The sequence below is a fragment of the Kribbella sp. VKM Ac-2568 genome (assembly GCF_004345365.1).
GTDB classification, from domain to species: domain Bacteria; phylum Actinomycetota; class Actinomycetes; order Propionibacteriales; family Kribbellaceae; genus Kribbella; species Kribbella orskensis.
Genome location: NZ_SLVF01000015.1, coordinates 1 through 229,355, shown reverse-complemented (window position 1 = coordinate 229,355; position 229,355 = coordinate 1). Strand labels below are relative to the sequence as shown.

203 protein-coding genes, 1 tRNA gene, 1 other RNA gene, 4 pseudogenes and 1 riboswitch (1 of these 210 running past the window's edge) are annotated in these 229,355 nt (G+C 68.4%); of the genes and pseudogenes, 101 read left to right on the top strand and 108 right to left on the bottom strand.

Annotated features, from left to right (window positions below; genetic code table 11):
• The 4 genes from EV648_RS35705 to EV648_RS35690 form a co-directional block, all read left to right on the top strand.
• Positions 1-526, top strand: the 3' portion of a protein-coding gene (locus tag EV648_RS35705; protein WP_132299716.1) for a TetR/AcrR family transcriptional regulator. It extends 68 nt beyond the left edge of the window; 526 of the gene's 594 nt are visible here — the last part of the coding sequence; its start codon lies beyond the left edge, outside the window; the stop codon is at positions 524-526.
• Between the two features lie 96 nt (positions 527-622).
• Positions 623-1,489: an aldo/keto reductase gene (locus tag EV648_RS35700; RefSeq protein ID WP_132299714.1), complete on the top strand. Its 867-nt coding sequence runs from the start codon at positions 623-625 to the stop codon at positions 1,487-1,489.
• Positions 1,486-2,319 carry an oxidoreductase gene (locus tag EV648_RS35695; protein ID WP_132299712.1) on the top strand — a complete coding sequence of 278 codons (834 nt, stop codon included), beginning with the start codon at positions 1,486-1,488 and terminating at the stop codon, positions 2,317-2,319. Before EV648_RS35700 ends, EV648_RS35695 begins: the two co-directional genes overlap by 4 nt.
• Before the next feature lie 2 nt (positions 2,320-2,321).
• Positions 2,322-2,909, top strand: coding sequence for a TetR/AcrR family transcriptional regulator (locus EV648_RS35690; RefSeq protein WP_132299766.1), 588 nt, complete (start codon positions 2,322-2,324; stop codon positions 2,907-2,909).
• On the opposite strand, the gene EV648_RS35685 is transcribed toward EV648_RS35690, so the two are convergent.
• Positions 2,906-5,431 (bottom strand): polynucleotide kinase-phosphatase, encoded by a 2,526-nt coding sequence (locus EV648_RS35685; protein ID WP_132299710.1) that lies wholly within the window; start codon positions 5,429-5,431, stop codon positions 2,906-2,908. The genes EV648_RS35690 and EV648_RS35685 overlap by 4 nt on opposite strands.
• Positions 5,431-6,858: a 3' terminal RNA ribose 2'-O-methyltransferase Hen1 gene (locus EV648_RS35680; protein ID WP_132299708.1), complete on the bottom strand. Its 1,428-nt coding sequence runs from the start codon at positions 6,856-6,858 to the stop codon at positions 5,431-5,433. The genes EV648_RS35685 and EV648_RS35680 overlap by 1 nt, the downstream gene beginning before the upstream one ends.
• A gap of 367 nt (positions 6,859-7,225) precedes the next feature.
• Between EV648_RS35680 and EV648_RS35675 the strand changes: the two genes are divergently transcribed.
• Positions 7,226-7,549 (top strand): hypothetical protein, encoded by a 324-nt coding sequence (locus EV648_RS35675; protein ID WP_132299706.1) that lies wholly within the window; start codon positions 7,226-7,228, stop codon positions 7,547-7,549.
• 51 nt (positions 7,550-7,600) lie between these two features.
• Here EV648_RS35675 and folE read toward each other — a convergent pair whose 3' ends face one another.
• Positions 7,601-8,281, bottom strand: coding sequence for a GTP cyclohydrolase I FolE (gene folE / locus EV648_RS35670; protein ID WP_132299704.1), 681 nt, complete (start codon positions 8,279-8,281; stop codon positions 7,601-7,603).
• A gap of 78 nt (positions 8,282-8,359) precedes the next feature.
• Here folE and EV648_RS35665 point away from each other — a divergent pair, with 78 nt between their 5' ends.
• Both EV648_RS35665 and ybaK read left to right on the top strand, forming a co-directional pair.
• Entirely contained in the window at positions 8,360-9,040 is a 681-nt protein-coding gene (locus tag EV648_RS35665; RefSeq protein WP_132299702.1) for a metalloregulator ArsR/SmtB family transcription factor, read from the top strand.
• Positions 9,041-9,050: 10 nt separating this feature from the next.
• Positions 9,051-9,542 carry a Cys-tRNA(Pro) deacylase gene (ybaK, locus tag EV648_RS35660; protein WP_132299700.1) on the top strand — a complete coding sequence of 164 codons (492 nt, stop codon included), beginning with the start codon at positions 9,051-9,053 and terminating at the stop codon, positions 9,540-9,542.
• Between the two features lie 45 nt (positions 9,543-9,587).
• Here ybaK and EV648_RS35655 read toward each other — a convergent pair whose 3' ends face one another.
• Both EV648_RS35655 and EV648_RS35650 read right to left on the bottom strand, forming a co-directional pair.
• Complete coding sequence (locus EV648_RS35655) at positions 9,588-11,663, bottom strand: phosphocholine-specific phospholipase C (protein ID WP_132299698.1); 2,076 nt, start codon at positions 11,661-11,663, stop codon at positions 9,588-9,590.
• 65 nt (positions 11,664-11,728) lie between these two features.
• Positions 11,729-12,814, bottom strand: a complete 1,086-nt coding sequence (locus EV648_RS35650; RefSeq protein WP_132299696.1) for a 3-deoxy-7-phosphoheptulonate synthase — start codon at positions 12,812-12,814, stop codon at positions 11,729-11,731.
• Positions 12,815-13,119: 305 nt separating this feature from the next.
• Between EV648_RS35650 and EV648_RS35645 the strand changes: the two genes are divergently transcribed.
• Together EV648_RS35645 and EV648_RS35635 are read left to right on the top strand one after the other, a co-directional pair.
• Complete coding sequence (locus EV648_RS35645; protein WP_132299694.1) at positions 13,120-13,644, top strand: GNAT family N-acetyltransferase; 525 nt, start codon at positions 13,120-13,122, stop codon at positions 13,642-13,644.
• Between the two features lie 335 nt (positions 13,645-13,979).
• Complete coding sequence (locus EV648_RS35635; protein ID WP_132299690.1) at positions 13,980-14,522, top strand: histidine phosphatase family protein; 543 nt, start codon at positions 13,980-13,982, stop codon at positions 14,520-14,522.
• A gap of 15 nt (positions 14,523-14,537) precedes the next feature.
• Here the strand turns inward: EV648_RS35635 and EV648_RS35630 are convergent, their stop codons facing one another.
• Positions 14,538-15,536, bottom strand: coding sequence for a MerR family transcriptional regulator (locus EV648_RS35630; RefSeq protein WP_158294158.1), 999 nt, complete (start codon positions 15,534-15,536; stop codon positions 14,538-14,540).
• Positions 15,537-15,698: 162 nt separating this feature from the next.
• Between EV648_RS35630 and EV648_RS35625 the strand changes: the two genes are divergently transcribed.
• Positions 15,699-15,992, top strand: a complete 294-nt coding sequence (locus tag EV648_RS35625) for a WhiB family transcriptional regulator (RefSeq protein ID WP_012920258.1) — start codon at positions 15,699-15,701, stop codon at positions 15,990-15,992.
• Between the two features lie 268 nt (positions 15,993-16,260).
• Here EV648_RS35625 and EV648_RS35620 read toward each other — a convergent pair whose 3' ends face one another.
• The 6 genes from EV648_RS35620 to EV648_RS45380 form a co-directional block, all read right to left on the bottom strand.
• Positions 16,261-16,773: a PLD nuclease N-terminal domain-containing protein gene (locus EV648_RS35620; RefSeq protein WP_132299686.1), complete on the bottom strand. Its 513-nt coding sequence runs from the start codon at positions 16,771-16,773 to the stop codon at positions 16,261-16,263.
• Between the two features lie 86 nt (positions 16,774-16,859).
• Positions 16,860-17,762 (bottom strand): sulfite exporter TauE/SafE family protein, encoded by a 903-nt coding sequence (locus tag EV648_RS35615; protein ID WP_132299684.1) that lies wholly within the window; start codon positions 17,760-17,762, stop codon positions 16,860-16,862.
• 24 nt (positions 17,763-17,786) lie between these two features.
• Complete coding sequence (locus EV648_RS35610; protein WP_132299682.1) at positions 17,787-18,692, bottom strand: ABC transporter permease; 906 nt, start codon at positions 18,690-18,692, stop codon at positions 17,787-17,789.
• Complete coding sequence (locus tag EV648_RS35605) at positions 18,679-19,491, bottom strand: ABC transporter ATP-binding protein (protein ID WP_132299680.1); 813 nt, start codon at positions 19,489-19,491, stop codon at positions 18,679-18,681. The genes EV648_RS35610 and EV648_RS35605 overlap by 14 nt, the downstream gene beginning before the upstream one ends.
• A 59-nt stretch (positions 19,492-19,550) precedes the next feature.
• Positions 19,551-20,627, bottom strand: a complete 1,077-nt coding sequence (locus EV648_RS35600) for an ABC transporter substrate-binding protein (protein WP_132299678.1) — start codon at positions 20,625-20,627, stop codon at positions 19,551-19,553.
• Between the two features lie 98 nt (positions 20,628-20,725).
• Positions 20,726-20,812: a putative leader peptide gene (locus tag EV648_RS45380; protein ID WP_363818422.1), complete on the bottom strand. Its 87-nt coding sequence runs from the start codon at positions 20,810-20,812 to the stop codon at positions 20,726-20,728.
• A 185-nt stretch (positions 20,813-20,997) separates the two neighbouring features.
• On the opposite strand from EV648_RS45380, the gene EV648_RS35595 reads away from it, so the two are divergent.
• The 5 genes from EV648_RS35595 (at position 20,998) to EV648_RS35575 (ending at position 27,704) form a co-directional block, all read left to right on the top strand.
• Positions 20,998-22,257, top strand: coding sequence for an NAD(P)/FAD-dependent oxidoreductase (locus EV648_RS35595; protein WP_132299676.1), 1,260 nt, complete (start codon positions 20,998-21,000; stop codon positions 22,255-22,257).
• Positions 22,251-22,964, top strand: coding sequence for a DUF1365 domain-containing protein (locus tag EV648_RS35590; protein WP_241995928.1), 714 nt, complete (start codon positions 22,251-22,253; stop codon positions 22,962-22,964). The genes EV648_RS35595 and EV648_RS35590 overlap by 7 nt, the downstream gene beginning before the upstream one ends.
• A complete protein-coding gene (locus tag EV648_RS35585; RefSeq protein ID WP_132299674.1) occupies positions 22,964-24,202 on the top strand; it encodes a cyclopropane-fatty-acyl-phospholipid synthase family protein in 1,239 nt (412 codons plus the stop codon). The genes EV648_RS35590 and EV648_RS35585 overlap by 1 nt, the downstream gene beginning before the upstream one ends.
• A gap of 2 nt (positions 24,203-24,204) precedes the next feature.
• On the top strand, positions 24,205-24,939 hold the full coding sequence (locus tag EV648_RS35580; protein WP_199234999.1) for an SDR family oxidoreductase: 735 nt from the start codon (positions 24,205-24,207) through the stop codon (positions 24,937-24,939).
• Positions 24,940-25,031: 92 nt separating this feature from the next.
• Positions 25,032-27,704 carry a family 78 glycoside hydrolase catalytic domain gene (locus EV648_RS35575; protein WP_132299672.1) on the top strand — a complete coding sequence of 891 codons (2,673 nt, stop codon included), beginning with the start codon at positions 25,032-25,034 and terminating at the stop codon, positions 27,702-27,704.
• 16 nt (positions 27,705-27,720) lie between these two features.
• On the opposite strand, the gene trmB is transcribed toward EV648_RS35575, so the two are convergent.
• Positions 27,721-28,413: a tRNA (guanosine(46)-N7)-methyltransferase TrmB gene (gene trmB, locus EV648_RS35570; RefSeq protein WP_132299760.1), complete on the bottom strand. Its 693-nt coding sequence runs from the start codon at positions 28,411-28,413 to the stop codon at positions 27,721-27,723.
• A gap of 396 nt (positions 28,414-28,809) precedes the next feature.
• Between trmB and EV648_RS35565 the strand changes: the two genes are divergently transcribed.
• Positions 28,810-29,235 carry a phosphotransferase gene (locus EV648_RS35565; protein WP_199235006.1) on the top strand — a complete coding sequence of 142 codons (426 nt, stop codon included), beginning with the start codon at positions 28,810-28,812 and terminating at the stop codon, positions 29,233-29,235.
• 7 nt (positions 29,236-29,242) lie between these two features.
• Here EV648_RS35565 and EV648_RS35560 read toward each other — a convergent pair whose 3' ends face one another.
• Entirely contained in the window at positions 29,243-32,227 is a 2,985-nt protein-coding gene (locus EV648_RS35560; RefSeq protein WP_132299670.1) for a bifunctional [glutamine synthetase] adenylyltransferase/[glutamine synthetase]-adenylyl-L-tyrosine phosphorylase, read from the bottom strand.
• Positions 32,228-32,477: 250 nt separating this feature from the next.
• Here EV648_RS35560 and EV648_RS35555 point away from each other — a divergent pair, with 250 nt between their 5' ends.
• On the top strand, positions 32,478-32,933 hold the full coding sequence (locus EV648_RS35555) for a hypothetical protein (RefSeq protein WP_241995927.1): 456 nt from the start codon (positions 32,478-32,480) through the stop codon (positions 32,931-32,933).
• Between the two features lie 175 nt (positions 32,934-33,108).
• Here the strand turns inward: EV648_RS35555 and EV648_RS35550 are convergent, their stop codons facing one another.
• From EV648_RS35550 to glnA, 3 genes are all read right to left on the bottom strand, one after another.
• Positions 33,109-36,771: a PQQ-binding-like beta-propeller repeat protein gene (locus EV648_RS35550; protein ID WP_132299666.1), complete on the bottom strand. Its 3,663-nt coding sequence runs from the start codon at positions 36,769-36,771 to the stop codon at positions 33,109-33,111.
• Positions 36,768-37,883 carry a HupE/UreJ family protein gene (locus EV648_RS35545; protein ID WP_132299664.1) on the bottom strand — a complete coding sequence of 372 codons (1,116 nt, stop codon included), beginning with the start codon at positions 37,881-37,883 and terminating at the stop codon, positions 36,768-36,770. Before EV648_RS35545 ends, EV648_RS35550 begins: the two co-directional genes overlap by 4 nt.
• A gap of 111 nt (positions 37,884-37,994) precedes the next feature.
• Positions 37,995-39,335, bottom strand: coding sequence for a type I glutamate--ammonia ligase (gene glnA, locus EV648_RS35540; protein ID WP_132299662.1), 1,341 nt, complete (start codon positions 39,333-39,335; stop codon positions 37,995-37,997).
• Positions 39,336-39,469: 134 nt separating this feature from the next.
• Between glnA and EV648_RS35535 the strand changes: the two genes are divergently transcribed.
• On the top strand, positions 39,470-39,898 hold the full coding sequence (locus EV648_RS35535; RefSeq protein ID WP_241995926.1) for a thiol-disulfide oxidoreductase DCC family protein: 429 nt from the start codon (positions 39,470-39,472) through the stop codon (positions 39,896-39,898).
• A gap of 10 nt (positions 39,899-39,908) precedes the next feature.
• A complete protein-coding gene (locus EV648_RS35530) occupies positions 39,909-40,313 on the top strand; it encodes a hypothetical protein (RefSeq protein WP_132187721.1) in 405 nt (134 codons plus the stop codon).
• Here EV648_RS35530 and EV648_RS35525 read toward each other — a convergent pair.
• Positions 40,239-41,234: an HTTM domain-containing protein gene (locus EV648_RS35525; RefSeq protein ID WP_132299660.1), complete on the bottom strand. Its 996-nt coding sequence runs from the start codon at positions 41,232-41,234 to the stop codon at positions 40,239-40,241. The genes EV648_RS35530 and EV648_RS35525 overlap by 75 nt on opposite strands.
• Positions 41,231-41,764, bottom strand: a complete 534-nt coding sequence (locus EV648_RS35520; RefSeq protein WP_241995925.1) for a hypothetical protein — start codon at positions 41,762-41,764, stop codon at positions 41,231-41,233. The genes EV648_RS35525 and EV648_RS35520 overlap by 4 nt, the downstream gene beginning before the upstream one ends.
• Before the next feature lie 86 nt (positions 41,765-41,850).
• On the opposite strand from EV648_RS35520, the gene EV648_RS35515 reads away from it, so the two are divergent.
• The gene (locus EV648_RS35515) at positions 41,851-42,213 is read left to right on the top strand and encodes a nuclear transport factor 2 family protein (RefSeq protein WP_132299658.1); all 363 of its coding nucleotides are present in this window, start codon (positions 41,851-41,853) and stop codon (positions 42,211-42,213) included.
• A gap of 107 nt (positions 42,214-42,320) precedes the next feature.
• Here the strand turns inward: EV648_RS35515 and EV648_RS35510 are convergent, their stop codons facing one another.
• Positions 42,321-42,836 (bottom strand): DUF418 domain-containing protein, encoded by a 516-nt coding sequence (locus EV648_RS35510; RefSeq protein WP_241995924.1) that lies wholly within the window; start codon positions 42,834-42,836, stop codon positions 42,321-42,323.
• Positions 42,837-42,980: 144 nt separating this feature from the next.
• On the opposite strand from EV648_RS35510, the gene EV648_RS35505 reads away from it, so the two are divergent.
• Positions 42,981-44,753, top strand: a complete 1,773-nt coding sequence (locus EV648_RS35505; RefSeq protein ID WP_132299656.1) for an NAD+ synthase — start codon at positions 42,981-42,983, stop codon at positions 44,751-44,753.
• Positions 44,754-44,944: 191 nt separating this feature from the next.
• Positions 44,945-47,611 (top strand): 3-methyl-2-oxobutanoate hydroxymethyltransferase, encoded by a 2,667-nt coding sequence (panB, locus tag EV648_RS45375; protein ID WP_241995923.1) that lies wholly within the window; start codon positions 44,945-44,947, stop codon positions 47,609-47,611.
• A 27-nt stretch (positions 47,612-47,638) separates the two neighbouring features.
• Here the strand turns inward: panB and EV648_RS35495 are convergent, their stop codons facing one another.
• The gene (locus tag EV648_RS35495; protein WP_132299654.1) at positions 47,639-48,541 is read right to left on the bottom strand and encodes an aldo/keto reductase; all 903 of its coding nucleotides are present in this window, start codon (positions 48,539-48,541) and stop codon (positions 47,639-47,641) included.
• Between the two features lie 103 nt (positions 48,542-48,644).
• On the opposite strand from EV648_RS35495, the gene EV648_RS35490 reads away from it, so the two are divergent.
• Entirely contained in the window at positions 48,645-49,142 is a 498-nt protein-coding gene (locus EV648_RS35490) for an NUDIX hydrolase (RefSeq protein WP_132299652.1), read from the top strand.
• Here EV648_RS35490 and EV648_RS43490 read toward each other — a convergent pair whose 3' ends face one another.
• Both EV648_RS43490 and EV648_RS35485 read right to left on the bottom strand, forming a co-directional pair.
• On the bottom strand, positions 49,143-49,310 hold the full coding sequence (locus EV648_RS43490; protein WP_199234997.1) for a hypothetical protein: 168 nt from the start codon (positions 49,308-49,310) through the stop codon (positions 49,143-49,145).
• 72 nt (positions 49,311-49,382) lie between these two features.
• On the bottom strand, positions 49,383-50,120 hold the full coding sequence (locus tag EV648_RS35485) for a helical backbone metal receptor (RefSeq protein WP_132299752.1): 738 nt from the start codon (positions 50,118-50,120) through the stop codon (positions 49,383-49,385).
• A 394-nt stretch (positions 50,121-50,514) separates the two neighbouring features.
• Between EV648_RS35485 and EV648_RS35480 the strand changes: the two genes are divergently transcribed.
• Positions 50,515-51,066: a histone H1-like repetitive region-containing protein gene (locus EV648_RS35480; protein ID WP_132299650.1), complete on the top strand. Its 552-nt coding sequence runs from the start codon at positions 50,515-50,517 to the stop codon at positions 51,064-51,066.
• 74 nt (positions 51,067-51,140) lie between these two features.
• Here the strand turns inward: EV648_RS35480 and EV648_RS35475 are convergent, their stop codons facing one another.
• Positions 51,141-51,329, bottom strand: coding sequence for a hypothetical protein (locus EV648_RS35475; protein ID WP_132299648.1), 189 nt, complete (start codon positions 51,327-51,329; stop codon positions 51,141-51,143).
• A gap of 54 nt (positions 51,330-51,383) precedes the next feature.
• On the opposite strand from EV648_RS35475, the gene map reads away from it, so the two are divergent.
• Complete coding sequence (map, locus tag EV648_RS35470; RefSeq protein ID WP_132299646.1) at positions 51,384-52,232, top strand: type I methionyl aminopeptidase; 849 nt, start codon at positions 51,384-51,386, stop codon at positions 52,230-52,232.
• 390 nt (positions 52,233-52,622) lie between these two features.
• On the opposite strand, the gene EV648_RS35465 is transcribed toward map, so the two are convergent.
• Positions 52,623-54,149, bottom strand: a complete 1,527-nt coding sequence (locus EV648_RS35465; protein WP_132299644.1) for a S10 family peptidase — start codon at positions 54,147-54,149, stop codon at positions 52,623-52,625.
• A gap of 88 nt (positions 54,150-54,237) precedes the next feature.
• Between EV648_RS35465 and EV648_RS35460 the strand changes: the two genes are divergently transcribed.
• Together EV648_RS35460 and EV648_RS35455 are read left to right on the top strand one after the other, a co-directional pair.
• Positions 54,238-54,627: an ester cyclase gene (locus EV648_RS35460; protein WP_199234996.1), complete on the top strand. Its 390-nt coding sequence runs from the start codon at positions 54,238-54,240 to the stop codon at positions 54,625-54,627.
• Positions 54,627-55,184, top strand: coding sequence for a TetR/AcrR family transcriptional regulator (locus EV648_RS35455; protein WP_132299640.1), 558 nt, complete (start codon positions 54,627-54,629; stop codon positions 55,182-55,184). The genes EV648_RS35460 and EV648_RS35455 overlap by 1 nt, the downstream gene beginning before the upstream one ends.
• A gap of 39 nt (positions 55,185-55,223) precedes the next feature.
• Here the strand turns inward: EV648_RS35455 and EV648_RS35450 are convergent, their stop codons facing one another.
• Entirely contained in the window at positions 55,224-56,033 is an 810-nt protein-coding gene (locus tag EV648_RS35450) for a maleylpyruvate isomerase N-terminal domain-containing protein (RefSeq protein ID WP_199234995.1), read from the bottom strand.
• Between the two features lie 227 nt (positions 56,034-56,260).
• Here EV648_RS35450 and EV648_RS35445 point away from each other — a divergent pair, with 227 nt between their 5' ends.
• The 7 genes from EV648_RS35445 (at position 56,261) to rnpB (ending at position 60,651) form a co-directional block, all read left to right on the top strand.
• Complete coding sequence (locus EV648_RS35445) at positions 56,261-56,494, top strand: hypothetical protein (protein ID WP_132299638.1); 234 nt, start codon at positions 56,261-56,263, stop codon at positions 56,492-56,494.
• Between the two features lie 10 nt (positions 56,495-56,504).
• On the top strand, positions 56,505-58,250 hold the full coding sequence (gene frdA / locus EV648_RS35440; RefSeq protein WP_132299636.1) for a fumarate reductase (quinol) flavoprotein subunit: 1,746 nt from the start codon (positions 56,505-56,507) through the stop codon (positions 58,248-58,250).
• A 1-nt stretch (position 58,251) separates the two neighbouring features.
• Positions 58,252-58,995 (top strand): succinate dehydrogenase/fumarate reductase iron-sulfur subunit, encoded by a 744-nt coding sequence (locus EV648_RS35435; protein WP_132299634.1) that lies wholly within the window; start codon positions 58,252-58,254, stop codon positions 58,993-58,995.
• On the top strand, positions 58,992-59,372 hold the full coding sequence (locus EV648_RS35430) for a fumarate reductase subunit C (protein WP_132299632.1): 381 nt from the start codon (positions 58,992-58,994) through the stop codon (positions 59,370-59,372). Before EV648_RS35435 ends, EV648_RS35430 begins: the two co-directional genes overlap by 4 nt.
• Complete coding sequence (frdD, locus tag EV648_RS35425; RefSeq protein WP_132299630.1) at positions 59,369-59,728, top strand: fumarate reductase subunit FrdD; 360 nt, start codon at positions 59,369-59,371, stop codon at positions 59,726-59,728. The genes EV648_RS35430 and frdD overlap by 4 nt, the downstream gene beginning before the upstream one ends.
• Positions 59,729-59,870: 142 nt before the next feature.
• A complete protein-coding gene (locus tag EV648_RS35420) occupies positions 59,871-60,239 on the top strand; it encodes a DUF952 domain-containing protein (protein ID WP_132299628.1) in 369 nt (122 codons plus the stop codon).
• A 7-nt stretch (positions 60,240-60,246) separates the two neighbouring features.
• An RNA gene (rnpB, locus tag EV648_RS35415) (RNase P RNA component class A) lies at positions 60,247-60,651 on the top strand.
• 57 nt (positions 60,652-60,708) lie between these two features.
• On the opposite strand, the gene EV648_RS35410 is transcribed toward rnpB, so the two are convergent.
• A complete protein-coding gene (locus EV648_RS35410; protein WP_132299626.1) occupies positions 60,709-61,479 on the bottom strand; it encodes a DUF899 domain-containing protein in 771 nt (256 codons plus the stop codon).
• 333 nt (positions 61,480-61,812) lie between these two features.
• Positions 61,813-62,340, bottom strand: coding sequence for a GNAT family N-acetyltransferase (locus EV648_RS35400; RefSeq protein ID WP_241995922.1), 528 nt, complete (start codon positions 62,338-62,340; stop codon positions 61,813-61,815).
• Positions 62,341-62,368: 28 nt separating this feature from the next.
• Between EV648_RS35400 and EV648_RS35395 the strand changes: the two genes are divergently transcribed.
• A complete protein-coding gene (locus tag EV648_RS35395) occupies positions 62,369-62,938 on the top strand; it encodes a TetR/AcrR family transcriptional regulator (RefSeq protein ID WP_132299624.1) in 570 nt (189 codons plus the stop codon).
• Here the strand turns inward: EV648_RS35395 and EV648_RS35390 are convergent.
• The 5 genes from EV648_RS35390 to EV648_RS35370 form a co-directional block, all read right to left on the bottom strand.
• Complete coding sequence (locus tag EV648_RS35390) at positions 62,927-64,363, bottom strand: RNB domain-containing ribonuclease (RefSeq protein WP_132299622.1); 1,437 nt, start codon at positions 64,361-64,363, stop codon at positions 62,927-62,929. The genes EV648_RS35395 and EV648_RS35390 overlap by 12 nt on opposite strands.
• 50 nt (positions 64,364-64,413) lie before the next feature.
• The gene (locus EV648_RS35385) at positions 64,414-65,562 is read right to left on the bottom strand and encodes a bifunctional RNase H/acid phosphatase (protein WP_132299620.1); all 1,149 of its coding nucleotides are present in this window, start codon (positions 65,560-65,562) and stop codon (positions 64,414-64,416) included.
• Positions 65,559-66,272, bottom strand: a complete 714-nt coding sequence (locus tag EV648_RS35380) for a zinc ribbon domain-containing protein (RefSeq protein WP_199234994.1) — start codon at positions 66,270-66,272, stop codon at positions 65,559-65,561. The genes EV648_RS35385 and EV648_RS35380 overlap by 4 nt, the downstream gene beginning before the upstream one ends.
• Before the next feature lie 250 nt (positions 66,273-66,522).
• Positions 66,523-67,707 carry a Nif3-like dinuclear metal center hexameric protein gene (locus EV648_RS35375; protein ID WP_132299616.1) on the bottom strand — a complete coding sequence of 395 codons (1,185 nt, stop codon included), beginning with the start codon at positions 67,705-67,707 and terminating at the stop codon, positions 66,523-66,525.
• A gap of 114 nt (positions 67,708-67,821) precedes the next feature.
• Positions 67,822-69,483: a glycoside hydrolase family 13 protein gene (locus EV648_RS35370; RefSeq protein ID WP_132299614.1), complete on the bottom strand. Its 1,662-nt coding sequence runs from the start codon at positions 69,481-69,483 to the stop codon at positions 67,822-67,824.
• A 167-nt stretch (positions 69,484-69,650) separates the two neighbouring features.
• On the opposite strand from EV648_RS35370, the gene EV648_RS35365 reads away from it, so the two are divergent.
• Complete coding sequence (locus tag EV648_RS35365) at positions 69,651-70,859, top strand: ROK family protein (RefSeq protein ID WP_132299612.1); 1,209 nt, start codon at positions 69,651-69,653, stop codon at positions 70,857-70,859.
• Positions 70,860-70,868: 9 nt separating this feature from the next.
• On the opposite strand, the gene EV648_RS35360 is transcribed toward EV648_RS35365, so the two are convergent.
• The 3 genes from EV648_RS35360 to nagZ all read right to left on the bottom strand — a co-directional run bounded on the left by EV648_RS35360 (position 70,869) and on the right by nagZ (position 74,283).
• On the bottom strand, positions 70,869-71,441 hold the full coding sequence (locus EV648_RS35360) for a GNAT family N-acetyltransferase (protein WP_132299610.1): 573 nt from the start codon (positions 71,439-71,441) through the stop codon (positions 70,869-70,871).
• Positions 71,442-71,481: 40 nt separating this feature from the next.
• Positions 71,482-72,753, bottom strand: a complete 1,272-nt coding sequence (locus tag EV648_RS35355) for an alpha-L-fucosidase (RefSeq protein ID WP_132299608.1) — start codon at positions 72,751-72,753, stop codon at positions 71,482-71,484.
• Positions 72,754-72,825: 72 nt separating this feature from the next.
• Complete coding sequence (gene nagZ, locus EV648_RS35350) at positions 72,826-74,283, bottom strand: beta-N-acetylhexosaminidase (protein WP_132299606.1); 1,458 nt, start codon at positions 74,281-74,283, stop codon at positions 72,826-72,828.
• Between the two features lie 400 nt (positions 74,284-74,683).
• On the opposite strand from nagZ, the gene EV648_RS35345 reads away from it, so the two are divergent.
• The 4 genes from EV648_RS35345 to EV648_RS35330 all read left to right on the top strand — a co-directional run bounded on the left by EV648_RS35345 (position 74,684) and on the right by EV648_RS35330 (position 81,319).
• A complete protein-coding gene (locus tag EV648_RS35345; protein WP_132299604.1) occupies positions 74,684-78,976 on the top strand; it encodes an NEW3 domain-containing protein in 4,293 nt (1,430 codons plus the stop codon).
• Positions 78,973-79,596, top strand: coding sequence for a hypothetical protein (locus EV648_RS35340; RefSeq protein WP_241995921.1), 624 nt, complete (start codon positions 78,973-78,975; stop codon positions 79,594-79,596). Before EV648_RS35345 ends, EV648_RS35340 begins: the two co-directional genes overlap by 4 nt.
• A 9-nt stretch (positions 79,597-79,605) precedes the next feature.
• On the top strand, positions 79,606-80,574 hold the full coding sequence (locus EV648_RS35335) for an ROK family protein (protein ID WP_132299602.1): 969 nt from the start codon (positions 79,606-79,608) through the stop codon (positions 80,572-80,574).
• A gap of 343 nt (positions 80,575-80,917) precedes the next feature.
• Positions 80,918-81,319, top strand: coding sequence for a hypothetical protein (locus tag EV648_RS35330; protein ID WP_132299600.1), 402 nt, complete (start codon positions 80,918-80,920; stop codon positions 81,317-81,319).
• A 167-nt stretch (positions 81,320-81,486) separates the two neighbouring features.
• On the opposite strand, the gene EV648_RS44840 is transcribed toward EV648_RS35330, so the two are convergent.
• The 4 genes from EV648_RS44840 to EV648_RS35310 all read right to left on the bottom strand — a co-directional run bounded on the left by EV648_RS44840 (position 81,487) and on the right by EV648_RS35310 (position 93,472).
• The gene (locus EV648_RS44840) at positions 81,487-92,082 is read right to left on the bottom strand and encodes a non-ribosomal peptide synthetase/type I polyketide synthase (RefSeq protein WP_132299598.1); all 10,596 of its coding nucleotides are present in this window, start codon (positions 92,080-92,082) and stop codon (positions 81,487-81,489) included.
• 357 nt (positions 92,083-92,439) lie between these two features.
• Positions 92,440-92,511, bottom strand: a tRNA-Val gene (locus tag EV648_RS35320).
• Between the two features lie 30 nt (positions 92,512-92,541).
• Positions 92,542-93,018 carry a peroxiredoxin gene (locus tag EV648_RS35315; protein ID WP_132299596.1) on the bottom strand — a complete coding sequence of 159 codons (477 nt, stop codon included), beginning with the start codon at positions 93,016-93,018 and terminating at the stop codon, positions 92,542-92,544.
• Between the two features lie 7 nt (positions 93,019-93,025).
• Positions 93,026-93,472, bottom strand: a complete 447-nt coding sequence (locus EV648_RS35310; RefSeq protein ID WP_132187687.1) for a DUF3052 domain-containing protein — start codon at positions 93,470-93,472, stop codon at positions 93,026-93,028.
• Between the two features lie 300 nt (positions 93,473-93,772).
• Here EV648_RS35310 and aceE point away from each other — a divergent pair, with 300 nt between their 5' ends.
• The 3 genes from aceE (at position 93,773) to EV648_RS35295 (ending at position 97,578) form a co-directional block, all read left to right on the top strand.
• On the top strand, positions 93,773-96,502 hold the full coding sequence (gene aceE / locus EV648_RS35305) for a pyruvate dehydrogenase (acetyl-transferring), homodimeric type (RefSeq protein ID WP_241995929.1): 2,730 nt from the start codon (positions 93,773-93,775) through the stop codon (positions 96,500-96,502).
• Positions 96,503-96,832: 330 nt separating this feature from the next.
• A complete protein-coding gene (locus EV648_RS35300; protein ID WP_132299592.1) occupies positions 96,833-97,048 on the top strand; it encodes a hypothetical protein in 216 nt (71 codons plus the stop codon).
• Positions 97,045-97,578 (top strand): hypothetical protein, encoded by a 534-nt coding sequence (locus EV648_RS35295; protein WP_132299590.1) that lies wholly within the window; start codon positions 97,045-97,047, stop codon positions 97,576-97,578. Before EV648_RS35300 ends, EV648_RS35295 begins: the two co-directional genes overlap by 4 nt.
• Here EV648_RS35295 and EV648_RS35290 read toward each other — a convergent pair.
• On the bottom strand, positions 97,553-98,563 hold the full coding sequence (locus EV648_RS35290) for a pirin family protein (RefSeq protein WP_132299588.1): 1,011 nt from the start codon (positions 98,561-98,563) through the stop codon (positions 97,553-97,555). The genes EV648_RS35295 and EV648_RS35290 overlap by 26 nt on opposite strands.
• Positions 98,560-99,603 (bottom strand): PHP domain-containing protein, encoded by a 1,044-nt coding sequence (locus EV648_RS35285; RefSeq protein ID WP_132299586.1) that lies wholly within the window; start codon positions 99,601-99,603, stop codon positions 98,560-98,562. Before EV648_RS35285 ends, EV648_RS35290 begins: the two co-directional genes overlap by 4 nt.
• 842 nt (positions 99,604-100,445) lie before the next feature.
• On the opposite strand from EV648_RS35285, the gene EV648_RS35280 reads away from it, so the two are divergent.
• The 7 genes from EV648_RS35280 (at position 100,446) to EV648_RS35250 (ending at position 109,908) form a co-directional block, all read left to right on the top strand.
• Positions 100,446-102,101: an HNH endonuclease signature motif containing protein gene (locus tag EV648_RS35280; protein ID WP_132299584.1), complete on the top strand. Its 1,656-nt coding sequence runs from the start codon at positions 100,446-100,448 to the stop codon at positions 102,099-102,101.
• A gap of 963 nt (positions 102,102-103,064) precedes the next feature.
• Positions 103,065-104,261 (top strand): CdaR family transcriptional regulator, encoded by a 1,197-nt coding sequence (locus EV648_RS35275; protein WP_241995919.1) that lies wholly within the window; start codon positions 103,065-103,067, stop codon positions 104,259-104,261.
• A 78-nt stretch (positions 104,262-104,339) separates the two neighbouring features.
• The gene (locus EV648_RS35270) at positions 104,340-105,530 is read left to right on the top strand and encodes an acyltransferase domain-containing protein (RefSeq protein ID WP_132299582.1); all 1,191 of its coding nucleotides are present in this window, start codon (positions 104,340-104,342) and stop codon (positions 105,528-105,530) included.
• Between the two features lies 1 nt (position 105,531).
• Positions 105,532-106,530 carry a beta-ketoacyl-ACP synthase III gene (locus tag EV648_RS35265; RefSeq protein WP_132193945.1) on the top strand — a complete coding sequence of 333 codons (999 nt, stop codon included), beginning with the start codon at positions 105,532-105,534 and terminating at the stop codon, positions 106,528-106,530.
• Positions 106,531-106,604: 74 nt separating this feature from the next.
• Positions 106,605-106,853, top strand: coding sequence for an acyl carrier protein (locus EV648_RS35260; RefSeq protein ID WP_077017127.1), 249 nt, complete (start codon positions 106,605-106,607; stop codon positions 106,851-106,853).
• Positions 106,854-107,032: 179 nt separating this feature from the next.
• Entirely contained in the window at positions 107,033-108,268 is a 1,236-nt protein-coding gene (locus EV648_RS35255; RefSeq protein WP_132299580.1) for a beta-ketoacyl synthase, read from the top strand.
• Between the two features lie 215 nt (positions 108,269-108,483).
• Positions 108,484-109,908 (top strand): acyl-CoA carboxylase subunit beta, encoded by a 1,425-nt coding sequence (locus tag EV648_RS35250; RefSeq protein ID WP_132299578.1) that lies wholly within the window; start codon positions 108,484-108,486, stop codon positions 109,906-109,908.
• Positions 109,909-110,181: 273 nt separating this feature from the next.
• Here EV648_RS35250 and EV648_RS35245 read toward each other — a convergent pair whose 3' ends face one another.
• The 4 genes from EV648_RS35245 to EV648_RS35230 form a co-directional block, all read right to left on the bottom strand.
• Complete coding sequence (locus tag EV648_RS35245) at positions 110,182-110,679, bottom strand: DUF3145 domain-containing protein (protein WP_132299576.1); 498 nt, start codon at positions 110,677-110,679, stop codon at positions 110,182-110,184.
• Positions 110,680-111,168: 489 nt separating this feature from the next.
• Entirely contained in the window at positions 111,169-112,122 is a 954-nt protein-coding gene (locus tag EV648_RS35240; RefSeq protein WP_132299574.1) for a VWA domain-containing protein, read from the bottom strand.
• Positions 112,122-113,081, bottom strand: coding sequence for a DUF58 domain-containing protein (locus EV648_RS35235; RefSeq protein ID WP_132299572.1), 960 nt, complete (start codon positions 113,079-113,081; stop codon positions 112,122-112,124). Before EV648_RS35235 ends, EV648_RS35240 begins: the two co-directional genes overlap by 1 nt.
• Positions 113,082-113,114: 33 nt before the next feature.
• The gene (locus tag EV648_RS35230) at positions 113,115-114,149 is read right to left on the bottom strand and encodes a MoxR family ATPase (RefSeq protein ID WP_132299570.1); all 1,035 of its coding nucleotides are present in this window, start codon (positions 114,147-114,149) and stop codon (positions 113,115-113,117) included.
• Positions 114,150-114,619: 470 nt separating this feature from the next.
• Between EV648_RS35230 and EV648_RS35220 the strand changes: the two genes are divergently transcribed.
• The gene (locus EV648_RS35220) at positions 114,620-115,507 is read left to right on the top strand and encodes a hypothetical protein (RefSeq protein WP_158294157.1); all 888 of its coding nucleotides are present in this window, start codon (positions 114,620-114,622) and stop codon (positions 115,505-115,507) included.
• A 467-nt stretch (positions 115,508-115,974) separates the two neighbouring features.
• Here the strand turns inward: EV648_RS35220 and EV648_RS35215 are convergent, their stop codons facing one another.
• From EV648_RS35215 to EV648_RS35185, 9 genes are all read right to left on the bottom strand, one after another.
• Complete coding sequence (locus EV648_RS35215; protein ID WP_132299564.1) at positions 115,975-116,238, bottom strand: hypothetical protein; 264 nt, start codon at positions 116,236-116,238, stop codon at positions 115,975-115,977.
• A gap of 21 nt (positions 116,239-116,259) precedes the next feature.
• Positions 116,260-116,327, bottom strand: a riboswitch (guanidine-III (ykkC-III) riboswitch).
• A 22-nt stretch (positions 116,328-116,349) separates the two neighbouring features.
• Entirely contained in the window at positions 116,350-116,502 is a 153-nt protein-coding gene (locus EV648_RS42850) for a hypothetical protein (protein ID WP_158294156.1), read from the bottom strand.
• A 49-nt stretch (positions 116,503-116,551) separates the two neighbouring features.
• Positions 116,552-117,442, bottom strand: coding sequence for an aldo/keto reductase (locus tag EV648_RS35210; RefSeq protein WP_199234992.1), 891 nt, complete (start codon positions 117,440-117,442; stop codon positions 116,552-116,554).
• A gap of 206 nt (positions 117,443-117,648) precedes the next feature.
• Entirely contained in the window at positions 117,649-117,777 is a 129-nt protein-coding gene (locus EV648_RS44465; RefSeq protein WP_241995917.1) for a LamG domain-containing protein, read from the bottom strand.
• On the bottom strand, positions 117,774-118,148 hold the full coding sequence (locus tag EV648_RS35205) for a hypothetical protein (RefSeq protein WP_132299562.1): 375 nt from the start codon (positions 118,146-118,148) through the stop codon (positions 117,774-117,776). Before EV648_RS35205 ends, EV648_RS44465 begins: the two co-directional genes overlap by 4 nt.
• Before the next feature lie 35 nt (positions 118,149-118,183).
• Positions 118,184-118,402 (bottom strand): hypothetical protein, encoded by a 219-nt coding sequence (locus tag EV648_RS35200; protein ID WP_132299560.1) that lies wholly within the window; start codon positions 118,400-118,402, stop codon positions 118,184-118,186.
• 98 nt (positions 118,403-118,500) lie between these two features.
• Entirely contained in the window at positions 118,501-120,084 is a 1,584-nt protein-coding gene (locus tag EV648_RS35195; RefSeq protein ID WP_132299558.1) for an alpha/beta fold hydrolase, read from the bottom strand.
• 86 nt (positions 120,085-120,170) lie between these two features.
• Positions 120,171-121,082 (bottom strand): oxidoreductase, encoded by a 912-nt coding sequence (locus EV648_RS35190; RefSeq protein ID WP_132299556.1) that lies wholly within the window; start codon positions 121,080-121,082, stop codon positions 120,171-120,173.
• Between the two features lie 56 nt (positions 121,083-121,138).
• The gene (locus tag EV648_RS35185) at positions 121,139-122,623 is read right to left on the bottom strand and encodes a M36 family metallopeptidase (protein ID WP_199234991.1); all 1,485 of its coding nucleotides are present in this window, start codon (positions 122,621-122,623) and stop codon (positions 121,139-121,141) included.
• 411 nt (positions 122,624-123,034) lie between these two features.
• Between EV648_RS35185 and EV648_RS35175 the strand changes: the two genes are divergently transcribed.
• Positions 123,035-124,135, top strand: coding sequence for a winged helix DNA-binding domain-containing protein (locus EV648_RS35175; RefSeq protein ID WP_132299554.1), 1,101 nt, complete (start codon positions 123,035-123,037; stop codon positions 124,133-124,135).
• The gene (locus EV648_RS35170; protein WP_132299552.1) at positions 124,132-125,223 is read left to right on the top strand and encodes a winged helix DNA-binding domain-containing protein; all 1,092 of its coding nucleotides are present in this window, start codon (positions 124,132-124,134) and stop codon (positions 125,221-125,223) included. The genes EV648_RS35175 and EV648_RS35170 overlap by 4 nt, the downstream gene beginning before the upstream one ends.
• Here the strand turns inward: EV648_RS35170 and EV648_RS35165 are convergent.
• From EV648_RS35165 to EV648_RS35130, 8 genes are all read right to left on the bottom strand, one after another.
• Positions 125,211-126,263: a hypothetical protein gene (locus EV648_RS35165; RefSeq protein WP_132299550.1), complete on the bottom strand. Its 1,053-nt coding sequence runs from the start codon at positions 126,261-126,263 to the stop codon at positions 125,211-125,213. The two genes, EV648_RS35170 and EV648_RS35165, sit on opposite strands and share 13 nt — an antisense overlap.
• A gap of 15 nt (positions 126,264-126,278) precedes the next feature.
• Positions 126,279-127,106 (bottom strand): hypothetical protein, encoded by an 828-nt coding sequence (locus EV648_RS35160; RefSeq protein ID WP_132299548.1) that lies wholly within the window; start codon positions 127,104-127,106, stop codon positions 126,279-126,281.
• Between the two features lie 337 nt (positions 127,107-127,443).
• On the bottom strand, positions 127,444-128,337 hold the full coding sequence (locus EV648_RS35155; protein WP_132299546.1) for a hypothetical protein: 894 nt from the start codon (positions 128,335-128,337) through the stop codon (positions 127,444-127,446).
• 7 nt (positions 128,338-128,344) lie between these two features.
• Positions 128,345-130,351 carry a type IV secretion system protein gene (locus tag EV648_RS35150; RefSeq protein ID WP_132299544.1) on the bottom strand — a complete coding sequence of 669 codons (2,007 nt, stop codon included), beginning with the start codon at positions 130,349-130,351 and terminating at the stop codon, positions 128,345-128,347.
• Positions 130,348-133,356 (bottom strand): ATP-binding protein, encoded by a 3,009-nt coding sequence (locus EV648_RS35145; protein ID WP_132299542.1) that lies wholly within the window; start codon positions 133,354-133,356, stop codon positions 130,348-130,350. Before EV648_RS35145 ends, EV648_RS35150 begins: the two co-directional genes overlap by 4 nt.
• On the bottom strand, positions 133,356-133,913 hold the full coding sequence (locus EV648_RS35140; protein WP_132299540.1) for a hypothetical protein: 558 nt from the start codon (positions 133,911-133,913) through the stop codon (positions 133,356-133,358). The genes EV648_RS35145 and EV648_RS35140 overlap by 1 nt, the downstream gene beginning before the upstream one ends.
• A complete protein-coding gene (locus EV648_RS35135) occupies positions 133,913-134,200 on the bottom strand; it encodes a hypothetical protein (RefSeq protein ID WP_132193987.1) in 288 nt (95 codons plus the stop codon). Before EV648_RS35135 ends, EV648_RS35140 begins: the two co-directional genes overlap by 1 nt.
• Before the next feature lie 49 nt (positions 134,201-134,249).
• Entirely contained in the window at positions 134,250-135,557 is a 1,308-nt protein-coding gene (locus tag EV648_RS35130) for a conjugal transfer protein (protein WP_132299538.1), read from the bottom strand.
• A gap of 409 nt (positions 135,558-135,966) precedes the next feature.
• Between EV648_RS35130 and EV648_RS35125 the strand changes: the two genes are divergently transcribed.
• Positions 135,967-136,842: an aldo/keto reductase gene (locus EV648_RS35125; protein ID WP_132299536.1), complete on the top strand. Its 876-nt coding sequence runs from the start codon at positions 135,967-135,969 to the stop codon at positions 136,840-136,842.
• Positions 136,843-136,932: 90 nt separating this feature from the next.
• Positions 136,933-137,322 (top strand): thioredoxin, encoded by a 390-nt coding sequence (gene trxA / locus EV648_RS35120; protein WP_132299534.1) that lies wholly within the window; start codon positions 136,933-136,935, stop codon positions 137,320-137,322.
• Between the two features lie 225 nt (positions 137,323-137,547).
• On the opposite strand, the gene EV648_RS35115 is transcribed toward trxA, so the two are convergent.
• Both EV648_RS35115 and EV648_RS35110 read right to left on the bottom strand, forming a co-directional pair.
• The gene (locus EV648_RS35115) at positions 137,548-138,318 is read right to left on the bottom strand and encodes a hypothetical protein (protein WP_132299532.1); all 771 of its coding nucleotides are present in this window, start codon (positions 138,316-138,318) and stop codon (positions 137,548-137,550) included.
• A gap of 239 nt (positions 138,319-138,557) precedes the next feature.
• Positions 138,558-139,835: an FAD-binding oxidoreductase gene (locus EV648_RS35110; RefSeq protein WP_132299530.1), complete on the bottom strand. Its 1,278-nt coding sequence runs from the start codon at positions 139,833-139,835 to the stop codon at positions 138,558-138,560.
• Between the two features lie 90 nt (positions 139,836-139,925).
• Between EV648_RS35110 and EV648_RS35105 the strand changes: the two genes are divergently transcribed.
• Positions 139,926-141,479, top strand: a complete 1,554-nt coding sequence (locus EV648_RS35105; protein WP_132299528.1) for a PucR family transcriptional regulator — start codon at positions 139,926-139,928, stop codon at positions 141,477-141,479.
• A gap of 292 nt (positions 141,480-141,771) precedes the next feature.
• On the opposite strand, the gene EV648_RS35100 is transcribed toward EV648_RS35105, so the two are convergent.
• From EV648_RS35100 to EV648_RS35090, 3 genes are read right to left on the bottom strand one after another with little or no spacing between them, the layout of a single operon-like run.
• Positions 141,772-142,794, bottom strand: coding sequence for an NAD(P)/FAD-dependent oxidoreductase (locus EV648_RS35100; protein ID WP_132299526.1), 1,023 nt, complete (start codon positions 142,792-142,794; stop codon positions 141,772-141,774).
• A complete protein-coding gene (locus EV648_RS35095; protein ID WP_199234990.1) occupies positions 142,791-143,318 on the bottom strand; it encodes an isoprenylcysteine carboxyl methyltransferase family protein in 528 nt (175 codons plus the stop codon). Before EV648_RS35095 ends, EV648_RS35100 begins: the two co-directional genes overlap by 4 nt.
• Positions 143,318-144,364, bottom strand: coding sequence for a type III polyketide synthase (locus EV648_RS35090; RefSeq protein WP_132299524.1), 1,047 nt, complete (start codon positions 144,362-144,364; stop codon positions 143,318-143,320). The genes EV648_RS35095 and EV648_RS35090 overlap by 1 nt, the downstream gene beginning before the upstream one ends.
• Positions 144,365-144,382: 18 nt before the next feature.
• Between EV648_RS35090 and EV648_RS35085 the strand changes: the two genes are divergently transcribed.
• Complete coding sequence (locus tag EV648_RS35085) at positions 144,383-145,210, top strand: UbiA family prenyltransferase (RefSeq protein WP_241995915.1); 828 nt, start codon at positions 144,383-144,385, stop codon at positions 145,208-145,210.
• A 12-nt stretch (positions 145,211-145,222) separates the two neighbouring features.
• Here the strand turns inward: EV648_RS35085 and EV648_RS35080 are convergent, their stop codons facing one another.
• Entirely contained in the window at positions 145,223-146,098 is an 876-nt protein-coding gene (locus EV648_RS35080) for a LysR substrate-binding domain-containing protein (protein WP_132299522.1), read from the bottom strand.
• Between the two features lie 133 nt (positions 146,099-146,231).
• Here EV648_RS35080 and EV648_RS35075 point away from each other — a divergent pair, with 133 nt between their 5' ends.
• Entirely contained in the window at positions 146,232-147,770 is a 1,539-nt protein-coding gene (locus EV648_RS35075; RefSeq protein WP_132299520.1) for an MFS transporter, read from the top strand.
• A 64-nt stretch (positions 147,771-147,834) separates the two neighbouring features.
• Here the strand turns inward: EV648_RS35075 and EV648_RS35070 are convergent, their stop codons facing one another.
• On the bottom strand, positions 147,835-148,527 hold the full coding sequence (locus tag EV648_RS35070; RefSeq protein ID WP_132299518.1) for an SRPBCC domain-containing protein: 693 nt from the start codon (positions 148,525-148,527) through the stop codon (positions 147,835-147,837).
• Complete coding sequence (locus tag EV648_RS35065; protein ID WP_132299516.1) at positions 148,524-149,114, bottom strand: helix-turn-helix domain-containing protein; 591 nt, start codon at positions 149,112-149,114, stop codon at positions 148,524-148,526. Before EV648_RS35065 ends, EV648_RS35070 begins: the two co-directional genes overlap by 4 nt.
• 137 nt (positions 149,115-149,251) lie before the next feature.
• On the opposite strand from EV648_RS35065, the gene EV648_RS35060 reads away from it, so the two are divergent.
• Entirely contained in the window at positions 149,252-149,881 is a 630-nt protein-coding gene (locus EV648_RS35060) for a GNAT family N-acetyltransferase (protein ID WP_132299514.1), read from the top strand.
• 68 nt (positions 149,882-149,949) lie between these two features.
• Here the strand turns inward: EV648_RS35060 and EV648_RS35055 are convergent, their stop codons facing one another.
• The 3 genes from EV648_RS35055 to EV648_RS35045 all read right to left on the bottom strand — a co-directional run bounded on the left by EV648_RS35055 (position 149,950) and on the right by EV648_RS35045 (position 152,652).
• Positions 149,950-150,303, bottom strand: coding sequence for a hypothetical protein (locus EV648_RS35055; protein ID WP_241995913.1), 354 nt, complete (start codon positions 150,301-150,303; stop codon positions 149,950-149,952).
• Positions 150,304-150,553: 250 nt separating this feature from the next.
• The gene (locus EV648_RS35050) at positions 150,554-151,660 is read right to left on the bottom strand and encodes a GDSL-type esterase/lipase family protein (protein ID WP_132299512.1); all 1,107 of its coding nucleotides are present in this window, start codon (positions 151,658-151,660) and stop codon (positions 150,554-150,556) included.
• Between the two features lie 35 nt (positions 151,661-151,695).
• Complete coding sequence (locus tag EV648_RS35045; protein ID WP_132299510.1) at positions 151,696-152,652, bottom strand: NADP-dependent oxidoreductase; 957 nt, start codon at positions 152,650-152,652, stop codon at positions 151,696-151,698.
• A gap of 135 nt (positions 152,653-152,787) precedes the next feature.
• Here EV648_RS35045 and EV648_RS35040 point away from each other — a divergent pair, with 135 nt between their 5' ends.
• Complete coding sequence (locus EV648_RS35040) at positions 152,788-153,315, top strand: MarR family winged helix-turn-helix transcriptional regulator (protein WP_132299508.1); 528 nt, start codon at positions 152,788-152,790, stop codon at positions 153,313-153,315.
• A 362-nt stretch (positions 153,316-153,677) separates the two neighbouring features.
• Here EV648_RS35040 and EV648_RS35035 read toward each other — a convergent pair whose 3' ends face one another.
• Complete coding sequence (locus tag EV648_RS35035) at positions 153,678-154,451, bottom strand: SDR family NAD(P)-dependent oxidoreductase (RefSeq protein ID WP_132299506.1); 774 nt, start codon at positions 154,449-154,451, stop codon at positions 153,678-153,680.
• Between the two features lie 22 nt (positions 154,452-154,473).
• The gene (locus EV648_RS35030) at positions 154,474-154,854 is read right to left on the bottom strand and encodes a helix-turn-helix domain-containing protein (protein ID WP_132299504.1); all 381 of its coding nucleotides are present in this window, start codon (positions 154,852-154,854) and stop codon (positions 154,474-154,476) included.
• A gap of 91 nt (positions 154,855-154,945) precedes the next feature.
• Here EV648_RS35030 and EV648_RS35025 point away from each other — a divergent pair, with 91 nt between their 5' ends.
• The 4 genes and pseudogenes from EV648_RS35025 to EV648_RS44460 form a co-directional block, all read left to right on the top strand.
• A complete protein-coding gene (locus EV648_RS35025; protein WP_132299502.1) occupies positions 154,946-155,869 on the top strand; it encodes a zinc-binding dehydrogenase in 924 nt (307 codons plus the stop codon).
• Positions 155,866-156,276, top strand: a complete 411-nt coding sequence (locus EV648_RS35020) for a nuclear transport factor 2 family protein (RefSeq protein ID WP_132299500.1) — start codon at positions 155,866-155,868, stop codon at positions 156,274-156,276. Before EV648_RS35025 ends, EV648_RS35020 begins: the two co-directional genes overlap by 4 nt.
• Positions 156,277-156,308: 32 nt before the next feature.
• Positions 156,309-157,526 carry a mandelate racemase/muconate lactonizing enzyme family protein gene (locus tag EV648_RS35015; protein ID WP_132299498.1) on the top strand — a complete coding sequence of 406 codons (1,218 nt, stop codon included), beginning with the start codon at positions 156,309-156,311 and terminating at the stop codon, positions 157,524-157,526.
• Positions 157,527-157,561: 35 nt separating this feature from the next.
• Positions 157,562-157,807 (top strand): annotated as a pseudogene (locus tag EV648_RS44460) (carbonic anhydrase); the annotation flags it as partial.
• 93 nt (positions 157,808-157,900) lie between these two features.
• Here the strand turns inward: EV648_RS44460 and EV648_RS35005 are convergent.
• From EV648_RS35005 to EV648_RS34995, 3 genes are all read right to left on the bottom strand, one after another.
• Complete coding sequence (locus EV648_RS35005) at positions 157,901-158,752, bottom strand: phosphatase PAP2 family protein (protein ID WP_132299496.1); 852 nt, start codon at positions 158,750-158,752, stop codon at positions 157,901-157,903.
• A gap of 220 nt (positions 158,753-158,972) precedes the next feature.
• Positions 158,973-159,359, bottom strand: coding sequence for a hypothetical protein (locus EV648_RS35000; RefSeq protein ID WP_132299494.1), 387 nt, complete (start codon positions 159,357-159,359; stop codon positions 158,973-158,975).
• 48 nt (positions 159,360-159,407) lie between these two features.
• Complete coding sequence (locus EV648_RS34995) at positions 159,408-161,438, bottom strand: S41 family peptidase (RefSeq protein ID WP_132299492.1); 2,031 nt, start codon at positions 161,436-161,438, stop codon at positions 159,408-159,410.
• A gap of 1,244 nt (positions 161,439-162,682) precedes the next feature.
• Here EV648_RS34995 and EV648_RS34990 point away from each other — a divergent pair.
• The gene (locus EV648_RS34990) at positions 162,683-163,387 is read left to right on the top strand and encodes a M50 family metallopeptidase (RefSeq protein ID WP_132299490.1); all 705 of its coding nucleotides are present in this window, start codon (positions 162,683-162,685) and stop codon (positions 163,385-163,387) included.
• A gap of 116 nt (positions 163,388-163,503) precedes the next feature.
• Here the strand turns inward: EV648_RS34990 and EV648_RS34985 are convergent, their stop codons facing one another.
• The gene (locus EV648_RS34985; protein ID WP_132299488.1) at positions 163,504-164,271 is read right to left on the bottom strand and encodes a DUF5995 family protein; all 768 of its coding nucleotides are present in this window, start codon (positions 164,269-164,271) and stop codon (positions 163,504-163,506) included.
• Between the two features lie 26 nt (positions 164,272-164,297).
• Here EV648_RS34985 and EV648_RS34980 point away from each other — a divergent pair, with 26 nt between their 5' ends.
• Complete coding sequence (locus tag EV648_RS34980) at positions 164,298-164,894, top strand: hypothetical protein (RefSeq protein ID WP_132299486.1); 597 nt, start codon at positions 164,298-164,300, stop codon at positions 164,892-164,894.
• A 33-nt stretch (positions 164,895-164,927) separates the two neighbouring features.
• Here the strand turns inward: EV648_RS34980 and EV648_RS34975 are convergent, their stop codons facing one another.
• Positions 164,928-165,959, bottom strand: a complete 1,032-nt coding sequence (locus EV648_RS34975; RefSeq protein ID WP_132299484.1) for an aldo/keto reductase — start codon at positions 165,957-165,959, stop codon at positions 164,928-164,930.
• A 204-nt stretch (positions 165,960-166,163) separates the two neighbouring features.
• On the opposite strand from EV648_RS34975, the gene EV648_RS34970 reads away from it, so the two are divergent.
• On the top strand, positions 166,164-166,664 hold the full coding sequence (locus EV648_RS34970; protein ID WP_132299482.1) for a DUF664 domain-containing protein: 501 nt from the start codon (positions 166,164-166,166) through the stop codon (positions 166,662-166,664).
• 63 nt (positions 166,665-166,727) lie between these two features.
• On the opposite strand, the gene EV648_RS34965 is transcribed toward EV648_RS34970, so the two are convergent.
• From EV648_RS34965 to EV648_RS34955, 3 genes are all read right to left on the bottom strand, one after another.
• On the bottom strand, positions 166,728-167,915 hold the full coding sequence (locus EV648_RS34965; RefSeq protein WP_132299480.1) for a hypothetical protein: 1,188 nt from the start codon (positions 167,913-167,915) through the stop codon (positions 166,728-166,730).
• 17 nt (positions 167,916-167,932) lie between these two features.
• A complete protein-coding gene (locus EV648_RS34960) occupies positions 167,933-168,799 on the bottom strand; it encodes an exodeoxyribonuclease III (RefSeq protein ID WP_132299478.1) in 867 nt (288 codons plus the stop codon).
• 153 nt (positions 168,800-168,952) lie between these two features.
• Positions 168,953-170,047: a hypothetical protein gene (locus EV648_RS34955; protein WP_132299476.1), complete on the bottom strand. Its 1,095-nt coding sequence runs from the start codon at positions 170,045-170,047 to the stop codon at positions 168,953-168,955.
• Positions 170,048-170,110: 63 nt separating this feature from the next.
• On the opposite strand from EV648_RS34955, the gene EV648_RS34950 reads away from it, so the two are divergent.
• The 4 genes from EV648_RS34950 (at position 170,111) to EV648_RS34930 (ending at position 173,564) form a co-directional block, all read left to right on the top strand.
• Positions 170,111-170,731 (top strand): TetR/AcrR family transcriptional regulator, encoded by a 621-nt coding sequence (locus EV648_RS34950; RefSeq protein ID WP_132299474.1) that lies wholly within the window; start codon positions 170,111-170,113, stop codon positions 170,729-170,731.
• A gap of 120 nt (positions 170,732-170,851) precedes the next feature.
• The gene (locus tag EV648_RS34945) at positions 170,852-172,114 is read left to right on the top strand and encodes an alpha/beta fold hydrolase (protein ID WP_132299472.1); all 1,263 of its coding nucleotides are present in this window, start codon (positions 170,852-170,854) and stop codon (positions 172,112-172,114) included.
• A gap of 273 nt (positions 172,115-172,387) precedes the next feature.
• Positions 172,388-173,248, top strand: a complete 861-nt coding sequence (locus EV648_RS34935) for an aldo/keto reductase (protein WP_132299470.1) — start codon at positions 172,388-172,390, stop codon at positions 173,246-173,248.
• Between the two features lie 88 nt (positions 173,249-173,336).
• Positions 173,337-173,564, top strand: coding sequence for a hypothetical protein (locus tag EV648_RS34930; protein ID WP_132194053.1), 228 nt, complete (start codon positions 173,337-173,339; stop codon positions 173,562-173,564).
• A 309-nt stretch (positions 173,565-173,873) separates the two neighbouring features.
• On the opposite strand, the gene xylA is transcribed toward EV648_RS34930, so the two are convergent.
• From xylA to EV648_RS34910, 4 genes are all read right to left on the bottom strand, one after another.
• A complete protein-coding gene (gene xylA / locus EV648_RS34925; RefSeq protein WP_132299468.1) occupies positions 173,874-175,040 on the bottom strand; it encodes a xylose isomerase in 1,167 nt (388 codons plus the stop codon).
• A gap of 73 nt (positions 175,041-175,113) precedes the next feature.
• The gene (locus EV648_RS34920; RefSeq protein WP_132299466.1) at positions 175,114-176,013 is read right to left on the bottom strand and encodes a carbohydrate ABC transporter permease; all 900 of its coding nucleotides are present in this window, start codon (positions 176,011-176,013) and stop codon (positions 175,114-175,116) included.
• Position 176,014: 1 nt separating this feature from the next.
• On the bottom strand, positions 176,015-176,857 hold the full coding sequence (locus EV648_RS34915; RefSeq protein WP_132299734.1) for a carbohydrate ABC transporter permease: 843 nt from the start codon (positions 176,855-176,857) through the stop codon (positions 176,015-176,017).
• Between the two features lie 80 nt (positions 176,858-176,937).
• Positions 176,938-178,296 (bottom strand): extracellular solute-binding protein, encoded by a 1,359-nt coding sequence (locus EV648_RS34910; protein ID WP_241995911.1) that lies wholly within the window; start codon positions 178,294-178,296, stop codon positions 176,938-176,940.
• Between the two features lie 345 nt (positions 178,297-178,641).
• Here EV648_RS34910 and EV648_RS34905 point away from each other — a divergent pair, with 345 nt between their 5' ends.
• The 7 genes from EV648_RS34905 (at position 178,642) to EV648_RS34875 (ending at position 186,254) form a co-directional block, all read left to right on the top strand.
• Positions 178,642-181,062, top strand: coding sequence for a glycoside hydrolase family 3 N-terminal domain-containing protein (locus EV648_RS34905; RefSeq protein ID WP_199234988.1), 2,421 nt, complete (start codon positions 178,642-178,644; stop codon positions 181,060-181,062).
• Between the two features lie 4 nt (positions 181,063-181,066).
• Positions 181,067-182,116, top strand: a complete 1,050-nt coding sequence (locus tag EV648_RS34900; RefSeq protein WP_132299464.1) for a LacI family DNA-binding transcriptional regulator — start codon at positions 181,067-181,069, stop codon at positions 182,114-182,116.
• A 140-nt stretch (positions 182,117-182,256) separates the two neighbouring features.
• Positions 182,257-182,994: a hypothetical protein gene (locus tag EV648_RS34895; protein ID WP_132299462.1), complete on the top strand. Its 738-nt coding sequence runs from the start codon at positions 182,257-182,259 to the stop codon at positions 182,992-182,994.
• Between the two features lie 131 nt (positions 182,995-183,125).
• Positions 183,126-183,734 (top strand): response regulator transcription factor, encoded by a 609-nt coding sequence (locus tag EV648_RS34890; RefSeq protein ID WP_199235001.1) that lies wholly within the window; start codon positions 183,126-183,128, stop codon positions 183,732-183,734.
• A gap of 187 nt (positions 183,735-183,921) precedes the next feature.
• The gene (locus EV648_RS34885; protein WP_132299458.1) at positions 183,922-184,308 is read left to right on the top strand and encodes a hypothetical protein; all 387 of its coding nucleotides are present in this window, start codon (positions 183,922-183,924) and stop codon (positions 184,306-184,308) included.
• A 195-nt stretch (positions 184,309-184,503) separates the two neighbouring features.
• On the top strand, positions 184,504-185,058 hold the full coding sequence (locus EV648_RS34880; RefSeq protein WP_132299456.1) for a hypothetical protein: 555 nt from the start codon (positions 184,504-184,506) through the stop codon (positions 185,056-185,058).
• 2 nt (positions 185,059-185,060) lie between these two features.
• The gene (locus tag EV648_RS34875) at positions 185,061-186,254 is read left to right on the top strand and encodes a sensor histidine kinase (protein ID WP_158294154.1); all 1,194 of its coding nucleotides are present in this window, start codon (positions 185,061-185,063) and stop codon (positions 186,252-186,254) included.
• Here EV648_RS34875 and gtfA read toward each other — a convergent pair.
• The 4 genes from gtfA to EV648_RS34855 are packed head-to-tail and all read right to left on the bottom strand — an operon-like array spanning position 186,225 to position 190,126.
• Positions 186,225-187,730, bottom strand: a complete 1,506-nt coding sequence (gtfA, locus tag EV648_RS34870) for a sucrose phosphorylase (RefSeq protein ID WP_132299452.1) — start codon at positions 187,728-187,730, stop codon at positions 186,225-186,227. The two genes, EV648_RS34875 and gtfA, sit on opposite strands and share 30 nt — an antisense overlap.
• Before the next feature lie 31 nt (positions 187,731-187,761).
• On the bottom strand, positions 187,762-188,262 hold the full coding sequence (locus EV648_RS34865; RefSeq protein WP_199234987.1) for a universal stress protein: 501 nt from the start codon (positions 188,260-188,262) through the stop codon (positions 187,762-187,764).
• Between the two features lie 11 nt (positions 188,263-188,273).
• Positions 188,274-189,650 (bottom strand): MFS transporter, encoded by a 1,377-nt coding sequence (locus EV648_RS34860; RefSeq protein ID WP_132299450.1) that lies wholly within the window; start codon positions 189,648-189,650, stop codon positions 188,274-188,276.
• Entirely contained in the window at positions 189,647-190,126 is a 480-nt protein-coding gene (locus EV648_RS34855) for an SRPBCC domain-containing protein (RefSeq protein WP_132194067.1), read from the bottom strand. Before EV648_RS34855 ends, EV648_RS34860 begins: the two co-directional genes overlap by 4 nt.
• Before the next feature lie 254 nt (positions 190,127-190,380).
• On the opposite strand from EV648_RS34855, the gene EV648_RS34850 reads away from it, so the two are divergent.
• On the top strand, positions 190,381-191,451 hold the full coding sequence (locus tag EV648_RS34850) for a LacI family DNA-binding transcriptional regulator (RefSeq protein ID WP_241995909.1): 1,071 nt from the start codon (positions 190,381-190,383) through the stop codon (positions 191,449-191,451).
• Between the two features lie 97 nt (positions 191,452-191,548).
• Positions 191,549-192,562, top strand: a complete 1,014-nt coding sequence (locus EV648_RS34845) for a thioredoxin family protein (protein WP_132299448.1) — start codon at positions 191,549-191,551, stop codon at positions 192,560-192,562.
• Positions 192,563-192,749: 187 nt separating this feature from the next.
• Here EV648_RS34845 and EV648_RS34840 read toward each other — a convergent pair whose 3' ends face one another.
• A complete protein-coding gene (locus EV648_RS34840; RefSeq protein ID WP_132299446.1) occupies positions 192,750-193,616 on the bottom strand; it encodes an enoyl-CoA hydratase/isomerase family protein in 867 nt (288 codons plus the stop codon).
• Positions 193,617-193,766: 150 nt separating this feature from the next.
• Here EV648_RS34840 and EV648_RS34835 point away from each other — a divergent pair, with 150 nt between their 5' ends.
• A complete protein-coding gene (locus EV648_RS34835; protein ID WP_132299444.1) occupies positions 193,767-194,474 on the top strand; it encodes a ZIP family metal transporter in 708 nt (235 codons plus the stop codon).
• Between the two features lie 259 nt (positions 194,475-194,733).
• Here the strand turns inward: EV648_RS34835 and EV648_RS34830 are convergent, their stop codons facing one another.
• Entirely contained in the window at positions 194,734-195,657 is a 924-nt protein-coding gene (locus EV648_RS34830; protein WP_241995907.1) for a hypothetical protein, read from the bottom strand.
• Positions 195,658-196,068: 411 nt separating this feature from the next.
• Here EV648_RS34830 and EV648_RS34825 point away from each other — a divergent pair, with 411 nt between their 5' ends.
• The gene (locus tag EV648_RS34825; protein WP_132299442.1) at positions 196,069-198,243 is read left to right on the top strand and encodes an AAA family ATPase; all 2,175 of its coding nucleotides are present in this window, start codon (positions 196,069-196,071) and stop codon (positions 198,241-198,243) included.
• A 251-nt stretch (positions 198,244-198,494) separates the two neighbouring features.
• Here the strand turns inward: EV648_RS34825 and EV648_RS34820 are convergent, their stop codons facing one another.
• The 4 genes from EV648_RS34820 to EV648_RS34805 all read right to left on the bottom strand — a co-directional run bounded on the left by EV648_RS34820 (position 198,495) and on the right by EV648_RS34805 (position 201,908).
• Positions 198,495-199,412, bottom strand: coding sequence for a DUF4394 domain-containing protein (locus EV648_RS34820; protein WP_132299431.1), 918 nt, complete (start codon positions 199,410-199,412; stop codon positions 198,495-198,497).
• A 605-nt stretch (positions 199,413-200,017) separates the two neighbouring features.
• A complete protein-coding gene (locus EV648_RS34815; RefSeq protein WP_132299429.1) occupies positions 200,018-200,596 on the bottom strand; it encodes a dihydrofolate reductase family protein in 579 nt (192 codons plus the stop codon).
• A 264-nt stretch (positions 200,597-200,860) separates the two neighbouring features.
• Positions 200,861-201,238, bottom strand: a complete 378-nt coding sequence (locus EV648_RS34810) for a YciI family protein (RefSeq protein WP_132299427.1) — start codon at positions 201,236-201,238, stop codon at positions 200,861-200,863.
• 397 nt (positions 201,239-201,635) lie between these two features.
• On the bottom strand, positions 201,636-201,908 hold the full coding sequence (locus tag EV648_RS34805; protein WP_241995904.1) for a dihydrofolate reductase family protein: 273 nt from the start codon (positions 201,906-201,908) through the stop codon (positions 201,636-201,638).
• Between the two features lie 117 nt (positions 201,909-202,025).
• Between EV648_RS34805 and EV648_RS34800 the strand changes: the two genes are divergently transcribed.
• Positions 202,026-204,371, top strand: coding sequence for an arylsulfatase (locus EV648_RS34800; RefSeq protein ID WP_132299425.1), 2,346 nt, complete (start codon positions 202,026-202,028; stop codon positions 204,369-204,371).
• Positions 204,372-204,745: 374 nt separating this feature from the next.
• Positions 204,746-205,294, top strand: coding sequence for a hypothetical protein (locus tag EV648_RS34795; RefSeq protein ID WP_132299423.1), 549 nt, complete (start codon positions 204,746-204,748; stop codon positions 205,292-205,294).
• Positions 205,295-205,762: 468 nt separating this feature from the next.
• Here the strand turns inward: EV648_RS34795 and EV648_RS34790 are convergent, their stop codons facing one another.
• Positions 205,763-206,458, bottom strand: coding sequence for a hypothetical protein (locus EV648_RS34790; protein ID WP_132299421.1), 696 nt, complete (start codon positions 206,456-206,458; stop codon positions 205,763-205,765).
• 608 nt (positions 206,459-207,066) lie between these two features.
• Between EV648_RS34790 and EV648_RS34785 the strand changes: the two genes are divergently transcribed.
• The 6 genes and pseudogenes from EV648_RS34785 to smpB all read left to right on the top strand — a co-directional run bounded on the left by EV648_RS34785 (position 207,067) and on the right by smpB (position 212,744).
• Positions 207,067-207,666 carry a hypothetical protein gene (locus EV648_RS34785; protein WP_199234985.1) on the top strand — a complete coding sequence of 200 codons (600 nt, stop codon included), beginning with the start codon at positions 207,067-207,069 and terminating at the stop codon, positions 207,664-207,666.
• Between the two features lie 128 nt (positions 207,667-207,794).
• Positions 207,795-207,967: pseudogene (locus EV648_RS34780) on the top strand (transposase); the annotation flags it as partial.
• A gap of 276 nt (positions 207,968-208,243) precedes the next feature.
• Positions 208,244-209,032: a DUF4239 domain-containing protein gene (locus EV648_RS34775; RefSeq protein ID WP_132299417.1), complete on the top strand. Its 789-nt coding sequence runs from the start codon at positions 208,244-208,246 to the stop codon at positions 209,030-209,032.
• A 477-nt stretch (positions 209,033-209,509) separates the two neighbouring features.
• Positions 209,510-210,595 (top strand): phospho-N-acetylmuramoyl-pentapeptide-transferase, encoded by a 1,086-nt coding sequence (gene mraY / locus EV648_RS34770; protein ID WP_132299720.1) that lies wholly within the window; start codon positions 209,510-209,512, stop codon positions 210,593-210,595.
• Between the two features lie 650 nt (positions 210,596-211,245).
• Positions 211,246-211,977 (top strand): phosphotransferase, encoded by a 732-nt coding sequence (locus EV648_RS34765; protein WP_132299415.1) that lies wholly within the window; start codon positions 211,246-211,248, stop codon positions 211,975-211,977.
• A gap of 287 nt (positions 211,978-212,264) precedes the next feature.
• Positions 212,265-212,744, top strand: a complete 480-nt coding sequence (gene smpB, locus EV648_RS34760) for an SsrA-binding protein SmpB (RefSeq protein WP_132299413.1) — start codon at positions 212,265-212,267, stop codon at positions 212,742-212,744.
• Positions 212,745-213,158: 414 nt separating this feature from the next.
• Here the strand turns inward: smpB and EV648_RS34755 are convergent, their stop codons facing one another.
• Entirely contained in the window at positions 213,159-213,743 is a 585-nt protein-coding gene (locus EV648_RS34755) for a DUF4291 domain-containing protein (protein WP_132299411.1), read from the bottom strand.
• Positions 213,728-214,228 carry a hypothetical protein gene (locus EV648_RS34750; RefSeq protein WP_132299409.1) on the bottom strand — a complete coding sequence of 167 codons (501 nt, stop codon included), beginning with the start codon at positions 214,226-214,228 and terminating at the stop codon, positions 213,728-213,730. Before EV648_RS34750 ends, EV648_RS34755 begins: the two co-directional genes overlap by 16 nt.
• A gap of 263 nt (positions 214,229-214,491) precedes the next feature.
• On the opposite strand from EV648_RS34750, the gene EV648_RS34745 reads away from it, so the two are divergent.
• The 3 genes from EV648_RS34745 to EV648_RS34735 all read left to right on the top strand — a co-directional run bounded on the left by EV648_RS34745 (position 214,492) and on the right by EV648_RS34735 (position 216,671).
• Positions 214,492-214,941, top strand: coding sequence for a hypothetical protein (locus EV648_RS34745; protein WP_132299407.1), 450 nt, complete (start codon positions 214,492-214,494; stop codon positions 214,939-214,941).
• Positions 214,942-215,507: 566 nt separating this feature from the next.
• Positions 215,508-216,047 (top strand): hypothetical protein, encoded by a 540-nt coding sequence (locus EV648_RS34740; protein ID WP_158294153.1) that lies wholly within the window; start codon positions 215,508-215,510, stop codon positions 216,045-216,047.
• 234 nt (positions 216,048-216,281) lie between these two features.
• A complete protein-coding gene (locus EV648_RS34735; RefSeq protein ID WP_132299403.1) occupies positions 216,282-216,671 on the top strand; it encodes a hypothetical protein in 390 nt (129 codons plus the stop codon).
• A 95-nt stretch (positions 216,672-216,766) separates the two neighbouring features.
• On the opposite strand, the gene EV648_RS34730 is transcribed toward EV648_RS34735, so the two are convergent.
• A complete protein-coding gene (locus EV648_RS34730; RefSeq protein ID WP_158294152.1) occupies positions 216,767-217,294 on the bottom strand; it encodes a DUF4304 domain-containing protein in 528 nt (175 codons plus the stop codon).
• Positions 217,295-217,408: 114 nt separating this feature from the next.
• Between EV648_RS34730 and EV648_RS34725 the strand changes: the two genes are divergently transcribed.
• Positions 217,409-217,744: a HEAT repeat domain-containing protein gene (locus EV648_RS34725; RefSeq protein WP_132299399.1), complete on the top strand. Its 336-nt coding sequence runs from the start codon at positions 217,409-217,411 to the stop codon at positions 217,742-217,744.
• A 76-nt stretch (positions 217,745-217,820) separates the two neighbouring features.
• Here EV648_RS34725 and EV648_RS34720 read toward each other — a convergent pair whose 3' ends face one another.
• Positions 217,821-218,177: a VOC family protein gene (locus EV648_RS34720; protein WP_132299397.1), complete on the bottom strand. Its 357-nt coding sequence runs from the start codon at positions 218,175-218,177 to the stop codon at positions 217,821-217,823.
• 151 nt (positions 218,178-218,328) lie between these two features.
• Between EV648_RS34720 and EV648_RS43485 the strand changes: the two genes are divergently transcribed.
• The 3 genes from EV648_RS43485 (at position 218,329) to EV648_RS34710 (ending at position 220,080) form a co-directional block, all read left to right on the top strand.
• Positions 218,329-218,613, top strand: coding sequence for a hypothetical protein (locus EV648_RS43485; protein WP_199234984.1), 285 nt, complete (start codon positions 218,329-218,331; stop codon positions 218,611-218,613).
• A gap of 5 nt (positions 218,614-218,618) precedes the next feature.
• Entirely contained in the window at positions 218,619-219,251 is a 633-nt protein-coding gene (locus tag EV648_RS43480; RefSeq protein ID WP_370452762.1) for a tyrosine-type recombinase/integrase, read from the top strand.
• A 247-nt stretch (positions 219,252-219,498) separates the two neighbouring features.
• Positions 219,499-220,080, top strand: coding sequence for a DinB family protein (locus EV648_RS34710; protein WP_132299395.1), 582 nt, complete (start codon positions 219,499-219,501; stop codon positions 220,078-220,080).
• A 295-nt stretch (positions 220,081-220,375) separates the two neighbouring features.
• On the opposite strand, the gene EV648_RS34705 is transcribed toward EV648_RS34710, so the two are convergent.
• From EV648_RS34705 to EV648_RS34695, 3 genes are all read right to left on the bottom strand, one after another.
• Positions 220,376-221,095 carry a class I SAM-dependent methyltransferase gene (locus tag EV648_RS34705; RefSeq protein WP_132299393.1) on the bottom strand — a complete coding sequence of 240 codons (720 nt, stop codon included), beginning with the start codon at positions 221,093-221,095 and terminating at the stop codon, positions 220,376-220,378.
• 238 nt (positions 221,096-221,333) lie between these two features.
• A complete protein-coding gene (locus EV648_RS34700) occupies positions 221,334-221,852 on the bottom strand; it encodes a GNAT family N-acetyltransferase (protein ID WP_132299391.1) in 519 nt (172 codons plus the stop codon).
• A gap of 167 nt (positions 221,853-222,019) precedes the next feature.
• The gene (locus EV648_RS34695; RefSeq protein WP_132299389.1) at positions 222,020-222,685 is read right to left on the bottom strand and encodes a hypothetical protein; all 666 of its coding nucleotides are present in this window, start codon (positions 222,683-222,685) and stop codon (positions 222,020-222,022) included.
• Positions 222,686-223,413: 728 nt separating this feature from the next.
• Between EV648_RS34695 and EV648_RS44455 the strand changes: the two are divergent.
• A pseudogene (locus tag EV648_RS44455) lies at positions 223,414-223,860 on the top strand (LysR substrate-binding domain-containing protein); the annotation flags it as partial.
• A 186-nt stretch (positions 223,861-224,046) separates the two neighbouring features.
• Here EV648_RS44455 and dnaN read toward each other — a convergent pair.
• A pseudogene (gene dnaN / locus EV648_RS34685) lies at positions 224,047-225,179 on the bottom strand (DNA polymerase III subunit beta).
• 544 nt (positions 225,180-225,723) lie between these two features.
• On the opposite strand from dnaN, the gene EV648_RS34675 reads away from it, so the two are divergent.
• Complete coding sequence (locus EV648_RS34675; RefSeq protein ID WP_132299387.1) at positions 225,724-226,278, top strand: hypothetical protein; 555 nt, start codon at positions 225,724-225,726, stop codon at positions 226,276-226,278.
• Positions 226,279-227,538: 1,260 nt separating this feature from the next.
• On the opposite strand, the gene EV648_RS34670 is transcribed toward EV648_RS34675, so the two are convergent.
• Positions 227,539-227,730, bottom strand: a complete 192-nt coding sequence (locus EV648_RS34670; protein ID WP_132299385.1) for a hypothetical protein — start codon at positions 227,728-227,730, stop codon at positions 227,539-227,541.
• Positions 227,731-227,860: 130 nt separating this feature from the next.
• Between EV648_RS34670 and EV648_RS34665 the strand changes: the two genes are divergently transcribed.
• Entirely contained in the window at positions 227,861-228,991 is a 1,131-nt protein-coding gene (locus tag EV648_RS34665; RefSeq protein WP_132299383.1) for a sensor histidine kinase, read from the top strand.
• Complete coding sequence (locus tag EV648_RS45370; RefSeq protein ID WP_132299381.1) at positions 228,988-229,353, top strand: response regulator transcription factor; 366 nt, start codon at positions 228,988-228,990, stop codon at positions 229,351-229,353. The genes EV648_RS34665 and EV648_RS45370 overlap by 4 nt, the downstream gene beginning before the upstream one ends.
• The last annotated feature ends 2 nt before the right edge of the window (positions 229,354-229,355 follow it).

The following is a 229,355-nucleotide window of genomic DNA, read 5'->3' as shown; positions in this document are numbered from 1 at the left end:
GGCGCGGGCGCTGTTCGCGGCCGACGGGTACGGCGCGACGAGCATCGACGCCATCGCCAAGCAGGCGGGGGTCGCGACACGGACGGTCTACTCGGCGTTCGGGACGAAGCGGGAGATCCTGTCGCTGATCTGCGACCTCTGGCTGCAGCGGGCCGGCGCGCGGGAGTTGGCGGGCGAGGTGCTGGCCGAGACCGAGCCTGCCGCCAAACTGCGGAAAGCCTCGCACTGGTTGACGAATTTGTACTCCGCCGGCTTCGACGTCGTCCTCATCTTCGAGGCCGCCACCGACGAGAGCGCCGAGACCCGGGCGTTGCTGCGGTCGAAACTTGCCGGCCGCAACGAGGTGATGGACGCCATCATCGCCTCGATGAAGCAGCACCTCGCGGTCCCGGTGAAGCAGGCCCAGGCGATCTACCGCGCTCTCGCCGCGCCCGGCGTCTACCGCGAACTCGTCACCGAGTCGGGCTGGACCACCGAGGAGTTCGAGGACTGGGTCGCCACCTCCCTCGAACGCCAACTCCTCTGACCACGCCACCCCGCTGCTGCCTGCTGATTCACCGCTTGTGTCCGGGGCTGACCGAGCTAATGTGAACTGTACGTTTAGTTCAGTTAGGAGAAGGACATGAGCGAAGCAGTTGCGGGCGCCGCCGGGGAGTTCACCATCGGAGGCGACCTCACTGTCCGGCGGTTGGGCTACGGGACGATGCAGCTTCCCGGCGAAGGGGTGTGGGGCGAGTCCCGGGATCCGGACGAGGCGGTCCGGGTACTGCGGCGCGCGGTCGAGCTCGGGGTGAACTTCATCGACACGGCCGACGCCTACGGCCCGTTCACCGCGGACCTGCTGCTCAAGAAGGCGCTCCACCCGTACGCCGACGACCTGGTGATCGCCACCAAGGCCGGGTTCGCGCGGACCGGGCCGGGCGGCTGGGTTCCGCTCGGGCGGCCGGAGTACCTCCGCCAGCAGGTCGAGCTGAGTCTGCGGAATCTCGGGCTCGAGCGGATCGATCTGCTCCAGTTGCACCGGATCGACCCGAAGGTCCCCGTGGCGGACCAGATCGGTGAGCTCGCCAAGCTGCAGGTCGAGGGCAAGATCCGCCACATCGGGCTGTCCGAGGTCAGCGTCGAGGAGATCCGGGAGGCGGCCGCGATCGCCCCGATCGTGTCCGTGCAGAACCTCTACAACCTCAGCCAGCGCGACGCCGAGCCCGTCCTCGAGTACGCCGAGCAGAACAACCTCGGCTTCATCCCGTGGTTCCCCCTCGCGACGGGTGGTCTTGCCAAGGCCGGCGGCCCGCTCGACGAGATCGCCCGTGAGCACGACGCCAGCCCCTCGCAGCTAGCGCTCGCGTGGCTCCTCAAGCGCTCCCCCGTGATGCTGCCGATCCCCGGCACCTCCTCGGTCGCACACGTCGAGGACAACATCAACGCCGCCAAGGTCGAGCTCAGTGACGAGGAGTTCAACCGGCTGACCGACGCGGTGAGCCGGTGAGCGTCTGGTTCGTCACCGGCGCCTCGCGCGGGTTCGGCGCCGAGATCGTCAAGGAGGCCCTTGCTCGTGGCAACCAGGTGGTCGCGACCGCGCGGAAGCCCGAGGACATCCCGTTCAGCGGAGACGACGTGCTGGCACTCGCGCTCGACGTCACCGATGAGAATCAGGCGCGCGCGGCGGTCGACTCCGCAGTACAGAGGTTCGGGCGGATCGATGTGCTGGTCAACAATGCGGGGCGCGGGCTGCTCGGCGCGGTCGAGGAGGTGAGCGACTCGGCGGCCCGGGCGGTCTTCGACACCAACGTGTTCGGCACGCTCAACGTCCAGCGCGCGGTGCTGCCGGTACTGCGGAGCCAGCGCTCGGGCCGCGTCATCTCGATCAGCTCCGTCGGCGGCTTCACCGGTACGCCGGGCTGGGGTGTCTACGCCGCCACCAAGTTCGCCGTCGAGGGCTTTTCCGAGGCCCTGTACGCCGAACTGCAGCCGCTGGGGGTGCACGTCACGATCGTCGAGCCGGGGCTCTTCCGCACGGACTTCCTGGACGGGTCCAGCCTGCACACAGCCGACGGGCAGCTCGACGACTACGCCGGCACCGTCGGCAAGGTCCGGGAACTGATGGCCGAGCGCAACCATGCCCAGCCCGGTGATCCGGTCAAGGCCGCGGCCGCAATCGTGGACCTCGCCGATCTGGCCGATCCTCCGCTGCGGATCCAGCTCGGGTCCGACGCGGTCGCCCGGGTCGAAGCCAAGCTCGAGCTGGTCCAGTCGGAGCTCGATCGCTGGCGGAAGATCTCGGTCTCGACTGACCATGAGGATGTCGGACCGTCGTGACGATGTTCGAGCAGTCGTCGCACCCGCGCAGCCTGAAGGCGAAGGACTCGGTGCTCTGTGCGACCCAGGAACTGCTGGCCGACGGCGGGCTGCCGGCGGCAACGGTCGACGCGATCAGCGCGCAATCCGGGGTGAGCAAGGCAACGATCTACAAGCACTGGCCGTCGCGTACGGCGATCGCCGCCGAGGCGTTCGGCAAGCAGATGGCGGCCGCGATCCCGTTGCCGGACACGGGATCCGCGCGCGGCGATCTGACCGAACAGGTGCGCCGGGTGAGCGCCTTCTACGCCGGGTCGAACGGGAGGGTGTTCGCCCAGTTGCTGGCCGCCTCCGTCACCGACCCGGCGGCCGCGCCGTACTTCCGGGAGTACTTCCTGGACGCCAGGCGAGTCGCGATCGCCGAGCTCTGGCAGCGCGCACTCGACCGCGGCGAGGTCGACCCGGGCATCACCGCAGGCACAGCAACCGACATCCTCTTCGGCCCGCTGATCTTCCGCCTGATGACCGGCCACGCCCCGCTCACCGCCGAGGAGGCCGACGCAATCTCGTCGGCCGCCCTCGACGGCTTGCTCCAGGACCAACGCCGCTAGAGCCGCGGGTCGACGGGCTCGGACTCCAGCGCCAGGACGGCGAAGACGCATTCGTGGATGCGCCAGAGTGGCTCTCCGCGCGCGGCTCGCTCCAGGGCTTCCAGGCCGAGGGCGTACTCGCGCAGTGCCATCGAGCGTTTGTGGCCGAGGTTCCGGTCGCGAAGGCGCTCGAAGTTCGCCGGCTCGGTGTAGTCCGGTCCGTAGATGATCCGGAGATACTCCTGCCCGCGGACCTTCAGTCCCGGCTGGGCGAGTCCCTTGGCGGTCCGGACCAGGTTCGCCGCCGGCTTCACGACCATCCCCTCACCGCCGGCGCCCGTGAGCTCCTCCCACCAAGCGACCCCCTCAGCCCACGACTTCGCGTCGACGAAGAGCCGCTGAGTGGCCGTGATCAACGAAGGACCCGCGGCAACCATCCGGTCAGCCAACGCGAGATGCCAAGCGTGCGGCATCTCCTCGAACGTCCGACCTTCCGTCGCCAGCAGTTGGAACGGAGCCAGCCGAACTCCGTCAAGCCCTTCGGTCGGCCAGCAGTATCGCCGGTACGCCTCACTGAAGAGCGAAGCGTTGACCGCCCTCCGCCGCGTCCGCGCGAGCAGCTCACCAACCTCAAGCCCTGCCGCAGCAGCGGATTCCAGCGCAGCAGTTGCGGCAGGCAAAGAAGAACGAGCAGCAGCGCCGACAGCGGCGTACTGGTTGCGCAGGAGGTCGATCGCCTTCGCACTCCACGGCAGCAGCTCCGCATCCAGCAGCAGCCACGCCGTGTCGAGCTCCTCGAACAGCCCGGCCTCCACAGCCACCTCGCGCAGCCGAAGCAGCAGTTCGTCCGTCAATGAGGCGTCGAAGAACGACCGCCCGGTCCGCGTGTGCACGGCACCCCGGCCGGCCAGGCCGAACCGCTTCTCGGCGACGTCATCATCCCGGGTCAGCAGAACCACCGCCCGCGAGCCCATGTGCTTCTCCTCGCACACCAGCTCCGTGACGCCCTGACCCTTGAACGCCTCGAAGGCCTGCTCCGGGTGTTCGAGCAGCCCAGGCACTGACGAGGTCGCCACCGGGCTCATCGTCGGCGGCAGATAGAGCAGGAAGCGAGGATCGATCGCGAACCGGCTCATCACCTCGAGCGCCGCCCCCGCCTGCTCCGCGCGCACGCTCAACCGGCCGTGGTGGGCGGTCTCGACCACCCGTCGCCCGGTCACATCGGCGATGTCCAGGACGTCGGGCTCGCGCGCCGGAGCACTTGCCACGTGCAACGGCTTCGCCGGCGCGTAGTACTCCTGCGCGGCCTGTACTGCGACCAGCTCCCGCTCGGGATATCGCAGAGCCGTGAGGGAGCCGCCGAACACGCAGCCGGTGTCCAGGCAGATCGTGTTGTTGATCCACTCGGGGTCGGGCGTCGGGGTGTGGCCGTAGACGACCATCGCGCGGCCGCGGTAGTCCTGAGCCCAGGGATACCGGACCGGCAGGCCGAACTCGTCCGTCTCCCCCGTCGTCTCGCCGTACAGGCAGAACGAGCGGACCCGGCCCGAGGCGCGTCCGTGCATCCGCTCGACCAGGCCCGCGTGCGAGACGACGAGCTTGCCCTCGTCGAAGACGTAGTGCGAGATCAGGCCGTCGATGAAGGTCATCACCTCGGCGCGGAACTCCTCCGGCTCGGCGGCCAGTTGGGCGAGCGATTCCTCCAGGCCGTGGCTCACCTTCACGTTCTTGCCGCGCAGTGTCTTGAGCAACTTGTCCTCGTGGTTGCCGGGTACGCAGTAGGCGTGGCCGGCGGCAACCATTCCCATCACCAGCCGCAGTACACCGGGCGTGTCCGGACCGCGGTCGACCAGGTCGCCGACAAAGACGGCTCGCCGCGACGGGTGCGTGGCATCCACCGCACGGCCATCGGCGTCGCGGCTGATCTCGTAGCCCAGTGTCGTCAGCAGTTGCTCGAGCTCGGCCCGGCAGCCGTGGATGTCGCCGACGATGTCGAACGGCCCGGTCTGGTCCGTCAGATCGTTGAACAGCCGGGTCCGCTCGATGCTCGCGGCATCGATCTCGTCCACGCCTGTGAGCACGTGGACACCGCGGAATCCCTCCCGCTTCAGGCTTTTCAGCCCCCGCCGCAGTTGCGACTTCTGCCGGGCGATCACCTTGGCACCGAAGTTCCGGTCCGGCCGCTGCTCGTTCCGCTCCAGGCAGACCCGCTCTGGCGGATCCAGGACGATTGCCACCGGCAACACGTCGTGCTCGCGGGCCAGCGCAACCAGTTCCTTGCGTGCCTCCGGCTGCACGTTGGTCGCGTCGATCACCGTCAGCCGGCCGGCCGCGAGCCGTTTGCCCGCGATGAAGTTCAGTACCTCGAACGCGTCCTTCGTGGCCGCCTGGTCGTTCTCGTCGTCGGAGACCAGCCCGCGGCAGAAGTCACTGGAGATCACCTCGGTGCCGAGGAAGTGCTTCCGCGCGAAGGTCGACTTCCCCGACCCGCTCACCCCGACCAGCACCACCAGGCTCAGCGCCGGCACCTCGATCCGCGCCATCACCCGACCTCCTTCAGCCGAGCGGCCTGGCGGAACAGCGCGAGCTGGGTCGGCGGACCGACCTCCGGGTCATCCGGGCCGACCGCCCGGAACTCCACCTCATACCCGTACGTGCGACACACCGTCGCCGCCCACTCCCGAAACTCCGCCCGGGTCCACTCGAACCGGTGATCCGGGTGCCGGAAAGCCCTGGCTGCCAGCTTCTCGAACCGCACGTTGTACTCCGAGTTGGGCGTCGTGACCACCACAGCACCAGGCCGAGCCGCGCCGAAGACCGCCCGCGCGAGAGCCGGCAGCCGAGGCGGATCGACATGCTCGACCACCTCCATCAGCACTGCGGCATCGAGCCCGGCCAGCCGAGCATCGGAGTACGTCACGGACGACTGGAAGAGCCGCAGCCGCTCCCGCTGGCGATCGGACATGTCCGCCACGTGCAGCCGCCGCTCGGCGAACGTGAGCGCCCGAGCCGAGACGTCAGTGGCGACCACCTCGTCATACCGCCCGTCCTTCAGCAGTTCGGCGACCAGGAGCCCCTCGCCGCAGCCCAGATCGGCGACCCGGCGCGCGCCCACGTCCCGCAGTACGTCCAGCACAGCAGTACGCCGCTGGACGGCCAGCGAGACCACGCCCGAGTCATCCCCGACCTCAGCGCTGACCTCATCGGCCAGAACGTTGCCGTCAGCCTCGGCCAGCCTCTCGAGTGCAGAGTCGGTCAGGCTGCGGCGGTGCGCGAGGTAGCGCCGGGAGATCAGCTCCTTCTCCGGGTGCGCGCCGAGCCAGCCCTCACCGGCGCGGACCAGCTTCTCCACCTCGTCGGCTCCGACCCAGTAGTGCTTGGCGTCGTCGAGCACCGGCAGCAGGACGTAGAGGTGGTTGAGCGCGTCAGCGAGCCGGACGACCCCTTCCAGCCGCAGATCGACGTACCGCGAGTCGCCCCAGGCGGGGATCTCCGGGTCGAGCGGGACCCGGCGCGCATCGACCGTCCAGCCGAGGGGCCCGAACAGCCTCTCGGCGAGCGCCGAACCACCGCTGCACGGCAGAGCCGGGACGCGGATCTCCAGCGGGATCGCCCGGGCCGCCAGTTCGGGACGCGCGTCGCAGCGGCCGTTCATCGCAGTACGGAACAACTTGCCCAGGGCTACAGCGAGCAGGCTGGAAGCGGCGTACGGGCGGTCGTTGACGTACTGGCCGAGCGTGAACCCCTCGGCGGCCTTGCCCTTGCGGGACCGGACCAGCGCGATCGGGTCGATCTCGAGCAGCACGGCCGCTGTGCACCGCTCAGCCGTCGCCTCCGGGTAGATCACGTGCGCTGTGCCGCCGGTGACCTCCACCGACTGCGGGCGCGCGGGGTTCTTGTGCAACAGGAACCCCAGATCCGTCGCGGGAACATCAAGGCCGGCCGAGCTGGTACCGAGCGTCAGGAACACCTGTGTATTCGACCATGCGAGCCGCTCATCCGGCCTCCGATTTGTCAGGACCAGACCCACCTTGCCGCCCCCGGCACGGAGAAACGCGTGTCGCGGAGTTTTCCGGGTACCGGGCGGGGCAAGATCGAAGACTGAGACACGCTGAACTATCCCTGGCGTGTCAGGCCTCTTTGGTTCTAGCTTGTTTTGCAGTGAATGAGTCGCTACAGACCGTCCTTCCCCGCTGACAGTCGGTACCGGTCCCCGGTTTGTGGCGAGATGCCCAACCACGCCGACACGGGGAAAGGACCATGGCAACTCCCTCACTCCACCCCACCAGAATCAGACCGTCCGCACGCCGTTCCGCGGGGACCGAAGGGGTCCGCCGGTGAAACCCCAGACCTTCGAACTCGTGCGTTACGCGGACATCAGCGGAGTCTCCGGCACCGGCACGGTCGCCGAAGGATGCGTCTTCACCGACGGGTCGGTGGCGCTGCGCTGGCACGGTGACAACCCCTCCACCGCCGTCTGGCCGGATCTCGACTCCATCCTCGCCGTCCACGGCCACTGCGGCGCCACCGTCGTCCGCTGGCTCGACGTCTCCGAGATGGACCCGGTCCCCGGCACGGACCTACTGCCCGGCGAGGTCGCGCACATCCTCGCCACCCGCCGCCACAGCCACCACCCCCCACCAGTCGTAGCCACCGCCTGATTCACCCGGTACTGCGGGGCGCCCGGCGCGGGTGCTGCCGGAGGCGGCGGATCAGGCGTTGACGCCGGTCAGGGCGAAGAACTCCTGGCGCGAGGCGGCGCTGTCGCGCAGCATGCCGTGCAGGGCCGAGGTGACCGTGGTGGAGCCCGCCGCGCGGACACCCCGCAGCGACATGCACTGGTGCTCGGCCTCGATCACGACGCCCACGCCCTTGGGCTCGAGGTGGTCCTGCAGCCAATCGGCGACCTGCTTGGTCAGCCGCTCCTGGACCTGGAAGTCGCGGGCGAACAACTCCACCACACGGGCCAATTTCGATAGGCCGAGGATGCGCTCGCCCGGCAGGTAGGCGACGTGCGCGACACCCTGGAACGGCAGCAGGTGGTGCTCGCAGAGGGACTGGACCGGAATGTTCCGCGCCAGCACCAGTTCGTCGTACCCCTCGTCGTTCGGGAACGTGGTGAGGTCGAACTCGCGCGGCGTCAGCATCTCGGCGTACGCGTTCGCGACCCGGCGGGGCGTGTCGGCAAGGTGGGCGCTGTGCGGGTCCCGGCCCAGCGCGGTGAGCAGGTCCACCACCGCCCGCTGCGCCGCGGGCAGGTCGATCTCCGGCCGGCCACCCACGATATGCAGCGGCACGCTCGCCTCCGCGAGGCCGGGGGCGCCGGTCAGGTCGCGGTCGTCGGCGAGCTCGCGGAAGTCTGCGGAATCCAGCTCTGAACGGACGGTCGTCATCTGGGCGCCTCCAGCGTCGGGAACCTTGAACAGTCAGCTTACTGTTAGACCAACCGAAGTTGTCGATAGAATCATCCCATGGACAGGTCGCGGGACACCGGGGTACAGGCGCTCGCCGCGCTCGACGAGCCGACTCGCCGGCGCCTCTACGACCACGTCGTGGCCCAACCCGGGCCGGTCAGCCGCGATGAGGCCGCCGCCGCGATCGATCTCCCCCGCACCACCGCCGCGTTCCACCTCGACAAACTGGCCGAGGAAGGCCTGCTCGAGGTCGTCTTCGAACGCCGTACCGGCCGGACCGGTCCCGGCGCGGGCCGCCCCGCCAAGCTCTACCGCCGGTCCGGCCGCGAGATCGAGGTCTCCCTCCCCGAGCGCCACTACGACGTCGCCGGCCACCTCCTCGCCGGCGCCCTGGAGGATGCCGAGGCCTCGGGCGGCTCACCGCGCGGCGCCCTGGAGCACCGAGCCCACCAGTACGGCGAGTCGGTCGGCCGGGCGGCTCACAACCACCCCGGTACGCCACTCGCCCAGGTGCTCGAGGCGCACGGGTTCGAGCCACGCCGCAACGGTGACAGCATCGATCTCGTCAACTGCCCGTTCCGCGCGCTCGCCAGGGAGCACCCCGGCCTCGTCTGCAGCATGACGCTCCGGCTGGTCGGCGGTGTGCTCGACGGCCTCGGCGACACCGGTCTACGGGCCGAGCTCCATCCCCGACCCGCCCACTGCTGTGTCCGCCTGGAGCCCGCCGAGCCGACGTAGGGTTTGTCGGGTGGCGAAGAGCAAGCAGACCGGGCAGGGCACTCCCGCGACGGTCGCACTGACGAAGGCTGGACTCACCTTCAGCACCCATGCGTACGAGCACGACCCGGCCGCCAAGTCGTACGGCCTCGAAGCCGCGGAGGCGCTCGGACTGGCGCCCGCGCAGGTGTTCAAGACCCTCCTGGTGGAGGTCGACGGCAAACTCGCGGTCGGCGTAGTCCCGGTCGACCGGCAACTCGACCTGAAGGCTGTAGCCGCCGCGCTCAAAGGCAAGAAGGCAACCATGGCCGACCCGGCGGCAGCCGAACGAACCACCGGCTACGTAGTCGGCGGCATCAGCCCGATCGGCCAGAAGCGCCCGCTCCCGACGGTCATCGACAGCACCGCCACCGACCACGAAACCGTCTACGTCTCCGCCGGCCGCCGGGGGCTGGACCTCGGCCTAGCCCCCGCCGACCTCATCACCATCACCTCAGCCACCACCGCCCCCATCGCCCGCTGACAGCCAGCCCAGGCTCACCCGCCGAGAGCTGCACAGGCCGGCTCTTCAGCCGGTGACGCTCGCGTGGCCGGTTTCTACGTGGCCGGTCAGGCGGCGGCGGTAGGTCGGGTCTTCGGCGACGGTGATTTCGACGTCGTACCAGCCCTCGTCGGTCGGCCAGGTCACCTTGCGGGTCTGGCGTCCGCGCAGCGCCTGGTGGATCGTCTTGCCGTGGTAGCCGCGGGCCTTCAGCTTCACGCTTAGCGGCTTGCGGCTGGTGTTCTCCAGCTCGAGCTCGACCGAACCGTGCACCACCCGAGCCTGTACGTCGAACCCGGCCGCGAGTCCGTCGACCGAGCCGGCCAGTTCCACCCAGAAGCGGTTCGGCCCCTGCACCGCGAGCTCGTAAGGGCCACTGACCGGGAGGGATTCCACCCGCTCGCCCTTGACGTCGAGATGCGTCGGGGCGGGCAGCTCACCGCCGTACGGGTAGATCGCGAAGTGGGCGGCCTCGTCGGCTTTGTTGCTCAGTCGCAGCTTCAGCTTGCCATCGGCAACAAGGCCCGAAACCGACGGCTGGTAAGGCAATGCGCGAGCCGGACGGCGACCCGGCTCCTGCAGCGGGACAGCCTGAGTGGCCGGTGGGTTCGGCTTCCACCGGGTGATCGGCGCGGGCACCGGACCGGGTGCGTCGACCGACGGCTGACGGTGCGAGCGGGTGAAGTCGAACGCCGAGGTCAGGTCACCGCAGGCCGTCCGGCGCCAGCTGCTGATGTTCGGTTCGCGGATGCCGGTGACGCGTTCGAGGAACTGGATCACCGAGGTGTGGTCGGCGACCTGGGAGTTCACGTGACCGCCGACCGACCAGGGCGACACGACCGTCATCGGGACCCGCGGGCCGAGGCCGATCGGGCGGCCGGCGTACCAGTCGTCGCTCTCGCCGGAGTCGGGCCGCGGCGCGACCGGCGGCGGCACGTGGTCGAAGTACCCGTCGTTCTCGTCGAAGTTGATCAGCAGCACGGTCCTCGACCAGGTGTCCGGGTCGGAGGCGATCGCGTCCAGCACGTCGTAGACGAGGTTCGCGCTGCCGACCGGGGTCGAGGATCCCGGGTGCTCGGAGTCGACCGCGGACGGGACGAGCCAGCTCACCCGCGGCAGCTTGCCGGCCTCGATGTCGGCCCGCAGCCGCGGCACGAGCGACTCCGGCTCACTGCGGAACATCGCCTTGTAGAAGAGCTTCTGGTCCTTCTTCGGCTGCTTGGCGACGGCCGCCTCGAGCTGCTTCAGCGCCTCGGTCCGCTCGGCCGGCGTCTTCGCGAACAGCTTGTCGTAGAACTCCTCGGTCGTCCGGTAACCACCCGGCACCGAGGCGAGGATGCGACGGCCGAGCTCCTTGAAGGTCTTGAAGTACTCGACCGCGTTGTCGGTGAAGTTGTCCCACTCCTGGTAGATCTGCCACGACACCCCGGCCTGCTCCAGCCGCTCGGGGTACGCCGTCCAGTCGTAGCCGGCGTGGTTGTAGTCGTACGCCGCGTTCGTCACCGCGCGTTGCGTCGTACCGGGCTCGTACCCCGTCGTACCGGACCACAGGTAGTTCCGGTTCGGGTTGGTCGAGCCGTTGACCGAGCAGTGGTAGGCGTCGCAGATCGTGAAGGTCTCGGCGAGCTCGTACTGCAAGGGGATGTCGCGGCGCTCGTAGTGCGTCATGGTGGCGGCGGTCTTGGCCTGCACCCAGTCGTCGTTCCAGCCGTTGCCCCAGGCCTGGGTCGCGTCGGTGAACCCGTGCGCGAGCGCGCCGAGGTACTGGATGTCGTCCGTACTGCGCCCCGCGGCGACCGCGGCCTTGCGGACCGAGAACGGCAGCACCTCGCCGCCGCCGGTCACCGGCTGGTGGAACACGGACTTGCCGTTGCGCAGCCGCAGCGGGAGGCGGTCGCCGTACCCGCGGACGCCGCGCAGCGCGCCGAAGTAGTGGTCGAAGGAACGGTTCTCCTGCATCAGCACGATGACGTGCTCGACGGCCTTCAGGCCACCGGGTCGGATCGGCTGCGCCATCGCCGCGTGCAGCGACGGTGGGAGCAGCGAGACCGCTGCCCCACCGGCTGCGGAACCAAGGACCAGGCGGCGGGAAATCTCAGTCATGCCCCGGACAGTAGGTCAGCACCTGCCTGTCGCGGGATGCCTTCAGGCGTTCATTCGTCTGAAGTTCACGCGCCCGTACGACGCTGCACGACAGCGTCGCGGAGCTGCTCCAGAACGGCCTCGGTGGTGTCCCAGCCCAGGCACGCGTCGGTGATCGACTGTCCGTGGGTGAGGGGCTTCGTCGGGTCGAGATCCTGCCGGCCCTCGACCAGGAACGACTCCAGCATCACGCCGACGATCGCCCCGTTTCCGGCCGCCACCTGCGCACCGATCTCGGCCGCCACCTGCGGCTGCCGGCGGTGGTCCTTGCGGCTGTTCCCGTGGCTCGCGTCGATGACGACCCGCTCGGCGAGACCGGCTTTGCTCAGCAGTGCCTGGGCTCCAGCGACGGACTCGGCGTCGTAGTTCGGCCCGGCGTCCGAGCCGCGCAGTACCAGGTGGCAGTCGGGGTTGCCGCGGGTGTGCAGGATCGCTGGCGCGCCGTCGTGGTCGATACCGGTGAACACGTGCGGCACGGCGGCCGCCTTGATCGCGTCGACCGCGGTCGAGATGCTGCCGTCGGGGCGGTTCTTCATCCCGATCGGCATCGACAGCCCGGACGACAACTGCCGGTGCACCTGGCTCTCGACGGTCCGCGCCCCGATCGCGCCCCACCCGACAGTGTCCGCGATGTACTGCGGCGTAATGGGGTCGAGGAACTCGCACCCGACCGGCAGACCCTTGGCCAGTACTTCGAGCAGCAGCGCGCGGGCGGTCCGCAGACCTGTGTTGACGTCACCCGAACCGTCGAGGCCCGGGTCGTTGATCAGACCCTTCCAGCCGAGGGTGGACCGCGGCTTCTCGAAGTACACCCGCATCACCACGAGCAGACCGTCGGAGAGGCGCTCGGCCACCGGGCGCAGGCGTTCGGCGTACTCCAGGGCGGCCTGCGCGTCGTGCACCGAGCACGGGCCGACTACTACCAGCAGGCGGTCGTCGACGCCGTTCAGGACATCCGTGACGGCCTGACGTCCGGCGACGACGGTCTCGGCCAGCTGATCACTGAGCGGCAACTCGTCATGGAGCGCCTGGGGGGTGATCAGCGGGACGGTCTTCTCGATCCGTCGGTCGACCACAGCCGCTGGGCTGGTCTGCTGGGGAAGGGTGTTCATCACTGGGACCTTTCCGCCGGAACTCCGCGGTGGACCCGAGGACAGCGCCGGCTGGGAATGAGAAAAGGCAAGGACGAATGTCCTTGCCTCGGGCCGGCTCTGGTTGGTTCAGGCGTCAGCAGCAGCTGAGTCGCCCGGCACCACAGCCGGCCACTCAAAAAACTGCCAATACCAACGCTTCACGTCGCCGACGATATCACCCACCGCAACGACCCCTCCAGCCGACCGTGAACGTGGACGCCGGCCGCGAGCGCGGCCGGCGAAACTCGGTGGTCGGGCACTGCGCGGCATGGTTGCATCGGGCCATGACCGATGGTGTCTCCGTCCGGCCCGCACGGCCCGGCGAATTGAGTGAACTGCGGGCGATCGAACTGGCCGCGGGTGAGTTGTTCCGCGAGATCGGCATGGTCGCGGTCGCCGACCACGCCCCACCGCCGCTGTCTGTGATGGCCGAGTACCAGCGGGACGGGCGGGCCTGGGTCGCGGCGGACCAGGACGACAGGCCGGTCGGGTACATCCTGGTCCTGCTGGTGGACGGCTGCGCCCACATCGAGCAGGTGAGCATCCACCCGGCTCAGTCGCGCCGTGGGATCGGGCGGCTGCTGATCGACGAGGTCGACCGCTGGGCCGCCGTGCAGGGCCTGCCGGCGCTCACCCTGACCACCTTCCGCAGCGTCGCCTGGAACGGCCCGTACTACGCCCGCCTGGGCTTCCGTGAACTGTCTCCCGCGGAGTTCACCCCAAGGCTCGAGGAGATCCGCGCCGCCGAGACCGCGATGGGTCTCGACCCGGCCGACCGGATCTGCATGCGGCGCGACCTCACGGGCTGAGCGGCGACAGGGCGCCGAGACGGTCGATGTCACTGGCTGGGATCGGGAATTGCCTGCGTGTAACCGGCGTGGTGCGTGCGTCGTTGAGGTCGCAACAGGTCGAGGTCTCTCAAAGGGGTGCAGCACGGTGGCAGGTCCGCTCGGGGGTCAGGGTTCGCTCGGCAACCACCCGGCCGGGGCCGGACGGTGAGGCCGCAGACCTTCGAACTGGTCCGCTATCGCGATCTGAGCACAACGTCCGGCCGCCGACTTCCATCGCGGACCCCGCCGCGCTGCCCGGCAACCGGAGCGCCAGAGGCTGGGCGGGCGCCCGCCACCTCAGGTAGAACTTCACCGTGACCCAGATCTACCTGGTCCGGCACGGCGAGCCGGACTACGAGGCAGTCGACAGCCGCGGCCTGCCCGGGCTGGCTGCCGACACGGCTCCCCTGACTCCGGAAGGCGCCAAGCAGGCGCAGGTTGTCGCGGACCTGCTCAGCGGCATCGGGGCCACCTACCTGGTCAGCTCGCCGTTCACCCGCGCTCTGCACAGCGCCGCGATCATCGGCCACCGCCTGGCCCTCGGCGTACGGGTCGACTACGACCTGCGCGACTGGTTGCCCGAGAGTTCGGGCTTCTGGCGCGGGCAGGCCGACGTACGGGCCGCACAGGCCGAGCTGGACGAGTACGACGGGGAATGGCCCGAGGGGATCCGCCGGCCCTGGGAGCCCCTCTCACAGGTCCGTGAGAGGGCCCTGGCGGCTCTGGCACGACATACGGCGAGCACGGACGGCCCGGTGCTGGCGATCACCCACTCGATGGTGATCCGTGCCCTCACGGGCGAGCGGGACACCCCGCACGGCGCCCACCAGTACTACCGCTACGAGTCGAACGCCTGAACCAGAGCCGCAGAGCTAGGCGCGTACCGCGGTCTCGGGCCGCACTGCGGTGACCAGGCTGGTGACGGCGTCCGCCAGCGAGTTCACCCAGCCGTCGGGGGTGCCGGGCACCTGCCAGCCAGGTCCGCCGACCACGAGCGAGTACGACGGCCGGGTGCGAGCCAGCGTGCGCAGTGCATCCGTGTCCGCGGTCTCCGGTGCACTCGACCAGATGAACACCGCGGCCGGGCGGATCCGGCGTACGGCCGTCGACAGGGAGCTCACCGGCGTCGCGGCGCCGAGGGTGCGGACCCGGATCGAGCGCTCGGCCAGGGCAGCCGCCACCGCGAGCAACGGCAGCGCGTGATCCTCCTTCTCGAGACAAGCCAGTACCACGGGCCGCTCCGTCTCGTCCGGCTTGTACCGCTCGACCGCGCGGCGGGTGTGGTAGCGCAGACCACCGGCGACCGCGTCCGACGCGAGGTGCTCGATCTCCACGCAGGCGCCGGTGCGCTCCCACTGGTCACCGACCTCGACCAGCAGCGGCGCCAGCCGGCTCGTCCACGCCTCGACCGCGCCGGACCGGTCCAGGCTCCGGGCGACCTCGTGGGTGAGCCGCTCGCCGTCCATCGCGTTGGCGAGCTCGAAGAGATCCGCGAGTTTGCCCGGCCCGGCCGACTTCGCCCGCCCGGACGAGCGGACGGCGAAGCCGCGCTTCTGGACGGAGTGCCTCCGAGTGCCTTCGGCAACGGACGTGGCCGATGTCACAGTAGGTGATTGAGCAAGGTAGATCCGGTCACGAACGGCGGACGCGGCCTCGGCCGTCGGAACCCCTTGGTTGACCATCCCGAGCATCGCCCGCAGCCGGGCCAGATCCTCGGGGCTGTAGCGCCGGTGACCGCCCGCTGAGCGCGCGCTCGGGCTCAATCCGTACCTGCGCTCCCAACTGCGCAGCGTAGGCGCGGCGATGCCGAGACGTCGTGCCGCGGCACCCACCGTGAGGGTGTCTGCGGTCGTATCTGACTTCGGCGGCACGGCGTTCATGATGCCCGTTCGCCGCCTCTGAACGGCAGGAATCGCCACGGGCCGATAACAAGTCGACCGAAGTTCGAGACAACAAGGGTTGAACTACGCATGAGTTGAGCATAGTTTTCACCGAGCGCCCGTCCGCGCTCACGGTGAGTCAAGGAGGTTGCCATGTCGAGAGGGATGCCTCGCCTACCCCGCCCGCTCATGGATCTGTGGGACTGGCAGTCGCAAGCCGCTTGCCGCGACGTCAACCCGGAGTTGTTCTTCTCCCCCGAGTCGGAGCGTGGCGTTCGCAAACGCGCTCGCGAGATGGTGGCGAAGTCACTTTGCGGGACCTGCCCGGTCCAGCCCGAATGCCGGCAGCACGCGCTCTCCGTCGGGGAGCCGTACGGCGTCTGGGGTGGCACCACGGAATCCGAACGGGACAACGTCGTACTCGCCGAACACAGGAAGTCCGCCTGACGGCCGCCGGGAGCTGAACCACCCCGACCCATCCGGGTCCGGCCGCGCACCGGCCGGGCCCGGCTCCGACCTCCAGCGGACTCACCCGCGCGGAGGTCGATCATCCACCAGGGCGTGTCGGTAGACCTTGCGCGGTCGCAAACAGTTGCTCGGCGCGTAACGCGATCCCGGCGCACTGACGCGACCAGGCTCGGCGCGTTCAGGCGATGTCGGCGCAGTGTCGCGATCAAGCTCGGCGCGTCAAGGCGATGTCGGCGCGGTGACGCGATCAGGGTTTGCCGTCGTCGGACTCGGTCGGTGCTTCCGTCCCGGTCTCGTCCTTCGCCTTGCCACCCTTGGACTTGTTCCCCTTGGACTTCTCGTTCGGCTTGTCCGGGTGGACCTCGTCCTGGACGCCGTCCCGGGCCGGATCGCCGGGCTGGTCGTCGGCGGCGGGCTTGTCCTTGTTCGCGGGCTCGCCGGGCTCGCCGGGCTTCGGCGGCCGCACGGTGGTGCGCGGATCGCGGTACCGCTCGAGCGACGCCAGGAAGTCCGGATCGTCGTCCGGCGCGACCGGGCGGGCCGTCGGCTTCACCGACCGCGTGTTGCGCTCGCGTCTGACTCCCTCCGTGCGGGACGCCAGCAACCAGACGATCGGGCCCACGAAGGGCACGAAGACGATCAGGACGATCCACACCAGCTTGGGCAGGTAGGGAACGTCCTTGTCGCGGGTCTGGATGCAGGAGAAGAGCGCGTAGACGCTGAGCACCAGGCTGATCAGGAACGGCAGAAATCGGACCACGCTCCAACAGTACGGGTCCGGAAGGGATCGGACCGGCGCGCCCACATCACAATGCGCGCCGCCCGCCCTGACACGTCAGCGATCCGTCATGACCTGCTACGAGCGGTCTCCAGCTCGCGCTTCTCCTCGACCACGGCCGAGCGACCCGCGACACGCAGCCCGTACGCGACCACGCCCGCCCAGAGAACCACCAGTACGGCGTACGCGGCGTACCGCGGGCCTTCGGCGACGCCGATGCCCTTGAGCAGGGTGCGGGCGTTGGTCAGGATCAGCACCAGGCCGACGCCGACACCGAGCCAACGAGTCGCCAGCCGAGAGACCAGCCAGGCGGCGATCGGCGCGGCGATCACGCCACCGATCAGCAGTGCGGCGACGATCCGCAGCGGGATGTTCGATCGGCCCAGCCCGTAGAGGAAGCCGATGCTGGCGGCGACCGACACGATGAACTCCGCGGCGCTCACGGAGCCGACGGTCCGGCGTGGTTCGAGCTTGCCGCTGCTGAGCAGGCTCGAGGTGGCTACCGGTCCCCAGCCGCCGCCACCGGTCGCGTCGATGAAGCCGGCGATCAGACCGAGCGGGCCGAGGAACTTGCCGCCGACCTTGCCCTCGATCACGGCCCGCACCTTGCCGGTCGCGAACCGGGCCAGGATGTAGACGCCGAGCAGGAGCAAGAGCGCCGCGACCCAAAGCGACGCCGATTCAGTCGAGAGGTTGGACAGGAAGGTCGCACCCGCGAACGCGCCGACGCCGCCCGGCACGCCGATCAGCGTGACCACCCGCCAGTCGACGTTGCCGAACCGCCAGTGGGACAGGCCGGAGGCGAGCGTGGTGCCCACCTCGGCCAGATGCACGGAAGCGGACGCGACCGCCGGGGAGATCCCGGTGATCAGCAGCGCGGTGGTGGCCGTGACCCCGTAGGCCATGCCGAGCGTGCCGTCGACGAGTTGGGCGAGCGAGCCGAGCAGGGCGATCAGGATGAGACGTCGCAAGACAGTGCTCCTTGGAGGGCGGGGTCAGGTGGCCCGGGTCAGGCCGCGGGCGCGGAGTACCGAGTTCTCCAGGGGGCGGAAGACCAGCAGTTCGATGCCGACGCCCACCACGAAGATCAGCAGGACTCCGGCGAAGACCATCGAGATGTCGGACAGGGACATGCCGTTGTGCAGGTACTGGCCGAGGCCCTCGCCGAGATCGGGCGACGTGGCGATCAGCTCGGCGGCCATCAGCGAGCGCCAGGAGAAAGCCCAGCCCTGCTTGAGTCCGCCGAGGAAGCCCGGCAGCGCCGCCGGCAGCAGGATGTACCTGATCCCGCCAAGGCGACCGGCTCCGAGCGCCTTGCCGACCCGGGGCAGGATCGGCGGCACCTGGTCGAGCCCGGACACCAGGCCGTTGGCGATCGAGGGGACGGCGCCGAGCAGGACAACCCAGTAGATCGCCCGGTCGTTCAGGCCGAACCAAAGGATCGCCGCCGGCACCCAGGCCACCGACGGCAGGCTCTGCAGCCCCGACACCAGCGGACCGATCCCGCGACGGACGACGGTGATGTTGGCGATCGCGAGCCCCAGCGGTACGGCGATCAGCAGTGAGATCGCGAACCCGATCACGGCGCGGTGAACCGACACCCAGAACAGCTCGATGATCTTCCCGGTGGTCACCAGTTGCCAGATCTGCGACGACACGTCGACCGGCGCGGGCAGTTTGAACTCGGGCCAGAACGCCGCCGCCCAGAGGAGCTGCCAGACCAGCACGAGCAGCACGATCGCGGCGATCGGCGGCAGCACCTTGCCGACGATCCGCCGCAGCAGGCTCCCCTGGGCCGAGTTGACCGGGGTGTCGAGCGCATCCAGCCCGGCCCTGACGGACCCGGCGTACTGGTCGTCCGCCGTACGGTCCTGCAGGCCGGTGCTCTCAGGCTGCGGCATGACTGCTGATCACCTTCCGCAGTTCCGCGTTGATCTCATCGACGGCGTCGGTCTCCCCCGCGCCGGACAGGTCGTCCACGTCCCACTGCCGCACGACCCGGCCCGGCCGCGAGGACAGCAGCACGACGCGCTGCCCGAGCCGGACCGCTTCGCGGACGTCGTGCGTGACGAAGAGGATCGCCGTCCCGGTGGCGCGCCAGATCCGGAGCAGCTCGCCCTGCAATACATCGCGGGTGATCGCGTCGAGGGCGGAGAACGGCTCGTCCATCAGCAGCAGCGACGGCTTGCCGGCGCCGGAGCCGGTGTTGTCGGTCGTCGATGCGAGCGCCCGCGCCAGCGCGACCCGCTGCCGCATACCGCCGGACAACTCGTGCGGACGCTTGTCCCCCAGCCCTGCCAGCCGAACCAGCTCCAGCAGCTCGGCGGCCTTCGCGCGCCGAGCGGCCTTCGGTACGCCGGCCATCCGCAGCGGGAGCTCGACGTTGCCGGCGGCGGTCAGCCACGGCATCAGCGCGGGCTCCTGGAACACCACAGCGGGACGCGACGAACTCAGCTCGATCCGTCCACTGGTCGGTTGGTCCAGACCCGCCACCAGGTTGAGCAGCGTGGTCTTGCCGCAGCCCGACGCGCCGAGCAGGCAGACGAACTCACCGGCGTACACGTCCAGGTCGACCTGGTCGAGCGCGACCACGGCCTTCTGCCCGTGCCCGAAGGCCTTGCCGACCTGGTGGAACCGCACCGGCCGTACCTCGGTGCCACTCGTGATGGTCGTCTCGCCGGCTTCGACTGTCGCGGTCATCGTCTGCCTCCTCGTCGCGGAGCCGGAGCACCTGTGGGCACTGCGGCGCAGAACACTGGCTACTTCGTGTCGAGACCGGCGGCATCGACTGTCGGCTTGCCGGCCTTCGTCAGTACGTCGTTCAGTGGGCCGAGGTCGGCGAATCCCGACACGCTCGGCGCTTCCTTGGCGATCCCGGCGGTGACCTGGTCCTTGGCCAGCTGCGGGAACTGCGCGGCGATCGGGTCGGCGGTGACCTCGATCTTGCTGAAGGCACGGTCGATCACCGCGGGCTTCAGGGCCTTGCCGGTCAGCTCCTTCAGCTGGTCGTTGACCACCGTCTTCGCGGCGGCCTTGTCGGTGTTGCTGAAGTCGATCGCCGCGACCAGGCCGGTCAGCAACTGCTTGACCGACTCGGGGTGCTCCTGCAGGAACTGGGTGCGGACGATCAGCACGGTGGTCGGGAACTTGCCGTCCGGCCAAAGCTCGGCCTCGTCCAGCAGAACCTTCGCGCCGGCGTCGAGCACCAGCCGGGACGACCACGGCTCCGGCAGCCAGGCCGCGTCGACCTCGCCGTTCTTGAACGCGTCCAGCGTCTGCGCGTTCTCCAGGTTGGTCACCTTGACCTTGCCAGTCAGGTTCTTCTCGGCCAGCCACTTCTTCAGCGACACGTCCTGGGTGTTGCCGAGCTGCGGGGTGACCACGGTCTTGCCGGCCAGGTCCTCCGGCTTGGTGATGGTCGGCCGGACCACCAGCTGGGCGCCGCCAGAGGTGGTGCCGGCGATCAGCCGGACGGCCTCGCCGTTGGACTTCGCGTAGGCGTTGATGGCCGGGCCGGAGCCGATGAACGAGGCGTCCAGCGAGCCACCGAGCAGCGCGCCGACCGCCTCCGGACCGGCGTTGAACTTGGTCGGTACGAGCTTGGTGGTGCCGAGTTCCTTGCTGAACAGGCCCTTGTCGAGGCCGATCAGCGCGGCCGCGTGGGTGACGTTCGGGAAGTAGCCGAGCCGCAGCTCGGTGGCCGGGCCCTTGTCGCTCGAGGCGGCGGGCGTCTCGTCGCTGTCGGCGCGGGAGCAGCCGGCCACGGCGGCGACCAGGGAGAGGAGGGCGGCAGACGCCGCCAGAACGCGGGCAGGACGGAAGCTGGTGATGCTCACAGGGAGACCCTCGGAGGTGCGGGCGACCACGGTCGCGGGCGGAGTTCAGAGCAGGCTGGAGAAGGACTTCAGACAGCGGGCTGAGAAAGGGCCGAAGGTCAACAGGTCGCGGAGGCGACGCGGAGCAGGTCGACGTGCCGACGGCGGGTGAGCGCGTCGGCTGGTCGGTTGGCGGTGACCTGCATGCACACCATGAAACCGGAGAAAGTCCATCAACGGGCTGTGGTTTCACGATCCGAGACGACAAATCACTCACTGAGACAGATCCGCACTTTCCGCCGATCACCCATCACCGGCCCGACCGGCTCCGAAGTTCCTGCATGAGTGGTTCAAAATTGTTCCAAACTTATGCAGCTGGAAGGCTTCTCGTATGAGCGGCCAGCGTCCCAGCGCCGCGGTCGTGGGTTCCGGGATCTCCGGCCTGACCGCGGCCTATGTCTTGAACCGGACCCACGACGTCACCCTCTTCGAGGCCGACGACCGGCCAGGCGGCCATGCCCACACGCACGACGTGACGGACTCCGCCGGGCAGTCGCTCCGGATCGACACCGGCTTCATCGTGCACAACGAGCGCACCTACCCGAACCTGCTCCGGCTCTTCCGCGAACTCGGCGTCGCCACCCAGCCCACCGAGATGAGCATGAGCGTGCACTGCGACGGCTGCGGACTCGAGTACGCCGGTGGTCGTGGCGCGGGTTCGCTGTTCAGCCAGGCGCGGCGCGCGGCGGACCCCCGCTTCCTGCGGATGCTCGCCGAGGTTCCGCGCTTCCACCGCGAGGCCCGCACTGTTCTCGACTCGGACGACGACCAGCTCACCTGGGGCGACTTCATCCGCACGCGCGGGTTCTCCCCGTACTTCGCGAACCACTTCGCCGTACCGCTGGTGTCTTGTGTCTGGTCGGCGGGCTCGGCGGATGCGGCGCTCTACCCGGCGCGGTACCTGTTCCGCTTCCTCGAGCACCACGGCATGCTCTCGGTCGGCGGGGCGCCCCGCTGGCGCACGGTCACCGGTGGCTCCCGGAGCTACGTCGACGCGGTGACCGCCCGGGTCAGCGCAGTACGGACCTCGGCGCCGGTTCGCGCAGTACTGCGGCACGACGACGGCGTCGAGGTGATCACCGACCGGACCGAGGAGTTCGACAAGGTCGTCGTGGCGACGCATGCCGACACCGCGCTCGACCTGCTCGCAGACGCGACGCCAGAGGAGAAGTCGCTGCTCGACGCGTTCCGCTACTCGGTCAATCCGACCTGGCTGCACACCGACACGTCCGTGCTGCCGGCATCGCGCCGCGCGCGAGCCTCCTGGAACTACCGCATGCGGGGTTGCGCCACGGACGAGCCGCAGGTGCTGGTCAGCTACTGGATGAACCGGCTGCAGGGCCTGCAAAGCGCCGACGAACACCTGGTCACCTTGAACCCCGACGGCTGGGTCGACCCGGCCAGGGCGACGGCGCGGATGAGCTATGCCCACCCGGTGTTCACCCCGGAGTCGGTCGCGGCCGCCCCGGCGTTGCGAGCCGCAGGAGGGGTGCGGCTTGCCTTCGCCGGGGCCCATCTCGGCTGGGGGTTCCACGAGGACGGCTGCCGCTCGGGCGTCGCCGCGGCCGAGAGGCTCGGCGCTTCGTGGTAGCACTCCCCCAGTTGCCGGCCCTCGTGGTCGGCCAGGTCAGCCACTCCCGACGGATGCCGGTGCGCCATCGGTTCCGCTACCGCACGTACCAGTGGCTGGTTGACCTCGACCACCTGCCGCGGCGGCGTTTCTCCGCGGCAGACCACCTCGGCAAAGGGGCGTCGCTGAAGGAGAATGTCGCCACCTTCACCGCGGCACACGGTGTCCAGCTCGCCCCGGACGACCGGGTCGTGATGCTGGCGAACGCGCGCAGCCTCGGCTACGTCTTCGATCCGCTGAGCGTGTTCTGGTGTCTCACCTCGACCGGTGAGGTGCGGTGTGTCGTCCTCGAGATCCACAACACGTACGGCGAACGTCATGCGCAACTGGCCCGCCCGGACAACGCAGGCCGGTTCACGCTGGGCAAGGAGTTCTACGTGTCGCCGTTCTTCCCGGTAGCCGGGCGGTACGACGTGACGCTGCGGCTCGACCCCGAGCGAGTAGCCGTGGCGATCGACCTGACCCAGCACGACCACCGGGTCTTCTCAGCCGCCTTCACCGGGAAGACCCGGCCGGCGCGGTGGATGCACCGGCTGGCTGTGGCTCTGCGCACACCGTTCCCGACCTATCAGATCTGGGCACTGATCCGAATGCATGGTGTCTGGCTCTGGCTCCGCCGGTTGCCAGTGATCGAGCGTCACCGGCACGTCCCACCGGAGGGAGTTTGATGAGCACCCTGCAACTCGTCGATGTCGAACACTGGCCGGCCGTCGCCCGTACGCCGTACAGCCCGGTGCGGGCAGCCGCGGCGCGACAGATCCTGCGCGGGGCGGTCCGCGAGCTGCCGGTCGTCGTACTGCTCCCGGACGGCCGGCGGCTCGGCGCGGGTGGTTCCGACGCGCCGGTGATGGAGATCGTCTCGGACAGGTTCTTCCACCGGATCGGCGCCGACCTCAAGATCGGTTTCGGCGAGTCCTACATGGCCGGCAACTGGCGAGCCGGTCGGGGCACGGACCTTGCCGACCTGCTGAGCGTGTTCGCGAGCCGCCTGAGCCACCTCGTACCGCCGGTGCTGCAGGGGTTCCGCAAGCTGATCGAGCAGCGGATGCCGTCGTCGGAGGACAACGACCGGCACGGCGCGCGGGCCAACATCGCCCGGCACTACGACCTCTCGAACGACCTGTTCGCCACTTTCCTCGACTCCACCATGACGTATTCGTCCGCGTGGTTCTCCTCACCGACCGACGGCTTCGGCGAGCTCGCGGAAGCCCAGCAGCGCAAGATCGACGGCATCCTCGACTACGCCGGCGTCCGCGCGGGCAGCCGGGTGCTGGAGATCGGTACCGGCTGGGGACAGCTCGCGATCCAGGCCGCCGAGCGCGGCGCGACGATCACCTCGGTCACGCTGTCCGCCGAGCAGCGCGATCTGGCTCGCAAGCGGATCGCCGAGGCCGGTGTCAACGCGACGGTCGAGCTGCGCGACTACCGCGACGTACAGGGCCGGTACGACGCGGTCGTGAGCGTCGAGATGATCGAAGCGGTCGGCGAGCGGTACTGGCCGACGTACTTCGCGACCGTCGACCGGCTGCTCGCGCCGGGCGGACGCTTCGGGCTGCAGTCGATCACCATGCCCCACGACCGGCTGCTCGCCACCCGGCACGCCCAGGGCTGGATCCACAAGTACATCTTCCCGGGCGGACTGATCCCCTCGTTGACCGCGATCGACCAGATCGCGGCCACGGCGGGTGGGCTCGAGGTCGTCGAACGCCGCGACCTCGGGCCCGACTACGCGCACACCCTGCGGCTCTGGCGCGACCGCTTCACCTCGCGCGCCGCCGACGTCGCGAACCTCGGGTTCGACGCCGTCTTCCGGCGGATGTGGGAGTTCTACCTCGCGTACTCCGAGGCCGGCTTCCGCGCCGGGTACCTCGGCGTCTCTCAGCTGGCCCTGGCCAGGAAGGACTGATCGTGGAACTCGCCGGCCGCAGGATCTGGGTCATCGGTGCCTCCTCGGGTATCGGCGCCGCGCTCGCGGAGGAGTTGTGCCGCCGCGGCGCGCACGTCGCCGTGTCCGCCCGCCGTGCCGACGCGCTGAAGGAGGTCGCGGGCGAGTGGATGACCGCGGTCCCCTGTGACATCACCCACCGGTCGTCCGTCGAACAGGCCGCGGCCGAGGTCGAGGCGGAACTGGGCGGCATCGACATCGCAGTACTGAGCGCTGGTTACTGGAAGCAGATGAGCGAGTTCGACGTCGAGTCGTTCCACCGGCACCTGGACGTGAACCTCGGCGGGATGGCGAACTGCCTCGGCGCGCTGATCCCTCGGCTGAAGGCGCAGCGGGCCGGGATGATCGTCGGCATCTCCTCGGTCGCGGGCTACCGCGGTCTGCCCGGCGCCGAGGCGTACGGCGCGACCAAGGCCGCGCAGATCAACCTGCTCGAGTCGCTCCGAGCCAGCCTGCGCCCGGACGGCATCGACGTACTGACCGTCTGCCCGGGTTTCGTCGAGACCGAGATGACCGAGGACAACGCGTTCCCGATGCCGTTCATGATCAAGGCGCCGGAGGCCGCCCGGGCGATCGCCGACGGGATGGCGAAGCAGTCGGCCCGGATCGTGTTCCCGTGGCAGATGGCATTGCTGATGAAGGCGGCCAAGCTGGTCCCGGACCGGCTCTGGGCCATCGCTCTCACCCCTCGGTCCTGAACTGTCCAGATCAGGACATGGCTGTTGCCCCCACGGGAGCAGGCTGCATACGGTCCTCCGGGATCTGCCCGCCATGTTGAGGAGCTCGCCTGATGCCTGTTGCCCCGGACAGCTGGACCCCTGGTGGACCATTGACCGCGGACAAGCTCACCGCCGAGTACGCCGACCGCCCGCTGGGCACGGACGTCACCCGGCCCCGACTCGGGTGGATCGCCTCGGCGCCCGGCTACGGAGCCACCCAGTCGGCGTACCAGATCCTGGTGGCGTCGGCGCCTGAGCTGCTGACGCCGGAGACCGCGGACGTCTGGGACTCCGGGCAGGTGCAGTCGGCGAAGACCTTCGGCATCGAGTACGACGGGCCTGCGCTGGCCCCGCGCACGAGGTACCACTGGGCGGTCCGGCTCTGGGACGGCGTCGAGCGGGTCGGTCGGTGGAGTGGGCCGACGTGGTTCGAGACGGCCCTGCTGGCGGAGGGCTTCGGGGACGCGCAGTGGATCGGCGCCCGCGAGGAAGTCCGCGACGAGGACGTACCCGCGCCACTGCTGCGTCGGGCCTTCGCCCTGACGGCTCCGGTCGAGCGCGCCCGGCTCTATGCCAGCGGGCTCGCGTACCAGGAGCTGAGGGTGAACGGCCAGCGCGTCGGCGATGCGGTGCTGGACCCGGGCTTCACCGACTACGAGGACACCGTCCTCTACGTCACTCACGATGTGACGGGGCTGCTGCGGACTGGCGACAACGTGCTCGGCGCCGAGCTCGGCCGCGGCTTCTTCGGGCTGAGCACACCGAACACCTGGCGCTGGCACCAGACCCCGTGGAACGCCGAGCCGCGGCTGCTGGCCCGGCTGGTGATCGAGCACACCGACGGCAGCGTCACCGAGATCCACTCCGACGACGCGTGGTCCGTGACCGACGGACCGACGCGGTCCGACTCGCTCTTCTGCGGTGAGACCTACGACTCCCGATTGAATCCGGTCGGCTGGGACGAGCCCGGGTTTGATGACGGCTCGTGGACCGCGGCGCGCGTGCTGCCCGCGCCGCGGGGTGAGCTCCGCGCTCAGGAGCACGAGCCGATCCGGGTGATCGAGGACGTTGCTCCGGTCTCCTTCACGCAGCCCCGTCCGGGCGTGTGGGTGGCCGACTTCGGGCGCACCACGGCCGGCTGGACCAAGCTCCGGGTCGACGCTCCTGAGGGGACGAAGATCAGCCTGGAGCACGGCGAGTGGTTGCTTGCTGACGGCACCGTCTTCGCGGAGAACAAGCATGTGCACAAGCCGCGGTTCCAGCGTGACGAGTTCATTGCCGCTGGCAACGGGCTGGAGGAGTGGGAGCCACGCTTCTCCTACAAGGGCTTCCGCTATGTGCAGCTCGAGGGCTTTCCCGGTGAGCCGACGCTCGGCGCGGTGACGATGCGGGTGGTGCACTCCGACGTCCGGGAGATCAGCCGGTTCTCCGCGAGCCAGCCGCTGTACGAGCAGATCGACCAAGCGATGCGGCGGACCGTGCTGAACAACCTGCACGGCATCCCGACCGACACCCCCAAGATGGAGAAGAACGGCTGGACGGGTGATGCCCAGGTCGGCTCCCCCACGATGGCCGGCACCCTCGACATGTCGCGGTTCTTCACCAAGTGGCTCGGCGACCTGCGCGACAGCCAGAACGAGGCCGGCCAGTTGCCGGTGATCGTGCCGACCGGCGACTGGGGATTCACCGAACTCTCCCCGGCGACCGAGTGGTCCACCGTCTACCCGTTCATCCTGCGCGAGATGCACCGCTGGTACGGCGACGAGCGGCTGCTCGCCGAGCACTGGGACGCCGTACTGCGGTACGTCGACTACGAACTCGGCCGGGTCGAGGACGGGTTGTCCCTCAGCGTGCTGGGTGACTGGATCCCGCCGGGCTACCCGTCCGGTCCCCCACCGGAAGACCGCCGCCTCACCGGTACGGCGTACCTGTATCGCGCCGTGATCTCGGTGGCGGAGATCGGCGAACTCCTCGGGCACACGGGCGAGGCGGATCGCCTGCGGAAGGCCGCGGGTGAACTGGCCGACGGGATCAACCGGGCGTTCCTCGACCGATCGGCCGGGGTCTATCGGTCGGACCTGGACCCCGACTACCGGCAGACCTCGAACGCGTTGCCGCTCGCCTTCGGGGTGGTGCCGGATGAGGTGGTTCCGCAGGTGGTGGCGAACCTGGTGGCCGACATCGAGGAGCGCGGGTTCCACCTCAACACGGGATGTCTCGGCGTCGTAGTACTGCTCCCGGTGCTGACGGCTTACGGGCATGCCGACGTGGCGGCGAAGGTGGCGCTGCAGCGGACGTATCCGAGTTGGGGCTATTGGTTCGACCAGGGCGCCGACACGATGTGGGAGATGTGGGAGACCGACACCCGGTCGCGCAACCACTACTTCCAGGGCACGGTCGCGCAGTGGCTGCTGGAGAACGTCGCGGGTCTGCGCAACCTCAGCAACGGGTGGGAGCGCATCCTGGTTCGGCCCGACGGCCGGGAGCAGGTGGACTCGGCCGCGCTGCGGACCGACACCCTGCGCGGGCGGGTATCCGTTTCGTGGCGACGGGTCGGACGGGTTTTCCAGCTCGAGGTCCAGGTGCCGGTCGGATCCACTGCCGAGGTGCATGTGCCTTCGGCCGCTATCTCCGACGTCACCGCGGTGCCTGCGCCCTTCGCTGGTGAGCCTGCGTTCGCGGACGGCCACACCATCTACACGGTGCCGGCCGGACACTGGAGCTTCACGTCACGGACTTCGTAGCGCAGGTCCTGGGGGTTCAGGCGGTCTTAGTGAACATGAGGTCGTGGCAGATCCTGCCCTCGGCGTGGGCGCGCGACTCGAACTTGGTGATCGGACGCCAGTCGGGTCGCGGCGCCCACCCGTCGTACTCGTTGCGCAGCAGCGGTTCGGCGGTGCAGATCTCCAACATCCGCTCCGCGTAGTTCTGCCAGTCCGTTGCCAGATGCAACCTTCCGCCCGGTGCCAGCCGCGAGGCCAGCAACGCGACGAACTTCGGCGTGATGAGCCGCCGCTTGTGGTGCCGCTTCTTCGGCCAGGGGTCAGGAAAGAACACCCGTACTCCGGCCAGCGAATCCGGCGGCAGGTGGTCGCGCAGAAAGTCGAGCGCGTCGCCGTGCAACAGTCGAACGTTCTCCAGTTCGTACTTCTCCACCCACAACATCAACTGCCCAAGCCCGGCCGGGTAAACCTCGGCCGCCAGGTGGTTGACGTCCGGCGCCCGCGCAGCCAACTGCGCCGTCGCATCCCCCATCCCCGACCCGATCTCCAACACCGCCGGCGCATCCCGCTCGAACCAGCTCGCCAGATCGACCTCACCCGCAGGCAATTCCTCGAGCTTCCGCCCCAACTCACCCCAGTGGGTATCCCAAACCCGCTGCTGCCCAACCGTCATCCGAACACTCCGCCGGACATGGCTGAACACCCCCGCCTGCCGAACCTCATCCACCATCTCCACCGCGCAATCCTATGTGAGCCCGCACGCCGCCTCCTCCAACGCCCGCTCCAGCTCGCCTCTTCAGCCGCGCCTCGGCGACAACGAGGTACTCGCCCGGGTGCCCCGCAGCTCGTGGGTGCGGGTGGTCCTCGGTTCCTTCAGTAGGCGTGGAGGTTGACGCCACGAGCGAGTTCCTCCTGTCGTTCGGTACAGCCGTTGGTTGGCCTCCGGTGGCGTGAGCTTGTCGATCGGTGAGGATGGGCAGGTGGAGTTGGATGAAGAGGTGCTGACCGGTGGGAACGTCTCCGGCGAGGTTGTCCGGATCGGCCGGACTGTGCGCAAGCCGGCTACTCCGTCGCACGATGCGATGGGGGCTTCCAGCCACCGGACGACGTCGTCTGGAACGTCGCGATCCCGGATCCGGCAGAAGGTCGGTTCATCTGCCACCACGATCTCGCACCCTGGAACCTGGTACGGGACGGCGAGCGGTGGGTGTTCATCGACTGGGACGGCGCCGGACCGGGATCACGGTTGTGGGATCTCGGCTATTCCGCCCACGGCTTCGTGCCGTTCCTGCCCGATGGCGATCCGGCGGTCGATGCACCGCGGTTGCGCGCCCTGGTGGACGGATACGGCCTGGACGCTGCAGGCCGTCGCGAACTGCCTGCCCAGATCGCAGCCCACACTCGCGGCATGTTCGACCTGCTCCGGCGGGGGCATCAGACCGGCGAGCAGCCCTGGGCACGGCTGTACGCCGAAGGTCACGCCGCCCACTGGGGCCCAGCCGCGGAGTACATCGAGCGGCATCACGACGAGTGGGTTGCCGCGTTGTCCTGAGCGGGCCTCAATCACCCCAGAACAAGCGGTCCACGACATTCCGCGCCTGGCGGGTTCGGCGGAGGTAGTCGTCGGTGAAGCGGCTGGTTTCGCCTGCGTTGTAGCCGCAGATCTGGGCTACGGCGGCTAGGTCTCGGGGGTCTCTTGGGAGGGAGTCGCTGGGGCGGGCTCGGACAAGCATGATGGCGTTGCGGATGCGGGTTGCCATTTCCCAGGCGCGGCTGAGGATGTCGGCGTCCGGCGGCTCGACCAGGCCTACGTCGACGGCTGCTCGCAGGGCGCCGAGGGTTCTGGTGGTGCGGAGGCCTTCCACTCGGTGGGCCTCGCGCAGCTGGAGTAGTTGTACGGTCCACTCGATGTCGGCGAGGCCGCCGCGGCCGAGTTTCGTGTGGGTCGCGGGGTCGGCGCCGCGCGGTAGCCGTTCGGCATCCACGCGGGCCTTGATCCGCTGGATCTCCATCACGTCGCGTTCGTTGACGCCGTCGGCCGGATACCTCAGCGGGTCGATCAGTGCGCGGAAGGCGTCGCACAGCTCGGGATCACCGCAGAGCGGATCCGCCCGCAGTAGAGCCTGCGCTTCCCACACGGCCGACCAGCGCGCGTAGTACGTGGCGTAGGAAGCAAGCGTGCGGACGAGCGGTCCCTGGCGGCCTTCCGGTCTGAGGTCCGCGTCCACCGCGACAGCGGGATCGGCGCCGGGCAGGGCGAGTAACCGCCGCAGCTCGGTCGCCACCTGGGTCGCGAAGTCGGTGGCCGCCTTCTCGGAGGATCCAGGCAGCGGGTCGTGCACGAACATCACGTCGGCATCGCTGCCGTAGCTCAGCTCGTGCCCGCCGAAGCGGCCCATCGCGACGATCGCCATTCGGGTCGGTTCGGGTTCGCCCTTGGACACGGTCCGCCGCGCGACCTCCAGCGCCGCGGTCAGGGTCGCCACGGAGATCGTCGTGAGCGCCTCGCCGACCTCCTCGACCTCCAGCAGCCCGGACAGATCCGCCGCCGCCACTCGGAACAGCTCGCGCCGCCGGGCGCCGCGGATCGCCGCCACCGCCGCCTCGGGCTCGTCCTTCCGCTTCCCCGCTGCGGACATCTCCGACAGCAGGGACTCCGGGTTGCGCGGGGTCAGCTCCCGCTCGTCCGCCAGCATCGCCGTCGCCTCGGGAGCGCGCTGCAGCAGGTCCACGGCGTACCGGCCGCTGGCGAGCAGGTGCGCTAACCGCTCGGCCGAGGCGCCTTCGTCGCGCAACTGCCGGAGGTACCACGGAGTCGAGCCGAGCGCGTCCGAGATGGTCCGGAAGGCGAGGAGCCCGGCGTCGGGGTCGGGCGACTCGGCGAACCAGCCGAGCATGGCCGGCAGCAACGTCCGCTGGATCGAGGAACGCCGCGACACCCCTTCGGACAGAGCCTCGATGTGGCGCAGAGCCGACGCCGGATCGGCGTACCCGAGTGCGGTGAGCCGTTGCTTGGCGGCCTCCGGTGTCAGCCGTACTTCGCCGCCGGGGATCCGCGCGACGGCTGCCAGCAGCGGCCGGTAGAACAGCTTCTCGTGCAGTCGGCGGACCTCCAGCCCGTGCTTCTTCCACGCTGCGACCAAGTCCGTGATCGGCTTCTTCGTGAAGCCCAGCGACCGCCCGAGCCTGCGCAGGTCGTCATCGTCATCGGGAACCGAGTGCGTACGCCGCAGCCGGTACAGCTGGATCCGGTGCTCCATCGACCGCAGGAACCGGTACGCGTCCGCGAGCATCGCGCCGTCGGTCCGGCCGACATACCCGTGGCTGGTCAACTGCTCCAGCGCGATCAGCGTCGTCCCGCTCCGCACCGACTCGTCGCTGCGCCCGTGCACGAGCTGCAGCAGCTGTACCGCGAACTCCACGTCGCGCAGTCCGCCCGGACCGAGCTTCAGCTGGCGGTCCATATCAGCGGCCGGGATGTGGTCGACGACCCGTCGGCGCATCGCCTGGACGTCGTCGACGAATCCCTCCCGGTCCGCGGCCGACCAGACCAGCTCGTCCGTCTTCTCGGCGTACGCGCGGCCGAGCTCGGCGTCACCCGCGATCGGCCGGGCCTTGAGCAGGGCCTGGAACTCCCACGTCTTGGCCCACCGCTGGTAGTAGGCGAGGTGGCTGTCGAGCGTCCGCACCAACGGACCAGACTTGCCCTCCGGACGCAGCGCGGCGTCGACCGGCCAGAGGGTGCCTTCCGCGGTGTGCGCCGAGCAGATCCGCATCGCCGCCGACGCCAGCTGGGTGGCTGTCTTCAGCGCGGGCGCCTCGGGCTCGCCGTCCAGTGGTTCCGCGACGAACAGCACGTCCACGTCGCTCACGTAGTTCAGCTCGCGGCCACCACACTTGCCCATGGCAACCACCGCGAGCCGGCAGTCGGCAGCTCCGGGGTGCGCCTTGAAGTAGTCGTTCCGCGCGATTTGCAACGCCGTCTCCAGCGCACCCCCGGCAAGATCAGCCAGTACTGCGGCCACCTCGTCGACAAGGAGTCCCTCGGCGAGATCGCGCGCCGCCAACCTCAGCAGCAGCCGGCGGTACTCGACCCGCAGCGCGTCCACCGGGTTCTCCGCGTCGACCGCGGTGGCGAGACACGCTGCCACGTCGTCCGGCGTCGGGCGCGAGCTCGCCAGCGCCGGATCGGCCAGGTCGTACCAGTGCCGCGGGTGTACGCCGAGGTGGCGGCCGAGCGCCTCGCTCGCTCCGAGCACGGAGATGAGCCGGCGCCGGAAGTCCGGGTCCACGTCGAGGGTGCGCGCGAACGCGGCGAGGTCGTGGCCGCTCTGGTCGAGCGCCTCGACCATCCCGAGCAGTCCGGTCAGCGCGAGGTCGGGATCCGCCGACTCCGAGAGCGAGGTGACCACCTGGTCGCCGGCCATGGGACTGCGGACGTCCAACTCGTCGAGCCGGTCCAGCATCTTCGCGGCTCGCCGCGGATCGGCGAATCCCGCCCTCGCCAGCCGCCCTTCACCCGATACTCTCCGCGCCTCCGCCACCCCGCCAGCCTAGTGGGACCGCCAGACCGCCCTCACCGCCCGTGAGTCGCCCACTCCCCTGGCCGCGGGGGGTCTCGGTCGCCGCGCGGCCGGATCTCGGAGGGGTTGCGGACAGCGCTCGGTCCGACACACGGAGTTGCTTGGCATATTCGGTCCGTAGTCGGCATGATGGCTGGTTATGGTCATGATGACGGGGTCGCTCGCTGTGCGGGGCACGGTGGTCTGGTTGACGCCCCAGCAGGGTGGGCGAGTGTCCGGGCCCCCTGAGCCGGATTACGACTACGACTACACAGCAACCGCCTACCTACCGCCGCGGACGGCCGAGGACGGACAGGCCGGGCTCGCACTGCGCCGGTTCGCGCCGGGTGCCTGGCGATCGTCCGCCGAGGGGATCCTGGTCCCCGGGCCGGGCCACCGGGCCCAGCAGGTGGTGCCGGGAGGGATCGTGGTCGTCACCGAGGGAGTCCGCCCGGTCGGCCTCTTCACGCTCGAGGAGGTGCACGCGCTCGCGCCCGACGGCACCCCAGTGATCGAGCGGCCCGCCGAGCTGGACATCACCGGGCTCACCTCGATCCGCCCGCTCGGCGCCGACGAGCTCCCGCCGTACCGGCACTCCACCGCGGCGGCCCGCTGGTCCGCCCACGAACGCACTTCCACTGCCCACGAACGCACCCCGACCGGCACCGAGCTCCACGAACCCGCCTGAGCCGCACGAACACGGCAACCTGGACTCAGCCGGACGACGCAACACCGGCTGAAACGCGCGCCAGCGCCGGCTGTAGGCAGCCGGCGCTGGACACGAGCTCGCACGTCCGGAGGATCTGAGGAGAGATCCCCCGGACGGCGAAGGGCTACACCGCGAAGACCTACCTCGCGATGGACTACTCGGCGGGGATCTGGTTCAGGACGGCGAACTTGTCCGCCGCACCGCCGTTGGAGGCGACGACGAGCTTGCGGGTGATCGTGTGGTCACCGCCGGCCGGGATCTCCAGCTTGAACTTGCTCATCGTGAAGTTGCTCTGCGAGTACCCGGTGAAGGGCCCGCTGTCCGCGCTGTAGACCAGGCCGTAGGTCTGGTTGTCCGGACCCGTGCCGGCCTGCCCGATCCAGCGGTTGGCGTTCGGCACCTGGCTGAACGGCCCGCCACTGGTGATCACCGGGAACCCGAACACCGCCGAGCGTGATCCGGCGCCGTCGTGGTCCAGCGCGTCACCGGCCCACACCGACAGGGCGGCCGCCGAGTCGTTGCTGAACGTCGTCGCCGCGGTGATGAACTGGTCGTCCGCCGTCGCCGTGTACGTCGTGACGATCTTCAGCCCGGGGTGCTCGGCCGACGTGCCGGTGACCCGGACAACCGCCTTCTCACCGGTGTTCTCGACGACCTGTACGTCGTTGGACCGGGTCTGCAGCTGCTGCCACGCGTTGCCGCCGACGGGTTCGGCGGTGCTCACGTACGGCAGGTTGATCCAGTCGAGCTGGTCCGGCTGACCGGTGATCGCCATGTCGAGCACCTTGCCGGTGGTCGACAGGGGCAACTGCGGGTCGTTGTAGACCTTGGCGATCGCCATCGCGAGGTGCTTGTTCTCGATCACGATGTCACCGGGTCCGCCTTCGACCAGGCCGCTCGGCAGCCGTTTGCCGATGCTCGCGTCGACGTTCACCGGCGAGATCTCGAGGTTGATCTCGGTCGCTCCGCCGGCGCCGACCTCGAGCTCCTTGGCGGCCGTGCCGAAGCCGAGCTGCGCCACCTGGACGGTGTACTTGCCCGGCCCCTGCGGCAGGCCGACCCGATAGTTGCCAGCGGCATCGGTCGAGGTGAACCCGATAGCCGAACCACCCTGCACCACGCTGACCGTCGTACTGGCGGCCGGTGCTCCGGTGGTCTTGTTGGTCACCTTGCCGGTCACGACCGGCCACGGCGCGACCGCCGTACCGCCCGGGGTGAAGGCGTACAGGTTGCCGTCGAGAGCACCGACGACGACCGTGTTGCCGCTGACCGCGGGACCCGCCGACACCCAGGTGCCGATGTTCTGCTGCCAGCGCGGCTGACCCGTCCCGGCGTCGAGCGCGTAGAAGCCGCCACTGTTGGCGCCCACGAACAGCGTGTTGCCGGACAGCGCCGGCGAGGTGAAGGACCCACCCCGGTACTGCGAACCCGGCAGCAACTGGTCCCAGATGACCGCGCCGGTGGTGGCGTTGAGAGCGGTCACCGCGCCGCTCGGGAAGGACATGTACACGGTGTTGCCCTTGATCGTCGCCGCGGACGGGGTCGCTCCGCTGCTGACCAGGGACGGGTGCGAGCTCGTGTAGCTCCACAGGACCGCGCCGGTGGCGCCGTCGCGGGCCACGATGGCGTTGTTCGAGCCGATGAACACTCGGCCGTCAGCCGCCGACGGGATGCCGTCCTGCCAGCCGCCGAGGGTGTCCGTGCCGGTCCACAACTTCTGGCCGGTCTTCAGGTCGTAGGCGATCACGACGCTGCCGTCCTGGTTGCCCACGTAGACGCGGCCGTCGGCGACCGCCGGCGTACCGTCGCTCATCGTGTTGCCGGCCATCGGCGAGGCCCAGATCCGCTGACCGGTCTTGGCGTCGAGCGCCAGCAGGATGCCGGCCGCCGCCTCGCCGAAACGGGTCTGGTACGGGAACAGAACCTTGCCATCGGCAACGGTCACGCCGTAGTAGCCGTAGGTGCGCTGGTTGTTGCCTTCCGGCGCCCCCTGGGGGTCGTTGCGCCACAACAGCGTGCCGGTCTTCGCGTCCAGGGCGAACAGCGTGCCCCGCAGCGTCGGCACGTAGACGACGCCGCCGGAGACCGCGATGCTGCCGTGCACCGACGACGGAACCGGGTAGCTCCACAGCTTCTTGCCGGTGACCTGCGAGACCGCGTGCACCGCGCTGTTGCCCTCACCGTTCTCGTCCCGCGTCCCGGCGTACACGACGCCGTCGACGATCGCGGGCGAACCGGTCAGGAAGGTGCCCTTGGTCCGGTACGACCAGGCCAGCCGCTGGCCCGGGCTGATGGCGTCGGCCGCGACACCCGCGTGCGACGCGTCGCCGTGGTGCTGGGACCAGTTCGCCCCGACGACCGGCTTGATCGCCTTCTCGTTGGTGAGGGTGAACTTCGACGAGGCCTTCCAGGACGCGCCGGTCTTGTCGAACACCTCTACGTCCACCGTGTGCTTGCCGATCTTCACTCCTGCCGGCAGACCGGTGTACCAGGTGAACTCACCCGTCGAGCCGAGCGGCTTCCAGGCCGAGCCGTCGACCCGGAACCGCGCCTTCACCGGCGCGTCGGTGGTGTCGTACGCGTTGACCTGGATGCCCGGGAACCTGTCCAGCGGGACCGACGTACCCGGAGCGGGACTCACGATGGTGAGGTCCTTCTCCGCGCCGTAAATCCGGAACGGGTTGTCGAAGGTCTTGTTGTTCATGTTGATGAACCGGAACCCGCGCGGCGAGTTGTCGATCGTGTACGAGCTCGACACCGTCTGGATGTGCTTCGCGGTGCCGGCGAAGTCGCTCTTCGGCTCGACGTCGTTCGAGTGCTCGTGGCCGACCAGGATCAGCTCTGCGCCGTACTGCTCCAGCACCTTGCCGAACTCGTCGTACACCGAGGGCGACCCGAACGGCACGTTCATCGGCTGGTGGGTGAGCACCACCAGGTGCTTGCCGTCCTTGACGTTCTGGGCAAGGTCGGTCTTGACCCACTCCAGCTGCTCGGCGAACGGCGCGGCGCCGTTGTTCTCCAGCACCAGGAAGTGCCGGTCGCTGTAGTCGAAGGAGTACCACTCGGGGCCGACGTGCTTACGGTAGTTGTTGATCCGCGCGGCGTAGGTGCTGCCGGCGGCGTACTCGTGGTTGCCGACGGCCGGCCAGACCGGGACCTTCGACCCCGCGGTGCTCGCCTTGTAGAACTCGAACTCCGAGTCCGTGGCGTTGTTCGTCAGGTCGCCGCTGACCTGGATGAACGCCAGGTGCTGCTTGGTCGAGTTGATCTCCTCGATCTGCTCGGGCAGCTGGGCGTTGACGTGCGGGTCGGCGACGTTGCCGAAGGTGAAGCCGCCGTCGGCCGAGGCCTTGTCCTTATGGAGGCCGAAGTTGACCTCGCGGGTGTCACCGGCGGCGAGCGAGCCGAGGTTCCGGTAGAACTTCGGCGTCATGTTGTCGTCGGTGCCGACGGAGTAGCCGGCCGGCTGGGTGACAAAGACCAGGTCGACGTCGCGCCGCTCGGTGTCGGACTGGAAGGTGTAGCGGCCCTGCAGGTCGGTGACGACGATCTGCTGACCGTCGGACACGCTGACGCCGGCCAGGCCGGTCTCGTTGTTGTCGATCCGGCCGTCGTTGTCGCGGTCTTCGAAGACCGTGCCGGAGATGGTGGCGCTGGGCGCGTCGACCGCGTCGGCGAGCGCGCCGGTCAGCGGCCCCCCGATGACGAGGGCGGTCAGCCCGGCGGTGGCGCCGTACAGCACCTTGTGCCAGGTACCGATCCGCGGTCGATCGGGGGCGGGCCTGCCGGGACGGGGCTTGCCCAAAAGGGGACTCATGCGAGGAAGAACCTTTCTACGAACCAGAAGAGGCCGAAGGCGGCGACGACCCCTGTCGCCGTACGTTGCGCCGGCACCCCGAAGCTGGTCTTCCGGACCAGCAGGAGCAACGGGAAGACCGCGACCAGCAGGAGCGCCTGGCCCGTCTCGATACCGACGTTGAAGCTGAGCAGCGAGACCACCAGGTCCGCGCTGGCATTGATTCCTTCCCCGCCCCACCACCCCGGTCTGGCCTCATCGGTGATCCGCAGCGACCCGGCGAAGCCGAGACCGTGCAGAAGACCGAAACCGAAGACCACCGGCAACCGGTGGCGGGTGGAGCCGAGCAGGTTCTCCACCGCGACGAACGCGATCGACAGCGCGATCAGCGGCTCGACGACGATGGCGGGCACGTTGATCCCGCCGACCAGGGTGGAGATCAGGGTGACGCTGTGGGCCAGGGTGAAGGTCGAGGTGACCTGCAGCAGGCTGCGGAAGCTCTTGGCGCCGATGATCAGCGCGATCACGAACAGCACGTGGTCCAGGCCGAGCAGGATGTGCTCCACGCCCATCCTGCCGAACTGCACGCTGGACGTGACCATCGAGCTGTCACCGACGCTGAAGTCGTGGTGGCTGCGGTCGAACACGGTGCGGCCGGTCCGCTCGCCGAAGTGGTACTCGACCAGGTTGGTGTGATCGTCGGCGACGGCCTCGGAGTCCTCGAAGACCTTGTACTGCAGGTGGTACGCCCCCTGCGAGCCGGCGCAGGAGAAGGTCAGCGCGAGCTCGGCGTACGCCTTCTGCGCGCGCTGCGAGACCGAGGTGCTCTGCAGCACCGGCTCGCAGGCGGCCCCGTCCAGCGAGACGACGACCCGCGGGTCCAGGTACTCCTCGAGCCGGTCCTTGGCACCCTGGAGCGCCCGCTTGCGATGGTCGTCATCGGTCGCGGGGGAGCCGAGATCGACCGCCCGGGCCAGTACGTCGTACTCCAGGCTCAGCAGGTAGTTCACCTGCTGGCCGTCCTGGGTGACCGTCGAGTAGCCCGTCGACGCGATCACGTGCGCCTGGGCGGTGCTCACCCCGAAGCCGAGCAGGAAGAACACCAGACCGCAGAACGTCATCCATCGCCGCATGGGACGACATCCCACGCGACCCGGACGACCTCTAGGTGTCCGATCAGGAAACTATTTGCCGTTATAACGCGGCAAGCAGTAACTACCTGCGACTCCGTCGCAGGGAGTCGGTCAGAGGACGGGCAGCAGCTTGTTCAGCTCGAACGGCGTCACCTGGCGGCGGTAGTCCTGCCACTCGGCGCGCTTGTTGCGGAGGAAGAAGTCGAAGACGTGCTCGCCGAGGGTCTCGGCGACCAGTTCGCTGTCCTCCATCGCCTGGATCGCCTCGGCCAGGCTGCTCGGCAGCGGCTTGATCCCGAGCGCGCGACGTTCGCGGCTGGTCAGCGACCAGACGTCGTCCTCGGCCTCGCGGGGCAGCTCGTACCCCTCCTCGATGCCCTTCAGCCCGGCTGCCAGCATCAGCGCGAACGCGAGGTACGGGTTCGCGGCCGAGTCCAGCGAGCGGAACTCCACCCGGCTCGACTGCCCCTTGTGCGGCTTGTACATCGGCACCCGGACCAGCGCGGAGCGGTTGTTATGGCCCCACGAGATGAACGAGGGCGCCTCGTCGCCGACCGCGAGCCGCTTGTAGGAGTTCACCCACTGGTTGGTGACGGCGGTGATCTCGGCGGCGTGGTGCAGCAGCCCGGCGATGAACGCGCGGCCGGTCTTGGACAGCTGGTACTGCGCGCCGCCCTCGAAGAACGCGTTCCGGTCGCCCTCGAACAGCGACATGTGGGTGTGCATCCCGGAGCCCGGCTGGTCGCTCAGCGGCTTCGGCATGAACGAGGCGTAGATGCCTTGGCTCAGCGCCACCTCCTTCACGACCACCCGGAAGGTCATGATGTTGTCGGCCGTGCTCAGCGCGTCGGCGTACCGCAGGTCGATCTCCTGCTGGCCCGGGCCGCCCTCGTGGTGGCTGAACTCGACCGAGATGCCCATCGACTCGAGCATCGTGATCGCCTCGCGGCGGAAGTCGTTGCCGATGCCCTGCGGGGTGTGGTCGAAGTACCCGGAGGAGTCGACCGGTTCGGGGTACGTGCCGGGCGCGCCGGTCAGCGACTTGAACAGGTAGAACTCGATCTCGGGGTGGGTGTAGAAGGTGAAGCCGAGGTCGGCCGCCTTCGACAGGGTCCGCTTCAGCACGTGCCGCGGGTCGGCGAAGGACGCCGAGCCGTCGGGCATGTTGATGTCGCAGAACATCCGCGCGGTGCCCATCGTCTCGCCCCGCCAGGGCAGGATCTGGAACGTCGACGGGTCCGGCTTGGCCAGCATGTCCGCCTCGGTCACCCGGGCGAAGCCCTCGATCGCGGAGCCGTCGAACCCGATCCCCTCGGCGAACGCGCCCTCCAGCTCGGCCGGCGCCACCGCGACCGACTTCAGGAACCCGAGCACGTCGGTGAACCAGAGCCGAACGAACCGTACGTCGCGCTCCTCGAGCGCGCGCAGCACGAACTCCTGCTGCTTGTCCATCGGCGAGTCCACCTCTCATGCGTCGGGAAACACTTGTCGAGCGAGCCTCACACAGTCTGCCCCGCCTCTGTTAAGCAGACGTTACGTGCTGGTGGGCGCCTCCGGCGAAACCGGCCTCGGCGTACCGTACAGCCGTGGCCCAGAGTCCGATCCAGAGTCCGATCCAGAGTCCGATCCAGACGCCGATCCTGATCTTCGACGGCGACTGCGCCTTCTGTACGACGAGCGCCCGCTGGCTGCAGGGAAAACTGGGCGGCAGCGTGCTGGTGGAGCCCTGCCAGTTCACCGACCTCGCGGCGTACGGGACCACCGCGGAGCGGGCGACGTACGAGGTGCTCTGGGTGGACCAGGCCGGGCGGATCCACGGCGGCGCGCAGGCGTTCGCGCGGTGGCTGATCCACAGCGGCGGCGCCTGGCGGGTGCTCGGCACGGTGATCACGCTCCCACCGGTGCGCTGGCCGGCGGCGGGCGTCTACCGGCTGATCGCGAACAACCGGGAGAGGATGCCCGGCGGCACGCCCGCCTGCGCCCTGCCGCATCAGACCAGTACGCCGGAGGACTAATCTTCGTCGGGTGCAGACGATCTTCCACGCCGCCCTGATCGTGGCCGGGCTCCTCTGCGCCAGTGATCTGCTGCTCAGCACGGCCCGGTTCGTCCGTTCGGTCCAGCAGAAGCGACCCGCCGAGCTGGACGTCCTCGGGCGCCGCTGGCTGCCGATCCCGGAGCTCGGTTTCGGCATGTTCGCCTTCTGCTGCCCCGGCCTGGTCACGCTCGCCCTGACCGACGCCGACGGCACCCTGCCGACGAAGCAGATCCTGCTCGCCGCGTTCGTCTTCGGGTACGCCGGTGCGGTGCTGTCCCGAGTGGTCCGTACTCCGGGCCCCGGCGGCCGCCGCTTCCGGCTACGCGCCGGCCTGCTCCTTGGCCTGCCGGCCCTCTTCGGCCTGGTCTTCGGCCTCTCCGGCGTCGCCGGCTGAGCTGCTCGAGCTGTTCGGGCTGTCTGAGCTGTTCGGCCCCCAGCGCTGCTTGAACCAGGGCACGATCCGCTCCATCGGCGCGAACGCCAGCCAGCAGACCACGGTCGGCAGGAAGTGGATCAGCAGGATCGCCGTGTTGGCGAGGTGGAACCCGATGAAGAAGAGCGCCCCGAGCAACTGCCAGCGGCCCTTGAGCCAGAGGATCACCGGGGACAGGAACTCGCCGATGATGCCGACCCACTGCATCACGTGCAGCATCCACGGGTGGTGCAGCAGCCACTCGCCCACCGGGTGCGGCCGCCGCACGATCGCCCAGGTCAGGATCGCGCTCCCGGGCCAGGCCAGCGTCCACCCGGAGCCGCGCAGCTTCGCGACAGCGGACAGGAAGTAGGTGGCGATCACCGAGATCTGGACGCACTTGATCGCCCAGCCGGCCGCCTCGGACCTGGTCTGGTCCGCGTACGGCGAGACCTCCCGGCGCCACTTCCAGTTCCGGCCCTTGGTGCGCGGGGCCACCGTCGGCAGCACCCAGAGCGCGACCACGAGCGCCAGGTGGTCGTGGTCGACCTTGCCGTCGCTCATCCCGATCAGCACCCACCAGGTGAACGCCGGGGCGACGATCCAGCCGGCCAGCCGCGGCAACCTGTTGGTGGACGCCACCAGACACGCGACGATCAGTACGACGTACAGGGTGGTCGTGTTCGCCACGGACGGTTTCGGCAGGTCGAACAGCCGGGCCAGGAACAGCGGCTGGTAGAGCCCGGGGTGCTCGCCCTTGAGCCGGGTGTCGCGGACGAAGGCATGCATGTCGAGGATGACGAACAGGTAGAGGATCGTCCGCAGCCACGCGATCCGGGCCAGCGCGATCGCCGGGGTGAACCAGTTCAGGGCTCTCTGCGTCCGGGTGGCTGCCGCGCTCATCGGCGCACCTGCCAGGTGGCGAGGACCTCGGCCTTCGGCGGGCCCTCGACCCGGCCCTTGACCAGCGTGGTGGTGTCCCGGATCAGCTCGAGCTTCACGTACTTCGGCTGGTCCGGGTGCTTGCGCGCCCACCCGTCGGCGACCGACTGGAGCAGCGACGGGTCCGCGACGATCTCCCCGGTCCGGGCCTCGATCTCGGCCCGGGCCACGCCGGCGCCCTCGATGTTCAGCGGTACGTCGACCGTGGTGCCGGCGTCGGTCTGCGCGCTGATCCGGGTGTAGGTGATCGACGCGTCGTCGGCCACCGCCCCGGCGTACTGCGACATCGGGCCGAACGGCCAGACGTCGTCGGTGGCGCGCACCGAGCCGTTGATCAGCAGCCCGATCCCGGCCAGCGCGACGAGGATCCGGACCGCCTTACCCACCCGGCCCAGGCGGAGCCGGCTGTCCGGTCCGTCCGGCCCCGAACCGTCTGGTCTGGAACCGTCTGGTCTGGAGCCGTCCTCCGTCCGCTGCTGCCCGCTCGTCACGCCGCCATTACACACCAGCCTGGTTTCATCCTCCGGCGGCGCCGTGGTGAGAATGTGGGCCGGACGCGCAGCGAAGGGACACCAGGATGCCCACCATCCAGCAGATCGCCGAGGCCTTCTCGAGCCACCGGTTCCGGGAGGTCTACGACTATCTCCACCCGCAGGTCGAGTGGGTACTGGTCGGCGCCGCCCGGCTGGAGGGACCCGACCAGGTGAAGGTCGCCTGCGAGCAGTCCCTCGAGCAACTGTCCCGCACGTCGACCCAGTTCCTTCGGTTCAAGAGCGTGATCGGGACCGACGCGGTCGCCGTCGACACCGTCGCCAAGTACGTCGACGCGAGGTGGCAGAGCTCGTTCGTCCGGTCCTGCGACGTGTACGAGTTCGTCCAGGGCTGGCTGGTCGGCATCACCTCCTACACCGCCGAGATCGAGGCCGACGACGTCCGGTAGGTGAAGCGGCGGATCAGAACCTCCAGCGGCCCCCGGCGACCGGTCCGCCGCCACGGCCAGGGTGATCGGCCCGGGCCCCGCGCTGAGCCACATCGCGATCAGCACGATCAGCGCGGCATGACCGAACCCGCCCAGCTCAGCAGGTAGAAGAACAGCGCGACCAGCAGGATCGTCCTGTCCTTCCAGCGCAACGCCCAGACGCCGAGGAACAGCAGGACGCCGTACGCGCCCAGGATGTCGCCGACGTAGAACAGCATCGCGTCGACGAAACCCAGCACGACCAAGAAAAGGGACCGCCGCCAGAGCAGCAACCTGGTCGATCGCCAGGACCGGCCGGCCTCCGTCTGCCGGGCCGCGATCCGCGCGATGCCGTACCCGAACAGGAGGCCGAACATCGGGAACGCCCGGCCGTCGACGAAGGTCGCGATCAGCCAGGTGACCACTGGATCGAGGTCCGATCCGTCCTGCGGGAAGCCGCCGAGTACGGACCTGCCCTGCAGGAAGTAGTGCGAGTTCGCCAGCGCGATGAACAGCAGCATGAACCCGCGGGCCAGATCCGGCCCCAGCGCCCGCGCCGAGACCCCCGTCGGTCCGCTCTCAGGTCCGCTCCCAGAAGAAGTCACGCCCCCACTGAAGCGGCTGTGCGGCGGTCCGGCAGCCGCACAAAGTATCGGCCGCCGCGACCTTCGTCTGTGCGCTCGCGCAGAAATGGTCAAGATCCCGCGGACTTGGTCGAAAGAGGGTCGACCGACCAGTAGGGTGCTCCCGTGCCTCAGCTTCGGGTTGCTCTCGCTCAGCTCAACGTGACGGTCGGTGACATCGATGGGAACACCGACAAGATCGTTTCCTGGACGCGCAACGCCGTCGAGCGGGGCGCCCACGTGGTCGCCTTTCCGGAGCTGGCGCTGACCGGTTATCCGGTCGAGGACCTGGCCCTGCGGCAGTCGTTCGTGACCGCCTCCCAGGTCAAGCTGCGCAAGCTCGCGGCCCGGCTGGCCGAGGAGGGTCTCGGCGAGATCGTGGTGATCTGCGGCTACCTCGACCGCGCCACCGGTACGGCGATGGGCATCGATCGGCTGGGTCGCCCGAAAGGATCCCCCACCAACTCCGCGGCCGTGATCCACCAGGGTGAGGTCGTCGCCAGCGCGGTCAAGCACCACCTGCCGAACTACGGCGTCTTCGACGAGTTCCGGCACTTCGTCCCCGGCGACACCCTGCAGGTGATCCGGGTCCACGGCGTCGACGTCGCCCTGGTGATCTGCGAGGACCTCTGGCAGGACGGCGGCCCGGTGGCGGCCACCCGCGCCGCCGGTGCGGGACTCCTGCTGGTGGTGAACAGCTCGCCGTACGAGGCGAACAAGGACGACGTCCGCGGTGAACTGGTCAGCCGCCGGGCCCGCGAGGCCGGCTGCCCGCTGGCCTACGTGAACCTGATCGGCGGCCAGGACGAACTGGTCTTCGACGGCGACTCGCTGATCGCCGATGCCGAGGGCAAGGTATTCGCCCGCGCGCCGCAGTTCGAGCAGGGCAGCATGGTGGTCGACCTCGACCTGGCCGCCCCCACCGGTACGCCGGGCGGCGAGCACGAGGGCATCCGCATCGTGCACACCGTGCTGCACGAGGACCCCCTGCCGGAGTACGAGCCGATCGCGAGCGCGCAGGCGCCGCGGCTGTCCGACGAGGCCGAGATGTACGGCGCGATCGTGACCGGGCTGCGCGACTACGTCCAGAAGAACGGGTTCAAGTCCGTGCTGCTCGGGCTGTCGGGTGGGATCGACTCCTCATTGGTGGCCGCGATCGCCTGCGACGCGATCGGCGCCGAGCACGTGTTCGGCATCTCCAACCCGAGCGTCTACTCCAGCGACCACTCCAAGGACGACGCCGCCGAACTGGCCGCGCGGACCGGGCTGAACTACCGGGTGGTGCCGATCCAGCCGATGGTGCAGCCGTTCCTCGACACGCTCGGGCTGACCGGCCTGGCCGAGGAGAACCTGCAGGCACGGGTACGCGCGGTGATCTGGATGGGGCTGTCGAACGCCGACGGCCACCTGGTGCTTGCCTGTGGCAACAAGTCTGAGCTGGCCGTCGGCTACTCCACCATCTACGGCGACGCGGTCGGCGGGTACGCGCCGCTGAAGGACGTGCCGAAGACCGTGGTCTGGCGGCTGGCCAAGTGGCGCAACGCCGACGCGAAGGAACGCGGCCAGCAGCCGCCGATCCCGGAGAACGCGATCGCCAAGCCGCCGTCGGCCGAGCTCCGCCCGGGCCAGGTCGACACCGACTCGCTGCCGCCGTACGACCTGCTCGACGACATGCTGGACGACTACGTCGAGCAGGACCGCGGTACGGCCGAGCTCGTCGCCGCCGGGTTCGACACCGAGCTCGTCAGCAAGGTGATCCAGCTGGTCGACAAAGCGGAGTACAAGCGACGGCAGTATCCTCCGGGTCCGAAGATCACCCACAAGGCCTTCGGCCGGGACCGGCGGCTGCCGATCACGAACGCTTGGCGTGAGGACGCGAGGAAGGTGAGGGAGACCTGAGCGGATCCTGGCGTAACCGCCCATTCAACGACAGTCCGTTCTTCCCGCCGGAGTCTCCGGACGCCGCGGACGACTGGGACGTGCCCGAACGCGGCATCGATGCCGACCCGACCCCGCCTCGGTCCGGTGTGAGCGAGCACTCACCTACGGGCGGTAGCGCTCACCCTCCGCAACGGTGGGACGATGAGGGCATGGTTGACATCTTCCTGTCGGCCGGTACCAACGGCGACGCCGATGACGAGATGCCGGCGCCGTACGGGACCGGACCGAAGAACCGGACAACCGAGGAGCACCACCGCTCGGAGTACGGCTATGCCGAACCGGACCGTTCCGGCGACGGCTGGCGCGACCGCTCGACGGCGCTGGACGGCCTCGACCCGTCCCCGTCGCTGCCGAACGCGCCCCGGTCCTACGAGCGTGGACCCGTGCCCCAGCAGCCGTACGTGCCGAAGCCGCCGTTCCTGCCGGGTCCGCCGCCGGAGCCGGAGTACCCGCCGGCCGGTGGCTATCAGCAGGGGTACGGCGAGCCGTCGTACGGGGAGCCGTCTGATCGCGAGCAGTACCGCGAGCCGTCGTACGACGAGTCGCCGTTCGCGCCGCGGCCGTCGTACGAGGAGCCGACGCAGGAACGTCCTTTGCAGGAACGCGCTCTGCGGGAGCGGGCTGCGCAGGAGCGCGCGGCTCAGGAACGCGCCGTCCAGGAACGCGCTGCGCAAGAACGTGCTGCCCGGGAACGTGCTGCTCAGGAACGTGCTGCTCAGGAACGGGCTGTGCAGGAGCGGGCTGCTCGTGAGCGTGCCGCGCAGGAGCGTGCTGCCCAGGACCGGGCGGCTCAGGAGCGTGCCACCCAAGAGCGGGTGTCGCAGGAACGTGCGGCTCAGGAACGTGCCGCGCAGGAGCGGTTGGCGCAGCAAGAGCAGAGTCCGTTCCGGACTCAGCCGCAGCAGAACCCGTTCGCTCCCGGCCAACCGCAGAACCGCCCGGGTGCTGCAGGTCCTGCTGGCCCAACGCCGGCGGGTGGCCCTGCGCAACCAGGTGGACAGGCTCAAGCTGGTGGTCCTGGGCAGGGACCGCGGCCGGGTGCGCCGAGTGCTTCCGGAACGAGTGCTGCCGGCAACGGCGTGACGCCACACGGTTCGAGCAACGGCTGGAGCAACGCCACCCCGGGTTCGTCGCAGTCCAACGGACTCTCGTCTTCCACTCCGCCGCCACCGCCGGTGCAGCCCGGCGCCAACCCGTCGGCGAACGGACTCGGCTCGCACGGTCTCGGCTCCAACAACCTGAGTTCCAACGGCCTGAGCTCACGCGGCCCGGGATCGAACGGGCTGACCTCCAACGGCCTGACTTCCAACGGGCCGGGTTCCAACGGCCTGAGCTCCGGGCTGGGTTCCGAGGATCTGGGCTCCGGTGGTTCCAACGGCCTGGCTTCGGGCCCCGCGTCCGGTGGACCTCAGTCGAAGGCCTCGAACGGCACCACGCCGCCCGGCCCCACGCAGCCGACCGCCGGCAACCCGGCTTCCAACGGCCGTGCGTCGAGCGCGCCTTCTTCGAGCGCGCCTTCTTCGAGCGCGCCTTCTTCGAGCGCGGCTTCAAGCGGACCAGCCAACGCACCAACCGCAGGCGGCTCTGGTTCGGACGCCCCGGCCAACCCGAACGCCCCGGCGACCGGCGGGCCCGGTGCGACCAGAACTGGACCGAGCACTCAAGATCCGACAGGCTGGACCGGGCCTGCACCAACTCCTGGTTCGACCCCACTCAGTGCCGCGGCCAGTGCGGCCAACGGCTACCCGTCGGACCCATCAGCGGAGTACGAAAGCAATGCACCTGTGAGCGCTTCACCAACTTCCAGCGAGCAGCGGCCAGCCGGGGGTCGACGTCGTGCTGGTGTGCAGCAGGACGCACCCAGCCAGGTAAGTCAGGACTTGACGGGATCGCGCCGTGCTGCCCGTCGTGCCCAGCCGTCTGCGAGTACTCCCGGCACGGTCACCAACAGCACCGGTTCGACCGGCGCCTCGGCGACCACCGGCGCGTCCGGCGGTACTCCGACGGATGCCGGCAAGCGGCCGCGCAGGTACCGGATCCATCACCTGCGCGACATGAAGAACCGCGGCGAGAAGTGGGCGATGCTCACGGCGTACGACCAGTACACCGCCGAGATCTTCGACGAGTCCGGCATCCCCGTACTGCTGGTCGGCGACTCCGCCGCGAACAACGTCTTCGGCTATGAGTCGACCCTGCGGGTCACTGTCGACGAACTGATCCCGCTCGCGCGGGCGGTCGCCGGCGCGGTCGAGCGGGCGCTGGTCGTCGCGGACCTGCCGTTCGGTTCGTACCAGGCGTCGCCCGAGCAGGCCTTCCACACGGCCGTCCGGTTCATGAAGGAGGCCGGCGTCCACGCGGTGAAACTGGAAGGCGGCCGGACCGTCGTACCGGCGGTCGAGAAGCTGACCCAGGCCGGCATCCCGGTGATGGCCCACATCGGTTTCACCCCACAGAGCGAGCACAGCATCGGCGGCTACCGCGTCCAGGGACGTGGTGACCAGGCGGCCGGGCTGATCGACGACGCGGTCGCGCTGGCCGAGGCGGGTGCGTTCTCGGTGGTACTGGAGATGGTGCCGGGCGATGTCGCCGCGGAGATCACCAAGCGCATCCCGGTCCCGACGATCGGCATCGGCGCCGGCCGCGACACGGACGCCCAGGTCCTCGTCTGGCAGGACATGGCCGGCCTCCGCTCCGGCCCGATGCCCCGCTTCGTCAAGCAGTACGCCGACCTCCGCGGCATCCTCACCACCGCAGCGACCACCTACGCCGCCGAGGTAGCCAACGGCACCTTCCCCACCGACGATCACACCTTCTGACCCCGTGGATCTAGATCGAGGACCGGCCTAGATCCAGGGAAGGGCTGAGCGCTCGGACCAGTACTCGTAGGGCTCCTCGACGAACTCTGTGAGTGGGCCGCGGTTCTCGGGTGCGAGGTTGCTTTTCAGTTGCTCGGCGGTGGTTGCGCCGCTCAGTACCACGTCGGCCCAGGGCTGGGCGGCGGCCGCACCGATGGCGAGGGAGTCCGGCGCGACGCCGTGTTGTGCCGCGAACTCGTTGAAGGGGGTCTCCCCTGCCCTCGAGGTCAGGCGTCCGTTGGCGACGGCTTCCTTGACGACGACGAACCAGCCGGCGTCGTGGACCTCGGCCAGCGCCGGACCGACCGAGGTCTCCAGCACGTTCCACGTCGCCTGAACCGCGGAGAACGGACCACCGAGCTCCAAAGCCTTTTGCAGCGTCTCCGCCTGACGCGGACCACTCGTCGACAGCCCGACCCGTACTCCGGTATCCGCCAACTTCGCGAGTCGGTCGAGCAGGCCCTTGTCGTCGAGAGCCGGGCTGTCCGTCGTAAGGCTGTGGACGAGGTAGAAGTCGGGCGGACCACCAAGCGCCTGCAGGGTCTCGGGCCACTGCCGCTCGAAGGTGGCGAGCGAGTGGTCCTTCACCTCGTGGGTGTCCGCGTCGTGCCGCCAATCGGCGACGTAGGTGTAGCCCCACTTCGAACCCACCGTCAGCTCGCTACGCCGTTCGGGAGTCAGCCACTCCCCTAGGAACTGTTCCGCCAGACCGTAGGAGCGCGCGGCGTCGAAGTACCGGACACCCGCTTTCCAGGCCTGCTCCAGCAGTTCGTGCGTCCGGCGGCGGAGGTCCTCGACCTCGCGGCGCGGCGGGAGGTCCTGATCGTGTCCGAGGTTGATGTACCCCGGTCGTCCGATTGCCGCCAGTCCCAGTCCGATCCGCGCAGTCATGCTGCGATCGTCTCACCGGCGACCAACGCGGCGACGCTCGCTCGATGTGAGACGCGCCGCACGAACACTCGAAGGTGCGAAGCGGTCGGTAGCGTTTTGAGGTGTGACTGATACCCGCCTGCCACCACCTGGCACCGTCGTCCGGCGCAAGACGGCCCGCGTCCTGCCTGTCCGCCCGGACGGCAAGGTGCTGCTGCTGCACGGCTGGGACCCGCTGCGCCCGCAGACGCCGTACTGGTTCACCATCGGCGGTGGCGTCGAGCCCGGCGAGACGGTGAAGCAGGCCGGGATCCGCGAACTGCGCGAGGAGGTCGGCATCCTGCTGCCCGCCCACCAGCTGGGCGAGCCGGTGGCGACGAACGAGATCGAGTTCGAGTGGGGCGGCTGCCCGATCATCCAGCACCAGACGTTCTTCGCCGTCGGCGTCGACGCCGTCGAGGTGAGCTTCGCCAACCAGGAACAGCTCGAGCTGGAGACGATCAGCGATCACGGCTGGTGGCACCCGGACGAGCTGGAGGCGACCGGACAGGCCGCGCACATCACCATCCCGAATCTGCTGCGGCAGGCGGTCGAGGCGATCAGGTACCGCGAGGCGTCCTGATCAGCGCTCGCGGGCCCTCTTCAGGACCTTCTTCTTGAGCTTATTGTCCACGAGGTAGTGCCGCAGATCGAGGCGCTCGGCGCAGCCGGCGTCACTGAGGCGCTTCAGGACGACCGGGCACTTCTTGCACCTCGGCTTGTCCTTGCAGCACTTCTTCTTCGCGGTCATGGACGGCACCCGGCAAGCGTAGGTGAGCCTGCCCTAACCGTCTACCTGACCTCACAACGACCGTGTCGCACCTCACTGCAGCTGTTCGATCAGCAGTGACCGAGCCTCCACCAGTGACGGTCCGTACCAGGTCAGGTGCCGTCCGGATATACACCGGCTCGGCCGCTCGAAGGCCTCCGGCCCGTCCGCGGGCGAGAACGCGTAAGGCTCGTCCGGCAACACCACCAAGTCGTACTCCGGTAAGGCGTCCGGGTCGACCTTCGGATAACGCTGCGGGGAATCCGCGAAGACATTGTCGACGCCGAGTCTTTGCAGCAGATCACCGGCGAAGGTGTCGCGTCCCAAAACCATCCACGGCCGCCGCCAGATCGGAATCACCGCCCGCCGGCGCGGTCCGCGGTACGGCGTCCGCCAAACCGCGCGGGCGTCGTCGAGCCACTGCGGGACCTCGCCGGTGATTGCCGAGAGCATTCGCTCCAGTGAGTCGAGTGATTCGCCGACGGTCGTCGGTGCGGTGACCCAGACCGCGATCCCGGCGGCGCGCAACGCGTCGAGATCGGCGTCGCGATTCTCTTCGGCGTTCGCGATGACGACATCCGGCGCGAGGTTGCGAATCAGTTCGACGTCCGGGTTCTTGGTGCCACGCACGCGCGTCACGTCGAGGTCCGCGGGATGCGTGCACCAGTCCGTCGCGCCGATCAGCAAGTGCGCGTGCGTTGCCGCGACAGCCTCTGTCAGCGACGGCACGATGCTCACGACTCGGCGCAGTGGCGACGGCAACGAGACAACCGTTTCCTGGTCGTCGTGCATGCGTTCAGCACCTCTCTTCGATCGCCTGCACAACAGCATCGCAGACCGTTCCAGCGACCGTTCGACGGTGCGTTCACCGTGCGTTCGAGGTGCGTTCGACGTGTGCTGTGAGGAGAGGTTGCCGATGACAACACTTCGCCGCGACACCGCGAAACGGCTGTTCGGCACCGTTTCTCTGCGCGTGTCGCCAACAAATCTCACAGCCCATCGGGCAAGCTCGACGCGCACCGGAAACCCTTCTCTACAAGGATTTTCGGACTTTTCGCCCGGATTGGCCGCCGGGACGCCTTAACGTGCTGACGTTTCGGGTGCTTTACGTACGCACCAACTGTTGTCATCATCATGACGACGAGGAATCCACCGTGGTTTTCCTCAGCCGCACCAAGGAGGCAGAGTGCCAGCCACAAAGGCAGCCGCAGGGAAGGCGACAGCCAAAAAGGCTTCTCCCGCCAAGAAGACTGTCGCCAAGAAGACCAGCGCCGCGACCATCGCGCGCAAGGTCACCGCAGCGAAGAAGACAGTGACGAAGAAGGTGAGTGCGGCGAAGAAGGCGGTCTCCAAGGCCCCCGCCAAGAAGACGGCCGCAAAGAAGACGACTGCGAAGAAGACCGCCGCGAAGAAGACGACGGCGAAGAAGGCCCCGGCCCGGAAGGTCGCCGCCAAGAAGGTCGTCGCGAAGAAGGCGCCGGCCAAGAAGACGACCGCGAAGAAGACCGTGGCCAAGAAGGCCCCCGCCAAGAAGACGACGGCCAAGAAGACCGTCGCCAAGAAGGCACCGACCCGCAAGGTCGCAGCGAAGAAGGCACCCGCGAAGAAGGTCGCGGCCAAGAAGGCACCCGTCCGCAAGGTGGCTGCCAAGAAGGCCCCGGCCCGCAAGACCGTCGCCAAGCGGGCGACGACCGCGCGGAAGGCCCCGGCTCGCACGGCCGCGGCGAAGAAGGCCTGATCGCGAGTTCGCACCACGACACTGAGGGGCACCACCGAATGCGGTGGTGCCCCTCAGCCGTGCTCAGGTGATGGTCAGTCGTCGTTCCACTTGGGGTCGTTGTCCCAGGCCTCGTTGCGTTCCTGGACCTTCTCCAGCGCCCGGGCCGCTTCTTCCGGCGAGCTGTAGGGACCTAGTCGCTCCGCGGCGCGGTCACCGTCGTACGGCTCGACCTTGCCGGTCTTGACGTTGTAGTACCACTCGTTGCTGTGATCGTCGGCCATAACCGCTGACCACCTCCCGGGAGTCTTGTCGCAGCTAACTAGAATGATCTCACCATGTCGCTTCTCACTCCTGGCATCATCTCGCCTCGCCGTCCGGTACCCGCGTCCATTCCCCGGCCGGACTACGTCGACAAGCCCGCGCCGACGCCGTACGACGGGTCCTATGTCACCGCGCCCGAGCTGGTGGCGAAGATGCGCGTCGCCGGCCAGCTCGCCGCGCAGGCGCTCGAGGCTGTCGGTGCCGCTGCGAAGCCCGGAGTCACCACGGATGAGCTGGACGCGATCGGCCACGACTACCTGGTCGAGCGTGGCGCCTATCCGTCGACCCTCGGCTACCGCAACTACCCGAAGTCGCTGTGCACCTCGGTGAACGAGGTGATCTGCCACGGCATCCCCGACGACCGCCCGCTCGAGGACGGCGACATCGTCAACGTGGACATCACCGCGTTCCTCGACGGCGTGCACGGCGACACCAACGCGACCTTCCTGGTCGGCGACGTCGACGAGGAGAGCCGGCTGCTGGTCGAGCGCACCCGCGAGGCGCTGAACCGCGGTATCAAGGCGGTGAAGCCCGGCCGTCAGGTCAGCATCATCGGCCGCGTGATCGAGTCGTACGCGAAGCGCTTCGGCTACGGCGTCGTCCGCGACTTCACCGGGCACGGCATCGCCACCGCGTTCCACTCCGGGCTGATCATCCCGCACTACGACGACGAGCGGTTCGACGACGTGATCGAGCCGGGCATGACGTTCACGATCGAGCCGATGCTCACCCTCGGGTCCTACGACTACGATCTCTGGGACGACGGCTGGACCGCCACCACCAAGGACCACTCGCGCACGGCCCAGTTCGAGCACACCCTGCTCGTCACCGACACCGGCGCCGAGATCCTCACCCTCCCGTGAACCCCCGGCGACCGTACTCCGCTACGCCGCCACCCACCTCCCCGGAGCACTAGCCCTCTCCACCACAGAAGGCTGGACCACCGAGTAGACCTGGTCAGCGACACCGCAGAAGCCTTCTACGCGTCGCTCGACCAGCACACGCTGTCAGGCTTCCGCCTCTACCCCTCCTGAGCCCTTAGAGGGCGAGGGCTGTGGTGACTACTTCGCGGCCGTAGGGGACTGCTGATCTGGCGTCGGCGATGGTGAAGTGGTGGGGTGGCCGGAGCGGTGGGTCAGGGAGCGGGTGATGAGGTCGGTCCAGGTGGGGAAGGTGGTGAGGGCGTGCTCGCCGGCGGCGGTCTTGGAGATTATGTTGCCGGTGGCAAGTAACGCGTCGAGGCGGAACGGACGTCACCGGTTGGAGGCTCCCTGGATGAAGGCCGCGAGATCCTTGGACTGCTGCACCCGCGACGGCTCGTGGACGTACATCATGTGACCCGCCGGGTAGTAACAAAGTTCGATGTTGTCGCGCAGTTCCGCCGGGATCTGCAGCCGGCCGATCGTGTGCTCGGTGGCGAAGTACGGCGTCGCGCAGTCGTAGTGTCCCGACGCCACGTGCACCTTCAGGTGCGGGTTCGCCCGCATCGCCTCGGCCAGCTTGTCCGCGACGCTGACGTGACTGTTCTCGAACTCCTTGAAGGACCAGTCCTTGGCCGCCTGGCTGCTGATGATCTCGTACGGCAGGTCGTTGAGGTACTCGAGCTCCGCGCGCAGGTAGTGGTTCACCGCCGCCGTGTACGGGCCGATGATCGCCCGGAACGACGGGTCGTCGGTCGACACCTCGCCACCGGCGTCCGCGTCCCAGCCGGTGAAGCGACCGTCCAGCCGGCCGGCCACCTGACGACGCGAGCGCAGCAGTTCCGCGAAGAACCGGGTGTGCTCGATCCGCAGGTTCACCCGGTCGAGATAGTCCTCCGACAGACCGGTCAGCCCCGCCAGCCGGGTGAGCACCTCGGCCCGGTAGTCCGCCGGCAACCGGTTGCCCTGGGCAAGGGCATTGGGGTAGCGGCCGGCCGCGAAGCGCTCCGCGTCGGCGAGCACCTCCGCCAGCTCCCGGTCCGGGATCAACCCGTGGTAGTGCGCGACCGCGGCGTACGACGGCAGGAAGAGCGTGAACGGCAGATCGTTGCCCGGGGTGAAGTCCAGCGTGCCGAACTCCAGTACCGCGGAGATCAGCATCACCCCGTTCAGGTACATCCCGTACCGGTCCTGCAGATGCGCGGCCAGCCCGGCGGCGCGCGTCGTACCGTAGGACTCGCCGGCCAGGAACTTCGGCGACATCCAGCGGCCGTTGCGCGAGGTCCACAGCCGGATCATCTCGCCGACCGACTCCAGGTCGCGGGTGAACCCGTGGTACTCCCCCGGCTTCTCCCCTGCGACCGCGCGCGAGTAGCCCGTCGATACCGGGTCGATGAACACCAGGTCGCTGTGCCGCAGCAACGTCTCCGCGTTGTCCACCAGCCCGTACGGCGGGGGCGCGAGGTCGCCGGCATCACCCGAGACGACGCGCCGCGGGCCGAGCAGCCCCATGTGCAGCCACAGACTCGACGACCCGGGTCCACCGTTGAACGCGAACGTCACCGGCCGGTCCGAGGCGTCCGCGTCGTCGAGGGTGTAGGCGGTGAGGAACACCTCGGCCTTCGGCAGGTGCCCGTCGAACTTGCCCTCGGTCAGCACCTCCTGGCGCAGCACGATCCGCCCGGTGGTGGCCGTGTACTTCAGCTTCCGCCGCCCGATCGTCAGCACGTGCTGCGTCATCGTGAGGTCGTCCACCGGGCCCTCGGCAACCGGGGCGGACCCGGTCACCGTGTCCTCCTCCGGTCCCGTCTGCTTCTTCGGTGCCGCCTGCTTCTTCGGTGCCCGCTCCGCCGTCGCCATGGCCAGCACCCTAGAGGCTGGACAGTTCGGCACCGCACCGACCGGGCATCAGGTATGTTTGACACCACTGTCAAACATGGGAGCACTGATGACGTCGAGCGAGCTCGTCGAAGCATTCTGGGAGCAGGTCTGGAACGCGCACGACCCCGAGGCGGTCGACCGGTTCGTGGTCGAGGACTTCGTGATCACGAACGGCGGGCGCGACATCGTCGGGCGAGATGCCTTCAAGGCCTGGGTGGCCGCGTTCCTGGCCGAACTGCCCGACCTGCGCATACACGTGGTGGAGACGTTCGAGAACGCCGACGGCAGCCGGGTGACCTCGCGCTGGCGGATCACCGGCACGAACTTCGGCTACCTGCACAGCGCGGCGATCGGCGAGCCGATCGGGTTCACCGGGACCGCCGTGTGGGAGGTACGTGACGGCAGCCTCGTGCGCAACTGGGTCGAACGGTCAGCGCCTGCGGTACTGACGACCTGATGGCCGGAGTTCGGCAGTTCGACGAGCAGCAGGCGTACGCGGCGGCGCTCGACGTCTTCTGGACGAAAGGGTTCCGGGCCACGTCGATGCTCGACCTCGCCACCGCGACCGGAGTGCAGCGGGGTTCGCTGTACCACGCGTACGGCGGCAAGGAGCAACTCTTCCTCCGCCTCTTCGACCAGTTCGCGAACGACTTCCTCGCCCGGGTCGCCGAGGCTCTGACGCCGTCGGATCCCCGCGAAGCGTTGCTCCGGTTCTTCGACTGCTGCATCGCTTCGATCACCACCGGATCACCGTCACGCGGTTGCCTCTCGACCCGTACTGCGGTCGAGGCGGACCCGGGCGCGGTGGAGGACGCCGTACGCAAGCTGCTCGATGACCTGGAGGAGTTGGTGTTCGAGGCGTTGTCGGCGGCCGGCCTGACGGTGGAACGGCGCGAGGCGGCGCGGCTGGTCGTCGCGCACACCCGCGCCCTCGCCGTACTGGAGCGGGTGTACGGCGACCCCGCGCGGTTGCGGGAGACGGCGGCGACGCTGGTGTCCGCGCTGGTCCGCTGATCCCGTTCGCGCCGCCGATCCAGCGTCCCGAACTCCAGCTCAGATGCGGAAGAACAGGTTGAGATAGCGATCGGCGACGGCGCGATCGCCGCGGATCGTCCCGGAGTTGCTCCGGCCGAAGGCGGTCAGCACGAAACTGCCGGGGTCGAACTCCAGGACCGTAGTCAGGTCGTTCACTTCTCCGGACTCGTACGACATGCCCTCGGTCCCGACCAGGACCCGGGTGTCGCCGGCGTTCGGGCCGCTGGTGATCCGGATGCCCAGCTCGCAGGGCTCGTTGACTCCGGTCGTGTACTGCCACAGGACGTACATGAACGGCACGAGCAGGTCGGCCGCCTCGCCGGTCAGGCCGTGCGCCCGGCCGGTGCCCTGCCGCACATCCCAGGAATGGACGCCGTAGTCCATCAACTGGAAGGCGGGGAAGAAGAACGAAGGCAACGGGCCCATGTAGAAATGCGGCACGGTCAGCCCGCCCCAATCCTCCGGTCCGAGGGCGTCGAAGGTCTCCATGATCTTGTCGAAGTCGCCGCGAAGCCGTTCGACCAGCTCGGTCCGGGGGACGTCGCGCAGCGCGAGGGCCTGCTTGTCGACCCGCTCCGCCATGCCTGGCAGCCCATAGGCCGCCGGCACCTCGGTATGAGCCCTGGCCGCATCGAACGCGACGAAGTACGCCTCGGTGGTGTCGGCGATGTGTGCCACGGTGTCGCGAACCTGCCAGTGGCCGGCACCGGTCGGCGCCTCCCAGGCTTCCTCGCTGTCGACCAGGTCGAAGAACTGCTCGGCCTCGTCCCGGACCACCCGGAGAATGGTTTCCTTGCCCTCGTACGACATGGGGTTCCAGCTGCTCATGTCCCTACCTCCGTTGCAGCCTGAGGGGCCGGAGGTGGTGTCCGTCGAGCCGGGCACACCGCGCCCGGAACGGGGCGGGCATCACCTTGAAAGTTCAAACGTACTCCGGCCGGCCCGGGTTGAGCAGGGTCTGCGAACAAGCGCAGCCATTGCCGCGGGGAGGTGCGAGGGGCACTATCTAGGTGTGATGTGAGTCACAAACATTCGGGCAGCCGAGGAGGTTGGTGATGACCGGGACCATTACCCACTTCACCGGGGAGCGAGCGCCTTGCGGACGGCTCGTGGACGGTGATCGCAGCAAGGACGACGACCTCGAGGGTCTTCGCTTCGACGATGTGACGTACTCGTGCGGCTGCCGTCGGGTCAAGCACGAGTTCCACGACGGCAGCATGCGGATCAGGACCATCCGCCACGACGGAAAGGTCCTGATGGACGAGCACAGCGGCGACCACGAAGCATGACCGGCCGTCGATGAGCGCGTTTCATGACGTTCTGGTGATCGGTGGCGGCGGCGCCGGGTTGCGCGCGGCCATCGCGGTGGCCGAGACCAATCCGCGGCTGCGGGTGGCGATCGTGTCGAAGGTCTACCCGATGCGCAGCCACACGGTGTCTGCTGAGGGCGGAGCCGCGGGTGTCGCCGCCGACGACGACAGCCTCGACGAGCACGCTTACGACACCGTGTCGGGCAGCGACTGGTTGTGCGATCAGGATGCGGTCGAGGCCTTCGTCGCCGAGGCTCCCCGTGAACTGCTCCGGCTGGAGCACTGGGGCTGTCCCTGGAGCCGCCAGCCGGACGGGCACACCGCCGTACGAGCCTTCGGCGGGATGAAGAAGAAGCGCACCTGGTTCGCCGCCGACCGGACCGGCTTCCACATGCTGCACACGCTCTTCCAGACCGTGCTCTCGTTTCCCGATGTCGTCCGGTACGACGAGTGGTACGTCACGAAGCTCCTGGTCGACAACGGGAGGACGTACGGCGTCGTCGCCATCGAACTCGCCACCGGGCGGACCGAGACCATCACCGCCAGCGCCGTGATCGTGTGCACCGGGGGGTGTGGCCGGGTCTACCCGTTCACCACGAACGCCAACATCAAGACCGGTGACGGCATGGCGCTCGCCTACCGGGCGGGCGCACCGCTCAAGGACATGGAGTTCGTCCAGTACCACCCGACCGGCCTGCCCTTCACCGGCATCCTGATCACCGAGGCAGCCCGGGCCGAGGGCGGCTGGCTGCTCAACAAGGACGGCTACCGCTACCTGCAGGACTACGACCTCGGCATCCCCGAACCCACTCCGGTGATGCGCAGCATGGAGCTGGGACCACGCGACCGGTTGTCACAGGCCTTCGTGCACGAGTTCGACAAGGGCCGGACCATCGATACGCCGTACGGGCCGATCGTGCATCTGGACCTTCGCCATCTGGGTGCCGAGCTCATCGACGCCAAGCTCCCCTTCGTGCGGGAGCTGTGCTCGCAGTACCAGAACATCGACCCGGTGACCGAGCTGGTCCCGGTGCGCCCGGTGGTGCACTACATGATGGGCGGCATCCACACCGACATCCATGGTGCGACGCCGATCCAGGGTCTGTACGCCGCCGGGGAGGTCGCCTGCGTCAGCATCAACGGCGCCAACCGGCTGGGGTCGAACTCGCTGCCGGAGTGCCTGGTGTTCGGTACCCGCGCCGGCCGGGCCGCCGCCGTGTTCGCCGGCCAGTACGGCGGCGCCATCCCGCCGGCGATTCTGGCGCAGGGCCGCGACGAGGAAGACCGGCTGGAGCGGGAGCTGACGCGGCACGCGGAGGGGCGCGAGCGGATCGCGGACATCAGGACCGAGATGCAGACAGCGATGGAGAACGGCGCGGGGATCTACCGGGACGGCGACTCGCTGGCGAAGGCGGCCGATGAGCTGCAGGAGCTGCGACTGCGGTTCGCCGATGCGGCGGTCGACGACCACAGCCGGACGTTCAACACCGAGCTGGTCGCCCTCCTCGAGCTGTCGTTCATGCTGGACGTTGCCGAGAGCATCATCACCTGCGCACTGCAGCGTGAGGAGTCACGCGGGGCGCATCAGCGCACCGACTTCCCGGCCCGCGACGACGAGGGCTACCTCGCGCACTCGCTGGTCTACCGCGAACCCGACCGCCACGGCCGTCGGGTCCAGTACCTCCCGGTGACGATCACCCGCTGGCCACCGGGCGAACGCGTCTACGGGAGATAGCATGGCCGACCAGATCACCCTCGAGGTCGCACGCTACCGGCCGGGGCTGGACACCGAACCGGTGATGCAGTCCTACCAGGTGCCACTGCGCGAGCACTGGGCCATCCTCGACGGTCTCACCTACATCAAGGACCACCTGGACGGCACGCTCTCCTTCCGGTGGTCGTGCCGGATGGGCATCTGCGGCAGTTGCGGCATGACCGTGAACGGCGACCCCCAGCTGACCTGCGCCACCTTCCTCACTGACTACGCGCCCGGTCCGGTGCGGGTCGAGCCGTTGCGCAACTTCCCGGTGGTCCGCGACCTCGTCGTCGACATCGGCGACTTCATGGAGAAGCTGCCGACCGTCAAACCGTGGATGATCCGCGACGTGGACAGTCCGGTCGAGGAAGGCGAGTACCTGCAGACGCCCGAGGAACTGGACGAGTACAAGCAGTTCAGCATGTGCATCAACTGCATGCTGTGCTACTCGGCCTGCCCGGTCTATGCCCTCGACCCCTCGTTCGTCGGCCCGGCGGCGATCGCGCTGGCCCAGCGGTACAACCTCGACTCCCGGGACGAGGGCGCCGCGGACCGTGACGACGTACTGACCTCTCCGGAAGGGATCTGGGCCTGCACCTTCGTCGGCGAGTGCAGCGCCGCCTGCCCGAAGGACGTCGACCCGGCCGCCGCGATCCAGCGCTACAAACTCACCGCGGCCACCCAGGCGGTCAAGAACTTCCTCCTGCCCCGGGGCGCACGATGAGCTTGTATCACCGGCCGATCCCCATCTTCTGGTGGCTCGAGCGTCGCTCCTACCTCGTGTTCGTACTCCGCGAGCTCAGCAGCGTGTTCATTGCCTGGTTCGTCGTGTACCTCCTGCTGCTGATCAACGCGGTCAGCGGCGGCAGCGCTGAGTACGAGCGCTTCCTCGACCGGAGTGGGCACTGGTGGGTGGTCGCCATCAACGTGATCGCGCTGCTGTTCGTGCTGCTGCACTCGGTGACCTGGTTCGGCCTGGCGCCGAAAGCGATCGTGGTGCGCATGCGCGGGCGCCGCGTGCCACCTCGCCTGGTCGCGGTGGCGCATTACGCGGCCTGGCTGGTGCTGTCAGCTGTCGTCGCCTGGGTGATCCTCCGATGACGACCCGCCGACCGCCCGCGCCCGAGCCGTTCCTCTGGCTGCTGTTCAGCGCCGGCGGCATGATCGCCGCCCTGTTCGTCCCCGTCCTCCTGTTCCTGTTCGGCGTCGCGTTCCCGTTGGACTGGCTGACCCCGCCCGACCACGCGCACCTGCTCGCAGTACTGCGGAATCCCATCACCAGGTTGGTCCTGTTCGGACTGTGCGCCCTGGCGTTGTTCCACTGGGCGCATCGGTTCCGGTACACCCTCTACGACGGCCTGCAGCTCAAGAGGTTCAGCGTCCCGATCATCCTGTTCTGCTACGGCGGTGCGGTCGTCGGATCGATCATCTCCGCCTACCTCCTGCTCCGCGTCTGACCTCCGGATTGGCGGGCTGCCCGGTGGTGGGCTGCACGCTGGTGGGTTGTGCGGCGGCGTACCGAAGGACAGGACCCGCAATTGGGGCTCTTGTTGAGCGGCGCTGCCGGGCGGCCAACTGTTGCACCGTTAGTGTCGGGGCATGGCGTTGATTTTGCATATTGCCTTTGTGGAGCAGTGGGAAGCGGCGCACCGGGCGGGCAGCTACCGGATGTCCACGCGAGGGAAGAGCCTGGACGACGGGGCGACCTTCATTCATGCGTCCCGGCCGGAGCAGGTCAGCCTGGTGGCGAACTTCGTGTACGCCGATGTCGCCGAACCGCTGTGCCTGCTGGTGATCGACACGGAGCGGCTGGTCTCCGCGTTGTGCGACGAGGACCTGGACGGGATCGGGATGTCGTTCCCGCACATCTACGGCCCGCTCAACCTGGACGCGGTGGTCGACGTACGGCCGTACGAGCGGGGCACGGACGGCCGATGGCCCGATGTCACCGCTCAGGCCCTATCCTGAAGCTGAACGGGTCGGTCGGGCGATCGCGTTGTTCACCGGAGACGGTGGGCGCCGAGGAAAGTCCGGACTCCACAGGGCAACGTGGTGGGTAACGCCCACCCGGGGTAACCCGCGGGACAGTGCCACAGAGAACAGACCGCCAGCGGCCTGGATGAACCCCGTGGTTCATCCAGGTGCGGGTGAGGGTGAAACGGTGGTGTAAGAGACCACCAGCTCCGCAGGTGACTGCGGAGGCTCGGTAAACCCCACGTGGAGCAAGGCCAAGAAGGACGGCGGGCAACCGTCGTCCGCGCGAGCGTTCGAGGGCTGCCCGCCCGAGCTCGCGGGTAGGCCGCTAGAGGTGTCCGGCAACGGGCACCGTAGATAGATGATCGCCACCGACAGAATCCGGCTTACATGACCGGCCCGTTCACTCACCCCCAGCCGGGCGCGGCTCTGGGGCTCGGCCGCACCCCGGCTGGTGACAGTCTCAGTGGCAGTGGTCGTCGGTCTCGCGGTGGGTGATGGAGGGGTCGCCGGCCTTGGCGCCCAGACCGGTGGTGCGGCCCGCGGGTTCTTCCCACGGTTCCTGGCGGCCCAAGGCGGTGAGGTCGAGGGCGTTGGTGGTGAAGCCCATCGAGTCCGTGCCCCGGCCGTAGGTGGAGTAGGTGTGGTGAACGTCGTCCGCCACCCGCAGGAAGCAACTCAGGCCGTGCAGGTCGAACGGTTGCCCGCCCTGCACATGCTCGTTGTTCGGCACCTGGTCCCACTCGGCCTTCGTCCGGTAGTTGTACTCGACCGGCAGCACCGACTCGTCCAGGGTCACGTGGAAGTCGAAGTTGAAGTCGCTCCCGTACGACGAGTACCACGGGAACTTCCACCCCATCCGCTGCTTGAACGCGGCGATCTTCTCGTACGGCGCGCGCGACACCGCGGCGAAGGTGGTCCCCCGGGCGTTGAGGGAGTCCAGGTGCCCGATCTCGTCCGCGAACCCCGAGCAGTTCGGGCAGCCCGCGTCCCACTCCGGCTGGAACATGAAGTGGTAGACGACCAGTTGCAGGCGGTCCTCGAACAGGTCGATCAGACGCACCTGTCCCGCCGGCCCCTCGAACACATAGTCCTTCTCCACCTTCACCATCGGCAGCCGCCGGCGGTTCGCGTTCAGCGCGTCCCGGCGCTTGGTGAACTCCTTCTCCTCCGCCAGGAACTTCTTCCGGGCGACCAGCCACCTCTCGGCCGAAACCACCTCGGGCAGGTTCATCGACGTCTCCTCGGTCGGCAACAGATCACCGTGACGTCGGAGCCGGTCGGACCTTCTCGACATCCCCTCAGGACGGATCTGTCAGCGCACGGGTGAGCAGCCAAGCGAGGTCAGGAAGCGCGGCCAGAACAGCCAGGACCAGTTGCAGCGAGGTCGCCTGGGCCAGGGCTGCCAGCGCCGGTGCGGTGAGTCCGCCGACGCTGACCGCGAGACCCCAGAGTCACACCACTGGCAGTGCCTACCCGGTTGGGCAGGTAGTCCTGGCCCAACGTGATGTGCAGTGAGACGGCACGTAGAGCGCGTGGCGGTGACGCCCGGTTCTACTGCTCTGCATTACCTGGTCAGGTCTACCTCGTAGGTCTGACTGAGCACTTCCTCGCCGAACAGGTCGTGCGGCTCGGAGCCGGTCAGTTTGAAGCCGCGGGCCAGGTAGATGTGCCGGGCGGCGACGAGCGGGTCGTTGGTCCAGAGCACCATCCGCTTGTAACCGGCCGAGCGGGCGAACTCCAGGCAGGTGTCGACCAGTCGCCCGCCCAGGCCCTGACCACGCCCGTCCGGATGGAGCAGCAGCAACCGGAGCTTGGCTGTCCCCTCGTCGGGACCACCGACGCAGAAGACGCAACCGACGCGTTCGCCGTCCTGCTCGGCGATCCAGGCCGCCTCCGACTCCGGGTCGTGGTCGCTCGCGTAGTCGGCGACGATCCGCGCCACCAGCGACTCGAACGCCTCACCCCACCCGTACTCCGCGGCATACAGCTCGCCGTGCGCCTGGACCACCCAGCCGAGATCCCCCGGCCGGCCGAGCCTTCTGATCTCCACTGCCGTCACATCCATCACAGCCATCACCCGATCTACTGACACGACTGTTTCAGTAGGAGATACTAGTCGGGTGTCCACCACGAAACCAGCCCCGTCCGCGCGCGAGACGGAGTTGCTCGAGCTCGCCTACGCGTACTCGCTGACGCACGGGCTGGCCGATCTCTCGCTGCGTCCCCTCGCAGCCGCGATCGGGTCGAGCCCGCGGGTGCTGCTGTTCCTCTTCGGCAGCAAGGACGGGCTGATCCGGGCGTTGCTGGCGCGCGCCCGCAGCGACGAACTGGACCTGCTGGAGCGCATCACCGACCGGTACGACGAACCGCCCGGGCTCGACGTGATCGCCCGGGAACTGTGGACGTGGCTGGCCGCGGAGGAACGCCGCCCACTGATGAAGCTCTGGGTCGAGGCCTACGGGCGATCCCTGGTGGCACCTGACGGCCCGTGGACGGACTTCGCCCGCTCGACCGTCGACGACTGGCTGGAGCTCCTCAAGACAGCCCAGACCGGCAGTGGAACCGCCCAGACGCAGCAAGCACGGCGTACCGCAGTACTGGCTGTACTGCGGGGTGCGTTGCTCGACTTGCTCGCGACTGGCGACGTCAAGCGGACGACTGCAGCCGTGAACGAGTACTTAGCTCACTAGTTCGAAGGCGATCGTGCGCTTCGCGATGTCGGCCTCGACGAGCTTCACCCTGACCGGCTGACCGAGCGGCAGCGCGGCCGAGCCTGTCACCCGGCCCTCGATCGCGAGCGTGGTCAGCGCGACGATGCCGCGAGTGGGGTCGCGCTCGTCGACATCCGTGATCACGCCGTCGAAGCTCGAGCCGACGTGGTCCGCGACCAGGCCGGCCTCGACCATGCTGACGATCGACCGTTCGTACGCGTGCGCCTTGCGGTCGCACTCGTCCATGATCTTGGGGATCTCGTCGAGCGACTCGCGGATCCACTGCGGTACCTCGGCGTCCGCGCACAGCGCCACGCAGATCTCGCCGGTCCAGCGGTCCACCAGCCGCCGCAGCGGCGCGGTGACATGCGCGTACTCCGACTTCATCGCGGCGTGCTCCGGCTGCTCGGGCACCCCACCCGAGAACGAGGTGTAGCCGGCGCCGCGGAAGAGCACCGTGCAGGCCGCGAGCATCGCCGCGTGCGCGGGCACCTTCGGGTCGAGCCCGTGGATGAACGCCGCGTACGACGTGCCGACAGACCAGCCGATGCCGAGGGCCTTCGCGGTGTTCTCCAGCTTGCGGCGCAGGTCGTCGTGGGACTCGGGCAGCGTCCGGAGGATGCCGATCTCGCCGTACATCATCAGGTGCGCGGCGCCCATCCCGGTGAGCAGCGAGATCTGCGCGTTCCAGCCCTCCACCGGCAGCGGCGCGCGGAACTCCAGCGTCCAGTCGCCGTTCGCGGCGATGATCTCCTGGTCCGGGATCGGCAGGTTGACGCCGCCGCGCTCGAGTTCGCGCTGCTCGCGGAGCTTGCCGACCTCGCGGAGCAACTGCAACGACTCCGACGCGGTACCGGCGTCCAGGTCCCGCTGCACGCCGGCGTAGTTCAGCTTGGCGCGCGACTTCACCAGCGCACGCTTGCAGGAGACGTCCGTGCCTTCACCCGTGGCGTCCACCGCGATGGTCCAGAGCAGCGCGGGCCGGACCTCGTCGGGCAGCAGCGAGGCGGCGCCTTCGGACAACTCCGGCGGGTGCAGGGGCGTGCGCTTGTCCGGCGCGTAGAGGGTCTCGCCGCGCTTGCGGGCCTCGACGTCGATCGGGTCACCCGGCTGGACGAAGGCGGCGACGTCCGCGATCGCGTAGTACACGGTGTAGCCGTCGCCGGCGCGCTCGATGTACAACGCCTGGTCGAGGTCCATCGAGTCCGGCGGATCGATGGTGACGAACTCCAGGTCGGTCCGGTCGAGCTCCGGCAGCCGCGGGTTCGCCGCCGCGGCCAGGGCGGCCTCGACCACCTCGGCCGGGAACTCGGCCGGCACCTCGAGCTCGCGCCGGATCGCCTGCAGCGACGCGCGGAACACCTCCGGCACCTCTTCGGCGAAATGCACCCTTTGCAACGGCACGCGACCACTCCGTCCCTCCGCCCCGCACCTCGTTGTGCGGGGTCAGGCCCTCAGAGTAGCGATGGTTGGAGGTTGAAGGACTTCATCGACGCGAGGCCGTCGGCGTACCAGTGGATCTCGGTGATGCTCGCGGGCCGCAGTTCCATCCGGAACAGCGACGTCATCGGGGCCTGCAGCACCGATCGCACCATCAACTTGATCGGTGTCACGTGGGTGACCACCAAGACCGTCTTGCCCGGGTACGCCGCGAGCAGGCCGTCGCGGGCCGAGCGAGCCCGCCGGGCGCACGTGTCGAACGACTCACCGCCGGGCGGCGCGACCGAGGTCGACGCCATCCACTCGTTCAGCGCGTCCGGCCACTTCTGCTGCACCTCGGCGAAGGTGTGTCCGTCCCAGTCGCCGAACGAGCACTCCACCCAGCCCTTCTCCAGCTTCACGTCGAGGCCGAGCGACTCCGCCACCACAGCGGCCGTCTGCTGAGTGCGCCGCATCGGCGACGACACCACCGCGTCGATCCCGCCGATGGTCGACAGGTACCGCGCGGCCGCCTGCGCCTGCGCCTCGCCGGTCGGGCTCAGCCCCGGGTCGTCGCCACCCGATCCGGAGAACCGCTTGTCCACGGTGTGCGGGGTCTCGCCGTGCCGCAGGAAGATCAGCTGGGTCGGCGGCTCGGTCTGAGCACCCCAACCCTGCATGGCCTTCTGCTGATCCGACGGCCCCTTGGCGACCGCGGCACCGGCACCGGCCCCCGGAGCAGCGGGGGCCTCGCTAGGGCGGAGCGGAACCGGCTTCCCGTCGAGCGCCATGTTCGCCAGCGCGTCGGCGGCCGAGTTCTGCTCGCGCGGCACCCAGGTCCACTCGGTGCCGAACGGCGCCAGGCTCTGCGCCTTGATCGCGAGCGGCTTCATGTCCGGGTGCTTGATCTTCCAGCGCCCGGCCATCTGCTCGATCACCAGCTTGGAGTCCATCCGGACCTCGATCGAGGCGTCCGGCGCATACTCCCGGGCCAGCTCGAGTCCCGCGATCAACCCGCTGTACTCCGCCACGTTGTTCGTCGCGACGCCGATCGTGACGCCCTTCTGGACGATCACCTCACCGGTCGACGGGTCGCGCACGAGCGCGCCGTACGAAGCCGGCCCCGGATTGCCGCGGGATCCACCGTCGGCCTCGACGATGACGTGGGACGGGCCCTGGCTCATACGCTGCTCTCCGCGGTGCGGACCAGGATCCGCCCGCACTCCTCGCACCGCAGTACGGCGTCGGGGGCCGCGGCCTTGAACCTGGTCAGGTCGGACGGGGCGAGCTCCATCCGGCACCCCATGCAGCGCTTGCCGACCAGCGGCGCGGCGCCGATGCCGCCGTTGCGCTCGCGGAGCCGCTGGTACATCGCGATCAGGTCCTCGGGGATCTCCGCGGCGACGGTGGCGCGCTGGTCGCCGAGGCTCGCGCGCTGCTCGTCGAGCTCCTTGAGCGCGGCGTCCCGGGTGCCCTCGAGCTCGGCCTGGCGGCCGGCGAAGGCGTCGGCCCGGGTCCGCAGGTCGGCCTGCGTGGCTTCGGCGGCCTCGAGCCGCTCCATCACCTCGAGCTCAGCGTCCTCCAGGTCGGAGATCCGCCGGTCCAGCGAGCCGATCTCGTGCTGCAGGTTCTCCAGGTCGCGCGGCGAGGTGATCTGCCCGGAGTCGAGCCGCTGCTGGTTGCGCGCCTTGCGCTGCCGGACCTGGTCGACGTCGCTGTCGGCCTTCTTCTGCTCACGCTGCAGATCGCTCACCTCGGTGTCCGCGGTGACGAGCTCCCGGTCGACGACAGACTTCTCCGTCGCCAGCTCGGCGAGCGCCGCGTGCTCGGGCAGCGACTTGCGCTTGTGGGCGACCTGATCCAGCTGCAGGTCGAGATCCTGCAGGTCCAGCAACCGGCGTTGGACGGCGGGCTCGGCGTTCAGAGTCGGCTCCTAGTGGTGAGTCTTGCCTATGGATTTGGTGATGGCGGTGTCCGGGTGGGTGCATCGCAAGGCGGAGAAGGAGCCTCGATGCATTTCCATCGTGGCTTCTTCTCCAACGCCGCGAGGTGCCCGCCCGGGCACCGCCAGCGCTGAAGCCATAGGCGAGACTCACCACTCAGTAGCGCGTTCAGTTGTCAGCTTTGCACTGTCGACCGGGCCGTCAGAGCCGCAGGGTCCAGGCGTCGGTGCAGAGCGTCGAGATGTGAGTGTCCACGGTACTGCCCTGCTCTGCCAACCCCACCTTCAGGAGTCGTTCCGCGTCCCGCAGCCACGGCCATTCGCTGGCCCAGTGCGCGACATCGACCAGCGCCGGCCCCTTGTCGTAGGCGCGGGCCTCGGTCGCGGGGTGGTGCCGCAGGTCGGCCGTCACGTAGGCGTCGACGCCGGCCGCGCGGACCCGGTCGAACTCCGAGTCCCCCGCTCCCCCGACCACCGCCACCCGCTCGACCGTCCGCTCCAGGTCGCCAGACACCCGTACTCCGTGCTCCGTCCGCGGCAGCGCCTTCTCCACCAGGGCGGCGAAATCCCTGAGCTTCACCGGCTCAGCCAGTACTCCGATCCGGCCGCCGCCGAGGTCGCTCGGCAGCGAGGCCGTCTCGAACACGTCGAATGCGGGCTCCTCGTAGGAGTGCGCCGCCTTGAGTGCGGCGACGACGGCGCGACGGCGGCTCCGGGGCATCACCATCTCGACCCGGCTCTCCGGCACCCGCTCGATCTCGCCGTGTCGGCCGATCGTGGGGTTCGCGCCGTCGAGCGGGCGGAAGGTGCCTTCGCCGGTGCTGCTCCAGGCGGCCCGGTCGTAGTCGCCGATCCGCCCCGCACCCGCGTCGGCGAGGGCGTCGATCATCGCCTGGGTCTCATCGATCGGCACGTAGACGACGATCTTGTCCATCGGCGCGGCCGGCATCGCCTTCAGCGGCGTCGTACCCGTCAGCCCGAGCGCGGCCGCGAGGGCGTCGCTCACACCGGGGTTCGCGTTGTCCGCGTTGGTGTGGCACACGTGCAGCGCGGTACCGGCCCGGATCAAGTCATGGATCACCTTGCCCTTGGGCGTGGTCGCCGCGACGCTGTTCACTCCGCGCAGCAACAGCGGGTGATGCGTGACAAGCAGATCGAAACCGCCCGCGATGGCCTCGTCGACAACCACCCGCATCGGATCCACCGCGAACAAGATCCTCTGCACCGGCGCATCCAGCTCGCCAGTCACCAGCCCGACAGCATCCCAACTCTCCGCCCATGCGGGGTCGTACAACCGATCCAACACCCCAACAACATCACCCAGAGTCGGCTCCACAGCCCCATCCTGCCGCACACCCACAGAACCAAAGACAACAACTGCTTTCATCCGCCAAACAGGTGGAAGCACCTGGGAGCGGATGGAAGCTACCTGGGGGGCAGGTAGTAGAGGCGCGAGACGCACCGCCAGCGGCGCCGGCGGTGCGTCTCGCAGTACTGGAGATCAGATCAGCCAGGCGGTCGTGTCCGACGGGAGCTTGTCGCCTTCGAGGGGGCCGCTGGACAAAACGACAGCGCCATCCGGGAGCTCGATCGGGGCGGCGCCGAAGTTGGTGACCGACTGCCAGCCGCCGGGCCGGGTGAAGTGGAGAGCCCACTCGACGCCGTCCACCCACTCCAGCGACTGGCTCGTCTGCAGACCGCGGCGTACGGCGAGGGCCTTGCGGTACAGGCTGAGCGTCGAGGCCGGATCGCCCTCCTGTGCCTGCACCGAGTAGCCGCCGAACCAGGTCGGCTGCAGCAGGTGTGAGCCGCCCGAGCCGAAGCCGAAGGACAGCCCGCCGATCGTCCAGGGCAGCGGCACGCGGCAGCCGTCCCGGCCCTTCTCGGCACCCTTCGACCGGAAGTACGCCGGGTCCTGGAGACTTGCCGCCGGCAGTTCGCCGACCTCCTGCAGACCGAGCTCCTCGCCTTGGTACAGGTACGCCGAGCCCGGCAGCGCCAGCATCAGCAGCACCGCGGCGCGGGCACGCCGGAGGCCTTGCGCCACGTCGACCGTCGGCTCGGTGCCGTTGCTCAGCAGCCAGGCCTTGCCGTCCTGCCAGGCGCCCTCCGGATCCTTCGGCAGCCCGTACCGCGTCGCGTGGCGGACCACGTCGTGGTTGGAGAACACCCAGGTCGAGGAGGAGCCGTTCAGCTCGGCCAGCGCGAGGTTCTCCTCGATCACCGCGCGGAACTTGTCGAAGTCCCAGTCGGCCTGCAGCAGGTCGAAGTTGAACGCCTGCCCGAGGCCCTCAGCGCTCGCGTAACGAGCCCTGCGGGTAGCCGGCACGAAGGCTTCGGCCACGGCGGACCGGGGCGGATCGTACTCGTTCAGGACCTTGCGCCACTGGGTGTAGATCTCGTGCACGTCGTCGCGGTCCCAGAGCGGGTGCGCGCCGTTCGACTCCGACTGCCGGGGCAGCGTGGTCTTGGAGGGCAGCGGGTCGCTCAGATCCTTCATCAGGGCGTGCGCCACGTCCACCCGGAACCCGTCCACGCCACGGTCGGACCAGAAGCGCAGGGTGGTCAGGAAGTCGTCGCGGACCTCGGAGTTGTCCCAGTTGAGGTCGGGCTGCTCGGCGGCGAAGAGGTGCAGGTACCACTGGCCGTCCTCGGTCCGCGCCCAGGCGGAACCACCGAAGACCGAATCCCAGTCCGAGGGCGGCTCCGAGCCGTCCGGGCCGGTGCCGTCGCGGAACACGTACCGGTCGCGGGCCGGCGATCCCTTCGGCGCGGCGAGCGCCTCCTGGAACCATTCGTGCAGGTTCGAGGTGTGGTTCGGCACGATGTCGACGATCAGCTTGATCCCGGCCTCGTGCAGTGCGGCGACCAGGTCGTCGAAGTCGGCCAGGGTGCCCAGCCGCGGGTCCACGTCGCGGTAGTCGTCCACGTCGTAGCCGCCGTCGGCCAGCGCGGACGGGTAGAACGGGCTCAGCCAGACGGCGTCGATGCCCAGCGAGGTCAGGTACGGAACACGGCTGATGATGCCCGGCAGATCGCCCACGCCGTCACCGTTGGAGTCGGCGAAGCTGCGGGGGTAGATCTGGTAGACGACGGCTTGGCGCCACCAGTCGGCGTCGATCGAGTCGCCTGCACGGGTCACCTGGGTGTCGGTGCTGGTCAAGAGTGCCTCACTCGGTTCTGAAAGTGGTCCAAGAGGGTGTTCGGACGGCTGCGGGGCAGCGGTGTTTCCAGCTCGTTCCGGCGACGTTGCCGCTTGATTTATATAGATTCTAAATTTAGATTCTGCAGTATTGTGCGCGGGGCTCCGCGACGAGGTCAAGGGGGAATATGGCGACGACGCCGGCGGCCACGCCGCCGCTGCTCCGCAGGGTCAACGCGAGCAAGCTGCTGGGCGTGCTCTCGACCGCCGGGGTGATGACAGGAACCGGCCTGATCGAGGCCACCGGACTCACCCGGGCGACCGTGCACGCTGTCTGCAACGACCTGATCGCGATGGGCTGGGTGGTGGAGCTCGACCCCGGCCACGACGCCCCCGGTACGCCGGTCGGGCGGCCCTCCCGCCGGTTCGAGTTCAACAGCCAGGCGGGCTACGTGCTCGGCATCGACGTCGGCGCGGCCAAGACCACCGTGCTGCTCGCGGACCTGCGCGGCGACACCGTGGCCAAGGCCGGGCGCTCGTTCGCCGAGGTGAGGACGCCCACCGAGCAGACCGAGGTGGTGAACCAGGCCGTCCTCGAGACACTCGCCGCGGCCGGAGTGTCGGACCAGGAGGTGCTGGCGGCCGCTGTCGGGATCGCGGCGCCGGTCGACCGGGACGGCAACATCCTGGTCGACGACGAGTTCTGGCGCCGGTTCGACGCGGGGCTGACGGCCAGGCTGAGTGAGCTACACGGCTGGCCCGTCCTACTGGAGAACGACGCCAACCTCGCCGCCCTGGGTGAACGGTGGCGCGGCCAGGCGCGCGAAGTGGACGACCTGGTGGTACTGCTCGCCGGTGAGCGTTTCGGTTCCGGCCTGATGGACTCGGGCCGGCTGCTGCACGGAAGCCGCGGCGGCGCCGGCGAGATGGTCTACCTGAAGATGGTGGAAGGCGTCGGCGACACCGCCGGAATCGCCCGCACCGCTCGCGAACGAGGAGCCAAGGCGGTCGCGGACCCCGTCGTACAGACCAGTCTTCGCGCCCTGGCGGGAGACAAGCCGGTGACGGCCGAGCTGGTCTTCGCCGCGGCGGCCTCCGGCGATCAAGTTGCCCTGGGCATCCTCGACGAGGTGACCACCCGGACGGCACGGGTGGTGGCAACGCTCGCCATCCTCTTCAACCCCGAACTGGTTGTGATCGGCGGTGCCGTCGCCGAAGCGGCCAAGTCCTTGCTGCCCAGCATCTCGGAGCAACTCGCAGGCTTCACGGCGACGCCTCCTCGAGTCGCGGCCTCGTCGCTCGGTGATGCGATCGTGTCGGTCGGCGCTGTCCGCCGCGCCCTGAACTACGTGGAGGAGCACGCTCTCGACCTGCAGCTGCGAGCTCGCCGGGCATGACGTCGCCCCTCAGCCAAGGGACCAGCGGGGTTCGGCTGTAGGGGCCGGCCGCCTCCAGTCGGGGCGGATCAGGCTATGCATGGCGGAGTCCCGCCAGCCTTCGCGGATCAGCACGGTCCGGCGGAGGGTGCCCTCGTAGGTCATGCCGATTCGCTTGAGCACCGCTGCCGACGCGCCGTTGCGGGGGTCGCAGGTCGCCTCCACCCGCTCGAGCCCGAGGACCTCGAAACCGATCGCGCACAGCAGTCGCGCGATCTCGCCGGCGATGCCCTGGCCCCAGAACCCGTGGTGCACCGAGTAGCTGATCTCGCCGTGCCGCCAGCGGGCGTTGCGGATGTTCAGCTCACCGATGCCGAGCACGCCGAGCTCCGGCTCGGTCGCCACCCACGGGTACCGCAGTTGCGGCTCGCTCCCCCAGGCCGCGATCGCCGCGGCGACGAACGCCTCGGTCTCCTGCTCGCTGTTCGGACCCCACGGTTGGTAGCGGGAGGCAACGGGTTGCGAAGCCCACTCGTGGATCCGCGGCCAGTCGCCGAGCTCCATCGGCCGCAGAGTGATCTTCGCCAGGTCAAGTTCGCTCATCTACAGCAGGTTAAACCCTGTTAAACCCTGCCGACGCGGATCAGTCCCGGGTGTAGTGCTCGAAGAGTTCCAGTTCGCCGTCCAGCTCCAGCTCGATCACCGTGCAGTCGCGGTCGAGAGCGGTGTCGGAGTCGACGTAGAGGTATTCCCAGCCAGGCAGGCCGGCGTGGCCGCCCTGCCGCTGGGTGCGCAGTGTCACGCCAGAGCCGAGCATCGTTGCGCTGAGCACTTTGTTCTGCAGGCCGCGGACGACGACGTAGTCGTTGGGACGGTCGAACACGAACAGATAAAGCTTCCTGCGATCGGCCGAGACCGTGGAAGCGCCGTAGAAGGCGCCCAGCGGCAGGCCGCGGGTGCTGCCGTAGATGGCAGGCTCGTGGCGGCGGATCCAGTCGCCGAGCTCCCGCAGCCGCTCTACCTGCTCCTCGGGGATCGTGCCGTCCTCGCGCGGGCCGACGTCGAGCAGAAGGTTGCCGCCGCCACCGATCGTCTCGGCGAACAACCGCACCAGCTGGCGGACGGACTTGTAGGCGTGATCGTTGTGCTGGTACCCCCACGACTCGTTGATCGTGACGCACAGTTCCCACGGCCCGTCCGGCGGCACGATCGGCACCCCCTGCTCGGGCGTCGAGTAGTCGCCGAACCCGCCGCGCATCCGCCCGTTGATCACCGCCGCCGGCAACTTCGCCTCGATCAGCGCGCGGACCTCGTCCATCCGCCACTGCTCTGGATCCCGCTCCCAGTCGCCGTCGAACCACAGCAGGTCCGGCGCGAACCGGTCCATGATCTCGGTCAGCTGAGCCCGGTGGAACGCCAGGAACCGCTCCCACGCCGCCGGGTCCTCCTCCCCCGCCGCCGGTACGGCGTACGGGTTGCCGCGTTCCTCGGCGGGCATCCCGGCGGGCCGGATCGACGCGTAGTCCGGGTGCGACCAGTCGAGGTGGCTGAAGTAGAGCCCGGCCTTCAACCCGCGCCGGCGGATCGCGTCGACGTACTCCGTGACGATGTCGCGCCGGGCGGGCGTGGCCTTGACCGTGGACAGGTCGTTCGCCGCGGTGTCGTACAGCGCGACCCCGTCGTGATGCTTCGAGGTCAGTACTGCGTACCGGGCACCGGCCGCCTCGAAGAGCTCGGCCCAGGCGTCCGCGTCGAACTTGGCCGCGGTGAAGCCGTCGAGCTGCAACATGTAGTCCTCGTGGCTGATCTGGCCGTTGAAGAACGCCCAGGACTCGGGGATCCCGCTCACCGCGTAGATGCCGTAGTGGATGAAGATGCCGAGCTTGGCCTCGCCGAACCACGGTTGGATCGCCATCGCGCACTCCTCAGCTGAGGGACAGGGCTGCGCAATAGGATATAGGATCCTGCGCCGGCGCTGCGCCGGTCGTCAGGGCACCCGGGTCAGGACCTGCGCGATCGCCTCCAGCACGACGAGGTTGCGGCCGTAGGTGACCGCGGTCGGAACGTCGGCGGGCACGATCGCCCGGTCCTCCGGAATCCCGGTGCACAGCACGAACACGTCACCCTCGTGGCTCTCCAGGAGTTCCTGCAGCGCGGCGCGCATCCACGGAGTACGGACCGCGTCCTGGACGGCGACGATCAGCGGGCGGCCGATGGCGGCGGCCTGCGCCTCGGACAGACCGGCGGCGTCCTCGCTGCGCAGTACGACGCCGGCCGAGCCCGGCGCGACCTTGGCGAAGACCTCCGGGAGGCCGCTGAAGTACGGGTTCCAGGCCGGGTGCAGCCCCTGCGTCAGATCCACGATGTACGGCGAGCCGCCGAGGCCGGGGAACTCCTGGCGGTCCACGGTGCGGGCGGCGACCTCGCGGATCGGGGCGCCGTCGTACCCGGGCTTCCGGTCCCGCCCGGCCAGCGACGCGGCGAGCGAGCGGACTCGTCCGGCCGCGTCCGAGAGCCGTGACGCGTCGAGGGATCCGTTGCCGACGGCCTCGACCAGGCCGGCGGTCAGGGCGCGCGGGTCCGCCTCACCGATCGCGATCATCGCCAGGTCGGCGCCGGCCCGGATCGACGCGACAGTGGCGTGCTCGATCGACCGGGTCGCGGTGATCGCCTGCATCTCGAGCGCGTCGGTGGTGATCACGCCGGTGAACCCGAGTTCCTCGCGGAGCAGACCGTGCAGGATCCGGCGGGACAGCGTGGCCGGCTGGTCGTCGTACGCGGAGAAGATGATGTGCGCGCTCATGATCACGTCGGCGCCGGCGTCGATCGTGGCCTTGAACGGCGCGAGCTCGACCGCGGTCACCTGCTCGATCGAGCGGTCTACCCGCGGCAGCGCGAGGTGCGAGTCGACGGCGACGTCGCCATGACCCGGGAAGTGCTTCGGGCAGGCGGCGATACCGGCTTCGTGGACGCCTTCGACGAACGCGACGCCGTGGCGGGAGACGGTGGCGGCGGTGGTGCCGAAGGAGCGGGTGGAGATGATCGGGTTCGCCGGGTTGCTGTTCACGTCGACCGAGGGCGCGAGCATCAGGTCGATGCCGAGGGAGGCCAGCGTGGCGGCGGCGTCCCGGGCGGACGACCGGGTCAGGTCGACGTCGTCGAGCTCGCCGAGCGACCGCGGCGAGGCGAGCGGCCAGGGGTTGGCCGGCGCGAGGTGGCTGAACTCGCCGCCCTCGTGGTCGATCGCGATCAGCAGGTCGGGCCGTTCCGCCCGCAGCGACGCGGTCAGCGCGGCGACCTGGTCGGCGTCGGAGACGTTGCGGGTGAACAGGATGACGGCACCGAGCCCGGCCGCGACGGCTCGTCGCAGGTCGTCCGGGGCGGTGGTTCCGGTGAAGCCGACGATCAGCGCGCCGGCGGCGTCACGGTCCAGTTGGTCGCTCATCCGCACACCCTCTCCCGACCGGACCTCCGCGCGCCAGTAATGAAGATCTACCGGACGCGTGCCTGGTCGTCACCCGCGCCTCGTTCGTGGTCGAGGCCGGCTCCCCCGGGCTCAACCAGGTCTGGCCCAGCACCGTCCAGCACTGTTCAGCACCACCCCAACCGCCACCCGGCTGCCTGCCGGGTGGCGGTTCGTTTTGCCGCGAGGTGGTCACTGAGAGCAAAGAAGTCACCGCCCGCGAGAGCTCCTGAGGCCATCGTTGTCAGGCATTGTCCTGGCAAATCAGGGCCGCTCACCTGCGGATCTCGCGGTTTGTTCACGATTGACCCCTCGCTGGATCGGCCGGTTACGGATAACGTTGTCTCTCGACCCTGGCCGCCTCCGACGGAGTTCAACCACTGTGACTGTGCTGATCACCCGCGTCTCCTCGCCCGAACTCTTCGTCGGCAGCGACGACGACCCACGCCAGATCCTGCGCGTGGAACTCGACCGCGCCACGACCGACGGCGGACTGGCCGTGCACGTCTCAGGCGACGGCGTCACCGGTACCGCGGAGCTGCCGGCCGGCGACGGCTCGACCCTGCTGGAGGTGCCGCTGGAGGTGTCCCCCGCGCTGCGAGCGCAGTACGGGCAGGCTGTGGATGCGACGGTCACCGTGGTCGGCGCGGACCAGCAGACGCTCGCGAGCGACAGCGGCACCGTGGTGATCGCCGAGCCCGGATGGACGATGGTGATGGTGTCGCACTTCCACTACGACCCGGTCTGGTGGAACACACAGGCGGCGTACACGACCAGCTGGGATCTGCAGGGGCCGGACGGCACCACCCGGCCGGTGTACACCCACAACGCCTTCAGCCTGGTGGACGCGCACCTGAAGCTCGCGCTGCGCGACCCGGCGTACTGCTTCGTGCTGGCGGAGCTGGACTACCTCAAGCCGTACTTCGACACCTTCCCCGAGAACCGCGCCGTACTGCGCCGGCTGATCGCCGAGGGCCGGGTCGAGATCATCGGCGGCACCTACAACGAGCCGAACACGAACCTGACCGGCGCCGAGACCACCATCCGCAACATCGTGTACGGCGTCGGCTACCAGCGGGACATCCTCGGCGGTGACCCGCAGAACGCCTGGCAGCTGGACGTGTTCGGCCACGACCCGCAGTTCCCCGGGTACCTGGCCAAGGCCGGGCTGACCGGGAGCGCCTGGGCGCGCGGGCCGTTCCACCAGTGGGGGCCGCTGCGGCAGGCCTGGAGCGACCCCAAGTCCGGCACGGCCGCGGTGATGCAGTTCCACAGCGAGTTCGAGTGGATCAGCCCCAGCGGCGACGGTGTGCTCACGCACTACATGCCGGACCACTATGGCCCGGGCTGGGAGCTGCAGAACGCCCCGAGCGTCGAGGCGGCCGGCGAGACGGCGTACCAGCTGTTCGCGACGCTGAAGACGGTGGCGGCGACCAAGAACACGCTGCTGCCGGTGGGTGGCGACTACACGCCGCCGAACAACTGGATCACCGCCGTGCACCACGACTGGGCCTCCCGCTATGCCTGGCCGAAGTTCGAGTGTGGGACTACCAAGCACTTCATGGACCGGGTCCGCGCCGAGCTCGACGAGACCGGCCGCAAGCCGTCGCCGCAGTCGCGGGACATGAACCCGATCTACACCGGCAAGGACGTCTCGTACATCGACACCAAGCAGGCCCAGCGTGCTGCCGAGGTCGCCGCCGTCGACGCCGAGAAGCTGGGCACGTACGCCGAACTGCTCGGGCTCGGCCGGTTCGCGGAAGCGTCGCTGGACAAGGTGTGGCGGCAGCTCGCGTACGGCGCGCACCACGACGCCATCACCGGCTCGGAGTCCGACCAGGTCTACATCGACCTGGTCACCGGCTGGCGCGAGGCGCACGACCTGTCTGACGCGGCGCGCTCGGCCTCGCTGGAGGCCTTCGCCGCCCGCATCGACACGAGCGCCTTCGGTTCCCGCGCGGTCGTCGTCACGAACACGCTGTCCTTCACCCGCACAGACCTTGTCACCGTCACCCTGCCGGAAGGCGACGACAGCGCTTCGGTGCTCGACGCCTCCGGACAGCTCGTGCAGTCGGTGCTGGAAGGGTCCAAGCTCACCTTCCTGGCGAAGGATGTCCCGTCCCTCGGCTGGCGCACCTACCAACTGGCCACCGGTACTGCGGGGTCGTGGGGCGCGGCTGTCGGCGTGGACTCGGCGGCCGATTCCGTCGAGAACGAGTTCTTCCAGGTCACCGTCGACCCCACCCGCGGTGGCGCGGTCAGCGCGATCGTCGACAAGCGGACCGGACGCCAGGTGCTCAAGGGACTCGGCAACGAGTTGCGCGTCTACGAGGAGTACCCGGACCACCCTCGCTTCGGTGAGGGCCCCTGGCACCTGACCCCGTCGGGACCCGTAGTGGGCTCGTCGGAGGCGCCGGCCAAGGTGTTCACCCAGTCCGGACCGCTCGGCAGCCGCGTCGTCAGCCGCGGTGAGGTGGACGGGATCGCCTACGAATCGGTGACCACCGCCTACACCGGGCTCGACCGGATCGAGTTCGCGACCCGGATCCTCGACCACTCGCAGTCGGACCGGTTGGTCCGGGTGAAGTTCCCCGCCGACGTGCCGGGTGCACTGCCGTTGAGCGAGGTCGCTGGTGCCGTCGTCGGGCGCGGGTTCGGCCTGATCGATGTGGACAGCGAGCGGGCGCCGTGGACGCTCGACAACCCGGCGAACACCTGGTTCGGGCTCGGAGCCACCGCACGGATCGACGTGGTCGACGCCGCCGGCAACTCGGTCGGGACCCGGCCGCTGGCGGTCGCCGAGATCGTCGTACCGGATGACACCGAGCCTGCGTCCGTGCGGGACCTCGTGGTCGCGCTGGCCCGGGTCGGCGTGACGGCGACGACCTCGCTGGCGGGCGGCTCGCGGTACGGATCGCTGAAGGTGGACTCTAACCTGCCGGACCTGCGGATCCTGGTCGGCTCGAGTGGTCTGACCGACGCGCTGGCCTCCGAGTTCGGGGCGTTGCCGGCGGGCGGGCCGGTGTTCGTGCCCGCGAAGACCGCGCTGGCCGAGGTGTGGCAGCCGAACGCCGACGTGCGGGATGTGCGGGCGATCTCCGCGCTCGTCCTGGCCGATGGGGCAGCCGTCGCGGCGGCGATCGCGGACCTGGGCAGCGCCCGGATCCGCGCGACCGTGCACGGGGACGGCGTGATCGAGGACTTCACCGACGCGACCGTCGCGCTGCTGACCTACGGGCTGCCCGGATTCGCCGTGGACGCGACCGGGGCGCTGCACGCGTCGCTGCTGCGGTCCTGCACGGGATGGCCGTCGGGGATCTGGATCGACCCCCCGCGTCGTGCGACGCCGGACGGGTCGTCGTTCCAGTTGCAGCACTGGACGCATGAGTTCCGCTACGCATTGACGACCGGCGAAGGCGACTGGCGCGCCCTGCAGCTGCCCTCGCGTGGCCAGGAGTTCTCGTCGCCGTTGCTGGCGGCAACCACGACGGCGCACGACGGGTTGTTGCCTTCGACCCATTCCCTGCTGCAGGTCTCGCCTGAGCGCGATGTGCTGGTGTCGACGCTGAAGCCCACGGGCAACCCGATCGCGCACGGCTCGGGTGGTGCCGTAGATCCCCGTGAGGGAGTGACCTTGCGGTTGATCGAGGCAACCGGTCTCGGTGCATCGGCGACAGTCACCTCGGCCGTGCCGATCACCGGTGCATGCCATGCGGATCTGCTGGAGTCGCGCGGTGCGCCGCTGGAGGTTGCCGACGGCAAGTTCGTGGTGGAGCTGGCCGGGTCCGCGGTGGATACGTTCGTGCTCGATGTCGACGCCACCGCCGACCGGGAGTCCGCAGTACTGGGTCAGGCCGGGGAGATCGCGCAGCCGTCGTACTCGCGGTACTGGCTGCACAACCGTGGGCCGGCGCAGATGGGATTCCTGCCGGTCAGCCTGTCCGTCTCCCCCACAGTCGCCCGGACGGCCGGCAAGCCCTTCGAACTCTCTCTGGTCATCGCCAACCAGTACGCCGATGCCGTGGCCGCGGGGACTCTGACGCTCGACCTGCCGGCCGGGTGGACCGCGGACCAGGCGGATCGCCGGCTGGAGCTGGAGCCGGGCGGGTACCTCCGCTACCTGGTCAACGTCACGCCCGCCGAGAACTGCGAGCCAGGTCAGTACTTCGTCGGCGCGCAGGTGCTCACGAACACGGACGACCTCGCGGGCGGATCCGGAGTACAGGCGGTGGAGGATGTCGTCACGGTGTTCGTCGGCGAGAGCCCTGAGCTGACGGCCGTGCTCGGGTTCGGCTTCGCCCCGACCGAGCCACCGGAGCATGGATCCGGCGCTGTCGAGGGAGAACCTGGACGGAGTACCGGGCTGACGGTGACGCCGTCCACGCAGGACCTGCGGTTGTCGCCAGGCACTCAGGAGACGCTGGGGCTCACCTTCGCGAACAACGCCTCCTCCGAGATCCGCGCCGAGCTGCAGCTGGCCTCGCCGTACGGCACCTGGTCGTGGCTCCCCGAACCGGTCCGCGGCGTCGTCGTACCGCCGAAGTCGTCGATCACTATCGAGGTGCCGGTCCACGCCCCGGCCGACGCCACTCCGGCGCACGCGTGGGTCCTGCCCAAGGTGATGTGGTTCGGCCGAGCCCAGTACGCGCCCACAGTCCGCCTGGAGATCCTGTGACGGCGGCCGTGGAGGTCGGCCATGGACACGGACATGGACACGGTCACGCACCGCATGCTCCCGCAGACGTACTGGCGTATCTCAACGGCGAGCCTGTCCCGCGGGACCTGCTGGACGAGCGGCTGGCGGCCCTGCGCGCGGGAGACGCTGCCTGTGTGCTCCCACGAGCGGACAGCCGGGAGGGCCGCCAGCTGACGCGCTGGGTCGCCCAGGTCGTGATCACCGAACAGCTGTGCATCGACGAGCTCCGCCGGCGCGCAGACGAAGTACCGACGGCTGCTGACAAGCCGTTGGATGTGTCGACGGCCATCGCTGTCGGGTCGATTACCGCGGCGGCGCTGGCGGGTTCCGAGGCGGTACGGCGGGTGGCGGAGGTGGTCAGCCGGGAGGTGGGCATCAGCCGGGCGCAGTTGGAGTACGCGGCCGATGTGCTCGGGGTTGAGCCGCCGGCGGACCCCGACGTACCGGTGGAGCGGTGGCACGCGGAGTTGGTGGACAGCGCGCGACTGGAGGCGTTCGCGCGGTGGCTGAACGCCGCTCAGCACGGGCGGGTCCAGCTGGTCCACGGGCTCGAGCATCCGGGCGACAGCAATCAACCTGACAATCTGCACCGGCACTGACGGGGGACCATGAGCGACGAGGCAGCGACCGTTCTGGGCATCGACATCGGCGGCACCAAGATGGCCGCCGCGATCGTGTCCGCCGACGGCGAGATCCTCACCAAGGACCTGATCCGCACCCCGCGGGGTGGCGCGGACCAGGTGTTCGCCGCACTGGCCGAGCTGGTCGGGCGCGTTCAGGGCGACCTGCATCCCGCCGCGGTCGGGATCGGCTCGGCCGGACCGCTGGACCAGCAGCACGGCCTGGTCTCGCCGGTGAACATCGCCGGCTGGCGGAACTTCCCGCTGGTGGACCGGGTCCGCACGCTGGTCGGCGACGTACCGGTGACGCTCGGGGTGGACGGGCACTGCTTCGCGCTCGGCGAGTACTGGACCGGCGCCGGGCGCAACGTCGACACCCTGCTCGGCATCGTCGTCTCCACCGGGGTCGGCGCCGGCATCGTCGTCGACGGCAAGCCGCTACTCGGCCAGTCGGGCAACGCTGCCCACCTCGGGCACGTGGTGGTCGACCTCGACGGCGAGCCCTGCGCCTGTGGTTCGTACGGCTGCGTCGAGACCTACGCGAGCGGCCCCCGGATGGTCGCCCGAGCGAAGCGACGCGGCTGGCGGGCCCACGAGGACGTGGATGCGGCCGTCCTGTCGGCCGACGCGGCGGCCGGAGACGAGATCGCGCTGGCGATGTTCGACGACGGCGCCCAGGCGCTTGCCGCGGGCATCGTTGCCACCGCGGTCACCGTCGACCTGACCACCGTGGTGATCGGCGGCGGCGTGGCCAAGGCCGGCCCGGTGCTCTTCGACCCGGTCCAGCGCTGGGTGAAGCGGCTCGCGCAACTCCCCTTCGTCACCGACCTGACCGTCGAACCAGCTCAACTCGACAACGCCGGCCTGCTCGGCGCCGCCCGCCTCGGCTGGGACTCCCTGCAGGCCTCGACGGGCGTCCGGGTGGCCGGCGTCGCGGAAGTGAACGCGCTGAGTTAGCAAACAGCCGCTGTTGGTGCCATCAGCATCCGTGTTCACACGGTGCAATGCCCTAGCGCACAACCTTCTCGTGCGGAAAAGGGCCTCTTGAGCAACTTTGCGCAGTTTTTACCCATTTGCGGCGAACTGTGTAACGACCACCCCTGCTCACCCGATGCAACGGATGGATGGGGTGGGGGCACGTCATCCGAGGGCAATCAGGGGGGCCCTGCATGCCAGGGATTGACCGCACGCGTGAGCGGCGGCGAGGAGACTCGCCGCCGCCCGCGCGGGCAGCACGGCCGAGGTACGCACGTCCGCCAGCGTTGCCCGGGGCAACGCTCGACCGTAGGGACAGGTCCTGATGGACGTGGCGGTACTCCTGATCTTCGCGATCTTCTTCACCGCGCTGGTCATCGCCACAACCTCCAGCCAGGGCCTGCTGCTACTGAACGTCGCCGCCTCATGCGGCGTCGCTGCTCTGCACGCGTCCTTGCGGGGACCTGCCACCACCACCGGAGCGGCCGCGGACGACTCGTCCGAGGCCGAGCACCCGGTGCGGATGGGCGTGCTGGGGTGGACCGGCCCAACGATCGCGCTCGTCGCGGTCACCGCCGTGGTCGCACTCGGGTCCCGTGGGGACGGACCGGAATTCGGCGACGTCGGACCCGTCTGGGCCGTGTATTCCCTGCTCATCTGCGTGATCAGTGCCTATGCGCTGCTCCGCCGACGAGCGGTTGGTGTGATCGATCCTCAGGAGGGATGAGGATCGACGCGGGTTCTGCACCGCGGACGGTGGGCCGGTGGCTGCGGGAGGGCTGCCACTGGACATCTCACCCCCGTCCACGGTGCAGAACCGAAGTACTGCGGCAACACGCCCCCGCGGGGATCGGCGACTCCGGGTGGGCGGGACAGGAGCGGCGTGGGAAGGAGCTAGTCCTTCAACCACTCCGGGTCCGGCAGTTGGGTGCGGTCGAGCTTGCCGTTGGCGTCCAGCGGTAGTTCCTCGACCGGGATCAGGTCGGCCGGGACCAGGTAGATCGGCAACTCCTTGGTCAACTCCAGCAGCAACCGCGCTAGTACTGCGGGATCGCTGTCCTCGAGTACGACGTACCCGAGCAGGCAGGTGTCCCCGGCCGGGTCGGCGCAGGCGACTACCACGGCGTCGATGACACCGGGTAGATCGGCGAGCACGTGCTCGGTCTCGCCCGGCTCCACCCGGTGGCCGCGGATCTTCACCTGGTCGTCCGCGCGCCCGAGGTAGTCCAGCGAGCCGTCCGTCCGCCAGCGCCCGAGATCGCGGCTGCGGTAGAGCCGTCCGCCCGGATGCGCCGGGTCGGGTACGAACGCCGTCTCGGTCTCGTCCGGCCGGCCGAGGTAGCCGTGAGCAACGGCCACACCACCCAGGTGGATCTCACCGACCGCCCCGACCGGTACCGGGCGGAGCGCCTCGTCGAGCAGTCGGACCACCACGCCGTCGATGGGGCGGCCGATCGACGGCCGGTCCTCCGCCGGGTCGACCTGGTGGATCGTGGTGACCACCGACGCCTCGGTCGGGCCGTACTCGTTGTAGAGCGTGCAGTCCGGGTGCGCGGCCAGGAACTCTCTGATCTTGTGGGTCAGCACCATCGCCTCGCCACCGGCGACGATCTCCCGCAGAGCGGGCAGTTCGGGCAGTTTCCGCATCGTCGCGAGCAACGCGGTCAGCGGGGTGAACGCCATGAACAGCCGCTCCACCTGGTGCTGCGCCAGCGCCGCGACCACGGCGTCCGGGTCGTACCGGTCGTCCTCGCCGATCAGCACCAGCGCGGCACCCGATGCGAGCGCGGTGAACATCTCCTGCACGTGGACGTCGAAGCCGAACGAGGTCCACTGCAGCGTGCGCAGTGAGCGACGGGTCCGCAGGTACTGCCGGACCAGGTTGACCGGGCCGCGATGCGGGACCGCGACACCCTTCGGGTTGCCGGTGGCACCGGACGTGTAGATGCAGTAGGCAATGTCACCGGCCGCCGACCGCACCGGCGGAGCCTGCTTGGCGCGCGGATCTCCGTCGCCGGCAGCCACCGGTACGAGTCGCAGCCCGAGGCGATCCGCCAGCGCCGCGTCGTCCCCGACCAGAGCGACCGCCCCGGCGTCGGCCGCCATGAAGGCCCACCGCGACTCCGGCTCACCGGCGTCCAGCGGGAGATACGCCGCGCCAGACTTCAGCACCGCCAGTACGCCGACCACGAGCTCGGCGCCGCGGGCCACCCGTACTGCGACGAGCTGCCCCGGCTTGACACCGAGATCCACGAGCTGCCAGGCGATCGCGTTCGACCGGCGATCCAGCTCGGCGTAGGTGATCTCGCGATCCCCTTGGATCAGGGCGATCGCGTCAGGGGTGCGGGCCACCTGCTGCTCGAACAACGTGTGCAGGCCGCTGAGCTCACCCGCCACCACAGCGTTCCGGCGTACCCGGCTGGTCTGGACCGCCTGCGGCGCCTCGCCTTCGAGCTCGCGGAGCGCCTCCTGGTCCGACTCGATCGGCAGCATCAGCTCGGGTAGGGATCGCCTGGGCTCGGCGATCGCGCGGCGCAGTACTGCTTCCAGGTAGTCGAGGTATCGGCGGATCGTGCTCTCGTCGAACAACCCGGCGCGGTAGTCCGCGGCACAGGTGATGCCGTCGCCGTGGTGCTCGAGCCGGAAGCGCAGGTCGAGCCCGGGCGCGAGTTGCTCGTCACCGGCCTCGAACTCGACGATCACCCGGAAGAGCGGGTCCTGCTCGAGGACGGCAAGGTCCACCGTCGCGTGGTCGAACGCGGCGGTCGTGGTCTCGCGGACGCGCTGCGCCAGCTCTCCGAGATCCGGCTCGCCGGACAGGTCGAGGCGGAGCGGCAGCGAATGCTGACTCGTGGTCTCGCCCGCACGGCGGAGGGCGGCCGTGCCAACGGTGATGTCGTCCTGCCCGGCGAAACGGGCGAGCACGGTTCCGACGGCGGCGAGCATCGTCATCAGCGGGCTGACGCGTCGGTCGCGGCTGAAGGCGAACACGGCATCACCGAGGCCGGCATCCAGGTGATGCACGGTCGAGGCGAGCGCGTCGTTGGCGGCCGGACGCGGGCGATCGGTCGGCATGACCAGCGGCTGCGCGCCGTCGAGCACAGTTCGCCAGAACTCCAGATCCCTGTCCCGCTTGGCCTTCTCAGCCTCCGCCTTTGCCTCGGAGTCCGCCTTCGCCTGCACTTCGGCCGTCTCGGGCTTTGGGTCGGGTTTCGCGTCGGGCACGACCGGCGCGGGTGTTTCCGCTGCCGGGCCGACCTCCGCGGTGCTCTTGGAGGTGGAGTCGTTGAAAAGGGCAAGTTGTTCGTGCATCAGCTTGGTGACGCCGTCGACCAGCTGGCCTGCTACCCGCAACTGCTGCGACATCAACGCCGCCATGCCCGAGCCGGGAAGTTCCGCCTCGCTGGTCGCAGCCGCTGCGGCATCGACCTTCGCCGCCAACTCGGCCAGACCGGATCCGAGAACAGCGAGCGCCGTCCGCGGGTCCCGCGTCACCTCTTCGGCCGGCACCCGCTCGGTCTTCGCCGCTGCCAGCTCGTCGACCTTCTGCGGCGCAACATCTTGCACCGCGTCGGTCTCCGCGGCTTCTGCTCCTCGTTGCGGCCTGTCAGGTGTCGTCGTGCGCACCAGATCGAGCGGATCCACCTCGCCACCCGGAACGTTGCGAGAGGCAATCGCCGACGCCAGCTTGTGCGGGGTGTTCAGCTCCTCGAAGAGTTCGCTGACGGCCAGCTCGACGTCGAACCGCTGTCCGACCTCCTCGACCACCCGCAGCATCGACAACGAATCAGCGCCGAGCTCGACGAAGGTGTGATCCACCGTCAGGTCATACGGATCCAGCCCGAGCTGCTCCCCTGTCAGATCAAGCACAACCTCCAGCGACTCCCGGTACCGCTCAGCCGCGCTCAGCGCCGCATCAACCCGCGCCGCCGCACTAACGACCGTCGACTCTGCCTTGTCTTCGGCTGCTCCATCGGTCAGCTCGGTGTCCACTTCAGCGACCGCGCTCTTCGCAGTACCGGCGGCGACAGGCACCATCCGCACGTATTCGACATCCAGCAGCGATTCCGCAGCCCTCTGCACCGCCGCATTCTCTGCCGCAGAGGCCTTCGAACCGGGCATCATCTGCACATAGTCAGCGGCCAGCAACTCGGCCGCGCCAACCTGCGGCCGATTCGCGGGGAGCATCTGTAGGTAATCAGCGGCAAGCAACTCGGCAATGCCGTTGCCAGCAGCACCGTTCACCACACCGTTGCCGGCGACCCCGTTCACCACGGCATTGCCGGCGACCCCATTGACAACACCATTGCCACCAGCACCGTTGACGACACCGTTGCCTGCAGCATCGTTTGCGGCAGGACCATCGGCGGCGGCCACCATCTCTTCAGCGGGCTGCGGTCGCCGTCCGTCAGTGCCGTCCTCGGCCGGGATCGCGAACGGCGACGAGTCGTGCACCTCGCCCTGCTCGACCGGCGGCGCGACGACGCCGTTGGACGCCGGCGGATCCAGCGGGATCTTCTTCAGCGCCGCCCCGCTCCGCTCGATCGGGCGGTCCACCACGACCGGCGACTGAGTCCGTGCCACCGGGCGGAGGGACGCCGGATCGACCGGGTGGTGCACCCGGCGGAACGGGTACGTCGGCAACGGCACCCGGCCGCTCTCCGGATAGACACGCGCCCAGGTGATCTCGGTGCCCTGCTGGAACAGCTCGGCCAGCCCGTTCATCGTCGCGAGCACCGGGTCCTGGCCGAGGCGCTGCGTCGGGATCCAGGTGCTGTTCGGCGCGATCCGGCGACCGGCAGGACTCAGTACGGCGTCCGGCCCGAGCTCGAGGAACCGCCGGCATCCGGCCGCGGTCAACGCCTCGACGGCATCGCCGAACAACACCGGCTGACGGAGCTGCCCGACCAGGTAGTCACCATCGAGCGCAGTACCGCTCTCGAGCAGCTCACCCGACCAGCTCGACACCATCGGCATCCGCAGCGGCTTGAGCTTGATCTGCGCGACCGCCTCGGCGAAGTCCGCCAGGATCGGATCGACCAGCGAGCTGTGGAACGCGCGATCGACGTCGAGTCGCTGCCACTTGAGCTCGAGGCGATCGAGCTGCTCGGCGAGCTGCCCGACGATCACCTCGGTCCCGGTCAGCACGAACGACTGCGGACCGTTGCCCGCGGCAATCTCCACGCCTGGCGTCTGGGCCAGCTCCCGCACGCGATCGGCATCCGCCCGTACTGCGACCATCGCGCCCGGGACGGTTCCGCGCTGCATGAGTACTCCACGCTGCGCGGTCAGGCGTACGCCGTCTGCCAGCGAGAGTGCTCCCGCCACGCAGAGTGCGGCGTACTCCCCGACGCTGTGGCCGACCACCAAGGCAGGCTGCACTCCGAAGGACTGCCAGAGCCGCGCGAGAGCGAGCTCGAACGCGAACAACGCGGGCTGGGCGGTCTCGGTCGGCCAGACGCCTTCCGACGGACCAGCCGGGGTCAGCAGGAGCTCGAGCAGGCTCCCGCCGAACTCCTCCTCGTAGACCTTGTCGCACTCGTCGAGCACCTGGCGGAACACGGGGAACCGGGAGGCGAGACCTGCGGCCATCCCCCGGCGAGCCGCGCCCTGACCGGTGAAGGCGAATCCGAGCGGACCGGGTCCGCCGCGAGGCACCTCCACCGCGAGAGCAGTGGCGAGGGCCTCGGCCAACTCGTTCTCGGAGGAACCCGCGACGGCGAGGCGATGACGATGCGCCGGGCGACCGATCGCCGCAGTACCGGCGAGGTCGATCAGGCGGTGGCCGGTGCCGTGCTCGAGGTCGGCGCGGAACAGCTCGGCCAGTTCGGCGAGGGCGTGCGGCTCGGGCGCCGAGATGGGCAGTACCACCGGGCCGTCGTCGCCGCGCCGAATCTGCCGCGGCGGCTCCTCCAGGATGACGTGCGCAATGGTGCCCCCGGCGTCGAGTGCGCTGACGCCGGCGCGCAACGGCGTACCGGCTTCCCAGTCGCGAACCTCGGTACCGATTACGAACGGGCTGCCGGCCAGTGGGAGCGCGGGGTTGGGCTTGCGGTAGTTGATCGTCGGGACAAGCGTGCGGTGCTGCAACATCAGCACGGTCTTGATCAGACCGGCCATGCCCGCGGCGCTGTCGAGGTGCCCGATGTTGGGCTTGACCGAACCGATCGTGCAGAACCCGACCTTGTCCGTATGCCGGCGCAGAGCCGTGGCGAGCGCGCGGAACTCGGCCGAGTCGTCCGCGGCCGTGCCGGTCGCGTTGGCCTCGATGTAGCTCAGCGATTCGGCCGGCACACCTGCCTGCTCCAGCGCACGCTCGATCAGCTCGACCTGGCCTTGCTGGCCCGGCTCGCTGTCGGCTGCGGTGCCGTTGGTGACGGCGGAGCCCTTGATCACGGCGTACACGGTGTCGCCGTCGGCCACCGCCTGGTCGAGCCGCTTCAGCAGCACCGCCGCGACGCCGTTCCCGCCGACCGTGCCGTCCGCCTCGGCGTCGAACGCCCGGACATGCCCGCTCGGCGACAGGATCGACTCCGGACTCGCGTGATAACCCGTTGCCTGAGGCACATGTACTGCGGCTGCTCCCGCCAGCGCGAGATCCGCGTCCCCACTCCGCAACGCCTGGCAGGCAAGGTGAACCGCCACCAACGAAGACGACCAGGCCGCCTGTACTCCGATCGCCGGGCCGGTCAATCCGAGGCGGTAAGCGACACGGGTTGCGAGGGAATCCGGCGGCTGGTTCTGCTGGGTGTAGAGGTTCATCCCGGACCCGGCGAACACGCCGATCCGGCCGCTGGCACCGGCGTACCCGCCGTGCTCTAGCGCGTGTTGGCAAACCTCGAGGAACAGCCGCTGCGCCGGATCCGTCAGCTCCGCCTCCCGGTCACTCAGCCCGAAGAACGCGGCATCGAACGACTCCACGTCATCCAAAGCCCCACTGACCGCGACAAGCTCCTCGTCCCCGAACGCCTGGTCCCCACCGGCGAGCTCCTCGGCCTCGAACCGGCGAAGACTCTCAACCCCACCCACCAGGTTGTCCCAGAACTCCTCCAACGACCCAGCCCCCGGGAACCTGGCAGCCAGGCCCACCACAGCCACCGGCTCCGCCACAGCCCCCTTGGCCGCTTTCCCACCCTTCTTCTCTCCCTTGGCGGCAGGCTTCTCACCCACTTCACGCAGGTCCGCGCCCGGAGCACTCCCCTCGGCGCCGGCCCCCTCCACAACCCGAAGGTCAGCCGCCTCCAGCACCGCCCGAGCAACCGCCGGCTTGCCACCCGCGGCAGCAACACCCTCCGCCTCCGCAGGAGCGTCCGCTACCTCGGGCAGCACAACCTCGCCAGCCCGCACATCCGCAGGAGCGGCCTCCGGGTCCGACACCGCATCATCATCAGCCTGCGCAGCCGCACCTTCGGCGGATTCTGCAACATCCGCGCCCTCGCCATCAGCCGTCAGCTCGGCACCTTCGTCAGACTCCGCGACCGCAGCATCTGACACCTGCGCCCCGGCGTCTGCCATGTCCGCACGCGCCGCCTCGGAATCTGGCTCCGCAACCCCAGCCTCAGCAGCCTCCACCTCCACGGCGTCCGACTCCGTTGCCCCAGCCTCAGCAGCCTCCGCGTCTACGGCGTCTGATGCCGACACGTCAAGCTCGGCCGCCTCCACCTGCGCCGCCACTGACGCGACAGCATCAGAAGCCTCGGCACCCGGAGCATCCGGCTGCGGCCCGACCAGCTCGCCCGACTCGGCACCAGCGGTGTCAGCCGTCTGCTCCACACCCTCAGCGCCCTCCGCGGCAGCCGCGTCAACTTCCGACGCCGCACCTTCCTCGGCGCCATCGGCGTCGGCGTTGACGAGCGCCGACTCCACGTCCTCGGCGTCATCGGCGTCGGCCTGCACGAGTGCCGACTGCACGTCTTCGCCCGAATTCGAGGCCGCCTCAGCAGCCGCCAGTCCGGTGCCCTCGCCAACCTCCGCGGCGGCGTCAACCTCCGGGGTCGCGATGCCGGCCTCCGGCGCCGCAACCTCATCCGCCTGTTCACCCGCGCCAGCTGGCTCGTCGGCCGTTGCAGCCTCGGCAACGCCGCCCGCGGCACCAACCGTCCGCTCAACAGCCGCGCCAGATCCCGCGGGAGCGGGCTCTGCAGGAGCCTCAGCCTCCGCCTCCGCTGCCTCCAGGACCGTACCGTCTGACAGCTCCGCGCCAGCGACGTCTGCAGCCTCCGCGCCAGCGACGTCTGCAGCCTCCGCGCCTGCGACGTCTGCAGCATCAGCGTCGGCGGTGTCTGATGACTCCGCGAGCACAGCGTCTGGTGCGGGTGCCGCAAGTCCTTCGGCGTCAATGGGCGCCGGTTCGGCAGCCTCCCTGACGCCAGCTGTGGAAGCCTCCGCAGACGACTCCACAACCTCGTCCGTACCCGCGGTGGCAGTCTCGGGTGTCTCGTCGACGCTCTCGGCAGGCTCTGACTTGGCGGCTGCCGCCTCCGGGACCGCGTCCCCGCCGGCGTTGCTCGCGGTGACGGGCGACTGCTCGAGCTCCGCGGCAAGATCTACCTCGGCGGAATCCGGCTCCGCGCCCTGGTCCGCGGTGTCGACGAGCTCTGCGGTGGTGGCGGGCTCTGTGGTGGCGGGCTCTGTGGTGAGCTCAGGGGTTGTGGCGGGCGCTTCGGTGGCGGTGTCGTCCTGCGGGGTCGCAGGCTCGTCCGGCTTCGCGTCGGTTGCCGCTGACTCGGCCTCCGCGGCAGCGTCTGCGCTCGGGGCGTCGGCCTGCGAGTTCGAGGCTCGGTCAGCCTCGGCGCTCGCGGCAGGTGCCTGCTCAGCGTCTGCGGCAGCATCCAGGGCCGTATCCGCTGCAGCCTCCGGGGCGGCATCGTCCTCGGCTTGGGTGCCTCCGTCCTCGCCGGCCTCCTCAAGCGCGGTGACGGCCGCTGCAGAGGCGGGCACTGGGGCTGCAGTTGGGTCCGCTTCAGCATTCGCCATAGCGGGCGTCTGGGCGGCGGTCTCGGCCGGCGCTGGCCTCGCGGCTGCAGGGTCCGGTACTGCGTCGCCGGGTGCGGGCTCCGGGCTCGCGGGCTGAGCTGGGTGGGTTGTAAAGGCGGGGCGATCGGTGGCGGAAGAGGAGGGATGCTGCGTGGCGAAGGCGGAGCTGTTGAAGAAGGTGCCGTCAGGGGCGTCGCCCGCGGATGGGGCCGTCTCCCCCGCGTCGACAGCGTCAGTGTCGCTGGGAGCCTGCTCGTCTGCGGTCGCTGGTGCGTCGCCGGTCAGTGGAGCTGCGGCGGTCGAAGCGTCCGGTGAGATTGTCGTGTCTGCGGAGGTCGGTGCCTCAGCGACCTCGGAGGTTGCCTCGCTGGAGGTTGCCTCAACTGGCGCCTCGGAGGTTGCCTCGACGAGGGTCGACTCGGAGGTTGCCTCGCTGAGGGCTGCCTCGGCGGGGGTGGCCTCGGCAGAGCTCGGCGTCTCGACGGGGATCGCCGTGGCGTCTGGATCGACGTCGGGGGCGAGCTCGGCCTCGGGATCCGTGAGGGGATCAGGGTGGCGGTTGGCGCCCAAGGTGGGGCGTTCGGGGGGATGGGGGATGGAGTCGGTGATGCTGCGGCGCCAGGCCAGGCGGATCACCGGGAGTTCGGTGGTTCGCTCGCTGGGGTCCTCGTCGAAGGTGTCGGGGATCGGGGTGGCGCCCGGGCGTACGGGTTCGCCATACGGGGAGTTGTACGGGCCTGGGGCGGTCTCGAGCGTGCAGTCCAGCCAGCGTTGCTTGAGGAGCGGGCGGAGGATCTTGCCGCCCGGAGTCGTCGGGAAGTGCCGACGCGGTACTGCGACCACCTGCGCGTCGAAACCCAGGCGATCGAGAACGACAGCCCGGATTGCCTCCGTGGTCGCGGCAACAGGACCAGAGTCAGCCGGGTCGAGGGCGTAGAAGAGAACCAGGCGATCGGTGCCCGACTCGAGGTCGGCTACTCCACAGACAGCGACCAGACCTGCCACAGCCCCCGGGGCGGTCGCCGCGATCGCCTCGATGTCGTGGGCGTAGTAGTTCTGGCCGTTCACGATCAAGCGGTCGCTGTCCCGGCCGGTGATGACCACCTGACCACCCGAGATGAACCCCTGGTCGCCAGTCGACAACCACTTCCGCGCCGGCCAGTTCCCCGCCGGGAAGGCGGCCCGATCCGCCTCAGGATTCCCCAGATACCCAGGGGTCACCCGCGCGGACGCGATCTGCAGTTGCCCGATCCGACCTTCCGGCTGTACGGCGCCGTTGGGTCCCACGATCCGTACGGTGGCTCCCGGCGCAGGCGCACCGACCGACACCAGACTCAGTATGCCGGGCGCATCGGCCCGGGTCTTCCCTGGCCGAGCGACGGCGACCTTCCCGCTGGCGGGAGTCCGCTGGTCGACCCACTCCACCACCCCGGTCGGGGGAATCCGGACCCGGTGCACGTTCGGCGTCAACCCGGGCCGGGCGAACGTGATCCCGGTCACGGTCTCGGTCATCCCCCAGGCGGCGACGAACGTCTCCGGTACGACGCCGAAGCGGTTCGTCAGCCGGAGAAACTCGCTCATCACGGGCACGGTGATCTGCTCGCCACCGCTGACCAGGCTCCGCAGCGCGGAGAGGTCCCAGTGCCGGTCGGGCTCCCCCGCGATGGCGGCGGCCGCGAGCCGGTAGCCGAAGTTCGGCGACCACGAGTGGTTCACCCGGTGCTGGTCCATCAGGTCGAGCCAGCGCAGCGGGTTCGCGAGCACCCACTCGGTGGCCACGTGGATGTTCGTGCAGCCCGTGAAGACCGGCAGCAGGTGGTACAGCAGGAACGCGCCGCTCTGGTCCAGCGGCAGCCAGTTGAGCGTCGTCTGACCAGGCCGCACCGGGAGCATCGCCGGAGTACCGGCCGCGAACTCCACCAGACCCCGATGGGTCAACTGGATGATCTTCGGCGTACCGGTGGTGGTGCCGGACGTCATCATCAGTACTGCGACGTCGTCCGCCGCCGGCCGGTGGAACTCAGAGGTCGGCTCGTGCCCGGCGAGAGCGTCCGGGTCGAGCACCGGCAGGCCGAGGTCGTTCGGCAGGTCCGAGGGCCGCCCGATCAGCACGGTCCAGCCGAGCAGGTCCGTCACCTTGCGGAGCCGCTCGCGACCTTCCTCGGTGGTGTCGCCCTCGGGCGCGGGCGCCATCAGCAGCGGGCGGATGCCGCCCAGCGTGCAGGCCCAGAACGCGGCGAAGAACCCGACCGGCTCGGTGCAGTGCACCACCGCCGGGTCACCGGCCCGTACTCCGTTGGCGCGCAGGCCGGCCAGGATCCGGGCGGCAAGCTCAAGGAGCGTCGGGAAGTCGAGGCGCGTCTCGCGGCCGTCCGGGCCGATCTCGACCACGCCGGAGGTGCCGAAGTCGCGGGCGGCCCGCAGCAGTGCGCTCGGCAGATCACGCGGGTAGCCCGCGGGGATCATCAACGCCGGGCCGGTGCCGATCGCCGGCCGGTCCACACCGTTCCTCATCGCACCCACCCCGCGACGATCGCAGCCGAGGCAGCAACCCGGGCAGGCTGACGCGAAACGGCCGGGACGGCAGATTCGCCAGCCAGTCGGCGACCCACGGACACGTGCCTCCCCAACTGGACGGAGCCGGGTTCAGGGCATACCCGTCTCGCTCTCACACCGACAGAACAGGCCCCGTTGCACCGGATCCGGTGACGCCGTGACCGATCGGCCCCGGTGCGTCATCGTGTGATCCGACGAGCGTGAACCCTACCAGTCGAAATGAGACGTGGCCGAGGCAGTTCCGGCAGCCGACTGTAAAGAAAATCGGCGGGTCGCGGAGAGTGAAAATCGGTGGCGGCGAAGAGGTCCGAGGTGTGGGTGCTGAGGGGATCGAACCCCCGACATCTTCCTTGTAAGGGAAGCGCTCTACCGCTGAGCTAAGCACCCTGGTCCGCCCCGTAGGCGGAGCGCCAGAGTCTATCCGAGATCCCGGCGCAAGCTCGCCAGGGCCTCGGCATAGTCGTCCGGATCGCGGGACTCGGTGAACGGGTTCACCACAGACCAGCGGATCACGCCCGCCCGGTCCACGACGAACGTGCCACGCCCCGCACACCCCCGGTCCGCGTCGAACACCCCGTACGCCGAAGCGGTGGCCCCGTGCGGCCAGAAATCGCTCAGCAGGCCGAATTCCAGCCGCTCCGACTCGGCGTACGCGCGCAGCGTGAACATCGGGTCGCACGAGATCGCCAGGAACTCCGCGCCGGCGAGCAGGTCCGGCCGGTCGCGGAGCGCGCCGAGCTCGCTCGTGCAGACCCGGCTGAAGGCGTACGGGTAGAACACCAGCACCACGTCGCGCCGGCCCCGGAAGTCCGAGAGCCGGATCTGCTCGCCGTGCTGGTTCCGCGCGATGAAGTCCGGTGCCTCGCTACCGACCGGGGGGACGGCAGCGGTCACCGCGGAGTCACTTCCTGACCCGCGGGGACTTCGGCATCACCAGCTTGGTCGCCGACCAGTTCTCGGTCGGGGTCAGGCTGCTGGTCGTCGACAGGCCGGCAGTCTCGGTCGCCTCGGCGATGTCGCTGGCGTCGACATAGCCCTCGCGTCCGACCTTCGGGGTCATCAGCCAGACGATCCCGCCGGTCTTCAGATCGGTCAGGGTCTCGAACAGGGCGTCCACCAGATCCCCGTCGTCGTCACGGAACCAGAGCAGCACCACGTCGACGACGTCGTCCATGTCGTCACCGACGAACTCCTCCCCGGTGAGTTCCATGATGGCGTCGCGGAAGGCATCGTCACAGTCGTCGTCGTAGCCGAGCTCCTGCACGACCGTGCCGCTCTCTAAGCCGAGGCGGCTCGCCATGTTCGGCTCGCCACTCTTGCCGTCCGCGTGGTCCGCGGTCGCGCTCACGTGTCCTCCTCCGTCGTCCCCGCTTGCCCGGGGGTAGGCGTCAGTAGCAGTAGTCCATCGTGGCCTACCGCGTCGCGCAAGTATGCACGAGGGTTCTCCCGCGTGTCCGGTATCCGCATGTCGGACACTATCCGTGTCCGGTGGGAACCGGCGGTTCAAGCCCGATCCGGGCAGGTTGTGGATGCGAAGTAGAACGCATTCCGGTCAGGTGACAGGATTGCAAGAAGTAGGACCGACTAGACAGAACGGCAGGACACCGTGGCTTCCGGACACGAACCACCAGCCATCATCACCGAGGGGATGCCCACCCAGCTCCCCGACATCGACCCCGACGAGACTCGGGAATGGGTCGAGTCGCTCGACGCCGTGCTGGACGAACGCGGCAAGGCGCGAGCGCGCTACCTGATGCTCAAGCTGATCGAGCGGGCCCGGGAGCGACAGGTGGGTGTGCCCGCGCTGCGGAGCACGGACTACATCAACTCGATCCCGCCCGAGCGCGAGCCGTGGTTCCCCGGCGACGAGCACATCGAGCGGCGGATCCGCGCCTTCATCCGGTGGAACGCCGCCGTGATGGTGAGCAAGGCCAACCGCAAGGGCCTGGAGGTCGGCGGCCACATCGCCACCTACCAGTCGGCCGCCAGCCTGTACGAGGTCGGCTTCAACCACTTCTTCCGGGGCAAGGACCACCCGGGCGGTGGCGACCAGATCTTCATCCAGGGTCACGCCTCCCCCGGTATGTACGCCCGCGCCTTCCTCGAGGGCCGGCTGTCCTCGGACCAGCTGGACGGGTTCCGCCAGGAGGTCTCCCGCGGCCCGCACCAGGGCCTGTCGTCGTACCCGCACCCCCGGCTGATGCCGGACTTCTGGGAGTACCCGACGGTCTCCATGGGGCTAGCGGCGCTGGACTCGATCTACCAGGCGCGCTTCAACCGGTACCTGCACCACCGCGGCATCAAGGACACCAGCGAGCAGCACGTCTGGGCGTTCCTCGGTGACGGCGAGATGGGCGAGCCGGAGTCGCTCGGCGCGATCGGCCTGGCCGCCCGCGAGGAGCTGGACAACCTCACCTTCGTGATCAACTGCAACCTGCAGCAGCTGGACGGTCCCGTCCGCGGCAACGGCAAGGTGATCCAGGAGCTCGAGGCGTACTTCCGCGGCGCCGGCTGGAACGTCATCAAGGTGATCTGGGGCCGGGAGTGGGACGCGCTGCTCGCGCAGGACCACGACGGCGCCCTGGTGAACAAGATGAACACCACCCCGGACGGCCAGTTCCAGACGTACTCCGTCGAGTCCGGCGAGTACATCCGGAACAACTTCTTCGGCGGTGACCAGCGGCTCCAGGCGATGGTCCGCAACCTGTCCGACGAGGACCTGCGCAAGCTGCCCCGCGGCGGTCACGACTACCGCAAGGTCTACGCGGCGTTCAAGAGCGCGACCGAGCACGTCGGCCAGCCGACGGTGATCCTGGCCCAGACGATCAAGGGCTGGACGATCGAGGCGCTGGAGGGCCGCAACGCGACCCACCAGATGAAGAAGCTCACGTCGGACGACCTGAAGGCGTTCCGCGACCGGCTCTACCTGCCGATCGAGGACAAGGACCTCGAGGACGCGTACAACCCGCCGTACTTCCACCCCGGCACCGACTCGCCGGAGTACCAGTACATGATGGAGCGCCGCCAGCAGCTCGGCGGCTTCCTGCCCGAGCGCCGGGTCCGGCCGAAGACGCTGAAGCTTCCTGGTGACGCCGTCTACAAGCCGCTCAGCAAGGGCAACGAGAAGACCCCCGTGGCCACCACGATGGCGCTGGTCCGGCTCTTCCGCGACCTGATGAAGGACCCGGAGATCGGGCACCGGATCGTGCCGATCGCGCCGGACGAGTACCGGACCTTCGGCATGGACTCGATGTTCCCGACGGCCAAGATCTACTCGCCGCACGGGCAGACGTACGAGTCGGTCGACCGCGCGCTGCTGCTCGCCTACAAGGAGTCCGAGCAGGGCCAGCTGCTGCACGAGGGCATCAGCGAGGCCGGCGCGATGGGATCGATGATCGCCGCCGGTACGGCGTACGCGACGCACGGCGAGCCGATGATCCCGTTCTACATCTTCTACTCGATGTTCGGGTTCCAGCGGACCGGCGACCAGCTCTGGGCGCTCGGCGACCAGCTCGGCCGGGGCTTCCTGGTCGGCGCCACCGCCGGCCGGACCACCCTGACCGGTGAGGGTCTGCAGCACGCCGACGGGCACTCCCCGCTGCTTGCCTCGTCGAACCCGGCCGCGGTGCATTACGACCCGGGCTTCGCGTACGAGGTGGCCCACATCGTCAAGGACGGCCTGCGCCGGATGTACGGGTACGGCCTGGACGAGAGCAAGCCGTTCGGTGAGGACGTCTTCTATTACCTCACGGTCTACAACGAGCCGGTCCCGCAGCCGGCCGAGCCGGAGAACCTCGACGTGGCGGCCCTGCTGAAGGGCATGTACCGCTTCAGCGAGTACCCGACGGCCGAGGGCGACGACGTACCGCGGGTGCAGCTGCTCGCGTCCGGCGTCGCGCTGCCGTGGGTCCGCAAGGCCCAGGAGATCCTGGCCGAGGAGTACTCGGTCGCCGCCGACATCTGGTCGGTGACCTCGTGGAACGAGCTGCGTCGCGAAGCCGTCGCCGCGGAGGAGCACAACCTGCTCCACCCGGACGAGGACGAGCGGGTGCCGTTCATCACCGAGCAGCTCAAGGACACCAAGGGCCCGGTCGTCGCGGTCAGCGACTTCATGCGCTCCGTGCAGGACCAGATCTCCCGCTGGGTCCCGAACGACTACACCTCGCTCGGTACCGACGGCTGGGGCCTGGCAGACACCCGGGCCGCCGCCCGGCGCCACTTCCACGTGGACGCCGAGTCGATCGTCGTCGCGGCCCTGGAGATCCTGGCCAAGCGCGGTGACGTGAAGCGCGAGGTGGCTGCCGAGGCCGCCCGCAAGTACCGTATCGATGACCCGACCGCGGTCGCCGGAGTCAAGCAGGAAGGCGCCGGCGCCTGAGCTCCGCCGGACCCGCCGAGGGGCACCACCGAGAGGTTTTCGGTGGTGCCCCTTCACTTTGACGGCTCGTTGTCGCGGAGAGACCTTCTCCGGGCATCCGTGCGGGTTGATGATCAGCCTCGCCGTGATGGCGCTCGCGCCGTATGTCGCCGGCGACCACCTGGCATCGCCGCCGTGAACGGCTGACCCCTCGATTCCGGCGTCCACCGCGTCGTACCGACTGATTCCGGACGTCGACCACGTCGTACCGGCTGATTCCGCTCCCGCGGGGGACACCGATCCCCCGCCGGAGTGAGGTCCGCACTGCGCGCCGGGCGAAATGCTGGGCGAGTGACCACAACAGTCGAAACGCCGGTGATCGTGACGTTGCTCTGGGCACTGAACCAGCTGATGTACACGGATCTCTTCCACGACCCGTTCGAACCGCAGGGTGGCTGGCAGATCCTGATGGCGAGCTCCTACTTGCCCATGGTGCTCTGGGGTCCAGTGCTCGCCGCGGTGACCTGGGACTACCGCCGCCGTACCCGCTCGGAGGCCGGCCGATGACAGAGCGACCTGTACCGCGCTGGGCGCTGCGTCTGGCGCACGTGATTCCGTTCCTCACCCTGCCCTCGGGGCTGTGGCGGCTCGGGTTGGTGGCGGGGTTCTCGATGGGCATGCTCGACGACCGCGGCCGGCCTGCCGCCTTGCAAGGCACTGGCGAGGCCATCTACATCGTCTGCCTGAGCCTGTTCTCCGAGGCGGTCGCACTCACGGCCTTCGGCCTGGTCAAGCCCTGGGGCGAGGTGGTCCCCCGCTGGATCCCCTTCCTCGGCGGTCGCCGAGTCGCGCCGTACGCGGCCATCATCCCCGCGACTCTGGGCTCGCTTGCCTTGATCGGGATCTGGACCTACGGCTTCCGCGACGCCTTCACCGACTCGTTCCTCCCCTTCTCGAGCGACGCCGCCGCGGCCCTGATGATCACCTGCTACGCCCCGCTCAACCTCTGGGGCCCGGCCTTGCTGGTCCTCACCTGGGCCTACTACCGGCGGCGGAGGCTCGAGGCACCGGTCACCGCGAGCGTGGACGCGGCTTGAGCTGGATGGCGGGGAGGGGCGGCGCCGGAAGAGCGTCGCCGTCGTAGCCGGGGACGACCGGGAAGCGAGTCGTGCCGCGGGCATCGATGGAGTCCATCCAGTCGTTGCGGGCGGCGACGATCTCGTCGTGGGAGCGGCCGATGAAGTTCCACCACATGACGAGCTGCTCCTCGAACGGTTCGCCGCCGAGCAGGAGGAACCGCACACCGTTGTCCGAGGCAACCAGCTCGATCGACTCCCGCCCGATACCGAGGTAGCTCATCTCGCTGAACCCAGGAGCGAGCTCGCCGACCTCCAGACTCCCGTCGACCACCAGTACGGCGTACTCGTATTCCGGGGTGAGCGGCAGGTCGATCGTGCGCCCAGGCTCGACGCGTACGTCGGCTCCGACCAGCGGCGTGTACGCCGGCGCGGGCGAGGTCACCCCAGCGACCGTGCCGAGCATCACCGTCACCTCGGCTCCCTCCAAGGTCACCTTCGGCAGATCGGCGTACGCGTTGAACGTCGGCGGCGTGGTCGTCCGGACCGAGCCGGGCAGGGCGACCCACAACTGGGCTCCGTGCAGCATGGGTGGCGCGCTGGGCAGCGACACCTCGGAGTGCGCGATGCCGTTGCCGGCGGTCATGATGTTGAGCTCGCCCGGCCGGACCATCGCATGCGAGCCGACGCTGTCCCGGTGCTCGATCTCGCCCTCGAACAACCAGCTCACCGTCTGCAGACTCGTGTGCGGATGCGGCGGGACCAGCATCCCGGCATCACCCGGTACGTCGTACGAGTCGACACGCTTGGTCACGTCGTCCGGCCCGTAGTGATCCACGAAGCACCACGCCCCGACCATCCGGCGATTCTTGTTCGGCAACAACCTGCGCACCTTGGTCGTCCGCCCGAGCACGACCTGCCGAGCCTCCAGCAGCTCGAGGACCGGGCCGTCGACGTCCTCGCAACCCCAGGTGCCCTCTACCGGATCCTTCTCCAGATTGCTCATGATGCAGCCCATTCCAGAAGCTTGGACGAGTCCCAAGTGTTGATCACGACGTCGGGAGTGACGCCGCATTCCTCGGCGCGCTCACAGCCGTAGACCTGCCAGTCCAGCTGGCCCGGTGCGTGCGCGTCGGTGTCGATGGAGAAGTTGCAGCCCGTCTCGACCGCCATCGAGAGCAACCGCTTCGGCGGGTCGAGGCGCTCGGGGCGGGAGTTGATCTCGACCGCGGTGCCGAACTGCTTACAAGCCTCGAACACGATCTCGGCGTCGAACTCCGACTCCGGCCGCGTCCCCCGCTCACCGGTGATCAGCCGCCCGGTGCAGTGGCCGAGCACGTCGACGTGCGGGTTCGCGATCGCCCGGACCATCCGCTCGGTCATCGGCTCCGACGCCATCCGGAGCTTGGAGTGCACACTCGCCACCACGAGATCGAGCCGGGCCAGGATCTCCAAGTCACAGTCGAGCGAACCGTCGTCGAGGATGTCAACCTCGATCCCGTTCAGGATGGTGAACCCGTCCAGCTCGTCGCCGAGCTTCTTGTTGAGCTCGGCAACCACCTCGAGCTGCTGCAGCCGCCGCTCCCGCGACAGCCCATTGGCCACGGTGAGCCGGGGCGAGTGATCTGTCAGCGCCATGTACTTGTGCCCGAGCGCCGCCGCAGTACGGGCCATCTCCTCGATCGGACTCCCACCGTCGGACCAGTCCGAGTGCAGATGCAGATCAGCCTTCAGCTCGGCCCGCATCCCGGTACCGGCCGTGGTCAGCTCCCCCGCCGCGCTCTCCAGCTTGGTCAGGTACGACGGCGTCGCGCCGTCCATCGCCTCGAGAATCACGGCCTCCGTCTTAGGCCCGATCCCCGGCAACTCGGTCAAGGTCCCAGCCCGCCGCCGAGCCCGAACCTCAGCCGCCGGCAACCCCTCGATCGTGTCAGCCGCCCGCCGATAAGCCTTCACCCGATGCGTAGGCTGCCGATCCCGCTCCAGGTAATACCCAATCTGCCGCAACGCCTCAACCGCCGCCGCCACACCCGCACTGTCACTCATCCCCCCATAATGACGCCCCCTCCAGACAAGTGCCCCGCCCGGCTTCTTCACGCGCGCTCGAGACCTCAGGCAAGCGACCGTCGGGTTGGCAGCCAACCCAGGATGCTCAGCCACAAGCCGCAGGTATGCGTCGCGCACGAACAGCCTGAAGGCCCCCACGAGCTCGCCTTCGCCTACCACAGCAACCAGCGGCCGCACCGACGAGGTCACAACAATCTGGTCGCCGGTCCCACGACGAAAATGAAGGAATTCTTCATGCTCCGTGAAACCGATCGACGCATCCTCACCCGCTGCGATCCGCTGACCGGCGTACTGGATCCCCAAGGCCATATCGACCAAGGTGACGAACCGCCCCTTGCGCACGACGTCGACACCTTCGACCTCGAACTCCATGGCCACGGCGAAGTACTTGCAGCAAAGATCCACTTCCGCGAGCTCCATCGGTTCGAGCCCGAGAGCCCGATCCCAGGTCTTCCGCCAAGACACGCCGACCCCAGGCAACTCGAATCCCAGTCGAATCATCCCCAGCATTTCAGCGACCAACTACCCCGAACCGACCTGAACCGCACCGGCCCAACGCCCCGGACCCTATCCGGCCCCGACCGTCGTCCTGGTCGTCCAACACCTCCACCCGAGATCCCACCACCGGCCAACTGCATCGGCATCCCCGCGCGCGGCGCAGCCTTTGCTACCCCCTGGGCGAGTCCACAGGGTTTGGTTGGTTGTGGACAACTCGTCTCAATCGGTAGCATCAACAGACTTTCGGACAAGCTTCGGAATCCCTTACAAATAAGGGCCTTCCGGACCAGAAACTGTCGGAGCCGGCATCTAGAGTCTTGGGTATGGAGATCTTGGGCGAGCGGCCGGTGTGGTCGATGAGTGACAGCGAGCAGCTGTCGACTCTCGACGCCCTGCAGGCTGAGATCTCCCGGTTGCAGACCTACCGTCTGCAGGTTCTGGCCGTCTACGACGCGTCCGGTCACGCCGCGACCCTCGGCGCCGGCGACACCGCCCGCCTGCTGGCGTTTCGGCACCGTCTCGACCCGGGCGTGATCAAGCGTGACCTGGCCCTGGCCAAGGCGCTGCGCAAGTACCCCGCCGTCGCCAACGCCCTGCCAGCCACCGGCGTCGGGGATCCGGCAGACGCCAACGACGACGAGCCGGCCAGCGACCCGGGTGGTGAGCCGGGCGGGGAGGCCGGAGCCGATGCAGTGGTGTTGTCTCCGGCGCAGGCCGCGGCGATCGTGGCCGAACTGGAGAACGTGCCCAAGACCGTCGCGGTCGAGGACCTGGCCGTGGCCGAACAACAACTCGTCGCCCTGGGCCGCCATTTCTGTCCGTCGGAACTGCGCAAGGCGGCCCGCCGGGTCCGCGACCTGCTGGACGCCGACGGGCCGGCACCCGAAGAGGACAAGGCCTATGCCCGGGAAGAGTTGCGGCTGCGGCCCGCGGACCGGGGTGTCAAGTTCAGTGGCTACCTGGCCAACGAGAACGCCGAACTGTTCCAGGCCCTGATCCTGTCCGGTGCCAAGCCCCGCAAGACCGTCACCGGCGAGCTGGACCCGCGCTCACCGGACAAGCGCCGCGCCGACGCCCTCACCGACATCCTCAACGTCGCCTCCAACGCCATCACCGTGGCCACCCCAACCGACCAGACCGGCGACGCAGCCAGTGGTGCCGCCGCGACTGGTGCCGCGGTGGCCGGGCACGGCCCGAAAGCACACATCACGATCACCATCGACCTCAAAGACCTCACCGACGCCGGCGCACATGCGGTCGGGACCCTGGTCCACGGCGAAGGGCTGTCCGCGGGCGCGATCCGGCGGCTGGCGTGCGAGGCGCAGATCATCCCGATCGTGCTCGGCGCCAACTCCGAACCCCTCGACGTCGCCATGGCCCAACGCTTCGTCAACCGCGCCATGCGCCGCGCCCTGAACGCCCGCGACAAAGGCTGCGTCGTGTGCAAGGCCCCGCCGATCTTCTGCGACGCCCACCACCTGATCTCCTGGATCGACAACGGCCCCACCGCCCTGACCAACCTGGTCCTGCTCTGCCGCCGCCACCACATCGACACCCACCACGGCCACTGGACCATCACCCTCCACCACGGCACCGTCACCGTCGCCCGCCCCGCCTGGGCCGAACCCAACCCCACCCGAACCCGCTACCGCACACCCACCACCAGCTACCGCGAACGGCCGGACAGCCCTGCCCGGAGCCGCGCTCACGACCCGGCATGCACCACGACCGGGAACACCGCGGTCGCGCAGTTCGACCCGTGGGCAGATCCCGACCCACCCGAACCAGGCTCCGGCAACCACACCCATCCACCCGACGACCCGCCCCCAGGTCAGCGGGCGCTGCACCACGCCAACAACCCGGCACCCGCCGCCCCCGAGACCAGTCCCGATTCCCCACAGCGAGCCGCACGCTGGCGCCCTCCCGTCAGGCGGTCCACGGAGCCGCGGCCAGGACCGCCATGCGCCCGACCGGGCTGACGATCCCACGAAGCAACGCACCTCGAACTGGAAGGCAACTGAAGGTCTCACTACTCCCCTGGGGCCACCGCCCGCCTACCTGGCCTTCCACCGCAGACCCGCCTGCCTGACCCGTACCTCGGAGTCCCGACGCAGGAGGACCGACCAGCTGGCCTTACCCCACACACCACACCCGGCGAGGACCATGCCGGCGCGAGCGTGTCAGGGGTACTGCGTGCAGCGGCGGCTATGTAGGAGCGGGCACGGGCAGACCATTCGTAGCCCGGAACGCCCGCCAGGCTGGACAACTTTGCTCTCACCGGCCGCGACGCAGGAGGGCGAACCCGGGTGGTGCGATCCGAGCCTCAGGAGCGGCGGACCCGGGCCTGTGGGAGCCGCGACGTGGGAGCTGCGAACCAGCCGACCACCCGGCCCATTTCGCAGTCCCGAGCTGCGTCGGCGGGAGCGGCATCGACGGGAGCGGCGTGGGGGACGTACCTGCCGGCAAAGAAGATCCCCCGGGCCAACGAGCCCTCGCAGCTATGAGCCGCGCCGCAGGCGGCGGCCCGGGCAAACCATGAGCGGGTGGGGGCGGTGACGCAGAGAGCGGCGAACCAGCCGAAGGCGCCCCGGACGAACACCCTCGCACTGCGACAGAGGAACGGCGACCCGGGTGGACAGACCTGGCGACGCACGCGAGGCGTGGGCTAACACCCGCACTCCAGATCCGCTCGCTCCCACCCAGGTGCCTCGCCGTCACCAGCCGCCACGCAGGAGCGACCCTGGCGAAGGACGAGAAACCGGAGCGGCGAGGGCGGGAGCGGCGACGCAGGAGCGGCGAACCAGGCGACCACCCTGAGGCGCACATCCCGGCGAGACACCTCGCCGTCACTAGCCGCGACGCAGCGGCGGCGACCTGGGTGGGTGGGAGCCGCGGCGTAGGAGTGGCGTGGGTGACGGACAGAGTGCGGCTAGGGTCGGGGCGTGGTGGCTAAGGGGCACGAGGCTCGGGCTGAGCGGTTGCAGGGGGCGACCGGGGCGTTGGCGACGGCTGCTATTGCCGCGATGGACGAGAAGTTGCCTTGGTTCGGAGAGTTGTCGGCGCAGGACCGGTCTTGGATCGGGTTGGTGGCGCAGTCGGGGATCACCGCGTTCGTCGACTGGTTCCGGGATCCGCAGACGCACTCGTCGATGCCGACCAGAATGTTCGGGTCGGCGCCGAGGGAGTTCACCCGGGTGATCTCGCTGCACCAGACGGTGGATCTGGTCCGGACCACGATCGAGATGATCGAGAACACGATCGGTGACCTGCTCCCCGAGGACGACGTACCGGTGGTGCGCGAGGCGATGCAGCGCTACGCCCGCGAGGTCGCCTTCGCGGCCGCGACCGTCTACGCCCAGGCGGCGGAGATGCGCGGCGCCTGGGACGCCCGGCTCGAGGCCCTAGTGGTCGACTCCGTGATCCGTGGTGAAGCAGACGAATCCGTGCGCTCCAGAGCTTCCGCCCTCGGCTGGACCGGCTCCGGTACTACGGGGTCGACCGAGGTCGCTGTAGTCGTCGGCCGGGCTCCCTCAGCCGAGAGTGGTAGCACCAACGTGGCGGACTCGGTCCGGCATGCTGCGCGGGAGGCGGGTGCTGACGCTCTGTGCGCGATGCAGGGCGATCGACTGGTAGTAGTACTCGGTGGTACGAGTAAACCTGTCGAGATCGTACAAAAGCTCGCCGAGTGGTTCGGACCGGGTCCGATCGTCGTCGGGCCGGTCGTGAAAGACCTGATGTCGGCCGTCACCTCGGCCCGCGCGGCGGTCGCCGGGCTCCGCGCGGCACCCGCGTGGCCAGGTGCTCCGAGACCGGTGCAAGCCGATGAACTCCTGCCCGAGCGATCCCTGTCGGGAGACGGGCATGCCAGGCGCCAGCTGGCCTCAGACGTCTATGGCCCGCTCACAATGGGCGACGGAGTCCTCCTGGACACCGTCACGGCGTACCTCGATTCAGGTGGTTCTATCGAGGCGACGGCCCGGGCGATGTTCATCCACGCGAATACTGTCCGGTACAGGTTGAAGCGTGTGGGCGAGATCACGGGCTACTCGCCGACGAACCCCCGAGACGCTTTCACGTTACGTGTCGCACTGACCCTGGGCCGCCTGCTCAACCCGGAGCAGGGTTCGTACGTTTTGTAGGATCCCTACAAAGTCTGGCCGGTAGAATTCGTGCTGCTTTGTAGCCCACGGACAGCCTGACTCAGGGAGAGTTGTCACGTGCTCGTCATCGTCGCGCCCGGGCAGGGCGCCCAGTCCCCAGGTTTCCTCGAGCCGTGGCTCGAGGACCCAGTCTTCGAGAACCGGCTGCACTGGCTGTCCGCGGTGGCCGGTCTCGACCTCGCCCACTACGGCACCAAGGCCGACGCCGACACGATCCGCGACACCGCGATCGCGCAGCCGCTGCTGGTCGCGTCCAGCATGCTGGCCGCGCTGGCGGTGTTCCCGCATCCGGGCGACGCGTTCACCAAGATGGGCGCGCTGGCCGGCCACAGCGTCGGTGAGATCGCCGCCGCCGTCGGCGCCGGGGTGATCAGCGCCGAGCAGGCGATGGTGCTGGTCCGCGAGCGCGGCAAGGCGATGGCCTCGGCCGCCGCGCTGACCGCCACCTCGATGACCGCGGTGCTCGGCGGGGATCGCGACGAGATCCTGGCCAAGCTGGAGCAGTACGGTCTGACCCCCGCCAACGACAACGGCCCGGGCCAGATCGTCGCCGCCGGCACGGTCGAGGAGCTGGCCGCTCTGGCCGAAGACCCGCCGGCCAAGACCCGGCTGATTCCGCTCTCGGTCGCCGGCGCCTTCCACACCAAGCACATGGAGCCTGCCGTCCAGACGCTGGCCGGCTACGCCCGCTCCATCACCACGCACGACCCGCGCAGCAGGCTGATCTCGAACCGCGACGGCCAGATCGTGCACGACGGCCGCGATGTACTGCGCCGCCTGGTGCAGCAGGTCAACGCCCCGGTCCGCTGGGACCTGTGCATGCAGACGATGGCCGACCTGCAGGTCACCGGCATCCTCGAGATGACCCCGGCCGGCACGCTCACCGGGATCGCCAAGCGCGCCCTGAAGGGTGTCGAGACCTTCGCCCTGAAGACGCCGGACCAGCTCGACGACGCCCGCGCGTTCGTCGACAAGCACGGCAGTCCGTCCGAGATCGACGCGTCGCCGACCTGGCGGCTGCTGGTCGCCCCGATGAAGGGCACCTTCACTCGCGCGGCGAACGTGCCGCGCGAGACGGGTGACACCGTGGAAGCCGGAGAGGTGGTAGCGACCGTGAAGAGTCTGCGCGACGAGCTGGAGGTCCGTGCCCCGCACGGCGGCATCGTGGTGGAGTGGCTGGTCGAGGAGGGTGACCCGGTCGCCCCCGGTCAACCGCTGGTCCGTCTCCACCCGAACGCGGTGAACTGACATGACCGGACAGATCAACGTCTCCACCGGCGCCGAGCACACCGCGGTGCTGGGTCTCGGTTCGTACCGGCCGCGCCGCGTGGTGACCAACGCGGAGATCCTCGAGCAGATCGACTCCAGCGACGAGTGGATCCAGACCCGCTCCGGGATCAAGGAGCGGCGCTGGGCGTCCGAGGACGAGACGATCCTGATGATGTCGACGAACGCCGCCAAGGAGGCGCTCGCCGACTCCGGCATCGACCCGGCCCAGATCGGCTGCGTCGTCGTCGCCACCGTCACGCACCTCTACCAGACCCCGGCGATCGCGACCCAGCTCGCCGTCGCGGTCGGCGCCCCCACCGCGGCCGCCTTCGACATCTCCGCCGCCTGCGCGGGCTTCTGCTACGGCGTCTCGCTGGCCAGCGACATGGTCCGCGCCGGCAGCGCGAAGTACGTGCTGGTGATCGGGGTCGAGCGACTCAGCGACATCACCGACCGGACCGACCGCGGTACGGCGTTCATCTTCGCCGACGGCGCGGGGGCTGCCGTGATCGGGCCGTCCGACGAGCCGGGGATCGGTCCGGTCGTCTGGGGCTCCGACGGCACCCAGCACCACGTGATCAGCCAGAAGGAGTCGTGGCAGGAGGCGGCCGGAAGCTATCAGTGGCCGCACCTGACGATGGACGGCAACCCGGTGTTCCGCTGGGCATCGTTCGAGATGGCCAAGACCGCGCAGCAGGCGCTGGACGTGGCCGGCGTCAAGGCCGAGGACCTCGACTTGTTCATTCCGCACCAGGCGAACATGCGGATCACCGACGCGATGCGCCGGACCCTCAAGCTGCCGGAGCAGATCAAGGTGGCCCGCGACATCGAGCGGCAGGGCAACACCTCGGCCGCCTCGATCCCACTCGCGATCAGCACGATGCGCGAGAACGGTGAGGCCAAGAGCGGCGATCTCGCCCTGATCATCGGCTTCGGCGCCGGCCTGGTGTTCGCCGCTCAAGTGATCCGCCTCCCCTAATAGATGTCCGGGAACGGCTCATCAGGTGGCCGGTCCCGGCGTAATGCACACAGAATCCGAAAGGGAACAAACAGATGGCCAGCACCGAAGAGATCCGCTCCAACCTCGCCGAGATCGTGAACGAGATCGCGGGCATCCCGGTCGAGGACGTCCAGCTGGACAAGTCCTTCACCGACGACCTCGATGTCGACTCGCTCTCGATGGTCGAGGTCGTGGTGGCCGCCGAGGAGAAGTTCAGCGTCAAGATCCCCGACGACGAGGTCAAGAACCTGAAGACCGTCGGCGACGCGGTGGCGTTCATCGAGCGCGCCCAGAACGGCTGATCGAGTTCTTCTCGATCGTGCTGGCAGCCGTGGCCGCCTCACCGGGCCGTTGCCCGGTGAGCGGCCGCCCAGCCCGTACTCCGGTCCGGCCGCCGCCGGCGCGGACCGTTCCAGCCGGGCCACCGGCATCCTGACCCCGCTCAACCACCCGCTTACTCTCGCCGAAGGATGAGGTAACCATGTCGAAGACCCGAGTCGTCGTCACCGGGCTCGGAGCCACGACCCCGGTCGGAGGCGACATCCCCAGCACCTGGGAGGCCCTGCTGGCCGGCCGGTCCGGCGCGAAGCTGCTGACCGCCGACTGGGTCGAGGAGCTGCCGGTCAAGATCGCCGCTCCCGCCGCCGTCGAGCCCACCGAGGTCATCGAGCGGGTCAAGGCCCGCCGGCTGGACCGCAACGCCCAGTTCGCCATCGTCGCCTCCCGTGAGGCCTGGGCCGACTCCGGTCTGGCCGACGTCGAGCTGGACAAGACCCGTCTCGGCGTGGCGATCGCTACCGGTATCGGTGGTCTGTTGACCACTCTGGCCAACTACGACGCGCTGAAGACCAGCCCACGCCGGGTGTCGCCGCTGGCGATCCCGATGCTGATGCCGAACTCGGCCGCCGCCAACGTCGGCCTCGAGCTGGGCGCCCTGGCCGGTGTGCAGACGCCGGTCTCCGCCTGCGCCTCGAGCAACGAGGCCATCTCGCTGGCCGCCGACCAGATCCGCCTCGGCCGCGCCGACATCGTCGTCGCCGGTGGCGCCGAGGGTTCGATCGCCGGTCTGCCGCTGGCCGCGTTCGGCCAGATGATGGCGTTGAGCAAGCGCAACGACGACCCCGAGCGCGCCTCCCGGCCGTGGGACGTCGACCGGGACGGCTTCCTGCTCGGCGAGGGCGCCGGAGTACTGGTGCTGGAGAACTACGACCACGCGGTCGCCCGCGGCGCGAAGATCTACGCCGAGTTCGCCGGCGCCGGCATCACCGCCGACGGCCACGACATCGTGCAGCCCGACCCGACCGGTTCGGGTGCCGAGCGCGCCATGCTGCAGGCGCTCCGCGAGGGCGACCTGGCCACCGGCGACATCGTGCACATCAACGCGCACGCGACCTCCACCCCGGTCGGCGACGTCGCCGAGTCGGTGGCGATCCGCAAGGCGCTGGGCGGCGCGGCCGACCACGCGGTCGCGACCGCACCCAAGTCGATGATCGGGCACCTGCTCGGCGCGGCCGGAGCGGTCGAGTCGATCGCCACCGTGCTCGCCCTGCACCACCGGGTGGTGCCGCCGACCATCAACCTGGACAAGGTCGACGACGGGGTCCAGCTCGACATCGCGACCGAGCAGCGCAAGCTCGGCGACGGGGACATCGCGGCACTGAACAACTCCTTCGGCTTCGGCGGACACAACGTCGCCCTAGCCTTCAAATCGGTCTGACGCAGTAATCGGTCTGACGTAGTAAGTCAGGTTGACGCAGTTCGTCGGCCTGATCGCAGTAAGTCGGTGTGACGCAGTAGGTCGGTCTGGCACAATCCGTCAGTCCGCTGCGGGAGGTCCGTCTGGCGCTGTCGGGCAGACGGACCCAGTCACCCCGTCTGACGCCGTAACTCCAGCTGACACCGCCAGTCAGCCTGACCGGGAGGGACCCCCCCATGACCACTGCCCCCGTCAAACCGGCGAAGCTGCCCCGTGAGCACGACCCCCGCAACCCGGTCGCGCGGCTCACGGCGCTGCTCGACCCGGGTTCCCTCGAGCTGATCACCTCGGACGACCTGTCCGGCATGCTCGCGGTCCGCGGCACCATTGCCGGTGCGCCCGTGGTCGCGTTCTGCTCGGACGCGACCGTGATGGGTGGCGCGATGGGTGACGAGGGCTGCGACGTCGTCGTGAAGGCCTACCAGGTCGCCCGTCGGGAGGAGCTGCCGGTCATCGGCCTGTGGCACTCCGGCGGCGCCCGGCTGGCTGAGGGAGTCCTGAGCCTGCACGCGGTCGGCAAGATCTTCTACGAGATGACCCAGGCCTCGGGCAAGATCCCGCAGATCTCGGTCGTGCTCGGCCCGGCAGCGGGCGGTGCGGCGTACGGGCCGGCGCTGACCGACGTGGTCATTCTCGGGCCGGAGGGCCGGATCTTCGTCACCGGTCCGGACGTGGTCCGTTCGGTGACGGGCGAGGACGTCGACATGCTGCGGCTGGGTGGTCCCGAGCCGCACGGCCGGCGCTCCGGCGTCGTGCACATCACCACCGACTCCGAGGCCGACGCGATCGAGAAGGCTCGTCAGCTGGCGGACCTGTTCGCGAACCAGGGCGAGATGTCGACCGACGTGTCCGACACCGACCTGTCCGGCCTGCTGCCGGAGTCGGCGAAGCGCGCGTACGACGTCCACCCGCTGGTCGGCGGGGTGCTCGACGAGGAGTCCGGCGTCGAGCTGCACCAGCGGTGGGCGCCGAACATCGTGACCACGCTCGGGCGGCTCGGTGGCCGGACCGTCGGTGTGATCGCGAACAACCCGCTCCGGCTCGGCGGCTGCCTCGACGCGTTATCGGCGGAGAAGGCGTCCCGCTTCGTCCGGATGTGCGACGCGTTCGGAGTACCGATGGTGGTGCTGGTCGACGTACCGGGGTACCTGCCGGGTGTCGGCCAGGAGTGGGACGGCGTCGTACGGCGTGGCGCCAAGCTGCTGCACGCCTTCGCGGAGTCGGTCGTACCGCGGGTGACCCTGGTGACCCGCAAGACGTACGGCGGCGCCTACATCGCCATGAACGCGCGGTCCCTCGGGGCGACCCGGGTGTTCGCGTGGCCGCGGGCCGAGGTGGCCGTGATGGGTGCGGTCGCCGCGATCCGGGTCCTCCATCGCCGCAAGCTGGCGGAGGTGGCGCCCGAGCTGCGCCCGCAGGTCGAGGCCGAGCTGGCCGCCGAGCACGAGAAGATTGCCGGCGGCATCGAGCGCGCCATCGAGATCGGCGTCGTCGACGAGGTCGTCGAACCGGCCAAAACCCGAACCGCCCTGGCCACCGCGATCGCGAATGCCGAAGCCGGCGGCCGCGTCCGTGGACGCCACGGCAACATCCCGCTGTAAGCGGCTATATCCGCAGACCCTGAAGGCTTCTACCCCTCAGGGTCTTCGGAGGTCAGAGACCAAAAAGAAGGGCGCGGACCGTGAGGTCCGCGCCCTTCAAGTGGTGCGGCCGCTGTTTGCGACAACCGGGGGTGTCCCGACACCCGGTGGCCCAGCGGCCACGGCTCCTCCACCCTGGTGGAACGTCTGACACACAGCATCATCGAAAAGTTATAAGAAAGCTCCACCTCTGAGCGCTTTCTTCTGAAGTTCTCAGGTTTCCTCTCAGGATCCTCAGACCACCTGGTGCAGCCATCGGACCGGGGCGCCGTCCCCCGCGTACCGGAAGGGCTCCAGCTCGTCATCCCAGGGGCGGCCGAGCAAACGCTCGACTTCCTCGGTCAGGTCGGCCTCACCGCTCGCGGCCCTCAGCATCGCAGCCTTCAGCCGCTCCTCGGGCACCATGATGTCGCCGTGGACGCCGGTGGTCGCGTGAAAGACGCCGAGGGTCGGGGTGAAGGAATAGCGCTCGCCCTCGACGCCGTTGCTCGGTTCCTCGGTGACCTCGAAGCGCAACTTCTGCCAACCACGCAGAGCGGACGCCAGTTTGGCTGCCGTGCCGGCCTCGGCCTGCCACGACAGCTCTGCCCGGTACGTGCCCTGGGCCGCAGGCTGCGGCGTCCAGTCGAGTTTCACGGGCACGCCAAGGATGCCGCCCGCTGCCCACTCGACATGCGGGCACAACGCTGACGGCACCGTGTGGACGTAAAGAACGCCACGAGTCGTCGCCACCGGGACCTCCTGTGCTCGAGGGGCGCCTTCCCCAGCGTTCTCGAACACGTCTTCGTCAATCCCGGACGGCGAGCACCATCTTGCACCACACACCCCTCCAACACCAGCAACCTCGCCGTGTCAACTACATCACCGTCGTGTCGCAATCCAGACCCGTACTTCGGACAGTCCTGCCGGCCCGCTTTCAGACGGACGAGCGGACCACCAGGCGGGTGGGGATCAACGGCACGTAGATCCCGACATCACAGCGTCGTGGCGATCTGCGCGTCAGGCAAACCGTGGCGCAGCGCTCCTGCCGACGAACCCCGCACTCGCTACCCGCAGGCCCCGGCTGCCGAGTTGTTCGAACACTTGCGTCCTGTATAAGGCGCCACCGGCCGAACAACCCGCCACCGAAACGGCGAATCACCCTGACCTCAGCGCGTTTAGGCCCGCGGACGCACAAGAGCCCGCCGTACCGGAGTACGGCGGGCTCTTGTGCGTGCAGGCTTACGGGAAGCGGGAGGCGAGGGCTATGCAGGCGCCTGCTGCGGCGAGGGTGAAGAGCATGGCGATGCCGGCGAAGCGGGACGTCACCTCTTTGTCGACCTTGTCGTAGCCGACCGAGGAGCCGATGTCCTTGTAGACGTCCTCGAGCTCACCCGCGGACTCGGCCGTGTACGCCTCGCCCCCGGTGATCTCGGCGACGCTGCGGAGTTCGGCGCGGTCCGGTGGGACTCGCTGCCGGATGCCGTCCATCTCGATGAAGCCGGAGTCGGTGCCGAAGGTGATCGTGTAGACCGGGGTGTTCTTCGCCTTCGCGGCCTGCGCGCCTTCCTGGGCGGTGCGACCGACCGTGCGCTTGCCGTCGGACAGCAGCACGATGCGGGCGGGGGCCGGGTCGTTCGGGTGCTCCGGGTCTGGCGGGACCTGGGTGAGCGCCTGCAGCGAGGTGAAGATGCCCTCGCCGGTCGCGGTGGACTCGGCCAGCTCCAGCCCGTCGATCGACCTCTGCACCGTGGCCCGGTCAGTAGTCGGCGGCACGATGATGGACGCAGTACCAGCGAAGTTGACGAGCGCGACGTTGAACTTGGCGGGCAACTGGTTGACGAAGTTCTTCGCCGACTTCTTCGCCGCCTCCAGCCGGTTCGGGTCGACGTCGGTCGCCATCATCGAGAGCGAGACGTCGATCGCGACCACGATGGTGGCCCGCTCGCGCGGCACCTTGACCTCGGCCTTCGGCTGGGCGAACGCCAGGATGCAGGACGCAGTCGCCAGCAGCGCCAGTACTACGGCCACATGCCGGCGCCACTGCGGGCGGCGCGGGGCGACCCGGTCCAGCAGCGCGATGTTGGTGAAACGCAGCGCGTACTGCGCGCGCCGGTGCTGCAAAAAGATGTACCCCGCGACGACGAGCGGAATGAACAGCAGGAACCACAACCTGGCCGGAGACAGGAACTCCATCAGCGAGCCACTCCCTTCGGCGGTTGGTGCAGGCGGGGTGCCACTCGCCGGTAGGCGAGCACGAACCGCACGGTGTCGGCGACCCAGTCACGGTCGGTACGCAGAACCAGGTGCCCAGCTCCTACCCTACGCAGGGCGGTCCTGGTCCGTTCCCGCTGCGCGAGTGCGGCTGCGGCGTACTCCTCGCGGACCCGGCGCTTGCGCGTGTCGATCTCGCGGATCGACCCGGTCTCGGGGTCGCCGATCATGACGACGCCGATGTTCGGCAGTTCCAGCTCGCGCGGGTCGATGATCTCGACCGCGAGCACCTGGTGCTGGGCGGTCAGCTTGCGCATCGCCCGCTCCCAGGACGGCTCCATCCGGCTGTCGACCTCGCCGTCCTCGGGGGTGAGGAAGTCGGACACGATCACCCGGAGTCCGCGTTTACGCTGCGTGCGCGCCATCGAGTCCAGCGCGCCGGCAAGGTCGCTCCGCGCCTGGTGCTCGCCGTGGTCGGTCTCCGCGAGAAGCGCCCGCAGCAGCCCGTACAAAGCCAGGCGGCCGGATCGGGCGGGCCAGCGCCGCAGGGTGGAGTCACGCAGCATCAGGCCGCCGAAGCGGTCCCCCAGCCGGTGGGTGAGGAACCCGACGGTCGCGACCGCGGCGACGGCGAGCTCACGCTTCTCCATCTGGGACGTGCCGAAGTCCATCGAGGCGGACAGGTCGACCATCGCCCAGGTCTCCAGCTCCCGGTCCGCGATCAGATCGCGGACGTGCGGAACCGTCGTACGGGCGGTGACAGCCCAGTCCATCCGGCGTACGTCGTCGCCGACCTGGTACTCGCGAGCCTCGGCCAGCTCAGTACCGGGGCCTGGCAGCAGGCCGAGGTGCTCACCGTGCAGGTAGCCCTCGAGCCGCCGTACGACCGTCAGCTCGAGCCGGCGCAGGGCACGCTCAGGAGCGAGCTGCGAGATCGTCATCGCAGTCCGAGGGTCCGGTCGGTTGGCCATGGGCTAGACGAATTCCGGGCGGCCGGTGCCGTCGTTGCCGTCGCGCCAGACGGGCTGCGGCGGGGGCACGGTGGCCAGGATGCGCTCGATCACCGCACGTGGGTCGATGTTGTCAGCCACCGCGTCGAAGGTCAGGCCGAGCCGGTGGCCCATCACGTCCAGCGCGACGGTCTGGATATCGCTCGGCAGCAGGTAGTCGCGGCCGTGGATCAGCGCGAGCGCCCGGCCGGCCGAGATGAGGCCGAGGGTGGCGCGCGGGCTGACACCGAGCTCGATGATCGGCTCGAGGTCGGGCAGGTGGAAGTCGGACGGGGTCCGGGTCGCCATCACCAGACGCACCGCGTACTCCGCGACCAGGTTGTGGACGAAGACCTGCTCGGCCGAGCGCTGCAGTTCCATGATCGTCTCGGGCTTCAGCACCTGCCGCGGCTGCGGCGGGTCCACGCTCATCCGGCGGAGGATCTCGAACTCCTCGTGTCCGCGCGGGTGCGGTACGTCGATCTTGACCAGGAACCGGTCCCGCTGCGCCTCGGGCAGCGGGTAGACGCCCTCGGACTCGATCGGGTTCTGGGTGGCGATCACGATGAACGGCTTCGGCATCGGGAAGGTCTGGCCGCCGATCGACACCTGCCGCTCGGCCATCAGCTCCAGCATCGCGGACTGCACCTTGGCCGGCGCGCGGTTGACCTCGTCGGCGAGGACGAAGTTCACGAAGGTCGGGCCGAGCTCGATGTCGAACGCCTCGCGGGTCTGCCGGTAGATCCGGGTGCCGACGATGTCGGAAGGCACCAGGTCGGGGGTGAACTGGATCCGGGCGAACGAGCCGCCGACCACCGAGGCGAAGGTCCGGACGGCCAGCGTCTTGGCGACGCCGGGAACGCCCTCGAGCAGGCAGTGCCCCTTGGCGAGCAACGACACCATCAGCGTCTCGACCATGTGCTCCTGGCCGACGATGACGCGCTTGACCTCGTTGATGGCCTCGCCGACCAAATGGGACTGCTGGGCCACTGACCCTGCCGGCACAGTGGTTTCGGTCATGCCTGTCCTTCCGGGGTCCACACGGACCTTGTGTGCGCTCGGTAACTGCCGCCCATTCCATCAGATCGCCGGGTCCGGGCACGAGCACGCCCCGCCCGGCTCCCCTCCTATCCTCCCCACCACCCCAAATCCGAACACTGCCCAACCCCGTACGCCGTACGAATAGGCCCCTGGTACGGCGCCCGCACTCGCACAGGCGGGCGTTCGCCCTGGCGCAGGTGGGGCGTGGCCGACCCCATGCGGCGTGCGTGCTGGACCGGTCCGGAGCCCTTGGTACGGCGTCCGCCCAGGCGGCGTGCGCGCCGGACTCGGGTGCGGCGTACGCAGCGGGCAGGCGACGGCGTGCCGGACTCCACAGGACACTGGCGGCGGTGCGTGCCTGATCGGGTACGGCGTGCGGGCGGGTGGCGGGGAGGGTGTTGGTGGGCTTGGGCGACACTGCTACCGGGTGTGTGGTGGGATTGGTGGTGATGACCGCGACCGACTCCCACACAGCGACCGCGTCGGCTACAGCTCCGGACGCGGGGCCGGCGCGGGTGCTCCCGGACGCTCTGCCGTTGTTGCCGGAGGATCCGCCGCGGGTCGGGGACTTCTGGTTGCGGGCGCGGCTGGGGGCGAACGCGGCGGGCTACTTGTACTCGGCGAGTGACGAGACCGGCCGCGACGCGGTGGTCGCGATGATGACCGAGGGGTCCGCCGACGACGCCGCGGCACGGGATCGGTTCGTCACCGCGGTGGACGAACTCCCGCAGGAAGCGGTCCTCGCGCACAACGATGTGGATGACGACGATCTGGCGCTCTGGGTTGCGCTCGGCCCCGTTCGCCCCGAGGACGGTTCCAGCGCCGCCGCGGACGAGCGGCTGATTGCCGAACGCCGTGGCGAGGAGGTGCTGTCCGCGGTACTGATGGACCGGATCCCCCAGCTCGGCCGAGTCCGCGGACCCGATTTCCGGCACTACTGGGAGAACCGCCGGCGGCCGGGCCTGTTTCGGATCTGGCCGCTCCCCTGGCCCGCCGTACTGCGGCCCGCGTCCAGGCTCGCGTTGATCCTGTCCCTGCTGACGATGGCGATCATCATGGCGATCGCGGTTCTGATCGCCTGGCTGTTGTTCCGTAACGCCCCCGAGGTGGACCCGGATCCGGTCATCCCATCCCCGAGTGGCACAGCCACAGTCACCGTCACCCCGACCACCCCGCCGCCCGGCACCGGCTCACCGACCACGAGCGGCCCTGGTTCACCCGGCACCAACCCGACGCCAGGCCCGTCCCCGAGCGGCGGCACCACCAGCGGCCCGATCCCGACCGAAGGCCCGGTCAGCCCCGGCGGCACCCCCACGGACCCGGGCGACCGCTTCTGACCGCCAGCGCAGCACCCACCGCCAGCGCAGCACCCACGGACCGGGGGCGCCTCTGACCGCTGGCGCAGCATCACCGTCGGCGCAGCATCACCGCTGACACAGCGCCCACCGCCGACGCGGGACCGGTACGCCGGGACCAGGGAGCGCAGTCGGCATCCGTCGTACTGGTCTAGCTGTGGCCGGCCCAGGCGTTCGGTGATGCACCCGGCATGGTGTTCGGTCCCAGCACGGGCGCTCGCCCGGGCAGACATCTGGACCGGCGCGTGGCTGGTGGGTGGTCCGGACCCGCCAGCACTCACCAACCACGCCCGAAACCCCAGCGCGGCGCCTGGCAACGCCCAGCCCGTGGCCTGCTGGCGAGGTTGCTGAGTGGTGGCCGTCCGCAGGGTCACCCGGCCCCAAGCTCGCGCTGGTCGCGACCCCTCGCCATTCGGCCGAAGTGTCACCAACGCCAAGGCCGAGTAGGGCTAGCTGGGCTTGGAGTGTAGGTCCGGCTTGCGGCGGAAGAGGGCGATCACCGCGATCAGGCTGACCACTGCCCAGCTGCCCTCCAGGAGCAGGAAGCCCCAGGAACTTTCGGCCGCGGCGATGGCGGCGAGGACCGCGGAGCCGACGAGGTTCAGCAGTTGGTAGGTCCAGGTGCGTTGTTCGAGCCGGCCTGCCTGGGAGGCGGCGAACGCGACCAGGATTGTCAGGGCTCCGGCGATTTCGAGGACGTCGACAGGATGCATCTCGAGTGCCCCTCCAAGGGGCGGGCGCCGTCTTTGCTCCACCGGGTACGGCGCCATCTCGTCCGGGGCCCGCCAGACTGGCGGGCCTCACACCAGCCTACCTGCGAATATCTACAGGGAATCGCGAATCGTGGTTGCCTTCGTCACCAACCGGGTGGCGGCCGCGGCCGGGAGGGGGCCGCCGTCCATCACCAAGTTCTGCCGTTCGAGTCGGCCGGCATGGTCGGTGCCGGCGATGATCCGATTGCGTCGCAGTTCGATCATCCCACAGCGCTTGCCTTGAGCAACGAGCTCGCGCACGCCCTGGGCTCGACTAGTCCAGGAGTCTGAGTAGTTCCTCGTCGTTCCAGAGCGCGGCTGGAACAGACTGCCGGACGAGCGCCGCGTCCGCGCGGATCTCCGCCTGGCTGGCAGCTCCGATCAACACCGAGGTGACGGCGGAATGCCTTCCAGGAAAGGCGAGAGCCGCCTGCGGCAGGGATACGCCGTACCGCTCGCAGACGGCCGAGATCCGGCGGGCCAGGATGGTGGCGGGATCAGTCGCGTGCTTCGACCGATCCGTCTGCAGCACCTGCGGAGTCAGTACTCCGGACACGATCGCGGCGACCCCTCGAGCCTGGCACCGATCGAGCAACGGCGCCGCGGATCGATCGAGCAGGGAGTACTGCCCAGCGAGCAGAACCGCGTTGAGTTCGATGTCGCGGACGAACCTGTCGAGCAACCGCCAGTCGTCCATCGCCGCGCCGATCGCGGTGATCGCACCTTGCTCGCGGAGTTCGTGCAGCACCGGATACGCCTCGTAGAGCGCCTGTTGCGTGTGCTCTCCGGGGTCGTGCAGGAACACCAGGTCGACATCGAGCCCGAGCCGGTCGGAGCTCTCCACCAGCGACCGCTTGATCCCGTCGGCCGAGAAGTCGACGCTGCCATCAGCGAGCCGGCCGACCTTGGTGGAGACGAGGAACTCCCCGCGCGGCCGGCGAGCGAGCGCAGTACCGAAGCGGCGTTCGGACTCGCCGCGGCCGTAGAGCGGCGCGGTGTCGAAGAACCGGATCCCCGCCTGGTACGCCGCGTCGATGGTGGCCGTCGCGATCGCGTCACCGTCCGGACCCGGCAGTTCGCCGATCGGCGAACCATCGAGCCCGAAGCGGGGTGGCCGGAATCTCGTCATGATCCTGGGTGAGAGCAGGTGGCTGGGAGCGGTCATCGCAGTGATTCCTCCCTGGTCGGCACCACTACCAGGATCGGGGCTCTGCGACGACCTCGCATCTCGAACGTCCCAGTCGAGCCGTCGCAACGCAAGCCCTTTGCCGCGCCGAACCGGTCCGCGCCGAACCGGTCCGCGCCGAGCCGGTCCTCGGCGAACCGGTCCGCGCCGAGCCGTCCCGAGCCGACGCGACGCGAGCCGAACCGTCAGCGGCCGGAGTCGTCCAGGGTCTTCACCTCCGTCGAGGTCAGCGCGCGGTCGAACAGGTGCACCTGGTCGACGGTCCCGTCGAGGTAGTCGACCTGGTTGCCGCCGAACTTGGCCCGGCCGATCACCGTGTTCCCGGTGGAGGTCGCGTCCAGGCTGCAAGCGCTCTCTGGAACGAGCCGTCGGCCTTGTTGAGTTTCACCCAGGCGGTCCCCGCGTAGTTTCCGGACGTGTCGAGCAGTTGCGCGCCGGTGTCGACGAACTGCCCGGATCCGTTCAGCGCAACGCCTTGCCCGTTCTTGCCAGGGGCAAAGACAGCACCGCCCTGAAGGGTTGCGTCATTGTTGCCGACGGCATCTTCGGTGGTTCCGTCGAGCGGGTAGAAGTGGATGCCGGAGGCGCCCGGCGTACCGGGAGGCGGGGGCGGTCCGCTCGTACCGGAGCCGTCGGCGCCGCTGATGATCGACTCGTTCACCGCCCGGACCTGGGCGAAGTCCACCTTCGGAACCTGCCGGTCGTAGGTGAAGAATCCGTTCAGCTCACCCTCGACATCGGCGATCTGGTGTAGGCCGAGCCGCTGATCCCGCAGGTGTTAGCCGAGCGCAGTACGTCGCGCTGGTTCTCGGCGTACCGGCGGGTCAGGGTCGCCTTGTCCGGCGTCATCTCGTAGGCGAAGCCGTCGCCGAACCACATGTGGTCGGGCGTCTTCAGCCCGAACCCACCGTGCTCGCCGTCCACCGCGACCCGCTTCACGCTGTCCGCGATCCGGCCGGTCTCGGCCAGATCCCACTCGCCCCAAAAGAGTGGCTTACCTCGAAGGATGCGGCAAGGGGTACAACTACGGTTGCAATCTACGCAACAGGAACGCTGAGCCAGGCCGGATCACCCGCGGGCGAGCTGAAGCTGACCGAGGTGCCGAGCATGCTCCGACCGAGGTAGCGCGGGTCGACCGTGTCGACCACGAGCACGAGGTGATGCCCGGCGGCGACCTCCCAGCTCGTCGCCTCAAGCTTGAAATCGAGCGGTACGGCGCGGCCGAGTGTTGCCCCGCGCAACGTGTACGGCTTGTGCGAGACGAGCGACCCGACGCCCAGCGCGTCCACGTCGTACAGGTAGGCGAAGAGTGAGGTGTCGCGGCCGCTCGGCGTGACGGTCACGTGCAGCCGCGGCGCGCCGTTCAGTACCGCGGCCGAACTGTAGGTCGGGCCCGACCAGACCCCCGCGAAGGTGCGATCGACCAGTGGCGTCGCGACTCCCACCGGGATCGACAGGAGTCCTTGCAAGGCACCGGACACCAACGCGATCCCGCTGTCGGCCAAGGTCGGAACGCCTGCGCCGATGCCGTTGGACCAGCCGGTCGCAGCCTTACTCTGCAGCCCGCCGGTCCGGGACAACCCGGCCGGCTTCGACAGGTACGACGTCCTCGGCGATCCGACAGCAGCCCAGTTCGGGTAGCCGCGCCAGACGTTGCGCTGCGACTTGAGCTGGACAGGCGCTTCCGCGTCGGCGCCGTTGTTCGCGCCGGTCAGATAGTGCCGCAGCCAGGGAGCCAGCTCGTCCCACGTCTCGTTGGGCAGGCCGATCGCCCCGGTCACCTCGGGGGTCGCGTGGTCGCCGTGCGCCAGGAGCAGCCGCTTCGGCCCGGTGAGACTGGTGAAGAAATCGGTGTACTGCGTGGGCGGGAAGATCGAGTCCTCGAAGGCATTGGCGAGGAACACGGCCGGCTGGTTCGCGTTGATCCGGTCGATCACCGTCGCCGCGGACCGCACCGGCGCGAGCTGCTTCGCCTCCGCGATCGCGCCGTCGTAGTCACCGACCAGGAACTTGCCCTGCAGCGACTGCATCTCCGGCCCGGGCCGCCCGGTGATGTTGCCCAGAGCAAGGAGGCCTGCGACCGACTGGAGCGCGACCGTCTCGTTGGGGTTGAGCGAAGCGATCAGATCGGCCCAGCCGCTGAGTGCGCCGACAGCCTTGATGCGCGGATCCTGCGCACTGGCCAACAGGGAGATACCCGCGCCGTACGAGATGCCGACCGCGGCCACCCTGTCAGTATCAGCGGGCGTGTGCTCGTCCGCCCAGTCGATCACCTCGCTGACATCGGCCACGGTCGGCGGTCCCGCGATGTCGATGCCACCGGCGGAGTCCCAGAAGCCGCGGCTGGAGTACGAGATCACCTGGAACCCGGCCTTGGCGAGCTTGGAGCCCTGGCCGACGTACTCGACGTTCGGCACGCCCCAGCTCGACGGCATCACCACGAGCGGGAACGGTCCGGCGCCCTGACCGGTCGGGGTGAGCACGACCGCCCCGATCTCGGTGCCACCCGCGCCCGGGATCCGCTGGTACGCCGTACTGAAACCGGGTGCGGCGTCGGCCGTCACCGGGGCGATGCCGACACTGGCGGCGACGACGGCGAGTGCGAGCAGGAGTCGGCGCATCGGTGACCTCCGGGCGTGGTTACTGGGCGGTTTTACCGCAGGGCAACCACGAAGTTACCGCTGTGTCACTAGTTCGACACCGTGCGTCAGAAAGCATCGACCCCAGCGGCTTCGACGGACCACTTCCACAGCCGTTGAGCGAGTTCGGGGTCCTGCGCGGTCCTGCTCGGGCGAGCCACCTTGGGCGCGCCGCGGTACCCGAGGAAGGCCGGGCCGAAGTACGAACCAGGCCGCACTTCGGCCGACGTACCGGCGTACAGGCTGGGCCACGCGCCCGCGGCGGCCGACTGCGCGAGGAGGCCGGTGAAGCCTCCGATGATGCGCGCCTCCAGGTTCTTGCCGCCCAGCTGAGGTCCGGAGGTCTGTAGGTGGGTCCGCGCATAGCCGGGGTGTGAGCCGGCGCTGAGCAGGTTGGAGCCGGCGGCGCGCGCCCGACGGTCGAGCTCGAGCGTGAAGAGCAGGTTGGCGAGCTTGGACTTCCCGTAGGCGTCCCACTTGCCGTAGCTCTGCTCAGCCCGGAGGTCCGCCTGGCTGAGGCCGCGGACGGTCTTGTGCATGAAGGAGCTGACGGTCACGACGCGCGGGTGCTCGGCCTCGAGCAGCCGGGGCAGCAGACGGGCGGTGAGGGCGAAGTGTCCGAGGTGGTTGGTACCCATCTGCAGCTCGAAACCGTCGACGGTCTGCCGGTACGGCGGGGCCATCACGCCGGCGTTGTTGACCAGCAGGTCGAGCGGTCCTTCGACCCTGTCGGCCGCCTTCTCGACGCCGGCGAGATCCGACAGATCGAGATCGAGAACCTCGGGTTTCCTGCCGCCCGAGGCGGCGGTGAGGTCCGCGGCGGCGCGGACGGACTTCTCCGGATTGCGGGCGGCGACGATCACGTCGGCGCCGTGCCGGAGGAGTTCGAGCGCGGTCTCATAGCCGAGGCCGCTGGTCGCACCCGTGACGAGTGCGCGGCGGCCGGTGAGGTCAGGGATATCCGCAGTGCGCCAGCTCATGCGCCCACAGTAGCCGTGGGCGCATGAGCCGGCAGTACATCAGGTGTCGCGGCTGATCAGAGGATCTTGCGCGCCTGGAAGGCCTGGGTGACCTGGTCGGCGGCGGGCTTGCCGTAGAGCAGCCGGGCGGACTGCACGGTGACCCGGGCAGCGTCCGCGAACGAGGTGTCCGGCGCGTAGAAGAACGTGCCCTGCAGGATCACCTTGTTGGCCTTGTTCCGGCCGAGCGCCTGGTGGATGTCCCACAGCGCGTTCGACCAGATCTCGCCGTCGTCGTGCACCTCACCGGTCATGTCGTCGGTGGTTTTGCCGGTGTCGGTACGGCGCAGGCAGTGCTTCGGCCCGGACGTGTACGACGTGGCGTCCCAGTCCATCACGCACGGCAGGTCGTAGTTCTTGCTGACCGGGATCGACATCGAGACGGCCCAGTAGTCGCCGAAGCCCTCGCCGATCGCGCCGGCCTGCTCGGACTCGCCGAAGCCGGGCACCACGTCGTCCTGGATCGCGTGACCGTACTCGTGCCAGATCACCTCGGCGTCCTCGGCGTCGTCGACGCCACCCTCGCCCATCGTGATCAGGTCGACCGACGGGTCGTAGAACGAGTTGTCGCCGCTGAACGTGTTGATCTCGAAGTCCTGGGACTCGTTGTTCACCTCGGTGAAGCCGAGCGAGTGGATGTACTCCTGGGTCTGGTTGACCTGGTAGTACGCCATCACCTGCTCGAACTTGTCGTTCTGCCGCTGGTAGACGAACGTGTTGGTCTTGCTCTGCGCGAGACCGCCCTTGGCCTTCGTGATGTTGACGTAGCTGCCGTTCAGCTTGCCCGAGCCGTCCAGGTTGCGCAGGATCACGTTCTTCTGCGCCAGGAAGAGCGCGTCCTGGTTCTTGTCGTTCTGGTCGGTCAGGTCCTCGTTCTGCAGCGTGACGACCGGGTTCGGGTCGAACACGGACCCCTTGCCGTCGATGTTGTCGCTGATCACCTTCGACTCGACGACCGCGCCGGACTTGGCGTCGACCAGCGACCGGGTGACGCCCTCGGTCGAGCGGGACGTGACGTTCCAGACCAGCCGGGCGTCCGGACCGCCGATGACGGCGAGCTGGGCCGCGCCCTGGGCCGCCGCCGGGGTCGGCGTGACGTTCCTGCCGCCCGTACTCCGGTTCCGCGCCGCGCGCGCCGTGACCGCGCTGTTCGCGTTCGTGGTGGCCGTTGCCGAGGGCACCGCCGCACTGACATCCAGCGAGGCCGGTACCGCGTCGCGCCCGTCGGCGACCTGGACGACCTTGCCCGACTTGTCGACGTGCTGGGCGTAGTACCCGTTGACGACCGGCAGGCCCTTGAAGGTCTGCTGGTACCAGTAGTGCTTGCCGAGCAGCGAGGTCTTGGTCTTGATCAGCTTCAGATTGGCCGGAACGGCGCTACTCGCCGAGCCGGCCGCCGGCGCTGCCCCCGCGGCGCTGGTGTAGGTCAGTCCCATCGCGATGGTGGCGAACCCCGCCGTGATGGCCGCGACCGCCTTCCGGCGATGCACGTGCTTCGTCATACTCAGTCCCTCCCAAGGTGGACGACCGTGGTGGTACGACTACGATCCGTCGCGACCCTAGTTCGCCGGACACCTCACTGGAAAGGAAAACTTTGCGGCACCACGCTCCGGCAAGGGAAAACATCTAGGTCTTCTGCTTGCCTCCGGCCAGTAGGCGGATGACTCCCGGCAGCACCGCGACGCCGACCTCGGGGTCGATCGCCCGCTGCACGCCCAGGCCGACGCCGAGACTGAGCAACGCCGTCGCGCAGGAACATGTCGGTCGCCGTCGCCACCAGCGTCTCGCGGGTCCTGGCTCTCCGCCCGCGCCTCATTCAGCCGGCGGGTAGTCGCTCGCGTGGTGTTAGTAGCGGACAAGTTCTGGCCGCTTCGCCTTCTAGCGTTGACCTCGCCCCTAGGAGAGGATCAGCCATGTCGAAGTTGAGTCTCCGCGCCCTCAACCGCGCCACCCTGGACCGCCAGTGGCTCATCGAACGCCGTCCCGCCTCCGCGCTCGAGGCGATCGAACATCTGGTCGGCATGCAGGCCCAGGTCCCCCTCTCCCCGTACGTCGGGCTGTGGTCGCGGCTGGAGTCCTTCGAGCCTTCCGAGCTCGCCGGACTGCTGGAGGACCGCAAGGCCGTCCGCGGTTCGATGATGCGGGCGACGATCCACCTGATGTCGAGCCGGGACTTCCTGGAGATCCGGCCGCTGGTGCAGCCCCGGCTCGAGCGGGAGGTGTTCCAGAACCAGATGTACGGTCGGAAGCGGCTCGAGGGCCTCGATATGGACGCCGTCCTGCGCGCCGGCACCGAGCGGATGGCATCCTCGCCCGCCACTGCCGTCCAACTCCGCGAGCACCTCCAGCCTCTGTGGCCCGACCGCGATGCGCCGTCCCTGGCCCACGCCGTCCGTTGCCTGCTGCCGACCGTGCAGATCCCGCCGCGCGGTGTCTGGGGCAAGGGTGGCAACCCGACGATGTCTACGGCCGAGCTGTGGCTCGGCTCTCCGGTCTCCGCTTCGCCGTCGATCGATGAGGTGGTGTTGCGTTATCTGGCTGCCTTCGGGCCCGCATCGGTGGCGGATGCCCAGGCCTGGGCTGGATTGACCCGTCTGGCTGAGGTCTTCGAACGACTCGACCTCCGCGCGTACACCGACGCCGAGACCGGCCACGTTCTGTATGACCTACCGACGATCGAGCTGCCGGACGAGGACCTGCCGGTGCCGACGCGCTTCTTACCGGAGTACGACAATCTCCTGCTCTCCCACGCCGACCGGAACCGCTGGATCGAGGATGCAGTCCGCGAACGCCTCTTGATCCAGGAGACCCTGACCCGCGGCTCTGTGCTCTACGACGGTCGCGGCGCCGCCCTGTGGAAACTGGTGAAGCAGGGCAAGAAGTCCGCAGTGCTGGAGGTCGAGCCGATCCTGCCGCTGTCTGCTGCGGCCCGGGACTCGGTCTTGGAAGAGGGCGAACGTCTGCTCTCCTTCGCCGCCTCAGGCACTTCTGGTGAGGTCAGGTTCATCGCGTGACCGGGTTGAGCGACCAGGCGCTCAACCGCGCCTACTTGTCGCGCCAGTGCTTGCTCGAACGCCGGTCCGCCTCCGCCCCGGAGGCGATCGAGCACCTCACCGGCATGCAGTCCCAGGCCGCGCTCGCGCCGTACACAGGTTTGTGGACGCGCCTGGTCGACTTCCAGCCGGATGAGTTGTCGCAGCTGATGTACGACCGCGCGGTGGTCCGCCTGTCGTTGATGCGCAGCACCATCCACCTGGTCACCGCAGACGATGCCTTGGGCATCTATCCCCTGCTTCGCGAGGTCCACCAACGCAACCTGGCCTCGAACCAAACGCTGGCCCCGCTGCGCGCGTCCATCGACGTGGACGCTCTCACCGCGGCCGGCCACCGCCTCCTGGCAGCTTCCCCGCTGAGCGGCTCCGCCCTGGGCGAGGCTCTTGCCAAGGAATTCCCGGACTACGACCCCGCAGTACTGTCCCGCGCTGTCCGAGACCTCGTCGCCGGCGTCCAGGTCCCACCCCGAGGCATCTGGTCCAAAGGCGGCCAACCCATCACCACCACCCTCGAGTCGTGGCTGGACCGTCCCCTGACGCCGTACTCCATCGACACCTTGGTCCACCGCTACCTCGCCGCCTACGGCCCCGCCACGCCGCTCGACATGCAGCAATGGTCTGGCCTAACCCACCTGACGGAGGTCTTCACTCGCCTAAACCTCCGCACCTACACCCACGAAGACTCCGGCCAAACCCTCTACGACCTGGGCTCGATCCCCCTCCCAGACCCCGAAACCCCCGCCCCCACCCGCTTCCTCCCCGCCTACGACAACCTCTACCTCTCCCACACCACCCGAACCCGAATCCTCCCCACCCACCACCGCCCCCATATCTTCACCAACAACGGCATAATCAAGCCGACCGTCCTCCACAACGGCTACCCCTGCGCCACCTGGACCCACACCAAAGGCACCCTGACCATCAGCCCGTTCGAGAAGCTCCCTCGCAGCGCGGTGGCGACCATCGAGGCAGAAGCCCACAATCTGCTCGACTTCCTCGCGCCGAGTAGCCCCCACCAAGTCAGCTGGGCTAAGGATCAGCGAGGTTGAAGATAGACCTCGAGGGCGCGAATGCGCTCTGCCACTGAAGGTTGACCAGCGAGCCAGTCCGGCTGCGTCAGACCCATCCGCCGTGACGACTCCTGGTGCTGGGCCTGCCAACCGTAGAAGACCTCGAGCAGACGACGGCCGTAGCCAAGATCGCCGGTGGCTCGATCTGCCATTCGTTCGACGAATTTCCCGGCGCCGATGAACAAAAGCGGGGCAAACAGCGGGCTAAGGAACAGCAGCGGCACGAGAAGGCTGTCGTAGAAGATCAGCGAAGCGAGGATGAAGCCCAAATAGGACACCAGCAGGAATCCGACGATGGTGCAGCCGACGGCGGGAACGGTGCGGCTGAGTTTGAGAAGCAGCCTCACCACCAAGGCAAGGATGCGCGTCGGGACCGAGTACCAGAGGGCTATCCGACTCAGCCAGGTTCGACCGCGCAGGTGTGTGGCCAGATCCTGTGCCATCACGGCTTCGAGGTGAGTCGGGGGGAGCGTGTACATCGCCCAACTCGTCACCGTCACTGTGCGTCCGGCTCCTGCAGCGCCAGTTGCCGTGTCATCCCCGGCTATCCAGAGGGTGTAGTCGTTCGGATCGACTCCGGCCCGATTTGCGACAGCCAACCAACTCGGCGCAAGCCTTTGGTACTCGACCATCGTTGGTTGCCGGCGACCAAGGAGGTAGCGAGCTACGAGTCCGTCGGAGCCTGGCCAAAGCACGATCAGCCCTGAGCACAGCCAGAGTGCGATCAGTACCCAGGTGCGTTCTTCGAGGTCGAATGCCTGGCACGTCCAATAGATGATGATGAAACTGACAGCAACCCAAAGCAGGCTGTTCAAAGCTTCAGCAGCCAGCAGACCAGTGCCGCCGACAGGCCCTGCGGCGGGCCGGCCGCCAGGCGGGTGCACGACGTCGTCCGGCCGCCGAGGTGGCAACTGCGGCCGCTCGGGACCGTCGGAGGAGCCGCCTTGAGGCTGCCCGGGAGAACCGGAGGCCGGCGAATCCCGGCTCGGGTCGTCCACCGGTTCCTCAGAGTTGCTCATGAATCGCCTCTGTCATCAGTACATCGACACATGGACATGGTCGAAGTGGCCACCTGTTGCGTCGTTCGGATCGTAGATGCCACCACCGCCGTACGGCTTCCACTGCCCCGTACGAGAACTCCAGATCTTTCCATACCAGATCACGTACCTGACGCCTGTTGTACCAGCGGTCTGGATCGTCCAGTTCGCGATCTTGTCACCCTTGGATCGCAGCGGCGCCGATCGGCGCGCATCACCGCCGACCATCACATCGCACGCCTTGCCTTTCGGGTGGTCGCTGGTGGGGTTCCACGCGTGCCGGTCCCAGCAGCTCATCGGCGGGTTGGCCAATGCGGCCCGAGCCTGACCGACCCATAGCGCTGTCCGAGGGGTGACCATGCCACCCGTACCAGTCGGATCCGTGGCTGACTGATCCTGCGGCGGCCAGACTCCGTTCACCGGCTGACCGGCGATCAGGCCCTGGCCCTCGTCGCAGTTGTCGAGGGCAGCTGGCTGCCCCGTTCCGCCCGTCGGCTTCGGCCCGGAGCGACCGGCATAAGGATCGCCTGCCCGTTCCAGATCGATGCCTGCTTCGGAGGCGATTTGCCTGGCTGTGCGTTCATGCCGCGCATAGGCGTTGGGAAATGCAGACACCTGTACCGCCTGTGCGGCTTCGGTGTACGACATCGACGGCCATCCATCGATGTCGACCAGGCCAGGAGGGCTCGGCGGTTTCGGACCGCCGAAGAACGCCTCCGCCGCATAGGTGGGATCGAGAATCTGTTGTACGGTCCCCCAACCTGCGGACGGTCGCTGCTGAAACAGCCCGACGGAGTCACGGTCGCCGTAGTCGATGTTCTCCAACTGCGACTCCTGCAGGGAGGTCATCAACGCAACCAGAGTGGCGCGACCAGGTAGCCCTCGCGCTACAGCGACCGAATCGATGATCTTCGCGAAGGCGACCTGCCGCGCACGGGTCGGCGCGTCAGCGGCCGGATCGTCGACCCGACCGGCATCCCCAGCCGGACAGCCGGCCACAAACCTGTCACCGCCAGCGCCGAAGGGCACAATCAGAACCAGTGCGAACAACCCGAGGATGGTCATCACGCCGAGTGCCTTCAGCGCCATTGTCTTTCCCGCGACCGCGCCGAGAGCGCCACCGGCTTCCCGCTCCATCAGCATGAGCAGCTCACCCACCCCGTCACGGACCGGAGCCACCGTTCAGATCGCTCACAACCCAGACCGTGCCCTCGGGCACCAACGTGATCACCAAGGGCAGGACGATTCGATCCGGGTTCTTCCCTGTCACATCGATGGTGACTGTCAGCAGCCGACTTATCCGGGTCGGCGTGTCGACTGGTGCGGAGTCCGGCCTCGGAAGAGCGACAGTCACTGAGGCAACCGTCGACTTGCCACCGTCCGTCTTCAGTGCGTCGTAGGTTGAGTCGCCGGCCGCGACGAGGCTGTCGCCTACCTCATCGGTGATGTATGGACCGGTCTTGTCGACCAGATCGGCATACGTCTCAGCTACCGGGTCGCGGGTGTAGAACGTCCGCGCCCAGTTCGTCGCAACGGCTGCCGCGGCGGATGTCGCCAACGCCGAAGGATGCTCTGTGAGCACGGGCGGAGTGGAATTCTCCGAGGTCGGAGGAAGAGTGGACTGCGACGGCGTCGATCCTGGTTCAGACGGAGCAGGTTGCTCCGGAGGCAAGGACGGGGTCAGCAGACCGACATCCTTGCCAGCCGGCTCATCGCCCCCGAACAAGCGGGGTAGTCCGCCTCCGAAGCCCAGCAGCACGATGGCGAGGATGACGATCGCAACGATGACCGTTGCCGGGCTGGTCGGCTCGGCCTGCCGCTGCTGACGCAACCAGGCCATCCGCTGCGCGTGATCGTCCTTCCGCCACGTGCGCTTGGCTTGGCGCCGGTCACGCCTCCCGAGATCGTCGAGCTCCTCCGGGTACGAATAGTCCGGCCGCACCATGTCGCGCCAGCTTTCGGGCTCCTCCGGGCGTGGCAGATCGAACGAGTCAGCATCGTCTGACCCGCTCCGGATCCTCTTGCCGCGCCGGGGCTCACCTTCCCGTCTGCTCATCCGGCGCTCACCTGCGGGTAGGCACCATGACGGTCACACCGTCCTTGGTGACACTGGAGTACTCGCGGAATCGACGCGGTCCACCCCCGGCCGGCCGCCGACGCTCGCGCATGACCTTGGGCGGACCGTCGCGCAGACTCGCAGAGTGCGAGTGCACCCGAGGTTCGAATCGGGCCGGCGTCTGCGTGGATCGAGTCTCCCGGGCGTGCCGTGGACGCTTCGACTCCTTGCCCCCTCCTCGTGAGGAAGAGACTGCAGAGGAAGACGATGCGCCGCCGCTGGAGTTGAGGCCGACCGAAATCGTCTTGCGTCGCACCGCTCCGCGGCTCTCCGCGCCGCCAACGGCTGTGGAGAGCGTTGCTCCCTGGACAACTTGCGTTCTGTCCCTCTTCCGGCCGGACTGAGCATCTCCTCGACCAGCCGTCGTCGAACCCGGCGGACTCGCACTCGCCTCGATCGCGCGCCGCTCGTGCCCAGCTCCGAGCTCATGAGCAGGTCGCTGCTGCGAGCCGCCAGCACCTCGCACAGCACCGAGGGCAGGTGCTTGTCGGAAGACGCGGACCGAGGTCGCCCGCTCGACACCGGCATCCCCTGCCGCACCTTTGGTTGCCGCGCGCTCACTGACAGAGGGACTCGCCGCGCGGCTACCGACCGCACCCATGATTCGCCGGACAGCAGTCATTGCCCCGCGTCGCGCCATGCCACCCATCAGCAAGCTGCCCGCGCCAGGGCGCATCATCGTGCTCATGCTCTCGAACAGGCGTCGAAGTCGGAGGCCTGCGATGAGGACCGCGATGGCGAGGCCGCTCACCGGCAGCCACCCCAGCGTGTCCGTCAGGCCGAACACAGCAGTGACAAGGGCCAGCGTTGTCGAGAACACCAGGAGCGCCAGGATGGACTGCAGCACCAGACCGAGGAGAGCCTCGAACCAGTTCATTCCCCATTGTCTGGTCCGCCCAGGAATAGCCCACAGACAGGCGAAGAGGACTCCGACAACGAGCAGCAGCATGCAGCCGACAAAGGCCATCAGCGCGGTGAACGCCAAAGAGATCGTCAGGAAGGCGAACAACGTCGCCGCGATCGCACCGAGAGTCAGGACGCCTACCCGGCCGAACGGATTGTCGCCCTTCGCCCACTTCACCGTCGCGGCATCTCCACCGCCCTCGGCCTTGCTCACCTCTTTGTCGATGTAGTCCCGGCGAGCATCACCGTCAGTTCCCTTGTCCAGGATCGCCTTCCCGTACCGCTGACAAGCGGCAATGGAACCGAACTCCGCGACACACCAAGGAGTCGCGGCGAAGGCTCGCCATGTCGCGTCGCCGGACTTCCTCAGCAAGGTGTCTCGCTCGGTCCCGGAGAAGCTCGGCTCAGGCCAGGGAATCGGCACCTCAACGGTGTCCCCGAGGACCTGCGTCGATGTCCCGACCACCGCGTTCGAGCCGATCTGGCGTGCGCCGTCGACGCCATTGAGCCAGGTCGCCGGGGCCACGGCGAAACTGGTGGCGAGCAGTCCGGCCGCGAACACCCACACCAACTGCCCCATCGCGCTTCCGTTCGCGCGCCGCTGGGCATAGGCCGCGATCGCGCCGAAGGCGAGTGCCGAAGGCAACAACCATCCGACGAACTCGGTGTTCACCGAGCCGATGGCGGCCGAGGCCGTGTCCGTCAGCGGCTTGATGTCGGTGAACGAGAAAAGCCACCAACCAACCGAGATGGCCGCCCGCGTGATCGCGAGGATGTACATCATCACCATGTGCGCGTAGCCGTTGAACACGGCCTCGGTCGGATCCCTGAAGCTCGTCTCGAAGTCGAGCCCATAGACCGTCGGGCTGTACGACTCGAAGAGGGTTCGGGTGTCGCCGCCGGTCAGGTCAGGGGTTGGCAGGAGGTCGCCGAAGCCGGTGGGGTTCGTCGGGCCGGTGTCGGGGTCGGCGGCTAGGGCTGCTTGGGCTGTGATGATGAAGGAGATTGCGAGGGTGGTCAGCGCAGTTTGGAGTTTGCGCCGGCCTCTCATGCGACGTGTTCCTTTTTGCCGGGGCCCTGGCGGGGTGGGTTTTCGTCGTCGGGGGTGGCCGGGTACATGGCTTCGTTGTAGGCGGCTTCGTCGGCTTCTTGGTCGTAGACCTCGTCGGGGCCGATTGGTTGTTCGTAGCGGGGTGGGTGGTGGTGGTCCTGGCCGTTCGAGGTGGGGGCCGCGGGGGACGGGGCTGAGCCGTTTTGTTGCTGGACCGTCGGAGCCGGGGCGGTTTGGGGCTGCGGGGCAGCCGGGTGGTGCTCGGCGCCGTTGGTGTGCATGGGGTGGTGTTGCACGCCATTGGTGTGGGTGGGGTGGTCCTGGACGCCGTTGGTGTGGGTGGGGTGACCCTGGACGCCGTTGTGGTGTGGGGCGCCGTTGTGGGCTGCCACGGGCTCGTGGAGCGGCTCATGGGTGTGGGCTTCGGCCTGGGCGTGGGCTTGGGCGGCGGGCTCCGGGAGGAGGGCGTCGTCGAAGTCCTCTTCGTCGTCGGCGAAGGGGTCTGGTTCCTCGTAAGGAGCAATGATCGGCTGAGTGGGTTCGAGGTCGTGCTCGGACTCCGGGGTGGTGCGGAGGAGTTCGGCGACGCGCTGGCTCGGGATGTCGATCTGGACCGTGGCCACCTCGTCCCAGCGGTCTCGCATGATGCAGTGACCGTGGCGGATGCTCTTGCCGTTGGCGGCGGTGTTGATGCCGCGGACGAGCGTCTGGTACGGCGGGGTCTGCGGCCGGCCGAGGAGTTCGAGGAGCGAGTCGACCTGCTCACGGGAACGCAGGCTGAACGCGAACAGGGTGGTGATCTGCTCGACCAGACCCGGCAGCTTCAGGATCGAGGCCGGGTCCTGGGTGTCCAGCACCAGGGAGGCGCCGAGGGCACGACCGACACGTGCGATGTAGTCGAGGAACGAAGCACCGTCGGGCGTCTTCGTGAGCAGGTGAACCTCAGGCACGATCACGACCTTGGAGCGTCCACGGAACTCGCGGCGACCCGTAGTGCGGACCATCCAGGCGAGGCAGCCGCGGAGGCAGGCCATACCGACTCGTTCGATCGGAGACCAGGACTCCGGCGCGGACTCGGGCGAGGGCAGGGTCAGGCCGGGCATCTGGACGACCCACAGACCCGGGTTCGTGGTCAGCGAGGACAACCCGGAAGGCGGACCCGCGACGACCGAACCAAGGCCGGTCTCGACGAGGTCCCGCAGGGCGAAACCGACAGTACGGGTGGTTTCCGAGTCCGCAGCGCAGAGCCGCTGGATGACACCCCATGAAGACGGGTCGGGCGACTGGATCTCGGCCCGAGTCGCCGCCATCACTGGAGCTTCAGCCGCGCCGCGCAGGTGCGGCGGGAGCAGCAGCATCAACTGCGAAGGTGCTTGCAGGAGAGCGTCGTCCACAGGCAGCACGCGCAGGAGGTCCGCGGCGCCGGAGAACTGGGCCGTGATCTCGATGAGCGCGGTCGGTACGCCGTACTCCGCGGCGACGGCTGATACGCCGGCCGCGTCACCCTTCAGGTCGAGCAGGGGAACCCAGGCACCGGCGAATGCCGAGTCGAGACCGCCGAGCATCGCCGCGGTGGTCTTGCCTCGACCGGAACGACCGAGGAAGAGCGTGGTGGTCGCGTCGCCGAGGGCCGAACCCGCGGCCGCGTCGAAGCGCACGAGACCAGGCGTCGAGCCGGTCAGGTAGCCGATGGCAGGACCGGTCGCGTCACCGATTGAGGCACCGCCCCAAAACCAGGACCCGAAGAAGGCGGTCGATTCCCGCACATGGCCGAGGTCCGGTACGCGCAACTGGTCGCCTGGCAGCGATTCCAGCCAGAGGTCCCGCTGTTCGTCCGCGCCGGCGGCCACGGTGATACCGCGGTCTGCGTAGTGCGCGACGACGGCGTCGACGTACGCCTCGAGGTCCTCGCGGGTGTCCGCGCTGACCAGCAGGCGGGGGTGGTCCTCGACCAGGGTGAGGCCGCTGCGGTTGATGTCGCGCTTGACCTCGCGCATCACCCGCTCGGTCTCGACGATCTCGTCGGCTGTCTCCTCCGCTGTGCCCTTCGCGGCGGAGCGGCGCTGTTCCTTGGCGCTCTTGCGGGTCTCGTCGACCAGGTTCCGCGCGGTCTTCTTGGTGAGGACGCGGAAACGGACGGACGCCTCCACGGTGACGTCGATCTCGTCGCCGTCGTCGTCGATCGCCTTGATCTCGCTGAGCGTCCGCAGCCACTCGCCGGCGCCGGGCGTCTCCAGCTCCTCGGGGAAGTCCGTCATCGCCAGGACAGACGTGTACGCCGCGATCTGGCCGCGGGCGTCGTAGATGCGCAGGTGATCGGTGTACGGGACGACCCGGCCGGCGGTGAGACGCGCCAGCGAGGCTCCGGTGATCAGGCCGCGACGCGGGGCCGCGACGGCGCCGCGGTGCATCTCGCGGCTGACCAGCCAGGAGATCACCTCTGCGGGCGCGGTGTGGGCCCGCCAGACGGTGGACCCGAGCTGGCGGCCGAGCTTGCGGACCCGCTCGTCGAGGTGGGCGAGCTCGCGGGCGCTGACCCGCCAGGAGGTGGTGCCGAGGGCGTCGCTGATCGAGCCACGAACCTGCGCGGTGGCCCGCGGGTCACGGTCGCTGAGGTGCACGCCGAGCGCGACGTACCGCTCCGGCATCCGCATCTCGTCGATCCGGTCGGCCCGGGTCTGCGCCCACGCGTCGTGGTCGCCGAGGCGGTAGTGGCCGGCCACACTGTCGAGGTAGTCCTGCCCGGTCGAGCGGCCCCAGACCACCTTCAGGTGGCTGAGCCGGTCGCCGAGGATGGTCGCGGCGGCACTCACCGCGGCGTCCAGGGCGGCATCCTGCTCGGCCTCGGTGGCCAGGTCGGTGTTCGCGACCGAGATCAGGAACCACGCTTCGGCGCTGCGCTCGGTCACCAGCAGACCGTCGGCGATGGCGACCAGGCGCGGCGGCGGGAGACCGCGTTCACGGCCGACCCCGACGAGGTTCAGGAGCTTGTCAGCGATTTTCATCAGTTCCTCTTCCCTGACGTCCTGCGACTGACCCTCTGCACGTGGTCCGCCCCCAGCAGGCGGGCCCGTTGGTTCACGGTGATGTCCGCGCCGGCGCGGACCTGCGGGTCAAGCTCCACCACGGCCTCGCGTTCCCATTCCGGCGTCACCCTGGCCTTCGCCAGACCGGCCATCTTCTGGGCCGCGACGCGCTCGCGCCATGGCAGGTACTCCGTCTTGTCGGCGGCCCGGGCACCGAGTCCGATGATCGGGCGATGGGCGCGCAACGCGTAGCGGACGGCGAGCGCCCACTCGGTTACGCGGCGACGGCGTTCATGGTGCTTGCCCGCACGCCAGCCGAAGGCGGTGATCACGAACGGCGGCACGACGTAAAGGCTGACGGTGGACTTCATCGGAACCCCGATGATGGGGACGAGCAGCGCGATCCAGACCAGGATGATCACCGCACCGAAGATGATCATCCGGCGCCGGGCGCCTTCTCCCAGGTCGATGCCCAGCAGGTCGTACTGCCGGGTCTCGATCTCGAAGTGGTGGGTCAGGGTACGACCGACGCGCATCAGCTACCCCCGGACAGCAATCCCCAGAAGCCCTTGAGGACGTTGATCGTCTGGTTGTTGGCGTAGATCAGGCCGCCCACGAGCACCCCGGCCGCGATGTGGCCGAACAGCTCGCCCCACTCGCGCTTGAAATAGTGCCCGATGGCGCGCAACACGAGGATCGCGATGAAGATGTTCCCCGCGACGACCAGGACCCAGTCCTTGAAATCCGCGCCGGTCGGGACGTTGGGGTCTGCCAGCGGCGCGACGAGCTGAACCACGCTCGCGGCCAGTTGCTGAGTCATCATTGCGGTATCTCCTTTGGTGCTCTGGTCATCCGACGGCAGTCTGCAGTGGTCATCCGACGGCTGCCACTTGCCATCGCTGTGCTCCGTCCGCGGCGACAGTACGCCGAAGAGTGAGCGAGTAGGTCTGGTCGAGGGTGGTGTCCCCGACACCGTCCCAGGTGACGGACGCCGTCGCCCGGCGCTCGTCATCGTTTCCGGTATAGACCTGCCAGTCCTTCAGTTTGTCCAGCTTCACCACGCCGTTCAGGCTGCTGATGGCCGCGCCGGGCGCGGTCACCGCCTCCACCTTGGCGTCGGACTCGGCGTACGCACTGAAGAAGGCCTCGGCGTCCTTCAAGGTGGCCGCGGTCAGGTCGTCGTCCGGCGCACCCGCCTCCGGCATGTTGTCCGGCAGCGCAGCCCGCTCGTCCGCCACGAACGACGGCGGACCGCTGGCGACGATCCGCGACGACGTCCGCGCGACCGGTACGGCGACGCGCTGCCAGGTGTAGGCGCCGGGCACCCAACTGCTGCCGCTCTTCGTGAACGCGCGCACCTGCACCCGCACGTCCACGACCGCCGTCACGCCGCTCTGATCGACCTTGACCTCACCCGGGTAGGCCGCGTTGGCGGTCTGCTTGCCGCGGCCGTTCCAGCCGACCCGGGCGTCCAGGCCGGCGGCCAGGTCCAGGCTGATCGAGGCCGGACGCGCGTCGGCGTTCGCCTCGTCCCAGTTCAGATAGGACACCGCGTACCGCGTGGCGACCGCGCGGGCCTCGTCGGCCGGGAACCCGGACTGCCCGCTGACGACGGTCGAGGGCGGTGTGTTCGGACGGATCCAGGACCGCACCCCGCTGATCGCTGCCAGCAGGAGTACTGCGACCACCAGGCCGCGGAAGAATCTGCGCGCCCAGGTGGAAAAACTCGATTCGGGCTCGGTCGACCACGGGGGCTGACTCGGCTCGAGGGGTTGGCGGACCGGGCCGGGGGGCGCGTGCACACCGTGCGGGGATCGCTGGCGGAGTCGCTCGGGCGGACGAGTGGCCTGGCCCTGCGCCTGCGGAGTTCGGGCGGCCGGCGGCTGCGCTGCCGGTGGCTGGGTGCCCGGCTGCTGGGTGCCCGGCGGCTGGGTGCCCGGCTGTTGGGGGCGGCGAGGTGGCGCCATCACCCCACCGGAATTCGGCGGCGGGGGCGCGCTGTACTGCGCCGCTACTCCCTGCGCCTGGCGAGGCGTAGGCGACACCGGGCCGTCGGGGTGTGACCACCACTCCGGCGCGGTGTTCTGCGGGCCTTGCCTGCGCGGCTTCTTCGTGCGCCGCTGGTCTGCCCAGTGCTCACCTTTTGGCGGCAGATTCAGCAACGTGCGCCACCAACTCATCGCTACCCGCCCCTCAGACAGCAGTTATGCGGACAGTAGCCGGGAGGATACGGCAAGCGACTGTCCGCCGGGAGACCTGAGACCAGGATCCGGATGCTCCATCGCACCCTGCAGCCATACTGTTACCCGCTTCTGCGCTCGCCGCACATCTACGGGTGAAGCGTGACAGCTTCGCTACCGTCTCCATAACTCCTCTCCCATGCCTGGTCTGGTCGACCAGGCAGCGCAAACCTTGCCATACGGACCCGACAGGGTTCGAATATCCGTGCGAACAACATGGTAGGCAGGACGATCCAACTGATCACAGATAGTAACCGGTACCCACGTCCGACCTGTGGAAAACTCTCCCGTGGCTCGGGGTCAAAGTACTAGTGTTCTGAGCGACCGGCAGACCTTCGGAAGGACTGGCATGGAGACTCGTCGACTCGGGCGCCTGGAACACCAGAGCTCGGTACTGATCTACGGTGCGGCTTCGCTGGGCGGTGTCGACCAGGATCGTGCCGACGCGTCGATCCAGGAGGCCCTCGACGCCGGCATCAACCACTTCGACGTGGCGGCCGACTACGGCGACGCCGAGCTGAGGCTCGGGCCGCGGATGGGAGAGATCCGGGACCGGATCTTCCTGGCCACCAAGACCGGACGCCGTACTTATGAAGAGGCGTGGTCGGAGATCAACCGCTCGCTGGAGCGGCTGCAGACGGACCGCGTCGACCTGATCCAGATGCACGCGGTGTGCGACCTGGAGAACCTCGACCTCGTCACCGGCAAGGGCGGTTCGCTCGAGGCCGCGGTCCGCGCCAAGGAAGAAGGCATGGTGTCCGCCATCGGGATCACCGGCCACACCGCGGAGGCGCCGTCGGTGCACCGCGAGGGGCTCCGACGGTTCGATTTCGACAGCGTTCTGACCCCGCTGAACTACCGGTTGTCGACGGATCCGAAGTACGCCGATGAGTACGCAGAGCTGGTAGAAGCTGTCAAGGCCTCCGACGCGGCGCTGATGACGATCAAGATGATCGCGAGGCGGAATTGGGCCGAGGGCGAGGAGAAAACCTACGACACCTGGTACCGGCCGTTCGACGAACAGCGTTATGTGACGGCCGCGACAGCATGGCTACTCAATGGTCACCCAGAGATCACCGGGCTTGCCACCGCCGGCGAGACGCGGCTGCTGCAGCAGATGGTCGTTGCGGAGCGCGAGCGCGCCGACCTCAGCCCGGAGGACGCCGCGGCGATCCTGGACGAGGTGCAGGACTACGCTTCTCCGTTCGTGAACATCCCGATCTAGTACTCCGTACGGCCCGGCGCGGGGCTGGGGAACAACTCGGGGGCCCCGCGCTGTTGTAAGGGTCGTATTCGTCTAACTTCGGAGGTCGTAGTGGCAACGGTCGAGCTGTCCCAGGAGAACTTCGACAAGGTCGTCGGTTCCGACGGGCTCGTCCTGGTGGACTTCTGGGCAGATTGGTGTGGCCCGTGCAAGATGTTCGGGCCGGTGTACGAGAAGTCGTCTGAGACGCATGAGGACATCACGTTCGGCAAGGTGGACACGGAGGCCCAGGCGGAGCTCGCTCAGGCGTTCCAGATCAGCTCCATCCCGACGCTGATGGCCGTCCGTGACGGTGTCGTCCTGTACTCCCAGCCGGGCGCCCTGCCCGCCGCCGCGCTGGAGGACCTGATCTCCCAGTTGCGCGCGGTCGACATGGAAGAGGTCCGGGCCCAGATCGCGGCCCACGAGGCCGAGCACGGCAGCGAGCCCCACACCCACTGACGTGGCGTGACGGCTCACTCAGAGTCGCAAAACCCGCAAGAGGTCCCGACCGGATACCGGTCGGGACCTCTTGCATTTGTGACCGGATACCGGTCGGAGCCTCTTGCATTTGTGACCGGATACCGGTCGGGGCCACTGCGTTCGCCCGGATTGAGGTCGGGCTTCTGCAATTTCCGGTCGAATACCGGTCGATTTTGCCTGCCAAACCCACTTATCGGTCAGAAATCACTCGCTGTATCGCGTTGGCGGGTTTGCAGTACCGCCGGCGTCCGGGAGCACCTGAAGCGTGTCTGCCAGGGTCCGGCGAGCAGACCCCTGCTGGAGATGAACGCTGCGCCCAGCCGCCGCCTTCAGAGCTTGGCGCTCTGGGGACGCGAGGCGATCCCACGCCCGCAAGGTCAGGTCCAACGCATGGTACTGCTCGTTCCCGGTGAGTGATCTCGAGACGCTCTCGAGCAGAACGTCGGCATCCACCAGGGACAGATCGCCCTTCATCAGCCCCAGAGCCATCACCCGCATCACCGGCGTCCCCTTGAAGAACATCGACCTGACCTCGGCCTTGTCGAACTTCTCGACCGCGGACGCGGCGGCGACCTGAGCCACGATCCGGTCCAGGAGCTGAGCCCGGATGTCCTGGTACGTGTCACCGCTGAGCTCGGTGTAGATGCGGGCATACGTGTCGATCTGACGGTCGAGCCCGAGCTTCTGCAGGGTTTGAGCACTTTGCCGGGCTCCGGCATCCACAACCTGCTCGACGAGATCGATGATGACGCTACCGACGGCCGCTGAACTCAGCCGGTCGACGATTGACGGCAGCAGCAGGAGCACGGCGCCCGCTACCAGTACCGCTATCAACGCTCCGGTGTCGGACCCGGTGAACAACCCGACGATACCGCTGACCAGCAGCGCGAAACCCGCGAGCAGGCAGATCGTGCGGTAGACGACCTCAAGCACTTTGGGCGCGATTTCCAGCCAGACTCTGTCGTCGTCGGGCATCGGCCGCGGGACTTGTCCGTACTTGGCCGGAGCAGGTGGTCCTGGGTCTCCGTCAGGCTTCTGTACCACTGTTCATCCCCGGCCCTGGTCCGTCAGAAGGTTCGGACGATGGTCCCCCGAGGGCGAGCCGCAGGCAAGAGCGAGCAACCGCTCTCAGAAGCCAGAGAGCGTGGCTCCGGGGGTCTTGCGCCGTGCAAGGGACGGCGACCCGGGGAGCCACGCTCTCGCTGCATCGGGCCTCAGCGCAGTGGGTTGAACGGCGCCAGTTCGACCGGGGTGCGGCCGGTGGTGATCGTCTCCGCGAGGAGTTGGCCGGTGATCGGGCCGAGCGTGATACCCCACATGCCGTGGCCGCCGGCGGCGAAGACGCGCGGCGAGGAGGTGGCGCCGATCAGCGGCAGGCCGTCCGGGGTGCACGGGCGCGGGCCGACCCACTCGAAGGTGCGGGCGTCCAGGTCGGCGTCGCGCAGCAGCGGCCGGGCCGCCTCCACGATCGCGTTGATCCGGCGCGGGTCGAGCTTGGCGTCGGGCTTGCGGAACTCCATCATCCCGGCGACGCGGAGCCGGTCACCCAGCGGCGTGCAGGCGATCCGCTGCGCCGGGAAGTACACCGGGCCGGCCGGCACGTGTGCGATCGGCACGCTGAAGCTGTAACCACGACCGGCCTGGACCACGGTCCGGACGCCGAACTGCCGGGCCAGATCGCCGAGCCAGGCGCCGGTGGCCATCACCGCGGCGTCGTACGGGGTGCTCTCGCCGTCGGCGGTGACGATGCGGACGCCGCGGATCTCGTCGACGATGTCCTTCACGACGACGCCGGTGACGATGTTGCCGCCGCGGGCGCGGACCGAGTCGGCCAGCATGTGCACGTACTCGCCCGGGTTGATGAAGCGCTGGCCGTGCAGCCGGATCGCGGCGCCGATCTCGTCGGACAGCGACGGCTCGATCTCGCGGGCGTCGTCGCCGCTGATCGCCTCGAACTCGATGCCCTGGCCGGCCGCGTGGATGTGCTCGATCTCCTCGAGCAGCACGGTCCGCTCGGCCTCGGTCCGGTAGGCGGCGAGGAAGGACTTCGCCTCGTACGTCTCGGCCTCGACGCCGGCCTTGGCCAGCGCGTCGAACGCGTTCAGCGCCTGCCGATTGATCGGCACCAGTGCCTCCATCGCGGTCTTCCAGCGTCCGGCGGTGCTGTTGCGAGCGAACCGGGTCAGGAAGGAGATCAGTCGCGGGCTCGCCGTCGGCGGTACGTAGACCGGCGACGAGGGGCTGAGCACCGCGCCGATGCCGTACTTCAGGACAGCCGGCTCCGGCAGCGGGGTGGCGAGGCCGGGGGTGAGCCAGCCCGCGTTGCCCCAGGAGGCACCAGCGGCGACGCCTTCGCGATCCAGCACGGTGACCTCGATGCCGGCCTCCTGGAGGAACCAGGCGGTGGCGAGGCCGACCATGCCGGCGCCGACGACGGCGACCCGGTCGGGAACGATGTGAGTGCTCTGCGCGGAAGAACCAACAGCGACCATGCATCGATGGTGCGTCGCGCCGCGAGCCCTGTCATGGTGCGATCACACCACTGATAGGCGAAATGACAGTGGCGAGAGCACAATAACCTCATGATCACTGCGCCTGACCTGGTCGTTGCCGTCGGACCGGCCCTGTTCGAGGTCGTCGTCACCGGTCATGGCGACGGCGAGGTCCGGGACGTCTTCCTGGCGGACCCGCAGGAGCCTGCCACAGGTCAGCCCGGCGACCTGGTACTGGGGCTGGGTCTGCGCAACGCCGAGGAGGCAATCGAACTAGTCGAGCGCTGTGCCGCCGGCAACGCCTCCGGCATCGTCCTGCGTACCGCGCTCGCCAACGACCCCGCAGTGGTCGCCACAGCCGAGCGCTGGCTCCTCACTCTGATCGCGCTGCAGCCGACCGTCACCTGGGCCCACGTGGTCTGGCTACTGCGCGGCGTGATCGACCGCGCTGCCGCACCCGACTCCCCCGCTGCCGGTGACGCCGGCGTCCACCAGGAGCTCTTCGCCCTGGCGGACGCCGCCGCAGCCATCGTGGACGCACCGGTGACCATCGAAGACAACCAATCCCGGGTACTGGCCTACTCGTCCCAGCACGACGTCTCCGACACCGACCCGACCCGCGTCTCCACGATCGTCGGTCGCCGGGTCCCGGCCGAGGTCATTGCGCACTTCCGCGCCCGGGGGATCTTCCGCCGCCTGGCCCGGTCGAGCGAGCCGTTCCTGGTGCCCGATGGCCCGAACGGCATCCGCCCGCGGCTCGTAGTACCGGTTCGGGCTGGTGGTGAGTGGCTGGGCTCGATCTGGGCCGTAGTGGACGGGCCGGTGAGCGATGAGGTGACTGCCGAGCTCAGCAACGCGGCCTCTGTCCTCGCGCTGCACATGCTGCGGCTGCGGGCTCAGGCGGACGTCGCCCGGCGCAGTGCCATCGACCGCCTGCGCACTGTGCTCCGGCAGTTCTCCCCCGACACCACGGTCGACGTACGGCTGCCACCTCAGCCGTGGCGTGTGGTGGCGCTCGGCTCGCCCCCTGGGTACGACGTACCGCAGGAGCTGGACCTCTGGGAGTCGACAGGTCGCCGGCACGGGTGGAGCGAGCCACAGCTGGCAGACCTCGACGGCACAGTCCTGGCGGTCGTCTCCGACGGCGACGGGCCTGGTTCGTGGCGCTGGCTCCGCAAGCTCGTCACAGATCTGGCCAAAGACTCCCCCGGTACTACGGCTGCGGCCGGCGGACGCGCACGTGGTCCCGCGGATCTCCCGAGCTCCCGAGCCGAGGCGGTCGAACTACTCGGCCTTGTACGCCGTGGGGTGGCTCCCGGCCCGGCACTCCGCGTCGAGCAGGCCTGGCACGTGCTGACCGTGCATCGGGCGGTCACTTCGCTCGACACCACCAAGCTGGACGGGCCGCTGGCCACATTGTTGCGGCACGACATCGAGCACGACACCTCGTTCGTCGACACCCTGCAGGCCTGGCTGAACTACCCGGGCCAGCCGCAACGGGCCGCCAAGGAGCTCCATCTACACACGAACACGCTGCGGCACAGGATGAAGCGCATCGGCGAGATCGCCCGGCTCGATCTGTCCGACCCGCGCGAACGCCTCGCCTTGCAACTCCAGATCGCGGCGGTCCGGACCGAGCGCTGAGAGCTCCGGAGGCGAGCACTGAGATCTATGCCACAGGCCCAAGTAACAAGGCTTCATATTCCGGCAACGGCTGAGCAACATCCGGCTGGCAATCTTTTACTCAGAAACACCGAGAGCTTGTCCCAGCTTTTCACCAGGAGGCTGGGGCAAACCGTTCCAGCCTTTCACCAGGAGGCTGGAGCACCCGGGCGAGCATTTCACCAGGATGCTCGGCCACCGTGGGGCCCGGCGATTGTCTGAGCGATCGCCGGGCCTACGCGACTTCCAGGCCCGGCCGAGTTCAGGCCGAGTTTCAGGCCAGTTGGTTGACGATGGCCCCGAAAACCACGGGAAGCCGGGCCGCGGCAGGCACGATGCGCGGAGCGAGCAACGACCGGTTCCGGGCCCAGAGCAACGAACCGGTCAGGAACCGGCACTCCCAGGACACCCGCCGCCAAGCAGCCTCATACGCAGCCGGCCGATCCTCGGAAACACATCGCACCAGCTCGGCCGAGGTCCGCAGCGCCACCGCGATCCCCTCGCCCGTCAGCGCATCGACATATCCCGCCGCGTCGCCGACCAACATCACCCGCCCCACCACCCGGCCGCGCACCCGCTGCCGCAACGGCCCGGCCCCGAGTACCGACGTCGCCTCCCCGGCATCGAGCAGCCGCTGCTTCAACGCCGGGAACGCCTCCAGATGCGAGTCGAAGGACCCACGCTCGCTGGTCAGAATCGCGACCCCGACGAGATCCTCCGCCACCGGCGTCACATAGGCCTCTCCCAGTGACGACCAGTACACCTCCACCAACTCGGTCCACGGCTGAACGGAGTAGTGCCGCCGCAACCCTCGCCGTACCTCTCCCTCCGCCCGGCGGTCCGTACCGAGCCCCACTTGGCGCCGGGTCGAGGAGTGCAGACCGTCAGCAGCAGCCAAGTACCGAGCAGTGATCCCGGCAGCAGTCACGGAGTCCGGCCCCTGCTCAACCGCACCCACCCGCTCCGGCACGACCGGGATCTTCAGTTCGGCCAGCCGATCACGTAACGCCTGCTGCAGCACCGTACGTCGTACGCCGAGGCCCGGGCCGACCCGGAAGCGGGCGTCGACGGAGTGCGTCGGGTCGAGATAGCGGATCCCGTAGAAGGGCCGGCCGTCGAGCGCGACGCCCAGGCGCGCGAGGTAGTCCGCGGCGCTGTGCGCGATCCCCTCGCCACAGGCCTTGTCGATCGGCGCTTGCCGCGGCTCCACCACGACGACCGAGAGCCCCGCGAGCGTCGCCCGGATCGCCGTCGCGGCACCCGCCGGCCCGGCGCCGGCCACCAGCAGGTCGATCACTTGGTGAGTGCCGTGTCCAGCGCTGCTTCCTCGGCGCGGATCCGGACCGCCAGCAGCGGGATGTTCAGCAGCAGGAAGAGAGTCGCCGTGATCCATGCGGTGTGCACCAGTGGCAACGCGATGCCCTCCGCGACGACAGCGACGTAGTTTGGGTGCCGCAACCACTTATAGGGGCCGGAGGCAACCAAAGGCAGCCCCGGGACGACGATCACCCGGGTGTTCCACTGGTGGCCGAGCACGCTGATGCACCACCAGCGCAACCCCTGGGCCAGCACGACCACCGCGAGCATCGTCCAGCCGAGCGTCGGGATGAACGGCCGGTCCGCGACGATCGCCTCGACCACGCAGGCCGCCAGAAACCCGGTGTGCAGCAGCACCATGAACGGGTAATGGCCCTTCCCGTACTCCACGCCGCCGCGGCTGAAGCTCCACCGCGCGTTGCGCAGCGACACCACCAGTTCGGCCACTCGCTCGAGGCCGACCAGCAGTACGAGTACGACGTACCACCACAACGACGTGTCCATCACCACTCCAGCAGTACGAGCTCGGAACAGAAGCCGGGGCCCATCGCTAGCAGCAGGCCCATCCCCGAAGGATCCAGGGCCAGGGTGTCACCGAGCACGTGCAGCACCGAGGACGACGACAAGTTGCCCACGGCGTCGAGCGACTTCCAGGTCATGTCGAGCGCGCCCGGGCGCAGATCCAGCGTCTCCGCGACGGCCTCGAGCACCTTCGGTCCGCCCGGGTGACTGACCCAGGTCCCGATCTCCGGCACTGTCAGGGCGTGGTCCGCCAGGAAGGCCTTGACGTCGTCGCCCAGGTACTGGCGGACCACCTCGGGCACATCCGCACCGAGCACGATCCGGAATCCGCCCGAGCCGATGTCCCAGCCCATCACCCGCTCAGAGTCGGGATAGAGCCGCGAACGCGTCGCCACCACCGAGGGCCCCGCGGCCGCAGGGTGATCCGAGCCGGTCAGCACGACCGCGGCCGCGCCGTCGCCGAACAACGCGCCGCCGACCAGGTTCGGCAGCGACGAGTCGTCACGTTGGAGAGTCAGCGAGCACAGTTCGACCGACAACAACACCGCGACATGGTCCGGCCATGCCTTCAGGTAGTCATGCAGCCGCGCGATCCCGGCCGCTCCCCCGACGCAGCCGAGTCCGAACAACGGCATCCGCTTGAGGTCCTCCCGAAGCCCCAGCCGCACTGCGACCCGAGCGTCGATCGACGGCGCCGCCACCCCGGTCACGGTGGTGAACATCAGCACGTCGACGTCGTCCACCGACAACCCTGCGGCCTCCAGCGCACCCGACACGGCCTCGGCCCCGAGATCGACCGCCGACGCGATCCACTCGTCGTTCGCCTCGCCGAAGTCCTTCAGTACGCCGTACCGCGCGAGCGGCAGAGCGAGATGCCGGTGGGAGACTCCGGCGTTCGCATGCAGCCGGCGCAGCAGGCCGACCCCCTTGCCGTCGGGCAGGCAGATCTCCGCGAAGGCGTCGGTGAGCTCGGACTGCGCGTAGCGGTTCGGCGGCAACGCGGCCTGTACCGCGGCGATCCGCGTCATCGTGGCATCGTTGGGTCCGTGACCCGGGCCGCTGCCGTCAAGGATGTCGTCAAAGGGCTTGCGATGGCGAGCCATCCGGGCCCGACCGTTGCCGTCACCACCCTCGTCACCGTTGTCGCCTGGTCAGCCGGCCGAGACCTCGCCGGGTGCCTACTAGTCGCCGCAGCAATCCTCACCGGCCACCTCTCAATCGGCTGGAGCAATGACGCGATTGACGCAACCCGCGACACCAGTGTGGACCGAAAAGACAAACCGATCGTCCTCGGGCTGGTGAGTCGCCGGACTGTTTGGACCGGCGCGACGGTGACAGCGGCCGCCTGCATCCCGTTGTCGCTCGCCAGCGGGCTGCTCGCCGGCCTCGCTCATCTGGTCGGCGTGGCCTCGGCCTGGGCGTACAACCTCGGCCTCAAGTCGACCCGGATCTCCTGGGTCCCGTACGCCGTGGCGTTCGGCCTGCTGCCGTCGTTCGTCACTCTCGGCACGAGTGGCACCTGGGCTCCGTGGTGGGCCTCGGCCGCCGCCGCGTTGCTGGGAGTCGGCGCGCATCTGGCGAACGTAGTACCGGATCTTGCTGATGATCTGGCGACCGGTGTCCGCGGGTGGCCGCAGCGGCTGGGGTGGTTGGCGCGGTTCCTCGCGCCGCTGCCGCTCGCTGTGGCCACAGCACTCCTGGTGATCGCGCCGCCCGGTCCGGTCGGAGTCGTCGGGTGGATCGCGCTCGCGGTCGTCGCGGCGTTGCTGGTGGTGATCGTGGCGTGGAAGGACGCGCCGTTCCTGATCACGATCGCGGTGGCCGCGGTCAGCATCGTTGCCCTCGTCATCCGCGGCGACGCGCTCGTGCCGTAGCTCGACCGCGGTTCAGGTGGCGGCGGGTTTCAGCGGCGCGTTGCTCCCGAGGATGGCGGCGGTCAGCGCCTCGGCCGGCTCCTTGGCGGCCCGCGGGTTGGTGATCAGGACGAGGTCGATCGACGGCAGTTCCGGCAGCCCCGCGCTCGGCGGCGGCTCGACCAGGTCGGCCGGCATCAGCGACCGCGCGAAGATCCCGATCCCGAGACCGGCCCGTACCGCGGCCAGTACGCCGTTCACGCCGCGGACGATGCAGGTGATCCGGCAGGACCGCCCGGCTTGTTCCAGAGTCTGGACACCGAGAGACCGGCTCAGACTGGGAGCCTGATAGGCGACGAGCGGTACCGGCCCGTCGGGCGCGATCCTGGTGCCCGAGATCCCGGCCCAGACCAGCGGGTCCCGCCGGACCAGGCGGCCGTTCGGCTCGTAACCGGCTCCCACGGTGTGCTTGACGTACGCCAGATCCAGGTGACCCGACTCGACCCTGCGGAGCAGATTGGGGCTCTGCGCAACGGTGAGTTCCAGGTCGATCCGCGGATAGAGCTGCCGGAAGTCCCGCAGGATCCGCGGCAGCGGGGTGAGCGCCAGGTCGTCGGTGACGCCGAAGCGCAGCCGGCCGCGCAGCTCCGACCCGGTGAAGTAGCCGGCCGCCTCCTCATGCGCGGCCAGGATCGTCCGGGCGAAGCCGGCCATCGCCTCGCCGTCGGCGGTCAGCGTGACGGTCCGGGTGTCGCGGACGAACAGCGGCCGGCCGACCGCCGTCTCGAGTTTGCGCACATGTTGGCTGACCGTCGGCTGCCGGATGCCCAGCCGTTCGGCCGCCTGGGTGAAGCTGAGGGATTGCGCCACCGCCAGGAACGTGCGCAGCTGATCGGGGTCGTAGGCCACTCTCACACCTCTCTCACAGCTTCATTACGGGACGCTATAAGACTAATAGGAGTAATTCGCTGTCGGAATCCGGCCTGGGCCGGTGAGGATGGAACCGTCCTCCCCTGACATGTCCACTTCGCAAGGATCACTCTTGACCACCCGGGCTTCCGGTTCTGTCCATCCCGTCGTCGACTTCCACACCCACCGTCCTGCGGGCAGCCCGGCCGCCCGCCCCGAGGAACTGCCCCCGGCCCAGCGCCGGCCGGGCTTCCGGGACACCTTCAGCGCCCTGCAGGTGCGCAACTTCCGGCTCCTGGTCTGCGGCCTGTTCGTCACCTCGACCGGCGGCTGGGCCCAGCGCATCGCCCAGGACTGGCTGGTGCTGACGCTGACCGGCAGCGCCACTGCCGTCGGCATCACCACTGCCCTGCAGTTCACGCCCACGTTGCTGTTCGGCCTCTACGGCGGCGTCATCGCGGACCGGTTCCCCAAGCGCAGGGTGCTGCTGGTCACCCAGGCGACGATGGGCACCCTGGCCGCGACGATGGCGGTCCTCGCCCTGACCGGTGACGTGCACGTCTGGCAGGTCTACTCGATGGCGCTGATCCTCGGTCTGGCGACCGCGGTCGACAACCCGACCCGGCAGTCCTTCGTCACCGAACTGGTCGGCAAGCAACGGCTGCGGAACGCGATCAGCATGGTCTCGTCGACGTTCCAGCTCGGCGGCCTGATCGGTCCTGCGCTCGGCGGAGCGATGATCGGCGCCGTCGGCATCGGCTGGTCGTTCGCACTGAACGCGTGCACCTTCTTCGGCTCGATCTCGGCCCTGCTGCTGATGCGCGAGAGCGAGATGCCCGGCCTGTCCGCCGCGCGCAAGGCAAGTCAGGGGATGCGGATCCGGGACGGCCTGCGCGATGGCGTCCGGTACGCGTTCCACGAGCCGGCCGTGCGCTGGGCGGTCGTGCTGGTCGGCATCTTCGGCATGTTCACCATCAGCCTGCCGGTGACGCTGACCGCCTTCGCCGACGTCGTCTTCCACACCGGCGCCGCAGGATACGGCGTGCTGAACTCGGTCGTCGCGGTCGGGTCACTGACGGGTGCGCTGCTGTCCGCCCGGCGGATCCGTCCCACCCGGTTGCGCAACCTGGTCGGAATCGCGTCGATCCTGGCGATCACCGAGATGGTGGCCGCGATCCAGCCGTCGCTGTGGACCTTCCTGCCACTGCTCTGCGCGCTCGGCATGGCCACGCTGATGTTCCTCACCGCGGCCCAGTCGATGGTGCAGCTGACCACGCCGGACGGACTGCGCGGGCGCGTCGCCGGCATCTACAACCTGGTCTTCATCGGCGGCGGCGCCATCGGCGGCCCGACGGTCGGCTTTGTCGCCGAGCACTGGGGCGCCCGGACCGGCCTGCTGCTCGCCGGCCTCATCCCGGCCACCGCGACCATCGTGATCGGAATCAAGCTGGCCAGGGCAGGCAGGTTCCGCGTGGTGGTGCTTCGCCCGACGGCGAGGTCTCCCTGGCGGCAGCCGCCGCTACGCCTCGGCCTGACGCAGACCGAGGTACGGGTCGGTCGTCCGGCGGCACCTCGCATCGACCGGCCGTTCACCCTCGGCCGGCGTCACCACCAGCACAACACCGCCCACCCGCGCCCCCGCCGTACCAGGCGCCGGCCGCTGCATCACTGAAACAGCGCCATCAGCTGAAGCCGTGGCTCCTTCGAGGAGGGGTCCGGCTTCAGAGGTAGAGCCCTCAGAGATAGAGCTCGGTGAGCCAGGACTGCCAGGCGTCCTCCAGACGCTTGGCGTCCTGGTTGCCGTAGTAATGGTGGCCGAGGGCAACGGACATGCCGAGCAGGTTGCGTCCGTGGAAACGCAGCAGCGCCTGGTCCGTGCGGACGCCGATGTGGCTGGGGCCGAAGTAGTCGAGCAGCCCGACCACCGGCTCCAGGCCGTACACCTCAAGCTGGACCTTGTCCCGCACGATCGACGTGCCCACCACCCGCTGGAGCTTCTGCCAGGCCTCTTGGGTGTTCGACCACGCCGGGCCCTCGGCAACGATGTAGGTGGCCGGCTGACCCGCGAAGTTCGAGAGGTACTGCGCGAGCGTGTGGAAGTAGAGCCCCCAGCCGCGGGAGGTCGCCTCGTACTCCGCTTCCCAGTCGTCGCTCTGGAACCCGGTCTGGGTGAACCGCAGTACCGCGGAACCGCCATCACGAGCCTCGATCAGGTACTCGTACGACGAAGACCCAGCCTGTACCACGTACCCGTGGCCCGGCTCCCAGCGCGTCACCACGCCGTCCGCGGAGATACCGTTCTCGTCGGGTGCCGGGTCCATCGGAGCGAACCAGGCGGTCATCCCTTCCGGTGTGGAGATCGCGTCCCACACCTGGTCAGGTGTCGCTTCCAGTGGAACCTCTATCTCGTACCGGCGTTCATCGCTCATCGTCCCTCTCCCCTCGGTTTGGGGTGCACGGCAACCACCAGCCGATGTCTGCGCCCGCTCGGCGCGGACTCGTCGTGGTACTTGGCAACCAATCCGGTCAGCGCCTGCGACAACTCGGCGGCGAAGGCGGACCGGTCGGCCGCGGAGGCGAAGCGGATCTCCCCGTCGACCGCGAAGGTCGCGAGCTTGCGCCGGGCCTTCCGCGCTCCGACCAACATCTCCCCCACCTCACGCAACGTCCTCGCTGCCAGCGCCAGCAACCACCGCGCGGAGAATCCGTCCGGCGAATCCGCCGGATCCGGCTGCACGCCCGCCAGTACCCGCGGCGAGATCAGGTATGCCGAAGCGGTCGCTTGCAACACCCGTTCGGTGCAGTTGCCCTTCCGGCGCTCCTCTACAAGTTCGACCAGACCATGCTTCTCCAGCGCCCGCAAGTGGTAGTTGAGCTTCTGTCGCGGCAGATCCAGCCTCCCGGCCAGCGTCGTGGCCGATCCAGGCTCGACCAGCTCGGCCAGCAGCCGCACGCGCACCGGGTCCAGCGAGACCCCCGCCGCCCCAGGATCGTCGATCATCGCCAGGTCTTCCATGCCTCGACGCTCCCACCGACAACTTTTGTTGTCAAGACGATCATCATCGTCGGCTGGTCCGGATGGCGGGAAATACCCGGCACCGCCTCCGCCGGGCAGAAGGATGAGCAGTCGAACGACAGATTGATTGGGGAACGATGACCTTCCAGCTCGAAGGACCCGTGCTCGAAGGCGAGTTCGTGCGCCTCGAGCCGTTGGATCACCGGCACGCGGCAGACCTGGCGCTGGCCGCCGAGCAGGACCGCGGTTCGTACGGTTTCACCTGGGTGCCGAGGGCCACCGAAGTCGGCAACTACATCGACACTCAACTCGGCCGGGCGGCGAGCGGCCGACTCGCGCCGTACGCGCAGATCTCGGTGGCATCGGGCCGCGCAGTCGGGGCCACGTCGTACTGGGATCCACGGCTCTGGCCGACCGGCGATCGGCTCTGCGCGATCGAGGTCGGTTTCACCTGGCTCGGGTCCGTTGCCCAGGGCACCGGGATCAACGCGGAGGCGAAGTACCTGCTGTTCCGGCACGCGTTCGAGACCTGGGAGGTGGCGCGGGTCGATCTGAAGACCGATGCGCGCAACACCCGCAGCCGGGCCGCGATCGAACGCGTCGGCGCGAAGTTCGAGGGTGTACTGCGGAACTGGTCGAACTCGTGGGCGCCGGGTGAGACCGGCCTGCTCCGCGACTCCGCCATCTTCTCGATCATCGCGTCGGCGTGGCCGGAGACCCGGGCGCTCTTGGAGCAGCGGCTGGCGGGGATTCGTCAGCGGGGCTAGGTGTTCGAAGGCCTCGCGCCCCCGGGAGATTCCGGGGGCGCGAGGTGATTCAGTTGGTTGGGTGTTGTTCAGCGGGTGTTCTTGGCCGCGAGGCAGCCGCGGACGTCGTGCGGTGGGCATTCCTCGCTCTCCTGGATCGTGACGCTCGCGTCGTACGCGCCGAACTTGAAGAAGTCGCGGTACGCCTTGTTGACGGTGATCTTGGCCTGGTACTTCCCGGCCGGCAGGTCGGCCGGCTGCCCCGTGCCGTTGTAGTCGTAGCTGAAGGTGTTGGCCGACCATCCGGCCTGCAACCCCCAGACCGCGCCCAGCGTGAACGGATTCGCGCTACACCCGTCCGGGTACGGCGAAGTGTCGAGCGCGTCAGGTCTGGTCCGGGATCCCTCGCCATTCAGGCACACTGTCTGGTCCCGATCGAGCACCTTCTTCCCGGTGCCGGTTCGGCCGCTGCCTTCGTGATCGTGGATGACGCGGCACCCGCGGCTCCCGCAGCCAGTGCCACCAGTCGGCGGCCCCGGTCACGGCAACCGCCGAACGACCGATTCTCCTTCAAGTACTGATGATCTTCCCCTCCCGTTCGGGCTGACCCGCCTCACGGGTCACTGGTCCCTTACAGTGAGTACGACGTGACCCGCAGTGGCAAAGGTTGATCTCAGTTCCATGGCACTTCCGTCACGAGAGGGCGAGGGTCTCCAGGTCTACGGCGTCGGCCATGGCCTGGGCGCCTTTGTCGTTGAGGTGCATGCCGTCGCCGCTGTCCAGGGCTGGGTGGAGGTAGTCGGGGGCTTCGGGGTTCTCGACAGCTCGGGCCACATCGAAGACGGCGTCGAAAGTGGCGGTGGTACGGATCCAGTCGTTGACCTCGCGTCGGGCGGCGAGACCCTCGGGGGTACTGATGCCGGGGTAGATGGCGCCCGCGAAGGGGCCGATGGTGGCGGCGAGGATCAACAGGTTGGCCTGGTGGGCGCGGTGGGCCAAAGTTTTGAAGCCCTCGATGAGGTCGGCAGAGGTGGCGGGCGGCTCGCCGGACATGCCGGGGAGGCCGAGGTCGTTCATGCCGAGGTGCACCAGGACGTGGGTCAGGCCGGGAATCGAGAGGACGTCGCGGTCGAAGCGCGCCAGTGCGTGCTCGCCGACCTCGTCCCGCAGTAGGCGGTTTCCGGCAATGCCCTGGTTGACGACCCACCCCCGCTTGAGGCGCCGGTTGAGGAAGTCAACGGAGCGGTTGTTCGCCCCGGTCGTGGAGCCGACCCCTTCGAACCAGGAGTCGCCGAACGCCACGGCGATCGCGGTGTCGTCCGGGGCGAGCACGTCGACGCCCGAGACGTAGAACCTGGCTTCGGCCTGCTCAGCCTCAGGGAGAGCGGGAGACGCGACGTAGTTCCCGCCGACAATGTGAGCGGTCTCCATGGGCTTGTGGGAGTAGGTCGCCAGGCCTGTCTCCTCAGGGAGATAGAGGCTGAGGTTCAGATCGGCGCCGGGCGCGACGGGCAGATCCACCGGGTCACCGACGGCCTCAGCTCCCGGCGGGATGGTGAGCTTCTCGCTGCCGTCGAAGGTGAGGTTGGTCTGCCCGTGCTCGGTGGCGACCGCCGCGGCGCCGATGGTCAAGGGGGTGCGGCCGTAGCGATTCGTCAGGCGTACGCGGAGGCGTTCTCCTCCGCCGGCCATGTGGAGGACCTGTCGCACCGTCTGGTCGGCGAAGCCGCGCGGTTCGCTGAGCTTGACCTGCTCATAGGGACTGATCACTGCGGTGCGGAAGCCGGCCGTCCAGATCATGTTTGCTCCGTTCGTAGGGTTCGGAATATCGCGGCTCAGGCGGGGGTCAGGATGGTCTTTCCGGGCAGCCGTCCGGCTGCGGCTTGGTCGTGGACGGCGGCCAGGTCGGCTAGCGGCCGCCGCTCGGCCACGTCGATCTTCAGATCTCCGGCGTCCACGCGGGTGACCAGCTCGGCGAGCTGGGCGGGGTCGCTGCGCGTGAAGACCCGAACCGTGCGCACGCCGCGTCCGGCATCCTCCGGGCCGGGCGTGGTCGTGCTGACGAAGGCGCCGCCGTCGGCGACCAGGGCCACGAGCTGCGCGGTCTCCTCCGGGCTGGTGGGCGTCAGGTCCGGGCTGGTGGGCGCCAGGTGCAACACGACGTCGAACCGCTCCCCGGCCACCGCCTGCGCGATCGGGGTAGCGGTGTAGTCGATGATCCGGTCCGCGCCGTAGGAGCGGATGCGGTCATGGCTGCGCGCGCTGGCGGTCGCGGTCACGGTGGCACCCGCCTGCTCGGCGAGTTGGACGGCGTACCCGCCCACTGCGCCGCCAGCGCCGTCGATGAGGACACTCTGGCCCGGCTTCAGGTCGGCGTGCTCGAACAGCGCCTGCCAGGCCGCCAGCCCGACCGAGGGCAGTGCCGAGGCGTCGGCAAGTTCGCCTGTTCGGGGGGCGGCGGCCAGCGCCTCTGCGGGTGCGGCGACGTACTCGGCGGCTGCGCCGGCCGCGGTCGGCGGCAGGAATCCCACCACGGCGTCCCCCACACTCCAGCCACTCACGTCCGCGCCGACCTCGGTGATGACACCGGCCACGTCATGGTTCGGAATGTGCGGGAGTCGCACCGGGAACACCTGCTGCAACAAGCCCGCGCGGATCGCCGCGTCCAACAGGTTGAACGCGGTACCGGCCACCTGCACCACCACCTGCCCGGCGCCTGCCTCCGGGCGATCAGCGTCCTCGTACACCAGGACGTCGCTGTTGCCGTAGGAGTGGTAACGCACTGCCTTCATTGACTCTCTCCCTCACTCACTTGCTTCGAAGTTGAAACATATAGAAGATAACCTGCTACGACTTCGAAGCACACCGTTTTCGGGATGTGACGGTCGGCATACTGCTTTGGATTCGAAGCATGTATCGTGGGGCGGATGACCGGCCCCGATCCCGCCGACACCGGCGGCGTCCAAGCGCTCGATCCCCAGGAGCTGGGGGCCTACTTCGCTCTGATGGAATCCGTGAGCCTGCTCCATCACCACGTCGAACAACACCTACGCACCGAGGGCAACCTCAGCTACGTGCAATTCCAGCTCCTGGCCCGCCTCGCCGGCAGCGACGGCCAGCTGACCATGACGCAACTCGCCGACGGCGTCGTCTACAGCCGCAGCGGCCTTACCTACCAGGCCGGCCTGCTGGAGAAGGCCGGCCTCATCACCCGCGGCCCCAGCTCCGACGACGAGCGCGCCACCCTGGTCACCATCACCGACAACGGCCGGGCACTCGTCGACCGCGTCCTGCCCGGTCACGTCCAGGACGTCCGCCGCCTGCTGTTCGACCCCTTGTCGGACGATGACCTGCAGCACCTCGGCGACATCATGACCCGCGTCCGCGATCACATGCGCGCCCAGCCACCCCGCTCCGCCGCCCCCCGCAAACGCCGCCCCAGCCCCAACTCCTAACCCCCGCCACGACGCGGGCCTCAACCCGCAATTCACCCCTCGGCCCGAGCTGAGGCTCGTCGGAGGTGAGGCGCGGGCTGGCCGGAGTACTACAGACAGTTATGGGAGGGTGACCTACCTGCCGATGAAGCTGGCCGCCGGCGCCAACTCCATCAAGGTCCACAACCCCACCGGCTACATCGCCGACATCGACTGCATCACCGTCTAGTCGACGTCGCCCTCCCCCGGAAGGGGCGGACCGCCTGCCCGCGGTCCGCCCCCTTTCGCGTCTTCAGCCGCGCCCTCGGGACCTACTGATCCCAGGTAAACAGGAAGGGCGAGCCCCAACGGGTCCCGCCCTTCCCGCGTGTCAGTCCGCCCGATCAGATGGCGGAGGTGAGGCCGCCGTCCATGGGGACGATAGCGCCGGTGACGTAACTGGCTCGAGGGGAGGCGAGGAAGACGGCGACGTTGGCGACTTCCTCCGGCTCGCCGACGCGGCCCATCGGGATCTCGGCGACCTGCTCGGCGAGCAGTTCTTCCTTCGGGCGGCCGGTGGCCCGGACGGCGGCGTTGAGGCCCTCGTCCACGCGACCGGTTCGGGTCGTCCCGGGGTTGATCACGTTCACCCGGACACCGCGATCGGCGTACGCCTTGGCATAGCCGACGGAGGCGAGCATCAGCGCAGCGTTGGCCGCGCCGCCGCCGATGTGCAACGGGTTGGCCGCGCGACCGCCCTGGCCGACGACGTTCACGATCGAGCCGCTGCCGCGCTCCACCATCCCGCGCACGACGGCCTCCGTCGCGTGCATGTAGGTGAAGTACTTCGCCTCCATCGCCGCGTGCAGTGCCTTGCTGTCGAGCTCGGCCGGTGGCGTACGCCGGGCCGCGCCCGCGCAGTTGACCAGGACGTCGATCGCGCCGATCCGCTCGAACGCGGCCGCGGTGGCCTCGGGGTCGGTCAGGTCCACCGCCTCGACGTCCACCGTCAGTCCCTTGCCGGCGAGCTCCTGCTGGGCGGCGGCCAGGTTGGCCGGATCGCGGGAGATTCCGATCACCTTGGCTCCCTCGCGGGCGAGCGCCTCGGCGCAGGCCAGTCCGATCCCCTTGCTCGCCCCGGTGACCACCGCGGTCAGGCCGGACAGTTGCAGATCCACAGAATCGCTCCTCGGTGCCGGTTCAGTCCCGGGCGTCGTAGTCGTTGCGCGCAGCAACGATCTCGTCCATGTGCTGGTACGCCCAGGTGCGCATCGTGGCGACGGCGGCACCGAGGCTCTGGCCGAGCGGGGTCAGCGTATAGGTGACGGTGATCGGCACGGTAGGAACGACGTCACGCCGGACCACCCCGTCGCGCTCCAGGTGCCGCAGTGTCTGGGTGAGCATCTTCTGGGTGATCCCCTCGATGCTCGCCTTCAACTGGCCGGAGCGCAGCGTGTCCTCGCGCTCGAGGGTGGTGATGATGAGCATCGTCCAGGTGTCGCCGATCCGGCCGAGCACCTGACGGGTCGGGCAGGCGCCTTTTGTGGCGTCCCACCTGCCGCTGACCTGGTCGGTATCCATGAGGTGCCTATAGCAGTAGAAAGTGCCGTCTTCCGCACGCCGCGGCCGGATCCGTAGCGTCCTTGCCGAGTCTAGTGACAGGAGCGAAACGGTGAAGGCAGTGGTACCGGCAGGACTCGGCAAGGTCGAGGAAGCCGACGTGGACGAGGTCGAACCGGCGGCGGGCGAACTGACGATCGAGGTCGCCACGTTCTCCATCAACCGGGGCGAGACCTTCCAGCTCGACAACCCTCCGTCCGACTGGCGTCCGGGCAAGGACGTCGCCGGCCGGGTGGTGCGCGCCGCACCGGACGCAACTGGTCCGGCGGTGGGCTCCCGGGTGGTGGCGCATCTGCCGCACTCGGGCTGGGCCGAACGCGTCGTCGCCCGGACGGATCAGGTCGCAGTACTGCCTGACGCGGTGTCGCTCGAGCAGGCGGCTGCTCTTCCGTTGGCCGGCCTGACGGCGCTCCGGATGTTGCGCGTGGCCGGCAGCGTCATCGGCCGACGGATTCTCCTGACCGGTGCATCGGGCGGAGTCGGGCACTACTTCACCGAACTCGCCGCCGCGTCGGGCGCCTCCGTCACGGCGGTCGTGTCCTCCCCCGCCCGCGGCGAGCGACTGCTCGAACTCGGCGCCGAGACCATCGTGTACGACGTGGCGGACGCGCGCGGGCCGTTCGACCTGGCGCTGGAATCGGTCGGCGGCGAGAGCCTGCCGATCGCGCTCTCCAAGGTCGGCCCGGGCGGCAAGCTGATCTGGTTCGGCGAGGTCAGTCGCCAGCCGGCCCGGCTCGACTTCTTCGACCTGTTCGCCGGTCCTGAGGGCGCGAGCATCCAGCACTTCCACTACACCTCCAGCGCCGCGGACGGACCCGACCTGGCGACCTTGGTCCGCCTCGTCGAGACCGGCCGCCTGCACCCCGAACTCGGCCGGATCGACGACTGGTCGGCCACGGCCGAAGTACTCGAAGACCTCAGAGACCGGCGCATCCGCGGCAACGCAGTACTCACTCTCGGAAAGGAACAGCAGTGACGAGCAGCAAGGACCCGAAGACCGTCGTGACCCGGTACGTCGAGGCCGTGGCGGCGGGTGATCTGCCCACCATCCGGGCCAGTTTCTCCCCCGACGTCGAGTGGACGTATCCCGGCGACCTGCCCCTGTCGGGCACGTGGCGCGGTCGGGACGCTGTCGTCGACGACTTCCTCGGCGCGGCCGCGGGCAAACTGTTCTCGCCGGACGTGCCGGTGGTGATCCGGCTGACGAACGTGCTTGCCGACGGCGACCAGGTGTTCGCCGAGTGGACCGCGCAGGCGACCGCCCTGGGTGGCGGCGCCTACGACAACCAGTGCTCGGGTGTGTTCACCGTGCGGGACGGGCAGATCATCGCGGTGCGCGAGTACACCGACACGGACCACGCTCGGCGAGTGCTCTTCGGCTGACAGGATGGGGTGATCCGACAGGAAGGACCGGGATGAGGATCACCGGGGTCGAAACCATCCGGCCCGCCATCCAGCCGAACCTGCTGTTCGTGCGGTTGCACACCGACGACGGGCGGATCGGCCTCGGGGAGGCGTTCTTCGGCGGCCGCACGGTCGAGTCCTACCTGCACGAGTCCGCGGCCGACGTCCTGCTCGGCACCGAGGATCCCGCGCCCGAGGCGATCGCCCGCACGCTCACGTCGTACACGGGCTATGCCGGCGCGGGAGTCGAGACGCGGGGCAACGGTGCGATCGACCTCGCGTTGTGGGACCTCGTCGGTCAGCAGGCGGGACTGCCGCTGGTCGCCCTTTTCGGTGGTCCGGTGCGGGCGTCGCTGCCGACGTACAACACGTGCGCTGGTCCCGGATACATCAGCAAGAGCGTCCGGCAGCGGTCCGACAACTGGGGTGTGCCGAGCGGCGGACCAGAGCGCTGGGACGACCTGGACGCCTTCCTCAACCGGCCGGCGGCGCTCGCCCGCGAGTTGTGGGACGAGGGCATCCGCGGGATGAAGGTCTGGCCGTTCGACCAGGCGGCCGAGGCAACGAACGGTACCGACATCTCGCCGGCCGACCTGTCCCGCGGGCTCGCGGTGATCGAGGCGATCCGGTCCGAGGTCGGCCTCGAGATGGCGCTGATGGTCGAGCTGCACGGCCTGTGGAACCGCCGGGGAGCGACCACGATCCTGCAGTCGCTCGAGCCGTATCGCCCTTACTGGGTGGAGGATCCGATCCGCCCGGACGCGGTCGACGCGCTCGCCGCACTGTCGGCCGACACCGCTGTACCGATCGCGACCGGCGAGACCGTCGTCGGGCGGCGGGGCTTCCTCCCGCTGCTCGAACGCGGCGCGGTCGACGTGATCACGGTCGACGTCCAGTGGACCGGCGGACTGACCGAGGCGCGCAAGGTCGCCAGCCTCGCCGACACGTACGGCGTACCGGTGGCGCCGCACGACTGCACCGGACCCGCGACGTTGGCGGCGTGCATCCACCTGACCCAGTCGGCGCCGAACGGCCTGACCCAGGAGACCGTCCGCGCCTTCCTCCGCACCTGGTACGCCGAACTGGTCGACGGACTGCCGGAGATCGTCGACGGCCGGGTCACGGCCACGACCGCTCCGGGCCATGGGGTGAACCTCCGCCCCGGGCTCGCCGAGAGCGACCAGGTCGAGCGCCGGGTCACCACTCTCCAGGCAAAACGGGTGCGGTAGGCAACTTTCCCCGGCGCGCGGTCGAAGTACTCGGCGTGACCTCGATCGTCGTCTGTGGTCACTCGCATTGCGGCGCCACCAATGCCGCGCTCGAGGCCTCCAGCCAGAGTGGTTCTGCCTTGCAGAGTTGGCTCCGTTACCTGGAGGCGTCCGTACGCCGGTCCGCGGGGCTGCCCGACATCATCGATCCGGTGACCGGCATCAAGCTGTCCCCCGCCGACAAGTTGTCCGTCACGAACGTGGCAGTGCAACTGGAGAACCTGCGCAGCTTCGCCTGTGTCCGCAAGGCGGAGGAGGCAGGCCGGCTCGAACTCATCGGGCTGTACTTCGACATCGGCGCGGCCGCGGCCCGGTTTGGTGCTGGAGCGCGAGCCTTACCTGGTGCGCGCCGACGAGGAACTGGCCACCGCCGGCACCCCCACCGACCTCTGATCGCCGTCTCGTCTTCCGCCGCTCTGGCCGGCACCGGCGGGTGCGTTGTCCCGACGCACCCGTCGGCTGTCGAAGATCAGCAGCAACGGCAGCGCCAGCGCGATCGCGATCAGCCCGTCCAGCCAGTAGTGGTTCGCGGTCACCACGACCACCGCGAAGGTGATCACCGGATGCGCGATCCACACCCATCGCCAGCGCGACCGCGTACTGCGGATCAGGAACACCGCGACCATGAACGCCCAGCCGACATGCAGACTCGGCATCGCCGCGAACTGGTTCGCCGGCCCGCCGTCCGCGCTCGGGCCGTAGACCGACTGCCCGAGCATCACCCCGGTGTCGACCCAGCCGTGCTGCGGCAGCATCCGCGGCGGCGCCAACGGGAACACCATGTGCCCGATCAACGCCAGCCCGGTGAGTGACGCCAGCGCCCACCGCGCCTTGGCGTACTCCGCGGGGCGCCGGATCAGCAACCACAGCAGCACGATCGCGGTCAACGGGAAGTGCACGCTCGCGTAGTACCGGTTGGCGGAGCCGGCGAGATCGGGGACGCTCAGCGCGAGCCGCTGGACGACCGCCTCGCTCGGCAACCCGAGCCGCGCCTGCAGGTGGATCAGCTCGTCGGCATGGGCGAAAGCCGAGCCGGAGTGTTTCGCCGAGAGGTACCGGCCGAGGTTGTAGACGCCGAAAAGGATGGCGAGCAGAGCGATCTCGCGGCTGATCCGCCTGCGCCCGCGCCGTCGCGACGAGAGGTCCTCCAGCGGCCGATGGACCGGCTCGAGAGTCACCTGCGCCATGTCGCCCTCCCCTGCAAACCGAACGTCCGTTCTCCGAGCTTCCAGCCTCGCGCCGGAAGCCCGTCCAGATCAAGAACGAACATTCGTTTTCACTGTGATCCTGGCCGCATCACGTCCAGCTCCCACCGCTACGATTTCCATCTTTTCAAATTATCGCAACCTGCAAATAGTTGCGAAGAATATGAACCAACTCACAACCGGTGTAGGTGGACGCGGTCGGTCAGGAGACGAGTGGGGAGGCCGCGAGGTAGGTGTTGCAGGCGGCCGGATCGCCGGTGTCGATGCCGGCCAGCGACCACCCGCCGTGATTCGCCCGTCTGCCGTGATCCCGCTCAGGGTCGTCCGTGTTGTGGACGAGGTAGTCGTACTCGCCGGCCCAGTCGGCGGTGATCGGGAAGGACTTCCGGTCCGCCGCCAGGTAAACCCCGGCCAGGCATGACGCCTGCAACTCGATCCGGCGACTCTCCTCCAGGGCAGCGTCGACGCCGTTCAGGTGGTACCGCGCCTGCAGGATCCCGGTCAGCGCCTGGTCGCCCTGCGAGCAGCCGGTGATGAGCAGCGCCAGACAAAGGCAGGCGGCAGCCGGCCCGGAGCCCCGTGTGATCACCGGCTGACGATATCCGGTGGGCGTCGGGCAGACTGCCGCCTGACACAGTCAGACGCGGATTCGGCGGGAGGCGACCAGGGTGGTGCCGGTGTAGCCATCGGCGCGGAGGAGTTGGGGTGAGGTGACGTCGATGATGTCGATGCTGATCGGGTCGTCGTCCAGGTCCTCGGAGCTGATCGGGCGGTCGTCGAGGTACAGGTCCACCCGGTCGATGCCGTCCACGTCCAGCTCGACCGTCAGCGTCGTACCGGCGAGTGAGGTCGTCACCCCGAGCCGGCGGACCGGCATCGCGGCTAGCAGGGCGCCCGCGGCGTCGAGCAGGTCCACGTTGCCGTCCAGCAGGTCCGCCCGGGTCATCTGGTGGGTCGCGTGCGGCCGCACCCCGAGGTCCTCGACCGGAGTACCGGACAGCTCACCGACGCGCAACGTACGCCGGATCGCGACCCGCATGTTCGCCCCGTTCGGCAACGCCTCGTACGGCGAGGTCGGGTCGGGTGGCGGCGGCTCGTTCAGCAGGGTGGCGAGGAGTCCGTGCGTCCAGACGTTCGCGCCACCCGCGCCGGTGTTGTCGTCGACGCCTAGGATCATGCCGATCTCGTGGTCGGCGAACCCGGCGGCGAAGATGTCCGTCGCCGAGTAGCACCGCGCGTCGGTGACGAGCACCACCGGGCCGTAGTACGTCTGGCCGAGGTCGTTCGCGCCGTCCTCCGGGGTGATCGGCTTCGCCGCGGAGTACCCGGCGCCCGTCTCGGTGGCCAGGTCGAGCGAGTCGAACCACGGTCCGAGGTCGATCCCGGCCGGGTTGTCCTTGTGGCGACGGCAGATCCGCAGGTTGAGCGGACTGCTGATGAACTGGACCGGCTCGGGCGAGATCCGGCGCGGCGTCATCGTCTGCAGGGTGTACTCGCTGGCGAAGATGTGGCCGCCGCCGTTGTCGCGGACGTCCACGATCAGCCCGTTCTGCGGCAGCACCGCGGCGAGCCGGACGAACTCGTCGCGGAAGGCGACCGGGTCCGTCACGCTGAAGGTGAAGATGCGCAGGTGGCCGAAGGTGCCGTGCGACGTGACCACCTCACGGGCGCGGAAGACGCCGGGCATCGTGGTGGGCAGGTCCGCGCCACTGACCGCGGCCGGCTTCGCCAGCTCGGCCGAGCTCTGGCCCTGCTCGAGGTCGACGACCTCGCGGACGTAGAGCGCCTTCTTGGCGCGCGCCTTCTCGTCGGAGTCCAGGTCGAGCCCCATCGCGGCCGAGGCCGGCGTGACCGCGTCGAGGTCGGTCATCGGCGGCAGGTTGGTCGTCACCTTCCACTGCTCGCGCAGTTCCTGGGCCGAGCCGTCCAGACCGATGTAGCTCAACGTCACCCAGTCCTCGTCCGGCGGCGACTGGATCACCAGCGGGCGAAGCGTCAGCGACTCGAGCCCGCGAGCCAGGTTCGCCGCGTCGTTGCTGCCGGCAAACTGGGCGCCGTTCAGCGCCACCGCACGCGCGATCGGCGTACCGTTCCAGTGCGTCACCTCGGCACCCGCGCCGAACTGCGGAGCCGTGTACCCCGTGACGGTCTGGGTGATCAGATAGTGGTCGCCGGTGACGTCGTGGCACTTCTCGATCATGAACGGCAGGAATGCGATCTTGCCGGCGAACGGCGACGGCAGCAGGTAGTTCGTGTGCAGGTCGCGGACCGAGTGGAAGATGCTCGACATCTGCCGGTGGAAGATCCACTCGGCTTCCATCGTCTCCGCGGTCTGCCGCTCCATCCGGGCCCGCATCACCCGCAGCCGTTGCAGCGGGTTGACGGCGTGCATCGCTGCCTTCAGCGGCAGGTGCACGTAGTTCTGCTCGAGCAGCAACAGGGCCTGGTCGACGAGCAGCTTGCGCTGCCCGAGAGTGAGGCTGCCGGCCGATCCCAGGAACTGCGGCAACGGGACGACCGCGGCCTCTTCGGCCTTCCTGGCGGTCGTTCTCGCTGCTGCCTTCGTGGCGGCGACGGTCTTCCTGGCTGTCGTTCTGGTGGCTGCGGGCTTGGTGGCCTTGCTGGTGCCCTTGGTCTCTGGCGTGACGGTCTTGCGTGGTTGCGACATGGCTCCCCCAACGGGGCGACCCCTCCCCGGGCCGCTGTCCTCCCACCGTCCGCCGCCCCCCGAACGATGTCAACGCCTCCGCTCGGGCACGTTGCCGTCGGCGGTGCGACGCATCAGGAGGGAACGGCCGACCTGATCGGTGAAGCCGAGCGGCGGTAGAACGGCACGAGGTCCGGCTGACACACGAGCTCGACGCTTCGTACATCGACGAGCTTCGGATGCCGAACGACGGAGTCCATGGGAAGGGCACCCGCTCCGCCTCAACACCAGAGTGCACAGACACCTCAGTCCAGGTCCCCAGAAGGTGTCCGAGGTTCCCACGACAACACCGGCCGCCGGCCGTCACGCCCCCAAGAACGTGTCCGCGATCTGTCCGCACCCCACCACCCCACGCCACCGGCCCCCAACCCGGCGACCGGCCTCCCGGTGACGGGTCGTTCGGCCGCTGGCGCCTTGCAAGCCGCCAGTCGGCGAACAACCCGCCAGTGGACCCGCCACGAGCCACAAGCCGGCCGAACAACCCGCCAGCCGGCTAACAACCTGCCAGTGGTCGAACATCCCGCCAGCACCAACCCCTGGAATCGGCGCAATCACCTTGCACAGGGGGCGAAACCCACCTCGGGGGCTGCTCGCGGACCGAACGACAGGTAGTGGTCGCCACACCCACCACCCCCCGCAGGTCGCCCACGCCTGGAACCACCGCGATCCGGCCGGTACTACCTGTCTCTCGGTACACCCAGCCCTGAAAACACCACCCCGAGCCGGCTCACACCTCCCCGCGGGATCCGCGTAGCTGCGTCCTTCCCTGGTCGGGATGGGGTGCGTCAAGAGTCGAGCTTGCTCGATCCCGAAGGGACGCCAAAGGCGCTCTTGACGCACCCCATCCCGACTAGAACACTCACGCAGCGGAGACCGCGAACCACCCGCCACTCACGCCGGGACGAACACCCGCACCCATGCCGGACGAACCACCCGCGCGGCACGCCGGACGAACCACCCGCGCGGCACGCCGGACGAACCAGCCGCACGTATGCCGGCACGACCACCCGAACTCATGCCAGGACGACCGCCCAGCACCGCCAGCGGAACACCTGCACCTGCACCGCGGGGCAGAGGTCGAGCCGGAGCCGGTTGCCTCAGCCACTCGGGTAAATGGGCGGGGGCGGGCGCTGACGCCGCGGGCGTGGGTGGCTGTGTGTGTGGCGGCGGGTGGGGTTGACCGGTGGGGCTGTAAGGATGGGGCGATGAGTGAGGTTTGGGACAACATCACCAGTGCGCAGCCTGAGGCTTCTTTGCGGCTGGTGATTGTGACCGGGGTTGTTGCGTTGTTGCTGATCGCGTGGCGGCCGGTTTGGCGGCATACGCGGCAGGTGGTGACGATTGCCCACGAGGGAGCGCATGGACTGGTCGCCGCGCTGGCAGGGCGGAAGCTCTCCGGGATCCGGTTGCACTCGGACACCTCTGGGGTGACTGTCTCGCGGGGCAAGCCGGATGGACCAGGCATGATCGCTGTGCTGCTCGCCGGATACCCGGGACCAGCGCTCTTCGGTCTCGCAGCCGCCTTCGTCCTGAGCCGCGGCTATGCGGTCGGGCTGCTTTGGGGGCTCCTGCTCGCGCTGGTACTCCTGCTGCTGCAGATCCGGAACCTCTTCGGCCTCTGGTCGGTGCTTGCCTTCGGCACCTTGGTCTTCGCGGTCTCCTGGTGGGGCTCGGAGCAGGTCCAGTCCGGTTTCGCTCATCTGCTGACGTGGTTCCTGCTGCTGGCCGCGCCGCGCGCAGTACTGGAGCTCCACCACTCCCGCCGGGGCGGCGCCGGCCGGAATTCCGACGCCGACCAACTCCGCCGCCTGACCGGTGTCCCCGCCCTCCTCTGGGTCACCTTCTTCGCCCTCCTCACCCTCGCCTGCCTGGCCGTCGGCGTCACCTGGTCCGGCGTCCTCCCCAGCTGAACGGGAACCGTCTCGCCGAACCCACGAAGTCGCCGGGCTGCTTAGCTGATACTCGGGACCGTCCGGTACGCCGGTACGCGGGCGGAGGCTCAGCACATGACGGGGACTGAGCAGGGTCAGCGTTGGGCGGGTGGGAGGGTGACGCCGAAGCCGGTGACTGCGAGGCGGAGGAGGACTTGGCCGGGACGGAGTAGGTCGGCGATCTTGGCGGCGCTGAGGAGCTCGAGCTCAGCCAGCCGGACGGCGTACGCGTCAGGTCCTTCGGCGCGAGCCCGTTGCAGTTCGGTGGTGTTGTGCCAGACCTTCTGCCGGGACTCGCGCAGGAATCGCTGCGACGACAGCCGATTGAGCGGGGTGAGCACCCGGTCGAGCAGACTCTTGGCGCTGGTCGCGGACAACTGGTCGTCCTCCGCGCCTACCCGGGAGGCGAGAACAGCGTCGATCCGCTCGTGGTCGCGACGGCGCCGGTCCATCAGCACCCGGTCGGCGAAGTCGTCGTCGCTGATCACCGCCAGCAACGCCTGCGGCAGGTCGTAGTTCACGTGGGCGTTGATCCCGAGCAACACGTGGAGCAACGGCGGCAGTTCCGCGGGCGCATCGAAGGCCAGCCGCCATGGCCGCGCCACCGCGTGGCCGGCCAGCTCCAAGTCGTGCGCGTCCAGGTACAGCTCGGCGAACCTCACGTCCCAGGCATCGACCCAATCCGGGTCCTCGAAGCGCGCCTGCTCGATGGCGTCGCCGACCGCCTTCGTCGTGCGCAGATAGGTGCCGAGGAAGATCCGCCGGTGCGCCGGCTCGGCCGGCAAGGCGTCGAGGCGGCACTGCAGCCGGCCGACGACTTCGGCGACCCCGGCGGCGGGCGGCTTATCATCGTCTGACGCCATCGAGATTCTCCTAGGGGGGAGGGACCATGCGTACCGCTGAGCCAGGCCCCCCGTCGTTCGACCCTGTCGTCGTGGGCAACCGCGAGGCGGAAGCCTGGTCTTCCTACTACCGCCACGAGTGGCGCCGCTTCCTCACCGCGTCCGTCGGGATGGTCGGTGCCGCCTTCGGGATGGGTCCCCGCCGGACCCTGGAAGGCGCCTGGTACGTGCTGCGCGCCAACCAGTTATGGGCACCGTACCCCGACAACCAGGCCGACGGAGCCGAGGATTACATGCGTCGTTTCTACGAGCTCGTCGTGGTGTACGACGGACTCACGCTTGATCCGGCGAAGGCCGCCCGGCTCGAAGTGGAGTGGTGGCGGATCCACCGGGAACACCAGCACGACGACGAGGTGACGATCGACCAACTGGAAGCCGCCCTGGTCGACCTCTACTCGTACGCCTACAGCACGGACCGGGACACCGTCCGCCCGGCTGCATTGAAGCGGGTCGAGGCGATGCACCTGTCCGATCGCTGGGTCAGAGCAGGCTGCCATCGCGACGACCCGCTGCTCGCTGCCGAGCGCCGCGCACTCGTTGCGTCGTACACCGCCCTTCGCGACGCGATGGAACGAATGGGCTAGCTGTGCTTGGAGCTCAGGCGAAGCCACCCGTGATCAGGCGCGGCCGCCGGTGATCGGGCGGGAGCGCTGGTCGGTGCCGGGGCCGCCGTACGGGTAGTCCGCAGCGCCCGGGTCGCTCGCCTCGTCGAGCTGCTTGGTCTCCTCGGCACTGAGGTGCAGATCGGCCGCGGCCAGGTTGTCATTCAGCTGGTCGGTCGTCCGCGCACCCAGGATCACCGAGGTGACCGCGGGCCGGTCGACCAGCCAGGAGAGAGCGACCTGGGCCATCGAGATCCCGCGCGCCTCGGCGATCGCACGAACCGCGTCGACCACATCACGGACCCGCTGGTTCTTGCTCCGGCGGTGCCACGACTCGACGCCGCGGTCGGGGTCCTCGCCCAGCCGGGTCGCGCCGGTCGGCTCCTCGTCGAACGAGTACTTGCCGGTCAGCCAGCCACCGCCCAGCGGCGACCACGGCAGCAGACCGAGCTTGTTCTCCAGCGCGGCCGGGACGATCTCCCACTCGATCTCACGGACGAGCAGGTTGTACTGCGGTTGCAGCGTGACAAGTGGCGCCCAGCCCTGCCGGTCGATCAGGTCGGCCGCCTTCTGCAGCTGCCACCCGGTGAAGTTGGAGACGCCGCCGTACACGATCTTGCCGTCCCGTGCCGCGTCCTCGAGGAAGCCGAGGGTCTCCTGCAGAGGCGTGACCGGGTCCCACGCGTGCAACTGGTACAGGTCGACGTAGTCCACGCCGAGCCGGCTGAGCGACGCGTCGAGCGCGCGGCGGAGGTGGACCCGGGAGGTGCCGACGTCGTTCGGCCCGTCGCCGGTCGGGAATCGTCCCTTGGTCGCTACGACCATGTTGTCGCGCTGGGAGCTCTTGCCGAGCCAGCTGCCGACGATCTGCTCGGACACGCCGGCCGAGTACACGTCGGCGGTGTCGATGAAGGTGCCGCCGGCCTCGACGTACCGGTCGAGCTGCTCGCGCGCGCCCTCCTCGCTGGTCTCGTTGCCGAAGGTCATCGTGCCGAGCGCGTAGGTGGAGACGACAGCGCCGCTGTTGCCCAGAGTGCGGTATTCCACAACTGCTCCTCGATCGAGAGAACAGGCCCCCGCGGCGAACTGCTCCGGCGTGGGAACCAGGTGGTCGTCACCACACTAGGTCGTGTCCGGCAATTCCCCGCAGCGGGCCTGGTCCGGGCCGGAAGACGTTTCCCGAGGTGGTTGCCGGGCACTGTCCGAGGCGGCAAGTAGCCTGGCGGCCTCGGTGCGACGAAGGGGAATTCGATGAACACCAGCGAACTGCTGATCGACGCGTTCGGCCGGATCAAGGAGGTCGTGCACGAAGCCGTCGACCGGCTCGACGACAAGCACCTCGGCATCCGGCCGGACGGCACCGGCAACTCCATCGCCTGGCTGGTCTGGCACCTGACCCGGATCCAGGACGACCACCTGGCCGACGCCGGCGGCTACGAGCAGGTGTACACCGCCGACGGGTGGCACGACCGGCTCGGCCTCCCGTTCGACCCGTCCGACACCGGCTACGGGCACAGCGCCGAGGACGTCGCCGCCGTGAAGGTCCCCGCCGTCCTGCTCGCCGGGTACTACGACGCCGTGCACGCGCGGACCACCCGATTCCTGGAAGGGCTGTCCGACGAGGACCTCGACCGGATCGTCGACAAGCGCTGGACCCCGCCGGTGACGTTGGGCGTGCGGCTGGTCAGCGTGATCGCCGACGACCTGCAGCACGCGGGTCAGGCGGCGTACGTGCGGGGGCTGCTCAGCTGAGCTGCGACGTTCAGCCGCGGGGTCGCCCTCGGCTGAGGGTCGACGTTCAGCTGCGGGTCGCCCTCAGCTGAGGGTCGTTTTCCAGAGGCTGGCCGGTCCGTCGGCGGGACCCGCCAGCAGGTAGAGCGTCTTACCGATCAGCGCCACGTCCTTGACGGCACCTGTTGGGCCGTCGGTGCCTTCCGAGCCGGTGGAGTCCTGCACGGTCCAGCTGTCGTCGTGACCGCTGACCACCTTCACCTTGTTGCCTTCAGCAACGACCTGGTAGACGCGACCGCTGTCGACGACCGGTGGCGGCACCTTGTCCTTGTCCCCGACGGTGATCCCCGGCACGTTCTTCAGCCGCTTCCCCTGGGAGCCGCCGTCGGCCGACGACCCGTTGGCCGGCGTGCTCGGCAGTTGCCAGATCGCCAGCTTGCCGTCGACGTACCCCGAGATCGTGCAGAGGTCCGCCGTGCAGCTGACGGTGTTCGCCTGGCTGCGGTTGCCCGGCTCTGGCAGGGCGATACCTGACCAGCCCTGGTTGACGGTGGTCGATCGCCAGACGGCAGCCTCCTGCTGGACGACGTTCGGAGCCAGCCGGACCTGTGATCCGACGAGCACGAGTTGCCGGCCGGACGTCGTACCGAAGCTCGGTCCCACCAGCAGCGCCGGCGTACTGCGGAGGGCTGTCCCAGTAGAGTCCTGCCGGTTCCACTTGTCGCCCTGCGGCAACCAGATCGCCGCGTCCAGACCAGCCAGGCCACCCCACGACCCGGCGAGCGCCTCGCCGGCCGGGGTGATCAGCGCGGAGTACAGCGCACCCGCGGTCTGTCCGCCGAAGGTGTTGAACTCCTGCGGGTGCTCGGTGAGGGCGGTCGTCGAGCCGGTCCAGACCGTCCAGCGGGTGTTGGAATGTGCGCCGCCCGATGCGCCACCCAGGGCGAGCAGTCGCCGGCCGTCGTACGCGATCGACTGCCAGGTCGCCTCGAACGCGTACGGGCTCTTCGGCTCGACCTTGATCTCCTGCCGGCCACCGTCCTGCTTCTGCAGCAGCAACCGCGGGACCACCTTGGCGCCGCGGTCCCGGAGCCCGATCAGCAGGTCGGTCCCCTGCCCGGTCAGTACTACGGGCTCGGCCGGCAGGTCGACCTTCGTCCAGGCGATCGCCTGGGGTGGGGTGGCCTTGTCCTCGCTGCACGCCGTCGCCGTGATCGCGACGCTCAGGAGCACGGCCGCCAGGCTGACGGCCTTTCTCGAGTTCTTCCGCATCGACGCCCGCTCCGCACTCAGCGGTTCTGCGGGAGCTTGGTGGTGCGCTTGCGACCGCCGCGCGGCGCAGACGGCGGCGGCACGACCGGACCGATGTCGCCGTCGGGCGCCACGTCCAGGTCGATGATCACCGGCGCGTGGTCGCTCGGCCCGGTTCCCTTGCGGGCCTTGCGATCGATCCAGGCGGCCTTGACCCGTTCGGCCACCGGATCCGACGCGAGCATCAGGTCGATCCGCATCCCGAGGTCCTGGTGGAACATCCCGGCGCGGTAGTCCCAGTAGCTGAACACCCGCTCGTCGGGCCACCGGTCCCGGACCACGTCGTGCAGCCCGGTCGACATCAGGTTCGCGAGAGCCTGCCGCTCGGGGGCGGTCACGTGCGTGGAGCCGACGTAAGCGGCAGGGTCGAAGACGTCGGCATCGGTCGGGGCGATGTTCATGTCGCCGCAGACGATCGCCTCAGCCGGGCCGTCGGCAACGACTTCCTTCAGTGCGGCGAGCCACTCGAGCTTGTAGCGGTAGTGGTCCGAGTCGGGCACCCGGCCGTTCGGCACGTACAGCGAGTGCACCCGGATCCCGCCGCAGGTCGCCGCGACCGCCCGCGCCTCCGGGTCGGGGAATCCCGGTGCTCCCGCGACCCCCTTGACGACGTCTTTCAGGCCGACCTTGGAGAGCAGGGCGACACCGTTCCACTGCACTTCGCCGTACAGGGCGGTCTCGTAGCCGCGGCCGGACAACTCCTCGCCGAGCAACTTCGTGAAGGCGTCGTCCGCGAGCTTCGTCTCCTGCAGACAGACCACATCGGGCTGCCGTTCGTCCAGCCAGCCCAACAACCGCGGCATCCGCTGCTTCACCGAGTTGACGTTCCAGGTAGCTACTCGCACCCGCCCTACGTTAGCCCTCTCAAGAGCTCACCGCGCTGCCTTTCAGGCGATCACCGCGTGAGGCCGCTGCGTCGAGGCAGAGCGGGATCACATCGCGCGCTGGTGCCCTTGGAGTACGCGTCGGCCGTGTCGCAGCCGTGGGGGTGTACCGCATCAGACTCGCTTCGCGTTCAGTTCGGCCAATGCGTCGAAGGCGCGTTTGCGGCGCCAGGTGCCGTCTGGACTCGTGGCGACCAGCCCGTACGCCGAGAGGTCGAGGTCGTGGGCCGGGTCGTCCGGGTCGTGCGGCAGTTCGTAGCCGGCGAAGCTGAACCAGAAGGCGGCCGCGTCGATCTGGTCGAACACCTCGGCCAACTCCTGCAGATACGTCACCTGTTCCTCCTCGTCTCGCTCGTAGTGCCCGTTGATGACCGGTGGGTCGACCGAGCGGTCGACGATCATCCAGCCGGAACCGCCGCGGTCGGCGGCTCCTCGATAGGTGGCGCAGCCGAACTCCGTGACGGCGAGCGGCTTACCCCACCGCGACCGCTCCGCCACCTGTTCGCGGAAGGTCGATGCGTTCTGGGCATCGCGGTAGGCGTCGAGGGAGACGATGTCGAACAGGCTCCAGTCGACGTCCTCCCACATCCCGGCGGCGTAGGTGATCCGGCCGCCGAACTCACTGCGCGCCGCCTCGGCGATCTGCCCCTGCACCTGGCCCCAGCGCTCGAGCCCCTGCTGCATCCGGGCCAGCTTCTCCGGATCCGTCCAGGTGGTCTGATCCATCATCGTTCCCAGCCGCTCCTCCATCGTGTCCCCCGGCACGAACCCCTTGCACGACAAGGAGATCTCGAACCCGAGCACCAGCACGACCTCCGGCGAGGTCGCCTCCGGCGGGGCCTCCCCCGGCTGCTCACCGCCTTCTTCAGCGGATGCGCTCGGCCCTTCCGCCTGTACGCCTTGGGTGGCTGCGTCGGTTCGCAGGTGCTCTGCCTGGGTCGCTGCGGCGGCGAGAAAGGCGATCAGCTCGTCCGGTTCGAGGTCCGTGGCGACCGGCGAGAACCAGAGGTCCAGGCCGGCGGCGAGTGCTTCTGCTCCGGCGACGGCCAGCCGATCCAGGTGGCTGCCGCTCAACCGGACAGCCTTCGCGTGCAGTTCGTCAGCGATGACCCGCAGTTCGCGGCGTGCCGTCGCCTGGTCGAAGACCGAGCGAGTTGTCCGCCCTTCGACTTCCATTCCCGTGTCGTAGTTCACCCCGATGGCTCGCATGGCCTGACACTCTAGCAGTCAATCTCATACTCAGTATGTCTTTTATCCGAGTATGCTCAGCGGATGGAACAGCAGGGTCGCCGCGAGCGGAAGAAGGCCGCGGTCCGGACGCACATCTCCGACATCGCCACCGCCCTGTTCCTCGAGCACGGCTTCGACGAGGTGTCGGTCTCGCAGATCGCCGAGGCCGCCGACGTCGCCAGGCCCACCGTCTTCGCGCACTTCCCACGCAAGGAAGACCTGCTGTTCGACCGCTACCCGGAGACCGAGGCGATGTTCGTCGCGGCTGTGCGCGACCGCCAGGCCACGACCTCCGCGGTACGGGCGATCTCCGACCTGCTGGTCGAGCTGGCCGAGGCGGGGCATCCCGCGGCGGCGATGCGTCCCCGGTTCGCCAGTTTCTGGCGGCTGGTCGCGGGGTCACGCGCGCTTCAGGCGCGAGCCCGGGAACTCGCCGAGATGCTCGAAGACGCGGTCGCCGCAGCGATGGCCGCCACCAACGTCGCCCAACCGCGGTTGACCGCCGCGCTGACGGCCGCGGCGTACCGGACCGTGCATCTCGAGTCGATCCGCCAGATCCTGGCCGGCGACACCCCGACCGACCATGTCGCCAGGATCCGCGCGACCCTCGCGCTCGTCGACGAACTCCCCTCCTCCGCGACCCAACCCGCCCAGCTCCCCTGACCTCCGGCCGGACAGGGTCCTGCCCCTGGCTCCGGAGAGGATCCTCACCTCGGTCCCGGACAGGATCCTCACCTCGGTCCCGGAGAGGAGCCTGACCTCGGTCCCGGACAGGATGGGGAGGTGCCGAGACTTCCTGGACTTGTCGTCAGCGATCACCTGTTCACCGTTCCGCTGGACCACGCGCGACCCGACGGACCGACGATCGAGGTGCTGGCGCGCGAGGCCGTCGCCTCGACGAAGGTGGACTCGGACCTGCCCTGGCTGGTCTACCTGCAGGGCGGACCAGGCATGTCCGCACCTCGGCCGATGGCCGCGAGTGGCTGGCTCGAACGCGCCACCCGCGACTACCGAGTGCTCCTGGTCGACCAGCGCGGCACCGGCCGCAGTACTCCGGTCACTCCTAGAACGGCAACAAGCAGAACTCCCGACGAGCTGGCGGCGTACCTGCGTCACTTCCGCGCGGACTCGATCGTCAAGGACCTCGAGCTCATCCGCGCCGAGCTCAGCCCGGGCGAGCCGTGGACGACGCTTGGCCAGAGCTACGGCGGCTTCATCACGCTCACCTACTTGTCGCAGGCGCCCGAGGGTCTCCGCGCCAGCCTGATCACCGGCGGTCTCCCCGGCCTCGACGCCACCGCCGACGACGTCTACAGCCGCACGTATCCCCGCGTCCGCGCGAAGACCGAGGCGTTCTACCGGCGCTATCCCGAGGACGTCGACCGGGTCCGCCGGATCGCGGATCACCTACGGGACAACGACCTACGGCTTCCGGACGGTGATCGGCTGACCGTCAGGCGGTTCCAGACCCTCGGGTTCGGGCTCGGCATGGGCGACTACGCGGAGGCGCTGCACTGGGCGGTCGACGAGGCCTGGGACGGCGACGAGTTGTCACGCGGCTTCCTGCGCTGGGCGATGGGCCGCACCACGATGGGACTCGAGCCGATCTTCGTGGTGCTGCACGAGAGCATCTACGCCCAGGACGAGCGACCGACCAACTGGGCGGCCGCCCGTCTGCGGCCGCCCGAGTTCGGCGAGGACGCGTCTCCCCTGCTGTTCACCGGCGAGATGATCTACCCCTGGATGCTGCAGGAAATGGATGGCCTGCAGCCCTTCGCGGAGGCGGCCGACCTGCTCGCCACCGCCACCGACTGGACACCCCTGTACGACGTCGCGCGGCTGCGGGACAACCGCGTCCCGGTGGCCGCGGCGATCTGGCACGACGACATGTACGTCGACGCGAGCCTGTCCCTCACCACGGCCGGCCGGATCGGCAATCTCGTGACCTGGATCACCAACGAGTGGGAGCACGACGGCGGCCGGGCCTCCGGCGGCGCAGTACTGGACCGCCTCCTCAGCCTCAGCGCCGACCTGCCACCCGTCTGACCGTCCGCTCAGCGCCGACCACCGCGCCCACTCCCAGAACAACAACCGCAGACTCCGCGACGTGGCCGCCGACATCATCACCCGCCTCACCGGCCACCCACCCACCTCCAGCCGCTCCCTCGACACCACCGACCCCTCGCTCAGCGAACAAGGTGAGCAATCGGACACGTGAGAAACGCCCCAGAGCGCTCTGATTGGGAACCGGAGCCTGCTCCACTAAAATGGAGGCATAGCTCCGGTTCAGGAGTGAGGGTTCGAGAGGACAGTGCAGGGATGAACGACACGGTGACCATCGGCGGCGACCTCACGGTGAACCGTCTGGGGTACGGCGCGATGCAGCTGACCGGCAGGCAGGTGTGGGGTGAGTACCCAGATCGCGACGGTGGCATCGACCTGCTCCGCCGGATCGTCGACGCGGGGGTGAACTTCATCGACACGGCCGACGTCTACGGACCCCACACGAACGAGATCCTGATCCACGACGCGCTCCACCCGTACCCCGAGGGTCTGGTGATCGCGACCAAGGGTGGCTTCGTCCGGGGCGGATTCGAGCTCTCCACCCTCGATGCCGTCGGGAACAAGAACTACCTGCGGCAGAGCGCCCGGCTCAGCGCACGGCGACTCGGCGTCGACCAACTGGACCTCTACTACCTGCACAGCGGCCAGGCGACGGACGTGCCGTTCGAGGAGCAGGTCGCGACCCTCGCCGAGCTGCGGGAAGAGGGGCTGATCAGGCACATCGGGCTGTCGAACGTCACTCTCGACCAGTTCCGTCAGGCCCAGCAGATCGTCGAGATCGCAGCCGTCACCGCGCACTACAACGTGACCGTGCGCACCGGCCAGGACCTGTTCGATGCAGCCGAGAAGACAGGCGCTGTGGTGTCGCCGTGGCACCCGGTGTCGCTCACCGATGGCGACAAGACCGAGCAAGCGGCCGCAGTACTCGAGCCCATCGCGAAGCAGTACGGCGTGAGCCTGCGCCAGGTCGCTCTTGCCTGGCAGCTTCAACGTTCTCCCGCCGTGCTGCCGATTCCCGGCACGACCAGCTTCGAGCACTTCCAGGAGAATCTCGCGGCCGCGGCCATCACCCTCGCGCCGGAGGAGATGGCGGCGATCACCGGGATCGCCGGCTGAGCGGAGGCACCCCTTCGGCATCGGTCGGGACTCGATTCGGGCTCGTTCACTCGCGTCCCTTCCGGCGAAGACGCATACTTGAGGTCTGATGGAGTCCTCCCGCGCGACGACGCGTCGTCACCTGCCCACCAGTCCCTTCAAGCCCCGCGTGCCTGACCCGATCAAGGTTTTCGAGGTCGGCGAGCGCGTGTCCCACGACAAGGAAGGCCTCGGCCGGATCAGTTCCGTCGACGGCACCACCGCGGTGGTCGTCGACTTCGGAGCAGGTCGCCTGCTCCGGGTCGTAGCCCCCTTCGCCAAGCTCCACTCGCTCTGACGAACCCTCCCCATCCGCCACGGGCCGCGGCCTTCCGGGGCCGCGCCGCTGGCTGCTCCCCCGTGCGCTCTGACCGGCTGACACGGCGACGGCTCGATGCCTCGATGACTACGCAGTGAACACCTCCCGCTGACAGTTGGTGATTACGCCTGCCTGTTGTGCCGAGTGACCTGAACCCGCCAACGACCGTGCGACCGGGACCTGCTCTGCGTTGACGGAGCTCCTGGTCAGGTGCTGAGCACCCCGGCATAACGCAGTACGAGAAGAAGGGCCGGTGTCCACGACGGACACCGGCCCTTCTGTCGCACGTCAGCCGCGTACGCCGTACAGGTACTCCAGGGCGAGCTGGTCCAGCTGCTCGAAGGCCATGCCGCGGCGGCCGGCTTCCTCGGGGTCGAAGTCCTCGGCCCGCAGGGTCGCCACCGTCTCGCCGGCCGCGAGCGAAGGCTGCGCGAGCTGGTCCACCCGGGCGTCGGCCAGCGCCTGCTGGACAGCGGGATCAGCGCGGAACGCCCGCACCTTGTCACGCAGGATCAGGTAATTGGTCATGCAGCCGGCGGCCGACGCCCAGACGCCGTCCATGTCCTCGGTGCGCGGAGGCTTGAAGTCGAAGTGCCGCGGGCCTTCGTAGCCACCGTGCTCCAGGATGTCGACCGTCCAGAACGCACCGCGCGCGTTGCCCGCACCGAACCGCAGGTCCTGGTCGAAGCGCGGGCCGGTCTGACCGTTGAGGTCGGCGTGGAACAGCTTGCCGTGCCACAACGCCTGAGCAAGGCCGTGCGCGTAGTTGAGTCCGGCCATCTCCTCGTGCCCGACCTCGGGGTTGAGGCCGACCCGCTCCGAGTGCTCGAGCTCATTGATGAAGGCCAGAGCGTGACCGATCGTCGGCAGCAGGATGTCGCCGCGCGGCTCGTTCGGCTTCGGCTCGATCGCGAACCGGATGTCGTAGCCCTGCTCGATCGCGTACGACCCGAGGATGTCGAACGCTTCCTTGTACCGATCGAGCGCGGACCGGATGTCCTTGGCGGCGCCGGACTCCGCGCCCTCGCGACCACCCCAGGCGACGAACGTCTCCGCCCCCAGCTCGGCGGCCAGGTCGAGCTGGTCGGCGGTCTTGCGGATCGCGTACCGGCGTACGTCGCGGTCGTTGTTGGTGAACCCGCCGTCCCGGAAGACCGGGTGGGAGAACAGGTTCGTCGTCACCATCGGTACGGCGAGGCCGGTCTCCTCCAGGGCCGCGCGGAACGGCTTCAGGTGGGCGTCGCGCTCCGCGGCCGTACTGCCGAACGGGAACACGTCGTTGTCGTGGAAGGTGATGCCGTAGGCGCCGAGCTCGCTCAGCTTGTGCACTGCCTCGGCCGGGTCGAGCACCGGCCGCACCGCACCGCCGAACACGTCGACACCTTGCCAGCCGACCGTCCACAGACCGAAGGAGAACTTGTCCTCACGGGTGGGTTCGAAGTCGGCATCGGTCATGGGATGTTCCTCATTTCTTGGGGCTGTAGCGACGAAGGCGGCGCTGCCTCCGCGGGGAGTCACACAGGGGAGGTCATTTGCTGAACCCGGCGGTGAGACCGCTCAGCAGTTGCCGCCGCCCGATCGCGTAGAGGATGACGATCGGCAACGTGCTCAGCACGACCGACGCCAGTACGGCCGGCACGTTCACGGAGTACTGGCCCTGGAATGTCCACAGTCCGAGCGGCAGGGTCCGCTTGTCCGGGCTCTGGGTCAGGATCAGCGGCAGCAGGAAGCCGTTCCAGACCGCGAGACCGTTGTAGATGCCGACGGTGACGAGCGCGGGTCGCGTGAGCGGCAGCGCGAGCGTCCGCAACATCCCCCACTCGGTGGCGCCGTCGACCCGCATGGACTCGAACAGTTCCTTGGGCACGTCGCGGATGAAGTTGGTCAGCACCAGCACCGAAAGCGGGATCGCGAACGCGATCGACGGCAGCATCAGCGCCAGCAGGCTGTCGTAGAGCTGCATCTTGATGATCAGCAGGTAGACCGGGATGATCGTCGCCTGCAGCGGGATCGCCAGCCCCATCAGGAACAGCCCGTTCGTCAGGGCGAGGAACCGGCTGCCGGCGCCGCGGACGATCGCGTACGCCGCCATGAACGCGATCGCGCCCGCCGGGATCACGGTGCCGGCGGCAACGATCACGCTGTTCAGGAAGAACCGCGGGAAATCGGACTCGATCACCAGTCGGTAGTTGTCCAGCGTCGGGTCCGTCGGCAGTGAGAGCGGGTTGTGGAGGTAGTACACGCTCTGGGCTTTGAAGCTGGTGACGACGACCCAGTACAGCGGGACCATCACGATCAGCAGCCAGACCCAGCCCGCGGTCCCGCCGAGCCAGTTCATCCGGAGCAGCTTGCGCCCCACCGGCACGCCGCCACCACCACCGGCCGGCCGGGCCGTCGTCGCCCGCGTTTCGCTGGTCACCACGGCCATGTCACATTCCTTCCATCTGGCTGGTCGTCAGGCTGCCACCGAGCCGGCGGAGCAGCAGCGCGAGGACCAGGCCGAGCAGGACGATGACGACCGCGATCACGCTGGCCAGTCCCATCTGGTTCGCCTGGAACCCCTGCTGATACATGAGCAGCGCGAGCACCCGGGTCGAGTCGCCGGGACCGCCTGCGGTCAGCACGAAGATCAGGTCGAAGAAGGTCAGCGACCCAACCACCATCAGCGTCGACGAGGTGATGATCGTGTACTTCAGCTGCGGCACCGTGATGCTGAAGAACTGCCGCACCCGCCCGGCGCCGTCGATCGCGGCCGCCTCGTACATCGACGTCGGGATCTGCCGGACACCGCCTTGGTAGATGAGCGAGTGGAACGGGATGAACTGCCAGGACACGATGAAGATGATCACCGCGATGGCGAGCTTGGCGTCGCCGAGCCAGTCCTTGGTCAGCAGCTCCAGGTGCAGGCCGGGGCCGAGGCCGAAGTTCGGGTCGAGCAGCGCCTTGTAGGTGATCGCGATCGCCGTCGAGCTGAGCAGCAGCGGGATGAAGAAGAGGACGGCGAGGAACGCGCGGTACCGCTGCCGGCCGGCCAGGAACACCCCGAGCAGCAGGCTCATCGGAGTCTGGACCAGCCAGGACAGGATCATGATCTCGAAGGTGACCCACAGCGCGTGGTAGAGCCCCGGATCCTTGAGCGCGGCCTGCCAGTTCGACACGCCGGCAGGGTTGATCGGGCCGAGACCGTCCCACTGGGTGAAGCTCAGCACGAGCACGCCGACCAGCGGCACGACGCCGAACACCGTGAACATCACCAGGGCGGGCAGCACCATCCAGGCCACCGGGCCGCTCCGCCCGGCGCCAGTGGCTGAGGATCGACCCACGGCCTGCGCGCCGGGCGGAACGACCGCCGTCACTTCCCGATCACCGCGTTCATGTTGCTCGCGAACTGCTGCGGGGTGACCGAAAGCTGGAACAGCTTGGCGATGTTGTCGAGCAGCGTCTCCGCGGCGGCCGGGCTGAGTGCCTGGTCCCACGACTGCGCGAAGCTCTTGGCGTTGGCCGAGGTGTCGTAGACGAAGTTCAGCCAGGCCTTGTCGTTCTCGTCGCTGACCGAGGAGAGCTTGTCCTTCGCGCTCTTCACGACCGGGATGTTGCCCGACTTGACCCACGCGTCCACCGACGCGTCGTCGAGGGTGTTGTTGGCCAGGAACTTCTTCGCGGTCTCCTTCTCCCCGTCGGTCGCCTTCGACGAGATCGACAGGTACTGACCCGGGTTGCCGACCGTGTTGCTCGGATCGCCCTTGCCGCCGTCGACCGGCGGGAAGTTCATGTACCCGAGGTGGCCACCGGTGACGAAGTCACCGCCGGAGGTCTTCATGTTGCCGTAGGTCCAGGCGCCGTGCAGCATCATCGCGGCCTTGCCGGTGAAGAGCAGGGCCTGGTCCGCGTTGGAGTCGGCCGTGATCGAGGAGAAGCCCTTGATGAACCCGTTCGCCTTCACCAGGTTCTGTACCTCGGTCAGCGCCTGGATCGCCGCCGGGTCGTTCCAGCCGTCGGCCTTGCCGTCGAAGATGTTCTGGAAGACCTCCGGACCGCCGATCCGGTCGAACAGGAACTCCAGCCACATCATGTTGGTCCAGCGGGACTGGCCGCCGAGCGAGAACGGCGCGATGCCCTTCTCGTTGAATTTCGGCACCAGGTTCATGATGTCGCCCCACGACTTCGGAGGCTCGGCGCCGATCTTCTCGAAGGAGCGCTTGTCGTAGAACAACACGATCGGCGTGGTCGTCTCGACCGGCATCGCGTAGATCTTGCTGCTCACGGTGGCCGCGCCGAACGCGGACGGGAAGATCCCGTTCTTCAGTTCGGCGTTCTGGCCGAACCAGCCGGTCAGGTCCTCGACCTGGTTGGCGTCGACGTAGCTCTTCAGGCCGCCACCGCCCCAGCCCCAGATCAGCGTCGGCGCCTGGCCGGCCCCGATCGCCGTCTTGATCTTCTGCTTGAAGGCGTCGTTCTGGAACTTGGTGGTCTTGATCTGGGTGCCCGAGTTCGCGTCGTTGAAGCGCTTGACCTGCGCGTCGCGGATGGCCTCCTGAGGCGCGCCGGTGAGGAACCAGTAAGAGGCGCCACTCGCTGTCGTGCCCCCCGTGGAACTGCCGCCGGAACTCTGCGGGCCGGACGTGCCGCAGGCGCTGAGACCGGCGGCGAGTCCGGCAGCGCCGGCGGTGAAGCGAAGGAAATTGCGCCGGGATGTCGTGATGGGATCCACCGTGATCTCCGTACTCCGTGGCCGTGGACCACTCCACGGCGCGTGGTTTTTCCAGGTGCGACGGCCATCGGCACGGCCTGGGCCGCCCCCTCGCCGACGGCTCCACGAGGTAGCGGAAGCACCTGCCGGTTAAAACTATGTTTCGTAACGTAGGTTTCGCTGGGGACGCTGTCAAGACCTTGAATCCAAGCCGTGACAGAGGCACAGTGTGAGCGCAGATGTGCTCAATCATCAGGAAAATGTGCCGGGATCAGCGAACCTCCCGGGTTACGATCAGACCACGCGAAAAGGTCGAAAACTTTCGATACTTCTCGGCTGTAACGATCGAATAACAGGGAGACTTTCGTGACGACCTCTACCTCCGCGCCGGCTGCCGGCGACCGCCCGTGGCAGAACACCGCGCTGACCGCGGAGCAGCGGACCGATCTTCTCCTGCAGGCCATGACGCTGGAGGAGAAGGTAGCCCAGCTCGGCAGCCGCTGGGCCGGCAACGACATGGCCGACGTCGAGGTCCCCGCCGAGGAGGCGATCAACGTCGCCCCGATGCAGGACGTCTTCGCGGCCGGCGGGAGCCTCTCGCTGGAGGACGCGAGCCGCCACGGACTCGGCCACCTCACCCGCGTCTGGGGCAGCGTCCCGCTCACGGTCGAGGAGGGTACGGCGGAACTCATCCGCCAGCACGAGGTCGTCCTCGAGGGATCGCGGCTCGGTGTCCCCGCGCTGGTCCACGAGGAATGCCTGACCGGCTTCACGACGTACGGCGCGACCGTCTACCCGACGGCGCTCGCCTGGGGAGCCACCTTCGACCCGGCCCTGGTGGAACGGATGGCCGCCGCGATCGGGCGGGACATGGCCGCCGTCGGTGTCCACCAGGGCCTCTCCCCCGTGCTCGACGTCGTCCGCGACTACCGGTGGGGCCGGGTGGAGGAGACGATCGGCGAGGACCCGTACCTCGTCGCGATGCTCGGTTCGGCGTACGTGCGAGGCCTGCAGGGTGCCGGGGTGCTCGCGACGCTGAAGCACTTCGCGGGGTACTCCGCGTCGCGGGCCGCACGCAACCACGGACCCGTGTCGATGGGCCGCCGCGAGCTGCTCGACATCATCCTGCCGACGTTCGAGACGGCGATCGCGACGGCCGGCGCGAGCTCGGTGATGAGCTCGTACTCCGACATCGACGGCCTCCCCGCGGGCGCCGACCCGTGGCTGTTCACCAAGCTGCTCCGCGACGAGTGGGGATTCACCGGCACGGTCGTCTCCGACTACTGGGCCGTGCCGTTCCTCGCCACGATGCACCACGTCGCCGCTGACACCGACGGCGCCGGCGCGTTGGCGCTCACCGCCGGTACCGATGTCGAACTCCCGGACACGATCGGCTTCGGCCCGGGTCTGGTCGAGCGAGTCAGGTCCGGTGAGCTCTCGGAGGATCTCGTCGATCGCGCCGCCCGGCGCCTGCTGCTGCAGAAGGTGGAACTCGGCCTGCTCGACCCGGACTGGAGCCCCAAGGACTCTGTCCAGCAAGGCGAAGTGGGCCTCGACTCGCCGGACAACCGCGCCATCGCCCGCGAACTGGCGGAGCGCTCCGTGGTACTGCTCGACGCCGGCTCGACGCTGCCGCTGCTCGGCGAGGATCGGCCCGCACTGCAACGAGTCGCTGTCGTCGGGCCCTGCTCGGGCGATCCCAAGACCTTCATGGGCTGCTACGCCTTCCCCAACCACGTCCTGCCGCGCTACCCCGACCGCGGGCTGGGAATCGACGTACAGAGCGGGGTCGACGCGCTCCGCCAGGAGCTCGAGGGCGTCGAACTCGTGCACGAGCAGGGCTGCACCGTCCTTGGGCAAGACCGGTCCGGTATTGCCGCGGCCGTCGAAGCGGCTCGCGGTGCGGAGCTCTGCATCGCGTACGTCGGCGACCTATCCGGCCTGTTCGGACACGGCTCCTCGGGCGAGGGGTGCGACGCCGAAGACCTGCGCCTCCCCGGCGTCCAGGCCGATCTGCTCACCCAACTTCTCGACACCGGTACGCCGGTCGTCGTGGTGGTCGTCTCCGGCCGGCCCTACGCCCTGGGTGATTTCGCGGACCGCCTGGCAGGCCTCGTCCAGGCCTTCATCCCCGGCCAGGAAGGCGGCGCCGCGATCGCCGGTGTGCTCAGCGGGCGGGTGGTGCCCGGTGGCAAGCTGCCGGTCCAGATCCCCCGGCACGTTGGCGGCCAGCCCGGCACCTACCTGCAGCCCGCGCTCGGCAGTGTGGAGAGCGCCGGCATCAGCGGTCTCGACGTGGTTCCGCTGTACCCCTTCGGATTCGGCTCCTCCTACACGACCTTCGAGGTCGACGACCTGCGCCTCAGCGCGACCGAAGTACCGACCGACGGCGAGTTCACTGCGACCGTCCGGCTCCGCAACACCGGCGCCCGGGCCGGTGACGAGGTCGTTCAGCTGTACCTGCACGACCTGGTCGCCCAGGTCGCCCGGCCGCTGAAGCTGCTGACCGGCTTCGCGCGGGTCTCGCTGGAGCCGGGCGAGGCGATGGATGTCTCGTTCCGCGTCCACACGGACCGTACTGCGTACACCGGGGCCGACCTGGTCCGGATCGTCGAGCCCGGCGAGCTCGAAGTACTGGTCGGCACCTCGTCGGCGGACCTGCCGTGCCGCGGCACCGTGCGGCTGACCGGAAATGTGCGAGCAGTCGGTCACGATCGTACGATGGTGACCCCAGTCGACCTGACGCCGATCACCGGCGAGGCCTCCAGAGCCGGAGGAGGAGCGTGAGGAGGTGCCGCCCTTGAGAAGCCGCGTCACCCTGGCCACGGTCGCCAGCTCCGCGGGCGTGTCGGTCGCGACTGTCTCCAAGGTGCTCAACGGGCGCAGCGACGTCTCCGAGTCCACCCGCGCGCGGGTGCAGGAGGTCCTCCGCGAGCACGAGTACGTCGGGCGCAGGCCGGAGCCGGTCGAGCGGGCCACGCTCGAACTGTTCTTCCAGGGCGTCGTGAACAGCTACTCGATCGAGGTCATCCAGGGAGTGCTCGAGGCGGGCCAATCGGCTGAGGTCGACATCGTGCTGAGTTCGCGCCCGCCCCGGCCGCAGGCACGCAGTACTGGCCGGGCGGCGCAGTGGATCCGGGACCTGACCGCGTCGAACCGACGCGCGGCCATCGGCATCACCAGCGACCTGACCGCCGCGGATCTTGCCGCTCTCTCGCGGGCCCGATTGCCCCTGGTCGTGGTCGATCCGTTGAACATCGCGCAGCCCGACGTGACGAGTGTCGGCTCGACGAACTTCGCCGGCGGCATGGCGGCGACGCAGCATCTGCTGTCGCTGGGCCACCGCAGGATCGCGTACCTCGGCGGTCCCCCGACCTCGGGCTGCAACCAGGCCCGCATGAACGGCTTCCGCGGCGCCATGGAAGCGGCGGGCGCGCCGGTCCCCAAGGACTACGTGTGGTTGCGCGAGTTCCTGTACGCCGACGGCCTGGCGGGCGGGGCGGCTCTGCTCGACCTCCCCGAACCACCAACCGCGATCTTCGCCGGCAGCGACGAGGTCGCCCTCGGCGCGATGGAAGCGGCCCGCGCCCGGGGTCTCCGCGTGCCCGAGGACCTCAGCATCGTCGGCTTCGACGACACCCAGGTCGCCCGGCTCGCCTCACCCCAGCTCACCACGGTGAAGCAGCCGATCCGCGAGATGGGAGCCGTAGCCCTCCGCACCGCCCTCCAACTGGCCGCCGGCGAAAAGGTCGACTCGCACCACGTCGAACTGGCCACCCGCCTGATCATCCGCGACTCCACCGCCTCCCCCGCCCGAATCTCCGCAGCCGCCGTCTCCTGACCCCCCGCGCGACCCGCCGTACCGTCACCCCCGCCTGCCGTCGCGCGCCTTCAGCCAGTCGCGAGCGACGGCTGACCGGTGGAGTCTCTGCCTTTGGATAGAGGTGGGGTTAGGACTGTGGGCTGACGTGGGTGGGCGGGGTGGAGACGAGCTTGGAGGGGTCGGAGGTTCCGGCATCCGTCCTGGCGGCGGAGCACATCTCGGAGGCACTCATGCCGACCATCACCGAACAGCCCTATGGACTTCTCATGGAGCTGGATCACCAGGAGACCCAGGATCTGGTCTCGTTCCTCAGTACCTCGACCGACGTCAAGGCGATCGGCGCGAAACTGGCGGCGCTGGGAGTCAGCGCCTTCGCCTCGCCGATCGTCGCGGCCGCGCTCGCCCTGCATGTCGCCTGGGAGGTGCAGGCCATCCGCATGTCCGACAAGGGGCAGGGGGTCTTCCTCACCTATCCCCTGTACGGCCTGCTGGCTCCGGGCGTGGTGATCCCCTCTACCCGGCACGTCCAGGACGTGGCGACCGACTGGGCCGGCAAGGCTGACGGCGTGTTCGCCAGCGCTGAAGGCGACCTGGTCAGCTGGCACGTCGACCGCGGCGCCACCGACCCCAGCGTGGTCGCCTTCCGGCTCGTCGACGAGTGCGGCTGGGACAAGGCCTTCGTACTGCGCGACGGCACCGGCGGCGAGTGGACCGTCACGGCGCCGGCTCATGGCTCGGCCGAGAACGGGCTCTGGTCGCAGCAGGTGCAGAACCACCAGCAACTCACCTTTCGCAAGCCCAAGTTCCTCGGCATCTGGGCCGACATCTTCTCGGTCGGCAGCCTGGATCTGTTGCTGCCCGGTGACGTCGTCACCTTCACCTGGACGCAGGACTGAAAGGGATCTTCTGGGGGTTGATGGCGGCTGCGCCTGTGCCACACTGAGGCGAATCCTGCCGCCAAGGAGTTCACGTGAGCATCCGGGTCCTCGTCGTCGACGACGAGGACCTGGTGCGTTCCGGCATCGCGATGGTCCTCTCGGCCGAGCCGGACCTGGACATCGTCGGAGAGTGCTCCGACGGATCAGCCGCCGTCGTCGAGGCGGCCCGGCTGCGGCCGGACGTAGTACTGATGGATGTTCGGATGCCTGGCACGGACGGCATCGAGGCGACGGCGACACTGCGGGCGCGGATGGGATTGGGCGCGCCGGCAGTGGTGATGTTGACGTCGTTCGACCTGGATGAAGCCGTATGGGCGTCGTTGCGCGCGGGCGCCGCCGGCTTCGTCCTGAAGTCGCGGACTGCCACCGATCTGGTCAGCGCGATCCGGACTGTCGCTCGTGGCGATGTGGCGCTGGAGCCGCGGATCGTCCGCCTGCTGGTGGAGAGCTACGGACGCGACCAGACCGCCGCCTCGCGTGAGCCGCCGGAGGTCGGGCGGTTGACGCCCAAGGAGCGGGAAGTGCTGCTGCTGGCGGCCGAGGGGCTGTCGAACCAGGAGCTTGCCGCGCGGCTGGTGATCGAGGTGGGCACAGTGAAGACCCACGTCTCCCACATCCTCACCAAGCTCGGTGTGCGCGATCGCGCCCAGGCGATCGCGTTCGCCTACCGGCACGACCTGGTCCGCTCCCGCGCCTGATCGCCCTGCCTGCCGTACTGATCGCCCAACCTGCCGGACTGATTGCCTTGTCCGACGGCCTGATCGCTCTGTCTGGAGGCAGAGCCGAGGTTCTGCCTTCCGGCAGACGACCGGGACCGACCCGGAAGCCCACTCTCGGGGTGATCGATCTCGCAGCCCGCGAGGTCTCGAAGAGGGAGGGACCATCATGGCTCTCGTCGTGGACAAGTACGTCACCATCAGGGAGTTCGACTCCGACGTCGACGCGAACGTCGAACTGCAGAACGGGGACTGGGTCGACATCAGCGTCAGCGGCTCGATCTGGGCCGGCGTCTGGTTCACCGGTCGCAACGGACCGAACGGCTGGCCGGGGTGGTCGGCGAACAACGACTCCCCCTTGCCGGGCGCCGCACCCTTCGGTGTGCTCGGCATGACCGCCGAGGACGGCTACTTCTGGATCGGCGAGGGCATGCGCCGCACCTACCAGAACGCCACCCTCGGCCCGGGCCGGACCCGCCTGTCGTTCCGCATCAACGACGACCGCCCGGGCAACGGCGATGGCTCCTTCCTGGTGAAGATCCAGGTCTGGCGCTGATCTCCGTCGTACTGCGAACCGTGGTCCTCGCCCCGATCCCGCACAGGATCGGAGCGAGGACCGCGTCACGTCCAGCAGGTGACTTTTCATCGCCGTGCCTGGGGATTTCCGGCAGTGATTAACGCGGTCCTCGCGCCTGTTCCCGGGCCTCGCGCAGTGCCACGATGGGCCTGTGTCAGCCGGGGGGAGGAAGTCGTGACCGTCGATTCAGGAGATGCCGAAGCACCGCGGGTCGTGCTCTACGACTCGGCGGGACCTGTCAGCGGTACCGGCGGCGTCGTCGTCCGGGTGCCTCAGGACAATGGCCCGCCCGCGCTCGTCGCCCTGGTCGCGCCGTGGCCCGCCTCGTTGGGCTACTCGACACCGTTCGCCGTCGCTGTCAACGACGGAGCCTCTGCACGGACCGTGTGGTGCACACCGCGGAAGGTCGACATCTTCGGTTTTCAAGGTGCCGACCTGGACACCAACGTGGGCGCCATCACGCTGACAGCTCCTCCCACTCTGTCGGCCCCGGACTCGAGCGTCGCCGCAGCCCAGTTGGCACAGGAATTGACCACATCGCGAAATGTCAGGCAGTCCCTGGGAGGTTTCTCACGGTTCGCACCTGTGCAAGCCGGCGCCCCGATGGCGACCACCTCACCAGCACCCGCCGCCGCGCCGGAGACCGCGGTACCGCAGTCTTTTCGGGCGACGGTGTCTGACGTGCAGTCGGTGACGGATGGGCTCTGCCGGATCTTTCGCTGGGACTGACCGTGCCGTCGGCGCGTGATTGGCTGGTCGCGGTCGTCGCGGCGGGCGTGGACATCGCGCTCTTCTCGCAACTGTCGGACGATCCCGATCGGTACGGCTGGGCGGGGACCGGGATCCCCGCGGCCGTGATCATCGAGGCAGGAGCCGTCGCGGTGCCGTTGCTGGCCTTCCGCAGGCGGGCACCCGTTGCTGTCAGCCTCATTCTCAGCGGCTACTCGATCCTCTGCACCGTGGTCATCGGCACGCGACCACTACTCACCTTGCTCGTCGCCCTCTACACGGCAGCGGCGTGGAGCAGTCGGCGGCGAGCCCTTCAGTGCTTGGCCGCAACCCTCGCGGCGAATGCGGTCTCGACCGCCTACGAAGCGACGCTGTCCGGGCCCGGACCACGCCCATTCGCAGTGGTCGCAGTGGCGACGGTGTTCGTGTTGCTCGACCTCGCGACGTGGGCCGCGGGGCGACGGAGCTCGGCAGCACGGCAGCGCGCGGAGTACCTGGAAGCTTCGCGAGCGGCCCTCGCGGCTGAAGCGGTGAAGGCGGAGAGGCAGCGGATCGCTCGCGAGCTCCACGACATCGTGGCGCATTCGATCAGCCTGATCGCCATCCAGGCGGCCGGCGCCGCTCGGGTGATGGACCGCGATCCGGCCCGCGCGACTCAGTCCATGGACTCGATCGGCCGGCTCAGCCAGCAGGCCATCAACGAACTCCGGAGGATGCTGACGCTGATCGAGGAGACCGGCAGCGGACCTCTGGAAACGGAGTCCGCCGGTTCTGGTGAGATCCCCGACCTACTTCCAGGGGTTCGGCAACTGATCGCGCAGGTCGGCGACAGCGGCCACGAGGTCGCGCTGGTGGTCACAGGAACGCCGACGGAACTCGACCCCAGCATCCGCCTCGCGGCGCACCGAATCGCGCAGGAGTCCCTGACGAACGCTGTCAAACACGGCGAGCCCGCTGCCCGGATCGAGCTCGCCGTGGGCTGGACGCCGAACCAGCTCAGCCTCCGTATCTCGAACCACGTCACCGGCGCGCGGCCCTCCGAGACACGACAGCTCTCGACAGGTAGGGGCCTGTACGGGCTACAGGAACGCGCCCGACTCGTCGGAGGCCACCTGGACGCCGGCTCCGATCAGGACAGGTTCATCGTCGCCGCGACTTTGCCGACCTCAGTCTCCGAAGCTCTGGAGGTCTCCTGAGAACCTGGCAGCTTCAGGGAGTTGGTCAAGCGCGGCTGTTCGGATGCCGTCTTCGTCGGTCCAGGTGATGGTTGCGGACGCGGTCTCGAGCGCGGCGTCGAGGGTCGCACGCTCGTCGGCGTGGGTCCAGGTCATGGTCAGCTGTGGGCCGCCGCCGGTGACGGTGCACGTCCCTCCGAAGGCGGGATGCGAGTTGCGGAACCGGATGAGCCCCAGCAGTGCTTGTACCACAGGGCGTCGGAGCTCCAGGTCAATCTCCTCGCGGGTGTAGTAGTGCCGGTTGACGTCCCTGCCGACGTTGCTACGGGCAAGCAAGTCCATGTCGTTGGTACCGGCGAGGAGGCCCACGTAGTACACCTGCGGGATGCCGGGCGCGAAGAGCTGCAGGGCGCGAGCCAGCAGGTAGCGGTCATCGTCGCGGCCGAGCGCGTCGTAGAAGGTGCAGTTCACCTGGTAGAGGTCGACGTTCGAGGCTGCCGCGCCGGTGGCCTGCCGCGAGGTCCCGCCGCTGCTCTTGTGAATCGCCTCGACCAGCCGGTCGATCTGCTCGGGCGCCAGCAGCCCGGGGCGAGGCCCGTCAGCGCCGACGTCTATGACGCCGATGCCGTCGTGGGTGTCCAGCACGGTGACCGCGTTGACCGGTCGCAGGTCCATCCAGGCCAGCAGCGGATCGGCATCCGCGGCCGTGAGCGCGTGCAGCACCAGCGGCGGGAGCGCGAAGTCGTACACCCGGTCGACCTGCTGAGCGATCTCGAGCTGCCGCCGGTAGTAGGAGTGCACCTCGACCAGTACCTCGAGTCCGCGCTCGCGGCACCACCCGGTCATCTCGTCGATGAAGGCGAAGGTCTCGGGAGTCATGAACGAGGTCAGTCCCGGCGTCTTCACGGCGTACCCGACCGCGTCGAGACGCACCCGCCGTACGCCGGCCGCGGCCAACCGGTCGAGCACCTTGACGAGGTACTCCTGCGTGATCGCGTTCCGGACGTCGACGTCGATCTGCTGCGACGTGAACGTCGTCCAGACCAGCCGCCTGGTGCCGTCCGCGAACTGGTACGGCGTGAACGGCAGCCCGGGGCGCGGCCGATAGAGGCGCAGCAGCACCTCCTCGGTCGCGCCGTCCGGGAAGACCCCCGCGAAGGTCAGGAACATCCCCCCGTACTCCGAATGCTCCCCCTTCGCGAGCCAGTCCCGGAAAGCCCGGGAGTTGGCCGAGACGTGGTTGACGATCACGTCGACCATCAGGTCGAACTCCTCGGCCAGGCGGGCGACGTCCGCCCAGGTGCCGAGCCGCTCATCCACCTCGGCGTGGTCCTCCGGGTCGAATCCGGCATCGGCCCCGTCGTACGGCTGGAAGAACGGCAGCACGTGGACACCGCCGAAGAGCCCCGCGAGCGGTCCACGCAGTACCTCGCGCAGACCGGCGAGGTCTCCCCCGAGCCGGTCGGCGTACGTGATCAGCTCGACCTGGTCCGCCATCACCAGACCTCCCGTCTCCTCGTAGTACGGACTAGGGCGCGTTCTCTGGAACTTCGAGGTCGCCCTTGTCGTCGGTGGGCCGGACGACGAGCACGTCGCAGGTAGCGCGTTTGGTCACCTCCGTGGCCACCGTCCCGAGCAGGCGGTCAGCGAGCGAACGGTCATGAATGGCGCCGAGTACCACGAGGTCCGCGTGGCGCTCCTCGGCGGTGGCGATCAGCACCTTGGACGGTTCACCGTCGACCAGGAGGGCAGCGGACACCGTCGCCCCCTCAGCCCTGGCGGTCGCCATCGCCTTGTCCAGGGCGACGGCCGCGGCTTCGCGACCCAGTACCTGGCCGGTGCGGGTGTCGCCGCCGAGGGTGGCCACATTCATGGCCTCGGTCCGGCGGGACAACTCGGCGAACGCGCAGACGACGACCAGGTCGGCATCGTCGCGTACGGCGAGCCAGGCGGCTCGGGCGACCACCGGCTCGGCGAGTTCCGAGCCGTCCGTCCCGACGACGATCGTGCGGTAGTCCTTCATGGTCATGGCGATCCTCCTCAGTGCCCGGCCGACGGCATGTAGCTGACCTCGTCGACGTCCCGGACCATCGGCGGTTCCTTGATCCACAGCATGGTGGCGCCGGCCAGCCCGAGCAGGATGCCGGCGAACCGGATCGCGTTGTTGGGGTTGTCGCCGAGGACGTTGGTGTAGATCCATCCGAAGGTGACGGACTGGATCAGCATCGGGACCACGATCATCATGTTGATGATGCCCATGTAGACGCCGTACCGGGTCGAGGGGATCATCCGGACCGCCATGATGTAGGGCACGCCCATGATCGAGGCCCAGGCGATGCCGAGACCGATGATCGGGATGAACAGCAGGTACTTGTTCTCGATCGACGGGAAGACCAGCAGGCCGATCGCGGCCAGCATCAGGCAGACGCAGTGCACCACCTTGGCGCCGCGCCGACGTGCGAAGGCGACCAGTGCGAACGCGACGCTGAAGGTGACGATGTTGTACCAGCCGTTGACCAGGCCGCTCCACGCGACGGCGTCCTCCTTGCCCTGATCGGTCGGCGGGAAGACCGACTTGGCGATGGACAGCGCGACGAACTGCCAGTAGCAGACCATGCCGTACCACTGGAACAGGTAGACGAGGCCGAGCTTGCGGAGCTCCGGCGGCATCTCGACGATCGCCTCGACGATCTCCTTGATCGCAGTACCGAAGCCGCCCTTCTTCGCCCGGAGCGCGGCGAGCTCATCCGCACTCGGCGGGATCTCGGGGGTGGTGAGCACCGAGACGAGGACCGTTCCGATCGAGCAGACCGCACCGAGCATGAACGACCCGAGCACCCAGTACGGGATGCCGGCCTTGGTGCCGCCCTCGATGAACTGCTGGAAGACGTACAGCGAGATGTTGGCGAGCGTGATGCCCAGGCCGGTGAAGAACGACTGGGCCAGGAAACCCTTGCCCAGCTGGGACGGCGGCAACTTGTCGGCGATGAACGCGCGGTACGGCTCCATCGCGGTGTTGTTGCTCGCGTCCAGCAGCCAGAGCAGCAGCACGGCCATCCAGACCGCCGTGACGAACGGGAACAGGAAAAGGCAGATGCTGCAGCCCAGGGCCCCGATCAGGAAGAACGGCTTGCGCCGGCCCCACCGGGGACTCCAGGTCCGGTCCGAGAGGGCGCCGATCAGGGGCTGGATGAGCAGACCGGTGATCGGTCCGGCCAGGTTGAGGATCGGCAGGTCGGCGGGATCGGCGCCGAGGAACTCGTAGACCGGGTTCACCGCGGTCTGCTGCATGCCGAAGCTGTACTGGATGCCGAAGAACCCGAGGTTCATCAGCAGGATCTGGTTCATGGTCATCAGCGGCTTCTGCCGGATGATCGCGGTGTGCTGCAAGCTCGAGCGCTGCTCGGTGGAACTCATGAGCTGACCTCCTGCCGGCCAGTCGTGACGAGGAAGTCGTTGAGCCGGCCGAGCTCCTTCTCCCAGCCCTCGCCGTGCCAGCCGGCGACGTCGGGTTCGTACGGGCCCTGGATCACCCGGACCAGCGTTCCGTCCCGGCCGGTCTTGGAGAACTCCACCCGCAGTTCGAGCGGTACGTCGGGATCGATGCCGGGATCGCCCGTGATCCGCTCGCGCGACACGAAGACGTCGGGATCGAAGTACTCGGTGTAGACGCCGTCGGTGCCGACGCGGGTGGTGGGATCGGCGTCACGCACTTTGACGTGGTAGTGGCGGCCGCCGAGTTTCAGCTCACCTCGCACGCTGTCCAGCTCCACGTGCCAGCCCGGGGAACCACGCCATCGGACCAGTTCCAGTGGGTCGGTCCAGGCCCGGAAGACCTGTTCCCGAGGGAAGTCGAACTGCCGCTCCACCGTGACGATCACATTCGCAGTCAAGGGGTCCTCCTCAGTACGCGACTCAGTACTCGACCGGGACTCGGGTCGGGGCGGACGCTGACGGTCGCCGCTGGCGGGAGTCGGTAAAAGCGTTTTCACTGCGCAGTGTGGCATGGGTCACTTTTGCTGACAAGGGCGTGTCGCGCTTGACTTGTCGATCTCTTATTTAGAAGGGCTGTTCGCGCAGTACCATGTGGAGAAATTCTTCGTGGAAGCGTTTTCATTGATGATGACCCTCGTGGGGAGGTTGAGTCGTGAACGCTGACATCCGCCGGCCGCCGACTGGCGACCGGCCCGGCATCCTCGATGTCGCGGCGCTGGCCGGCGTCTCCCCCGCGACCGTCTCCCGGTCACTACGCGGGCAGTCCAAGGTCGCGCCCGAGACCCGCCAGCGAGTGCTGGACGCCGCCCGGGAGCTCTCGTATGTCGCCTCGCCCCAGGCCTCCGGCCTCGCCTCAGGCCGGACCCGGGCCGTCGCGGTGGTCGTCCCCTTCATCACGCGCTGGTTCTTCAGCACCGTCGTCGCCGGCGTGACCGACGTACTGCGGGAGTCCGGCTACGACGTGATCCTGTACCACCTCGGCAGCGCCGCCGACCGGGACCGCTTCTTCGAGCGGATGCCGCTGGCTCGTCGAGTGGACGGCATCCTCACCCTCTCGATGCCCCTCACCGACGAGCACACCCTGGCCCTACGCGCCCTGGACATCCCCCTCGTGAGCGTCGGCTCCCCCGTGCCCGGAGTACCGTCCGTTCGCATCGACGAGATCGCGGCCGCCCAGACCGCGGTCAACCACCTCATCCACCAGGGCCACGAGCGCATCGCCTTCATCGCCGGCGTTCCCGACGACCCCGACTTCGGCTTCGTCTCGTCCGAGCTCCGCCACCACGGCTACCGCCTGGCTCTCGAAGCCGCCGGACTCTCGATCGACGACAACCTCAGCGTCGCGGGCCCCTACGGCCTCGACGGAGGCGGCATCGCAATGGCCCAACTCCTGTCCGGCTCCGTACTCCCCACCGCCGTTTTCGCCGAGTACGACGAACTGGCCATGGGCGCCCTCTGGGCCCTCCGCCGCGCCGGCCTCGCAGTACCCCACCAAATGTCGGTCGTAGGCATCGACAACCACGAAATGTCCCAGCTCATGGACCTGACCACAGTCGCTCAATCCCCCCACACTCAAGGCACCACCGCCGCCCACCTCCTCCTAGAGTCCCTGGCCTCCCCCACCTCCACCCCGCCGCCAGAGGTCGTCCTCCCCACCCACCTCGTCCTCCGGGCCACCTCAGCCCCACCGTTCCGCCGTACCGCAGCCCGCAAACGCCGCTGACACCGGCTCGGCCGGTGTCTGTCCCAGGGCGTCTCACTGGTGCGAGGCGCCGGGGCGGCGTGCGACTGTGAGGTTGTTCCCGAGGAAAGGTCTTGTCATGAGCGGACAGCGGCGCGTGCCTGCCTGGCTTCGCAAGGACTCGGATCGGCTGCCTGTCGAGGGTGAGTTGCCGTCCTTCGACGGTGCGACGGGGTGGCTCAACTCGCCGGCGCTGAGTGCGGCCGGGCTGCGCGGGAAGGTGGTTGTTATCGACTTCTGGACCTATACGTGCATCAACTGGCTCCGCCAGCTTCCGTATGTGCGCGCGTGGGCCGAGAAGTACTCCGAGCAGGGGCTGGTGGTGGTCGGCGTACACACGCCTGAGTTCCCGTTCGAGCAGGATGCCGGCAACGTCAACCGGGCGGTGCGGGACCTTCGTGTCGACTACCCGGTCGCGATCGACAGCGACTACGCGGTCTGGCAAGCGTTCGACAATCACTACTGGCCTGCTCTGTACTTCGCCGACGCGGAGGGGCGGATCCGGCATCACCACTTCGGGGAAGGCGAGTACGAGCGGTCGGAGACGGTCATCCAGCAACTCCTGGCCGAGGCTGGATCCTCCACGAGCGACTCTTTGGTATCGGTCGAGGGCGACGGTCTGGAGGCACCAGCCGACTGGGACACCTTGAGAACCCCGGAGACCTACGCCGGGTACTACCGCACCGAGAGTTTCGCCTCACCCGGCGGCGTCGTACAGGACAAGCCTCATTCGTACGCCGTACCGCCGGAGCTGAGGCTCAACCGCTGGGCCTTGTCGGGTGATTGGACGATGCGACCCCATGCCCCCAGGCTGAACACGGCCGAGGGGCAGGTCGTCTACCGGTTCCACGCCCGCGACCTCCACATGGTCATGAGGCCGGCAGCCGGCACCGCCGTACCGTTCCGCGTCCTCCTCGACGGGCAGCCACCGGGCGACGCGCACGGAGGTGATGTGGACGCCGACGGTCGCGGCACGGTCGTCGAACAGCGGCTGTACCAGCTGATCCGCCAGCCTGAGACCGTCGCCGACCGCACCTTCGAGATCACCTTCCTCGACCCCGGCGTCGAGGTCTTCGCCTTCACCTTCGGCTAGGGCGTGTCTCCCAATTCCCTGCAGTCGCGAGCAGGTGCTCGGTGCGGTAGCTCGGCGTGCTGGAGTGAAGGTCTCGATGTTTTTCCATCGTGGCCTTTGCTCCAGTGCGGCGAGGTGCCGTGCCGAGTGCCGCACAGCACGCAGGGAATTGGGAGACACGCCCTAGCCGCTGGGGTCTGTTCACCGGCTAGTCCGGCGAATTCGAATAGCTGCCGACAACGCGTCCGAGGTCGCGCTCCACTCCGGTCGAAGTCTGCAGGCCGTTTTCGAACAGATAGCGCACTATCGCCGCGTTCTCGGGGCGACCGGAGGTGCGGAAGAAGGCCGCAAGACCCGGACCGAACTCCTCATCCGGCGGCAGGGACGCCACATCGAGCAGAGCCTTCGTGCCGGTGACGGCTACCTTGTCGAACCCGGCGATCCGTCGCGCGAACGCGTCGACGAACACGGCTAGTTCCCCGTCCGGCAGCACGCGATTGACGTACCCGTACCGCTCAGCGAGTTCCGCAGGGAAGTCATCGGCACCGAGGAGGATCTCCGCCGCCCGCCCACGGCCGACCAACCGGGCGAGCCGCGCCATCGGTCCACCTCCGGGCACCGACCCGAGGCCCACCTCGAACTGACCGAGGATCGCCTTGTCGCCGGCGAAGCGGATGTCGGTCGCGAGCACGAACTCGCTGCCGGCTCCTCGTGCACGTCCCCGGATCGCGGAGACGGTGACAGCGGGAACCTTGCTGAGTCTGATCAGGTTGTCCACATACGGGTGCAGTCCGGTCGGACCGGGCACCATTGCCGCCACTCGCGCCCGGTCGGACTTCAGGTCCCAGTGCGCCATGAAGTAGTCCGGGTTCGCGCTGTCGAAGACGACAACTGTCAAGGCGGGCGACTCCTCGATCCGGGTGACCAGCTGAGCAAGCTGCTCGACGGAGTCGGGATCGACCAAATTCACCGGGCCGTTCTCGAAGGTCACCCTCCAGTACGACGGCAAGACCTCGTCAACGGTGAATTGAGCGGTCGGGTCGACCGGTGCTGTCCTGTCTGCCTCACTCGTCACGTTGCCTCCCTCAAAGCGGCGGATTTGCCTGCCTCCACCTTCTGACCGGCCGGTCCCGTTCGCGCCCGTCGATGTCCCTGGTCGAACCCTGGAGTGGCTCGCGGACTTGCCTCTGAGACATCGAGTTCTGGGGCGATAGGGTCCGTGTCTATGTGGGCTGCGGTGCTTTGGGGTGCGGTGGCTGCCTCCTCCCTGGTCATCGGGGCAGTCCTCGGCGTCGTACGGAACTGGAGCGACCGGGTGATCGGTTGCGTCCTCGGATTCGGCGCGGGCGCGCTGATCTCGAGCGTCTCGTTCGAACTCGCGCAGGAGGGATTCGAGGCCTCCGGCGGTCTAGCTGTGGGCATCGGCCTGGCCCTCGGCGCGCTGGCCTTCTTCTTCGGTGACCGGCTGGTCGCCCGGATCGGCGGCCGTTCCGGCGGTACGGCGGCCGGTCTCCCCCTCGCGCTCGGCGCCATGCTGGACGGGATCCCCGAGCAAGCAGTACTCGGCATCGGCCTGGCCGCCGGTCAGGGCATCAGCGTCGCCCTGCTCGTTGCCATCTTTGTCTCGAACCTCCCCGAGTCCATCGGCTCCTCCACCGACATGAAGCAAGCCGGCAGGAGCACCCGCACCATCCTCATCGGCTGGACCCTCGTGGCCCTCGTCTGCGTACTGGCAACGCTCGGCGGCTACGGCCTCTCCCAAGTAGGAGGCGACCGCTTCGAAGGCGTCATCGACGGCTTCGCGGCCGGCGCCCTCCTAGTAATGCTGATCAGCTCAATGATCCCCGAAGCACAACAAAAGGCCACCGACTACGCCGCCCTATCCGCCGTCCTAGGCTACGCAGTAGCCGCCTCCCTTTCAGCAGCTTCCTAGTCGCAGCACCGGAGTGACTGGTACCGGCTGAACTGCAGCTTGCTGCAATCTGCGGAATGAGCCTCGACTGCCCCGCCACGGCGGCATACTGTCCGGGCAGTTTGCTACCTCAAACCGTGGAACCTACAGGCATCGGCTTGGTCGTCGCGCCGACAGTTCGACACGTCTTCGAAGGGGGCCTCCAGCGGTTGCCGGAGGCCCCCTTCCCAGCCGCACTTCTCGGGTACGTCGCGCTCTTGGTCGAGGTGGCTGCCGGCGGCTACTCGCCGAAGAGTTCGTCGTGGTCGAGGGTGGCCCAGCGGAAGTAGACAGGGGCGTCGAAGGTGCCGGGGATCTTGCCGATGCTGCGGATGACGGTGGACGTGCCCTGGGCGTGGCCAACGGCGTACATGTGGGCCGTCTTGGTGTCCTTGTCGATGCCGACCAGCAGCGTGCCTTGGTTGCCGCACTTCTCCGCGACCAAGGACTCGAAACCCTGCCAGGTCGAGCGACGTACCAGCTTCACCACCGGCTTCATCGGTGCGGTCGTCGGGATGTGGACGGTGTAGAGCGCCCCGCCCTTGAGAGTCACCAGGAAGGTGTCGTAGGTCCGCGTCTTACTGATCAGAGCCATCGCCTTCACCGACGCGAACCCTGGCGCCGAGGTGACGTTGCGCCAGATGTACGCACCGTCTCGCGTCCACCGGAACAGCACGCCGTCGTTCCTCAATGCGTACTCGTGCGTTCGGTAGTGGCTCCCCATGTACGGTGCATACCGAGCCTCAGTCAAAGCGACGAAGGGTCCCCAGCCTCCGCCGATCCGATGCACGTTGACCGTCTCGGGCTGGAGGCTGTCGTACGAGGTGCTGTACAGCGCGGAGCCGAGCACGGCGTACCCGAAGGTTCTGAGGCCGCTGGGAACGGGTTCTTGGACCGTCGCGGCACTGAGTCGCGCCTGCCCGTCGGGGTACAGGTCTCGAACCACGACATGGTTGCCCTGGTTCGTGGGCGGCGACGTCGCGATGAGACCTTGTATCTGATGGTCACCCGTAGCCGACACGGATCCCAGCGACATCCCGCACTGTGCCGACGCAGTACTCGACACCGAGACTGCACTCGGCTTCCCGATCGCTGTTCCAGGCAGCAGGCCCGCCGTGAGGACGGCCGCACCCAGCACCCCTAGCGTTCTTGACCTGCTGTTCATCGAAGCTCCCTCGGTTACTGAGCCTGATGCCGCCGGCGGTCCGAAAGTTATCAACGACGCCGCCCACCGCTACCGTCGAGAGATTGCACGGAAGAACCGCCGCGAGGTTACGTCCACTTCGTCAGACTGAAGTCGCGCACCCAGCTCAAACGATTCCTGAGAAGCTCATGCCAGAAGGGCCTCTGAGCCTTCTTGTAACCGTTCCCGTCACGCCGATGGCAGTGCGGTCGGCCGTTGACGCACTAAAGTGAGCGGGCGCGATGCCACGCTTGGGATTCGCCGTGGGCGGGTGCGTCAAGCCGCCAGCCGTCGGGCGCCGCGGTGGGTGCCCGACGTGGTCCGCCTGCAGCTAGCCGAAGTGCCCGACGGGCGGAAAGGATTTCTGTGGCTCACCACACCCGGAGACCGCGTGTGCTCGACGTTCTCGCCGCCGACCAACCCTGGGAAGTGCCGGACGAGTGGCTGGCCGGTGTCCGTGGCCGACTCCAGGCCTGGGCCGAGGACCCGAACACGCTGCGGCCGGGTGCCTTGCCGGAATTCGTCGAGGGAACACCCGCGGCGGTGTGGTTCACCCATCAAGTCGCGCCGCTGCTCACCGGCTGGATCCCGGTGCTCCACGGCGAGTACGCCGACATTGCCGCCGTACTGACTCGGGACTTCCATCGGCCGCCGGTCCGGTTCGGCGGCGCCGGACACCTGATCCGGGTCGCGGCTACCGACTGGCCGCTGCAAACGGTCGCCGGCGCGCGGAGCTTCGACGCAGAGGGCCGCCTGCAGGCGCTGCAGCTGTCCCGCGACGTGGTGAGCCTGTTCGTCGATGCCCCGCCGATGGCAGCCCGCGCCCAGGCTCTGACCGCCGCGTATGACCGGGTGCTGGCCGACCGCGAGGCCACCCGGATGCACGTCGCCGCCGACTACGAGACGATCGTCCAGTTCTGGAGGACCGCCGTACTCAGCGACGCCGAGCGCGCAGTACTCCCGGAGCTGGCCGGCTCCTCGGCGGCCTTGCGGTACTCGCTCGACACGCTGCGGGACGCGCACGCCAAGCTGTCGGCGGCGATTGCGGACGACGACGCGCGGGACTTCGCGCAACTGCTGGCCCGCCTGATCCGTGCCACCGGGCTCGACGGCCAACCGGCGGCCGTGGGCCAGATCCTCGGCGTCGCCGGCTGGGACGTCGAACACGCCCTCGCCGACCTAAGGGGCGGCTTCGACCGGGACAGCTGGCTGACCCGCAACACTGAATGGCTGGCCCGCGCGGTAGCCCAGGACCAGCAGGTACTCGCGCGATCCTGGGCCGCCGCGGCCACCCGCGTGTCGGTCCACCTGGCCGGCGTCCTCGAGAAGGCGCCGTGGCCGGAACCGGAGATCCCAGACCTGGGCGCGCTCTTCCAGCTCCTAGAGCGGGAGCGCTTCGCACCGGTGGACGTGCCCCTGCTCAGTACTGCGGAACGCGCCGCGCCGGCGTTCCGCAGTACAGGCACCGTTTCCGGTGGAACGGAGCAGTCGGCAGTGCCGACTCCGCTCAAGCTTGCCTGGAGCTCCGACCAGGCAGCGGGCTCCGCCGATCCGCTGCCCGAGGCCGAGCCTGCGGTCACCGACGTGCTCGAGCCAGCGACCGAGGCCGCGCCTGCTGCCGCCTCTGTTGCCGCGACCGGGAACCGGCTGGCGGCTGGCGAGTCGGCGATCCAGCCGGCGGCCGACGAGTCTGCGGTCCCGAAGCCGGTGGTCCCCCGCGACGGCGCGCTCGCCGAACTGGAAGCGCTGGTGGGACTGGAGTCGGTCAAGGAGTCGGTCCGCCGGATGGTGGCCGAGATCAAGACCAACCAGCGCCGCAAGGAGCTCGGCCTGCCGACCCAGGACCGGGCCCGGCACATGGTGTTCGTCGGCAAGCCCGGCACCGCCAAGACCACCATCGCGCGGTTGCTCGCCCGGATCTACCAGGAGCTGGGCGTGCTCGAGAAGGGCCACGTGGTCGAGGTCGACCGGTCCGACCTGGTCGGTCCCAGCGTCGGTTCCACCGCGCCGATGACGGCGGCCAAGTTCCGCGAGGCACTCGGCGGGGTGCTGTTCGTCGATGAGGCCTACACCCTTGTCCCGGAGAACATTCCGGGCGATTACGGCCTCGAAGCCGTCGCCACGCTGCTGAAGATGATGGAGGACAACCGCGACGAGTGCGTCGTGATCGTCGCCGGGTACCACCGCGAGATGCAGCGGTTCATGGAGTCGAACACCGGGCTGGCGTCGCGGTTCCCGAAGCTGCTGTCCTTCAGCGAGTACGACACGGACCAACTCGTCGCCATCTTCGAGCTCCAGGCCCGTCAGAAGGGAATGATCCACAGCGCCGACGTACTGGCCGTGGTACGCCGGATCATCCCGGCTGCTCCCCGCGCCCACAACTTCGGCAACGGCCGGTTTATCCGGAACGTGCTGGAGGAAGCCATCTCCAACCAGGCGACCCGGCTCTCGATGCGCGACCCGGACACCCTGACCGAGCGCGACCTACGCGAACTCCTCCCCGAAGACATCAAGCCGGCCGCCTCCATGCACGCCGAGGACTACCTCCTCCAGAGACCAGGAACCTGACTCCCCCGGCTTGAGCTCCCACTGCTGATGGCCGACCTGGTGACCACTCACGTTGCCTCGGGCAACATGCCAGGAGGACGCCGTACCGCGCCCGCTTGCGGCTGGCCGACGGGCGACCTGCTCGAGAGTCTCCTGATCGGTCACCCCGGCGGCAGCTTCGACGGCTGGGGTGGCTTGCAGAAAGAAGCCCTGGTCAGCAGGGCCGCCGGCCAGGCTCCGGTGGTGGAACACCGGAGCCTGGCCGCGCAGGACTATCGGCCGAGCGGAACGGCCAGGTCGACGACCTGCAGGTTGCTCGGGAACGATCCGAGCCGGGTGGCCTTACCGGTGGTCAGGCCGATGTCGTACAGCCGTGTGCGGCCACCGGTGTTCAGTACTGCGAGACCGCGGTTGTCGGTGCCCCGCATGTAGATGTCGAATCCGGCCCACTGGTTGGCGTCGACAGTGAGCTTGCCGGTGGGCGCGAGCAGTCCGGCGTTCGCCGGCGACTGGATTACGACCTGGTCGAGCATGGTGTCGATGTCGTACAGCGTGGTCGCGGTGTTCGGGTCGAGGTCGTTGTTCGTGTACGCCGCCGCCGTCACCTGGGACGCCGTAGTCGGAGGAGCAGGCGGCACGCCTGGGTAGGCCAGCGCGCCGTCGGTGGCGGTCATGCCCGCCGCCGGCGTACCGGCGGGGTCGTCGAGGTTGTGGCGCAGGTTCTGGCCGGTATCGCTGATCACGCGCAGCCGGTTCGCGGCCGGGTTGAAGTCCACCCCGAAGTTCTGGCCGACCAGCGGGACGGTGAGCTGCGAGACCTTGGTGGCCGAGCCGAAGTCGCCCCCGGTGCTGATCGTGTAGATGCCGCCGCGGTCGCCGACGCCGTACAGTTTCCGGTTCTGGACCCGGTAGTCGATGCCGACCAGGCCCTGGTCGTTCTTCAGTCCCTGGACCCGGGCCGAACGCCGGATCCGGTCGGTCGAGGCGCTGCTGAACTTCACCAGCCGGCCCTTGTCGGTCAGGCCGACCACATCGAAGCCCTTGGGCCGGGCCGTCGCAGGCGCGGTCGCGGACAGCCTGTCGCCGGCCGCCGCCTGCGTCCCGCCGCTGAGGGCCAGGGCCGTCGCGGGCAACGCGATCGTAGCCACCGTCGCGGCGACGACGAGGAACTGTCGTCGTGGTTGGTACATGGTGATTCACCTCTCGGTCGCGGCGCCGATCCGCCCCTCGCGGCCCGGTCGCCGAGCGAGAGCCGCCGGTGGGCCCAGCTCCGGCGACGTCTCAACCCCCTCTTCGTCGCCACCGGCCGATCGGATGTGCGCAGCCACTCTCCCGCCCAACAAACACCGACGTCACCAGTCCTCAGGCGCTAGGCACTGGCCGAGACGCCGAACTCCTCGTGCTCGTCACACCACGCGGCCTGTCGGTCCGATCTTCGATGTACTTGCTCCCCGGCAATGACACGCAACCACACCCGCTCCCACGGCCACCTCCGCGCTGACACCACTTGCTTCCGGTGAGCGGGCGACGGAGGAGCCCGCGACTCAGGCTGGGTGGCGCGCGTCGTACTAGATGGGGCGGGTGGGACTCGAACCCACGATCGAGGGATTTAGGAGAGCCATGGCAACACCACCGCTGGACAACGTTGGACTCCGTTAGTCCGGCGTCTCACCCCATCTCGCCCTCTGCCGGCGCCGTTTGACACCATTTCGCGTCACGAACCGAGTCACGTCGCAACGAGCTGTGTCGACGTCAGGCCAGAGCTTTCCTGGCTGCCGGCTCTGCCGAGTTGGACCTAAACATGCAGGGTGGGCCGGTAGATGAGCTCCTGGATGTTGCCGTCGAGCGTCCGGCTCTCGATCAACTCGAGATCGAAATCGGCCGCACCCTGGAAGATCGGATCCACCCCGGTCTGACCGGTGATCACAGGAAAGATCGTCACCTGGACACGATCGACCAGACCAGCCGCCATCAGCGCCCGGTTCATCGACAAGCTGCCGTGCGAGCGCAACGGCACCTCGGACTCCTCCTTGAACCGGGCGACGACCTCGACGGCGTCACCGCTCACGAGGGTCGCGTCCGGCCAGTCGAGGGGTCGCTGCAGTGTCGTCGACACTACCGTTGCCGGCAGGTCCCTCATCCGGGTGACCCATGGGTCACGCACCTCGGACTCCTCGGTGCTCGAGGCCAACATCCCCACGAACGCCCGATACGTGTTGGCCCCGAAGACCATCCGCTGCTCCGCGCCGTACACGGCGAGGCGATGGTCAAGCAACTCGGGGCCTTGCTTACCCCAGTAGCCGCCCCAGTTGGCGCTGGCGGCGCCGAAGCCGTCGAGGCTGGAAAAGACGTCGAAGGTGTAAGTAGCGGCCATGGTGCTCTCCTTGAGTACGGTGGCGCGCCCCTCGTGGGCGGCCGCTCACTCCTGCTACGAACACACCGACCCCGCTCCGACACCACCTCCCCGACTTCTTACGAGGACTTTCTGGTACGCCGGAGGTGACTATCCGGCCGCGAGACGGTTTCGGAGCGCAGCGTGCCCGGACATCGGGGTCTCGTCGAGGGTCGATGGGAACTGGCAGGAACGGGAGTTCGATGCACCGGGAGTTGCGACAAAATCGCGCACCTTACTCCCCCTTCAGGCGATGGTGTCGGTTTCGTTGGTCCCGACGGAACGGGGGAACCGGTGCACCTCTTGCGGCCAATCAAGCGCGACGGCGATCCGGCCGGCCCAGTACCGCGCGGCAGCGTCATCCGCAACCTCGACCACGGCGAAGCCGCCCAGGTGCTCCTTGGACTCGACGTACGGCCCGTCGGTGAAGACCGGCTCCCCGTCTCGCGCCGTGACGCTGCACACCGCGGTCGAGGCGTCGAGACCCCCGTTACTGAAGACGAAGACACCGGCGGCCTTCATCTCCTCGATCACGGGCCTCACGGAGGTGGACTTCTCGCGCACCTCCTCCAACGTGAAGTCGGGCACCCACTCGTCGTTGAAAGTGATCAGATACTCCGCCACTGTCGTCTCCTCTCAGGCCAAAACGAGGGTCATCTAATGTCTCCTCGGCTGCGGCGGCCAAGGCGGCCCCCGCACACCAACTCCACGAACGGCAGCGCTCTGATCCGACACCATCCCGGACACCAATTCAAGACGGTCCCGGGCGGATTGGTCGAGGGCGCTCATCCGAGCGCACCAGCCCAATCTGGGGATCACGCAACAGCCGAGGCACCAAGCCCGGAACACCATCCAACTCGCACCCCATCAGCGTGGAATCCTCCGCTTGACGCAGGAAAGCTGTGGGACTGCGGCGACATGGCAACGACCGCCCTACAGGAAAGCCGGTGGCTGGCCATCAAAGCCGCGCTGGAGCCGGGCAGCAACTGAAGACGACAGTGTCAGCGGCAGCGCGGCCAGGTCAGATGCGTACCCCGTAGCGGAGGTGAACGACACCGCTTTTGAAGCGGTGCTCGTCCAGGAGCTCGAGTTGGACGCGTACGCCGTCCGGCAGGGCGCGCTTTCCGCCGCCGACGACAATCGGGCCGAGGAACAGGTGGCATTCGTCGACCAAGCCTGCGGCCATCGCCTCGCCGGCGAGCTCTGCACCGCCAATCGTGATGTCGTCGGCGCTGGGGGTCAGCTTGGGAGGCATGTCCCACGGCAGCGGCTGTGCCCTCGTCGGCGGTCTCACCCCCGAAGGATGAGGACCGGCACCGGGCCGGCAACGAGACTGGCGTCAGCAGGACGCGGCGGCCCGCGCCGGGCTTCGGCGTCGTTAACAGGCGTTGCGCGAGGGGAGAGGGCCGGCGTGAGCAAGCCGTTCCGAGGAAAGATCGACATTGACATCAAGGATTCGGTTCCCGATTGGCAGCCGTACACTCAGCCGATCGCGGCGGATGGCTCCCCGAATGTGTTGTACGTCGTGCTGGACGATGTGGGTTTCTCGGCGATGGAGCCGTTCGGAGGTCTGATCGAAACGCCGAACGTCGGGCGGATCGCTCAGCAGGGGCTGACGTACACGAACTTCCACACGACCGCGCTCTGCTCCCCTACCCGTTCTTGCCTGATGACGGGGCGCAACCACACCACCAACGGCATGGGCTGCATCACAGAGGCGACGTCCGGGTTCCCGAACGCTAACGGTCACATCCCGTTCGAGTGCGCGAATATCGCTGAGGTGCTGGGCGAGCAGGGCTGGAACACGTTCATGGTCGGCAAGTGGCACCTGTGTGCCGAGGACGAGATGAACCTCGCCTCGTCGAAGCGGCAATGGCCGCTCGGCCGGGGGTTCGAGCGGTATTACGGCTTCCTCGGTGGCGAAACGAACCAGTGGTATCCCGACCTGGTCTACGACAACCACCCGGTGCCTCAGCCGGCGCTGCCGGAGGACGGCTACCACTTGACGGTCGACCTGACGGACAAGGCGATCGAGTTCATCCAGGATTCAAAGGCGATCGCACCGGACAAGCCGTTCTTCCTCTACTACTGTCCCGGCGCGGCCCACGCACCGCATCACGCGCCGAAGGAGTGGGCCGACAAGTACCGGGGCCGCTTCGACATGGGATATGAGGCGTACCGCGAAGGCGTGTTCGAGCGGCAGAAGGCCATGGGCATCCTGCCCGAGAGCGCTGAGCTGTCGCCGATCAACCCGTACGCGGAGACGACGAGCCACGACGGCAAGCCCTGGTCCGAGGTCGACCGGGTCCGGCCGTGGGACTCGCTCTCCGACGCGGAGCAGCGGCTGTTCGCCCGGATGGCGGAGGTGTACGCCGGTTTCCTCAGCCACGCCGACCACGAGCTGGGCAGGCTGCTCGACTACCTGGAGGGCACCGGCCAGCTCGACAACACCATCGTCGTACTCGTCTCCGACAATGGCGCCTCGGGCGAGGGCGGCCCGAATGGCTCGGTCAACGAGAACAAGTTCTTCAACGGTGTCCCCGACACGACCGAGGAGAACCTGAAGGCGCTGGACCAGCTCGGTGGGACTGAGACGTACAACCACTATCCGACGGGTTGGGCCTGGGCCTTCAACACCCCGTTCAAGATGTGGAAGCGCTACGCGAACTACGAGGGCGGCACGGCCGACCCACTGATCGTCTCGTGGCCGCGCGGTTTCACCGCGACCGCCGAGACGCGCCGTCAGTACACCCACGCCATCGATATCGTGCCGACCCTGTACGAATGCCTCGGAGTCGAGCTTCCCGACGTCGTCAACGGATACACGCAGAAGCCGTTGGAAGGCACCAGCTTCCGGTACACCTTCAACGACGCGACCGCAGCGACCCAGAAGGAGACGCAGTTCTACTCCATGCTCGGGACGCGGGCAATCTGGCACCAGGGCTGGAAGGCCGCCACCGCGGTACCGGCCGCGCCCGAGTCGTGGGGCGACTTCCATCTGCAACGGTGGGAGCTGTTCGACACCCAGGCGGATCCGAGCGAATGCGAGGATCTTGCCGACAAACAGCCGGGGAAGTTGCAGCAGCTCGTCGCACTGTGGTGGGCCGAAGCCGGACGCCTCCAGGCCCTCCCACTCGAGTCTCGCGGCGCTGTGGAGATTCTCACCACCGAGCGCCCCCAGCTGTCGAAGCCGCGGACCCGCTACGTCTACCACGCGGGTGGCGCGGAAATTCCCGAGTCAGTCGCCCCGAACATCCGCAACCGCTCATACACCGTCGCTGCGGAGCTTGAAGTCACGACGCCGGAGGCCGGCGGTGTGATCTTCTCGCAAGGCTCGAGGTTCGGTGGTCACGCCCTCTACCTCAACGAAGGCAAACTCCGCTACGTCTACAACTGGGTCGGCGAGCTGGTGCAGACCATCGAATCCGATGAGATGATCCCGGCCGGTCACGTAGTTGTCTCTGCCTCGTTCGAGAAGGACGGCAATGCAATGCCCGCCGAGGGCGTGCTCAGTCTCTACATCCAGGACCGCAAGGTCGGCGAGGGACGGATTCGGACTCAACCCGGAAAGTTCGGGCTCGGCGGCGGAGGGCTCGTCGTCGGCCGATCGGGAGCCGAACCGGTCACCGACGACTTCCCCGGTGAACGGCCCTGGCCATTCGTCGGCGCCACTGTCAAGCGGGTCGTCATCGACGTCAGCGGCGCGGCTTTCGCGGATCTCGCTCTCGAGGCGCGGGCTGCGTTCGCACGGCAATAGAAGGCGGGGCCAAGCTGCTCCATCCTGAACTATCGAGCTCGTGATCGCGTAGTCAACCGCGCACTCACGACGGCCGTCACCTCACCCCCACAGGTGGCGGAAGAGCAGCTGGTAGCTCTGGCAAAGGTTCTCGGGACCTGGTTCACCGTCAGGTGCTTGGCGGTGAAGCGATCTTCCAGCGCGCGGTACGGGTCAAGGGGCGAGCGTGCTCATCGCTTGCGACGATCATCCGTCCTGGATGACGCGCAAACGTGACGCCCGCAGCAGTGTGGGGTGCAGCCAATGGATTCCTCCTGACAGTGCTCACGGACCGCAACCCGAGATGACTTTGCGGCTTTGAGCGGGTACTCAGGAGAAGAGAGGGAGAGTGGAACATGGCAATCGGGCCAGTACAGCTCATCGTGCTGGGATTCCGGCACCCTGAATTCCACGGTGAGATCATCGCCGAACTCGAAAGGCTCCGGTCGAGCGACACCGTCCGCGTGATCGACTCGTTGGCGGTCTACAAGAGCGCGGACGGCGACCTGGAGGCGGAGCATCTCAGCAACCTGTCCGAGCAGGAAGCGGTCGAGCTGGGCAGCAAGATCGGGGCGCTGATCGGCCTGGGCTTCGAGGGCGAGGAGGGGATGGCGGCTGGCGCGGAAGCCGGCGCCGAAGCGGTTGCCGAGCAGGGCGGTGTGGGCGCGTTGACCGGGGAGGATGCCTGGGATGTGCTTGAGGACATCCCGAACGACTCCGCCGCGGCGCTCATCCTGCTGGAGCACCACTGGGCTGTGCCGCTCCGGGACGCCATTGCCCGTGCCGGGGGGTTCCGAATCAGCGACGGTTTCATCAGCCCACTGGACCTCGTCGAGATCGGGCTGGTGGCGGCTGAGGAAGCCAAGGAACTGCACGAGATGGAAACAGCGGCCGCCACCCGCTGACCGTGCGGCCGACGTTCGCCAGCGCACAGGGAGGAGGTAGACCGGATGTTTGGATCACGCAGGGTCGCACGCCGAACCGGGCGTCGCACCGCGCGGCGTGTCTCCCGTCGCAGGTAACGGCTCACAGCGAGTGGCCCCCCAAACCAGCGGGGGCCGCTGGCCAACGTGCGCCCGGGCGAACTACCCGGGCGGCACTCGCATGCCATGGTTCGTGCCATGAAATCAGGTCCAACAGCGTGGCTCCAGTTCCCCAGGGGGCAGCAGCAGAAGTCGTGCAGCCCGGAGTCAGCCGGAGTGGCAGGTGCCATGGCCCTCATAATCCTGTGCCTGCAGTCAACCTCGACTGTCTGCGGCAAACTCTCGCCGCTGCGAAACACTGGCTGAAAAGCTGGATCACCACGACAGACCGCGTCGCGGGCGCGCTGACGCACGTCGCACCAACTACCGGATCTGGCTGACCATCCTCCGTCAGCGGGGTCGCGGCTGCTGCGCGATGAGGACCACCGCAGTCACGAGCATCACGGCACCGACCGAGGCCAGGACGACGCGCACCTGCCTGGCCTTGAACGTGCTACCAATCCCTACCAAGAACAGCACCGTGGCCAGCAGCACCGTGATCCGGACGTAGTTGTCAGCAACACCTGCTGACTGGTAGCCGCTGGCGGTGGCCGCGTCGGCGCCTCGATCAAGCTGGTCGGCTTGGTCCTTCTCCGGCTGTCGGTAGTCCGGCATGTAGGTCGGACCCGGCGGGGCTGACGGATTATGGTCGGGGTCCGTCGCCCGCCAAGCATCGAACGCGACCCGGAATCCCGGCCGGAACCGGCGCTCGGCGATCGCCATCTTCTCGGGGTTGCCGAGCGTGTTGGCGATGAACCAGGCGTTGAACGTGCTTGCGTCGAAGTTGCGGTTCTCGGCGGCGACAGCAAAGGCTCGGTTCGCCTCGATGCGCAGCGCGGATCCATGCGCGAGGTCCAGACGGGACTCGGTGCCCCATTTGGCTGCGGAGTAGCCCGCCCAGGCAGTCACGATTGTGACGACCGACAGGAGCACAGCCTCCACCACGGCAATGACCTCACGACGGTGCTCGCCGTGCGCGCCCTGCTCGGCATGCCGATGGTGCTCGAGCTCTTTGGCCGACTCGGACGGCGTCAAACCCTCAGCCACGATCGCCCGAAACGCTGACGGCGATCGTCACGGCAAGCCAGACAATGGACATGACTTCGACGTTGCCAGCACCTGAGTCCGCCTGGCATCACCCGTAGGGTATGACTCAGCCGGTACGGGCCGGATCTGGCTGATCACCGATCACGCCCGACCCTGCAGCGTCACCCCTGCGCGCAGCCGGCGACGAAGATCTCAGGCCGCGTGGTCGACCGGCGACCGGCGGGGCCAGCGATCACCCGCAGTCCAGACCCACCGCAGGCTCGCTGAGGTCTCCCATAGTCGGCACATCGCACACCGTCGCCATACCTCACAGTCTCGTGCCGCCGCTTCCACGAGCTGAGTCCGGACACGAGGAAGACGAGCAGCATTCCGTCTCCCCCGTCGGCCGGACATCGGCGGACCGTTGCCTCTGAAGGCCGCTTCGGCGTAGCTTGACGAACGGGGGGGCACATGGTTCGGTCACGTGGGTTTGTCTGGCTTGTTGGGCTTCACGAAGCCTCCCTGCTGACTGCACAGGCAGGGCCGATGTGAACGCCAGGGCGCCGAGGCTGGAGGCACGATTCTGGCGAAGTCGACGGTCAGCAGCCGTCGCAGGGATCGTGTTTGGGGTGCTGCTCCTGGCAGCGTTGACGATGGTCCGCATCGCACTTTCCGCGGACAGCCTTCAGTCGCTCGAATCCGACGCAGCGCGACGGAGGCTGATCCAGATCAGTCTCCAGCTCGTGCCGTTTGCCGGAATCGCCTTTCTGTGGTTCATCGGCGTCGTTCGTGATCAGCTCGGCGACGTCGAGGACCGACTGTTCTCCACCGTCTTCCTGGGCAGTGGGCTTCTCTTCCTGGCCATGCTCTTCATTGGCGCTGTCACGGCGTCCAGCATGACGGCGATGCTCGCGGGATCGGACGTCAACGCCGACGTCTGGGCGTACGGCCGCACCAGCACGCAGGCGCTCATTTCCGTCTACGCCATGCGCATGGCCGCAGTGTTCACCCTCTCGGTGAGTACCGTGGGTCTGCGCACTTCAGCCTTCCCCCGGTGGGTGGCAATCCTCGGCTATCTCGTCGCGGTGGTGCTGCTGGTGGCCGCCGGTGAACACCGATGGACCCAACTAGCCTTTCCCGCTTGGGTTCTCCTCGTCAGCGTGGTCATTCTCTTCACCCGCCCGCCAACCCGTGAAGTCGCCGCTGAACAGACGGACACCCCGTCATGATGGTGTCCCACTACCGCCTCGCCATGTGGGCTCGTAGTTTGGACTCGGGGTCTTCGATGAGGTCGCCGCTGACGTCCACCGTCGCCCTGTGGAGGATGCCGGTGATGCGGTCGCCACAGTGACAGCGAGGCCTAGTGAAGGCTGTCTTGGAGCGGGGTTTGGCCGCCGAGCTGAGCGATCATCTGGGCTATGACAAGGGCGACCCGGCCGGTCGGGCGTGCCGAACTCTTGCAACGGCAGCACGCCGAGGACGCTGCAGACCGAGGTCGGTCCGGTGGGTTTGGACACGCCGTGGGACCGGGTGCCCAGGTCGCTGAACAACGCGGATCGACTACACATCGCGTGGCATTGGTAGACGATCTGCAACCACCCCGGTCGTGGCGGCTGCAGGTCAGGAGGGTGCGTACTCCGGGGGCGCTATCGTCTGCGTGCGGACCCTCCTCACACGTGCTTATCGGACGAGGCGGCATGCAGGTCTCGGCGATCTGCATCACCCCAACCAGATGAGGCGATTTCCGCTACTGCGGGCTTGACTGGTCCCACGAACATTCTGGTCTCCATCCTCATCGTTGTCGCGGTGACCGTCCTGGCCATCGCGGGCATGCTGGTTGTGCGCCGTCATGCGCCGGACGGCAGTTTCTTCCACGACGGGGACCGCGCGGCAGGCGTGTTCGGCGTACTGGCCACCGGCTTCGCAGTCCTGTCGGGTTTCGTCGTGTTCCTGGCCTTCACCAGCTACGACACCGCCCGCACGGGGGCGGAGCGGGAGGCGCTGATCGTCTCCCAGCAGGTCGAGACCGCGCAGTTCTTTCCGGAACCTGTCCGCATAGAGCTGACCAATGATCTCGTCTGCTACGCCCGCTCGGTGGCCGGGGTCCAGTGGGACCGGATGCAGGCCGGCACGCTGGGCGAGGAGCTGAACCCCTGGGCCGGCGAGATGTTCCAGACGCTGCAGACGGTCAAGCCGAGCAGTGCGACCGAGCAGTCGGCCTTCGACATCTGGCTGAGTCAGCGACAGACTCGCGAGGAGGCCCGCGGCGACCGCTTACACGGTGCCGTCGGAGTGATCCCGGCCCCGCTGTGGGTGGTGCTGTTCTTCGTGTCGGGCCTCATCCTCTTGTACATGCTCTTCTTCGCCGACAGTGGCGAACGGCCAGTGGTCCAGGCCCTCCTCGTGGGCACGGTGGCCTCCGTCGTCACATCGCTGCTCTTGCTGCTGGGCGCGCTCAACCAGCCATTCCATGAGGGCTTCGGTGGCCTTCGGCCCGTGGCCATGCAGCGAACGCTGCAGATCATCGACGAGGAGCTCGTGGTAGCCAACCAGAACGTGTCTCCTCCCTGCGACGCCCGCGGGAACCCGCTGTAGGCGTCCGCGATGACCTGGTTGCGACGGTGAACGGCAGAAGGCCGCACGCGCACGCTCGCCCCGCGCGCCGAAGGCGCGCCTTGATCCACAAGAGCTCACCTCGGCAAAGACGGAGTCGAACCGATGACCTCCTCATTACGAGGAGGACGCTCAGCGTCGCATTCGCCCTCCAGCAGCGCTTCTAGCAACACGAACACCCGCACCACACTCGAATTCCACCATGAGTTTTCCAGGGGTTCGCACCACGTCCTGCACCACGGCCGCGGCCGACGAGTCAGCGCCGCCCCTCCGATTGATCGTCCGCTACTCGAAGGCCGGCCTCTGGCCTAGTTCGACCCAGGTCGCGGCCTGCCTGGACCTGCATCTTCGCTATGTTTGACCGATTTGCCGATTCTTGTAACCCAGAATGGGCGGCGAGACGACTCCCTCTTGCCTCGAAGGGATCGACCACCCGAATGGCCGAGAGGGCTCAACGTTATGCCGGCAATACTCCTGAGCGGCGCGCTGGCGACGGTCTGCTCGTTGCTGGGGACCCGGATCGCTATCGGATGGTTCGCCCGTCACGGCTTCGGCCAGCCGATCAGGCACGACGGACCGACGACACATCATGTCAAGCGGGGTACACCGACCATGGGCGGTCTCGTGATCCTGCTGAGTGCCACTGCGGCATATCTGACGGCAACGATCTTGACCGGCGGGTGGCCGAGTGCCAGCGCTTGGCTCCTGATGTTGCTGTTCTTCGGCTGCGGGGTAGTGGGGTTCCTCGACGACTTCATCAAGGTCTATACCCAGAACAACCAGGGTCTGAGTAGTCGGGCCAAGATGGCGGGTCAGACGCTGGTCGCGCTCGTCTTCGGGGTCCTGTCCACGCAATTCTTCGCCGACGAGCGCGGTGTCAGGCCGGCGTCGCAGTACATCTCCACCACTCATGACTGGGGGATCAAGCTGCCCCTGATCGTGGTCCTGCTATTGATCTGGTTCATCGTCACCGCGACCTCCAACGGCGCCAACCTCACTGATGGTGCCGACGGGCTGCTCGCCGGCGCCTCGGCGTTGATCTTCGGCGCGTACACCATCGTGAACATCTGGCAGAACAACCAGCTGTGCGACTCCTCGCGGCCCACTGTGGTGGAGTCACAGTGCTACCAGGTGCGCGACCCTCTCGACCTCGCGGTCTTCGCGGCCGCCATCGCTGCAGCTTGTATCGGCTTCCTTTGGTGGAACGCCAAGCCCGCACGGATCATCATGGGCGATGTCGGCTCCCTCGCCATCGGTGGCGCCTTGGCCGGGCTGGCAATCATGTCTCGAACCGAGCTCCTGATGGTCGTCGTCGCCGGACTGTTCGTACTCGAGACCATGTCCGTGCTACTGCAAATGATCTGGTTCAAGCTGACCAAGCGACTCACGGGCACGGGGCGTCGCATCTTCCGAATCGCTCCCATTCACCATCACTTCGAACACCTGGGATGGGACGAGGTCACCGTAGTGATCCGCTTCTGGATCGTCGCCGGCATCTTCGTCGCGACCGGGCTCGGGATCTTCTATGCCTCTTGGCTTGCCTGAGCCCCAAGAGCAATTGAGTTCAGTCTCAAACGGCCTCGAGGACGAAGAAGAGGAAGCACATGAACGACTGGCCTACTTCCAAGTGGCGCCACATGAACTGGCCTCTGACCTGGGGGTTTGGATGGAGCCGCCTATCGGAATCGAACCGACGAGCTTCTCAACACGAGGAGGAACGGCACCGTCGCATAGGCTCTCTACCAGCGCTTTTAGCAACACGGCCGCCCGCAGCGAGCGCGAGATTCCCCATGCGCATCCGTCGTTCGTGGCACGAGTCATGCCATGCATCTCGACCACCCTAGGCCGCGGCTCTCGCCTGGTTGGGCCCGACCAGGCGCACCGGCCGCCGGCCTTCTGATCCGTAGTCGAGTTTGAACCATGGCAGATGAGTGCGGCTATTGGCCGTTTCTCAGTCCAGGCTGGTCATGGTGGCGTAGACAGGTTCCAGATCTCCGGAGCGACTGCGGCGTAGCGCTCGATGGGCCGCACTGTCTGTGCGTCAACCACTGGACAAAGGCCTCGTACGTCTTCGCCTTCACGTCCTCGGGCCCACGACAGGCACTCCGCGTAGATGACACCGCAGGGAGGCAAATTAAGCAGGTGCGGACTTCTACTGAGAACAGTGATGTTCGTAGCCCCGTAAGGTGTGGCCAGTGGGGTGGGAGTCACTCGGGCAGTGGGGTGAAGACGTCGCTCGCATCGAACCGCTCGCTGGCGGAGTCGCCAACGACGTGTGGAGCGTGCGCGTCAACGGGCACCTCGCGGTCGGTCGTCTCGGCGCCAGGAGCGACGCTGATCTCGCGTGGGAGACCGAGCTCCTCCAACACCTCGACCGTGGAGGTCTGACCGTGCCGGTGCCGATCCCGACTACCGACGGCCGGCTATTCGCCGACGGTCTGGTGGTGATGACCTACCTGGATGGCGGACCGCCCGAGACGCAGGCCGACTGGCGTCGCGTGGCTGGCACGCTCCGCGAGCTGCATCGGTTGACACAGGGTTGGCCGCAGCGCCCAGGCTGGCGATCGTCGACCGACCTCCTGCACTCCGAGACCGGGACGAAGATCGACCTCGGCGCGATGCCCCCTGAGAGCGTTGCTCGATGCCGAGCAGCGTGGGCGCGGCTCACCGGACGTCAGACATGCGTCGTCCACGGCGACGCCAACCCTGGCAACGTCCGCATGACCGCGAATCAGGTCGCACTGATCGACTGGGACGAGTCGCACGTCGACGTCCCCGACCTCGACCTCGTGCTGCCCGACAACGCTGCCGGCCTCGACGACGGAGCGCACGACATCGCCGCGCAAGCGTCGGCCGCATGGGAAGCCGCCGTCTGCTGGGACGACGAGTACGCAGTCAAGCGGCTCGCCGAAGTTCGAGCGGTCTGAGAACGCGTTCGAGGAGTGGGGTTATTGGCGGTCGAGTGCGCACATCTGCCGCAGCCATCGCGGCCCAGATGTCTGCGGCTCGTCGCTGTAGGTGACCGGCGCAAGGCTCGTGCGGCGTCGTAACCCCGGCCGGCCGCTTACAGTGCCGCAGCGCAACCTCGAAGGGGTCCTCGCGCGTGAGCTGGCGCACCACTTGGCCCTGCCACAGAGGGTCTCGCTGCTCGGCCAGGGCAGCCAGCTCGGCCTCAGGTGGCGCGCAGGTAGGGCTGTCGAGGCAGAATCACCGTGTGAAGAAGCCCGAGGCCGACCCCGTGGTCGCGCGTAACCGCAAGGCTGCCCACGACTACCATCTGGGCGAGTCCTGGGAGGCAGGGATCGTGCTGCAGGGTGCGGAGGTGAAGGCGCTCCGTGCCGGGCGGGCGTCCCTGGTCGGCGGCTTCGCCGCTGTCGAGGACCGGGAGATCTGGCTGCACGGCGTGCACATCCCGCAGTACTCCCAGGCCCGCTGGTTCAACGACGGCTCACGCCGCAAACGGAAGCTGCTGCTGCATCGTGCCCAGATCGACAAGATCGAGCGCAAGGTCAACGAAAGCGGGCTGACGATCGTCCCAGTGACCCTCTACTTCAAGGACGGACGCGCGAAGGTCGAGATCGCCCTGGCCCGCGGCAAGAAGACCTGGGACAAGCGGCACGCACTCGCCGAGCGCGAGGCGAGCCGGGAGGCCGAGCGTGCGGTCAGCCGCCGGCTGAAGGGTCGCCCGGACTGATTCAGCGGTGCGGACGATCGCGCCCATGAGGTCGTGCAGCTCCGGTACACGGTTCGGTTGCCGCGGCGGAACACCGTGCCGTGCCTGGAAGACGTGCGTGACACCTTCCAGGTGATGTTTCGGCGCATCGGAAACGGATGAGCGCGGATGCCGGCGAGTTCCGGCGCGACGAGATCGTCGTCATCCCCCTAGGTTGGCGTGCCAGATTGAGGCCTCGTACCGCCGATGCTCCGCCCTCCAGGAGTCGGCGCGCGGCTGAGCGGAATGGCGAGCCTCGACCGAGGCCACATCGAGGGATCGTGCCCGGTTATCGATCCCAGCTGACTGGCATCCCAGCCCTTCGAGATTAAGGACAACGGCATTCATCCGCACATGCCGATGACAGGGCGTCAGTGCGGACGCGGCGTACGACCTCTACACGGTCGCCGAGATGCGCTCCGCGACGGTGACCGGTAGCGGGTAGGGGCGTTCGTCGGGAAGCCGGTCCAGGCCGTGGCGGCGACGTTCTAGCGTGTCGGTGATGTCCTCGATGCTGCGGACCCACTTGGTGGCGTAGCGCGTGACGGCCGACCCAGACAACCCGACCTGGAGCGACCGGTAGGGCAGGGGTTGGCCGCTCAATGTGCGCTCGGGATCCCACTGGACGCGCACCGGGCAGTCCGCGAGCGCGCGCCGCCAGGTTTCCCGGTCGGGGTAGAGCGTGGGGTCGAAGTGGCTCAGGCACGACTCAGCCAACGCGTCCTCGAACCCGGTCCGGCTCATCCGAATTGCGAGCACGCGCTCCTGACCCGGTTTCGACGCCCAGCCACAGCGGTACATCATCCACAGGAACGACGGCTTGATCCACGTCATCCGGTTCATGCTGAACGGTGCGACGAACGTGCCAGCGGCGAGGGCGGCGTCGGCGATCTCGTGGCCGTATGCCTGGTAGACGATGATCGATTCGGCGTCGAATACCGCGCGCACCTGCCGGGCTGGTGGGGTCACTGGCGCATCCATGTCGCCAGGTCCTCCACAGACGCTGCAGCGGGCGGCACTCGGGCGAAGAACGATCCGGACCGCCAATCCCGCGCGACGGTCCCCGTGTCGCGTATCCACTCGCCTTCGACCCAGTCGACCAGATCCATTAGGTCCCGGGACCGGGCGAACTCGGCCGTCACGGCGGCCCCCTGCGGGATCAGAAAGACCGAGTCGATGTAGCAGTGCGCATCGAAGTTGACGTTCTTCGCGCGCCAGACCAGTGCAGCGTCCTCGACGTGGCCAATCATGAACAGCAGCCAGCAACAGGCCAGCAGCACGTCGCCGCAGCCTGAGTCCGCATCACCGACCGCGGCGATCTCTTGGCGGGTCAGCTCACGGATCAGGGGCGCGTCCGCCGGAGTGAAGCTCGACAGCAGCGCGGCGACCAGTGCCGCGCGGTCCACCTCGTCGGCGTTGCTCCGTCCGCCATGCCCGAAGGCCCGACCTACGTCGGCATCCGACATCACCCTCGCGTCCAGCAACAGCTCCAAGCCCGATATCACGGCCTCAACCTTTCAGGTATCGGGCAACGTGGCCAAGCACATGCAATGAGTGCCAGCGGCACTATAGCGACGCCTCTACTGAGCCACGCCGAACGCCTGCCAAACCACGCCGACGGTAGACGCACGCACATGCCGCGATCAGCGCGCTCACATGCCGATGAGCGGTCGCTGCGTAGATCAGACATGCGGCGTGCCGCGGCGTGAGCGCATGAAACGATGGTTCCGTGAACCAGGACCGGAGACGCCTGGCAGTCACTGCGCTGATCAAGCTCGCTACCAGCGACGACTACCAGGATCGAGCCGACGCGGGTCGTGCCCTGGCGAATTTCGCCGAGGCGACCGAAGCGCGGGAGTCACTGCTTCGACTCGTCCTTGATGTCAATGACACGCTCGTTACCCTCGCGACCGCAGAGGCGTTGCTCCGGCGACAGGACACCGCAGGATTCACGATTGTCGCTGAAGCGCTGGTCGAGGCGGATATTCAACACAGCACCTACATCCACGACGCCGTCACGGCTGTCTTTATGGTGTTCGCCTTCGAGAGGGATCGTGCGGTGGAAGCATGCGATGCCCTGTCGCTCGACACCAGTGCACAAGTTCGTCAGGGCGCCGCCCAACTGCGCGAGATGCTCGCTGAGATCCGCCCGGTGCTCTACCCACAAGAGCCGGCCTGAGCGTCAGGCAGGGCACGCAAGCAGGGTTCGGCCGCAGCCACGACACCAGCGAACAACCGGATCTGCCGAATTGAGGACGTTGGGTCGCCGAGGATTCCTCCATAGTCTTGAGGGGCCTAGCGCCTGGAGTGCATGGTCGAAGGAGTGGCCGCATCGATCCCAGCTCATGGAATCCGAGCATCGGCGCCTAGGAGGTCATCGTGAACACGAGATCATGGCGTTCGCGCGGCCCGGGGGGCCCAGCGGCCGCTTTCCTAGCGTTCGCGCTGGTTGCCGGCGGGTGCGGCGGTGGTGACGACGCAAACCCGGCCTCGGTCAGCCCGGCCCCCTCGCCGCCCGCGTCGTCGGCCGACCCCGGCCGGCCGGTCGGAGTTGTCGCAATCGGACACTCGGGCTTGACCGGTGCAGGCTCCGATCGAAGCCTTCCTCGCCAGGCCGCCCCCGAGAACTCTTGGGCGACAGGCACGTCCTCGGAGGTCAACAGCATCTACCGGCGATTGGTGGCCGTCCGGCCCGTCACTGAGGGCCATGTCGCCAACACCGCCGAAGGTGGTGCGTCTGCGTCCGTGCTGACGGCGCAGGTGCGGCGGGCGCTGGAAATCGTTCCTGTTCCCGCGCTCGTTGTCGTCCAGACGATCGACAACGACATCCGCTGTGACGGAACCGACCGAGAGCACGTGCCCGAGTTCGGGGCCGCGCTCGCGGAGGCGCTGGAGGTTGTGAGTACGACGTCGCCCAACTCCCGAATCCTCGTGGTTGGCCAGCTGGCACGACCCAGCCCGTCGTTCGTCGAGAAGGTCGTCGCCGAGGACCCGACTGTGCAGGCAAGTCTCACCGGAACCGGGGAATGCGATTTCTACGGGCCTGACGGACGGCTCGTCCAGGAGCATTTTGACACCCTGACGTCCATCATCGAGGACTACGAGGCCGAGCAGGCTCGGGTGTGCGCCACGGTACCGAATTGCGGCACTGACGACGGTGCACGTGCTGCGTATGTCGACCGCCTGGAGAACTTCTCCAGCGACTGGAACCACCTGAACGTGCGCGGACAGGCCGAGGCCGCAAAGATCGCCTGGCCGGTTGTCGCCGCGCAACTGGAGTTGTGACAAGCCGCTCCTGCTCGGCTGTCGTACCGAGCTGATCCGGTTCCCGGCTCATCCGGGACGACCGGCCGGGCTCACCAGCTGACCCGGCCAAACGGGGCTTCGCTTCGGCCGGCTGAGCCCGTTCACTTAACATCCGGACATGCCGCCGAGAGGTAAGCGCGGTCATGCCGTTGAGCGGGCGAGTGCCCATGACGTCCGAGGGGGCCAGATGTCGTACCCCATAGGCTGACGGCCGTGTCCGCGATTCAGAGCACAGACGACGACTTTCGAGTCTGCACGATATCGCTTGATGAACTGGCGGGTCTTCAAACTAGCGCGGAGCAGAACGGCTTTTCGACCCGCTGGACATCCGTCCAGGCGCTGCGACGTCAGGTTCTCAATGCGCCCATTCTGCTCATGACCTTTCTGCGCGAGGAGCGCTTCGAGGCGTTGCGCGCGTACCGGTGCCTCTTGCTGTTCGAGGCGATAGTCCCGAAGGCCGAGGCGGCCTTGACCAATTTCGACGTCGCCCCGGAACGACTGGCAGAACTTCCCAGACTCGACCGCGACGCCGACGTGCGTGCCACGTTGGCTCACCTTATTTGGACTGCATACCGGGCGCACGACGTCGTGCCCAAGGACTAGAGCCCGCCACCGGCGCTGTGCGCGTGCGGAGTCGGCGCACCTGAGCGGTACCGTCCGGATCTGCCGCGATCCGCGCTGTCATGCCGATGAGCGGGCTAGGTAGATGCCCGTTCGCGCAGCCAGGGCAGGCCGTACCTCAGCAGGTCCGAGACCGCGTCCTCGGCCACTGGACCTGGGTCAACCCCGCGGACGATACGCCACCACTTGTCGCTGCCTTCGGGCGTTAGCACCCCGAGTCGCGCCTGGGTAGCCCACGATCCATAGACGAACGTGGGCTTCGGCCGCTCACCCAGCGACGGCGACTCAGCGGCATGTTCAGCCCACGCGACGCGGCTGATCACGGAAAGGTTCACAGTGAACTGGACCTCTTGGCCGTCGCTGTATGCCGACTTCCGAAAGCCGAGTAGAGCCCAGTAGTTGTCGGACGGCAGTTCAAATCGACCTCCGGAGCCACGCAGACCCTGACCGCGAAGCAATGGGCCGAACGTTGCCTTCATCATCTCCGCGTAGACCTGCTGCGGGGACGGCACGCTCGCGTCGTCGGTCGCCTTCACCTTGGGTCTGTGCTTCCACACCTTGAAGCGTTCGAGCGACTCGCGCTGCTGGGGCGTCAGTTCAGGCATGGCCGCGAGCTTCTCACGCCCACATCCACTCACGCCCAACATCCGCATCTGCCGCCGTTCGCGTGGATATGCGCTGGGCATTTGGCCAGGTGGGGTGCCATAGAGTCACCCCCCATGGTCGACCAGTTCGCGGGTGGCATGAGTCTCATGCGCAAGCACGACCCTCAGTTGCAAGAGGACGGCTTCGGACTTGTGCAAGAGGTTGCAGCCGAACGCCTCGACGACCTCATCGCCGCATACGGCGTGGAGCAGGACCATGGGATGAAGTGCTGGCTGCTCGAACTCATAGGCGAAGTTCGGACTCCTGCGGCACTACCGGTGCTGTCCAATGCCCCGACCGGCCAGGATCAACTACTTCGCGACTGGGCTCGGCGTGGGCTGGAGCTGCTGAACACCAAGGAGGCGCGGACGCTCTTGTGGCAAGAGCAGCAAGACCAGCCGCCTCGATGACGGACTCTCATGCCGCAGATAGGAAGGCGCGGGCAGCCGATGAGTGCGAGCGCTACGCCGAGGGCTCCCTTCTGGATCATTCCAGACAAAGGCAGAAGGGGTGACCTGCAGGGTCCAGGAAGACCCTGTAGGACGTACCGGGCTGGTCCGGATGTTTGGTTGCACCGAGATCGATCACTGCCGCCTCGGCTGCGTCGAGGTCGTCAACGAGCATGTCGAGGTGCATCTGCTTGGGTCGCTCCTGGGTCGGCCACGTCGGCGGCGTGTAATCAGCCACCCGGTGGAAGGCGATGCACTGGCCGTCCTCAGGGCAAACCGAAGCCCGGTCGGTGGAGACGTCGATCTTCCATTCCAGCATCGCGCCGTAGAACCTGGCGAGCGCACCAGGAACGGGACAGTCGATAGCGATGAGGGGCAAGCGAGCGATGGCCATGTCGGCGAGGATATCGACTATTGCGGTTGGCGCACGTCCCGATTCCGCAGTGACGTGCCGGCGCTGTGGACCGTCGTACGTCCGCTCATAGCCGCGATGGTGAACTTGTGAGGCGGTTGACGCGACCTGCCGCGCCCTGGGCACTGAGGGAATGGAGATCTCACAACCGGGCCCGGCCGTCTCCGGTGTCGTCGTCACGACGTCTCGCGTCCTACGGATAGCCGTCGCCGCCTACCTGGCTCGGTTCAAAGGTCAGTCCCGGATCCACACCGAGTCGGACCTGCGGGGGTATCTCGTGTGGTGCGATCTGCGCGACCTGGACCCTCTCGCAGTGAGCCGGCCACATGTTGAGCTCTACATCCGCTGGCTACAAGAAGTGCGCCGGTACGGGCCATCGACGGTGTCCCGACGCATGTCGGTCGTCGCGGGCTTCTAACAGACGTGCGTGATAGACGTGTCCTTGAGCACTCCCCAGCCGAGTATGTGCGACGCCCGCACGTGCCGGCCGAATCCCCGACGCTCGGGCTGACACACCTGCAGTTCGAGGCCGTGTTGACCGCCGGGAGGCAGTCGCCCAACCGCTGCGACTTCGCCCTCGTCTCGATGTTGGGGCTGCTCGGACTTCGGATCTTCGAGGCTACCGGCAGCGACATCGAGGACCTCGGCGAGGAGCACGGCCATCGGGTTCTCCGCGTGCATGGCAAGGGCGACAAGATCGTGCTTGTACCGCTTCCCCCAGCCGTAGGCCGTGCCATTGAGCGGGCCATCGACGAGCGGACCGCCGGACCGATGCTGCTGACCTGTCGGGGCACGCGGATGGACCGGCACTGCGCAACCCGCCGACTGCGCCGCCTCGCCGAACAAGCAGGTATCAAGCTTCCGCGGATGCACCCGCACATGCTCAGGCATACCTTCGTCACCACGATGCTCGACGCCGGCGTTGACCTGCGTGATGTACAAATCGCCGTCCGCCACGCCGACCCACGAACCACCATGCGCTATGACCGCGCCCGCAAGAACCTCGACCGCCATCCCAACTACATCCTCGCCGCATACATGGCCTCCGCCACTTGAAAGCAGGTCTTCCTGTCGTGCCGAATTGAGGTTGTTTCCCGAACCGCAGAGCCGGGCTCGGGGCCGGCTCGTTACTCGTGCTCAGAATCTTCACCGGTCGGGTCTTACCGATCCCCCGAAAGTTGCACGCGCGCTAACCTTTGGCCTCCTCGTTCGTGGTTTGGCCTGCAGGAAGCCATTGCCGTCGACAAGCGCCTGACTCGCGATCTGCTGCCACCTGGTGGCACTGGTGGCAGGGTGCTGTCCCATGATTGACGACGCCGCGAAGGCCAACTTGTACAACTACCTGAGGCACGAGCGCGAGGCGGTGCTTGCCAAGCTCGACGGTCTTTCCGAGTACGACGTCCGTCGCCCGCTGACCGTCACCGGGACCAACCTGCTGGGCCTGGTCAAGCACCTGGCGACATGGGAGGCCAGGTACCTCGGCGAGGTCTTCGACCGTCCCTTTCCCGAACCCCTGCCTCGGTGGGACGTCGAGGCCGAGCGACTCGCCGACATGTGGGCGACCGAGCGCGAGGCCCGCAGCGACATCGTCGACCGCTACCGACGGGTGTGGGACCACAGCGACGCGACGGTGGAGGCCCTCGCCCTCGATGCCACGGGCCGCGTCGCCTGGTGGCAGGACGCCGAGGTGCCCTTGTTCAACATCCTCGTCCACCTGCTCGCCGAAACCAGTCGGCACGCCGGCCACGCCGACATCCTGCGCGAAGCGCTCGACGGAGCGGTAGGAACCGACGCGGAGGACATGGCCGAGCAGCGGCACGACCCAGCCTTCTGGAGGGAGCGCCGCGAGGAGATCGAGGCGGCCGCCAGGTCAGCAGCCGGTTGACCTGGATCGCGAGCCAAGGAATGGTGCCGCTATTCGTTGGGCGCGTGGTCTGGAACGAGCCGCCCTAGATGCCGACCTTCGATGGCCTTGACGACCTCCACGGTCAAGCGCTCGGAGCCGTCGTCCTGCCACGTATCGCGACCTGCTCGAGACCGCACCGTTGTCAAGCCGCTCGCAGCCTCAAACGTCCGGACCTAGCTGTCCGTGGGTTCGCTCCTGCCGACGTGCGGATGCTGGAGCGCGTCATGCACCAGCCGGGCAGGGCTGCCTTGGTCACAGCCAGCGCCGCACCTGTTCAGCGCGCTTCCAGCTCGAAGAACAGGAAGCAGATAAATGAGCGACCGTCCGCGGTGGGCAGCAGTTCCGCTGGGGTGTTGGCCGCGGGCGGCGGCTCAGTGACCGTCTTGATGCCGAACCCCGCATCGATGAACGTGTTGATGACGTCCTGCAGGGGTCGGTGCCAGTAGGTCATCCACACGGTCCCTTCGCCGAAGTCGTAGTCCTCGGAGTACTGCGTGAGGGCGAAGTAGTCGGCCTCGGGGTACACAATCGCGTAGACCGTGGGGTGGATGATCGAGCCGATGAGCCGACCGCCGGGTTTGAGCACACGCCGCAGCTCGGCCAGTGCCGCGGCCCAGTCCTTGACGTAGTGCAGGGACAGCGATGCGACGACGAGGTCGAACGCGTCGTCGGGATAGGGCAGGGGCGCACCAAGGTCTGCGACTCTCACGTCCGCGTCCTCGCCGAGCCTTTGGCGGGCGAGTTCGACCATGGCGGGGCTCAGGTCGAAGCCCGACACGACCGCATCCTTGCTACGCAGAGCTTCCATCAAGGGGCCTGACCCGCATCCGGCGTCGAGAATCTCCAGGCCCGCGACGTCGCCGGCGAGACGAATCATCTCCGGACGCGCGTAGTAAGCATTGAAGAGATTGCTCTCGTTACTGGCCGAGTACGCGGCCGCGAAACTGTCGTAGTCAGCGACTGGGGCAGCGGACTTGCTCACCGAATCTGGCATGACAGGTTTCTACCCGGGTCGCAGGTGTGCGCCAACCAGGCGCGCGGTCCAGTCGGCGACGCACTCATCTGCCGCGATCCGAGAACTGTACAAGCCCGCCCCGTCCCCCTGATCCGTGCCAGTCCTCCTTCGACACCCAGGACAGGCTGGGGTGGCAAGGACGCGAAGAAGCCGCCGACGAACGTGCGACCGACGGTGGTCGTCGAGGTCCTCGCTGATGCCGCGAGCCACGTTCGTGTCAGCGGCTGGGGCGTTCGAAGATGAGCTCCAGGCCGTCCTCCTCATCCCACTGTTCGCCGTTCTCGACGAAGCCGAAGCCGGCGATTGTGGCCAGCGATGCCTGGTTGGTGGGGCTGATCGTGGCCCGCACGGTCCGTACTGCGGGTTCGGCCGCCGCACGCTCCAGGAGCGCGGTCAAGATCGCCTTGGCGAAACCCTGTCGCCGGTACGGCGGGTCGACTGTGTAGCCGATCTCCACCATGCCGGCCTCGTCCGGTGGACCGTGGAAACCGGCATAGCCGACCACGATCCCGTCGGCCACGACGAGCTTGACGAGCCACCCGAAGGTGCTCGGATCCCGGGTCAGCTGATCGAGGCGGTACCGCCATAGCCACTTGGCCCGGTCAGTGAGGAACTCGTCGCCGAGTGGGAAGCCGAGCTCTGTCTGTGCCGCGGGACGGTCGTCGGCCAGCAACGCGCTCAGCGCGGTACTGGTCATCTCGACGAAGCGAACCGCTCGGGGGGAAGTAGTAGTCATCGCAGTCATCCTCAGCCCCGGCGGCCCGCCAGTCGAACCATTAACCCGCCTGCGTCTCGACGGACCGCGCGGGTGCGCTGACGCGTCGCTCCAACTACCGGATCTGCCGCCGAGGGTAAAGGGCGCTCATGCCGATGTCCGGTCGTACGGCACCGGCGGTGGACGAACTACTCGAAGTCAATGATCTGGTTCCGGTTCACCTTGACGGTGGCACGCCCATCGGTCGTCTCTACACCGGCCAGCAATCGGACGGTCACGCCGTCCGGCACGTCCTTAATGACCTCGCAGGCGAGATGAACGACTGCTCCTGGCGCCGGTGCTTGGATCCCGAGCACTGGCTGCTTTTCGTGCACTTCCACGCTGCTGCCGTCAGCCAACTCCAGTGCGACATGAGCCCAACCGGGGAACGGATCGCTTTCCAACGACACGATTCGGGCGATGACTGCGGGCATGGAACCACCTTTCTCAGACGCACGCATCTGCCGCGTTGCGGATGTTGCTAGCCGTACTACTTGCGCGGCGCCGCGCAAGTAGTACAACTTGAACCGGTCGAAGTCATCGGGCCACGGTGCCTTCTCGGGCAGTACCGGCGCCAGCGCCTCGAACACCCGCAACACCGCATCACGTTCGCAATCCGACAGACGCGGCGTCGCCTGTAATACCGCCCCGCCTGACGGCAGCACAGTCGCGGCGGCGAACGTTCCCCGCGCGCGAACGGCTTCAATGCCTCCCAACCGTTGAAGAACACCGGCAGCCCTGACCATGACCCACGAATAGTTCCGCACCTGCGAGTCAGCCAACGGCAACGTCTCATCCGGGAATGTTGCGAGCATGGCTTCCAGCGGGTGCGGGTGCCGGCCGAGATCACATCATCGGCCACATAGCCGAACACCGAGGGCCAGCGCTCGGCCTGGGCGACCAAGAACTCCCGCCATGTCTCCGGCACCTCGACCGGGATCGGAGGAGTCGTCGCCAACGTGCCCACCACATAGGTCGCATCCAGCCGCAGCCACTGCCGCGCCTCGGGCGGACGCTGACGGTACGCCGAGATCGTCAGGCTCGGCGTCCCGGCGTGCCCGAACCGATTCAATGTCGAGAAACTTCGCCGACATCTCGACCGACACATCCGTACTCTGCGCCAAGAACCGCTCCCAGTTCCTCGGCGACCACGCCCGCAACGACTTCGACAACCGCCGCTCCCGCTGCCCGATCACCAACAGCGAGCACCACCCCGAACCCACCGGACCACCAGCCGGATCAGCAACACCGCCGAACGCAACCCCGCCGCCGGCAACTCCGACACAAAGGGCCCTGCAAGCCGCTCGAAGCATCGAGAGGTTCTGCTGGAGCAGGTGAAGGCGCGCGTCACCGCAGAGCTCGCGTCCCGACAGCGGGAAGCGCGCGTAGTACTCCAGCCGTAGTTCGTGATCTGGCGGTGTGGCGGGTGGACATAGCGCAACCGCCGGTTTATGAGTAGCGCCGCTGCCGTCTCAGGCGTTCTACCGACATCATCTGGCAGGTTCTTTAGGCGGAGGCGTGATCTCAACCGTCCTGCGTGGCCATGCGAACGAGCGTGTCTCAGGCCATCCCGGTCACAGATCTGGTCACCAGCCGACACGTTCCATGCCATGGATTGGGCCACGCCGCGCGCGGTACTGGCCCGCCTGTGCAACCGCGTGCCGGCGCTCGGCTCGAGGTCAGCAGCCGCGGCAGCCGGGACCAGCACCGCCGCCTGCTGAACGGCGGGCTCGACCTCGGTCTGTGCGGATCGACCTCGCATTGTCCGGACGGGCTCGCCGGGCGGATCATCCGGCGCGAGGTTCTCGGCGTCGCGCTGCCGGCGAACCACCCGCTCGCGGCGGCGCAATCGGTCGCCGTACGGGAGTTGACGGACGAGACGCACTACCGGCCGCGGGACGGCTTCCCCCCGGAGTGGAACGAGTTCGTCCTGTCCTGCTGCCGGACCGCCGGGTTCACTCCCGAGCGACACCCGGCCAGCACGAACGGTACCGGCCCGGCGCTGGAGTTGGTGCGCGCCGGTGAATGTGTTGCGCTCGGCCTGTTGTCGACCCTATCCGGACGGCGTGGTGGTGCGCTCCCTGGACGCGGGCGTTCCGCCGTACGGGTGGGGGCTTCGCTGGTGCAACTGGGACCGCACGCCGGACGCGGCCCTCGACGCTCTCCGTCAATTGGACTAGCTCCAGTTGTTCAAACGGACGGGTACTACTACGTAGCGGAACTCGCTGATCGGATCGCCGTCGAAGTCCTGCAGACCGGTGAGTTCAGCCGCTTTCGCTGCCTGGGTGAACGCCAGTTGCGCCACCGGGGCACAGATCGCGTTCAAGCCGTCCAGCAGGTACGTCGGGTTGAAACCCACCGTGACTGGTTCACCGGCGACACGAGCCTCGAGCGACTCCGACGCCTGCGCCTCGTCACCCGTGCCGGCATCCAGCGTCAAACTGCTCTCGCAGAACCTCAGCCGGACCGGGGTATTACGCTCGGCCACCAGCGCCACCCGCTTCACCGCCTCAATCAGACCGGCTGTGTCGATCCGCGCCCTTGTCGCGATCGCCGCTTCGGCCGGGATGATGCGGCGCACCTTCGGGAACTCGCCGTCGAGCAGCCGGGTGGTGGTACGCCGTCTCCCGCCCTCGAACCCGACGATGCCGTCACCCGCGCCGGGTAGCGAGACCACGATGTCGGTCCCGGTCGTCGCCTTCGCGATCTCGGCCAGCACTCGCGAGGGACCAGCGCCGCGGCCGACACGTCCGGGGACCGGGGATTCCACTCGAGCTCGCGGACCGCGAGCCGGTACCGATCAGTCGCGAGCAGCGTGATCGTGGATCCCTCGATCTCCATCTGTACGCCGGTGAGCACTGGCAAGGTGTCCTCGTGGCCTGCGGCGATGGCAACCTGAGCAACAGCTTGGGCAAGAACATCGCTACGCACAGCGCCGCTCGCGGCGGGGAAGTCTGGCAGGGCCGGATACTGGTCCGAAGGAAGCGTTTGCAGGGCGAAACGCGAACTCCCACAGGCTAACTGGGCCCTCGCGCCGATCGCGGAGAGGTCGACGGACAGGCCGCGGAGGCTTCTGGAGATCTCAGCCACCAGGCGCCCGGAGATGATGCATCTGCCGGCGTCGGCGACCTGCGCAGGCACGGTGACGCGGGTGGAAGTCTCGTAGTCGAAGCCGGACAGGACGAGCTGTCCCTCCTCGGCTTCGACCAGAAGTCCGGCCAGAATCGGGACGCTCGGGCGACTGGGCAGGCTCCGCGCAACCCAGGCCATGGACTCGGCCAGCACAGCGCGTTCCACGCGGACTTTCACCGTCGCTGGGCTCTCGCAGAGATTGACCGCGGGCACGTCATTGTTTCCGACATGTCGGCAGGGTGCGGCTTCGAGTAGGTGGAAGGTCAAATGCATGAGCCAGGCCGTCGAGTTGAACCTCGGCATCGCCCACAGCATCGCGAGTCGCTTCCGTGGCCGCGGTGTCGAGGACGGACGCTTTGCCCAACCCGGAGGCAAGCAAGCGAACGGCACGGCCGTTCGGCACCTCCAGGGTGTCAGGCCGCGAGGTGCAGCGGCCAGCGGTGATGCGGCGCGCATAGCGGCCGGGGCCGCGAGCGACACACGATTCTGCTTGTCACCCCTTGGGCCAGCTTCGGGAGTTCCGGGCCTGCACGGGCGTGGGGAGCTGCTGGGTCGGCGGCGCGGCGGTCCGAGCGCTGTCTGCAAATCAGTTGAACCAGCCGCGATGAGTTTCGTGCCTGTTCACCTCGCCCCATCCGCGGCCTTGGTCGTGCCGAAGATCGGGTGATCCATTCGATCGACCGGTCGACCGATCAAACGTCCTGTGAGAGAGGAAACAGTCATGCAACACACGCGTGCGTCCGGCCGGTGGCGGCGGGCGCTCAAACGGTTCGCCGCGGTTGCGGCCGTGCTGGTCCCATCGGGGGTCGTCTCGGTCGTCGTGGCGGAGCCCGCCCAGGCGACAGTTTGTCGGACCAATGCTCACGTCTACCTGACGTCGGTGTATCCGTCCAGCTTCCGGTTCGAAAACCAGCCGGTGGACGGTGGTACTGACGACTACCAGATGTTCGCCAGTGACTGGACATCGCTGCGGGTCGGCGGCAATGGTCTGCGGCCGTACACGTCGGCGTTCTGGAACGTCGAAAGCAACGTCAGCGGGCGGTTCACCTTCAACAGCGGGGTCGCCGGAGGCAACTGCGTCGCGAACGAGACGTACGTCAACCTTGCGAGGCACACCGTTGGAGGGGAGGTCTGGACGGTCCGCGCCAACTATCTGACTGGAAACTCGGGGCAGTTCATCCAGAACCAGGCGCATTTCCGCATCTTCTTTGTGGACCCGCCTCCGCCCGACCCGTGGTACGGGAACCCGTGCTACTACGCCGAGGCGTGCTTCTGAGCACTCAACCGACTCGTGTGAGCCGGGCCGGCGCCTGGCTCACACGGGCCATCAGCGTTGCGATGATGTGGAATCCTTTCGAGAGCGATCGCGGACCATGAACGGCTGCAGCGAGGCCTTCTCCAGATCTTCGGTGCGACGCGAGACGTTCCGTGCGTCGTACCGGGCTTCGGTGGCTCCAGCCAGGTTGTCGGCCCGCCTCTGCGCATCCTGTGCCGCCTGGGACGCCTGCACCGACTTTCCATCAGGCGGTCCATCCGCTCGATGTCTGCGTGGACCTGGCGGCGAGCGGGTTGCCGCTGATCAGGCCGCATGGCCGACTGACGGCCTGCTCGGCTATTGCTCGTCTGCGGTCCAGGTCCACCGCAGGCTGCCGGACGTCTCCTGCTGGTAGGCAAGGGGTCATCCGCGGACTCATCGGCGGTCCGCCCAGCGGCTAGTTGACTGAACTCTCCTGGCGAGGTCATTGGCGGTTGCGGTGCCTGAGTGGTTCGTAAGACAGCGTCGATGGTGCCGCCGTCTCTCAAGGTCTACATGCAGTTGTCCAACGAGCCGACGGTGTCACGAACAACGGCCGCCGGGACTCGCCGGCGATCCGGGTGTGACCGTCTTCAGCGGCTGTACGAGTTGCGTGACCACCACGTCCGTGGCGCCGCGGCCCGGTCGCCCGCAAAACGCGCTTGGCACGGTGTACGGCTACTGCGCCATGGCCTCCGGCCAGAAATGGGTGCACCTCAGCGTGACCTCGACCCGACCGGGCGCCTGGCGGGGGTCGTGGTCTACGCGGGCTGCGCCTTGACGGCAGCCGACGCGCGTCGAGTAAGAGCCGTTGGCCGTGCGACGGTCGAGCCGACTGCGGCGATCGCGAGGCCGAGCACGATCCAGCCGACCGCCTCCAGCTTCGTTCCACTGCCGAAGAACGCGAAAACTGTCCGATGGTGCAGACGGTCGCGAGCCACCACGGGATCTGGCGAGCTCGCACCATGCCGAACGCGAGCCACGGCAGCCCCACGAGATGGAAGCAGAGTAGGGCGAGGACGAACGCCGGGATGGCTGCCGGGCTGCTCGACATGCGGTCGGCGGCGTCGACCATGGTCGCGCTGATTGGCCCGCTGCCGGCGACGGCGACCTCGATGCCGCCCATCAACAGGAAGCCGAGGGCCCCCACGAGGCCGGCGCCGTACACGACACCGCCCGATATTACGGTGGCGCTCCCTCGACCCACGGTGCGGCCAACGATCGCTGCCACGCCGGGCAGGATCAGCAGGACGACGCTTGGAATACGAGCGACTTGGCGACCGTCGGAGTGGGGTTTGCGGCCAGGTCGGCCAACCGTTGCCGGGTGTCGTCGGCGCCGTTCGGTGGCCCTAGGAACGGTGGCACCGTCATCGCCAGCCCGCCGGCCATCATCGACCACCCTGCCAGCCTGGTCCTCTTCCGCAGAGTTTCCATGATTCCTCCTTGGTTCCGCTTCCGTCTCGACGCTAGGAAGCGGCCCGGCCGGAGTCGTCGGGCATTCTGGGGAGCAGGGTCGTTCTTTCGAACGACGGCGGCTCAGTGAGGCCGGCCGTAGACTCATGCCATGTCCTGGGTGGGACGGGCTCCCTTGCGGGCGGATGTGGGTCTGGCCGCCGCGCTGGCGGTGTTCAGCGTGGTCGAGCTCTACTTCAGCTACGCGTTCGAACGCGTGCCCGGCCACCATCCTTCGGCCCTGCACCTCGCGATCGCTGTGGTGGCTGCGTCATCCCTTGCCTGGCGCAGGGTCTTCCCGCTGGTCGTGGCGCCGTTTGTCGCTGCGCTGGCTGCGCTCCAGCCCTACGTGACTGCACCGCCGAACGTGTACGGCGAGGCGCTGGTCGGCATCATCGCTGTCTACAGCCTGGCGGTATACGCACCAACCTTGCGAAGAGCGATCGCTTCGGCCGCGCTGACGACGGCGCTGTTCTACGTGCAGGGGCTGAGGGATCCGAACGACCCGATCGGCGAGGCAGTCACATATGCGCTCATCGTCTTGCTGATCCTCGGCGCCGGCGCACTGGTACGCGGATACCGCGACCGCGCCGACGAAGCCGAGCACCGTGCCCAGCAGATCGCCGCCGACGAGCGGGCACGCATCGCACGCGAACTGCACGACGTGGTCGCCCACGGGATGAGCGTCGTCGTGCTCCAAGCTCGCGGCGGACGCCGCATGCTCGCCGTAGAGCCCGGGACGGCGCGGCTGGCGTTCGACGACATCGAGCGGGTAGCTGCGGACTGCCTCGACGAGATGCGCCGGTTGCTGGGAATCCTGCGATCGGCCGAACCGGAGGCCGCCCCACTTGCACCACAGCCGAAGCTCTACGAGCTCGAGGCGCTGGTCGACCAGGCCCGGGCGTCAGGCGCGGTCGTCGAGCTCGTGGTCGACGGGAAGCGCCGCGACCTCGCCCCAGCCATCGAGCTGTCGGCCTACCGCATCGCGCAGGAGGCCCTCACGAACGCGCTCAAGCACGCTCCCGGCAGCCGCGCCCGGCTGCACGTCAGCTACGAGCTCGACGCCGTGGCCATCGAGGTGACCGATGACGGGCCGGGGTCGCTCAACGGCGGCGACGGACACGGCCTGATCGGAATGCGCGAACGCGCCGAGCTCTTCGGAGGCAGCTTCCACGCGGGCAGCGAGCCCGGCGGCGGTTTCGGCGTGCGCGCGCGTCTCCCCGTCCCTGGTACGGCGCCGTGAGCATCCGCGTCCTCGTCGCCGACGACGAGCGACTGATCAGGGCCGGCTACAGGATGATCCTCAACACCGAGCCTGACGTCGAGGTGGTCGGCGAGGCGGCCGACGGCGTCGAAGCCGTCGAGCAGGCCAGGCGTCTCCGACCGGACGTCGTGCTGATGGACGTCCGGATGCCCCGGCTCGACGGAATCGCCGCAACCCGCTCGCTGGTCAAGATGGAGCCGCCGCCCACCGTACTCGTGGTAACGACGTTCGACCTCGACGAGTATGTAGTGCGCCACGAGGCGCTGTTGTTTCGGATGGAGGTGAGAGACCTGCATCGCTCGGCCGTCGTAGCGGTCGGGTGGAAGCTGGCGGCAGCCTGATC

Excerpts from the sequence above, each read along its gene's own strand:
- EV648_RS35625 (WP_012920258.1), top strand. The coding sequence starts at position 15,699 with ATGTCGAGAGGGATGCCTCGCCTACCCCGCCCGCTCATGGATCTGTGG.
- EV648_RS35375 (WP_132299616.1), bottom strand. The coding sequence starts at position 67,707 with ATGAAAGCAGTTGTTGTCTTTGGTTCTGTGGGTGTGCGGCAGGATGGG.
- mraY (WP_132299720.1), top strand. The coding sequence starts at position 209,510 with ATGCCGGCAATACTCCTGAGCGGCGCGCTGGCGACGGTCTGCTCGTTG.
- EV648_RS35045 (WP_132299510.1), bottom strand. The coding sequence starts at position 152,652 with ATGAAGGCAGTGCGTTACCACTCCTACGGCAACAGCGACGTCCTGGTG.
- frdA (WP_132299636.1), top strand. The coding sequence starts at position 56,505 with ATGAGCGCGTTTCATGACGTTCTGGTGATCGGTGGCGGCGGCGCCGGG.
- EV648_RS35290 (WP_132299588.1), bottom strand. The coding sequence starts at position 98,563 with ATGAGCAATCTGGAGAAGGATCCGGTAGAGGGCACCTGGGGTTGCGAG.
- EV648_RS35105 (WP_132299528.1), top strand. The coding sequence starts at position 139,926 with ATGATCACTGCGCCTGACCTGGTCGTTGCCGTCGGACCGGCCCTGTTC.
- EV648_RS34835 (WP_132299444.1), top strand. The coding sequence starts at position 193,767 with ATGTGGGCTGCGGTGCTTTGGGGTGCGGTGGCTGCCTCCTCCCTGGTC.
- EV648_RS35195 (WP_132299558.1), bottom strand. The coding sequence starts at position 120,084 with ATGCGCCGACTCCTGCTCGCACTCGCCGTCGTCGCCGCCAGTGTCGGC.
- EV648_RS35215 (WP_132299564.1), bottom strand. The coding sequence starts at position 116,238 with ATGCATCCTGTCGACGTCCTCGAAATCGCCGGAGCCCTGACAATCCTG.
- EV648_RS34665 (WP_132299383.1), top strand. The coding sequence starts at position 227,861 with ATGTCCTGGGTGGGACGGGCTCCCTTGCGGGCGGATGTGGGTCTGGCC.
- EV648_RS35365 (WP_132299612.1), top strand. The coding sequence starts at position 69,651 with ATGGCGACGACGCCGGCGGCCACGCCGCCGCTGCTCCGCAGGGTCAAC.
- EV648_RS34860 (WP_132299450.1), bottom strand. The coding sequence starts at position 189,650 with ATGAGTTCCACCGAGCAGCGCTCGAGCTTGCAGCACACCGCGATCATC.
- EV648_RS44840 (WP_132299598.1), bottom strand. The coding sequence starts at position 92,082 with ATGAGGAACGGTGTGGACCGGCCGGCGATCGGCACCGGCCCGGCGTTG.
- EV648_RS35665 (WP_132299702.1), top strand. The coding sequence starts at position 8,360 with ATGGACAGGTCGCGGGACACCGGGGTACAGGCGCTCGCCGCGCTCGAC.
- EV648_RS34700 (WP_132299391.1), bottom strand. The coding sequence starts at position 221,852 with ATGACTACTACTTCCCCCCGAGCGGTTCGCTTCGTCGAGATGACCAGT.
- EV648_RS35005 (WP_132299496.1), bottom strand. The coding sequence starts at position 158,752 with ATGGCGCAGGTGACTCTCGAGCCGGTCCATCGGCCGCTGGAGGACCTC.
- EV648_RS35585 (WP_132299674.1), top strand. The coding sequence starts at position 22,964 with ATGAGCACCCTGCAACTCGTCGATGTCGAACACTGGCCGGCCGTCGCC.
- EV648_RS34890 (WP_199235001.1), top strand. The coding sequence starts at position 183,126 with ATGGTCCTCTCGGCCGAGCCGGACCTGGACATCGTCGGAGAGTGCTCC.
- EV648_RS35360 (WP_132299610.1), bottom strand. The coding sequence starts at position 71,441 with ATGAGCGAACTTGACCTGGCGAAGATCACTCTGCGGCCGATGGAGCTC.
- EV648_RS35230 (WP_132299570.1), bottom strand. The coding sequence starts at position 114,149 with ATGACCGAAACCACTGTGCCGGCAGGGTCAGTGGCCCAGCAGTCCCAT.
- EV648_RS34995 (WP_132299492.1), bottom strand. The coding sequence starts at position 161,438 with ATGTCGCAACCACGCAAGACCGTCACGCCAGAGACCAAGGGCACCAGC.
- EV648_RS43490 (WP_199234997.1), bottom strand. The coding sequence starts at position 49,310 with ATGACCGCGAAGAAGAAGTGCTGCAAGGACAAGCCGAGGTGCAAGAAG.
- EV648_RS35135 (WP_132193987.1), bottom strand. The coding sequence starts at position 134,200 with ATGATGACTCAGCAACTGGCCGCGAGCGTGGTTCAGCTCGTCGCGCCG.
- EV648_RS34830 (WP_241995907.1), bottom strand. The coding sequence starts at position 195,657 with ATGAACAGCAGGTCAAGAACGCTAGGGGTGCTGGGTGCGGCCGTCCTC.
- EV648_RS35495 (WP_132299654.1), bottom strand. The coding sequence starts at position 48,541 with ATGACTGCGCGGATCGGACTGGGACTGGCGGCAATCGGACGACCGGGG.
- EV648_RS35575 (WP_132299672.1), top strand. The coding sequence starts at position 25,032 with ATGCCTGTTGCCCCGGACAGCTGGACCCCTGGTGGACCATTGACCGCG.
- EV648_RS34820 (WP_132299431.1), bottom strand. The coding sequence starts at position 199,412 with ATGTACCAACCACGACGACAGTTCCTCGTCGTCGCCGCGACGGTGGCT.
- EV648_RS34675 (WP_132299387.1), top strand. The coding sequence starts at position 225,724 with ATGCAACACACGCGTGCGTCCGGCCGGTGGCGGCGGGCGCTCAAACGG.
- EV648_RS34695 (WP_132299389.1), bottom strand. The coding sequence starts at position 222,685 with ATGCTCGCAACATTCCCGGATGAGACGTTGCCGTTGGCTGACTCGCAG.
- EV648_RS34725 (WP_132299399.1), top strand. The coding sequence starts at position 217,409 with ATGGTCGACCAGTTCGCGGGTGGCATGAGTCTCATGCGCAAGCACGAC.
- EV648_RS35595 (WP_132299676.1), top strand. The coding sequence starts at position 20,998 with ATGAGCGGCCAGCGTCCCAGCGCCGCGGTCGTGGGTTCCGGGATCTCC.
- EV648_RS35385 (WP_132299620.1), bottom strand. The coding sequence starts at position 65,562 with ATGAGCCAGGGCCCGTCCCACGTCATCGTCGAGGCCGACGGTGGATCC.
- EV648_RS35465 (WP_132299644.1), bottom strand. The coding sequence starts at position 54,149 with ATGGCGACGGCGGAGCGGGCACCGAAGAAGCAGGCGGCACCGAAGAAG.
- EV648_RS34935 (WP_132299470.1), top strand. The coding sequence starts at position 172,388 with ATGAACGACACGGTGACCATCGGCGGCGACCTCACGGTGAACCGTCTG.
- EV648_RS35435 (WP_132299634.1), top strand. The coding sequence starts at position 58,252 with ATGGCCGACCAGATCACCCTCGAGGTCGCACGCTACCGGCCGGGGCTG.
- EV648_RS34720 (WP_132299397.1), bottom strand. The coding sequence starts at position 218,177 with ATGGCCATCGCTCGCTTGCCCCTCATCGCTATCGACTGTCCCGTTCCT.
- frdD (WP_132299630.1), top strand. The coding sequence starts at position 59,369 with ATGACGACCCGCCGACCGCCCGCGCCCGAGCCGTTCCTCTGGCTGCTG.
- EV648_RS35115 (WP_132299532.1), bottom strand. The coding sequence starts at position 138,318 with ATGCCCGACGACGACAGAGTCTGGCTGGAAATCGCGCCCAAAGTGCTT.
- EV648_RS35700 (WP_132299714.1), top strand. The coding sequence starts at position 623 with ATGAGCGAAGCAGTTGCGGGCGCCGCCGGGGAGTTCACCATCGGAGGC.
- EV648_RS35030 (WP_132299504.1), bottom strand. The coding sequence starts at position 154,854 with ATGGATACCGACCAGGTCAGCGGCAGGTGGGACGCCACAAAAGGCGCC.
- EV648_RS34955 (WP_132299476.1), bottom strand. The coding sequence starts at position 170,047 with ATGCGAGCCATCGGGGTGAACTACGACACGGGAATGGAAGTCGAAGGG.
- xylA (WP_132299468.1), bottom strand. The coding sequence starts at position 175,040 with ATGACCGATGCCGACTTCGAACCCACCCGTGAGGACAAGTTCTCCTTC.
- EV648_RS34795 (WP_132299423.1), top strand. The coding sequence starts at position 204,746 with ATGGCAATCGGGCCAGTACAGCTCATCGTGCTGGGATTCCGGCACCCT.
- EV648_RS35220 (WP_158294157.1), top strand. The coding sequence starts at position 114,620 with ATGACCGCGACCGACTCCCACACAGCGACCGCGTCGGCTACAGCTCCG.
- EV648_RS35065 (WP_132299516.1), bottom strand. The coding sequence starts at position 149,114 with ATGGAAGACCTGGCGATGATCGACGATCCTGGGGCGGCGGGGGTCTCG.
- EV648_RS34705 (WP_132299393.1), bottom strand. The coding sequence starts at position 221,095 with ATGCCAGATTCGGTGAGCAAGTCCGCTGCCCCAGTCGCTGACTACGAC.
- EV648_RS34750 (WP_132299409.1), bottom strand. The coding sequence starts at position 214,228 with ATGTCGGATGCCGACGTAGGTCGGGCCTTCGGGCATGGCGGACGGAGC.
- EV648_RS35295 (WP_132299590.1), top strand. The coding sequence starts at position 97,045 with ATGACAGAGCGACCTGTACCGCGCTGGGCGCTGCGTCTGGCGCACGTG.
- EV648_RS35420 (WP_132299628.1), top strand. The coding sequence starts at position 59,871 with ATGGCGTTGATTTTGCATATTGCCTTTGTGGAGCAGTGGGAAGCGGCG.
- EV648_RS34985 (WP_132299488.1), bottom strand. The coding sequence starts at position 164,271 with ATGGCGTCAGACGATGATAAGCCGCCCGCCGCCGGGGTCGCCGAAGTC.
- EV648_RS43485 (WP_199234984.1), top strand. The coding sequence starts at position 218,329 with ATGGAGATCTCACAACCGGGCCCGGCCGTCTCCGGTGTCGTCGTCACG.
- EV648_RS35095 (WP_199234990.1), bottom strand. The coding sequence starts at position 143,318 with ATGGACACGTCGTTGTGGTGGTACGTCGTACTCGTACTGCTGGTCGGC.
- EV648_RS35410 (WP_132299626.1), bottom strand. The coding sequence starts at position 61,479 with ATGAACCTGCCCGAGGTGGTTTCGGCCGAGAGGTGGCTGGTCGCCCGG.
- EV648_RS34815 (WP_132299429.1), bottom strand. The coding sequence starts at position 200,596 with ATGGCCGCTACTTACACCTTCGACGTCTTTTCCAGCCTCGACGGCTTC.
- EV648_RS35090 (WP_132299524.1), bottom strand. The coding sequence starts at position 144,364 with ATGACGCGGATCGCCGCGGTACAGGCCGCGTTGCCGCCGAACCGCTAC.
- aceE (WP_241995929.1), top strand. The coding sequence starts at position 93,773 with ATGCCCACCCAGCTCCCCGACATCGACCCCGACGAGACTCGGGAATGG.
- EV648_RS35130 (WP_132299538.1), bottom strand. The coding sequence starts at position 135,557 with ATGAGTTGGTGGCGCACGTTGCTGAATCTGCCGCCAAAAGGTGAGCAC.
- EV648_RS35525 (WP_132299660.1), bottom strand. The coding sequence starts at position 41,234 with ATGAGCGCGGCAGCCACCCGGACGCAGAGAGCCCTGAACTGGTTCACC.
- EV648_RS35260 (WP_077017127.1), top strand. The coding sequence starts at position 106,605 with ATGGCCAGCACCGAAGAGATCCGCTCCAACCTCGCCGAGATCGTGAAC.
- nagZ (WP_132299606.1), bottom strand. The coding sequence starts at position 74,283 with ATGAGCGACCAACTGGACCGTGACGCCGCCGGCGCGCTGATCGTCGGC.
- EV648_RS34970 (WP_132299482.1), top strand. The coding sequence starts at position 166,164 with ATGAACACCAGCGAACTGCTGATCGACGCGTTCGGCCGGATCAAGGAG.
- EV648_RS35685 (WP_132299710.1), bottom strand. The coding sequence starts at position 5,431 with ATGGCGCGGATCGAGGTGCCGGCGCTGAGCCTGGTGGTGCTGGTCGGG.
- EV648_RS34710 (WP_132299395.1), top strand. The coding sequence starts at position 219,499 with ATGATTGACGACGCCGCGAAGGCCAACTTGTACAACTACCTGAGGCAC.
- EV648_RS42850 (WP_158294156.1), bottom strand. The coding sequence starts at position 116,502 with ATGATCGAACTGCGACGCAATCGGATCATCGCCGGCACCGACCATGCC.
- EV648_RS35655 (WP_132299698.1), bottom strand. The coding sequence starts at position 11,663 with ATGACTGAGATTTCCCGCCGCCTGGTCCTTGGTTCCGCAGCCGGTGGG.
- EV648_RS35445 (WP_132299638.1), top strand. The coding sequence starts at position 56,261 with ATGACCGGGACCATTACCCACTTCACCGGGGAGCGAGCGCCTTGCGGA.
- EV648_RS34980 (WP_132299486.1), top strand. The coding sequence starts at position 164,298 with ATGCGTACCGCTGAGCCAGGCCCCCCGTCGTTCGACCCTGTCGTCGTG.
- EV648_RS35050 (WP_132299512.1), bottom strand. The coding sequence starts at position 151,660 with ATGATCTGGACGGCCGGCTTCCGCACCGCAGTGATCAGTCCCTATGAG.
- trmB (WP_132299760.1), bottom strand. The coding sequence starts at position 28,413 with ATGGTGGATGAGGTTCGGCAGGCGGGGGTGTTCAGCCATGTCCGGCGG.
- EV648_RS34670 (WP_132299385.1), bottom strand. The coding sequence starts at position 227,730 with ATGGAAACTCTGCGGAAGAGGACCAGGCTGGCAGGGTGGTCGATGATG.
- EV648_RS35015 (WP_132299498.1), top strand. The coding sequence starts at position 156,309 with ATGAGGATCACCGGGGTCGAAACCATCCGGCCCGCCATCCAGCCGAAC.
- EV648_RS35330 (WP_132299600.1), top strand. The coding sequence starts at position 80,918 with ATGGACGTGGCGGTACTCCTGATCTTCGCGATCTTCTTCACCGCGCTG.
- EV648_RS35255 (WP_132299580.1), top strand. The coding sequence starts at position 107,033 with ATGTCGAAGACCCGAGTCGTCGTCACCGGGCTCGGAGCCACGACCCCG.
- EV648_RS35210 (WP_199234992.1), bottom strand. The coding sequence starts at position 117,442 with ATGACCGCTCCCAGCCACCTGCTCTCACCCAGGATCATGACGAGATTC.
- EV648_RS35460 (WP_199234996.1), top strand. The coding sequence starts at position 54,238 with ATGACGTCGAGCGAGCTCGTCGAAGCATTCTGGGAGCAGGTCTGGAAC.
- EV648_RS35250 (WP_132299578.1), top strand. The coding sequence starts at position 108,484 with ATGACCACTGCCCCCGTCAAACCGGCGAAGCTGCCCCGTGAGCACGAC.
- EV648_RS35150 (WP_132299544.1), bottom strand. The coding sequence starts at position 130,351 with ATGAGAGGCCGGCGCAAACTCCAAACTGCGCTGACCACCCTCGCAATC.
- EV648_RS35190 (WP_132299556.1), bottom strand. The coding sequence starts at position 121,082 with ATGAGCTGGCGCACTGCGGATATCCCTGACCTCACCGGCCGCCGCGCA.
- EV648_RS35430 (WP_132299632.1), top strand. The coding sequence starts at position 58,992 with ATGAGCTTGTATCACCGGCCGATCCCCATCTTCTGGTGGCTCGAGCGT.
- EV648_RS35240 (WP_132299574.1), bottom strand. The coding sequence starts at position 112,122 with ATGGAGTTCCTGTCTCCGGCCAGGTTGTGGTTCCTGCTGTTCATTCCG.
- EV648_RS34920 (WP_132299466.1), bottom strand. The coding sequence starts at position 176,013 with ATGGCCGTGGTGACCAGCGAAACGCGGGCGACGACGGCCCGGCCGGCC.
- folE (WP_132299704.1), bottom strand. The coding sequence starts at position 8,281 with ATGACGACCGTCCGTTCAGAGCTGGATTCCGCAGACTTCCGCGAGCTC.
- EV648_RS34950 (WP_132299474.1), top strand. The coding sequence starts at position 170,111 with ATGGAACAGCAGGGTCGCCGCGAGCGGAAGAAGGCCGCGGTCCGGACG.
- EV648_RS35610 (WP_132299682.1), bottom strand. The coding sequence starts at position 18,692 with ATGCCGCAGCCTGAGAGCACCGGCCTGCAGGACCGTACGGCGGACGAC.
- glnA (WP_132299662.1), bottom strand. The coding sequence starts at position 39,335 with ATGGACAAGCAGCAGGAGTTCGTGCTGCGCGCGCTCGAGGAGCGCGAC.
- gtfA (WP_132299452.1), bottom strand. The coding sequence starts at position 187,730 with ATGGCGGACCAGGTCGAGCTGATCACGTACGCCGACCGGCTCGGGGGA.
- EV648_RS35235 (WP_132299572.1), bottom strand. The coding sequence starts at position 113,081 with ATGACGATCTCGCAGCTCGCTCCTGAGCGTGCCCTGCGCCGGCTCGAG.
- EV648_RS34845 (WP_132299448.1), top strand. The coding sequence starts at position 191,549 with ATGAGCGGACAGCGGCGCGTGCCTGCCTGGCTTCGCAAGGACTCGGAT.
- EV648_RS35140 (WP_132299540.1), bottom strand. The coding sequence starts at position 133,913 with ATGCGCGTCGGTCGTACCCTGACCCACCACTTCGAGATCGAGACCCGG.
- EV648_RS35070 (WP_132299518.1), bottom strand. The coding sequence starts at position 148,527 with ATGAGCGATGAACGCCGGTACGAGATAGAGGTTCCACTGGAAGCGACA.
- EV648_RS35545 (WP_132299664.1), bottom strand. The coding sequence starts at position 37,883 with ATGCGGCGATGGATGACGTTCTGCGGTCTGGTGTTCTTCCTGCTCGGC.
- EV648_RS35265 (WP_132193945.1), top strand. The coding sequence starts at position 105,532 with ATGACCGGACAGATCAACGTCTCCACCGGCGCCGAGCACACCGCGGTG.
- EV648_RS35280 (WP_132299584.1), top strand. The coding sequence starts at position 100,446 with ATGGAGATCTTGGGCGAGCGGCCGGTGTGGTCGATGAGTGACAGCGAG.
- EV648_RS34965 (WP_132299480.1), bottom strand. The coding sequence starts at position 167,915 with ATGCGGAAGAACTCGAGAAAGGCCGTCAGCCTGGCGGCCGTGCTCCTG.
- EV648_RS35185 (WP_199234991.1), bottom strand. The coding sequence starts at position 122,623 with ATGACGAAGCACGTGCATCGCCGGAAGGCGGTCGCGGCCATCACGGCG.
- EV648_RS35040 (WP_132299508.1), top strand. The coding sequence starts at position 152,788 with ATGACCGGCCCCGATCCCGCCGACACCGGCGGCGTCCAAGCGCTCGAT.
- EV648_RS34755 (WP_132299411.1), bottom strand. The coding sequence starts at position 213,743 with ATGGATGCGCCAGTGACCCCACCAGCCCGGCAGGTGCGCGCGGTATTC.
- EV648_RS35515 (WP_132299658.1), top strand. The coding sequence starts at position 41,851 with ATGCCCACCATCCAGCAGATCGCCGAGGCCTTCTCGAGCCACCGGTTC.
- EV648_RS35645 (WP_132299694.1), top strand. The coding sequence starts at position 13,120 with ATGACCGATGGTGTCTCCGTCCGGCCCGCACGGCCCGGCGAATTGAGT.
- EV648_RS35455 (WP_132299640.1), top strand. The coding sequence starts at position 54,627 with ATGGCCGGAGTTCGGCAGTTCGACGAGCAGCAGGCGTACGCGGCGGCG.
- map (WP_132299646.1), top strand. The coding sequence starts at position 51,384 with ATGTCGCTTCTCACTCCTGGCATCATCTCGCCTCGCCGTCCGGTACCC.
- EV648_RS35690 (WP_132299766.1), top strand. The coding sequence starts at position 2,322 with ATGTTCGAGCAGTCGTCGCACCCGCGCAGCCTGAAGGCGAAGGACTCG.
- EV648_RS35175 (WP_132299554.1), top strand. The coding sequence starts at position 123,035 with ATGTCGAAGTTGAGTCTCCGCGCCCTCAACCGCGCCACCCTGGACCGC.
- EV648_RS35125 (WP_132299536.1), top strand. The coding sequence starts at position 135,967 with ATGGAGACTCGTCGACTCGGGCGCCTGGAACACCAGAGCTCGGTACTG.
- EV648_RS35155 (WP_132299546.1), bottom strand. The coding sequence starts at position 128,337 with ATGAGCAGACGGGAAGGTGAGCCCCGGCGCGGCAAGAGGATCCGGAGC.
- EV648_RS45380 (WP_363818422.1), bottom strand. The coding sequence starts at position 20,812 with ATGCAGGTCACCGCCAACCGACCAGCCGACGCGCTCACCCGCCGTCGG.
- EV648_RS35485 (WP_132299752.1), bottom strand. The coding sequence starts at position 50,120 with ATGCACGACGACCAGGAAACGGTTGTCTCGTTGCCGTCGCCACTGCGC.
- EV648_RS35335 (WP_132299602.1), top strand. The coding sequence starts at position 79,606 with ATGAGCGACGAGGCAGCGACCGTTCTGGGCATCGACATCGGCGGCACC.
- EV648_RS35060 (WP_132299514.1), top strand. The coding sequence starts at position 149,252 with ATGACCTTCCAGCTCGAAGGACCCGTGCTCGAAGGCGAGTTCGTGCGC.
- EV648_RS35110 (WP_132299530.1), bottom strand. The coding sequence starts at position 139,835 with ATGGTCGCTGTTGGTTCTTCCGCGCAGAGCACTCACATCGTTCCCGAC.
- EV648_RS35475 (WP_132299648.1), bottom strand. The coding sequence starts at position 51,329 with ATGGCCGACGATCACAGCAACGAGTGGTACTACAACGTCAAGACCGGC.
- EV648_RS35650 (WP_132299696.1), bottom strand. The coding sequence starts at position 12,814 with ATGAACACCCTTCCCCAGCAGACCAGCCCAGCGGCTGTGGTCGACCGA.
- EV648_RS35550 (WP_132299666.1), bottom strand. The coding sequence starts at position 36,771 with ATGAGTCCCCTTTTGGGCAAGCCCCGTCCCGGCAGGCCCGCCCCCGAT.
- EV648_RS34885 (WP_132299458.1), top strand. The coding sequence starts at position 183,922 with ATGGCTCTCGTCGTGGACAAGTACGTCACCATCAGGGAGTTCGACTCC.
- EV648_RS34915 (WP_132299734.1), bottom strand. The coding sequence starts at position 176,857 with ATGGTGCTGCCCGCCCTGGTGATGTTCACGGTGTTCGGCGTCGTGCCG.
- panB (WP_241995923.1), top strand. The coding sequence starts at position 44,945 with ATGGTTGACATCTTCCTGTCGGCCGGTACCAACGGCGACGCCGATGAC.
- EV648_RS35285 (WP_132299586.1), bottom strand. The coding sequence starts at position 99,603 with ATGAGTGACAGTGCGGGTGTGGCGGCGGCGGTTGAGGCGTTGCGGCAG.
- EV648_RS35450 (WP_199234995.1), bottom strand. The coding sequence starts at position 56,033 with ATGAGCAGCTGGAACCCCATGTCGTACGAGGGCAAGGAAACCATTCTC.
- EV648_RS35145 (WP_132299542.1), bottom strand. The coding sequence starts at position 133,356 with ATGAAAATCGCTGACAAGCTCCTGAACCTCGTCGGGGTCGGCCGTGAA.
- EV648_RS34865 (WP_199234987.1), bottom strand. The coding sequence starts at position 188,262 with ATGACCATGAAGGACTACCGCACGATCGTCGTCGGGACGGACGGCTCG.
- EV648_RS34930 (WP_132194053.1), top strand. The coding sequence starts at position 173,337 with ATGGAGTCCTCCCGCGCGACGACGCGTCGTCACCTGCCCACCAGTCCC.
- EV648_RS34730 (WP_158294152.1), bottom strand. The coding sequence starts at position 217,294 with ATGCCTGAACTGACGCCCCAGCAGCGCGAGTCGCTCGAACGCTTCAAG.
- EV648_RS35605 (WP_132299680.1), bottom strand. The coding sequence starts at position 19,491 with ATGACCGCGACAGTCGAAGCCGGCGAGACGACCATCACGAGTGGCACC.
- EV648_RS35165 (WP_132299550.1), bottom strand. The coding sequence starts at position 126,263 with ATGAGCAACTCTGAGGAACCGGTGGACGACCCGAGCCGGGATTCGCCG.
- EV648_RS35355 (WP_132299608.1), bottom strand. The coding sequence starts at position 72,753 with ATGGCGATCCAACCGTGGTTCGGCGAGGCCAAGCTCGGCATCTTCATC.
- EV648_RS34990 (WP_132299490.1), top strand. The coding sequence starts at position 162,683 with ATGAGTGAGGTTTGGGACAACATCACCAGTGCGCAGCCTGAGGCTTCT.